The sequence below is a fragment of the Candidatus Pseudothioglobus sp. uisw_142 genome (genome assembly GCF_059512465.1).
The window spans coordinates 1,441,790-1,671,981 of the sequence record NZ_CM183452.1 but is presented as its reverse complement, the minus strand read 5'-3'; the positions used below and the strand labels follow the sequence as shown (position 1 = coordinate 1,671,981).

Below are 230,192 nucleotides of genomic sequence, written 5' to 3'. Positions count from 1 at the left end.
TTATTGCAAATGTGTCTGATAGAGATATGAAAGATATCAAGTTTGCACAGGAACAGGTCAGGAATTTTGCCCAGGCCCAAAGAGACTCAATGCAAGATATCGAAGTTGAAACAATGCCAGGTGTTATTCTTGGACACAAAAATATTCCTGTACAGTCAGTAGGTTGCTACGTACCAGCAGGAAAGTTTCCTATGGTCGCTTCAGCGCATATGTCAGTTGTGACTGCTAGTGTTGCAAAAGTTCCTAGAATTGTAGCCTGCACTCCGCCATATCAAGGTGCGCCAAACGCAGCCGTAATTGCTGCAATGCATCTTGGCGGTGCTCATGAAATTTATGTGATTGGAGGTATTCAAGCTGTTGGAGCTATGGCTCTTGGAACTGAGTCGATTAATCCAGTAGATATGCTCGTTGGCCCTGGTAATGCATTTGTGGCTGAGGCTAAAAGACAACTCTTTGGTAGAGTTGGTATTGACTTATTCGCCGGACCTACAGAAACGATGGTTATTGCTGATGAGACAGTTGATGCTGAACTATGTGCAACTGACCTTTTAGGTCAAGCCGAACACGGCTATAACTCACCAGCGGTTTTGGTTACGAACAGTCAAAAACTTGCCGAAGAAACACAAGTAGAGATTGATAGAATACTAACGATTCTTCCGACAGCAGATACGGCGGGTGTCAGCTGGGCAGAGTATGGCGAGGTTGTTGTCTGTGATACTTATGATGAAATGCTAGAAGTTGCCAATGATATTGCCTCAGAACATGTTCAGGTTATGACTGACCGTGATGACTGGTTTTTAGATCATATGCATTCTTATGGAGCACTATTCTTGGGTCCAAGAACAAACGTATCGAATGGTGATAAAGTGATTGGAACTAACCATACTTTGCCGACTAAAAAAGCGGGGCGTTATACAGGCGGTCTCTGGGTAGGAAAGTATCTCAAAACGCATAGTTATCAAAAAATAACAACGGATGAGGCAGCCGTAAAGATTGGAAGATACTGCTCTCGACTTTGCATGCTAGAGTCTTTTGTTGGTCATGCAGAGCAAGCCAATATAAGGGTTAGGCGCTATGGCGGTGAAGACGTACCATATGGGAAGGCGGCCCAGTAGTGCATAGAGCCAACCATCTTAAAGAGCTAATAAAGCCTCTAAGATTGAGTATGTATAGTTTTACGGAGGATGGAGTTCGAAGTAGCCTCGAGTCTCTATTTGATGAGGAGGCAATTATTCATCTATCCCACCCTTTTGGAGATATTCTAGGTCCAACTAGTTTTTATAATCAAGCACTTAAACCACTGTTTGAATCAATGCCTGATCTTGAAAGACGAGACTATATCGTTATCGCGGGGAAAACTGAAAAGGATTTGCATTGGGTTGGATGTGCTGGCTTTTACAATGGTACTTTTTTAAAGTCATTTTTAGATATCCCTCCAACTGGCCATATTGCACATATGCGATTCCATGAATTTTATTGCTTTCAGGAGGACAAAATAATTGAAGTTCAGGCGTTGTGGGACATACCTGAACTTATGATGCAGTCTGACTCTTGGCCAATGGCCCCAACTCTTGGAAGAGAATGGTGCGTCCCAGGCCCAGCAACAATGGATGGGATTTCAGATAGTCCATATGACCCTGAAAAAAGTGATGCCTCAATGGAGCATATTCTAGGAATGGCTAATGCTATGAAAAAGCATCCCTCTGAGGGCGGTCCTGAGGTCATGAAAATGGATTACTATTGGCATTCCAAAATGAATTGGTATGGTCCCTCTGGAATAGGAAGTGGAAGAGGCATTGAAGGTTTTAGAAACTGGCATCAAATACCATTTTTGAATGCTATGCCAGACAGAGGAAAAGATACAATTTATAGTAAGAGAGATGGTTGGGGTGATCAAATTGGATATCACTTTTTTGGAGATGGAGAATATGCAGCTGTAACTGGCTGGCCAAATATGAAACAAACACTCACTCATGATGGCTGGATGGGTATCGCCCCAAGTAATAAAGAGGTTTTTCTTCGGTCACTTGATTTTTGGAGGTTGGAAGAAGGAAAAATAAGGGAAAACTGGGTCATGATAGATATTCTGGATATCTATAATCAAATTGGTGTTGATGTTCTCGGTAGATTAAGAGAATTTAACAAAGCTAAAAACATAAACGGTAATTGATTTTGAAACTTCCGACTACACCATCATTTAGATTAGATAATAAAACTGCCCTTATTGCGGGAGCTTCATCTGGCATTGGTCTGGCTTGTGCTGTAGCACTTGCGGATGCAGGCGCTGAGGTCGTCTTGGCATCAAGAAATATTGAAGCTCTTCAAAAAGCTTCTGATGCAATAAAATTAAAGGGCAATAGTGTTGAGGCTGTTCAGCTGGATATTGCTGATACAGACGCAATCGAGCTTTTTTTTAAAAATCAAAAGCCCTTTGATATCCTTGTAAATAGTGCTGGCATGGGTCGTCATTCACCTTCATTAGAAACCTCTACTGAGGATTTTGATGAGGTCATGGATGTCAATCTTAGGGGCGCTTACTTTTTGACACAAGCAGTAGCAAGAGGACTGATAAAGGCAAAAAAACCAGGCTCACTAATTAATATTTCTTCTCAAATGGGACATGTTGGCGGAGTAGACCGAGCGGTATATTCTGCTTCAAAGCATGCTGTAGAGGGCTTTACAAAGGCCATGGCAATTGAATGGGGAGGTCATCAAATTAGGGTCAACACAATTTGCCCAACATTTATCCGAACGGCGTTAACACAGTCTACATTTGATAATCCTGAACGCAAAAAGTGGATTGAAGAAAAAATAAAACTTGGACGTGCAGGTGAAGTTGAAGATATTATGGGGGCAGTGGTATTTCTAGCCTCAGAGGCATCTGGCATGATTACAGGTTCAGCATTGATGATTGATGGAGGCTGGACAGCGGACTAATGAGCACTCAAAAAATTACATCAATGGAGGTAGCAAAATTAGCTGGTGTAAGCCAGTCTGCTGTTTCAAGGGTCTTCACACCTGGCGCTTCATCCTCTAAGAAAACAAACGAGCTAGTTCGTAAAGCAGCAGCAGAATTAGGATATAGGCCCAATGTGTTAGCGCGTTCATTAATCACAGGAAAGTCTCGAATGATTGGGCTCGTAGTGGCATATTTGGATAACTACTTTTATCCAGAGGCTTTGGAGTTACTCTCAAGTGCTCTTCAAAAGAAAGGTTATCACGTTTTAATTTTTATGTCTGGAAACAAAGAGGGTGACATTGCTGATGCGGTAGATGAAATTTTAGATTATCAAGTTGATGGCATTATAGCTGCTTCGGTTTCTATGTCCTCAGACCTTGCTAAGAGATGCACCTCTGCAGGTGTTCCAGTTGTTTTATTTAATCGAACTCAAGATGATGATAGGCTATCGGCGGTAACCTCTGATAATTTTCAAGGTGGTCAGAAAGTTGCTAGATTTCTTTTGGCAGGTGGGCATAAGCGTATTGGATATATTGCTGGTTGGGAGGGGGCATCGACTCAACGAGACCGAGAAAAAGGCTTCACTGAAGAACTAGTTAGAAATGGACAGGAATTATATGCAAGAGAAGTAGGTAACTTTAATTCTGATGAAGCCAGACAAGCGGCGCGAACAATGTTTTCTAAACAAAATTTTCCAGATGCAGTATTCGTTGCTAATGATGCTATGGCAATTGCAGTAATCGATGTTATTAGGTTTGAGCTAGGATTACAAGTCCCTGAACAAGTTTCTGTCGTTGGTTATGATGATGTGCCTATTTCCTCATGGCCTGCTTATGATTTAACAACAGTTCGACAGCCAGCCAATCGAATGGTAGCTGAAACGGTTTCAATTCTAATTGAGAGCATTGAAAATAAAACAACAACTGCTAGAAGAGTTGAAATTGATGGACCACTAATGGTTAGGGGTTCTGCAAAAATTTCTGATAAATAGGAGAGAATAGAATGAAAGGGTTTGATTCACAATATGCTAATTTTCCTGACTGGATTAATGGCATTACTCATGAAATTTGGGAAGAAAGGGGTATTGATAAGCTCCTTTACTTGTACTCAGATGATATTATTTTAAGGGCCCCACCCTCCCTTGTGATTGGAAATAAGACGGTTATTGATGCAACAAAAGCAACATTATCAGAATTTCCTGATCGTAAGTTATTAGGAGAAGATGTAATTTGGTCAGGGACACCGGAGACCGGTATGTTGTCCTCACATAGAATTATTTCTACAGCTTCTCATCTGGGAGATGGCTCATTTGGGAAGGCAACAGGTAAGAAGGTTGTTTTTAGAACAATCGCAGACTGTCATGCTATTAACAATCAAGTAAATGATGAATGGTTAATTCGAGATCAGGGCGCTATTGTTCGCCAGCTTGGAATGATGCCAAAGGATTTTGCAAGAGATCAAATAAATCTCGAAGGCGGCATAGAAAAATGCAACCATCCATTTAATGATTCTAAGGACAAGAAAGGCCCCTACATCGGCAATGGAAATACGAATGCGTGGGGTGAAAAGTATGTCGATATACTTAATCGTATTATGAACGATGACGCTTCGGTTTATAGATCTGAATATGATCGTGGATGTCATCTAGAATACCCAGGAGGGGTATGTGGTCATTCGTATGTGGATGCTGAAGAGTTTTGGAGAGGGATACGCTCTTCTATGCCAAGCGCAGTTTTTAGAGTCGAACATCAAATTGGACGTGAAGATAGTCACCTCTCTCCCAGAGTTGCAGTGAGATGGAACCTTAAAGGCAAGCATGATGGTTGGGGTATTTTTGGTGAACCTACTGGTGCTGACTTATATGTAATGGGCGTTTCACATGCAGAATTTGGACCTTGGGGGCTTAGGAGAGAATATACACTCTTCGATGAAACAGCAATCTGGAAACAAATCATCATTAAGACAGGTTAAAAAATGACCCCAGAAGAAATGGAAAAATTTATCGTTCGGTATTCAGACTTGAAGCCTTGCAAGACCGCTTTCATTGATGCCCATACACCAGGATCTGATCAAAAAGAAAACTTTACTATTATAGGTGGTGGCGTTTCAGAAAGTCGAGACCAGCATGTACATATTAATGAAACTCCAGGTTTTAATATAGGTGCGGCTGGACAACCACCTGGTTGCAAGAACTCTTTGCATACTCACACAACTGCTGAAGTCTTTTATGTGCTCAAGGGAAGCTGGCGTTTTTTCTGGGGACGCTATGGCGAAGATGGAGAATTGTTTGCAAATGAAGGCGACTTGGTGAATATACCAACAGGGATATTTAGAGCTTTTGAAAATGTTGGAGATGGCTATGGAATGTTAATGGCCATTCTTGGTGGCGATGATGCAGGGGGCGGTGTGACATGGGCCCCTGAGGTGATTAATGACGCTAAGGATTTTGGACTTCTGCTTGGAGATAACGGGGTCTTATATGATACAAAAAAAGGAGAGTTGCTTCCAGAGCATATTGCGCCCATGCAATTATTAACTGATGAAGAGCTTAAAAACTTCCCAAAGGTTACGACAGAAGTTTTTATGAGTAATTTTTTTGTCAGTGCATCAGACTTATCTCACCACTCTAAAGACACACCACTTAAGGTGATAGGAGCTAATGGTCTTTTGAAAGATAAGCCAGGGTTTGAGGTGGATTTCATTTCGAATGAGACCTTTGTTGACGAAATGCACTCACCCAGCCAATACGAAGTCAACATGGTTATGAGAGGCGAATGGACTCTCGAGTGGGATGGAAATTCAACTCGCATTTCTGCTGGAGATACTTGCTTAATTCGCCCCGATTTATCCTACAAGATGACCCCTATTGGTTTAGATGAAGCGAGCTTATTTAAAGTTACAAAAACAAACGACCCAGCAGGGTCAACTTGGAGAGAATAGTTTAATTTATAAAGGAGAATTAATTGAGTAGAATTTTAACGAGCCATGTAGGTTCATTGCCAAGAGGTCAAGAGGTTGTAGATTATATTTTTGCAAGAGAAAATAATCAAGAATATGATGAAAAAAGTTTTGATGCATGCATGCAAAACAACGTTTTGACTACAGTTGAAAAGCAAAAAAAAGCGGGCATTGATATTGTGAGTGATGGAGAAACCTCAAAAATATCATACGCAACTTATGTTAAAGACAGATATACGGGATTTTCTGGAGATAGCCCTAGAAATGCTCCAGAAGATCTGAAGCTCTTCCCAGGATTTTTAAAAAGACTTTCTGATGATGGTGGAACGCCTCAATATGCTAGGCCGATGTGCACAGGTGAAGTTAAATCAAAAGGACAGGGGGAACTTCAAAAAGATATTTTAAACTTAAAAAAAGCAATGTCTGTAAATGACGTTCAAAGAGGCTTTATGAATGCGGCGTCACCTGGCGTCATTTCTTTATTTTTGCAGAATGATTACTATCCAACTCGAGATGCATATTTAGCAGCACTGGCTGATGCAATGAAAGATGAGTATGAAACAATTGTCGGATCGGGCTTAGACTTGCAGCTTGATTGCCCTGATCTTGCTTTATCTCGGCATATGCTTTTCAGTGATCTATCTGACTCTGAATTCATAAAGATTGCAGAATCACATATGGAGGCACTGAATCATGCCTTGTCGAATGTTCCAGAAGAAAAAGTAAGAATTCATATTTGTTGGGGTAATTATGAGGGACCTCATTGCTGTGATATTGATATGAATAAAGTTTTTGGAACATTGATGAAAGCAAAGGCTCGATATACTTTATTTGAGACATCAAACCCCAGACACGCTCATGAATGGACAGTTTTTCGTGATCGTAAGAGTGAAATACCTGATACTAAAATACTTGTTCCAGGTGTTGTAGACACAACAACTAACTTTATTGAGCATCCTGAGTTGGTGGCTGAACGAATCAATAAATTTGTCAATATAGTCGGAAAAGAGAGAGTCATTGCGGGTTCAGACTGCGGTTTTGGTACTTTTGCAGGTTTTGGTGCAGTGGATCCAGACATTGCATTTGCTAAGCTAGAGTCACTATCCGAGGGTGCTAAGATTGCGAGCAATCAATAGTGAAGACTCTTGTTATGATTCCTGGAATGATGTGTGATGAACGTATTTTTGCACCACAAATTGAAGGACTTAGCGATTCAATAAGGATTATTGTCGCAGATATTTCTGGACATTCAACTGTTCAGGACTTAGCAGCTGAAGTACTGAAAAAATCACCACCCAAGTTTCATCTCTTAGGTCATTCTATGGGAGGTATTGTCGCTATGGAGATGTACGCCCAGGAGCCCAGTCGAATTGAAAAGTTGGTGCTTATGGATACCAATCATAAAGCGGAGCTTGAAGAGGTTAAAGCGATGAGAGACCCTCAAATGAAGGCTGCAAAGGAAGGCAAGCTTGTTGATGTCATGCGTGATGAGATGAAGCCTAACTATTTAGATGCTAGTGATAATCGAGAGAGTATCCTCCATACCTGTATGGAGATGGCTAAATCGATGGGCCCAGAAGTATTTATAAATCAATCAAAGGCCTTGAAAACAAGAGTAGACCAACAAAGTACATTGCGCTTAATTGCGGTTCCAGTATTGGTGATATGTGGCTCCAACGATATATTATGTCCAGTAGAAAGGCATGAGTTGATGCATAGTATAATCAATGATTCAAAGTTAAAAATTATTAACAATGCTGGTCATATTCCTACATTAGAGCAACCAAAAGAAACAACAGAGGTATTAAAAAAATGGCTAAATTAGATCCAGAATTACTCACACTCCTTCGCTCAGTTGATACGCCAACGGTCTGTAACGCTATCGAAGTGGCTCAAGGCAAAAGGGGTTTTTCAAAGTTTACACGAGGCACAATGATTTGCTCAGATCCTGAAGGTGGGTCTATGGTTGGTTTTGCCAAGACTGCAAAAATTGCTGCACTTGATCCACCGACCGAAAATCAAGATATTATTAAAGAGCGCAGAATGAATTACTACCGATATATGTCCGAGGTTGATGGGCCAATGGTCACTGTAATTGAGGATGTTGACTATCCTGATTGTATTGGTGCTTATTGGGGTGAGATTAATACAAAAGTTCACAAAGGGTTTGGACTATCAGGAACTCTAACAAATGGAGTAATGAGAGACTTAGGGGATCTTGCTGAAGACTTTCCGGTTGTTGCAGGATCGGTTGGTCCTAGTCATGGTTTTGTCCATGTGCGTGAGATAGATACCCCTGTAAATATTTTTGGAATGACGGTGACACCAGGCGAGTTAATTCATGCTGATCGTCATGGAGCTGTTGTAATTCCAAATGAAGTTATACCTATTTTGAAAGATTCAATTCACAAGTTGTTTGCATCTGAGAGGCTCATATTAGATCCTGCAGAAAAAACAGAATTTAGTTTTGATGATTTTCAAAAAGCATGGGAGGATTTTGAAAAATCCCGCACCTAGTTTTAAATCATTTATGCACCAAGTTGATCTAAAGATTATCTAATTTAAAAGAAAAAATTATGTCAAAACATGATTGTAAATTTTATTTAACATATGCAAAGGCTTTGAGCCATCCGGGAGACTTCTCTTCGAACATTGCGAGTTTTTACAGTGAGGATGCTGACATTAATGTTGTCCACCCTTTTAATCAGCTGGCTGGTGCAGATGCCTACCTCAATGAATTTTTATTGCCACTTCAACACTCATTTAAAGGCCTTTATCGGCGAGATGACATCTTCATGGCTGGAGAATTTGAGGGACAAAATTGGATCAGTTCAACTGGTTATTATGTAGGGCAATTTGTAAGAGATTGGATTGGCCTTAAAGCGACGAAAACACTGAGTTATTTGCGCTATGGTGAATTCCACCGCATTGAGAAAGGCCAAGCTGTTGAAAGCTATATCTATCTTGACATTCCAGAACTGATGATTGCCTGTAATCAATGGCCTTTGGATATGGGGCCAGGGGATTCGCGAGGATACACCGGGCTGATACAGGGCCCTGCATCAAGGGATGGCGTCCTTATAAATTCTTTAGACCCTGCTGAAGGTCAGCAAAGCTATCAAATTGTGACTGATATGCTAGACAAATTAGCAACAAAGGATGAGGCTTGGCGTCCCTATTGGCATAAGAATATGATGTGGTATGGGCCGGGTGCGTTTGGCTCTTTTATTGGTATTGAGGAGTTCGCTTCATTTCAGGTTCCATTTGAATCTCAGTTTGAAGGATGGTCAGGCGGAACAAAAAATAATGGCCTTACAGAACACTTCACAAGATTTGGCGAGGGTAATTACACCTGTTCAGGAGGCTGGCCATCCTTGACCGGTATCAACGTTAAACCCTTCTTAGGACAAGGACCAACAAATAAACGCGTTTTAATGCGTGTTTGTGATTGGTGGCGCCGTGAAAATGAGCTTTTAGTAGAAAATTGGGTGTTTGTCGATGTACCGCATCTTTTATTGCAGTTGGGATATGACCCACTCCCGAATTGGCAGAAGTAGAGTGGCTTTAAAAAATAATTTTTAGGCACTTAGGCATAACTATTTATTGTTAGGATTTAAGTTATTAAGATATACTATTTACTGAATACGAATGCAAAATGATAGCTCAAAGATATTTTACTGTGTTATAATAATTTGCAATCGTATGCAAAAAAAGTTTTATGGTTTCATATGATGTATTATTAATGAGTATTTAATTGAAAAAAAGGAGTGATATTATGTTTTTAAAAAAGGTAGCTACAGTTGTAGCTCTTACTACTCTAGCTTCAAGTGCCTGGGCGGGTTGCGGCATTTCTGAAGGAAGAGTAAGTATTGTTGGTAATGAGTTCCCAGCGATCCAAACTATTGGAGCGGGAGCAATGGAATGTGCTGGTGATGGTGTTACAGTTGAAACAAACTTAACAGCTGATCATCAAAAAATTAATCTTCCAGGTATGACTGGTAATCCAGCTGAATTTACATCAGCGATTGTTGCAAACTCGTCTATTGTTGCACTAATGAACAATGATGTGATTAGACCTTTGAATGATCTTGTTGAAAAACATGGACAAGGTCTTCAGAAAAGCCAGTTAGTTACAATTGATGGAAATATTATGGGTATTGCTTTTATGGCGAATGCTCAACATCTTACTTACAGATCTGATTTACTCAAAGAGTTAAGAATTGCGGTACCGACTACTTATGAAGAAATGTTAGCGGCTGGTAAAAAAATTGCAGGATATGAGGGTTTAGGTATGCCGTACCCTCTTGGCGGTGCTTACGCAGCGGGTTGGAATCTAGCAGAAGAATTTGTCAATATGTACATTGGCCAAGGCGGTGAGTTCTTTAAGCCTGGTACAGCTGAGATTGCTGTGAACAATCAGCATGGTATTGATGCACTTAATATGATGAAAGCATTATCTGAGTATATGAATCCAGATTTCTTGACTCATGACTCAAACGCAACAAGTGCTGAATGGAAAGCTGGTAATGTTGCACTTATGAATATGTGGGGATCACGTATCGGTGCTCTTAGAGGTGACGAGGTTGATGCAACTGTTGTAGCTGCTACAGCTACTGCTGGCCCAATGACAGTTGGCGGCGGGTCAACTGCAGCTTCAACACTATGGTGGGATGGATTTACTGTAGCCAAGAACATTTCAGATGCAGATGCAGAGGCTACTTTTATGGCTTTGATGCATGCAATTCGTCCAGAAATGTTGAACGAAACGACTTCACCACAAGCGGTTTGGCTAATTGATGGTTATGAGCCTACTCCAGCTGCTGCAGGCGTATTTGCTGCTGCTGCAATGGGAACTAAGCCGTATCCAATGTTGCCATATGCAGGTCTAATGCATTCAGCTGCAGGAGTTGAAATAGTAGACTTCATGCAAGGTAAAGAAACTGCTGAGCAAGCTTTAGCTGGCTTAGAAGCGGCATACACAACAGCTGCGAAAGAAAAAGGTTATTTATAAGCTTTTATAAGTTGTTTATCTCCTAAGATTAGGGCGTGTGTTATACATGCCCTTTTCTTTTTTTGTATAATTGAGTTGATCTAATCTTATTATTTCCATATGAAGCATAAGACTTTTTTCTGGTTCTTTTTACCTACAGCCTTAGCAATGTTTTTGTTCATTGCCCTGCCCTTAACTTCGATTGTAAGTCAGTCACTTCATACACCTCATGATGCGGTTCTGGTTGTTGTTGAATCGTGTGATCCATTTGGTTGTAAATCTGAAACCACTATTGATCATGAGGCGAGTAAACAAATCAAAGAAGAGCAGCCAAAAGGCAAGTGGGTTGGATTTCAAATCTATACTGATAGAAACCATCTAGCCTTTAAAGAGGTCGGTGAGCTTTGGGAGAATAAGACAAACTTAATTGATTTTGTGTCAGGTCTTAATAATCTTCCATTCTATAGAGCAATGGGATTCACGATAACTTTTGTCCTAGTGGTAACACCATTAGTTATATTATTTGGATTGATAATTGCACTGGCAGTCAACTCGCTTCATCGACATCTTAAAGGGCTTATGGTTTTCTTTTCATTGCTACCAATGATTGTAACTCCTCTAGTTGGTTCGTTGATTCTGTTTTGGATGATTGATTCACGAGGTATTATTGGTTCAGGACTCCAAGAATTATTTGCAGATCCTAATCTGTCATTAAAGGCATCAACTGGTCTAACTTGGATAACACTCATTGTATATGGTGTTTGGCATTCTGCCCCCTTTGCCTTCATTGTTTTTTATGCTGGACTCCAGACTGTTCCGCAAGAAACTATAGAAGCAGCAATGATTGATGGAGCCTCTCGTTTACAGCAAACTTATCATGTCGTTGTGCCCCATTTATCTCCATTAGTAGCTTTTGTTGCTTTAATTCAACTGATGGATAATTTCCGAGTATTTGAGCCAATAGTTGGTTTTAGTGCCTCGGCACATGCGACCTCTCTTTCATGGATTATATGGAATGATATTGGTCAAGAAATCAGGCTTATGTCATCCGCTGCCACAACATCTGTGTTGACAATAATTGGTGTCATCATACTTCTAATGCCAGTTTTGATTAGAACATGGCGTGAATTCAATCCTCAGAAATAATATGACTTCAAATCAAATAAAAAGACCACTAGCACTCCAGATATTAATATATGGCTTTGTATTGTTCTGGTTTATTCTGGCAGCTTTTCCATTTATGTGGACTATGTGGGGCTCATTCAAAGTAGAGCTGGATTTTTTCTCTAAGTTAGACTGGACTAATGTTTTTTCTGGGGTAAGAACGCAAGTAGTATATGGAAAGTCTTTTACGGGTGCAGGTTATGATGGGGCGTGGATCCAAGAAGAGTTTTGGCGCGCTTTTCTTAATACAGCGATAGTTTGTTTTTGTACGGTACTCACATCATTAACTCTTGCAACTTTAGGTGGTTATGCACTTTCAAGGTCTGGTTTTCGTTATTCATTTTGGCTATTAATAATTGCACTTGTTTTTCGTGCGTTGCCCCCAATCACTCTTGTTTCAGGGTATCTACAACCCTTCTATGACTGGAATGTTTGGGGAACACTTCCGACCACTATTATTGTTTTAGTGGCTATAAACCAGCCATTTACATTGTGGATGCTGCACTCATTTTTTCAAACAATTCCGAAAGAGCTTGATGAGAGTGCAAAGGTAGATGGCTGTAGTCAGTTCCAAGCATTTCGACATGTCATTATTCCAGTGATGTGGCCAGGAGTTATTACTGCTGGACTCTTCTCATTTCTTTTGGCATATAATGATTTTGCTGTTACAGGGATACTGCTATCTCAAGAAAACCAAACCATGGTCCCTAAAATTGCCAGCTTTATGGGCACTACTCAAACAGAAGGTAATATTATGTTTGCGGTTGCAGCAGTTGTATCCTCCATAATTCCATTGTTTATTCTGGTTATGTTTTTCCAAAGACAGCTTGTTAGTGGATTAACAGCTGGTGCAGTCAAGGGCTAGTCATTGTCCACGTTTGATTATATTATCATTGGTGCAGGTTCTGCTGGATGCGTATTAGCCAATCGTCTGAGTGAAAATCCTGATAATACTGTTTGCCTTGTTGAGGGCGGTGGTAGCGATAAGAGTCCATGGGTCAAAATCCCAGCCGGTCTTTCTATGGCCATTGACCATAAAAAACTTGATTATAACTATAAGACCGCTCCCCAAAAACATTTGAATGACCGATTAATAAAGGTCAATCGAGGCAGGTGTCTTGGAGGATCGAGCTCCATTAATGGCATGATCTATATCCGTGGTAATAAGAATGATTATGATCATTGGGAAAGACTAGGATGCAAGGGCTGGTCTTATAATGATGTTTTGCCAATCTTTAAAAAACTTGAGAACGATCAAACAGGGGGAGACCCTACTTACCATTCGATGGATGGAGAGTGGCCAGTCGTTATTCAACAAGAGATCAATAAAACGGCCCAACGCTTTATCAGTGCGGGAAATCATATAGGACTTGCATATAACACAGACTTTAATGGCGCCTCCCAGTTAGGTCTGGGTGATTACAAGGTTACTCAGGATAAAGGCACTCGAGTGAACTCGTATAGAGCCTTTATTAAGCCTATTGTTTCGAGGACCAATCTAACCATAATGACTCATGCCAGAGTCCAATCAATTGAGATTGAAGGTGATACTGCTAAATGTTTGAAGATTCAAGTGAATGGTGTTGATAAAGAATTACATTGCAATAAAGAGATTGTGCTATCTGCTGGTGCCATTGAGTCACCAAGGATACTTTTATCCTCAGGGATAGGGAATAAGGAAGAGCTTGAAGCCGAAGGGATTAGATGTCAACACAATGTTCCAGGAGTTGGTGAGAATCTTCAAGATCACCTCGACACTATGGTCACAGTTCGATCAAACAAAGCAGAGTCAATTGGTATTTCTTGGAGGTCTCTGTTGCCAAAAGTCATTACCTCTCCATTCAATTTTCTTCTGAGGAGGATGGGTTGGTGGACGAGTAATTATGTTGAAGTTGGAGGTTTTGCAAATACAAAACTTGGCCAACCTGATTATCCCGACGTTCAGTTTCACTTCACGCCTATATACCGGAGTCATCGAGGCAGAAAGTTTGAGTTTGGGCATGGATACTCACTCTTTACATGTTTATTAAGACCCCATAGTAGAGGATCAGTAAAAATTAAGAAGGATGGAGACATACACAAGGCGCTGATTGACCACAATTTTTTATCTGATACCAGGGATGAGGCAACCATTGTTGAGGCAATTAAAAAAGCAAGAGAAGTTTTATCATCTGAAGAGTTTGACGAAGTTCGAGGAGAGGAGATGGCCCCAGGAAAATCTATCCAATCTGATGAGGATCTATTGGCATATATTCGTAAGACTGCAGTTACCGTCTATCATCCTGTAGGGACCTGCAAAATGGGTACTGACAATCTATCAGTCGTTTCATCAGGTGATTTAAAAGTAAAAGGTATGAGCAACCTTAGAGTGATTGACGCCTCAGTCATGCCAAGCATTGTTAGTGGTAATACCTCTGCCCCAACGATGATGATTGCTGAGCGAGGAGCTAGAATGATATTAGAAAAGGAATAAATATGACTACAAATTTTCAAAACGAAAAAAACTTAATTCGTGATTATTACAAAGCACTAGATTCTGCGAATGGTAATGATATTACAAAAGTTTTACAAAACTATATTAGTGAGGATTATATTTGGAGAGGTTTCCATCCTTTTAATGAGATTTCGGATGCTAAGGAGGTTTCTGAAATTTTCTGGCAGCCATTTCGTCATGCATTTAAAAATATTCAAAGACGTATGGATATTTTCATTGCAGGAAAAAATCAAATTGACGGATTTGAATCTGTCTGGGTAATTTCTATGGGAAATCTTATGGGTCTATTTGATAATGAATGGCTTGGAATTCAGCCCTCGAGAAAAATGGCCTTCCTTCGTTACTGTGAGTTTAATAAAGTTGAAAATGGAAAAATTACTGAAACAGCCATGTTTTTTGATATTCCACATGTCATGCTGCAGGTTGGATTAAACCCCTTTCCACCTCAAACAGGTGCCCATCTTGTTCAGCCAGGACCGATGACTCATGAGGGTTTGTTGTTCGAAGAGCAAAATATGGAAGAAGGTGAAAAGACACTAGCTTCAATAAACTTTATGATTGAAGATATTAAAGGTTGGAAGCACACAGGAAAAATATCATTAGTTGATGAGCTCAGAGCTAGCTGGAACGAAGACATGATTTGGTGGGGTCCTGCTGGTATTGGCTCAAGTTATACAATTGAAAGGTATGCTGAGCAGCACTCTGGTCCATTTAGGGCTGGTTTTAAGGATCGTATCTCTAATGGCCATCTTTGTAAACTTGCGGAAGGTCATTTTGGAGGTTTTTTTGGATGGCCTAACCTTACTCTAACTCCTACAGGTGGTTTTATGGGAATGCCTGCTTCGGAAAAACCTGGAGATATGAGGGTTATAGATATGTATCGTCGTGAAGGAGATAAACTCTCTGAAAATTGGATTTTTATTGATCTCTTGCATTTTTGGAATCAACAGGGTGTTGATATTTTAGATCGAATCAAAAAGACTCCAAGAACTTAAAAACTTATCAGTGAGCAGAACACAGCTCACTATTTTTACTTAATTTTTTTAACTTGAGTTTGATACTTTTTTAAATTAACATCAGTTATATTGAAGCAAATTTAAATCTCAAAATATGAGAAGAGGTCGAAGTAAAAGCGTTAGAGAGGTTACTAACTTTCAGCAGGCTCCCTATGGCCAAAAAAAGAACCCCTTTCAGCCGATGTCTATTTTTTCTGAGGATGAGATAGAAGCAATCCATCAGGCATCATTAAAGGTATTGTGTGATACTGGAATGGATATCCAGTCACCGCGCGCTGTCGAAATTCTCAAGAGAGAAGGCGCAATGATTGGTAGTGATGGGCGCCGGGTTAGGTTTGATCCTGACTTTGTGATGGAAAAAATTTCTACAACCCCTAGCGAATTTACTCTTCATGGAAGACACAAGGGCAGACACGTTCATGTTGGTGGCCAATCAGTCATCAATACTCTAGTATCGAGTGCTCCCAATGTCTCCGATCTGGATAGAGGCCGGATCTTAGGTAACTTTGAAGATTATTCAAACTTAATTAAGCTCGGAGAGATATTGAATACGGTTCATGCATTAGGAGGATACCCCGTTGAGCCTTGTGATTTAGATGTTAGTGAGCGACATTTGCATGCAGTATCGGCAGCAGCTCGTTTATCTACAAAGCCATTATTTGGATACGCTATCGGCAGCGAGAGAATGTTAGATGCCATCGAAATTGTTAGAATTGGAAGAGGTATTGACAGAGAAACTCTTTTAAAAGAGCCATCAATTACGACGGTCGTCAATGCGAACTCTCCATTAGTCTACGACAAGGCACTCTTGGAGGGAGCCATTGAAATGGCTGAACATAATCAGCCTGTCATCTATACGCCCTTCACTTTAGCAGGAGCTATGGCCCCAATTACAGTGGCAGGAGCACTCGTTCAGCAAAATGCAGAGTCACTTGCTGGCCTTGCTTTTCATCAATGTGTCAACCCAGGAGCTCCAGCGATCTATGGCAGCTTCACATCAAACGTGGATATGAAGTCCGGCTCCCCGGCATTTGGCACACCTGAATATACTCAGGCGACCATAGCAAGTGGCCAACTCGCCAGAAAATATAAAATCCCTCTTCGCGCCTCAAATGCAAACGCCTCCAATGCGCCCGATGAGCAATCCGTTTATGAATCTCAGATGTCTTTGTGGGCATGCCTACTTGGACAAGTGAATTTTATTTTGCATGGGCACGGCTGGATAGAGGGTGGGCTCTGTGCGTCATATGAGAAGGTCATCTTAGATGCAGAGATGAATCAAATGATGGAGGCATTTCTTATGCCATCGCCGGTTAATAATGACACTCTGGGGGTTGAGGCTATTGCAGAAGTTGGCCCTGCATCTCATTTTTTTGCAGCCCAGCAAACCCTAGATCGTTATGAAACTGAGCACTATAATCCAATGCTATCAGACTGGCGTAACTTTGAATCATGGAGAGATGCAGGATCCGAAACGGCTTCCCAAAGGGCTAATAAAATATGGAAGCAGCTTCTAGATGATTATAAAGAGCCTAAGCTTGCTCCTGAGGTCGAGGAGGAGCTTTCAGGATTTGTAGATAGAAGAGTTTCTGAAGGAGGGGCAGCGCCACTGTAAGTGCTAAATTTTTTCAATATTTTTTAACTTGAGTTTCATTCTTTTTTGAATTAACATTTAAAGTTTATTAATGGATTTATTATGAAAGATCAGGCAAGAGTGGTTGTAATTGGAGGCGGCGTTGTTGGTTGCTCAATCCTTTTTCACCTTGCAAAAATGGGATGGAAGGATGTTATCTTACTTGAAAGAAATGAGTTAACTTCTGGCTCTAGTTGGCATGCAGCAGGACAAATTCATACGATTAGTTCTGATCCAAATATTTCCAGACTTCAAGATTACACAATTAACCTTTATAAAGAGATTGAGGAGACCTCAGGGCACTCTGTAGGAATGCATAGCACTGGAGGATATTATTTGGCCTCTAACCAGAGCTGGCATGACTATCTTAAAAGGGAAAGATCCAAGGCAAGGTCAATGGGTCTTGAGCAAGAGTTTGTTTCTTTAGATGAGGTTGTTGAAAAGCATCCTCTTATTAATCCTGAAAATTATGTTGCAGCCTTATGGGACCCACTTGATGGTGATATAGATCCGTCAGGTGTGACTTATGCTTATGCAAAATCAGCACGAGTTCATGGAGCTGAGTTTTATACGTATACACCTGTTATTGAAACGAATCAAAGACCCGATGGCTCTTGGGATGTGGTGACTGAGAAAGGAAATATTCATGCTGAACATATTGTCAATGCTGGAGGGCTATGGGCTCGAGAATTGGGACGCATGTCTGGTATCCATTTGCCAGTTGTGCCCATGGAGCACCATTACTTAATTACCGAAGAGATAGATAAGATTACTGCACTTCCAGAGGGGCAGAGATTGCCTGCATGTATTGATTATGAAGCTAATATCTATTTCAGACAAGAGCGCTCAGGCCTTCTACTAGGAACCTATGAGCCTCAGTCAACACCCTGGTCTTTAGATGGTACTCCGCAAACGTTTGGACATGATTTACTGGAGCCAGATTTAGACCGAATCGCCGATCGATTGGCTTTAGCTTTTGAGCGTATCCCATCACTTCAGAATGCTGGCATCAAGGACACAATAAATGGACCATTCGTTTTTTCTCCAGATGGCAATCCTATGATTGGTCCAGTCCCTGGAATGAAGAATTACTGGACAGCAGTTGGCGTCATGGCTGGATTTTGTCAGGCTGGTGGAGTAGGAAAGACGCTAGCAGAATGGATGATTGAAGGAGAGCCATCGATTGATGTCTGGGCTATGGATATTGCACGCTTTGGAGATTTTGCGACTCCTGAATGGGGGGTTATTAAGTCATCAGAAAATTATGAACGACGTTTTGTGATGACCTTCCCTAACGAAACGCTTCCTAAAGGAAGGCGTCAGAAAACAACATCAATCTATGACCGTCTAACCCAGAAAGGTGCGGTATGGCAAGATTCTTTTGGCCTTGAAAATGCTCTTTGGTTTGCCAGCTCCCCGGAGGATGCTTACGAAGAGCCAACATTTCACAGGTCAAGATCTCATGAGTACGTAGCTAAGGAAGTCGAAGCTGTGAGGGCGTCTGTTGGTGCAAGTGAAGTCGCTAATTTTGCTAACCACAAGTTCACTGGCAAGGGCGCTAAAGCATTTTTAAATAAGGTGCTTGCAGGCCGGATTCCAAGCCCTGGAAGAGTGAATCTGACACCCATGCTTTTGGAGAGCGGTAAGCTCAATGGAGACCTGACTGTGGCCTGCATTGACGATGAAACTTACTACTTGTTTGGCTCCAGTGTTGCACAAAATATGCACCTTCGCTGGTTTGAGATGCATCTTGAGGGCATTCAAGACGTTGTCTATCAGAACATGACAGATGACTTTCATGGTATTGCAATATCAGGGCCCAATTCTCGAGAACTATTATCAAGGCTTACCAGAGAAGATGTTAGTTCAGATGGGTTTAAATTTAGAGATATCAGGGATACATTTGTTGGGGGCGTGCCAGCGCTCTGCGTAAGGATTTCATTTACTGGAGAGCTTGGCTATGAGATTTATGTGGCCCCTCAGTATCAACTGAAACTCTTTGAGGCTATAGAAGAGGTTGGAGAAGATTTAGATCTTAAGTGGTTTGGAGGCAGAGCTTTGATGTCTATGAGGCTTGAGAAGAGTTGGGGTGCGTGGACCATGGACTTCAGGCCAGACTTTACAATAATGGAGTCGGGTCTTGATTTTTTTGTGGACTGGGATAAAGACTTTATCGGGAAAAAAGCAGCCCTCATTGAGAAAATGAAGGGCCCAACCAAGAAGCTTTCAGTGATTCAAATTGAAACTAAAACGGATGTTAGTGGTGATGAGGCGGTGATGCATAACGGAGAATGTGTATCCTATATTACTTCAGGTGGTTATGGACACTCTGTTCAAAGATCACTTGCGATGACTTACTTACCTGTGGAGTTGATTGATTCCAAAACAACACTTGAAGTAGAAATACTCGGTGAGTTTCATAAGGCATCTATTGTAATGGAGCCACTTTATGATCCATCTGGATCAAAAATGCGTTAATTGAAGGAAGAAAGATATGAGTTTTACTGCAACTAAAAGACACCATGCAAAAATAGGTTCGCACCTAAAAGGTGAAGAGGATATCTATAGTCTAAATAAACATGCATTAGGCCCCGGAGAGCTTGCTGAGTCTGAATGGCTAGAGGCTGGTTTGGCAAACCCAGATATGACAAAAATTAGGGAATATCGACTCAAAAGAGTTCGAGAAAAACTTGTTGAATTTGACTGTGCAGGTATTCTTCTCTATGATCCGTTGAATATTCGTTACGCAACAGACAGTACAAATATGTCTTTGTGGACCTCCCATAATGCTGCTCGTTACGCGCTAGTAATGACGGATGGTCCTGTTATTATTTTTGAGTTTGATGCCCATGATTTTCTCTCAAATCACAATCCTTTAATTACTGAAGTCAGACATGCAGTCACCTATTTATACTTCACAGCTGGAGACAAGAGTAAAGAGAGAGCCAAGATATGGGCGTCAGAAATTGTTGATATAGTTAGTGAATACGGTAAAGGAAACAAAAAACTAGCGCTTGATCATTGTGCGCCAGAGGGAATTCATGAACTTCAGTCAAATGGACTTGAACTTGCTAATGGTGAAGAGGTTATGGAGCTCGCAAGGCTTATTAAGTCTGATGATGAGATGAAGGCGATGAGGCGATCTATCTTTTCATGTGAAAAATCAATGGAGCTGATGCGCAATCACTTTAAGCCTGGGATCTCGGAGCAAGAGCTCTGGAGTCGTTTCCAAATGGAGGCCGTTTCCAGGGGAGCAGAGTGGATTGAAACGAGACTACTTGCCTCAGGTCCCAGAGCAAATCCATGGTATCAGGAGTGCTCATCACGACCCATACTAAGCGGTGAGTTAATGGGTTTTGATACGGACCTGGTTGGCTCTTATGGATACTGTACTGATATGTCTAGGACATGGTTGTGCGGCGATGAGAAGCCGACTGATGAACAAAAAGAAATCTACACCATGGGCTATGAACAAATTCAAAATAATATGAAGTTGTTAAAACCAGGCGTAACCTTTAAAGAGTTAACACTTAATGCTAAGGAGTACTCGAAGCAGGAGTTTCGACATTACTCGGTCCTTTTCCACGGCGTAGGTTTGTGTGATGAGTTCCCTGCTATACCTTTTAGCTGGGAGCTAAATGAGAATAGTTTTGATGGCGTCCTAAAGCCTGGAATGGTTCTGTGCGTAGAAACCTATGTTGGTAGATTTAGTCGAGGGCCAGGCGTTAAACTTGAAGAACAAGTATTAGTGACTGAAAGTGGCCATGAATTGTTAACAAGTTATCCGTTTGAAAAGGATTTATTAATCTAAACTATAATTAAACTTTCAAATAATTATCAGTAACATGAGCATAATTCCAAAAAAAATGAGCGCAGTTTTGACAACTGGCCATGGTGGGTATGAGATGCTGGAGTTTCGAAAAGATATTAAAGTCCCGAGTCCTGATTCAGATCAAGTTCTGATTAAAGTTTTAGGGGCAGGCATTAACAATACCGATATAAATACTCGAACAGCTTGGTATTCAAAGTCAGTCAAAGGTGAAACCAATGCTAATCATTCTCAAGGAGATGATGATGGAAGCTGGTCAGGTGAGCCTTTAGAATTTCCAATCATTCAGGGTGCGGATTGTTATGGTGAAATTGTCTCTGTTGGAGGCGATGTCGATGCTGGGCGAATTGGTGAGCGAGTATTAGTTAGAACAATGCAGCAGTATGCAGTAGATTACAGGCCCTATGAGTGCTGGACAATGGGCTCAGAGTGCGATGGGGCTTTTGCTCAGTATATGCTCGCTTTTAGTGATGAAAGTTTCAAGATTGAAAGTAATTGGTCGAATGCGGAACTGGCATCCATTCCCTGTGCATACTCGACAGCAGAAAACCTACTGGAACGTTCAGGTGTTAAACAGGGTGAAATTGTTCTTATAACTGGAGCTTCTGGAGGTGTTGGATCAGCTGCTATTCAGCTAGCTAAGAGACGAGGTGCTAGCGTTGTTGCAATTTCTAGTAAATCAAAGTCAGATTTAGTTAAAGAGATTGGTGCAAATACAGTTGTTAATAGAGAGGATAAATTAACAGACTCTATAGAAAATGAGAGTATTGATGTGGTTATTGATCTGGTTGCTGGGGAGCGCTGGGGAGACTTGCTGGATGTATTAAAAAAAGGTGGGAGGTATGCAGCAGCTGGAGCTATCGCAGGACCACTTGTTGAACTTGATGTTAGAACACTTTACCTAAAAGACTTGGTTTTAATAGGATGTACTTTTCAAGATCGAAAAGTTTTTGAAAATTTAATTGGATATATTGAAAGAAACGAAATAACTCCTCTCGTTTCGAAGACCTATCCTTTAAAAGATATTATTACTGCTCAAAAAGACTTTGTATCAAAGAAGTATGTGGGTAAGTTGGTTCTTTTGCCCAAATAAAGTTTAACCAAATTTATTTTTTCTAATTCCTTGAATAGTTAGGAATTCTTAGTATGCAGATATATTGTATTTCTTGACAGGCCAAGTTGACGAGCCGTTAAAGCAACATTGTAATTACAGTTTTGAAATGTTGTTCAGATAGGCACTCCAAAAGAGCTCTTTGAGAAACCTAAAACAACTTTTGTCGGCTACTTTATTGGCTCTCCAGCAATGAACATTTATCCTTGCGATGCTGTTTCAGATGATGAGGTGTCTATTGGAGGTTTAAAGCTAAAAGTAAATACAAAGTTACCAGGCTCTCAAAAAAGTAATTTAAAGCTTGGCATACGCTCTGAGTATATCAATGTAGTGAATAAGAAATCAGAAAATACAGTTGAAGCTAATATAAATTTAGTTGAAGATTTTGGTAACTATAAGCTCATTTCTGCAACTAATGATAATATTCAAATTAAAGTAAAAGTAAAGAGAGAAAGCATCATTCCTGAAGATAAAATTTTGCTAGAAATTCCATCAAAGCACTGCTGTATTTATAATAATGAAGAGCTAGTAGAATAAGTTATTTTTCTTTCCCTGCCATTAGTTCTTTCCAGCGCATATAGCTATTAACACCAAACCACATGAATGGTTTCGGCATCAGTTTTTTAGGTACTTCCTCGTCAACAAAGTCTGGCACTAGGCTATTGATAGTTCCAGTAATTTTTTCAGCCGTAATGATACCAATCGCAGTTCCTTTGGCAGTTCCAAGGCCATTTTGACAGCACGCAGAGTAGACACCTTCATCAACCTCTCCCTGAGCAAAGACGTTGTTAAGGCTCAGACAAAGACGACCTCCCCATGAGTAATCCATAGATACTTTATCAAGCATTGGAAAGCGAGCTTTAAATGATTCATTATGACTATTTGCAGCAGAATTCATAAATGAATCTGAGGCTTCCATGCTTGGATTATAAGACCATCTGTTTCGAACCAGAATCCTATTGCCACCCATTCCAGAAATGCGCCTTACTGAAGAGCCCATAGCGTCAGCTGAAGTTAATCCCCAATCTTGAGTGCCGCCCAGCATATTAGACTCTTCAGAAGTTAACTCTCTTGATAGGGATGAGTAGGTAAAAATAGTCATTAGCCTATTCTGAAAGTATCCAAATTTTTCAACTAAGCCGTTGACTGCTAATATAACTTTTGGGCTTGATATTGATCCAAGATTAGTTTTAGCCTTCCATACTTTTTGTCCATCATGCATTCCTTCCTCTTCAAGAGAACTGACTGGAGAGTTTTCATAGATGGTTGTATTGGGGTTATTAGAGACGCCATCTGCTAGTGACTGGATATAAAGGGCAGGTTGTAGCATTGCAGTTCCCGGTGTCCATAGACCATTTAGGTAATAATCTATTCCGGTCAGTTCTTTCATTTCTTGAGAGTCGAGCATCTTATAGCTTTCACTCGTTTTGTCTAGATGCTTTGCATATTCAGTATTGAATTTCATTCCTTTTGGAGTTGCTGCTGCATTCGTTTTGCCAACAAGTTGTATCGCTTCAGCTGGCATTTCATATTCTTTTGAAGCGCTCTTGGCAAATTCAATAGCGGAGCGATTAATCAGGGTTTGTTCACGATCTTTATCGAGGCTTCCTACGTAATCATCTGAAGCTAAGTTGTGAGGAAGATCAATCATAAAGCCTGAGTTTCTTCCTGCGGGGCCTTCACCAATTTCACAGGCTTCAAGTAAGACAATTGTTGCCTCTTTGTTGATTTGATTTAAACGCCGTGCGGCAGATAACCCAGCAAAGCCGCCTCCAATAATCAGATAGTCTGCATTAATATGATCTGAAAGCTTTGGATTGACCTTTCTTTTAGGAAGGATTTCTTTCCAGCCTGTATCACCAGGATTTTTAGGTAGCTTGATCTGACCCATTTCTTATCTAATCTACCGACTCTTCTGGTGCACGATCAGAGAGATCAATCCATATTGTCTTGAGCTCTGTATATTGGTCATGGGCATGAATGGAGTTATCCCTTCCGCCAAAACCTGAATGCTTGTAACCACCAAATGGCGTACTCATATCTCCTTCACCATAACAATTAACAGTCACTGTGCCCGCCTTAATGGCTCGTGCAGCTCGGATTGCTTTCTTTCCATTTGAGGTAAAGACGCTGGCAGCTAATCCATATTCTGTGTTGTTTGCAACAGCAATCGCCTCATCAAATGACTTCACGGTAATTACAGAGAGGATTGGACCAAAAATTTCCTCTTGTGCTATTTTGGAGTCAGGATCAACCTGGTCAACAATAGTAGGAAGAACATAGTTTGGTTTTTCAGTTGTTCCGCCAACTAAAATGTTGTCTTGCTTGAGGTAGCTACAAACCTTTTTAAAGTGTTCATCATCCACTAAAGAGCCAAGATAATTTGATGGATCAAGGGGATCACCCGTCTTCCAATCTCTGAGGTGCGCAAGAATCTTTTCAAGTAAAGCCTCTTTAATGTTTTCTTGAACAATGAGCCTTGAGTTTGCTGAACAGTTCTCTCCCATGTTCCAAAAAGAGGCGTTCACAATATGCTCTGCAACTAGGTCTAAATCTTCAGCATCATCCAAAACAATTGCTGGATTTTTACCGCCACACTCAAGCACAATCTTTTTAAGATTTGAGTCTGCTGAATAGCGCAGAAAACGTCTACCAGTCTCTGTTGATCCAGTAAATGAAACCATATCGATATCAGCATGAAGGCCAATCGGCTCACCAACATCTGGCCCCATCCCTGGTATGACATTGAGGACGCCCCTTGGGAGTCCTGCATCGATGGCCAATTCGGCCAGTCTAAGCGCGGTTAAGCTAGTTTGTTCTGCGGGTTTAACAATCACAGAGTTCCCTGTAGCAAGTGCGGGCGCTATTTTCCAGGCCATCATGAGAAGCGGAAAGTTCCATGGCAGAACGCAGCCAACAACGCCAACCGGTTCACGAACGATAACGGATAAGGCATCTTCTCCTGCTGGAGCAGTTTGATCATAAACCTTGTCAATGGCTTCTGCATGCCAAAGTAAACATTCAATCGTTTCTGGAAGGTCAATCGTTGCACAATCACGAACTGGTTTACCTGAGTCAACACTCTCCATAACGGCCAGCTCATTAAGATTTCTTTGTATCAGTTTAGAGAATTTAATGAGCACCTTTTTTCTCTCACTTGGATGAAGTTTTGACCAGTGACCTTGATCAAATACCTCCCTTGCTTTTATAACAGCGTGGTCTACATCATCTGCATTACATGCAGCAACTTTGGCAATAACATTTCCAGTTGCAGGGTTTATAGTTTCAAATGTTTTTCCTGATTTTGAAGATTGGAATTGTCCATTAATGAACGCATTGGTTGGAAAGCTAAGTGAATTTGCAATTGCACTATATTCCTCATGGGTTAGAAGATTTGACATTTAACTCCCCTCCTGTTTGATTTGATTGACAGTTTGATTCATGACTCGAATGACTTGCTCTAATTGGCGCTTATCGTCTTTATTCAACTTTTGAAGTGGTTTTCTTGGAGGCCCTACTGGAAGTCCTCTCATAATTGATCCGTGCTTGATACATTGGATAAATTTTCCACCTTGTTCAAGAACTCTCATCAACGGCATCATTGCTGACATGATTCGCCTCCCTTTATCGAAGTTTCCCTCAACTCTACAAGCCTCGTATAGAGCAACATGAGCTTCAGGAGCAAAATTAGATCCAGCACAGACCCAACCACTGGCTCCCCAAGCAAAGAACTCTAAGGCCTGATCATCCATTCCACAGCAAAGCTGGATATGAGGATAATCTCTTGCTAATAGGTGAAGTCTATTTATATCTCCACTGCTTTCTTTGATGGCAGAGAAGTTTGATGACCTACCCACCCTGTCAAGATATTCCTCACCCATCATAGAGCCCATCCTTCCAGGATAGTTGTAGAGCATTATTGGAAGATCAGCTGCTCGGTCAATTGCTAGTGCATGAAGCGCATTTTCTCTCTCTGTAGGGAGTGCATAGGGAGGTGTTGCTATTAATATTCCGTCCGCTCCAATTTTGGCTGCCTCCTCTGCAAAGAAAACTGACTCTTCAGTTCGAATGGCACCAGTACCAACAATGCAGGGAACTCTATTATTAATGATATCCTTACTTATCTTCATTACCTGAAGGCGCTCTTTAGTATCCTGAGTATAGTACTCGCCAGTTGTTCCAGCAACGACAATCCCATGAACACCACTGTTAATGAGATCCTCAATCATAGGCTCGATGGCGTCAAAGTTTATTGCATGATTGTCATCATACGGTGTAAGTAATGGCGTATAAATTCCTTCAAACTTCATATGATCTCCTACGGGTTTGGTAAGCTAATTTTTGCCATCCTTCCCCCATCAATAGTATATACCTGTCCAGTTAAAAAACTTGATTCTGAAGATGCAAGCCACGAAACTAATGAGGCAACTTCTTCTGTTTTACCTGTTCTATTAAGTGGGTGGATACTACCAATATTTTTTCTAAAATGGTCTGAATCAGGCATTGAGTTTATAAAGTCCTCATTTAGCTCTGTATCTATCCATCCTGGAGCGACAGTATTACACCTTACCCCATCCTTTCCATGATCGACTGCGATGGCTCGCGTTAGCCCATGAAGCCCAGCCTTGCTAGAACAATATGCCGCATGATTTGGATTAGCTCCTATCCCCTCAATTGAACCGATATTAACAATACAGCCTTCAGATTCAATCAGAAAAGGCATAGCAAATTTACTCAATAAGAAGGGGGCTGTGAGATTAACCGATATTGTTTGATTCCAATCCTCAAGTGAAGTGTCCATCAACGAAGATTCTTTCATGATGCCAGCATTATTAACTAATACGTCAATGCGACCATACTTTTTGACAATGATATCAATACTTTTAGAGCAGTCTTGTTCTTTACTTAGATCAAACTTAAAAGAGTCAAATAACTTTGATTGTCCTCTTTGAATGGCGCAAACGGTTGCTCCCTCTTCATGAAGACGCTCAGCGCAAGCAAGTCCAATGCCTTGAGTGGCTCCAGTAACAACAACAATTTTATTAGTAAACCGCTTTTCCACCATTAATCTCCACTAGTGAACCACAAATATAACGCGCCTCATCTGAACTTAAAAAAGACACCACATTAGCAATCTCCTCTGGCTCAGCTATATGACCTATCGGGACAGATTGATTCAACTCTTCAATAGCATCATCTGGATTTAAACCTCTTATTTCAAAACCTGTTCTGAGCATTGGTGTATTAACTTCGTTAGGACATACTGCATTGATTCGGATATTTTGATGAGCATGATCTCTGCCTAGGCACTTCGTCATTGCTGCTAATGCTGCCTTGGTAGTGCAGTAGATTAGATGATTTGGGCCTGGATTAATGCCCCAACAGGATGACACGTTGACAATGGATCCACCTCCAGCTGCTGCCATCAAGGGAATCGCAGCTCTAATGAGTTTAAACGGCGCTTCAACATTTATCTTCATTGATAGATCATAATCCTCATCAGAAGTCTGTGTGATGTCACCACGACGCATAAGACCAGCATTGTTGATGAGAATATCAATGCTTCCAAGTTTTTTTTGAACCTCATTTGCAAGACGATCACAATAATTTTGATCCAACAGGTCTCCAGGAAATGCCATTGCCTTTCCATTACCGCGGTTGATTTCATGAACAAGTTTGTTAGCCTGTTCTTCGTCCTTATCAGCAATGGCTAGAGTGAAACCTTGCTGTGAATATTTATTTACTATGGACTTTCCAATACCACCAGTGGCACCAGTCACAAGCACAACATTTGATTTATCTTTGACCATAGTTTAATGCTCCTGATTAAGTGCTTCCATTTTGGGAATTGTAGTTTCCCTTTTAGCGATGTAATCCAAGAGCTCTTCATCTTTAGCTTGATCCAGCTTAGGCTCTTGATAATCGTCAAGTAGTTTTTTTGCCCCTTCAAGTCCTCTTTGAATTGTATCTTTACTTCCATCAGCCTGCCATTGCTCAACAGAATTATTGTCAAATAGTTTAGGCATAAAAAAAGCCCTCTGAAAATTTTCCATGGTGTGTTGATGGCCAAGGTAATGACCACCAGGACCCACATCTCTAATGGCAGCCAGCCCCTCTTCAAAATCATCCCATCTCACTCCTTCAGCCATTCTATAGCCCATTTCGCATTGCTCAGCATCAACCACAAATTTTGCCATTGAGCAATGCATTCCAGCCTCATTCCATCCCGCAGAATGCCATATATAGTTTGTGCCAGATAACAGGACAGCCATCATTGTTGATGCACTTTCATAGCCTGATTGTGCATCAAAAACTTTTGATCCACCAAGCGTATTAGAGCTTCTCCAAGGGACTTTATAGTGTCTTGCCATTTGTCCAATCATAAAATTCATGAGAGAGATTTCAGGCGTTCCAGCCATAGGCGCCCCAGATTGCATTGATACTGTTGCTAAGTAATGGCCATAAATTGCTGGCGCTCCTTTGCGTATGACTTGAGTATAGGCGAGAGCAGATAGAGCTTCTGCATTGACCTGAGCTACCGTTGGTGCAACACTTGCGGGAGTGTTGGCGCCACCAAGAACGAAAGGAGAGCAGAGAACAGGTTGATTGTGTGCTGAAAAAACCCTTAAAGCTGAGAGCATGGTTTGATCCCAAACTAGTGGGGAGTTTCCATTAATGTTGCCGGTGACTACTGGGTGCGTATCAATAAATTTTTCACCAAAGAGAATCTTACACATCTCAATTACATCCTCAGCATTCTTACCACTACTGGTCATACCCATAAAGGTCTTATCGGAGTGCTTCATTGATGAATAAGTTATCCTCAAATGTCTATGAGAAATTGCATGATCCATGGGTTCTACGATGTGATGGGCACTCGAATGAATAGCAGGGAGCATATGAGAAAGCTTATGAAAGTTAGCAAGATCATCCAGGGTAGGCATACGCCTTTTATTTTCAAGATCAGTCAGAAACGGAGCACCTGTCATTGGAACAAAAATAGAGTTATTTCCACCAATTTCAAGTGACTTCTCTGGATCTCGGGCATGCATTGTGATGCTCTCTGGAATTGATTTGATGAGTTCTCGAATTAGACCTCTATCAAAGCGCACCCTCTCCCCCTCTACACTGGCTCCAGCTTCCTTCCAGTGTTCTAGTGCAATAGGATCATGAAATTCTACGCCAACTTCCTCCAGAATAGACAGTGAAGCGTCATCCATTTTCTCAATCTGCTCTTCATTCATTGGCTCTGTAAGAGGGATATTTCGACGTAAAGTCGGCAGCATTTCAATTTTGACTTTTAGGCGGTCACTTCTTCGAGCCGCTCTTCCAAGTCTTTCAGCAGAATTAGGCATATTAATTTCTTTCTATTTAATGAAAGTATCCTAGATTAATTAATCACTTAATGCAACATTTTTTTTCATGGAAACTTGAAAAATACTATATTTAGATATGTGCTTATATTCTTGATAAATCAATAATAAAGAGTAAAATTTAAATTTTTGGAAAATGAAATAAAATCATGTCTAATCATTCTAACAACTACATTGCGGGCGACTGGGTAAAAGGCGCAAGTTCAATTTCTAATATCAATCCATCGAATACAAACGATGTCATTGGAGAATTTGCTCAAGCCAGTAACTCACAATTAGAGGATGCTCTCAATTCGGCTCAGGTTGCCCAAAGACAATGGGCTGCAATAGGCCTTGAGCAGCGCCAAGCTGTATTGATGAAGATTGGTGAAGAGATGATGGCGCGAAGTGCTGAACTTGGGGAGCTACTATCCAGAGAGGAAGGTAAGCCAGTTGCTGAAGGCAAAGGAGAAGTATATAGAGCAGGTCAATTTTTTACTTACTATGCTGCAGAGGTCCTAAGGCAGGGTGGTGATACTGCAGATTCAGTCAGACCTAATATTGAAATTGACGTTCGCAGAGAGCCAATGGGAACAGTCGCAATCATCTCGCCATGGAACTTTCCAACAGCAACGGCGAGCTGGAAAATTGCTCCAGCACTAGCATTTGGTAATGCTGTTATTTGGAAGCCTGCGAACTTAACGCCAGCAAGTGCAGTCGCATTAACTGAAATCATTTCCAAGCAAGATATTCCAAAGGGTTTGTTTAATTTAGTAATGGGCTCAGGTTCATCAATTGGACAGTCGTTGGCTGAAAGTCCAAAAGTGCATGCAATCAGTTTTACTGGATCTTATGATGTGGGTCGTCAGATTGCAGGCGCAGCCGCTAAAAATTTAACAAAGTTTCAGTTAGAGTTAGGCTCTAAAAACCCACTTGTGGTAATGGATGATGCTGATATGGATGTCGCTGTTGCGGCTGCTACTGGAGGTGCTTTTGGTAGTACTGGTCAAAAATGTACCGCGTCTTCTAGACTAGTTGTTCATGCCTCCATTCATGATGAGTTTGTAGAACGCATGAGCCAATCCACTTCAGCTCTCAAGGTCGGTGACGCGCTTCAAGAAGGCACTCAAATTGGTCCAGCCGCAAGTCAACAGCAACTTGATTCCAACCTCAAATATATGGCTTTAGCAAAAGAAGAGGGCTGTGAAGTGGTCTGCGGAGGTAACAAGCTTGAGCTTGATAATCCTGGTTTTTATATGCAACCGGCATTATTAATTGGGGGAAACAACTCTATGAGAGTTAATCGTGAGGAGCTTTTTGCACCGATGGCTTGCGTCATCAAAGTTGCAGATTATGAAGAGGCATTATCGGTTGCAAATGACACAGAATTTGGACTTGTTTCAGGAATTATTACTCAGTCTCTCTCAAGGGCAAGTCACTTTAGAAGGAATGCAGAAAGTGGCTGCGTTATGGTGAACTTACCGACAGCAGGTACGGACTACCATGTCCCATTTGGAGGTAGAAAAAATTCAAGCTTTGGCCCTAGAGAGCAAGGAACTTATGCCAAAGAGCTTTATACTCAAGTTAAGACTTCTTATATTTCTAGCGGAAATCCATAATGGCGCACCCTTCACTATTTATTGATGCACTTCAATACAATAATTGGAGTGAGGAGATATTTAAGCAAATTAACCAAGGCGGTCTGAGTGCTGTTCACGTTACAATTTGTTATCACGAAGACTTTCAGGAGATGGTCCAAAATGTTATTGACTGGAACCGTCGTTTTGAGGACTACTCAAATTTAATTTTTCTTGGCCGAACTGCAGCTGATGTCAGAAAGGCTCAAAAAGAAGGAAGAACAGCAATCTTTTTTGGCTATCAAAACTGCTCCCCTATCGAAGATAATATTGGCCTCGTTGAAGTATGTCATCAACTAGGTGCAAGGTTTATGCAGTTAACCTATAACAATCAAAGTCTTTTAGGAACTGGCTGTTATGAAGAAAACGACCCAGGAATTACGAGAATGGGTAAACAGGTTATTAAAGAAATGAATAGGGTTGGACTAGTGGTCGATATGAGTCATTCTTCAGAGAGATCTACCCTAGAGGCTATAGAAATATCAGAGCGTCCTATTGCAATCACGCATGCAAATCCAACGTTCTGGCATCCTGCGCTGAGAAATAAGTCAAACGAAGTTCTAAAGGCGCTTGGAGAAAGTAATAGTATGCTTGGTTTTTCTGTCTACCCACACCACCTTAAGGATGGTTCAGACTGCACATTAGAAAGTTTTTGTAATATGATTGCCGATACTGCAGAAATTACGGGGATGAATAATATCGGTATTGGAACTGACCTATGTCAAAATCAACCTGATAGCGTTGTAGAGTGGATGCGAAATGGCACATGGACTAATGATCGTGACTTCGGTGAAGGTTCGGCCAGTTTTGCAGGATTTCCAGATCAGCCCGAGTGGTTTCGAGATAATCGTGATTTTGTAAACATTTCAAATGGTTTAAAGTCCATAGGTTTTTCTGAAAATGACGTTGAATTGGTCATGGGTAAAAACTGGTTAAATTTTTTCGACGCATCTTTTGAATCTTTATAATATTTATTATGTCTAGCGAAACTGTATTAATAGAGAATGAATCTGATTTTATGAGATCACCTGAAACGGTTATGCGTCTCGATAGAATGGGCTCATCTTTTCCTACCCGGTTGAGCTTTATGCGAACTTTGATTAGGCGAATGTCACGGGAGAATTGGAAATTTGAGAGAACGCGCCGTGAAGTTGATAAGGATGGTTACGGCTTAAGCGTTTATTCGGTTACTACTCCAAATAGAACCTACTCATTGGTTGGTTTTACACAAGAAATACCAGCTGACATGAGAACGGATAGAGTTATCGCAGAAGTTTGGGATGCAACCTTTAATCTTTTTGATGGTGTGCCAACACAAGAGGATATAGATTATTTGGCACAAAATACACCTAAGCAAGAAGGCGGTCGTTACAGACCAAGCGAACTTGCTTTGGCAAGGGCCAATAAAAGCTTAAGAGTATTTAAAAATGCTGTTGATTCATTATCAAAAGGTCAACAACCAGATCTAGATTTATTAACTTCTGTAGGTTATTTAATGAGAACTTCAGCAGTTTATGGAAGCGGTAAGTTTGGGTGTGCAGATAGAGCTAAAATTGCTGATCGAGAAGAATGCAAAGCACCATTTCAAATAGAGTTACTCACTGTTTACTTAATACGTTGGTTTACGATTGACTCAGTTGAAGAGCTTGCAAAAGAAAAAGGTGGAAAAAAAGCTGTTAAATTTGATCAGACTACTCGTCAATTCATTGGAGTTGGAAATGCAACGGGTTTGGGTATGGCGCCATTTTTACTTAAGCACCCAGCATTAATCCATAACTGGGTTGTCGCAAAAGAAACAGCATTGGCAAGAGTCAGGTCCATTGAAACTCCAATTGTGGGAACTCTTGAGGTTTTCTTAAAGTCACTTCTTCAGGTTAGCCAGCATGTCGATGAATGGAATGTTGCAGATGAAGTTCAGTCTGCAAGAATTTCTCGTTTAACAGATGAAATTCAAGCTTTGAGAATGTGGTGTGAAAATGAATCAAATATATATAGACCATATCCATGGAATGGAATCTATCAGTATGTTGAGGATAACTTTTCTTTGGAATGCCAAGAAATGATTGTCTCCTTAATAATTGAGCCACATGGCACACTTGTTGATGACCTTGCAGATACAATGTCTTCAACTGTGATCCCTAAATTTCAGGCTGATATGACTTTATCTCATTTGAAACAAGTTGTTGCTGATGCATATAATTGGGCGACAACTATTGACTTCTCATTAGAAGAGTCCCAACACCATTTTTGGTACTATTCTGAAGATAAATTAGAGCCCAGATTCGGTTCTAAAGGAGTCGATGATGGGGTTGATCAAGAGATGCCACTAGCTATTGGGCGCGATGTTCATGATTTGAATGAGGTATTGCAAGGCATTGACGATGATATGTCTATTGGAGAATTTGCAATGATGCACCCTCAGTTTAGGCATATTATTCGAAGGGTTCAAAATACTTTTGAAAGGCCTTACTCAGAAGTTCAAGATAATTTACTAAGTGAATCTATGAGGCCTCTCGATTTATTACGATTCAAATTAGCATTCTTTGGAGCGTCAAAGTTTGATCCAAAGTCAGATTTATGGACTCGAATTTCAATGTACCAAGGAGCACCAATGCCCGACCAGTTGTCGGAGCCAAACCACGATTGTTGGTCATTTCCTATAGCTGGAAAACCACAGTCTTATCCGTGTATAAATTGCACATGTCGAAAAACGGTTTAACGATTTCCTTAAACGAAGTTCTTTTTTATTTTACTCGTGCTGGGTTTGGTGTTAATGCATCCATCGGAGTTTCAGAAGACTTTGCCAGAAGCAATATCTGGATTGCACAAAATGGTTTTGATCCCTCAGAGTGCAGCCTTCTGGCACTTGATAATTTAGATAGCCAAACCAGTAGCCTCTCTATTCAGTTCGAAAAGACCGGTGATGGAAGCCACCTTTTTTGCCCTGAAGACAAAGTTTTGTCAGCAATTGAGGCTTCAGTAAGCTGCGTAGATTGGCTCGAGTTTAATGGCCTTGATGGAGACTTAAAATTAACTAATGTAGACTCCCCATTACTGGTTGTTTCTGCCCTTGGTGCAAACCAATGCACTGGCATTCAAGTGTCATGGACAGACAAAAGCAATAATCATTATGAGGTTAATCTAAAAGATGATATTGAGTGGGAAATTATAAGCTCATCAGAGGCTCCCATTGAGCTTAGCAATTGTGCTGATATTTACATTTCGACTTTTGATGTTAATAATAAAACTTCAATAAGTAATGGCAAAATAAAGACACTTAATATTGCTGAAGAAAGGCTGAAAACTCTTAATAATGGTGTTAATGTGGGTGATAAGTGGCCTGAAATCTATGAATATTTCTCTCGTTGCTTAGTGAAATCTAGCGCAGAATCGAGAGCTTCAGGTGCGGGTGCTGGTTTAGTAGATACAGATTAATTTAGCACTCAATAAAACTGACCGCTAAGCCACCAAGTGAGGTCTCTTTATACTTAGTCGACATATCGAGTCCAGTTCTCTTCATAGCGGCGATGCATTGATCTAGAGATATTAAGTGTTCTCCACTCTCTCTAAGTGAGAGTGAACTTGCAGTATATGCTTTAACGGCTCCGAAGCCGTTTCTCTCAATACATGGAACTTGAACTAGGCCTTTAACCGGGTCACAAGTCATTCCAATGTGATGCTCAAGAGCCATCTCTGCTGCATTTTCGATTTGTTCACTTGTTCCACCCCTTGCTGCACAAAGCCCTGCAGCTGCCATTGACGATGCAGAACCAACCTCTCCTTGACATCCAACTTCCGCTCCAGAGATTGAGCTGTTATGTTTAATTAAGCCACCAATTGCAGCAGCTGACAAAAGAAATTGTCGAATTTGTTCTTGTGAAGCAGCCTTATGTTTATAGTAGTAGTAGAGTGTTGCTGGCACAACACCTGCTGCACCATTGGTAGGCGCCGTAACGACCATATGTCCAGCAGCATTTTCTTCATTAACAGCCATAGCGTATGCGCATAGCCAATCACTAGAGCCTGCATTTTCCTTATCATTTTCGAGACTTTCGTTCAATTGTTTTGCTCGTCTTTTAGTGTTCAAGCCACCTGGTAAAATACCTTCAGTAGATAGGCCTTTTTCAACACAAGTTTTCATTGCATTCCAAATTTTGTCTAGCTCTAAATTGAGTATTTCCTCAGGAAGATTTTCTAATTCGTTTGCTAGCTTCATCTCCCAGATCGTCTTTTTATTCTTCTTTGACATGTCCAGCATTTGGTCTGAGTTGTCAAATGGATATGGGTAGGCTGAACTTGGTTCAGCGGCTATTGGGGCCTCGACGCTATCGATTTCTGCTAAGGTAGATATAAAGCCACCACCAATCGAAAAGAAGGTGCTAGATAATAATAATCCACCAGAGTCATCTAATAGTTCAAAAACAAGACCATTTGGATGCTGTTTGAGCGAGTTTCGAGTATCGAAAATAATATCTTCTTCCGAAAAGAAAGATGCTGAAATATCATCACTTATATTGATAGTTTTTGAGTTCCAGGTTCTATCATGAACCTCATCCATATTTTCATTAATTATTGTGTTAGGTAAATACCCATGAAGACCTAAAGTTACAGCTTTATCCGTGGCATGACCAACTCCAGTGTAGGCCAGGGAGTCTTTTAAAGTGCACCTGACATGATAGTTTTTTGTATCTGAATTTGAATCAATATAATGACGTATATCTTGCAGAAAAGCGCTAGCCGCAACCATAGGTCCCATCGTATGAGAACTGGACGGCCCAATACCAACTTTAAATAAGTCTAAAACACTGATAAACATGGTAATTTTGAAGATTATAAAACTGACATTCTACATTATGAAAGTAATTCTAGCTATTAAAAAATTCACTAAAAGTTGAATTGACTAATTAATTATAATATCCCTACCAATCCATAATTTTATTCACAAATAAGCTATGCCAAAGAACGAGCACTTTGATCGACTCTACGAACTCCTTGAAAAGGTTCTTGACGGTCATGAGAGCCCCAGTAAGACTGAAGATATACCAAAAGTATCAGATCAACTAGCTGCTTATATTTTATGGCTTGATGTCGATCCATTAATCCCAGAGCGAACTTACAGTATTCTTCTTGATACTCAAAGCACAACTGTTCAGGTAACTGACCTTAGCTTCAAAATCGATGCTAAGACACATAGTCAACTTGCAGCCAAAAAGCTCTTTCAAAATGAGTATGGTTACTGTAAATTGTCCTTAGGTCAGAAAGTATCTTTTGATGCCTACAGTGAAAGTCAAATAAAAGGCTCTTTTGAAATTTTTGATTCATTAAATAATTCTATAGTCGGGATCGGTTTAATTGATTTTGCACTCAGGCGTGCTCAAAATATTAGCTGGCATGAAACAAATATTAACCAAGAAGTTCGCTCCATTAATAAAAAACAAAAGCCATGTGTGCTTTGGTTTACTGGGCTTTCTGGCTCTGGAAAATCAACCATAGCCGATGATCTTGAGAAAAAACTATATGAGCTTGGAAAGCATACTATGCTGCTTGATGGTGACAATGTTCGTCATGGGCTTAATAGAGATTTAGGATTTACAGATCAAGACAGGGTTGAAAATATAAGGAGAATTGCTGAGGTTTCAAAGCTGATGGTTTCTTCAGGATTGATTACCATAGTTTCTTTTATCTCCCCTTTCCGAGCTGAACGTTTAATGGCTCGGAATTTATTTAATGATGGAGAGTTCATTGAGGTTTATATAGATACCCCTATTAAGGTTTGTGAAGCCAGGGACTCTAAAGGGCTTTATAAGAAAGCAAGGGCTGGAAAATTAAAAAACTTCACCGGAATTGACTCTGATTATGAGGAGCCTGAGATGTCAGAAATTGTCCTTCAGAACAGTGATGCAAAGATAGATGATCTTGTGAATCAAATTTTAGATTATTTAAGCGCACACTCAAAGATATAATGACCAAAATTTACTTCATCTTCATTACAAATTTTCATTTATAACAATGTCAATATTATTAGCTTCTACTGATTTCTGGGAGGACATGGAGGTTTGGCGTAGTGGCCTTGAAGAGTCGATGCCAGAGATGGATATTAACGTATACCCTGATGAGGGAGATGTTAATGATGTAGAGTATGCAGTAGTCTGGAAGCATCCTAGGGGTATTCTTAAAAAATATCCAAATTTAAAAGCAATTCTATCTTTAGGTGCTGGAGTAGACCACGTGATTAGCGATCCTGATTTGCCTTTAGGTCTCCCCATAGTCCGTTTAGTTGATAAAAAGTTAACGCATGAAATGATCCTTCACTCGCTGCACTGGGTATTACATTTTCATAGTGATCAGTACCTCTATAGAATTCAGCAACAAAGCAGCGAATGGATTCAGCAAAGCTCAATTCAATCTGAAGATCGTACAATTGGAATCATGGGGTTAGGAAACATTGGGAAGGCTATTGGTGATTCACTTGTTAACTTAGATTTTAAAGTTATTGGTTGGGGTGCTCGCCCTAAGGAGTCACTTGGGAGCATAAAATATTATTGTGGCCATGAACAGCTTGAAGATTTTCTGAGTCAAATTCATATCTTGATAAATGTCTTACCACTAACTGACAATACTAAAAATATACTAACAAAAAATGAACTTACTTTTTTGCCTCAGGGTACCTTTATTATAAATATTGGTAGAGGCGGCATAATTAATGAGAATGATCTCATAAATTTTCTGGATTGTGGCCATATTAAAGCAGCAGCTTTAGATGTTTTTGCACAGGAGCCTCTTCCAGAAAATAATTCACTTTGGATGCACCCTTCAGTTTATGTAACCCCTCACATTGCGGGTCAAAGCAATCCTCGCTCAGCAGCTAAAACTATTGCAGAAAATATCCATCTAATTCAAAATGGTGAAGCTCCATATCCCATATATAGCCATGATAGTGGGTATTAATTAATTTTTATTTTTCTTAATCGAGATATAAAGAATTGTTTAGAAATCAACAGAAATCATGCACCAAGTGATGTACGAGTGCTATTTATGTGAATTCATGACCAATTGAATTCAACTAAAAAGACTAATCTTATATAATAACCTTTTTTTGGACAAAATATAATGTCTGCAGGAAGCGAAATTAGAACTACCCCTTTGCATCAAATGCATATTAATGCAGGTGCAAAAATGGTTCCATTTGCTGGATATGCAATGCCAGTTAGTTACCCTCTTGGCATCAAAAAAGAACACACACAAACTCGAGAAAAGGCAGGCCTATTTGATGTTTCACATATGGGCCAAATTAAAATAACAGGTGCAGAAGCAATGAGTGCTCTTGAGTCATTGGTACCTGTAGATATTATAGATTTACCCTTAATGAAGTCGCGCTATGCCCTTTTTACTAATAGCAATGGCGGCGTATCAGACGATTTAATGGTTACCAATCTTGGTGATAATTGTTTGTTTCTGGTAGTGAATGCAGCTTGTAAAGATTCTGATTTGGAGCATTTAAACCAGTCAATAGGTCTTAGTTGTAAAGTTGAACTATGTCAAAATTTAGCTTTGTTGGCATTACAGGGGCCCAAGGCTGTAGAAGTGTTGGGAGAAATTGCTCCCTCTGTCACTAACATGACCTTTATGACTGCTAAGCATTTAACAATAAAAGATATTGATTGCTTTGTGACTCGTTCTGGATACACTGGCGAGGATGGATTTGAAATATCAATGCCATCAAGTGATGCTGAAAAATTTGCTGCACTTATTCTTTCTAGTGATGAGGTTGAGTGGGTAGGTTTAGGCGCAAGAGACTCACTTCGATTAGAGGCTGGCTTATCGCTCTATGGACATGAGCTTGATGATAATCATAGTCCGGTTGAGTCATCTTTAAATTGGGCACTCTCTAAAGTCAGAAGGACAGGAGGCCAGCGTGAGGGCGGCTATTTGGGGGACAATATAGTTTTAAGCCACCTAAGTGATGGCCCTAAAGCAAGGATTGTTGGAATACTTCCTGAGGGCAAAATGCCTGTGAGAGATGGCGCCCTGATTGAAAATGAAGAGGGAGTTCAGGTTGGTGAGGTGACCAGTGGAGGTTTTGGCCCAACTTTGAATAAACCGATAGCGATTGCGAGACTAAAAACAAAATTTACTATGAACCAGTCAAAACTTTTTGCACTGGTAAGGGGAAAAAGAATAGCAGTTGAGGTTGTCAATCTGCCGTTTGTTAAACACAATTATTACAGAGGTTGAAAATTAATAAGGAGAAGAAATGAGTATTAAGTATTCTGAAGATCATGAGTGGGTTGATGAGAAGGAAGATGATTTAGTGGTTATTGGGATAACTGATTTTGCCCAGGAGCAGCTTGGGGATTTAGTTTATGTTGAGTTGCCAGAGGTTGGTGATGAGTGTTCTCGCGGCGAAAACATTTCAGTTATAGAGTCTGTCAAAGCTGCTTCTGACCTAGTTGCGCCAGTCTCAGGTTCAATTATAGAGGTAAACTCTCGACTAGAAGATGAGCCAGAGATTGTCACTGAGGACTCGATGGGTGAGGGTTGGTTCATCAAGGTGAAACTATCAAATCCTGAAGAGTTAAATGACCTTATGGATGAGGACGCATACAACACCTTTATTGAGGAATAACAAGAGAGACTTTAATGGCAAATAAGATTGAAGATTTATTGAATAATGACGCTTTTACCAATAGACATATTGGCTCTTCAAGCGAACAAAAGAATCAAATGCTTAACTATCTTGGTTTTGATAACCTTGATAAATTAATTGATGAAATAGTTCCAGATGTTATTCGTCGAAAAGAACCGATGAATATTGCAGATGGTATGTCAGAACTTGCAGCACTTAAACAGCTAAGAAATCTTGCAAGGATGAATATTCGTTACAAATCTTTCATTGGCCAAGGCTACTATAATTCCATCACGCCTCCAGTTATTCAGAGAAATGTCGAGGAAAACCCAGCATGGTACACAGCTTATACTCCTTATCAACCCGAGATATCCCAAGGCCGACTAGAGGCTTTGATGAATTTTCAGACCATGGTCTCAGATTTGACAGGTATGGATTTAGCGAATGCATCGATGCTTGATGAGGCAACTGCGTGTGCAGAAGCCATGACTCTGTGTCATCGCGTTAGTAAATCAAAGAGTAATACTTTTTTTGTGGCAAATGATTGTTATGCTCAAAATCTTGAAGTTATTAAAACTAGAGCTGAGCCTCTAAATATTGAGGTTGTTGTTGGTGATCCTCTGATTGACTTAAAAGACCTCGATTGTTTTGGTGTTCTTCTGCAGTATCCAAATACTTATGGTGCTTTTAGCGACTATTCAAAATTAATCGAATCTATTCACGAAAAGAAAGCACTTGTTAGTGTTAGTGCCGATCTACTAGCTTTGACGCTCTTAAAACCACCTGGTGAAATGGGAGCAGATATAGTAGTAGGAAATACCCAAAGATTTGGTGTTCCAATAGGATATGGTGGTCCTCATGCTGCTTACATGTCAATTAGTGATAAGTACAAACGATCAATGCCAGGGCGAATTATTGGTGCATCTGTTGATACAAAGGGAAGGCTAGCATATCGTTTAGCACTCCAGACTCGAGAGCAACATATTCGCCGTGAGAAAGCAACTAGTAACATTTGTACTGCACAGGCTCTCTTGGCAATCATGGCCAGCATGTATGCGGTATATCATGGTCCAGAGGGTTTAAAAAACATTGCTGGTCGTATTTTTCAATATGCCAGTGTCTTTGCAGATGGCATGAAGCAAATGGGATTTAAAGTACTTAATGATTCATATTTTGATACGTTAACGATTGAGGTTAAAAACTCAGATGCTATTGTTATGCAAGCTGAAAAAAATGGATACAACGTTAATGTGTTTAGTAAAACACTTGTTTCAGTATCTTTTGATGAACTTAGCACACCCGAAGATATTGAGTATTTATGGAGGATCTTCAATACTGAGTCAGATCTTAGTGCACAGTCGTTGTTTGAAAAAAATAAATCAAAAATTCAAAAGAGCTTACAAAGAAATTCTAAATTTCTAACGCATAAAGTCTTTAATACTTATCGTTCTGAAACAAATATGATGAGATATATCCGTTATTTAGGGGATAAAGATATTGCTCTAGATCGTTCAATGATTCCCTTAGGGTCATGCACTATGAAACTTAACGCTGCAGCTGAGTTGATACCAGTGAGTTGGCCAGAATTTTCACAAATTCATCCAGCAGTTCCAATGAACCAGGTAATTGGCTATCAGCAAATGATAAGTGAGCTTGAGGAAATGCTTTGTGAAGCCACAGGTTACTCAGCCATTTCACTGCAACCTAATTCTGGAGCTCAGGGCGAGTATGCTGGTTTAATTGCCATAAGGGGATATCACCGAAGTAGAGGCGATGAAAATCGAAATATATGTCTCATTCCATCATCGGCTCATGGAACTAACCCTGCTTCTGCCCAAATGGCGGGAATGAAGGTTATCGTGATTGAAAGTGCCTCTGATGGCAATATAGATCTTGAGGATTTAAGAGCAAAAACTAAAGAGCACGAAGAAAATTTAGCAGCAATAATGATTACATACCCTTCGACGCATGGTGTTTTTGAAAAAGATGTTAGAGAAGTGTGTGACATTGTTCATAACGCAGGTGGTCAGGTCTATATTGATGGTGCAAATATGAATGCGATGGTTGGAGTTTCTGCTCCAGGAGAGTTTGGAGGTGATGTATCACATCTGAACCTTCACAAGACATTTGCGATACCCCATGGTGGAGGCGGTCCAGGTGTTGGTCCCATAGGTGTAAAAGAACACCTCATCGACTTTTTACCAAGAACACCTTTAAATAATACCGATGTTGGAAGTATTTCTGGTGCACCATGGGGATCTGGCAGTATTTTGCCAATTAGTTGGATGTATATTGCAATGCTTGGAAAAGATGGACTCTATGAGGCAACATGTAATGCCATACTCAATGCAAACTACATAGCTAAAAAGCTTGAGGAGCACTATCCAATACTTTACAGTGATGAAAATGGAAGAATCGCTCATGAGTGTATTATTGATATAAGACCTATTAAAGATTCAGTAGGTATTAGTGTTGATGATGTTGCTAAGCGCCTTATTGATTTTGGATTTCATGCTCCAACAATGTCTTTCCCAGTTGCTGGAACGTTAATGATTGAGCCAACTGAGTCAGAATCATTAGATGAACTTGATCGATTCTGTGATGCAATGATTCAAATCAGAAAAGAGATTAAAAAGGTTGAGTCAGGTGAATATTCTACTGAAGATAATCCGTTAATTAATTCGCCCCACACTTTAGAAATGGTAACATCGTCTCAATGGGATTTTTCATATTCCAGAGAAGAGGCGGCTTATCCCGTCGAAAGTCTGAGGCGAGTTAAGTATTGGCCGCCAGTTTCGAGAGTGGATAATGTCTATGGAGATAAGAATTTGGTTTGTTCTTGTCCAAGTGTAGAAGATTATAAGTAGATTTATATGAAATCATTTTTGATTAGTGTTTTAGGAGACGATAAGTCTGGGCTTGTTGACGGCCTTTCCAAAATCATTGTTGCAAATAATGGTGATTGGATTGAAAGTAATATGTCGAGTTTTGAAGGAAAGTTTGCAGGCATTCTTAAAGTTAATGTGCCCTCAAGTAATGCTGTAAAACTAAAAAAAGAACTGACCTCTTCCACTTTAGGTCTTCAAATTGCATGTGAGGAAACTAAACCAGTTGATGAACTTAACAACGTTATGAGTTATAACATTGAACTGATTGGCCAAAACCATGTAGGAATTATAAATAAGCTTTCTCATGTTTTAGCTGATGAGTTGAAAGCTAATGTTGAAGAGCTAAAGACTGAGATAATTGATGCTTCAATGTCTGGAGAGCAGCTCTTTAAAGCCCAAATTAATCTTCACCTGCCCAACTCGCTTGATGAAAATCTAATCAGAGATAAGCTAGAGCAAATTGCTGATGAGATGATGGTCGAAATATACTCTTATGAAAGTTAGAATTAATCAGAAACTACCATGGGCAATGAAAGCGCTGTTTCTGTAGTTTGACTTTCCGTAGCTAAAGAACTCTCCACTTGGTAGTAAGACTTTCCCACCTGCTGACCTTAATACTGCATCTCCAGCAGCTGTATCCCACTCCATAGTTGGTCCAAATCGAGGATAAACATCAGCCTCACCGCAGGCAATTAAACAAAATTTTAATGAAGATCCAATAGAAATTGTATCTTTAATATGATTGCTATTAAGCCAATTATTCGTCGATTCATCTCGATGAGAGACACTTGCAACAGCTATAGGGCCAGAATTTGGGACAGGTCTTATTGTAATTTTCTGAATACCTTTTTTTGATTCTTCAAAAGCTCCTGTAGCGCTTGAAGCAAAAAACATCCGATCCAGAGCTGGTGCATAGACAACTCCTAAAGTAGGAATTCTATTTTCTATTAGACCAATGTTGACTGTAAATGATCCAAGCCCATCCTTTTTAAGGAATTCTTTGGTTCCATCCAGCGGGTCAATTAGGAAAAATTGTTCTGTAACCTCTGCTTGATGGCTACTTGAGTTTTCCTCTGAAATGATTGGGATATCAGGAATAATTTCTTTCAACTTCCCTAGAATGACATTCTCTGAAGCCTCATCAGCAAGAGTAACTGGAGATCCATCATCTTTGAAGTTGACCTCGATTGAGCTTTCATAGATTCTCATGATCTCACGACCAGCGTCTCGAGCAACTTCTCGCAACTCTTCAAGTAATTGCGAATAATCTATCTGCATCATTTGATTAGGCACTTAGCTTAAGTGATAATGTTGTGCTCTGGGCCAAATGGGAATTTTGTAATGTCATAAGCACTATCTTCAGTAAGAACCATTACGTCATGCTCCCTATAACCTCCTGCTCCTGGCTTACCCTCTGGAATCATAATCATTGGCTCCATAGAAACTACCATATTTTTTTGTAAAACAGTATCAATGTCCTCTCTTAATTCAACGCCAGCCTCACGGCCATAGTAATGAGACAGGACTCCGAACGAGTGCCCATAGCCAAAAGTTCTACTTTCGAGTAAACCGTATTCCTCAAAAATTTTATTCAGTTCAAGCGCAATATCCTTGCATGCTACTCCAGGCTTAATTAGTTTCATACCTTCTTCATGAACTTTGACATTTATTTCCCATAGCTTTAAAGATGCATCATCAACATGATCATAAAACAAGGTTCTTTCTAGCGCAACATAATAGCCAGCAATCATTGAAAAACAGTTAAGACTTAAGATATCTCCTTTCTGAACTTGTCTTGTGGTGACTGGATTATGTGCACCATCAGTATTGATTCCAGATTGAAACCACGTCCAAGTATCCATTAGCTCTGAATGCGGATAGCGCTTTGCAATTTCTCTAACCATGGCTTGTGTGGAGTGAAGTGCAACTTCATGCTCAGGAGCTCCTTCTTTAATTGCTTCAACTAATGCAGCACCACCAATATCACAAACATTTGCTCCCTGGATGATGTGTGCGATTTCCTCATCTGATTTAATTGAACGCATCTTCATACAGTCAACGGAAATATCAACAAAGTCTGCTTGGTCGAATGCTGCGCCAAGTTTATCTAAACGTTCTTTGGTTATGTGGTCATATTCAATACCAATTTTTCCAGTATTTTTGACAAGCTTCTGTAGGGCATGAAAGAAGCTGTCTTTTTGCCAATCGGTGTAGACCAGATTTTCACCAAAGGTACGTCTAAAAGGTTGACCGCCATCAATATTAGCAGTAACAGATGTCACTTTGTCTTGAGTTACTACAAGTGCATAAGGCCTACCAAACGAACAGTAAAGAAAATCACTATAGTAATTAATGCCATGGATAGAGGTAAAAATAATAGTCTCAATATTGCATTGAGCCATATGATCTTTTAGTTTTTTTTGCCTATCTAAGTATTCTTGATCACTAAATGTATGGGTGATATTATCACCATTTGGAATAAGAATCGTTCTGGGCATGTTCATAGCAAATCCTGGATATATTTAATTTGAGCGGATGTTAGACAATATTGACAAGTATAGCAAGCTTTTTTCAAACAAAATATTTTAAGTTTTTAAAAATGAAGATATGCCTTATATTTTTAAAACATTCTAATTTATTGTGATTTTTTTAAAACAGTTTCACGGACGAATGTATAAAGTCCTGAGACTACTACAATTGAAGCTCCAATTATGGTTAAGCTATCTGGATTCTCCTCAAGAATGATAATTGCAAGCAACATAGCAAAAACTATTCTTGAATATCTAAACGGAGATATAACTGACATTTCACCAATTCTTGAAGAGATAACAAGTGAGTAATAAGCAATTACACCAAAGGCAGATGCGCCAATAAAATATAGAATTTGATTAGATGTAGGAATTACCATTGGTGAGTTAAATGGAATAATTAGAATACCTGAGATTCCAAAAGCTATGAAGGCATACAATGCAATTGTTACCGAAGGAAGTTTAACTTGCATAGCGCGAGTTGCTAGATCGCGAGCTGCTAAAAATACGGATCCAAGTAATGCAAATATTGATGCTGGCATAAACCCTTCAAAGCCAGGACGGACAATCAATAATACACCTATAAAGCCAATAAATACTGCCGTCCAGCGTCTCCAACCTACTTTTTCTTTAAAAAATATTACAGCACCAATTGTTACTAATAATGGCGCTATTTGTAGAATTGCTGTGGCAGATGAAAGAGGCGTTAAAGCAATTGCTGTAACAAAAAAAACTGCTCCTAAAAGCTCACAAATTGTTCGAATTATTACATGTTTGTTTAATAGATCTTTATGAATAATTGGCGCACGCTGCAGAAGTGCAATAATTAGGAATACAACTGTCCCAGTAAACCCAAGGATTATTATTACTTCTGATATTGGAAAATAAGTTGAGAGCATTTTAATAAAAAGATCCTCAAATGCAAAACCTGCCATCGCGAGAATCATAAATAGGATGCCCTTTAAGTTATCCATTTTTGTTGACCCAGATATTAAAGTTGAATTTTAACTGTAGCCATGCCCTCTTGAGTAATTATTTATTTTGGGAGGAGTCCATTGTTTCAAGGAGTCAGCTGATGGTTTGAAAATCTCCACCTTTAGAGGATAGCAATTCGCCTCATCGCTTGAATGGCTGGAACTACAATCGCCACCAGGACAAGATGACAATCCTCCCAAAAGATCAATTTCAGCAAAGAATTCTATGAAATCATCTGGCCTTACAGGGCTTGCTTTCATGAAGTACTGGTGAGTATTTTTTGTAAATCCGGTGCACATAAAAACATTTAGTACGTCATGAACGTTATCCTCTATTTGAGAAATTGGCTTTTGTTGCTGATTTGAGAGTGCTCTGCATAGATTTGAGTGACAACAGTAGTGATACTCTTTGTTATTTAAAGCGACGTGTGTATAGGGGTCACACCTTGTTCCAATTACATCATGAACGCTTCCACCATCCTCATCATAGCCATACCAGTCTAGAGTGTCATGGGTAATGGTAGCCATCGGCCTTAAAAAAGGAAGATTCGAATAAAGTCTATCCCCAGTACTCAAATGCGTCCCATAAAGTGCACGCGTTTTGCCACTAAAAAAACGTTCACTAATATTATGTTTGTTCCATAAATTTAAATCTCCAACTTGTGGCCCTTCAACACTGATAATTCTGAAAAAACAACCCGCAGGAACTTCAAAAGTTTTAGCATCTCTTGGAGGAATTATGATTGACTCTATTAGATGCATATTTTCTCTGGCAGATTGATAAATATTTGCGTCATAAGCTGGTAGATTGTCAATGGGATAAGATATGACTGGTTTAATGCCACGACGACTTTTTGCATCATCTGGCTCTGGACTTTGATTAATTATTTTCATAGTTGTCTCCTATTGATAAAACCATAACCATTATGTTGATTTTAGAGTGCTTTTCCAAATCCACCACCACCTGGTGTTTTTAGAACAAAAAGATCATTTTTCCCGACCTCTACCTGACCTTTAGTGCCTAATTTTGTGATACTTTCATCTGAGTGAATAACGTAATTTTCTCCAACGGCACCTGACTCACCTCCAGACACTCCGTAGGGCGGAATTTTCCTATGGCCCGCAATAATATTCACTGTCATTGGCTCCAGGAACCGCATCCTTCTATCCACTCCATCTCCCCCTCTATTAAGACCTTTTCCACCAGAATTTTTTCTGATGCTAAATGACTCAAGTTTGACTGGGAAGCGCCACTCTAAAACCTCTGGATCAGTCAGCCTTGAATTTGTCATGTGGGTATGAACCGCACTGCAACCAGGTTGGTTTGAACTGGCTCCAGAACCACCACAAATGGTTTCATAGTTTTGGACTTTATCGTTGCCCCAAATATAATTATTCATCGTCCCTTGTGATGCTGCAAATTCTCCTAGAGCTCCGAGCAAAGCATCAACAATGTATTGCGAAGTTTCAACATTCCCAGAAAATACAGCTGCTGGGTATTGGGGGTTGATCATTGAATGTTTGGGTATGATTAAATTTAAAGGTTTTAGGCATCCAGCATTAAGAGGGATATCGTCATCAACTAGGCAACGGAAAACATATAAGACTGCAGCGTAACAAATTGAACTTGGAGCGTTATAATTTCCTGGGTGTTGACCACTTGTGCCAGTGAAGTCAATGGTTGCAGAACGATTTAGTTTGTTGACGCTTATTGAGACTGTGACTTGATGACCATCATCCATCTTATATGTAAAGCTTGAATCACTTAATACATCTAAAACTCTTCGAACAGATTCCTCAGCGTTATCTTGAACATGGCTCATGTATGCGTGAACAACTTCCAGGCCATAGTGCTTGATTATTTTCATTAGTTCTTGAGACCCTTTTTCTGCAGCTGCAACTTGAGCTTTTAAATCAGCAATATTTTGTTTAATATTTCTAGCAGGGTGTTCACCTGAGCTTAATAATTTGTATATTTCCTTTTCAAGAAATACACCCTGAGCGACTATGGTGAAGTTGTCAATTAGTACCCCCTCCTCTTTAACATGAGTCGAGTTTGCTGGAGCAGAGCCAGGAACTGTTCCTCCAATATCTGCATGGTGACCTCTTGTAGCAACATAGAAAATTACGTCCTCATTATTGTCATCAAATACTGGCTTTATAAGTGTAATATCTGGCAAATGTGTGCCCCCATTATATGGGGCGTTAATAAGAAAGGCATCTCCTGGATTCATCGTGGCAGAATTTTCTCTAATGATCGTCTTAATGGATTCACTCATTGAACCTAAATGAACTGGAACATGGGGTGCATTTGCTACAAGATCTCCGGTTGGGGAGAATAATGCACATGAAAAATCTAGACGCTCCTTTATATTAACAGAAGAGGCTGTATTCTCAAGAACCATACCCATTTGTTCTGCAACACTCATAAATAAATTGTTAAATATTTCTAACATGATGGGGTCTACACTTGTTCCAATAGCACTTGACCTTATGATTTTTTGAGTTCGAGTTAAAAGTAAATCATTACTATCTCTAAGAGTTGCATCCCATCCTGGCTCAACTACGATAGTTGAGGTTGGTTCGATGATTACAGCTGGACCAGAAAGTTTTTCATTGGGTTTAATATTGTCCCGATGATAAAAAATAGTCTTTTCAAGTTTTCCATTGATAAATACATCTTGGGTTTTAAGAGGTTTAGTTTTTAGCTTATCAGAGATAATTTTAGTTGACTCAAATTGCTCACTTTGACACGAAACCTCTGACTGGATTGATTCAATGATGACAATCTTTTCGGGTGAAATAAAGCCAAACCTTGTTCTATGTGTTCTCTCGAAACAATGTTTCATTCCCTCAACATCTTCAAATGGAACAGCTAATGACGTGTCAGAATCCTTATAGCGGAGATAGACTCGATCAGTATAAAGAAATAAGCTTTTATTGAGGTTTTGTGAGATTAAATCTTTCTTACCCTTGACATGAAGCCTTTTGAAATTCTTTGAAAGGTCATCAATTGCACTATTTCCAAGAGGCAATTCAACAGTTAAATCATAGATAGTTCGACTATCGGCAAGTCCAATACCGTAAGCAGACAAAACGCCTGCATAAGGATGAAGATGGATTTTTTTTATACCTAATCTATCTGCAACTAAGCATGCGTGTTGTCCGCCAGCACCACCAAAACAAGATAGGGCATAGTCGCTGACATCATACCCGCGTTGTACTGATATTTTTTTTATAGCGTTGGACATGCTCTCAACAGCGATTGATAAAAATCCTTCTGCAACAGCAGACGGATGGACTGTTTTTTTAGTTTTTAAGGAGATTTCTTTAGCAAGGTCTGTAAATTTTTTATCAACAATACTGAAGTCAAGTTTTTGATTGGCTTTGGGTCCAAAGACTTTAGGAAAAAATTCTGGATTTAATTTACCTAGCATCACATTGCAATCTGTAACAGTAAGAGGACCCCCATTGCGATAACAAGCTGGGCCGGGAAATGCTCCTGCAGAATCAGGTCCTACTCGATATCTTGAGCCATCAAAATGAAGAATTGATCCCCCACCTGCAGCTACTGTATTTATTAACATCATTGGTGAGCGAAGCCTTACGCCAGCTACTTCAGTCTCAAGAGTTCTTTCATATTCTCCATTAAAGTGGCAAACATCAGTGGATGTTCCACCCATATCAAAACCGATGAGCTTATTGAGACCAATCTTTTCCCCAGTTTTGACCATGCCAACGACTCCACCAGCTGGTCCTGAGAGTATGGCATCCTTGCCTTGAAAATAGTTTGCATCCGTCAAACCTCCATTGGACTGCATAAACATTAATTTTCCATAGTCGCTTTGAGTTGGGCCAAGTGCATCTTTGACCTGATTGACATAGCGACGCAAAATTGGTGATAAGTATGCATCAACGACTGTCGTGTCTCCTCTTGGAATCATTTTCATGAGTGGGCTGACTTTGTGGCTAACTGAGATCTGTACAAACCCAATTTTTTTAGCAATTGCAGCAACTTGTTGTTCATGGCCTTGGTGTCTATAACCATGCATCAAAACAATTGCTATCGAATTAAATCCTTGATCAAAAGCAATTTTTAGTAATTTTTTTGTATTAATTAGATCAAGTTTTTTAATTATTTTTCCGTTGATATCGACTCTTTCTTCAATCTCAACAATCTCCGAATAGAGCATGTCAGGAAGCTGGATATCCAGTGAAAATAATTGGGGTCTTTGTTGATAGCCAATCCTTAAGATATCTGAAAAGCCTGAAGTGATCGCTAATAAAGTTTTCTCACCTTCTCTCTCTAACAGAGCATTAGTTGCAACTGTTGTCCCCATTTTTATTGAGTCAATCTGATCAATCGGAACGCTATCTGCATCTTTTAAGTTTAATAGGTTTCTTATGCCTTGTATCGCTGCATCCTTGTATTGAGCTGAATTTTCAGAAAGTAGTTTGCGCGTTGAAATTTGCCCCTCTGGACTTCTACCAATAATGTCTGTAAAGGTTCCCCCTCTATCAATCCAGAACTGCCACTTAGGTCTTTCATTAGTTACCATCAAAATTTATTTACTTATAAGTCTGAACTAAATTATATATGCAAATAAATAGATATAAGTTAGCATGACTAGAGCGCTTAAAAAAATGATTGACATGAGGTAGTTTTAGGAACAAAATGCAAAAAAGTTCTATCCAGATATTTCAAGGGGGCAATAGGATGAACAACAATTATTTACTTGGCTTTAGCTTGGTCGTTATTAGCGGCATAATTTGGAGCTTTGGTGCACCACTAGTAAGATTACTTGAAGATGCTGAGAGCTTTAGGCTTCAGTATTTGCTTTACAGGGGTCTGGCCATTACCTCAGTCATACTCATATTCGTTTTGCTCAGAGAGGGTCGACACTTTTTTCAAACATTTAAACGGATTGATTCATGGAGCTTAGTGGGTAGTCTCGTCATGTCGGTCACTTTCTTTGGTTGGATTTATGCACTAACTACTACTACAGTTGCAATCACTTTATTAATGCTTGCATTGTCACCCGTTTTGTCAGCATTTTTGGGGTTTGTTATTCTAGGAGAGAGACTAAGTCGTATCACCTTTTTAAATATGTTAATAGTGGCTGCTGGAATCACAATTATGGTTTGGGATTCTGATAAATCAACTACTATCATTGGAGCTATTTATGGATTCTTTGTAGCTTTAGGTTTTGCTATATACACAATAACACTAAGAAAAAATCCCGAAGTACCGAAGTTATTGACACCCGCTCTTGCTGGCTTTTGGTGCATGCTATGGGCAACTATCCTAATTCTCATTAATGGTAGTGGTTTTGAGATGCCAACTATCAATATTGGAATCAGCATGTCCCATGGATTAGTAGTTGGCTGTGGATTAATACTCTATGGACTTGGTGCAAAATACCTACCTAGTGGTGAATTAGTAATGCTTTCACTCCTTGAAGTCGTGCTAGGTATTTTTTGGGCTTGGCTTCCAGTTATAGGCATTAATGAAGTTCCAACTAGAAATACCTTAATAGGTGGAATGGCAATTATCTTGGCCATTATTCTTCAAGGGATATATGCCAGAAAAAAGCACGTTATTCCAATGCCATAAGCTCTTGTAATATATTTATTTTTTTGTTTTATTTGAAAGATTGCTTTAGCCAATCTTTATTGCTAAAATTCCTCCTTTTTAGCAAATCAGCACTGACACGTTAGATTGGATATAGTTTCATTTTTTGTAATAAATAATTACCTATCATTGTCTTTGTTAATTTATTTATTTATCAACTCTAATGCTACAATTGACTTCTTACAATTAAATTAAATTAAATGAAAGAGCTAGTTTTTCCTGATATTAATTTTGATAACCTTGAGCGTTGGACTGGTGACGTTTCACCACTCGAGTGTATTCATATTAAAGATGAGACTCATAATGTAAAAAGCTTTACTTTCAAATCAAAGAAAGACGCTTGGTTTCAGTTTTTTCCTGGACAACATACAACTCTTTTTTTGAATATTGATGGTAAGGATGTCATGCGCACTTATACGATTGCATCAAGCCCTACAAAGCCAAATACAATTACTATCACCAATAAAAGAATGCAAGATGGCGTGGTGACAAACTGGATGCATGACAGCCTTAAAGTAGGTGATTGCGTTGAGGCACTTGATATTGGCGGGTCATTTAGTGTAGCCCTTGATCAACCAAAGCCAAAAATTTTACTTTTATCAGGTGGAAGTGGAATTACGCCGATGCTTTCTATGTCGAGATACTTTTTTGACCTTTCAATGGATCTTGATTTGGTTTTTATTCATAACGCTCAATCTGAAAACGATTTGATTGCAAAAGCAGAGCTCGATTATTACGAGTCAACTCAGGATAATTTTAAGAGGCACTATGTATGCGATGTCGCTAGTGAAACTTGGGATGGTGCGAGTGGCTATCTTAGTGAAGAGATGATGGTTGATCTGGTGCCTGATTTCACAGAACGAGAAATCTATTGTTGTGGACCAGAACCTTATATGCAAAACGTTAAGAAAATTCTTAACTCTTGTGATTATGATATGAGTCTATACCATCAAGAAAGTTTTGATATTGAGAGTTCAACTGCTCAAAATAACATGGCTATTGATGCAGATTTGCCCGAGCATAAAGTTTCAGAAAGTGAAATAAATGAATATAATGTCACCCTGTCAAAGAGTGGTGAAGTTTTGCAATGTGGAAGTAATACAAGTATTTTGGTTTCAATCCAAAAACAGGGAATTACAGTCCCATTTGCATGCTCTCAGGGTTTGTGCGGAACATGCAGAACTAAAATGCTTGATGGGACAGTTGAGATGGATGCTCAAGGTGGGCTTTTAAAGTCACATGAAAAAGAAGGATACATACTGACTTGTTGCTCTTACCCAACCAGTGATATTGTTCTGGATTTATAGATTTATTAGTTGAGTTAAAGTTATGCAAAAAAAATATTCGTGGTATTCCTTGTTGAAAGCAGGCTTGTCCAACCAAGAGTGGGATAAAGCAATTCCACTATGTAAGCCAAAGTCGAAGTATGACGTCATTATTATTGGTGGAGGAGGTCATGGTCTTGCTACAGCTTACTATTTAGCGAAGGAATGCGGGATTACTAATGTTGCAGTTGTTGAAAAGGGATATATTGGCGGTGGAAATACCGGTAGAAATACTACAATTATTAGGTCAAACTATCTCAGAGATGAAGCGTCTAGTCTGTATGAGCACTCAATGAGGCTATGGGAAGGGCTAAGTGAAGATTTAAATTTTAATGTCATGTTCAGTCAAAGAGGAGTCTACAATCTTGGACACACCCTTCAGGACATGAGGGATATTGAACGAAGAGTAAATGCCAATGTACTTAATGGCGTTGATGCTGTCGTTGTTGACCATAAAGAGATTAAAGAACAAATTCCGATTATCAATACCTCCAAAAATGTCAGGTATCCAATTATGGGTGCTTCATTCCAGGCGCGTGCTGGTGTGGCTCGACATGATGGCGTAGCATGGGGTTTTGCTCGAGCAGCCTCAAACTTAGGTGTCGATATTATTCAAAATTGTGAAGTCATTGATATTGAAGTTGAAGAGGGTAGAGTGAAAGGTGTAAAAACCACGCGAGGAGATATTTTTGCAGATCAAATTGGATGCGTCAGCGCAGGACACTCTTCAGTGATAGCAAAAATGGCCGGATTAAGACTGCCAGTTGAGAGTCATCCTTTGCAAGCGTTTGTATCTGAGGCAATGAAGCCTATTCTCCATACGGTTGTAATGTCCAACGCTGTTCATGGATATGTCAGTCAGAGTGATAAGGGGGATTTAGTAATTGGTGCTGGAATAGATGGCTATAACTCTTATGCTCAAAGAGGTAGCGCCAAAATAGTAGAGCACTGTGCAGCGGCAATACTGGAGTTGTTTCCAATTTTTTCTCGCGTTCGCATGAATCGACAATGGGGCGGTATTGTTGATGTCTGTCCTGATGCCTGTCCAGTGATTAGCCCAACTAAAGTTCAAGGTCTCTACTTTAATTGCGGCTGGGGAACGGGCGGCTTTAAGGCGACACCTGGTTCAGGTAATGTTTTTGCGCATACTATTGCACAAGACAAGCAACATGAATTGGCAGTTCCATTTCACATTGATCGCTTCACAACTGGCGCTCTTATAGATGAGCATGGCGCCGCAGGCGTAGCCCACTAGTTTAGTAAAAGGTAATATTATGTTTTCGATAGATTGTCCATACTGTAAAGAATCAAGAGATCAGAATGAATTTGCGCCTGCAGGGGAAGCTTTCATTGCAAGACCTCAAAACCCTGAGGCATTGACTGATGAACAGTGGGCTGATTATGTATTTTATCGAACAAATCATAAGGGTGACCACTGGGAGCAATGGGTTCATACGGCTGGTTGTCGAAAATACTTATTAGTCAAAAGATCAACCATTAGTCATGAAGTCATCCAGGTGTCGACTTTTGGAGAGATTAACAGTGAGAACATATCATGAGACTAGATAATCACAAAAGCAGTCTCATAGATTATTCAAAGCCACTGAGTTTTATATTTAATAATAAATCCTACAAGGGTTTTCATGGGGATACGCTAGCTTCAGCGCTTATTGCAAACAACGTCCTCTTCTATGCAAGAAGCTTTAAGTATGGCCGAAAACGTGGATTGATGGGGGCAGGAGTTGAAGAGCCAAATGCCTTAGTTTCTCTCGAGATAGGGGGAAGATATACTCCCAATATGAAGGCTACTGAGGTGATGCTTTATAATGGTTTGAGTGCTGTTAGTTCCAGCAATCCAAATTCATTTGATTTTCGCGCTATGATTAAGCCACTGCATCGTTTTATGCCAGCGGGCTTTTACTACAAGACATTTATTAAACAAAGAGTTTGGTCTTTGGTAGAAGATAGCTTGAGATCCTTATCTGGGTTTTCTAAAGCTCCTACTGAAGTAGATGAGGATGTGTATGATCATGTATTTCAGCATACTGAGGTTCTTATCGTTGGCGGCGGAGTATCTGGCATAACAGCAGCATTAGAGATCCTAAACCACTCAAAAAATGCTAGGGTGATTTTGGTTGACGAAAGAGAGAGTTTGGGCGGAGAATTGCTGAGTGAGTTTTCAACTGATGAATCATCATACGACTGGCATGAAGAAAGCATTAATAGTCTATTGAAGTTTAAGAATGAAGATAATAGTCGTCTTAAAATCCTCACATCAGCGACTGCTTATGCTTGGTATGATCATAACTATATTGAAATTTTACAAACCAATGCTACGGGTCAATCTACTTTAAAAGATGGTGTTCGATCAGCAAGAAAAGTTCTACATAAGATTAGAGCAAAAGAGGTTATTTTAGCTACCGGAGCCCATGAGCGACCAATGCTTTTTGAAACCAACGACTTGGCCAATATTATGCTAAGTCAGTCTGTTAGACGTTACATTGAAGAGTTTAGTGTGGTCTCAGGTAGAAAGGTTATTTTGTATGGAAACAATGACAGTATTTATAGCACTGCAATCAGTCTAAATAATAACAATATTGATTGTAAAGTGATTGATGTAAGAGCTCCTGGTGGTGAAAGTGAAATTGTTCTCAACGCTAAGAATTCAAGTATCGACATTCTTCAAGGCTTTGCAATTAGAAAGGCGAATGGAGCAAGCAGCATTAAAGGTGTTGAAATTTCAAAAGTTGAATTACAATCTAAGCCGCCTCATTGGCAATCCCAATGGAGGCTTACCAAAGATACACAAACACTAGAATGTGACTTATTAGCTACGTCAGGCGGGTTTAATCCTGTTGTGCACTTGGACTGTCATTGTGGTGGTAAGACTTATTTTGATGAGTATTCCCAATCATTCTTGCCTCAAAAAGAGAGAAAGAGTAGAAAAGTTTGCGGTGCTGTAAATTCTGTTGGGTATTGGAAGGATGCCATTTTAGATGCTAAAAATAAAGCGCAACAGTCCCTGGAGTCTATGGGTGAAGTTAAAAAGGCCATTATTCAACCACTTACTAAGGAGTGCTCAAACTATTACAAGGTTGATCGATTCTTTACTCCAAGTGAAATCCTTAATAAGCCTAAAGTGTTTATTGATATGCAAAATGACGTCACTACTTTGGATGTTGCGCTTGCAATTAGAGAGGGCTATCAGTCTATCGAGCATATTAAGCGTTATACAGCAATGGGTTTTGGTACTGACCAAGGTAAAACTGGAAATATTAATGGAATCGCTGTAGCAGCTGAATTCTTAGATGTTCCAATGTCAGATGTTGGAACTACGACATTTAGACCAGCATACACTGGAGTTGATTTTGGTGCGATGGCAGGCCGAGAAGTAGGTGATTTTTTTGACCCACAAAGATATACAACGATTCACAACTCCCACGTGGAGAGTGGCGCTGAGTTTGAGTTAGTTGGTCAATGGTTCCGACCTTGGTTTTATCCAATGGAAGGGGAAGATATGCATCAAGCTGTCAACCGAGAGTGTAGATCTGTTCGAAACTCTCTAGGCATGATGGACGCATCAACGCTTGGAAAAATTGATGTCCAAGGAAAAGATGCAAGAGAATTTTTATCGAGAGTGTATACCAATGCCTGGATGAAACTTGCTCCTGGAAGTTGTCGTTACGGCTTAATGTGTAATGAAAAAGGAATGATTATTGATGATGGTGTATCAGCCTGTATTAATGATAATCATTTTATTATGACCACGACAACAGGCGGTGCAGCGAGTGTTTACTCCACTCTAGAAATGTGGCTTCAAACTGAATGGAGTGACTTGGATGTTCATCTCAATAGTGTCACAGATCAATTTTCAACGGTCGCAGTAGTGGGGCCAAATGCCCGCAAATTAATGGAAGTATTGTGTGAAGATGTTGACTTTAATAAAGAAAGTTTTAAGTTCATGCAGTGGCGTCCTGGAACTGTATGCGGAGTCAACGCAAGAATTATGAGAATTAGTTTTTCAGGGGAACTGGCTTATGAAATCAATATTGAAGCCAACTATGGTCGCTTCATTTGGGATCAAGTTGCACTAGCAGGGAAGTCTTGGAATATAACGCCTTATGGTACTGAATCAATGCATGTGCTTCGTGCAGAAAAAGGCTATATTATTGTTGGTCAAGATACAGATGGTTCAATGACACCTATGGATGTGAATATGAGCTGGATTCTTGCAAAAGATAAGTCATTTTCATATATTGGTCAACGCTCTTTTAGTATTGCTGCATTGAATTCAAATGATAGGCTTCAATTAGTAGGGCTATTAACAAAAGATGCCCAGGTCGTGTTACCTGAAGGGTCTCATATTATTAGTAATAAAGGGGTCTCTATCGGTTATGTAACCTCAAGCTATTACAGTTCATCTTTAGGAAGGTCTATTGCGCTTGCTCAACTGAAGGGCGGGCTTTCTAAGATAACTGAAACAGTTTTGGTGAAAATTGTTCAAGAGAAACAAGGATTGAAAGAGATACCTTGTGAAGTTTCTAGCAGCGTCTTTTATGATGCTAAAGGTGAAAAGGTGGATGGAAATGAGTGATTCTAAAAATAAAATTGAACCCATATTTAGATCCACTTTTGATCCTGTTACAGATGCTGATGGTTTTCTAATCAATCAGAAAAATCTTATCTCTCAGGAAGTAACTGGACACTCTTTGATTGTTCTAAGAACATCTGCAAGTTCAAAAAATAATACTAAGGTGGCAAAAGATATCTTTAATCTTAAGCTTCCTGGAGCGCTTGAGATAACTTCTGGCGATAATGATTCGAAATGTTTTTGGGTTAGCCCCGATGAATTTTGGGTTTTGTTATCGCGAAACCATAAGATAGAAATAGAAGAAAAGTTATCATCACTTCCTAAGGGTATTTCAATAAGTGATAATTCTGGAGCTTATGGAATACTTGAGTTTATTGGAGATCAAACTCACAATCTATTAGCTAGATGGATGAGCTATGATATTGAAGGCTCTCTTAAGGATGGAAAGGCTGTTTCAACTACTTTTGGCCAGGCCCCTGTGTTTGTTTATCGTTATAAAAAAAGTTTATTTATGATGGTGAGACACTCCTTTTCACATTATGTTGCGGGGCTACTAAAGGATAGTGCAAAAAGGTTATAAGCAGTTATATTGCTGTAAGATGTGAGCTATGAATAAGGTTGATTTTATAAGCATGGAAAATGGTACTGCTGAAGAGTATGCCTTTCTAGATAAGCTCGAAAATCAATATTTAGAAGATCTCCCCTCTCGACTCATTGAGGCTTTAAAAGCATTAGATTTTAGTCTATCAGGTTATCAAGTTAGTCGACTCGAACACTCTTTGCAAGGAGCAACAAGAGCTTTTGTAGCTGAGGAAGATTTAGAACTGGTTATGGCTGTTTTGTTTCATGATATTGGTGACTCTCTTGCACCCCACTCTCACTCTGAAATGGCTGCTGCGATTCTTCGACCATTTGTCTCAGAGAAAATCTATTGGATTGTTAAGCATCATGGTGTTTTTCAAATGTATTATTATGCGCACCACTCTGGCGGCGATAGAAATGCCAGGGAGGCTTTTATTGATAGTCCTTGGTATGACGATACCGTAAGATTTTGTCATCATTATGACCAAAACTGTTTTGATCCTGACTATAAATCAAAGCCGTTAGAATTTTTTATACCTATGATCAATGGGTTTTTTTCTAGTCCAAGATTAGATGACTCCGAGCAACTTGCAAGACATGGAAATAGATAATATAAGGAAACTGTAATGAGTTATTTTTTTAATAATTTTTCACCACGTCAGATTTACTTAATCATTTTTTTGATTGTTGGTTCACTGCTTGGTTATGCTGCGTACAGTATGAAAATTCTAGGCCTGGAGCCTTGCACACTATGTCTTACCCAGCAGTTCTTTTATTGCTTAATAGGCATTAGCTCATTCGTAGCCTTCCTTCATAACCCAAAAATTAATTTTAGTAAATTATATTCAATCTTATTATCACTTTTTGCTTTGGCTGGGTTGTGGATTTCTGGTCGCCAGATATGGCTTCAAGGGCTTCCTGAAGATGAGGTTCCTTTATGCGGTCCACCACTCGAATATATTATTGATGTGTTCCCTTTTGCTGACGTAATTAACGCACTATTTATGGGTGATGGGAATTGTGCTGAGATACCTTGGCAATTCTTGGGTTTGAGCATGGCTGGCTGGTCTTTTGTTTGGTTCCTTGTTATTTTGATTTTAAGTTTAACCGCGATTTTTAATTCTAAGTCTGCTTCATAGTAAAAATCTGCAAATTTCCATATTAAATCGTAATATGGTAAGATTTATAGGAAACGGGGTAACTTATTTTTAAGATTTGGCTGATTTTAAAGAAACAGTAACTAAGCTATTTGAATCAGTTGATATTCAAATCAATGGCTCTCGTCTGTGTGACCCTCAAATTCATAATGAACTTTTCTATTCACGCGTTTTAAGTGGTGGTTCACTCGCGCTAGGTGAAAGTTATATGGATGGGTGGTGGGATTGTGAAGCATTAGATGAGTTTAGTTGTCGATTACTTCGCGGCAGAATTGATAAACAAGTCAAGGTTACAAATCCTTCTTTCCTAATACATGTTTTAAAAGCCTATCTATTCAATGCTCAAAACATAAATCGCGCCTATATTGTTGGTGAGGAGCACTATGACACTGGCAATGATTTATTTAAATTGATGCTTGATCAAAGAATGAATTATTCATGTGGCTATTGGAGAAATGCCTTTAACTTAGAACAGTCTCAAGTCAATAAATTAGATTTAGCTTGCAGAAAACTTCATCTGAAGCCTGGTATGCGCGTGCTCGAAATTGGCTGTGGTTGGGGCGCTTTTGCAAAATATGCGACAGAAAATTACGGTGTTAGTGTGCATGGAATCACTGTATCAAAAGAGCAAATGATTTATGCTAAAAAATCTTGTGAAGGGTTAGATACAACCTTTGAATTAAAAGATTATAGGGCGTTAAATACAAAATATGATGCAATCGTTTCAATAGGAATGTTTGAGCATGTGGGGTATAAAAATTATCGAGATTATATGGAAGTTGCTCATAGATGCCTCAGTGACAAAGGGTTATTTTTGCTACATACAATTGGACGAAATACACCATCACGATCAACTGACCCTTGGACAAATAAATATATTTTCCCTAATGGAATGGTTCCCTCTCCGGCTCAGATTAGTGGCGCTGCGCAGGGCATTTTTGTTATTGAGGACTGGCATAACTTTGGGCAGGATTATGATAAAACCTTAACGGCATGGAATGAAAATTTTCAAGATAACTATGATCATTTAAAAGAAAAATATGATGAGAGATTTAAGCGAATGTGGGAGTATTACTTGTTAATGTGTGCTGGAACCTTTCGATCTCGGAGAAATCAATTATGGCAACTAGTGATGTCTAAAAACGGCATAAAAGGCGGCTACAATTATAAGAATCATGCCAGATTTAATGTCCAAAAAGACCATCAATCATAGCCACTGCATTACAACCAGCATCATAAGCCAAACCTTGATTTTCAAAGTTAATGCCACCAATACCAACAATAGGGATATTGATATCTTTTCTAATATTTTTGATTATAGAAAGAGGGCAATGAATCGCTTTTGGCTTATTGATTGATTTAAATATTGCTCCTAGAGCGACATAGTCAGCACTATTATTTTCAGCATCGATCGCAAGTTCAATACTATTATGACAGGTAACACCAATGATGCAATTCTCACCTAGAGCCTTTCTTGCTAGTCTAGCATTAATATCACCTTGACCAATATGAATGCCATCTGCATCTAATTTCTCATAAAGGTTGATATCATCATTGACAATAAATAAAGTATTATGTTGCTTACATAGTTCAATCAATTTATTAGCTTCATAGAGCTTATTTTTTATGTCTAGAGTTTTACGGCGATACTGGAGAATATTAACTTTATGTTTTTTAATTGCATTCTCCATAAGGGCCATATCAAAACCTTTGTCTGGAGTAATTGCGTACAATCCTTGTATTCTCTGATTTAGCATAGTATGGCAATTTTACAAACTAATAAAATTCGAACAATTGTTACCTTTATTATAGTCTTAGTAGGTATTATTTGGATATTCCAGAAAAATATTTTATCTTTATCGTTTATAAATAAAACAAATAAAGAGTTAGTAACAAATAAAGAGAAAGTTGAAAATACTACTTACTCTTGAGAAAATAGACAACTTTGTTATAAAGGAATATTCTAAAAACCATGTTCTCTTGCATACCATAAAGGCCGATGTTTATAAAAGCTTTAAGAACTCTCCGATCCAATTAGAAACTGTAAAGTTAGTAACTTTTGATGAATTTCAAAAAGAAACCCTAATTCTAAAGTCCAATAAGGCAGAAATTTTTAAATCTGGCTCAATTCATTTTATTGGAGAAGTTGAAATTAAAACTATGAGCGGTATTTCTCATCAAATTGATACCGAGCTTTTAGTTTTTAAAGATGATGAAATTAATAGCAATAGAGATGTCTTTTATATCGGGGAGAGTGCAAAAATCAAAGCCCAGGGTATGAATATGAATACTAATAATGACATAGTAAATCTAATTGGTGATGTTGAAATTGTTCAGGATGATGGCGGAATCTTAGTTACAAAAAATTTATTCATTACCCATAATGTGGATGATAAAAGTTATATTAGTAAAGATAGAACAGTATATAAATCTAATCAAAATAAAGTAACCTCAGACAAAGGAGTTGATATTAATATGAATTCAGAAAAAACCAAACTTTTTGGTGATGTTAGAGTTCTTAATAGTTTTGGGAGCTCACTTACTAGTTATGATCTACTAATTGACAAGTCAAATGGCGGTGAGATTTTTAAGTCTGATTCACCATCACATTTTCAATCAGATACAGTTGACATAAAGGCAAAAAAAATGCATTATGATATTATTGCAAAAAAACTTAAATTAACGGATGGGGTTATTGCAAATTATGAATAAATTAATTTTGTTGGCCGCTTTATTTTTCCCGATACATGCATTCGCTTTGCCTGGCGATGCAAAGCAACCTATAGAGATTGAGGCTGAATCTGTAATGGTAAATGAGACATCTGGTTTTAATGAGTTTATTGGTGATGCAAAAGTAAGGCAAGGTTCATTACTTATGGCAGCTCAACTTATTCAAGTTCAAAGTAACAACGATGGAGTCCAAACAATGAAAGCACAAGGAACTCTTGACCAGCCTGCTAAGTATATTCAAAGTCAAGAAAGTCAGGCTCGCTATATTGAGGCTACTGCAATCTTAATTACTTATGATGTGAACGAAGGGATGATTTTTCTAGTTGGTAATGCCTCCTTAGTTCAAGGATTTGACTCATTTAGTGGCGAGTCACTGACTTATGACATCGACAATGATAAGGTCCTAGTAAAGGGTTCAGAAGACGGAACCAAAAGGGTGAAGTTTAAAATTGAACTATAGAAAGATTTAGCTCACTAGTGCAGTTGAAATTCTTTCTTTAACTTCTTCAAGTGTGCCAACGCCATTTATAGCTATGAACTTTGTACCTATTTCAGGTTTTTCTGAATCATTTTGATAATATTTAACTAAGGGCTCAGTTTGCTTATGGTAAATCTTTAGCCGGCCTCTTACAATATCCTCTTTGTCATCGACCCTTTGAATGAGTTCTCCTCCGGTAATGTCATCTTTACCAGACTCTTGAGGGGGATTAAATTTAACATGGTATGTTCTGCCAGAGGAAAGGTGAACACGACGTCCCGACATTCTGACAACAATATCATCATCTGGGACTTTGACCTCAACGCAGTAATCAATCCTGATTCCTTCCAATTTGAGTGCATTTGCCTGATTTATAGTTCTAGGAAACCCGTCTAATAAATAACCATTATGACAGTCAGGCAACTGTATTCTGTCTTTAACAAGTGCTATGATTAGATCATCAGGAACAAGATTTCCTGCGTCTATAGTTTTTTTGGCCTCTACCCCAACAGGTGATCCAGAATTTACAGCAGCGCGCAGCATATCTCCAGTTGAAATCTGAGGAATATTAAATTTTTCACAAATATGTGCCGCTTGAGTGCCTTTTCCTGCACCTGGCGGACCTAATAAAATAACATTCATTTGAGCACCTTTTATTTAAACTTCAAAGGGTGGTAACTTTTTCCCAACCTTAATTTTTTTCATTACAACGTAGTCTGGCAATCCGTTATTATACGGTGGATAATTCTCGCCTTCAATAAGCGGAAATAAATATTCACGACATGCATTTGTTATAGAAAATCCATCTTCGGAGATATAGCTTTCTGGCATCATTTTCTCTACATTTGCAATATCTTTTAATTCCCCATATCCAATTTCCCACTGATAAGGGTTGTTTGATTTTCTAACTATTGAGGGCATGATTGAATTTTTGCCATCAAGAGCCATTTCAACTGCCGCCTTTCCAAGAGCATACGCTTGCTCAACATCAGAGTTTGAAGCTAGATGCCTAGCTGCACGCTGAAGGTAATCTGCTACAGCCCAATGAAATTTATAGCCTAAAGCTTTTTTGATTATGTTAGCAACAACTGGAGCTGCACCACCCAGTTGCGCATGACCAAAATCATCTCTAGTGCCCTGTTCAGCGAGGAATGTGCCATCAGGCCACTTAGTTCCCTCTGAAACAACAATGGTGCAATACCCATACTCTTTAACATTTTGATCAACTTTAGCCAGAAACTTTTCTTCATTGAAGTCAACTTCAGGGAACAGAATAACTACAGGTATCGAAGAGTCAACTAGCCCTCCCGCTGCTGCTATCCATCCAGCATGCCGACCCATCACTTCAAGGACAAAGATTTTAGTAGAAGTGGCAGCCATTGAAGCAACGTCAAAGCTTGCCTCCATGGTAGAGACCGCAATATACTTCGCAACCGACCCAAAACCTGGGCAATTGTCGGTCACCGGTAGGTCATTATCAACAGTTTTAGGAATGTGAATTGCTTGAATTGGAAAGCCCATACTTTCTGATAGTTGAGAAACTTTCAGGCAGGTATCAGCTGAATCACCACCACCGTTATAGAAAAAATAACCAATATTATGTGCCTTAAAAACTTCAATTAAACGCTCATATTCAGCCCTATTTGCTTCCAGTGATTTCATCTTGTAGCGACAAGACCCAAAGCCACCTGAGGGTGTATGATTTAGAGCAGCGATATCTGCATCCGATTCAGCAGATGTATCAATGAGATTTTCTGTTAGTGCCCCTATGATGCCATTCTCTCCGGCATAGACAGTACCAATTTTGTCTGAGTGTTTTCGAGCTGTTTCAATTACACCACTTGCCGAAGCATTAATTACAGCTGTTACTCCGCCAGATTGTGCATAAAAGGCATTTTTCATAATATTCTGATATTGTTAATAGTTAAAAAAAGATTTAGAATTGGATTTAGTATAGAAGTCTTATTCAAAACTTATAGATTTTTATCTTTAACATGTGAGTATATCATTTGATATAAATGTGGCTCTGAAAAATTCTAAACTAGGGTTTAATTTTATTAATTAGAGATTTTAAAGTGCATAAACAATATGAATGTGTCAATTTGTTTCACCGCCAATAGCAAGTAAATATATTAAAGAGTCTTGTGATAAAAGTCTTGCATTTTAAAAGCCCAAACTCCTGAAGCTCTATATCAGTTATATTTCTTAGAGAACTTCAATTCTTGTTTGAAAACACCTTTACCATAGCAGATAAATCATGCCCCCCTATGTTTTGATCAATTGTTTCTTTAAACATCAAACTTAATCCTTGATGAAATCTTGTATCCACTCCAAGTTTATCTGAGATTTTCAATAACTTTAAATGTGCGTCATACCAAGTTGAAACAGATGCTTGTGTATTTTCAGTATCCTTGTTAGCTATAGCATCCAAAATACGCAGCGGCTCTGTTTGCATGCGTGCAAAATTATGAACAGTTTGTTCTCTAAACGATTTTAAAGGGACATCACCCTTTAAACATAAGGCAGCACCATTTATTAGGCCAGCTGAAAAACCCAATACACTAGACATAATTGCATTACCTAAGACTACAGGAGCGGAAAGACTTTCACCAAGGTAACTAATCTTTGGAGACATTAGTCTTAAAATTGAGTCACATGACTCAATCACATCTGATTTGCCAGCAAGAATAATTGACGCAAGCTCTGTGCCAATTTGTTCTGGAAAACATAAAATAGAACCCTCTATTAGCTCCACATCAAGATCTTTCATAATTAAAGAGTTTGCTTCAACTTCAGCCATACTTCCAGTTGACAATTGGACTAGAATGGAGCTTTTTAAGCTGGAGCGTACATTTTCATAGTCAATAATCTCTTTCCATGCGTCATAATCTGACAAGCAAACAATGACTATATCGCATGATTCAATTGCCTTGTGCGGTTGAGTATAAGTTATAGCCCCTTTTTGAGCTAATGCTTCAATCTTTTCTGGGGTTCTATTCCAAACATGAATCTCTATTTCATTTTCAAGAAGGGTTTGAGCTAATGCAGTTCCCATAGCGCCTATACCAACTAATGCAACTCGATTGTTTTTTTTGATCATAAATTACCTATTTAATGAAGTACTTAAGTTAAGTGCTATATTTTAATTACTAAAATTACAGTTCAAATAGAAGTTCAAATTTTATTTGGTATGTGAGGGGTATATAAATATTTATGCTATTGAGTTAGGCTGCCTCTCAATGCTTAAGAGTATGTATAAGGTCTTATTTTGGAGTGACCTCCATGAAATTTACTATATTGATAAATCCAGGAACATGCTTTTTAGGAATTTTAGTGCTGGGCCTACTGATTGCAATTACATTTTTAATATTATATTTTGAAGCAGATTCAAGGACATCTAAAGAGTCGTCAAAAAATACTGACCTCTCTTTGTTAAAGTTAATTTGATTACTTAATTCTTCCCAAAATTTTTGCTCTTGTTTTGGAACTCCATAGTCATGCGAAGAGATGATTTCATCAAAATAATCATGAAGTCCAGATTTTTGCATCTTAAGCTTTATTCCTTTTCTATGAGCATTGGTAACAAGGTATATGCGCTTATTATGCTTTTTTACAATTTGAAGGAAATTCAAAGCGTGATCATGAACTTGAATTAAATGAGAAATATCACCCTTTAGTTTCATAATATCTAAGTCAAGTGTCTCTTCCCAGTAATCGAGACAATACCAAGTCAGCTTTCCTTCTTGTGAATTAATCATAGATATAATTACTTCTTTAGCTTCATCTATTTTGATGTTATGTTTTTTTGAGTAAATTTCTGGAATATATTCAAGCCAAAATTCAAGATCAAAATTTAAGTCTAAAAGCGTTCCATCAAGATCAAGCAAGACAGTATCAATCAGATTCCAGTCTATGTTTAGATTACTTTCTGCGCCATGTTGTTCCATTTACACTATCCTCAAGAATAATCCCAAGTTCTAGAAGCTCATCACGAATTTGATCTGACAACGCAAAGTCTTTTGATGCTCTTGCGGATTCTCTTTGTAAAATTTTGTTTGAAATTTCATCTTCTGATAATTCAGAGCCCTGTTTTAAGTAATCTTCAGCATTGTATTCAAGAATACCTAGAGAGTTACCAAGCTTAATTAGTTGTTTGGCTAAACCACATGCTTTTTCATTGTTTATGGCTTTCTCAATATTGATTTGTTTTGCAATTTCGAAAAGTATACTCAGTGCAATAGGGGTATTGAAATCATCATTTAGTGCAGCGTTGAAGCGTGCTTCATAATCTGCTTCAGGGCCAATGTTATCTGCAGTTGTAGATAGACCTTTTGTAGCGTTGTATAGTCTTTTTAGTCCAGACTTGGCGCTTTCAATATTGGTGTCACTAAAATTTAAAGGCGAGCGATAATGACTACTTATAAGAAAATACCGGAGCGTTTCACCATCATACTTTTCTAAAACATCACGAATAGTAAAAAAATTATTTAGAGATTTGCTCATCTTTTCGTCGTCAATATTGACAAATCCAACGTGCATCCAGTTATTAACAAATTTACAGTTATTTGAGCCCTCAGATTGAGCAATTTCATTTTCATGATGAGGGAACGTTAAGTCCATTCCACCGCCATGAATATCAAAATGGTTTGAAATAAAGTGATTTGACATTGCTGAGCATTCAATATGCCACCCAGGTCTTCCATCTCCCCAAGGTGAAGGCCAACTGGGCTCATCAGACTTTGCTTTTTTCCAGAGAACAAAGTCAAGTGGGTCATCTTTATCACTCTCAACGTCTACCCTTGCACCCGCTACAAGATCATCTAAATTTTTACCAGAGAGCTTGCCATAATCCTTAAATTTTCTGACCGAATAAAATACGTCACCATTTTTACCTTGATAAGCTAATCCCTGTTTTGAAAGAGATTCAATCATTTCTATCATCTTATCGATAGATTCAGTAGCACGTGGTTCTATGTCCGGACTCAAAACACCAAGTGCCCTTTCATCCTCATGCATTGCATCAATGAATCGATTTGTTAGTGAGTAGATATCTTCATTATTTTCGGCAGCCCTCGCAATAATTTTGTCGTCAATATCTGTAATATTTCTTACATACTTAACGCTTAAAAAATTCCGCCTTAGGTGCCGAGTAATCACGTCAAACATAACTAATACTCTGGCATGACCCATATGACAAAAGTCATAAACTGTCATTCCACAAACATAAATCCCAATATTATTTGTGTCAATAGGCTGGAACTCTTCTTTTTGGTTGGTGAGTGTGTTATAAATTTTGAGCATTGCGATATTTTATACTGGATTTCCTGGGTTAATATTAATACCCTTTATTTTAGTTCTCATATGGCCAACAGTTTTAATTTTGATTATCAATTAATCACTTACAAAATGTATAATTATTTTCTCAATAGTAATTTAATGAAAGTATGCAAAATACTTCGTACGAGGTCAGCCTATGATGAAGAAACTTCAATGCAAAATGTGTGGATGGGTTTATGATGAAGCGAAAGGAATTCCAGATGAAGGGATCATTCCTGGCACAGCTTGGGCTGATATACCTGAAGACTGGACTTGTCCAGTTTGTGGTTCTGGAAAGGAAGATTTTGAAATGGTAGAAATTTAGGTATTAAGGGTTCGAAACCTAAGATGAGGTTTCTGTTTACACAAATGAAATAAGGAATAAATAATGTCAAAAGTACTAATTTTGCCTGGTGACGGCATTGGAACTGAAATTGTTGCTCAAGCTGTCAAGGTCATAGATTCATTAAACTCGAATCATTCAATGGGAATGAGTCTTGTGGATGGACTCCTAGGAGGCGTTGCTTATGATGAGACTGGCACACCTCTTCCTGATGAGACTATAAAAGTTGCAAAAGAGTGTGACTCCATACTTTTAGGTGCTGTTGGAGGACCAAAGTGGGAGCCTTTAGAGAGGGCTTTGAGGCCAGAGCGAGGGTTGTTAGGCATACGTTCAGAGCTCGAATTGTTTTCAAATTTAAGACCTGCTATTTTATATCCTCAGTTAGCAAATGCTTCAAGCCTTAAGGCTGAAATTGTATCTGGCTTAGACTTAATGATTGTCCGTGAACTTGTAGGAGGGATTTATTTTGGTGAGCCAAGGGGTGTAAAAATAAAAAATGGCGAACGTTTTGGAATAAATTCTGCTACATATTATGAATCTGAAATTGCACGAATTGGACATTCTGCTTTTCAAATTGCTCAAAAAAGAGGAAAGCGTGTATGTTCAGTTGATAAGGCGAATGTTTTGGAAGTGAGCGAACTATGGAGAGAGGTAATGGAGGAAGTGTCTAAGGAATATCCTGATGTTTCGCTTTCTCATATGTATGTTGATAATGCTGCTATGCAACTCGTTAGAGATCCAAAACAATTTGATGTAATGGTAACGAGTAATCTTTTTGGTGATGTATTGTCGGATTGTGCAGCAATGCTAACAGGTTCAATTGGAATGCTTCCATCCGCTTCATTGGATCAAAATAATTTTGGAATGTATGAGCCTATCCATGGCTCAGCACCTGATATTTCTGGGAAGGATATAGCAAACCCTCTTGCCACGATATTGTCTGTTTCGATGATGCTTAGGTATTCACTTAATCAAGGAGAATTAGCTGACAAAATTAACTCAGCTGTAAGCAAGGTTTTAGATAAAGGCTATAGAACAGAGGATATTGCTTCTGATGGGGACAAAGTGGTTGGGACAGAGCAGATGGGTGATCTGGTCATTGAAGAGCTTGAGACTTAGTAAAGAACTTCCTCACTGTCAATAGAGCGCCATAAAAACCAGCAGGCTACGCTTCTATATGGCCTCCATGTTTCTGAAATTGCAATTATTTTTTCTAAGTCTAGGGGTTTTCCTTCGCCATATATCTGATTCATTGCTCTTATTATTCCAATATCCTTAATTGGAAATATGTCTTTTTCCAGCAAGTAAAACATTCCAAACATTTCTGCAGTCCAAGGGCCAACTCCCTTAATAGTAATTAATTCATCATAAATACTTTTGAATGAGCGCTTTTCCCAATACAAGTGGTCTTTAATTGAGAAGTTTATAAAATGATTGCAAATATTGATTATGTATTGAACTTTTTGTTTTGATAGTCCGCAAGACTTAAGTTCTTCGAAGCTCATCAAAAGTACGTTTTCTGGTTTTATTTTGCCAATTTTTTTTTCTAACTTTCCCCATACACTCGCAGCAGCTTGAACTGAAATTTGTTGCCCAACTATTGATCGAAGAAGTGTTTCTAAAGCCTCACCACGAGAAGAAATACTGTATTGCTGGTGTTCGAGAATTAACTTTGCTAGCTTGGGGTCAGCGTGCGTTAAGAATTCTTTAGATTGCTGCCAATAAGCTGGAAGAGACATTTATAAATATAAAAAGTGTTTTGATAAGAGGATAAAGTTAGTTGTTTATCTTAACTGAGAATCTAGTATAGATGACATTGTCGTATAATTTATACTAATTTTTAACAACATAAAAAACAGGGAATAGTATGAGTAAAAAAAGAAATGTGACTTTTGTTGGTCTGGGAACGATGGGCTATCCTATGGCTGGACATTTATCAGGGTCAGAGTTATTTAATGTAAGTGTTTTTAATCGAACCTCAGAAAAATCTTCCCAATGGGGAGAAGAATATGAAGGCAGGGTTGCATTAACTATTGAAGACGCCGTAAAAGATGCTGATGTAGTTATTACATGCACTGGAAGAGATGAAGATATGATGGAAATTGTTTTTTCAGATGTTGGAATGATGCCATACCTTAAAAAGGGCTCCATTTTTATTGATCATACTACAACTTCCTTTAAGCTAGCAAAGCACCTCAATGAAGCATTGAAATCAAAGAATATAGCATTCATTGACGCCCCAGTAAGTGGAGGAGAAGCTGGTGCTATTAATGGAGTTCTAAGCGTTATGGCGGGCGGTGACCCTGACATATTGGATTCATGCGACTCAATCATTAAAACATATTCTAAAAGTATTACTCTGATGGGAGAATCTGGGTCTGGGCAATTGGCAAAAATGGTTAATCAGATTTGTATAGCAGGCTTGTTACAAGGTTTATCTGAGGGGTTGCTTTTTGCTGAATCTGAGAATTTGAATATGGATAAGTTGTTGTCTGCTATTTCAGGAGGCGCTGCACAATCATGGCAAATGGTAAATAGAGGAAAAACAATGCATCAAAGGGAGTTTGATTTTGGTTTTGCTATAAAGTGGATGGTAAAGGATTTAGGCTACTGCTTAGATCAAGCAGAGGGAAACAATACAAAACTTGCTTTTACTCAAGAGATCTATGACCGTTATACTAATTTAATGGATAAAGGTCATACTTATAGTGATACCTCTGCTTTAATGATGTTTGACGAGTTAAATAAATAAGTAGATTGTGATTCCGGTTGTCGCGGGTTCGAGCCCCGTTTCTCGCCTCAATTCTTATCTAGTAGCTAACTTATTTCAAGAGTGTGCTTTGTGATAACCCACATACACTATTAAATGGCATAATATTGGATATGAGAAAAAAGCCAAAATTAACAAATATTCATACCGTTGCTCAGAGTCGAATCTTTAATCTTGAGTCACTTGATGTCGAATTTTCTAATGGCGCAACTCGTGTCTATGAGAGGCTTATGTCTCGAGGAAATGGAGCAGTTCTAGTTGTACCAATGCTCGATGATGATACTGTCCTCATGATTTATGAGTTTTCTGGAGGTACTGAGCGCTATGAATTAGGACTTACCAAAGGGAAAATAGATAAGGGTGAAACTCCAATTGAGGCTGCGGGTAGAGAGCTAAAAGAAGAAATCGGGTTTGGCGCAAATAAGTTAACCTTTCTCAAAACAATCACACTTGCGCCTGGGTATCAGTCAAGTGAGACGCACATCGTGCTTGCTGAAGATCTGTTTGAGGAAACTGCAGAGGGGGATGAGCCTGAACCTCTAGAAATCGTCCCTAAAAAACTCTCAGAGTTAGAGGAACTAACCTATAACGAAGACTTAACTGAAGCAAGAAGCATTCTAGCTCTTTATATGGCAAGAGATATCATTAATAATCGATCAGGGTGATAGATATACCGCAGTCATTTTGGCTGGATGAAGATCAATTAAAATTCCCTGAAATAGAGTCAGCGCTCAAAGAGCCAAATGGACTAATCGCTATAGGTGGTGATTTATCATTAAATAGGCTCTTGGAGGCATACTCTAGAGGTATATTCCCTTGGTATGGTAAAGATGAACCTATACTCTGGTATTCTCCTGATCCCAGAATGATTATTACGCCGAGCTCATTTCACCTATCAAAAAGTTTAAAAAAAACAATTAACTCATCAAGATTTGATGTTTTAGTGGATACATCATTCAATAATATAATTAGACAATGTCAAGAGGCTCCTAGGTTTGGTCAGTCAGGAACATGGATCGATGATGAGATGGTCAAAGCATATACAAATTTGCATAAGGAAGGTTATGCGCACTCATACGAAGTGTTTGAGAATGGAGAGCTTGTGGGTGGATTATATGGGGTTGCATTAGGAGGAGTGTTTTTTGGTGAGTCCATGTTTTCATTGGTAAGCAATGCTTCAAAAGTAGCATTCGCATTTTTATTGCAAAATAGTCATTATCAATTAATAGATTGTCAAGTGGAGAATCGACATTTAGAAAGTTTGGGTGCCTACAATATCCCAAGAGATTTGTTTATGCAACAGCTTAAGGCCTTTGTGTAAAATATACCCCATTAAATTAGGGATTATTACGCAATGTCAAACCATATTAAATTCGTTTTACTGGCCTCACTTGTTATTACGTTAGCAGCATGTGGCAGAATGGGTGATCTAGTGCCGATAAAAGATACAGTTCAATCAACTACTAGTACTTACTAGCGAAAAATCCATTGAACGCATTCAATTTCCAAAATAAAAATCTTTATGCTGAGTCTGTGCCAGTTTCAGACTTAATGAATTTGTACGGCTCGCCACTTTATATTTATTCAAAAAGTCAAATAGAATTCAATTGGAAGGTTTTTGAAAATTCATTTGGAACCCATCCTCACCTTATTTGTTATGCTGTAAAGGCTAATTCTAATCTTGCAGTATTAAATATTCTTGCTAATTTAGGATCTGGTTTCGATATTGTGTCACTTGGAGAGCTAGAGAGAGTTATTGCTTCAGGCGGAGATCCAGCTAAATGCGTTTTTTCAGGTGTTGCAAAAAATGAAAACTCAATACGAAAAGCACTTGAGTATGGAATTTACTGTTTCAATGTAGAGTCTGAGGAAGAACTAGAACGGATTGAATCAGTGGCATCCTCTTTGAATGTTCGTGCACCAATTTCAATACGAATCAATCCAGATGTAGATGCAAAGACTCATCCATATATTTCAACAGGCCTGACTGAAAATAAGTTTGGTGTGAGTGCTGAAGTGGCTTTGTCTATGTATAAAAAAGCAAGCCTTTCTGATTATCTTGATGTCTGTGGACTTGATTACCATATTGGCTCTCAAATTACAGATCAATCTCCATTTATAGAGGCTCTTGAAAAAGCATTAGATCTGATTGAAGAGCTCAAATCAGAAAACATAGATTTAGACCACATTGATATTGGAGGTGGAGTAGGTATAACTTATGATCAAGAAAAAATAATCAGTATTGAGGATTACATCAATAGGGTAATCAGCAAAGTTGGAAGTATGAAAATTTTGGCTGAACCTGGGCGATCAATTGTTGGAAATGCAGGTATTTTTGTAACAAAAGTTGAATACTTGAAGCAAAATGATATTAAGTCATTTGCAATTGTAGATGGTGCAATGAATGATCTGATTAGGCCTGCTCTTTATAGTTCATATCATGAGGCGGTTTCAATACAAGAAAAATCAAAGGGCGTTACTGACTTATGGGATATCGTCGGACCAGTTTGTGAAACTTCAGATTTCTTGGCTAAGGATAGAGAACTAACTTTAGAAAAAGGAGACTATATTGCAATTTTAACTGCAGGTGCGTATGGTTTTGTTTTGAGTTCAAATTATAACTCGAGACCCAGAGTGCCTGAAGTTATGGTGAGTGAAAAGAGCCATAGTTTGGTGCGAAAAAGAGAAACTATCGAATCACTATTTGAGAATGAAACTATATTTAAAGATGAAGTTAACTAATAATCAAAAAAAGTACTTAAGATCTTTGGCGCATGATTTAAATCCATTTGTAATGATTGGTCAGCATGGATTAAGTGAGTCAGTTATTGCTGAGATTGAGTCAACAATGCTTAAACATGAACTCATTAAAATCAAACTAAGGGTAAGCGATCGTGATGAAAAGCAAGGGATAATCAACAAGATTATTAAGTTTTCTGAAGCTGAATTAGTTCAAGTTATTGGGGGCGTAATAGTTATTTATAGGCCTTTTGAAGACAACCCTGATATTATCTTACCTAGATCATAATAAATTTAACATAGCTTATTGTATTCTTATAATACTTAATTGAAATGAAAATTGCCCTCAGTGCTGCAGAAACTTCAGGCGATCTGATAGCTTCATCTTTGGTCGTTGCTTTAAAAAACAATGATCACCATTGTGAAATAGATGGACTGGCCGGCGACAAGATGATTGAAGCAGGTTGTAATAGTTTGTGGCATACTGATGAAGTAAATGTGATGGGTCTCAGTGAGGTATTGAAGAAGCTGCCATCCGTCTTAAAGTTAAGAACTAAAGTCACTAATCACTACATTTCAAATAAGCCTGATGTATTTATTGGTGTTGATTCACCAGACTTCAACTTTAGGATTGAACATTCATTAAAGAAAGAAGGTGTCAAAACAATTCATTTTATTAGCCCCTCAGTTTGGGCTTGGCGCTCTAAACGTATTAAAAAAATTAAAGCTTCAACTGACCTAATATTATGTCTTTTCCCTTTTGAAGTGGATTTCTTCGCACAGCATAATCAAAAAGCTATTTTTGTTGGCCATCCACTTGCTGAAACCTTAAAACCAAGGCAGAAATATAAACCAAACAAAAGCGTTTTATTAATGCCAGGCTCAAGAGAGTCAGAAATTAAAACGCTTTTGCCAGAATTGATTGAGGCTGTAAAGGTAATGCAGTCTAGAGACTCCGAACTAACTTTTAATTTATCTCTTGCCAATCATAATCATAGAGATTGGGTTGAGAAAAGTATAGAGGGTTTATCTATAAAAATCAGCATTGGTGATGCACACAAAAGAATTATTGATTCTGATCTAGTTCTAGTTGCATCTGGCACTGCAGCACTTGAAGTGGCCTTACTAGCAGTTCCAATGGTTGTTGTTTATAAGCTCTCCTATTTAAGTTATCAAATAGTAAAGCGTCTACTCAATACCAAAGAAGTTTCACTTCCCAATAAGATTTTAGGAAAAAGAGTTGTACCTGAATTAATTCAAAATGATGCTAACGGCCAAAATATTTCTGATCATGCTATGACATTACTAGGTTCTGATAATAGCGAACTTGTTAGTGAATTAGAAAAGATTCATGTTCTATTAAATCATGATTCTAGCTCCAAATCTGCTGAGGCAATAATTGAGTTTATTAATGAAAAATGATATTGAAAAAATCGTTGAACTAGCATTATCTGAAGATATTGGTCAAGGAGATGTCTCATCAGCTTTAATTGATAATAAGATTATCGAGGCTGAAATAATTTGTAGAGATGATGCAATAATTTGCGGAGTTGAATTCTTTAATTTATGCTTTTTATCAATTGATCCAAAAATTCAAATACATTGGAAGGTTGAAGATGGCTCAAGGGCCAAGTCAGGTGACAAAATATGTGGCCTTAAAGGCAATACAAAAACGATAGTAACTGCTGAAAGAGCCGCACTTAACTTTTTGCAAATATTAAGTGCTACTGCAACACAAACTAGTTACCTTGTCAGTTTGATTAACAGTACGAATGCAAAATTGCTTGATACAAGAAAAACAATACCTGGGCTTAGAAAGGCGCAAAAATATGCGGTTAAGTGTGGTGGTGGGGTGAATCATAGGATGGGTTTGTATGACTGTATCATGCTAAAAGAGAATCATATATTATCAATTAGCTCTTTAGAGCAATTGATTAAAAATGCAATCAATCAATTTCCAAAAACACCCATTATTGTTGAAGTCGAGTCTCTTGAAGAGCTTCAATCAGCGCTCCTAATTAAAGGTATAAAGCGAATTCTGTGCGATAATTTTAGTCTTCAAGATCTTCGAGAGGCTGTAAAAATTTCAGAAGGAATTTGCCCTTTAGAGGCATCGGGGGGCATTACTGAGATTAATATATTGGAGTATGCAAATACAGGTGTGGACTATATTTCAATTGGCTCAATTACAAAAGATATAAAGTCAATTGATTTGTCTTTAAGGTTTAGTTCCTAGGCTATTGCTCTAAATGCTGGGCTAATAATGTCTTTTGTAGAATTGTATTGTAAGGCGTTATCACTGAGGTCAGTTACTTTGCCTCCTGCCCCTTCAAGTATCCAAACTCCTGCAGCAGTATCCCATTCAGAGCACCGACCAAATTTTGGATAGTAGTGATAAATTCCCTCTGCAATAAGACAAAACTTGAGCGCACTACCCAGCTTGAAAGTTTCAAAATTTGTTTTATATTTGAGATGCTCTTTTAGCCCTTTATTATTATTTGAGTATCTACCAACAACAATTTTTTCCCACCTTTTTGGCTTTGATGTAAGTATTGTAGAAGTTGTTTTATTGACTAGCTTAACAGAAGCATTATTTTCAAATCGATAGTAGTGCACTTTATTGAAGGGTGAATAAATTAGTCCAAAAACAGGATAATTATCTCGAATAAGGGCAATACTAATGCAAAAATCAGGAGAGCCATCAATAAAATCTCTAGTTCCATCTAGAGGATCAATCAACCAATATTCATCCCATGATTTTCTAGTTGAAAAGGGAATGTGAGATGATTCTTCTGAGAGGATTGGAGTGTTAGGTGTTAATTTTTGTAATGTGTTAACTATCAGTTCATGGGAAGCTTTGTCTGCTAGGGTCACAGGCGTGTTATCAGCTTTGATAGAGTAATCACTGGAATTAGCTCTAAGGTCCATAATAATTTCACCGGCTTGAGTCGTTAAATTGATGAGCTGTGAAAGAATTTTAGAGTTCATTGTTTTCATTATATCATCGAGAGTCGTAATTATTTATTCTCAGCTTCGATCTTAAGTAAAATTTATTTCACTAAAATTATTTATCAAATTTGAATATGAAAAAGCATGTACTAGCAATGGGAGGGGGTGGATTTACCTCGAAACCTGAAAATCTAAAGTTAGATGAATATCTCCTATCTTTATCCAATAAAAAAAATCCAAAAGTGTGTTTTATTCCTACTGCAAGTGGAGATGATGAGAGCTATAGAAGAAGATTTTATTCTTCATATAAAAAACTAAACTGTGAGACAAGCCATTTGTCACTCTATTGGCCTCCTGAGGGAGATTTAAGAGAATTTGTTTTAGATAAAGATATCTTTTATGTTGGTGGAGGAAATACTCGCAATCTGATGGTTCTATGGAAAGAGTGGGGTCTTGATAAATATTTATATGAGGCTTGGGACAATGGAGCGATTATGGCAGGTCTCAGTGCAGGCTCAATTTGCTGGTTTGAAAAAGGATTGACTGACTCAGTGACGGGAAAGCTCTTACCATTAGATTGTTTAGGTTTTTTACCGAACAGCAACTGCCCGCATTTTGATAGTGAGTCACAAAGGAGGCCTGAATACCACAAAGCCATTTTAAATGGATCAATGATGGAAGGTATTGCGTGTGATGATGGAGTGGCTGCACATTTTGTTGATGGAAAACTTAAGTGTTGCGTTTCATCGCTGTCCAATGCAAAAGCTTACAATGTTAGTGCAGAGAATGGAAAAATTAATGAATCCATTATTGAGCCAAAATACTTGTAGGAATTTAAATTATTTTTGGCATTAAAAAACCTAGTTAAAACTAGGTTTTTTTTATTTTGGTGGGCCTACTTGGACTTGAACCAAGGACCAATCGATTATGAGTCGACTGCTCTAACCAACTGAGCTATAGGCCCGGGTAAAGAGCTACTCTAAAAAGCTTTGAAGCTTGTGAGCACGAGAAGGATGGCGCAATTTTCTGAGTGCTTTTGCTTCAATTTGACGGATTCTTTCACGTGTCACATCAAACTGTCTTCCAACTTCCTCTAGCGTATGATCAGTACTCATATCGATTCCAAATCGCATTTTAAGTACTTTTGCTTCACGAGGTGATAAGTTCGCTAATAGATCACCAGTAGTTTCTTTCAAACTTTCACGAGTAGTTACTTCAACAGGTGAAGAAAGTTTTTCGTCCTCAATAAAATCACCAATTGTAGAGTCTTCGTCATCACCTACCGGGTTTTCCATAGATAAAGGCTCTTTAGCAATTTTAAGAATTTTATTAATTTTATATTCAGGAAGTTCCATTTCTACTGAAAGCTCTTCAGGTGTAGCCTCTCTTCCAAATCTTTGAAGAAGTTGGCGTCTTACACGGTTGAGCTTATTAATTGTCTCAATCATATGGACCGGTATCCTAATCGTGCGAGCTTGATCAGCAATTGACCTTGTAATAGCTTGGCGAATCCACCAAGTTGCATACGTTGAAAATTTGTAACCTCTGCGATATTCAAATTTATCAACAGCCTTCATGAGGCCAACATTACCTTCCTGGATGAGATCTAAAAACTGTAAGCCACGGTTAGCATATTTTTTTGCAATCGAGATTACTAACCTTAGATTAGCTTCAATCATCTGACTCTTAGCATTTTTAGCTTTTCTATCGCCCTGGCGAAGCTTTTTATTTATTTCCTTAAGCTCAGCAATAGTTAGTTCCATTGCTTCTTCGTTTTCTAAGAGACTTTTTTGAGAATAGTAAATCTCATTCTTATTTTTTTCTAGTGACTTTAACGTTGCTTTATCAATTCCAGCAGTTTTGAGCCAGTCGAAGTTAGTTTCATTGCCAGGAAATGACTTATAAAAAACTTCGGAGGTCATTCCAGCATCAAGGCAAGCATTGCGAATTAAATTCTCTTCTTTTTTAACTTTTGCGACTCTTGTTGAAACGAGTTCCATCATCGTGCTTACAAGTTTTGGTGCAAGTCTTAATTCAGAAATACAGCTTGAAAATTTGTGCCTAGCTTTAACAGTCTTTGCATCAAGGTAGCCATTTTTTTCACATGACTTAACGTAACTGTTGTGTGATTTTTGAATTTTATCGAAGCGCTCATAGACTTCTCCTTCGTCTGGTCCAGTGTACTCTAGCTCGTCAAACTCATCTTCCTCATCCTCTAGCTCTTCAGGATCTTCATCAAGGTCCATTGCATCTAATTTCGCTTGTTTTTCATCAAGAAGGGCTTGCTTTTCAACAATGAGAGCTTGCTTTTCTTCGAATTCTTCGGCATCACCTTGATACCCTATAACCACATCAGTCATCTTACATTTACCTTCTTCAAGTCTTGTGTATGCCTTGAAGAAATAATCAGATATTTCAGGGTAAAGAGAAATCGCTTGCATAATTTGATAGACACCCGCCTCAATTTCCTTGGCGATTCTTACTTCATCACTTTGCTCTAAAAGCTCAACAACGCCCATCTCTCTCATATACATTCTGACAGGATCTGTGGTTCTACCAAACTCAGAGTCTAAAGCTGCAAGAGCCGCAACAGCAACTTCTGCTGAATTTGCTTCTGCCTTTCCACCTTCTTGCATCACGAGGGTATCTGCATCTGGCGCTTCATCAGCGACTACAATATCAAGCTCCTCCAGAATAGTTACAATTGGTTCAACTTGTTCAGGGGTTAATAAGTCTTCTGGAAGGAGGTCGTTTATTTCAGAATAAGTCAGATATCCTTGTTCTTTTCCTATCGTTATGAGACTATTAAGTGCAATTTTATGAGCTTCGGTAGTTGTTTTCATAGCATTGTTTTTTAAAAAACAGAGGGGGAATTATACCTAAATCGTATAAGGTTTTTTAACCATTAATTTATTGATATAACAGCGTTTAGTTAGTTTGATTCAGCAAAAATTGTACTGATTGACTGCTCATCACTGATTCTACGAATGACATCAGCAAGTGTTGTTGCAATGGATAGTTGTCTTACCTTGCTGCATTTGTTAGCGTTACCATTTAATGGGATCGTATTTGTAATAACTAATTCATCCAACTTTGAGTTAGAGATATTATCTATTGCACCGCCAGAAAGGACTGCGTGTGTTGCATACGCAACAACTTTTTTGGCGCCCTTTTCTTTTAGTATTTCAGCAGCTTGGCAGAGTGTACCTGCAGTATCAACCATATCATCGATCATGATGCAGGTTCTTCCAGAGACATCACCAATAACGTTCATTACTTTGACCAAGTTTGGCTCTGGACGTCTTTTATCAATAATGGCAAGATCAGCATCATTAATTCTCTTGGCTGCAGCTCTTGCTCTTGCCACTCCGCCTACATCAGGCGACACCACGACCACATCTTCATAGTTTTGATCTAATATATCCTGGACAAGGACGGGCTGCGCATAAATATTGTCTATGGGTATGTTAAAAAAGCCCTGGATCTGATCTGCATGAAGGTCCATTGTTAATATGCGATCAACACCCGATGTTTCTATCATCTGTGCTACAAGTTTTGCGGTAATTGGGACTCTGGTTAGGCGCGAACGTCTGTCTTGTCTAGAATATCCAAGGTAGGGAACAACAGCTGTAATTCTGCCTGCTGAAGAGCGTTTTAAGGCATCAACCATTATCAATAGTTCCATTAAAGTTTCTGCCGATGAAGGTCCACAAGTAGGCTGAATCACAAAAACGTCACAGCCGCGGACATTGTCAAGAATTTCTACCTGAGACTCACCATCACTAAATTGACCTACAAAAGCCTTGCTTTGATTTATATTTAGATTTGCAATAATTTCGGACGAAAGATCAGGGTTTGCATTACCACTGAAGATTTTAATTCTTTCTAAAGACATCTAATAGATTCTTATTGTTTAAGATGGTAATTATACAAAGAAATCATATGACTAAAGATAATAGTTTTTCTAGAAAACAAAAGATTTATAGGAGTTCACTAATATAGGGCTTGATATCTTCAGGTTCCACTGTTGCGCTGAAGCGCTTATAAGGCGTACCATCACGATCAATGAGAAATTTAGTGAAATTCCACTTAATGCTGTCATTAAGTTTGCCTTTTAGTTCAGATTTTAAATACTTATATATTGGGTGAGCATTGGAGCCATTTACCTCGATTTTTTCGGATAAGGGGAAAGTAACTCCATAATTAAGGTCACAAAAACTTTGTATTTCTTCAGAAGTCCCTGGTTCTTGTTTTCCAAATTGATTACAAGGGAACCCAATAATTTCAAGACCGGTATCCTTATATTCTTGATATAGGTCTTCTAAGCCCTTGTAATGATAAGTTAAACCACAATTACTTGCAGTGTTTACAATTAAAACAACTTTTCCCTCAAAGCTTTTAAATGAAACCTCTTCTCCAACGATATTCTTAAAATCAAATTGATATATGTTCATCTATAGCTATCCTTTTTTAGTTAAAAAATTAAATTGTACTCACTTCAAATGAATCTGAAGTGTTGAGTTGATGAAGATGAACTATTGATGGGTAACAAAAAATTTGGCTGGGATGGCAGGATTCGAACCTGCGAATGACGGGATCAAAACCCGTTGCCTTACCGCTTGGCGACATCCCAATTGTATAGCGGTGATTTATCAATCGCTTTCGCGACAAAACCAACCCACTTTGATGGCAATTCTTCCTTTGCTATCAATGCATCACTTTCATTTTCAAATGCAACAAATACACATGAACCGCTTCCTGTCATCCTAGCAATATCAATATGATTTTGAGTGGAATCTAGATGCCTTAGAGCATCTTTAATGCCATCTTCCAAGTCAATTGCAGCATCCAGACAGTCATTATGTGGATTTGAGACTAATGAAAAATCAGACATTTTCCTTTGTACTGGTGTCATTGTCAATGCTTTATGGCTGAATATTTCTTGAGTGGAGACGTGTTTATTGATTGAAACAACTAAATAGAAGTATTTTGGTAAATTCAAGGGGTAGAGAATTTCACCAATTCCCTCTGCCCAAGAGCTTTGACCTTCTATAAAAACTGGAACATCTGCTCCAATACCCTTGCCTATAGCTATAAGCTGTTGTTTTGATAACTCAAGGCCCCAAAGCTGATTCAATGCCATGAGTGCGGTTGCTGCATTTGAACTCCCCCCTCCAAGCCCTCCGCCGGAAGGAATCTTCTTTATTATTCGAATATCAACACCCAAATTGACTCCACTCAATTTTTGTAACTTTTTAGCACTCTTAATCATTAAGTCATTGGCCAGAGGAATATCTTCGTTACCAAGGATGCGGTTTATTTTTCCATCCTCTCTTACACTAAAATTTATCTCATCATAAAAATCCAAGAGTTGAAAAATGGTCTGTAGATTGTGATAACCATCATCTCTTTTTGAGTTGATGTGTAAGAACAAATTGATTTTTGCGGGTGATAGGTAAGTCAATTTAAGGTTTGATAAAGTGCTCTCTGTAGTATTTCAATTCATCGATGGAGTCATAGATATCTGACAAAGCTAAGTGCCTAGATTTTTTGAACGAGCTAGAAATGATGTCTGGTTTCCAGCGAACAGCTAGTTCTTTTAGTGTTGAGACATCAATATGCCGATAATGAAAAAACTTTTCAAGGTCGGGCATATAGTTATACAAAAATCTTCTGTCTTGACAAATTGAATTACCACACATTGGAGATGCACCCGAATCAACATATTGAGAGAGAAAATCAAGGGTTTGAGATTCCGCTTCGGCGACTGAAATTGAACTTTCCTTAACCCTTTGAACTAATCCAGAGCGGTTGTGTTGATTGGTGTTCCATTCATCCATGCCATCTAATAATTCAGTCTTTTGATTGATAGCTAAAGATGGGCCTTCATCAATAACATTAAGATTAGCATCCGTTACAACTGTTGCAATTTCAATGATCACATCACTTTCAGGAATTAACCCTGTCATTTCAAGATCTATCCAGATTAGATTTGTTTTTTTATTCATTATTAACTATTACTTGCAAGAGTGTAAGCATCAAGCTTATCTTGCGCAGATCCATCTGACAAAATTTGGTTAGCTTTTGTGACGCCTTCATCGAATGAATTCACAAGGCCACTCACATAAATCGCAGCGCCTGCATTTAATGAAATGATATCTCTAGCGACACCCTTCTTCCCAGAAAACGCTTCATTGATTAAAGCGAGAGATTGCTCAGCATTTTCAGCTTTAATTGAATTTAGGTTTCCTTCCTCAAGCCCAAAATCACAAGGGTGAACAGTATAAGTCGAAATATTATTATCTTTTAATTCTGCAACATAAGTCGTGTTAGCAATGGAGAACTCATCAAGACCATCTTCGGAATGCACGACCATTACGTGTCGTGAATTGAGACCTTTTAAAACATTGGCAATTGGCTCAACCAAGCTTTTATTATAAACTCCCATAATTTGATTTGGCGCTTTGGCTGGATTAGTCAAAGGGCCCAACACATTAAATATCGTTCTGACTGCCAGCTCTTTGCGAGGACCAATTGCATGTTTCATAGCACTATGATGAGCCGGTGCAAACATAAACCCTAAACCAATTTCCTCGATACACTGACTGATTAATTCTGGACTTATATTGAGGTTAATACCAGCCGCTTCCAATACATCTGCACTTCCAGATTTTGAAGATATCGAGCGATTACCATGTTTTGCAACTTTTCCACCGGCCGCTGCGACTACAAAGGCTGAAGCTGTTGAGATGTTGAATAGACCAAGGCCATCTCCTCCAGTTCCACAGGTATCAACTAGGTAATCATTGCTACTTAATTCTACTGATGTAGCAAGAGCACGCATTACTTTAGCACTGGCAGTAATTTCCTCAATTGTCTCACCCTTCATTGACAGCCCAACTAGAAACGCACCAATCTGTGCATCGGTCGTTTGGCCAGTCATGATGCTATTCATGACATCATGCATTTCACCTTCATTTAAATTTTGTTTAGAAATAACTGCCTTGATAGCTTCGCTAATATTCATAATTATCGCTGGCTCATTAAATATTCAATTTCATCAATATCTTTAACTGCTTTTTTGGAGAGGACATGATTTCCTGCTTCAGTCACTAGGACATCATCTTCTATTCTGACTCCAATGCCCCAGTACTTAGATTCAATTTTATCATCCCTGCGAATATAAATTCCAGGCTCAACAGTTGTTACCATACCACTTTTAAACTCACGGAACTCATCATTGATTAGTTTAACACCCACATCATGGACATCGAGCCCAAGCCAATGCCCCGTTCCATGCATATAAAACTTGGTCAAATCTTCAGGAGATTTCATAATGCCTAGCTTGATAAGGCCATCTGTTATGATTTGACAAGCAGTCTCATGCGGCTTGTTGCAGCTTACTCCAGGTTTAATAGAATCAATAGCAGATTTTTGTGCACTTAAAACAATGCCATATATCTCTTTTTGGGCCTCACTAAACTTTCCATTAATTGGAAAAGTCCTTGTAATATCTGAAGCATAACCATTGATTTCACAACCTGCATCAATAAGCAGTAGATCCCCATCTTGAAGTTCTTGGTTGTTCTCATTGTAATGCAAAATGCATGCATTCTCTCCACTTGCAACGATTGGAGGATAGGAGTGCTCAGAGTTGCCGTTTGTAAATTGTGAATCAAACACAGAAGCAACATTATGTTCATATAGTCCAGGTGAGGCCACTCTCATGGCACTCATATGAGCTTCAGATGCTAAATCAGCAGCATCCTGCATATTTTTTACTTCTTCCTTATCTTTTATTAATCGCATTTCTGAAATACAAGGATTTAAGGGCTTTAAACTGCTTTCAAAAAGAGAATGAATGCGTTGATTATGAATATTTGTGCTTGAATTGTCTTTCCAACCACCACTTCCTGGGGCATCAAAATATATGACAGATCTTTTCTGAGTAAAAGAGTCAATATTATCAAAGAAAGTATCAATATCATAAGCTTGATCCACTAATAAAGTTTCAGGAGCAAGTGCAACACCAAGTCTGATTCCATTCCAGATCTCTTTAGTCTCATCCTTCGGTCTCAAAAACATCACATAGCTTTCTTTACTAAATACCGCTATTGCATCGGGCTCTGTAAAACCAGTAAGATACCAAAAATTACTATCGGGGCGAAATGGATAAGTCACATCACTGTTTCTTTTTTGTTCACTATTGGTCGACACAATGACTACTGCGTCTCGACCCAGCATGCTTAACAACTCCTCTCTTCTTTTTTGATGTATCATTTTGTTTGGTGTATTAATTCTTAGATATATAACGCAAGAAAGATACCATGAAAACGATACGACTTTATCAAAATACACCTTTTACTGAAGGTAAAACTGCTGAATTAGATAGTGACAATAGTCACCATTTAAATAAGGTTTTACGTTTTCCAGTTGGCAAAAATATTACCGTGTTTAATGGTGATGGTTTTGATTACACAGCGTTAGTTCAAGACGCGAAAAAAACAACCAGTCTTAAAGTCATTTCTAAGGCACGAAATAATACAGAATCAAAATTAGATTTAACACTCGCCCAAGGAATTGCAAAGGGCGAAAAAATGGATTTTTTGATTCAAAAAGCGGTTGAGTTGGGAGTGACTAGAATAATCCCAATGAAATTAGAGCGGTGTGTTGTCAGGCTGAGCGATGAAAAAGTTCAAAAAAAAATTGATCACTGGCAAAAAATTGCTAACCATGCCTGTGAACAATCAGGCCGTTCAGTCATTGTCAGTCTGTCTGACCCACTCTCACTCGAAGAGTTATTAGAGGAGACGAATCATAATGGCTTTGTTTTGCATCATCGTGCAAAAATTAGCCTGAGTCAGCTTAAGGAAACGTCAAAAGCAACAATACTTATTGGTCCTGAAGGGGGCCTGACTGAAAAAGAAGTTAGTGATTCTGAGGTCGCTGGATATCAGTCAATCCTTATTGGAAAGAGGGTTTTAAGAACAGAAACTGCTTCTCTAGCAGCAATTGCTAATATGCAATTGCTATGGGGAAGTTAATAGGTAATAAAGGAAACCCTAGTCAATGTTGCCTAATTCTTGACTCAGCTCTCTAGCCCGATCATAGGCAGCTCTGGTTGCAGCTGCAACGATTCCCTCAAAGTTCTGATCTTGAAAGGTTTCAATCGCTGACTGCGTGGTTCCATTTGGCGATGTGACTTCTGCACGAAGCGTGCGAGAGTCTTTGCCAGAGTTCGTGGCCATTATGCTTGCACCAAGACTGGTCTTGATACTCAAAGCGTCAGCTGTTTCTTCATCCAGCCCCAAGGCCATAGCAGCCTGTTTCATGGACTGCATCATTAAGAAAAAATAAGCGGGCCCACTACCTGATATCGCTGTAATTGCATCCAAAAGGTTTTCCTCATTGACCCAAAAACACTCACCTACAGCCGATAGCAACAAGTTTACTGACTCTTTTTGAGTGTCATTAACGAGTTCATTTGCAAAAAGACCTGTTACTCCAGATTGAAAAAGAGCGGGCGTATTGGGCATTGTCCTTACGAGTGCAAAGTCACCGCCAAGCCAACGATTAATATCTTTACTTTTAATGCCAGCTACAATGGAGACAAAGAGCTGATCTGATGAAGCCTTATTTTTGAGCTCATGACAAACAACTGAGAGTACTTGAGGCTTAACAGCAAAAACGACAATATCACTATTGGTGAGAAGTGAGACATTATCAGAGTAAGTAGTCACACCCAGTTCAGAGCTACGTTTTTCAAGAAGCTCAAGGTTTGCATCACTAACATTAATATTTTTGGCTTCAAATCCATCACTCAAAAGCCCTTTAATAAGAGCATATGCCATATTGCCAGCGCCAATAAATCCAATGACTGTTTTGTTTTCCATATAAAATATCTTTGTATTGAATGCTTAATTCAATTCTACCAAACTTGCAATAAATAAAGAACATTAATGACAATATTTCAGCCAAAACTAGTAATGATCGATGTTGATGGAACTTTGGTCGATAGTGTTCCTGATTTAGCGTATTGCGTTGATCAAATGATGCTCAGTCTGGATATGCCAGTCAGAGGAGAAGAGACAGTAAGGCATTGGGTTGGAAACGGAATCCCTAGGCTAGTTGAAAGGGCTTTGACTGGTGAATTGGATGGCTCTCCAAGTAAAGAGGCTTTTGACAAAGCGTATCCCATTTTTTTAGATTTGTATGCCCAAAATTCATCGGTCAGGTCTACTCTCTACGAGGGCGTAATGGAGGGCTTAGATTATTTAAAATCTAAAGATTACCTTTTAGGCTGCGTTACAAATAAAGCGGAGCAGTTTACGCTTCCATTACTTCAATCTTTAGGAATTATTGATTATTTTGGGACCGTTATTTCTGGCGATACTTTAGAAAAGAAAAAGCCAGACCCACTCCCTCTGATTCATGGCGCTAACTTTTTTAATATTAAGCCCAATGAGTGCCTTATGCTTGGGGATTCGGTGAGTGACGTCAAGGCGGCTAGGGCAGCAAGTTTTCAGATCATTTGTATGTCTTACGGCTATAACCATGGAAATAATATTGCTGATGAAAACCCTGATCTCGTGATTGATTCTATGGCGCAATTGCGAGACTACCTATAGTGAATATTGACGAAAATCATATCTGGCATCCTTATGCCAATATCCCAAACAAGGTGCCAACATACCACGTAGAAAGCGCCGAAGGAGTGTACCTTAACTTCAAAAATGGAGCACGCATCATTGACGGTATGAGTTCTTGGTGGTGCATGATACATGGCTACAATAATTCCTATATTAATGATGCTGTCAAGTCTCAGATTGATAAAGTGTCGCACCTAATGTTTGGGGGTCTGACTCATCAACCAGCCATTGATTTATGTGAAAAACTCATCAATTTGACGCCCAAAGGCTTAGATAAGGTGTTTTTTGCTGATTCGGGCTCTGTTTCAGTTGAGGTGTCTTTAAAAATGGCCATCCAGTACTGGCAAAATAAGGGGCAAAAAGAAAAGTCATATTTTGTAACGCCAAGGGGTGGTTACCATGGTGATACTTTCGGTGCTATGAGTGTTTGTGATCCAAATAAGGGAATGCATCATCTTTTTAGTGAGGTTTTGCCAAAGCATTACTTCGTTAATCAACCTAAACATGATAACACTGATGAAGCACTTTCTGATTTGGAGTCGAGGCTAAGTAAGAGCCATAAAAAAATCGCAGCCATGATTCTTGAGCCAATTGTTCAGGGCGCTGGAGGAATGAACATCTATGAGATGGATTATCTAAAAGGCGCTAGAGCGTTATGTGACAAGTACAACGTTCTTATGATTGTGGATGAGATAGCCACTGGTTTTGGGCGAACGGGTGAACTATTTGGCTGCAATCATGCCAATATTGAGCCTGACATTATGTGTATTGGAAAAGCTTTGACTGGTGGATATATGACAATGGCCGCCGCCATCACCAATCAAAAGGTTTCTGAAACAGTGGGTGTACTGATGCATGGACCAACCTTTATGGCTAACCCTCTGGCCTGTTCTGCAGCGATTGCTAGTATTGATCTTCTTTTAGAAAGTAACTGGAAAAAAAGAGTAAGTGAAATTGAAACTATTTTGAGAGATCAATTGATGCCTCTTCAGAGTCATCAATCTATATTTGATGTCAGGGTTCTTGGTGCAATTGGGGTGATAGAGTTCAATGAAGCATTGGACATGAAAAAAACTCAGGAAAAGTTGATTGAGTCTGGTGTGTGGCTGAGGCCTTATGGCAGGTTACTATACACCATGCCACCCTTTGTAATATCCGATAACGAGTTGTTAGTCATTACTCAGGCTATGGCCGAGATTGTTGACGACTCAATCAAATAAATTTTCTATTCGATAGGGTCAATATCAACAAACCATCGAACTGATGAGCTCACCTTAATGGTTTCAACATGCTGGTAAAAGGTTTGAATTAGTCTTCTAAGTTGTCCCCTGTCTTCTGATTGCAAGTAAAGATTAAAGTAGTAGTAGTCTGATTTACGCTCAATTACTCCAGGAACTGGACCCCAAATTTCGACTGAATCAATCTCAATGCTATTCGTTAATTGGGCGACTTGGGTCAAAAAATTCTCAGCTAAATTTTTATTTTTAGCATTTGCACAAATCAACGCTTGATGGGCAAAAGGAGGCAGTTTCGTATCTTTGCGTTCTGATAAGAGGGTTTTAGCATACTCAATGTAACGCGAATCTTTCACATAGTTGAATATAGGATGGTTCGGATAACGCGTCTGGATATTGACCTCTCCCTTATATTTTCCTCTGCCACATCTTCCTGAGACTTGAACAAGCAGTTGAGCTAAATGTTCTGTTGCCCGAAAGTCAGTTGACATCAGCCCAACATCGACATCTAAAATACCAACAAATGCTAGATTAGAAAAGTCATGACCCTTGGCGAGCATTTGAGTTCCTACAATGATGCAGGGCTCTCCTGAGTTGATTTTTTTTAAGTGAGTTGCAAAAGCTTTTTTCTTTCGCGTGGTGTCTCTGTCAATTCTAATGACCTCTGCATTTGGAAAGAATGATTCTAGATTTTCTTCTAGCCTCTCTGTTCCATAACCAAGAATTTTGAGCTCATGGCTACTGCAAGAGGGACAAGAGGATTCGGGTGGTTTTTCTAGTCCACAGTGATGGCACTTAAGTCGATTAATGCTTCGGTGGTATACCAGCTTAGAATCACAACTGCTGCATTCTGACTGCCAATCGCACTCTGTGCAGTAATATATAGGCGCATAACCTCTTCGGTTGATAAAGAGCATGACCTGTTTGCCTTCTGAAAGGTGATGCTTGATTCTTGCGATGAGCGGCTTTGATAATGGCTCTGAGGGCTGACTTCTCATATCAATCAGATCAACACTTGGCATGATTGCCTCGCCGGGGCGAGAGGTCAGAGTCAGTCGAGTAAGTTTTTTTTCGATAACATTTTTCAAGGTTTCTAAAGAGGGTGTTGCAGTTCCGAGTATAAGTGGAACATTGGCAAATTTAGCTCTCATAAAACTTAGATCTCTTGCGGAGTAGCGAAAGTTAGATTGCTGCTTAAAGGAGTTGTCGTGTTCCTCGTCCACAATCACGAGTCCAAGATTAGGGATGGGTGTAAAAATAGCAGATCGAGTTCCAAGAATCACTTTTGCATCGCCATCCTTTGCCATCAGATAGGCGTCTTGTTTTTGAGTGTCATTGAGCTGAGAATGAACTGCAACAACTCGGCCTTCTATTCTCTGTTCAAAACGGGAAATCATTTGAGGGGTTAATCCTATCTCTGGAACTAAAACGAGAACTTGTTTTCCTTTTTTTAAAAGCTGCTCAGTGATACTGAGGTAGACCTCTGTCTTGCCACTGCCAGTGACGCCGTGAAGCAAAAAGCCATTAAACTCTGAGGAATTCTTGATCACCTCAGAGATAGCAAAGTTCTGCTCATTAGTCAGTTCAAAGCCGCTTGATAAGACTTTGTCATGCGCTTCACCCGGCTTTTTAATGACAGCTGGCTTACCATTTCTTAGATTTTTTGGAATCGCATTGGAAAGCACTTCTCCAATTGGATGGTGGTAATAGTTAGCAGACCAAGATAAAAATGTAAGAATCTCTTTCGATAAGAGTACTTCGTGATCTATCACTTCTTCAACTTCTCTAAGCTTTGTAAAGCTGCTCTTGTCTTTGTGAGAGAGGACAATGCCTGTAACTTTTTTATTTCCAAAGGGAACTTTTACTCTTGAGCCAATGCCGACTTTATCTTTACACAGGTAATCAAACGTATTGTGTAATGGGACCGGAATTGCAACTTCTGTGATTTGCATCAATTAAAAAAGTTTTAGGGATAAAATAAGTATTTTAGCAATATTAACTTGCCATGGTAGTTATTCAAAATATCATTAACGATTCAAATGTTGACGAAGACAACCTTAGTCAGGTTTGTCAGGATTTTTTAAATGAAAATGCTTTAGAGGAATCTGAGTTATTAATTCGTCTTGTTTCTCCTGTTGAGATTCAAGTCCTTAATAAAGAGTATAGAGATAAAAATCAGGTCACCAATGTGCTCTCTTTCCAGAGCGACATTCCAGAGGAAGTCGAAGAGTCAATCCTTGGTGATGTTGTTATTTGTGTTGATGTTGTTAGAGAAGAGGCGCTAATCGGCGACAAAAAATTTACAGACCACTTAACTCATATGGCGATTCATGGCATCCTTCACTTGATTGGACATGATCATGAAGATGTCTCTTCAGCTAATAAGATGGAATCAATAGAGATTAATTTTTTAGGTAATCTTGGTATTAGCAACCCATACAACTAGTGCCAAATTAGTCTGTGTTCAAGAGCGCAGCCAGTTTTTTGATGTTTTCTTCTTGTGGATTGTTTTTTCTATAAATAACGCCAATATCTCTTTTTGCTTTCGTTGATTCTAGATCTATATTGATATTTGGATAGTGACTCAGTATTCCAAAGTCAATTGCCATCCTTGGCAGGAAGCTCACCCCAATATTAGTATCTACCATAGCAACAAGTGTAGAAATGCTGGTACACGAGAAGTTTGATATGTGTTTAGTTGAAATCTCGTTATTTTGTAAAATGTGTGAACGAAGGCAATGGCCTTGTTCCAGCATCAATAAGGAGCCGTTATCGATTACTTTCGACTTTCGATTTTTGTGTTGAATAAAATAAATAGGATCAGCAAAAACTTGAAAACTTTCAATAAAATCAGGCAGCTCATAGGGAAAAGCAAAGATTGCAAAATCGATTTTAGCTTGATCGAGATGTTTTACTAAGTTCTCACTTGTGTCTTCCTTAAATGAAACTTTAAGTTTTGGGTGAGAATGGGTTAAATTGGATAGAAAATTTGGAAGAATATAAGTCGATATTGTTGGAATAACTCCGATCGTGATTTCAGATTCAAAAAAATCTAAATTTGAAGTGCTTACCAAAACGTTCATTTCTGCTAAAACTGACATTGCTTGTTTAGTGATACGATTTCCGGCCGATGTAAAGCGAACATTCTTGTTGTCTCGCTCAACTAACTTGACCTGAAGGTCATTTTCAAGTTTTGAAATCCCAGCGCTAAAGGTTGAGGCACTGACAAAACATTCCTTGGCAGCATTTGAAAAGTGATTCGTTTTTTTCAATGCAACTAGATACTGTAAATTTTTAATTGAGGGTGTCATTTTTATATTCGTTTTTACCGAATATTATATACAGTATTATTCAATTTAACTTTATATAAATGAATGGTATGATTGTGGCTCATTTAAACTATCGGAGCTAAAAATGAATTTAAGTGGAAGTAAAACAGAACAATCTTTAAAGGATGCATTTGCTGGAGAATCTCAAGCAAATAGACGCTATTTATATTTTGCAAATCAATGTGACGTTTTAGGAGAGCCAGATATGGCTGCTCTTTTCAGATCAACTGCTGAAGGTGAAACCGGTCATGCGCACGGACACATGGAGCACTTAATTGAGGGTGGAGTTGGTGATCCAGGAACTGATATGCCAGCTAAGGAAGTCAAAGATATGCTTGCTAGTGCAGTTCATGGAGAAACTCATGAGTACACTGACATGTATCCAGGAATGGCTAAAACAGCCAGAGAAGAGGGATTTGATGAAATTGCTGATTGGTTTGAAACCTTAGCGAAAGCTGAGCGTTCTCATGCTAACCGTTATCAAAAAGCTTTAGATAGTATCTAAAGTCACTACTACCACAGATTTAGTCTGTGGTAGTAATAACCCTTAAAACCTAATAAATATGTCTAAATTCAAAGAAGGCAATTTAGAGGCCCCAACACGTCACCCTCTAAATTGGAAAGATAAAGATTTTTATGATGAAGATTCTCTCAACAATGAGCTTGAGAGGGTATTTGATATCTGTCATGGCTGCAGACGATGTGTAAGTTTATGTAAGTCTTTTCCAACACTATTTGACTTGATCGATGAGTCTGAAACTTTTGAGGTAGATGGTGTCGATAAGGCTGATTACAAAAAAGTTGTGGATCAATGTTATTTGTGCGATTTGTGCTATATAGCTAAATGTCCATATGTGCCGCCACACGACTTTAATGTTGATTTTCCGCATCTTATGCTTAGAGCGAAAGCCATTCAATTTAAAAAGGGCGAAACTAAGTTATCACATAAAATCTTAACATCGCCTCAAAAGGTTGGTGCTATTGCATCGAAGCCAGTTATATCGCCTGTGGTTAACTGGTCAAATAAAAACAAAACTCTCAGAAAGGTTACTCAAAAGGTACTCGGCGTTCATGAGAATGCTGTTGTGCCAACTTACCACTCTAAGAGGTTATCTAAGGTCTTTGTTGAAGAGAGCTCTGATAGTCAATTCAAGGTAGCAATTTTTGGAACCTGTTATGGAGAATACAATGATCCAAAAACAGTCATTGACCTAGTAGATGTATTAAGACATAACAATGTTGAGGTGAAGCTAATCAAAAAGACTCAGTGTTGCGGAATGCCCAAAATGGAGCTTGGAGATCTTGACTCAGTCGAGAAGTATGCCAATGAAAATATTGAGCCATTAATGGAGCTAGTCAAAGATGGCTACAAGCTTATTGCGCCTATACCCTCTTGCGTCTTAATGTTTAAGAATGAACTACCAATGATATTGAATGAAGATGAAGATATAAAAGCTATTTCTGATGCATTCTATGACCCCTTTGAGTACCTTTCATTGCTGATAGAAAACAATCATTTTGATGACAAATTTAAGGCCATTGATAAAGAGATTCTTTATCAAGTGGCATGCCATCAAAGAGTTCAAAATATTGGAGCGCACACAAAAAAAATCCTAGGTCTAATTCCTGATTTAGACGTCAATATTGCAGAAAGATGCTCAGGACATGATGGTACCTATGGTGTGAGAAAAGAGACACATACTTACTCAGTCAAAATTGGAATGCCAGTTGCCAAAAAAATTACCGACACTACCGACCTTGTTGTTAGTGATTGCGTTATGGCAGGTAACCATGTTGCACATATTGCTACACAAGATATAGAATCTATTCATCCGATTAGCCTAGTGAAGTTGGCTTATGATTTATAAACACAATTTGAGGAAATAATTATGTTAGAAAGACAAGACCTATTAACTCTTGAAGAGTATGCAGAAAAGCGTTCATCGATTCGCCAGGAAACAATCCAGGTTAAAAAGCTTAGAGAAGTTCATTTGGGTGAGCATATTAGGATGATATTTGAAAATAAGCAAACTGTTCAATACCAAGTTCAAGAAATGCTTCGAATCGAGAAAATTTTTGAATCAAGTGAGATTCAAGATGAGCTGGATGTATACAATGCACTTGTACCCAATGGCGCCAATCTAAAAGCAACAATGATGATTGAGTATTCAGATGTTGCAGAGCGCATAGTTGCTCTCACAGAGCTCATTGGCGTTGAAAAAAGTATTTATTTCCAAGTAGGCAACCATGAAAAAGCCTTCCCGATTTGTAATGAAGATTTGGAGAGAGAGACCGATGTTAAAACTTCAGCGGTTCACTTTATGAGATTCGAGTTTACCCAGGAGATGATTGATGATTTCATTGCAGGGTCAACTATAAAGGTAGGGTCTACGCATCCAAACTATGATTATGAAATGACTCTAGACACAGAATCACAGAAAGTTTTAAGTGGTGATTTTACTAGCTAGAAATTATAATTTAAGCCTCAGACATTTCGCCTATTGACTCCATTCCAACAAGAGTGTCATTGATGTAATACATCCTCAATTTGTCTCTTTCCCAAGGCGGAATGTTTGCACTCTGAAGTATTTTTTTTAGAGAGCTTGAGTGCTTTTTACCCTTGAGTCTGACTCTTTGGCCGTCCTGACGAAATCGAATTGTAAAATTAGTTTGATCCTTTAGTTTATTAAAGAGAGGGCAATCTTCATTGGATCTATCAGGCTCGCCATCAAAAAAATATAACTCATTGTCATATCTTCTGACTTCATAAAGATGCCATTTTAAAATCACTTTGGCATCATCCTTCGCCCTTAAAACAGAAATTAATTCAGTTAGCACTTTATTGGATGGCATCAAGAAGCCCCTTTGTGCTATGTAATAACGCAGTACATTAGCAACTCTTCTTTCTGGGAGCTCAGTTAAAGGCAGCACTTGAATTTTATGATTAATGACAAGATTAAACTTTTCGATATCAATTTTAGCGAGATCGTTTATTAGTTTTAATGCCTCAGACTGGTGAAAAGCGCTTCTAGAAATATTTTTTATTACTCCTTCAAAGCCAGATTCAAGTTTTGGAATAAACTCTAACCTTAGGAGATTTCTTTTGAAATTTAAATTAATATTGCTATCATCTTCTACCCAGTTGAGATTATATTTTGTTGCATAGTCAACAATCAATTGCTTAGAAATGTTTAAGAAGGGACGGTATAAGAATGTGTCAGCAAAGCTCTTCATTTTTGGCATGGATGCCAAGCCCGCTACCCCACTTCCTCTAAATAGTTGAAGTAAAAAGGTCTCAGATTGATCCTCCTGATGATGTGCAGTACACAGAACTTCATTTTTAGATAATTCTGATTTTAGTGAATTATAGCGTTTTTTACGTGCATTTTCTTCAACGTTAGACGAAGTTTTAATATTAATATCTATGCTTTTAAACCCAACCCCTTGTTTGTGACATTGTTCTTTACAGAATAGAGACCAGTCTTTGCTGTGCTTCGAAAGGTTATGATTGATATGGACTGCTCTAATATTGCCAGGGTAATGAGAGTTTAAGAAATGGAGCAGGACCACTGAGTCAATCCCTCCACTTAAGGCAATGACAATATTTTTGTCTATAAGGAAAGGATCTTTATTCGCTAAATCTTCCAAAGCTAAGTAATTTTTCGTGCCTATCTTCTAAAAGTTTTTCAATAGGTAAATCAGTTAGATTTTTAAGCTCTTTGATGAGTGCTTTTTTTAGAAATTTAGAGGCTTTTTCAGGGTCTCTATGAATTCCGCCCAATGGCTCAGGGATCACCTTTTCAATTAGCTTATTTTTTTTCAAATGCTTACTAGTTAGCTTAAGAGACTCTGCAGCAATGGGAGCTTTAGATGCATCTTTATAGAGTATAGATGCACAGCCTTCAGGAGATATGACCGAGTAAATGCTGTACTCAAACATCATCATCGTATCACAAAGTCCAATAGCAAGGGCCCCGCCCGAGCCGCCTTCTCCAATAACAACGGATAGAATTGGCGTTTTTAAAGTTGACATTTCGAATAAGTTTTTTGCAATTGCTTCACTCTGTCCACGCTCCTCTGCGCCAATACCAGGATAAGCACCCGGGGTATCTATAAAAGTAATGACAGGCAAGCCAAATTTCTCAGCCATCTTCATAAGTCTAAGTGCCTTTCGGTAGCCCTCAGGCCTAGTCATTCCAAAATTATGATAAATTTTTTCTTTTGTAGATCGACCTTTTTGTTGACCTAGAAACATAAATGTTAGGTCATCTATTTTTGCAATACCGCCTATCAAAGAATGGTCATTTGCATAGGCTCGGTCTCCACATAGCTCGGTAAACTCATCAAAAATATTATCAATATAGTCTAAGGTATAAAGTCTTTGAGGGTGCCTAGCTAATTGAGAGATTTGCCAATCAGTAAGTGACGAAAAAATTTTCTTTGTTAATAGCTCACTTTTAGATTTCAGAGATTCCATCTCTTTAGCAATATCTGCGTCATCCTTAATGCTTTCAAGGGCATCAATTTTTTCTTCAAGTTCTGCGATTGGTTGCTCGAAGTCTAAGTAGTTTAGGTTCATTTAATGCACTTATTGTGAAAGGAAATTTAATGATAATTATAGCAGATGCAATGTTTATAATCTTGCAATGGATTTGCTTACCCTACTTTCTCTGATGATTGCTACTTTTGTTTATGCAATTTCACCCGGCCCTGGTTTATTTGCAGTGTTGGCGATTTCTACTCGATTTGGACCAATACCTGCAATTTGGGTTTCCATAGGTCACACAGTTGGTGATATTATTTATGTAGCTCTTGTAATGCTAGCTCTCAATGCCTTAGCAGAGGTGATTAATGAGAGTATGCTCTATGTGAAGATTCTTGGAGCATCATATTTAATCTTTATTGGCTATCAACAATTCCGTTCAAAAGGGATTAGTTTTGAGCCATCAAGTCAAAAGAGCTCAGTCATAAAGCTGTTAATAGCTGGTTTTGTTGTTGGAGTGACCAACCCAAAAACAATTATCTTCTACCTGTCCTTCCTTCCAATTTTTATAGACTTAAATAATCTGACTTTAAATACAGAAGTTCAGGTGATAGTAGCAATTGGCTTGACTGTTTTTTTTGTTTTGAGTTTGGCAAATATTTTAGGTGTTAGACTTAGAAGTTATATTGAAAATCCCGATAGCATCAGGAGGATCAATCAAGTGACTGGCGTGACTATGATTCTTGTTGGTGTTTTTGTCGCACTTTATTAAATATAAAAGGATGTAGATGTTCCAATCTGAAAAAACAATGACACTAGTGATGCTTCTTGTTCCATTGGTATGGGCCTTGTCAGGCGTCTCTGCAAAATACTTATCTTTTTATATCAGCGAAGATGAAGTTGTTGTATATCGTTTTTTTCTTTCAGCCTTATCAACCTTTCCTCTGCTTGTATGGATGAAAATTCCTATAAAAATTAGTTTAAAAAACTTTGTGATTTGTATTTTTCTAGCTTTTTTCCTAATCGGGAACTATAGAACCTACTTCATGGGAATGCAGAGGGGCGCGGTTGGTTTAGGCGCGGCTCTAGTAACCGTTTTGATTCCAATTTTTGTTTATGTCATGATGATTTTTTCAAAAAAATCAAAACCTGTTTTGAAGGATTGGCTCGCACTGACAATTGGAGCAATAGGGGTCGCTTTAATGCTTAATCTGGAACAAATGAATCTTGATACACTTGTAAGTGGGGGTAATATTTATTTTGTATTGGCTGCTCTTACTTATGCAATGTTCACAGTAGCTGCCTCTTACATGAGAAATATCCATGTCTTGACTATTAACTTTTATGTTTGTCTTATAGGCTTCTTAATCGATTGGAACTTATCTTATGATAGCAATCATCTTTTCACTTTAGGAGCCATGGATTATATATTTTGGGTTAATATTTTTTTCGTGTCATTTATTGCTGGAACTGCAATAACAGCACTCTACTATATGGGCATTAGAATTATTGGCTCTAAAAAGAGTTCTGCTTTTAGTATATTAACTCCATTCTTTGCAATCGCATTTGGTGCAATTTTCTTTGAAGAAATGATTACTATAAAAAATGCTATTGGAATTCTAATGGCCGTTTCGGCTCTCGCTGTTCTTAACGACTTGAAGATTAAAAATCTAATTCCTTTTCGATAATTATGGGTAGCAATAAATTATGGAAATAAATATTTTTTTAGTCCTTGGCTTTACTCTTTTCATTTTTGCAGTGACCCCTGGCCCTGGGACTTTAGCACTTCTCTCTATTTCTACTTCGAGAGGTCTAGCCTCAGCAATATTCTTTTCAATTGGAATGACGCTGGGTGATTTGTCTTATTTAACCATTGTTATTTTTTCTTTAAATGCTCTTGCTGATTTGATTACTCCTGTTACAAATGCGGTTCAATATTTTGGTGCCTGCTATTTATTTTATTTGGGTTACTCTCAGTGGAGGGCTGGAAAATTCAGTATGGACAATGACATTTCAGCTCAATCTCATTTGAAAGAACTTCTGATGGGCTTCCTTTTAGCTGGAACAAATCCAAAGGTGATGATTTTTTATTTATCTGTCCTTCCATCTTTGATTGATCTCAATCAGGTGAGTTTATCTTATGGACTCAAAATCGTAGCCACTGTTGCTATTTCACTATTGTTTGGCTTACTATTTATTGGTATTCTAGGAAAAAAATTAAGGCAATTAATAAGTAGTGACAAAATGGCCTTGAGAGTAAACAGGATTTTTGGAGTAATAATGATTGGTGTTGGGTTTAGCCTTTTTTATTTCTAAAGCCTGGGCCCTTCATTTCTCATACATATAGCTAAAAGCTCTCGCTCACAGATATTAAACTAATACACCTTAAACTAATTGGGTATCAGCATCTATATCACGAGACAATAAATCTGTCATGATTGCTGTTCTCATTTCATCAGTATAATCAAACCAATCAAAAATTTCATTCATGTGACGTTTGCAACCAACGCAGAAGTTGTTTTTATTGTATTTACAAATACTAACACAAGGGCTTTTGATTTGCTTTAGTCTAGCTTGTTCACTCATAGCTTATATTTTTTGAAATGCATTTTAGTTGAGTTTTTATTTACGAGCGAAGTTTTTCATTGTCGTTGTCGTATGCAGCATTCATAGAGACATGGCAATTTCGACTTCCCAGAGAGGTTTCCACTCTGAGAGTCTTTCCTTCAGAGCAGTGACTCGGATTGAGGTAGGCAAATGCGACACTATGGCCAACTCTATAGCCATAAGCTCCACTCGTAATGATTCCAGATAGTTCATCACCATCAAACACAGCCTCATTTCCAAAACACTCGGCTGGAATCTCATCATCAAAGATCAAATAGGCTAGCTGAGTTTCCACCCCTTTTGATTGGCGTTCTTTAATATTATCAGAGCCAATAAAATTACGACTCAGGTCTAAGAACCTGTCCATTCCTGCTTCTAGCGCAGATATCTCTTCGGTAAACTCAGCGCCATATGCTCTATACATTTTCTCAAGTCTCATGCTGTTAAAAGCTTGACTACCAAAATCTCTTATCCCAAAAGGGGAGCCCATTTCAAATAAAGATTCATAGATGGAGATTAACTGCCAGCTTGGCATATGGAGCTCCCACCCAAGCTCTCCAGCATAAGAAACGCGCATTGCAAAAACGTCTGCTGAGTCGATTCTAATGGTTTTACAGCTTAGCCAAGAAAACCCAGTATTGCTTAGATCTTCTTGGGTGCATTGGCTTAAAACATTTCTGGCTTCAGGGCCAGTCAATAAAAGCCCGCCCCATTCCTCAGTTAAGTTTTCAATCGTTACATCGAGTTCACCGACGTGCCATTCAAGCCACTGATAATCTTTGACTTCAGATCCAATAGCTCCCATTAATAGAAATTCTTCTTGACTAATACGACTAATCGTTTGCTCCGCCCTTATGCCTCCTTTCGGAGCATGAAAAAGTGTCAAACCAATTCTTCCATCTTTCGCGGGAAGCTTGTTGCAAGATAATTTGTCAAGAAAATCAAAGGCATCTTTACCAGTGATTCTAAATTTTGCCGTACCACTGATGTCGGTAACGCCGCAAGAGTTTTGAACTGCCTTGCATTCCTCTTTGATGGCTTCATGCGCTTCTGTGTGAGTCCAGGATAAGGTTTCACCCCTGATCTCATCTGTTGCAAACCAAGATGGCTTTTCAAAGCCTGTATTGACTGTATGAATTGCACCTTTTTGAGCTAATACTGTGTGCAGAGGGCTCACCCTTATAGGCCTTCCATGTGGGCGATTATCATTGGGCGCCGCGTAGGCATACATGCGTTCGTAGGACTCAATGGCTCTTGTTGTGCAGTAATTTTTATCTGCCCATGTGTCAAAGCGACGACTATCAAGAGAGGACATATTGAGCTCTGTTTGACCATGAACCATCCACTGCGCTAAATACTTTCCTATTCCGCCTTGAGCAATACCAATACTTGCACCACAAAGATTCCAAAAGTTTTTGAGTCCTTTCGCGGGTCCAACAAGTAAATTATCATCTGGTGTGTGAGTAATGAGGCCATTGATCACTGTGCTAATTCCTACCTCCTTGAAGAGAGGAAAAATATCCATGCATCTTTCCAGCCAAGGCATCAGTCTTTCTAAGTCTCCTTCAAAGAGCTCCCTGTCAAATGACCAGTCGACGCCTTCCAGAGCCCATGGTTTAGAGCCTCTGGTTTCGTAAGGACCAATTAAGAAGCCACTTCCTTCTTGCCTAATATAGGAGGCTGCAATTGAATCTCGAGTCACTGGAAGTTCTTTAGTGAGTGCGGCAATTTCTGGATGGCTATCAGTTATTAAGTACTGATGCTGAAGATTGACTAAAGGCACATATGATCCAACCATCGCTCCAACTTGAGGTGAAAAACAACCACCAGCATTGACGACGTGCTGGGCAATAATATTTCCTTGCTCTGTTATGACTTCGTATTCTCCAGAAGGAAGAATATTGATGTCTGTAACCCTGTTAAAGTTGCTCACTTCTGCGCCAGCTTTCTTAGCCAGTTGAGCTAGTTGAGTGACAACTGTTGTGGGATCTACATGACCATCATTTGGGGTGTATAAGATGTTTCTCGCACTGCTAAAATCCATCATTGGATTGATGATTGATGCCTCTTCTTTTGAAACAAAATGCATTTCACAGCCAATATGGTTTGCGCGACTGATTATATTATTAAACCACTGCTCCTCGACCTCAGTATGACCCACTCGTAGGGATCCTGTTTTATGAAATGATGAAGGGAGCCCTGTTTTTTCAGGCAGAATTTCATCATACAACTTGATGGTGTACTCATGAATATTAGAGAGCGTATGGTTTCCGTTAAAGTTTGGACATAAACCGGCAGCGTGCCAGGTAGAGCCACTGGTGAGTTCACCTTTTTCAATTAAAACAACATCTGTCCATCCCTCTAGACCTAGGTGATACATTAGGTTAACTCCTAATGACCCTCCACCAATGATTACAACTTGTGCATGTGACTTCATATTAATGACCTTTTCTATAGAGGCTTGCGACCAATCTCTTTTCTAGTTAATTTAATATTGAAATTGTCGCGTATTTTTTTATCCACAGCATCACTGACATGACCTGGAAAATATTCGGACAATATTTCTTTTTTTTGCTGAATTGCTTTTTCTAAAATAATGGGTTTTCCCATATCTGCCCAATCATTAGGGCTGTCTCTATCGCTGAGCTCGGGGTAGATGTATTCACTTTGCATAACATCAATAGTTTGATCTGAGCCAAGATAGTGAGCCTTGTCATTCAAACAAACATCTTTAATAGTTTCAAAGCAAAGCGATTCTTCACTGTCATCACTAAATCCTTTGGTCATCCTCATAGAGGCGCCCAGTAAATCATTGTCCAAAAGCAAACTTTCTGGACATGTTCCAAGGAGGCTTGCATACATACCTGCAGATTCATAAACAATATTCGCACCAGCGATTGCAGTCACTGCATGCGTTGAAGCTCTCTCAGACCCGGCCTGAAAGTCAGGAAATTTTGAGTCTGTCATTCCTGCTGGTGTTCCCGTTGGTAGATTAAAGTGATTGCCCATTTGGGCGCATGCAGCAGAAATTAATCCTTGCTCTGGAGAGCCGCCACACATTGAGCCAGTTCTCAGATCAGAGACAAATGGCCAAGTACCTAAAATAGCTGGAGCGCCCGGCTTGATTGCATTCACATAAACGAGTCCTCCGAGGCATTCAGCCCAGGCTTGAGAGACGACTCCTGGAAGTAATGGCGGCGCTGTAGCCCCTGCCTGGCCAGCAGACAGAAGTAATATTGGCATACCGCCTTCAACTCCGACGCGGACACACTCTAATGACTCTTCTGCAAATTTCATTGGCGGTACTACGTGACAGTTGCTCATGCTTACAAAGGGTCTCTCCCGCCATTTCTCTTCACTTCCAGCAATAATATGAAGCATTTCGAGGGCATCAGTCACATGCTTAGATTCAGTAAAACTAACGCCAGCGTGTTTTTCAGTTCCCATTGCTACGCAGTAGACTGAGTTTTGATCCATCTCACGAGGGCTGGCAATATCCCTAAGAACGCAGGTACGCTGAAACATATGAATATGCTCACATTGGTCAGCTATCCTTGCCATATCGTACAAGTCTTGACTTTCAGATTCTCTGTATTCGTTATTTTCAGGGTCTGCAATGAGAACAGCTGCGCCAGCAGTTGAAAAATGAACTCTTGAGCCGCTCAGATCAAGGTCATGTTTTGGTGATTGGCCAAAAAGAGTTAGGTTTCTTTGTGATAGATTGATCGCCTTATCAACAATCTCTCTTGACATTCTCAATCTGCCATCATCACCTAAAGTGGCGCCAAACTCGACACACTTTTCTATGCAGTGGGGAGTTGCATCTCCAAACCCAATCTCCTCAAGAATGCGATAAATGTTGGCTTCGATTGCTGTAACTTGCTTTTCACTAAGTGGCTTGTATCTGCCACCTATTTCTCCAGCTTTGACCGGTTTTTCTTCTTCTGTTAGAGGCGCATTTCTTAATGCGATCCTGGCTTCTCTTCCGCCCGATTTTCTTCTAGACATAACTGAAACATGAGTTTGTAATATGACATCATTTTGATACGAAATTTAACTACTGTCAATTGTTTTTTTAACAGTTATTTTCTAGAGAAAAACTTTAGCAAAATTTAGAGAGATATGGATTAAAAATTATTAGTGTTCGACCTGATGATCCTGAAACTTTTTCTCCATTAATGTAATGTTTTAAAAGATGAGTAGACATAATATTAATTATTTGAGCACACTATACCAAGAACTTGATTTATTTTGATATTAATTCACTTACCGGAAGTCTTTTTTGAAGGCTTAGTATAAACCTAGCAAAACAAACAATATTATAACATACGTTCTATTTTTTAAATATTAGAAAACATATATATCTCTTCATGTATACTAAATTTATTGAAGTTTTTAAAACCCTTCAATATTGAGATCAATTTTGATCTCAAAAAAACTTATAGAAAGGAGATACAAAATTATGTTGAAAATTAATAAATATGTCTCAAGTCTATTTCTTTCAGTTTTTGTTCTTTTTGGAACAACTGTGGGAAGTACGGCTGCGATGGCAGATGGAGAAAAGTTTGTACTAATTAGCCATGCACCAGATTCTGATTCATGGTGGAATACAATTAAAAATGCAATCGGAATTGCTGGTGAGCAAATGGGAGTCGATGTTGATTATCGTAACCCAACTACAGGAGATCTTGCTGATATGGCTCGTATCGTTGAGCAGGCTGCTGCAAGTAACCCTGACGGTATTATTGTTACGATTGCTGATTATGACGTCCTAAAAGGACCAATTACTTCAGCTATAGCAAAAGGAATCCCAGTTGTGACAATTAACTCTGGTACTCGTGAGCAATCTGAAATGCTAGGTGCTTTAGCACACATTGGTCAGCCTGAGTATGATGCTGGTTTTGGTGCTGGTAAGAGAGCAAAAGCTGCTGGAGTAACTAAGTTTTTATGTGTTAATCACTTCTTCACAAACCCGGTATCAGTTGATCGTTGCCAGGGATATGCAGATGCACTTGGTGTAGATCTAGGCGATCAAATGATCGATTCAGGTCAAGATCCAACTGAAATTAAAAACAAGGTCATGGCTCATCTTAGATCACACCCTGATACAGATGCAATTCTTACTTTAGGTCCAACTTCTGCTCATCCAACGCTTTCAGCTCTTGATGATATGGGGCGTTCGGGAGATATGTACTTTGGAACTTTTGATCTGTCAGGTGAAATTGCCGCTGCTGTTAAATCAGGCGTTATTTCTTTCGCGATTGATCAACAGCCTTACCTCCAAGGTTACCTTCCAGTTGTTTTCTTGACTAACATGTCAAGATATGGAGTATGGCCTTCTGGTGCAATTAACTCTGGTCCTGGATTTATCACTAAGAGTAACATTAGCTTAGTTGAAAAATATGCAGGCGTTTACCGTTAATAGTTAATTTAGTTTATTAACGTGCTACCCATCATAATTTCAAAATGGTGGGTAGCATTTTTTTTATCTTCATCAGATTTAAAATTCAATTTAATTCTTTTAGATTAATCAATAGGATCTAATCATGTCTACAACTGAAAAAAAATTTTCATCATTGCGTTCCAAATTTAGTGTCGCATTACTTCGTCCTGACTTAGGAGCCATTGTTGGCGTTGTATTAGTTTTTCTATTCTTCTTTTTAGTAGCACGAGATACTGGCATGTTCTCATTAGAAGGTTCTATGAATTGGGGAATCGTGTCTTCACAGTTTATTATTATTGCTGTTGGCGCCTGCCTTCTCATGATCGCTGGAGAATTTGATCTATCAGTTGGATCAATGATCGGTTTTGCCGGAATTGTTATAGCAGTGACCTCAGTAGTTTGGGGTTGGCCAGTATGGCTCAGTATCATTACAGCGTTCGTTGTTTCGATGGCTATAGGCGCATTAATTGGCTACATTACAGTCACAACAAATTTACCTTCTTTTATTGTGAGTCTTGCATTTTTATATATCCTGCGAGGCATGACAATCTTTATTGCAATCATAAGTACGAAAAAAACCATTATTGGTGGGGTTACAGAGGTAGCTGAAAATGACTGGTTAGCGCCAATTTTTGGTGGCGAGATATTTACAGGCGTATTTGACTGGCTTGCTGAGCAAGGCATCATTCAAACCTTTGTCGCTGGCACAAAGGCTGGTCAGCCAGTTGTATCAGGCATCCCAATGATGATGGTTTGGGCTATAGGACTCGTTATTTTTGCACATTTTTTATTAACAAAGACGCGTTTTGGTAACTGGATCTATGCCTCAGGCGGTGATGCGCAAGCTGCTCGTCACATCGGAGTTCCAGTTAATAGAGTTAAAATATTGATGTTTGTTTTTACTGCCTTTTGTGCAACAGTTTTTGCGACCACTCAGGTAATTGAGTTTGGTTCAGCTTCAGCGGATAGAGGAATTCTTAAAGAGTTTGAGGCGATCATTTCAGTTGTGATAGGCGGCGCTTTATTAACGGGTGGTTACGGCTCAGTTATTGGAGCTGCACTCGGAGCAGTCATATTTGGAGTAGTTCAACAAGGCTTATTCTTTATTGGAGTAGAGAGTTCTTTGTTTAGAGTGTTCTTAGGCGTTCTTCTATTGTTAGCAGTGATCCTTAATACACATGTTCGTAAATTAATTACAGGGGCAAAATGATGAGTGAATTACCGTTAATGGAACTTAAAGATATCCATAAGAGCTTCGGAAATGTAGATGCTCTTAAAGGTGTTTCAATCTCTATAAAAGCTGGAGAATGTCATTGTTTACTGGGTGATAACGGAGCAGGTAAATCGACATTTATTAAAATCATGTCTGGTGTTCATCAGCCAACAAGTGGACAGATAAGTATTAATGGACAAGATACTGAAATAAATAACCCTCGCGAAGCAATTGATGTTGGAATTGCTACAGTCTATCAAGACTTAGCCTTAATTCCTTTGATGTCAGTGTCTCGTAATTTTTGGCTCGGAAGAGAATTGACAAAAAAAGTGGGCCCAATCACTGTCATGGATTTTGAGAAATGCAACTCAATTTTGATGACTGAAATGGACAAAATGGGAATTCAATTGCGTGATCCCACTCAATCAATTGGGACTCTGTCTGGTGGTGAAAGGCAAACAGTTGCTATCGCCCGTGCTGTATTTTTTGGCGCCAAAATACTGATACTTGATGAGCCAACTTCAGCACTGGGGGTTTATCAAACCTCAAATGTGCTAAAAACTATTGAAAGGGTTCGAGAAAAAGGTGTTGCAGTAATTTTTATTTCTCATAATGTTTCCCATGCTTTAGCAGTGGGGGATAAGTTTACGGTTTTATCTCGAGGTGAGACTCTAGGTACTGCTAAGGCAGGTGAAATTGATTTCCAAGAATTACAAGCCATGATGTCTGGTAATAAAGAATTATCAGTATTAAAAAAATAGAGGTTAATTATGAAAATATGTCTAATCGGCGCAGGTCGCATAGGAGCAGTTCATGCTATCGCGATAGCCAGTGATGAAAATGCTAATCTCCACTCTGTTGTCGATTTTCATCAAGAGTCCGCTGAGAAGCTTGCAAATAAATACAATGCCATCACTCTTTCAATGGATGAGGCATTTGAAAACAATGAAATAGACGCCTTTATTATTGCTAGTAGTACCTCTACTCATGCCGATCTTATTGAAAAATGTGCGAAGGTAGGTAAGCCAGTTTTTTGTGAAAAGCCTATAGATTTGAGCCTTGATAGGGCACTATCATGCGCTAAGGCAGTTGAAGAGAGTGGCATCGTATGTATGCTAGGTTTTAATAGACGTTTTGATCCTCATATGGCAAGTTTGAAAAGCCAAGTCGATGCAAATGCAATTGGTTCAGTTCAGTCTTTAGTGATAACCTCTCATGACCCTGAGCCACCTTCGATGGAGTATATAGCAGGTTCTGGCGGTTTATTTCTCGACATGATGATTCATGATTTTGACATGGCTTGCTGGATTTTAGATGATACTCCGAGCAGTATTTATGTTGCAGCAAATGCTGTAAATGATGATATTGCAGGCCAGGGTGATGTCGATACAGCAAGTGTAATCATGAATATGAAAAAGGGTGCAATTGTTACGATTATGAATGGTAGACAGGCTTCCTTTGGATATGATCAAAGAATTGAAGCTTTTGGTGAGACAGGCATGTTACAAGTAAAAAATGCCCTTGAGGATAACGTTGTTTTAAGTAATTCATCTGGAATTAAGCAGGCTAAAAACCAACACTTTTTTTTAGAAAGGTATGGAAAAGCGTTCCACAACGAACTTGTGCATTTTATGGATTCTTTTCAGTCAGGCGTTCAACCAAGTGTGAATATTTCAGATGGAGTTCTTGCTCTAAAAATTGCAGAAGCCGCCAAAGAATCACTGTTAAGTGGAAATTCAATTAACTTATAAACTTAAATAAATGCCACCAGAAAATATTAATGATTTGAATAGCTTGCTTCAAGAAAGTTATCCAGAATTAAGCAAAAAAATGAAGTTAATTGCTTTTTATATTATTGATCAGCCTCAAAACCTTGCCATAAATACGTTAGCAGTTATTGCATCAGAGATTGGCGTTTATCCTTCAACTTTAGTTCGTTTTGCTAAGCATTTTGGTTTTAGCGGTTTTGCTGAATTACAGGATCTATTTAAAGTCAAAATCTCACAATCTGCCATCAATTATCGCCAACGTATTACCGATGTTAAGAAAGTCACTGAGACCAATGTTGTGCCTGACAGCTCAAATATATTTAGTGAAATCACTAGGCGAAATATTGCTGCGACTGAGCTGCTTTCTGAAAATATTGATAGAGAAGTAATTGAGGAATCGGTTCAAGCTTTATGTAATGCTAATGAAGTGATTCTTTGTGGAACAAACAGAGCTCAACCTGTAGCCAATTATTTTTATTACATGTTAAATAATCTTGGAATTAGGTGCCGTATTGCAAATAATACCAATGAAGTTGAGAACTTATCAAGCTGGCTTGATGATAAAACAGTATTTATTGCTATTACCTATAATCCCTACAATAATCTCACAACTGAAGCTGTTAAGGAAGCAAAGCAAGCTAATGCAAAGGTAATTTTGCTTACAGATACAGAACTCAATCCAATAGCTCATTTGGCAGATTTTTTATTTAGTATTCATGAGGCTGAAATCCATACTTTCAGGTCACTAGGCGCAACGATGTGTCTCGTTCAGGCTATATGTATTTCTATTGGATACCATCAACAAGGAAATTAAATGTCATTATTAAGTCGACCAAAACATACTAAAGGTAGTTGTTATCAAAAAATTACACCAAAATCAGCAAATTGGGATTATGTTGGTTTTGAGGCTCATGACCTAAACGAGTTGGAGATTCTTGATTGGAAGGATCAGGAAAATGAATCATGCTTGGTCATCCTGTCTGGACTGGCAAACATCATTGTTGATGATGAAGAGTTCTTGAATATTGGCGAGAGAATGAGCGTTTTTGATGACTTAAACCCTCATGCTATATATGTTCCTAACAAAAAACAAATTAAAGTCACCGCTTTAACTAAATTGGAATTAGCAATAGCAGTTGCACCTGGATTTGGTAATTTTCCAGCTCGACATATTAAGCCTGATGAAATGGATAGTGAGGTTCGTGGTGAGGGAAGTAACACTAGGTTTATATGTAACATACTTCCTGAGAAGGAAAAGGCTGACAGTCTTCTTGTAGTTGAAGTCAAAACCCCTTCAGGAAATTGGTCAAGCTATCCTCCTCACAAACATGATTCAGATAACATTCCAGTCGAAACATATCTAGAAGAAACATATTATCATCGAATTAACCCACCCCAAGGGTTTGCTTTCCAGAGGGTTTACACAGACGACCTTTCAATTGATGAAACGATGGCAGTTGAAGATAGGTGTGTTGTTCTTGTTCCAAAAGGCTACCATCCAGTTGGGGTTCCTCATGGATATGATTCATATTATTTGAATGTCATGGCAGGCCCTAAAAGACAATGGATTTTTAAAAACCATCCTGATCATGAATGGATGCTAAATAAATAATGAAAACAATTGACATTATTTGTTTAGGGAGAGCTGCTGTTGATTTTTACGGTCAACAGATTGGATCCTCATTAGAAAATATGGGGAGTTTTGCTAAATATCTGGGAGGCTCTTCTGCAAACATTGCTTATGGCTGCTCTAAACTAGGTTTAAGCTCAGCAATGCTTACTCGAGTGGGTAACGAGCATATGGGTCGTTTTGTCCGCAATGAACTTGCAAGTGTTGGCGTAGATACGTCCCATGTAATTACAGATAAAGAGCGATTAACTGGATTAGTTGTCCTAGGCATTCAAGACAAAGAAACTTTCCCACTAATTTTCTATCGTAAAGACTGTGCTGATATGGCTATCAGTGAAGAAGACTTTACAAAAGAGTTTATTGCGAGCAGTAGAGCATTACTCATTACAGGCACTCACTTTTCATCTGATAAAACTTATCAAACAAGCATGAAAGCAATCGAGTATGCAAAAGAATCTGATACCCAGGTCATTGTTGATATTGATTATCGCCCTGTGCTTTGGGGATTAACAGAGTTGGGTGATGGAGAGTCTCGATTTGTTGCGAGTAATGATGTCAGTCTTCATTTGCAAACGATTCTTCCCTATTGTGATGTGATTGTTGGAACTGAAGAAGAGATTCACATTGCGGGAGGTAGTGAAGATACTATTACCGCATTGAGCAAGATACGTGAGCTTGGTAATTCAATTATTGTTCTAAAGCTTGGCCCATTGGGATGTACTGTTATAACTAGTGACATTCCAAATAGCATCGATGATTTCAATGTTGTCAAAGGGAACCCTGTAGATATTCTTAATGTTTTGGGTGCTGGCGATGCATTCATGTCAGGCTTTTTAAGAGGATATCTTCGAGGTGAGAGTCTCGAAAAAAGTGCTAATTATGCTAACGCGTCTGGCGCATTGGTTGTGTCACGTCACGGCTGCGCTCCAGCAATTCCTGGAGAAAATGAGTTACTTTACTACATTGAAAATGCAGCCAATATTCCAGATCCAACTTCAGATATAACCTTAAATCATCTCCACAGAGTGAGCTTTAGAAGCAAAGAAGAGCAAGAAATTTTTGGATTTGCTTTTGATCATCGAAAACAACTTGCTGACCTTGCAGAAATGTATGGAGAGGGTTTAAGCAAAATTATAGAACTTAAAAAACTATTTATTAGATCAGTTGAAAACACTATAGAAAAATTAAATATTCCAGAAAAAAATATTGGTGTATTAATTGACGATACTTATGGTGAAGATGCCCTGAATTCAATTGCTGAAAAAGCATGGTGGATTGGAAGACCTGTAGAGCTGCCAGGATCACGACCTTTAAAGTTTGAAGGTCAGCAGTCTATTGGCTCAAAGTTGCAGTCATGGCCTCTATCACACGTTGTTAAGTGCTTATTTTATTACCACCCAGATGACTCAGATGAGCTCAAAACTAAGCAAGAACAAAAAGTTAAAGAGCTCTATTTTGCTTGTATTCAAAGTGGACATCAATTGTTACTTGAGGTTATTCCTCCTTCAGAATACGAAATGGATGAAGAAATAATTCCAACCATTTTAAAGCGATTTTATGACCTAGAAATTAAGCCTGACTGGTGGAAATTGCCAGCTCTTAAGGATAAATCTTGGGTTCAGGTCAGTGATGTTATAAATTCATATGATCCTCATTGCCAAGGTGTATTATTATTAGGTCTCTCTGCGCCAATCGATACTGTTAGAGAATCATTTAGTGTGGCGGCAAAATATAATATTTGTAAGGGCTTTACAGTGGGCCGAACTATTTTTTATGAGCCAGCTAAACTTTGGATGCAACATAAAATAAGCGATCAAGAGTTAGTTGATTCTGTATCAACTAATTACAATGAATTGATTCAATCTTGGAAAAAATATAAAGAGGAAATATAAAAATGAAAACTATTAGACTAACAATGACTCAGGCTATAGTTAAATACTTATCGTCCCAATTTATTGAAACAGAGGAAGGTATTCAGCCAATATTTACCGGTGTGTTTGCTATTTTTGGGCATGGAAATGTAGCAGGAATTGGGCAAGCCCTTAATGAATGTCAAGACAAGCTGCCAACATATCGAGGACATAGTGAGCAAGGTATGGTCCATTCTGCAATTGCCTATGCTAAGGCTAATAACCGTCAAAGAATGATGGCGTGTACAAGCTCAATCGGCCCTGGGGCAACCAATATGGTTACAGCAGCTGCACTCGCTCACGTTAATCGATTGCCCGTTTTACTTTTGCCAGGAGATTACTTTGCAAGTAGAACGCCAGACCCTGTCCTTCAGCAGTTAGAAGATTTTTCTGACCCCACAGTAAGCGTGAATGATTGTTTTAGGCCAGTCAGCAGATACTTTGACCGAATCATGAGGCCTGAGCAAATAATTAACAGCCTGCCTGTAGCAATTCAAACATTACTAGATCCTGAAAATTGTGGCCCAGTTACTCTCTCATTGCCTCAAGATGTTCAGGCAGAAGCGTTTAACTATCCTGAAGCTTTTTTCAAAAAGCGAATACATAAAATTCGCAAGATAAAAGTTGATGATGATGAGTTAAATCGTGCAGTTGACATTTTAAAAAACTCAAAAAAGCCTCTAATCATTGCTGGTGGTGGAGTTCATTATGCTAAAGCTTGTGATGTGCTCAAAGCATTTTCTAAAAAATATCAAATTCCAGTTGCAGAGACATCTGCCGGGAAAGGCGCAGTGACATGGGACCACCCAGGTTATGTTGGTGCAATTGGTGTGACTGGATCAAGTGCAGCTAATAATTTAGCAAGAGAAGCCGATACAGTCTTAGCTATAGGCACAAGACTCAATGATTTTATATCGGGATCAAGGGCGTTATTTTCTGACAAAACACTTATACAACTTAATGTTGCTAGATTTGATACGATCAAGCACAATGCTTTTTCTTTGTGGGGGGATGCAAAGTTAGGAATCAGTAATTTAGATGAATGTCTTAATGAATGGAAGGTATCTGAAAACTGGTTTAAAGAAGCAGAAGCAGAAGCCTCAAATTGGAATAACTATTATGATGACATTACATCAATTAATAGCTCTTCCGCTGCCGAGGGCAGTTTGCCAACAGATGCACAAGTACTTGGCGAAGTTAAGCGAAATGGTGAAGCAAGTGACATTGTGGTTTGTGCGGCTGGGAGTTTGCCTGGAGAGCTTCACAAGCTTTGGAGAACTGAACAAACTGGAGGGTACCACTCTGAATACGGATTTTCCTGTATGGGCTATGAGATAGCTGGAGGACTGGGTGTAAAAATGGCAGAGCCAGATCGTGAAGTCATTGTACTTGTGGGTGATGGATCATATTTAATGCTTAATTCAGAGCTAGCAACCAGCATCATGTTGGGCCACAAAATTATTGCTGTCATTCTTGATAATAGAGGTTTTTCATGTATCAATCGACTGCAAAATGCAACTGGAAATACCTCATTTAATAATTTATTGAAGGATTGTAAGAGTATCGATGATGGGCATCCAGAAATTAATTTTGCAATGCATGCACAGTCTCTCGGAGCAAACTCAGAGCATGTTGAAAATATTGATGATTTAGCTGCTGCACTAAATCGCGCTAGATCATCAACTAAATCTTATGTTATTAGTCTGGTTACTGACTCTCATAAAATTAGTCCTGAGGGCGGTTGTTGGTGGGAGGTAGCTGTGCCTGAGGTATCTTCAAATGAAAAAAGTGAACAAATTCTTAGTTCATATAAGGAATCTAAAACAAAACAGCCATACTAGAAATGAAAGAAGAAGCAGTTAAAATAAATCAACAAGTTTACTTTAGTCAATCTGATATTGATTATGATGATTTAGCTAAAATCTGCTCTCAAAAAACTCTTCAAGAGGATTATCCCTTTGCTGACTCAGTTTCAAATAATGTTGTTATTTACGATGCGAATTACCTTGAGTCATTTATTGGCGATCCAGAAAATGAATTAAGATTAAAAACAGAGCTGCATCAGGTTTTGGAAGGAGGTCCTGGTGTTTTTGTTATTCGAAATCTTTATAGGCATGATGCAATTGACCAGAGTAATAATATCTTTGAAAAAATCGTTGAAAGTGAAGGTAATACTGGTAATGATCATTTTGCCTTTGGAACAAATACAAGAATCTGGAATGCCTTTCAAAAAGTTGCTTTAGAGGATCCTAACGCATTTATTAGTTACTATTCAAACAACCTCTTAAAGTTAGTTGCAGAATCCTGGTGTGGGCCAAATTCTCAAATGACTGCTCAAGTTAACATTGTAAGGCCTGGTGGTGAAATGCAAAAACCACATCGTGATTATCATTTAGGCTTTCAAGAAAACCAAGTTGTTGAACTCTTTCCTATTTCAGCTCACCGTCTTTCAAACTACTTAACTCTTCAAGGTGGGGTTGCTCATACTGATATGCCATTAGCATCTGGACCCACCATGGTTTTGCCATATTCACAGCAATATGAACTGGGCTACCTTGCCTGGAGAGATAATGCATGTACTGACTTTTTTAATGACAATGCAGTTCAAAATCAAATGAATAAAGGCGACGGCATTTTTTTTAATCCTGCTTTATTACATGGAGCAGGGTCCAACACTACAAAAGACTTTCATAGAATTGGTAATCTTTTGCAAATTTCATCGCCTTTTGGAAAGACTATGGAGAGAATAGATTATTTAAAAATCATTAACCGAATTTATCCTTTATTGCTGGAGCATTCAATTAATAAAACTCTTTCAGAAAAACTAATTGAGAATGTCCTTGTGTGTGCAACAGACGGTTATGCGTTCCCTACAAATCTTGATAATGATAAAAATTCAAATTCTAAGTTGCAGGGAATGACTATGTTTGAACTAACTAAGCAATCACTTCTAGATTTGGTTAATTTAGAAAACTTTAGCTTAAAGCTTTTGGAGCATCAGAAAATTAGATTTACTAATTAAACAATATTAACAATAATTTGGAGAATTAAGATGAGTGTAAAACTTGGTGTTAGTCCGATTTCATGGACTAACGATGATATGCCTGAACTGGGTAAAGATACTACTGTAGAGCATTGCCTTAAAGAAGGAAAGCAAGCTGGTTTTAGTGGATTTGAATTAGGAGGAAAATGGCCTAAGGATTCAGCAATATTAACACCGTTATTTGATAAATATGACATGGACGTAGTTTCTAGTTGGTTTTGTGGAGGCTTATTAGCGGATTCTTTAGAGGGTGAAATAGAGCGAATAACCCCACATATGAATCTTCTTAAAGATATGGGGACCGAGGTAATTGTTTATTGTGAAATGGACTCTTGTGTTCATGGAGATATTAGTTCGCCGCTTTCAAAACGCCCTGTCCTTGATAATGAACAATGGGAGGAGTGGACTGATAAGTTGAGTCAGTTGGCCAAATATACGTTGTCACATGGAATGAAGCTTGCTTATCATCATCATATGGGAACAGTAGTTCAAGTCGAGGAAGAAGTAGACAAGTTAATGGCTATGACGACCCATGATCTTGGATTGGTATTTGATACTGGTCATTTAATTTATGCAGGTGCTGATCCTTTAGAGGTTTATAAAAAACATAGTGGAAGGGTTATGCATATTCACTGCAAAGATGTTCGAGGTGAGATATTAAATCGGTCACTAGAAACTGACTCAAGTTTTTTAAATTCAGTTTTGAATGGGGTATATACAGTCCCTGGCGATGGTGATTTTAATTTTCCTGAGCTATTTAAAATGGTGAGTGATAACAATTTTAATGGATGGGTGGTTGTAGAGGCTGAACAAGACCCAGCAAAAGCACATCCACTAACCTATGTCACAATGGGCTATGAAAATATTAAAAGTTATTGTGAAAAATTTGGAATTCAAATAGAGGAAAAAGAATGAAAACTATTGGTGTAGGAGTTATTGGTACCGCTTTTATGGGCAAAGCCCATTCTATTGCTTATGCAGCTGCAGGAAGTGTTTTTGGAGATGCCTTAAGACCTAGATTAGAGATTATTTGTGATTACAATCCTGAAAGAGCTGAAGTAATGAGAACTGAAATGGGTTTCTCTCGGTGCACTAGTAATTGGATGGATGTTGTGAATGACCCTGAGGTACAGTTGATTTCAGTCTGTGTTCCCAATTCGCTTCATAAAGAAATTTCTGTGGCTGCCCTCAAGCTTGGTAAGCATGTTTGGTGTGAAAAACCAATGTCTACTAATTTAGCTGATTCTGAAGCTATGTTGGCTGCTGCTCAAGCCAGTAAGGCTCAAACTATTCTAGGCTACAACTATACTCAAAACCCTGCAGTTCAAAGTGCTAGAGAGCTTATTGAAGAAGGGGCTATAGGCCGAGTAATTGGATTTCATGGGATATATGATGTTGATAATGAGGCTGATCCAGATCGCCCTCATTCTTGGCGCATGAATAGAGAAGCCTCTGGTTCTGGTGCAAATGCTGACGTTATGTGTCATTTGGTTAGTATGGCTCATTATATGACTGGTAGCTCAATAACTAGGCTAGTGGGAGATTACGATACTGTTCACAAAGAGCGAACTGATCCTCAAAATCCAAGCCAAACATTACCTGTTGATAATGATGATGTTTGTACTGCATTGGCTCACTTTGAGAGTGGCATTAAAGGAACTTTGAGAGTAAGCAGAGTGGCCTGGGGAAGAAAGTGCGGATTAAGTTGGGAAATACATGGGTCACAGGGGATGATCTGTCATGATCAAGAGCGTTTGAATGAAATTAAGCTTTACACTAGAAGCGATGATCCGAGGCAAGAAGGCTTCAAAACGATTTTGAGTGGCCCTGCTCAGCCACCTTATGATGCTTTTTTACCGAATGCAGGACATAGTCTAGGCTTTATCGATGTCAAGGTATGTGAACTTAAACATTTACTAGATTCAATTGAAACTGGCAAGCCAGTATGGCCAAACTTTGAAGATGGTTTAAAAATTGAAAGAGTGATGGATGCAATAGACCGCTCCGCAATGACTGGACAGTGGCTTGATGTCTAAATCCAAACTGCTCAATATGCACTTCTCAGAAAAACGACACTATGATGCGCTAGTGGTTGGGCGAGCTGGGCTTGATCTTTATCCTCAGCCTGTAGGGAGCAAGACTCGAGATGCAGAATACTTTGCAAGTGATGTAGGTGGGTCTGGAGCAAATATAGCTATTGCTATGAGGCGTGTAGGTGGGAAAGTGGGGCTTATTTCAGCGATATCTGATGATCCTGTTGGAGAGTTTGTTAGAAAGAGGCTTGATTTTGAAGGTGTCGAACTTCAGTTTATGCAAACTACCTTCGGGGATGAGCGAACTAGTTTGGCAATTGCTGAAGTGCGTCAAGAGGACTGCGAAGTAGTAATATATCGTAATAACCCTGCAGACCTCAGAGTCGTCTTTGATGACAATATATCAGTTGCCATTGAACATAGCAGTAATCTAGTTGTAACTGGTACCAGCTTGATTGAGGCTGATTCACGAAAACAAACTTTAAAAATGATGGCGCATGCGTATAAAAATAAATGCAAAGTTTGGTTAGATTTAGATTATCGAAAATGGAATTGGCCAGATCAAGAAACGACGCGTTTGGTTTATCAAGAGGCTGCACTGCTTGCAAATGTATTGGTTGGCAATGAAGAAGAATTTCAAATTCTTCAAGAAGATATTAATTTACAAATCAGCCAGAGTGGCTCAAAAAATCAACTCATGATTCTTAAACGAGGTAAGGATGGCTGCAGTCTTTTTTTTGGTGAAGATCGACTTGATACAGGAATTTATAGCTTACCAGCTCTTAAACCCTATGGTTCAGGTGATGCCTTTCTGGGCAATGTCATAATGAATTATATGTCTTCTGAGGACTGGCAATTGGCAATAGAAGCTGGAAGTGCTGCTGCAGCTTTAGTAGTTTCAAAACAAGGATGCTCAAGTGCAATGCCAAAAATGGAAGAAATTGAACTATTACAAAAAAACACAACCATTAAACCAAAAACAATTTGGAGTTAAATATGCATATCCCCCATCATAACAACAACAACAAGGCAATCGTAGACTGCAATAATGAAATAGTGCCTCTATGCTATTTCAATATTGTAAAGCTGAGTGTTGGAGAATCTTTCACTTATCAACTCTCTGATTATGAGACGTGTATTGTTCCTGCAACAGGAAGTGTTGATGTACAAGTTCAAGGTCAAACTTTTAAAGCAGTTGGAAAACGAAACCATATTTGGGAAGCTGACCCTGAAGGTGTCTATGTTCCAGTCGGTTGTGAAGCTAAATTAGTCTGCATCAGTGATGAGGTTGAAGTTTTTATTTCAGGCGCTAAGCATGATCAAACTCATGATGCTTTTGTCATTCGGCAAAAAGATATTGACAAAGTTCAGTATGGATCTGATGACACTAAAACCCATCGTAAAATCAAACATATATTAGGAAAAGATCCAGCCGGAAAGGTTGGAAAGTTATTAGTAAGTGAATTATTCACTGTTGGAGAAGGGGGCTGGTCTGGCTTTCCACCTCATAAACATGAGACAGATATGCTGCCAGATGAGAGTCGGCATAATGAAGTTTATAACTTTAGATTTAATCCTTCAAATGGTTTTGGTGCTCAATTTTTAACGCCTGATGGAGAGGATTTTGGGCCTATCTATCACGTACGAGACGGGTCTACATTTTTCTTTGACAAGGGTTATCATCCCTGCGTTGCGGCACCTGGCTTTGAAATGTATTACTTTACTATTCTAGCTGGTGAGACTCAAAGGCCGTTACATATGAACTATCAAAAAGAATATGCTTATCAGCTTGAAACCATTCCTGGCATGCAAGACATGCTTAATAAATTTAAATAATGATTTCAAATCTTAAAGATATTCTTTTACCAGCCAGTAACCAAGGTTACGCAGTCGCATGCTTTAATGTTTTTGGCTTTGAGGACTCAAAGGCAGTTGTAGATGCTGCTGAAGCTAGAAATGCATCTGTCATTCTTTCAATCAATTTGGATATGCGTCAGTTTATGTCTATGGAGCAAATTATTGGAATGCTAAGACCTATGGCTGAGAGCTCAAAAGCGCCCGTTTGTATTCACCTTGATCATACGTATGAAGTTGAGGTGGTGAAGCAAGCAATAGATACTGGGTTTACCTCAGTAATGTTTGATGGCTCTCAATTACCAATTGCTGAAAATATCGCTCATATACGTGATGTGGTTTCTTATGCCCATCCAAAAGGTGTATCGGTTGAGGCTGAGGTAGGTTCTGTTCCATATGCGTCAGGAAGAGATCATATCAAGTCAGCATTAACTGAGGTTTCAGATGCTTTAGCTATGGAGCAACAGGGCAGTCCTGATGCACTGGCAATTTCAATTGGCAATGTCCATCGCCTAGAGAACGGATCTGTAGAAATTGATATGAAGCGTTTTAATGAACTTGAAAAGGCACTAAGCATTCCCTTAGTTATTCATGGAACAAGTGGCTTAGATGATAAAGATATTAAAATATTATCAAAGCGTCACGTCACTAAATTTAATGTTGGAACAGTTTTGAGAAAAAGTTTTGGAAGTTCATTAAGAGCTACACTGAACTCTAATCCGGAGCTATTTGATAGAATCACAATCATGCAACAAGTGATTCCCGATTTAAAAGATACAGCAACAAAGGTTATTGATCTGCTTGGCCAATAAAACCAGGATTAATCATCTCCTACTTAGATATTGCTTTTGAAAGACTTCTAATGACTTCTTCTGTCTCTTGCCAATCAATGCATCCATCAGTGACTGATACGCCATATTGCATGTCATCTTTATTATCTAATATTTTTTGTTTACCCGAGAATAAGTTGCTTTCAAGCATTACACCAAAAATTGATTTATTACCTAAAAGTATTTGACTTTTAATGTCTTCAATAACTTTACCTTGATTTCTATAGTCTTGATTAGAGTTATCATGAGAGCAGTCAATCATGATTCTTTCAGCCAAACCGTTTTCTTTGAGAAGTTTTTCGCAATGATTTATAGCATCTTTATCATAATTAGGCTTGACTCCCCCTCTAAGGATTATGTGAGAAGATTTATTACCTTTTGCCTTGAATGTAGAAATCTGTCCTTTGTCATTAATCCCTAGAAAGCTTTGTTTTGAAGAGCAGGCTTTAATGGCATTAATAGCCATAGTTAAATTTCCATCGGTACCATTTTTAAAACCAACTGGCATCGAGAGTCCACTTGACATTTCTCGATGTGTTTGTGATTCAGTTGTTCTTGCCCCAATCGCACACCATGAAATCAAGTCAGCTAAGTACTGAGGTGTGATCGGGTTAAGTGCCTCAGTTCCAGTGGGAATATTTTTTTCTGCAAGCCATGCTAAAAGCTCACGCCCCTGGCGAAGACCTTTTTCTACATCTAGCGAGTTGTCCATATCTGGGTCACTAATTAAGCCCTTCCAGCCAACAGTCGTTCTTGGCTTTTCAAAATAAACTCTCATAACAATGAAAATTGATTTTTCAACCTCTTTTTGAAGGGCTAGTAATTTTAGAGCATACTCTTTGGCAGCATTAATATCATGAATTGAACATGGCCCAACAATTACAATTAATCTGTCATCATTTCCTAAAAAAATGTCTTCAACAGTATTTCGACTCGATAAAATGTTCTCTTTGCCTTGCTCGCTGACAGAGATTTGTTGTCTCAACTCAATCGGTGAGGTAATAACCGTTTCGGTTTCAATATTTTTATTGTGAATTTGATTAGTCATGTAAGTTTATTTTATTACTGTGACCGAAGATTTAAACATAAATCTAAAGTTTGTTTTATAAAGTTTGTGCTACCTATGAAATTATTAATTAAAAAATTGCTGTTATTTTCACTTATTTTCCTTGTTGGTTGTAGTTCAACGACTTTTGTGTATAACCGGATTGATTTTTTATTACCTTGGTATCTTGAAAGTTATGTGGACCTTAACCGAGGGCAAAAACAGGATTTAAAGGAGTTATTAATTCCATTTTTTAAATGGCATAGGGAGGAAGAATTACCTAGTTATGTAGCTATTATTGAGGACTTAGAGTTGACTCTTGATTCTTCAGTTGAGTTTGAGAGTATCGCTGAAATAACTAATGATGTTGAAGAATCTTGGTTCAGACTGGAAGATAGAATGCTTTTGTGGGCTATACCCATGACCAGGGATCTGTCTGAAAAACAAATAGATGGGTTTATTCAAACTATGGAAACTAAAACAGAGCAGCGTGAAAATGAATACTTAAGTCGTAATTTGCTAACCTATCAGAATGATAACTATAAGCGTTTAAGAAAAAACTTAAGGCGCTTTATGGGGGGTCTCAATAAAGATCAGCTTGACCTGATTACGACCGCAAGTAAAAAAATGATTAGAGTAGATGGTCAATGGATTGATAACCGAAAGGCTCTCATTGAAAAACTTAAGGTCATTCTTGAGAGAGGTGATGGCTGGGAACTGGCTCTTGAAAATATAACTCACAGGGACGATTTAGTAGCTCAGAATTATCGTAAAACTTATGCGCACAACATTTCAGTAAACCAAAACCTTCTTATTGAAGTATTAAATTCACGCACTGATAAACAAGATTTGAAACTACGCACGCAACTTTCAAGATATAAAACTGATATTAATAATTTGATTAAGCAATAATAGATTACCAGCGTCTTTTCATTCTCCCTCTAAAGATATCTGATCCCCAGTTAAGAATAAGCCCAAGGAGGGCTGCGCCTGCAAGCCATAGATAAGGAAGGCCGCCATTAGATTTGAATATTATTGCTCTATAAGCGCTTCCAATTGAATCAAAAGGAATCCAGGTCCCAATGAGCTCTAACCACTCTGGCGCTGCGCTCAAAGGAATCATAGTTCCACTCAACACTGATTGATAAAAGACAATTGGAAGAATTAAAACCATCGCGGAAAGTCCGATAATAGTAAAAATTCCAAGGAAAAGCCAACTCAAACAGACACTAATCAGCCAAGGCGCTAGCCAAAGCATGATGAATGACCCCCATTGCAGAGTAGAAGTTGTCACAACGATTGCTAAAACCAAGCTGGAAGCTCCCATTGTCATTATTGGAATAACAGTTCTTACATAGGCTCTATTCAGAAGAGTCATTTGATTAGTTGCAAGAAAAAGCAGAACGGATCCAACCATCGCAGTCAGCCAGGTCACAAAATTCATGACAAAGGGCGACGGCATAGAGGCAAGGCTTTGGGCTTTATACAAAGTTTCATTTTCAATCATGATCGGAATCTCAAGGCTGGACTGCTCATTTTTAATTTTTGATAAACGAAGGTTTGAAACAAAAGTAGAGAGTCCCATCTGGAACATTGATGGGAGCTGCTTCGCAATCTGAGTTTCAGAGACAGTTAAGTGTTCTGTACTGATAACTTTGACAGCTATGCTGCGATCACTTAATGCTAGTTCTGAAAAATTTTCTGGAAAAATAATGACTGAAGAAATACTACCTTTAGACAGTGCTTCTTTCGCCTCATCCGCAGTCTTAAATAAACCCACTCTGAAGGGTAATGATCTAGACAATGATTTTATTGCCTGAGTTGAAATTCGAGGAATCGTTATACTTGTATCTAGGTTTACTATCCCGAGTTTAAAGTTCGATGCAATTTTTTCGGGATCGTTCGGAGCTGTCAGATTGAATAAAGAAAAGATTAATGAGATAAGGATTGGGACAATAACCGCTGCCCTAAATAATTTGCTACGACGAAAATCATTAAGTGAGGAGGGCATTAAACTGAACCAAAATAAATTAAACAATACATAAACTCGCCTATTTAGTCAAACTGGAATGGTTGTCTTCAAGAATCATTTCAGCTGCTTTCTCTGCAATCATCATGGTTGGTGCATTCGTATTGCCAGATACAAGTTCAGGCATGATTGAGGCATCAACAACTCTTAATCCAGAGACTCCATGAACCCTGAGACGATCATCAACTACACTTTCTTCATCATGTCCCATCTTACAGGTGCCGACAGGATGATAAATACTTTGACTATGATTTTTAGCCACTTCTAATAACTCCTCATCCGATTCAAAGGAATAGCCGGGAACATATTCATCAAGAATATTATTTTTAATCGAATTAGCCTTCGCAATTTTTCTTGCAACTTTAATAGAGTCAATTGCAATTTGTCTATCAGATTCTGTCGATAGATAGTTTGGAATGATTATTGGGAGATCGTTTGGATTTGAAGATTTAATTGAAACTTCTCCTCTACTTTCCGGCCTTAAGTTACAAATAGACATTGTAAATGCAGAAAATGGATGAACACCATCTCCAGGTTTATCAGCACTTAATGGCTGCATATGAAATTGTATATTAGGCCTTGAGCCGTCCAGGGAGGTATTGGTAAAGGCAAAGACTTGACTTGCGCTCAGTGTTAATGGACCCGTTCTAAAAAGCATATACTGAAGACCAATCAGCCCTTTCTTCCACCATGTGTTGAGCTCATCATTCAAGGTTCTTGTGTTAGTTTTATAAACCATCCTAACCTGGAGATGGTCCTGCAAGTTTTTTCCAACTGAAGGATTGTTATGAATTGTTTTGATACCCAGTTCACTTAAGTGTTTATCATCCCCGATCCCAGAAAGTTGTAATATTTGTGGTGAACTGATTGCTCCTGCAGACAGAATAACTTCTTTATTTGCATGAATTATCTGATTAGATTGTCCTTTATTTTGAGAACATTCAACACCAATCGCCTTTGACCCTTCAAAAATTACTTTTCCCAGTTGTGTATTGGTAACAATGGTCAAATTTTTTCTAGATCTAATTTTTCTGTTTAAAAATGAACGGTATGAGCTTCTTCTGAAGCCTTTATGTGTTGTTTGTTGAAAATAGCCAACCCCTTCTTGCTTCTCTCCATTGCAATCTGAGTTGAAAGGAATCCCTACTTCTTCAGAGGCTTGGATAAAAAGGTCAGCTATTTCTCTTCGAAGTCGGAGATTCGAAACTTTAAGTTCTCCATCAATACCATGAAATTCATTTGCACCATTTTCTTGACACTCAAACTTTTTAAAATAAGGAAGAACATCTTTATATGACCAGCCTTTATTTCCCAGCTTCTCCCAGTTATCATAGTCATGTCTATCGCCTCGGATATAGAGAAGTCCGTTAAGGGCACTGGAGCCTCCAAGTACTTTTCCTCTTGGCCAATCAATCCTTCTGTTATTTAAACCTTTGTCCTTTTCAAGTTTATACATCCAATCAAATTTGGGATTATTCATGGTTTTGAAATATCCAACTGGGACATGAAGCCAGATGTTATTGTCTCTTCGACCAGCCTCAATCAATAGAACCTTGTTTTCTGGGTCCAGAGAGAGTCGGTTGGCGAGCAAGCACCCTGCTGAGCCTGCACCAATAACAATGTAATCGTATTCCTTAAGCATTTTTATTTGTGTAATTTATTATCACTACCTATTCAATGTAGTTTTATTTTTTTAATAAAGATTAGACTAACTGGACTTCAATTATAGGTAAAACTTTAAAGCATCTAGTTATGAATAAAAAAATAGATTGACTTACGTTTTTTTTATAAATAGATTGAAACATATATATCAATTGATGTATACTGGTTGTTAGCTAAATGCATATTATATTGTGTGTTTAACTACTTATATATAAATTATTAGGAGATTTTATGTTTAAAAGTAAAGTTGGTTTATTGGCCGCTGCTGTCGTTGCGTTTAGTTCAAGCGCTATGGCTGATGGTCATATCCATTTAAAAATACAATCTGTATTAAACTCTACTGGTAGTGAAGTTGGCTATGTTAGAGATTTTGCAGAAGATGTTGCTGCATTGACTGATGGCAGAGTAACGATGGAAGTCCTCCCTGGAGGTTCTGTTGTACCTAACTCTGACCTTATTGATGCTGTAGACGCTGGTCTAATTGATGGCGGATTTGCATGGACTCACTACTGGTCTGGTAAGCACCCAGCAGCAATGCTGTTTGGCTCACCAATCGCTGGAGCTGGCCTTGGTATTGATAATATCGCATGGCTTTCTTGGTTCCACAGTGCGGGTGGTAAAGAGTTATATGATCAATTATGGGACGAGATGGACCTAAACGTTGTTGGCTTGATGCTTCAACCAGTTGGTCCTGAAGCGCTAGGTTGGTTTAAAGAGCCAATCAATAGTATGGATGACTTCCGTAAGCTAAGATTCCGTGCACCTCCAGGAATCCCAGGTCAAACATATAAAGATATTGGTGTTGCAGCTGTAGCTATGGGTGGTGGTGATATTCTTCCAGCACTTGAGAAAGGCGTAATTGACGCAGCAGAATGGTGCTGCCCAGAGCCGGACAGAGACTTTGGTTTCCAGAAAGTTCTTAAGTACTATTACCTACAAGGACTTCACCAGAACGTTGTGAATGCTGATATGTATATCAACGGTGACAGATGGAATGAAATATCTCCACGTGACCAAAGAGCGATCCATGTTGCTGCAAGAGCAGCAAGACTTGACTCTATGTCAAATCGTATCTATGCAAACGGTATTGCAATGGCAGACTTGCTAGAGCAAGGCGTTCAGCTAATGGATACGCCTGATGACTACTTCGTAGAGTTTATGGCTGCTGCGAATGCAACACTTCAAAAGAATGCTGATGAAAATGCATTCTTTGCTGAAGTATGGGCATCACAGAGAGATTTCGCTGAAAAAGCGGTACCTTTCTGGTCAGGAGCTCAGTCTTCTAACGCTAAGTTAGGTTTAGCTTTTGCGAAAACTTTACAGTAAAGATTTTTCGTAAAACTTAAAAACTAAGTTGCCAATAGTGAAAACTGTTGGCAACTTTTTTTTATCTAAATATGTTTTTTCTAACTTCAGGTTCTCCTTTATCCTGAAGTTAGAAAAGCCATATTAATAGAAGGGTTTTATTTAATGAATCCTAAAATTTGTTACAATAGCTGTAGTGTTTTTTTAGTTTTATAATTAGGTGCATTTATGTCAGAAAAAGAAGATATTGGTGAATTAGACATTACAGATGAAATGATCGCTGAGGGCAGATCATACACCGGGGTCATGCCGGATGATATGCCTAAGTTAATGGCAAAAACGATTCTCAGTATTGACCTCTTTAGTCTCAGGGTTGGTCAGATCGCATGCTGGTTGACCGTTCCAGTATTCACTGCCATGTTTATTGAGGTTGTGGGAAGACACTTCTTTGGCTCTCCAACAATGTGGGCATATGATATTAGCAGAATGGGTGCGGGGGCAATGTTTATGCTCGGTGCTGGTTATGCTTTATCCAAAGGTGTTCATATACGAGCAGACTTTATGTATCGAGATTGGTCGGTCAAGACTCAAGCAATCATTGATTTAACGCTCTACATATTATTTTATTTTCCTGGGATTATAGGCGCATCATGGGCGTGCTACAAGTATGCCTATAAATCTTGGTCAATCATGGAAAGAGGAATGGATACTGCCTGGATGCCTTTAATGTATCCAATAAAGTTTGCCCTATTTATTGGATTTATTTTCCTCTTAATTCAAGGTGTTTCAGAGGTACTTAAGTGTGTGTATGCAGTTAAAAATAGGAGATGGCCATGAGTCCAGAAGTTCTAGGCATTGTCCTAATATTAACCATGTTGTTTGCCATATTTATTGGCTTTCCAATTTCATTTACTTTAATTTTCTTAGGGGTCTTCTTTGGCTACATAGGTTTTGGAGATCTTGTTTTTTATTTAATGACCTTCCAGTTTTCTGGGAGTATGCTTGAGCAAACCCTCGCAGCAATTCCATTGTTCACCTTTATGGGTATTCTCATGGAGAAGGCCAACCTCATGGAGAGGTTGTTCACATCCGTTCAAATGGCTCTTGCCAGAACCAAAGGTTCATTATTTGTCGCAGTTCTTTTTGTTGCAACAATCTTTGGAGCGGCAACAGGAATTGTAGGTGCTTCGGTTACTATTCTTGGAATTATGTCTGCGAAGACCATGAATAGATCGGGTTATGACGTGCGTTTAGCAGCAGGAACGATTACGGCTGGCGGTACGCTGGGTATATTAATTCCGCCGAGTATTATGCTTGTTGTTATGGGCCCAATACTCAACGTTCCAGTAACAGATTTGTTTGCAGCAGCAATTATGCCTGGCCTTATGTTGGCTGTCCTTTATACAGGTTACACGCTGATTAGATGTCACCTAAACCCTAATTTAGGCCCAGTCGTTCCAGAGGACTTGATTCCAGATTCTATGAAAGAGGTTTGGGTGGAGTTCTTTAAAGGCTTGGTGCCACCCGTTCTTTTAGTCGGGTCATCTCTAGGAAGTATATTGGCTGGTTGGGCAACACCAACTGAAGGTGCTGCGATGGGAGCCGTTGGTTCAATATTACTAACTCTAGCCTACCGTAAGCTTACTTTTGAGTCTTTTAAAAGCTCTCTTCTAAAAACTTTAGAGATCACTACTTTAATTATGGTTTTGGTGTGTGCGTCTAACTTCTTTGGATCAGTATTTTCAAGACTGGGTACGCCAACAATGATCACAGAATATTTGATGCTGCTTGATCTTCCACCAACTGCGATTCTGTTAATCATTATGGCCTTTATTTTCTTGTTAGCCTGGCCATTAGAATGGGTTCCAATTGTGCTCATCATTATTCCAATTGTCTTGCCTCTTATTGAGCAACTAGGATTTAACCTAACTTGGTTTGGAATACTGGTTGCTGTTAATCTCCAGACGGCATGGCTGTCACCTCCTGTTGCCTTATCCGCCTACTTCCTCAAGGGAGTGGTCCCAGAGTGGGATTTGGCAGATATCTATAAAGGGATGATGCAGTTTATGGCGATTCAGGTTGTTGGACTTGCATTGATCATTATCTTCCCGCAAATTGTACTTTGGTTACCAACTTACCTCTATGGATAAAAAGAGAGCGGTTCAAAAAGGTTTGGTTGAAAAGTAATTAAGAATTAATTACTGAAAAATCGAATTACAGTGATTCACCGAATGTACTGTTTTGAGAGTGAATGTACTCGATGTCACTCGTATGAACGTATGATGTTCGAATCTCAATAGTTTCATTGTGATAGGTTTGACCAATCCGATCTATCTTAAGAATAGGTGAGCCTAACTCAATATTCAGTAGCTTAGAGATTTTTTCATTAGAAGTGATCGCTTTTAGTTTTTCTGAACAGTTAGTGATAAAGATATTAAATTTATTCTGATATAGATTGTAAATTGTGTTTGCTCTATTTTTAAAAATCTCTTCATTAAGTCCAGGAAATTTATCCTGAGAGATAATAATTTTATCAACGATATAGAATTTCTTATTCAGGCCTAGCTTGTTATAAATTTTATAAATAGCACTTCCAGTAGGAATATTTAAAGATTCAGCTTCAGCTTTAGATGCCTTCTTAGTTTCAAAAGAGATAAATTCGACAGTTGGACTTTCTTGTTTTTCAGTTCCATTTAAAGCAAAGTGAAAATACTCAAAAAGGAAACTGCTATTATCGTGCTGAAAGACAAAGGTCCCGAGACCTTGCTTGCGAATAAGAAAGCCTTCCTTTTCTAGAACGCCTACCGCTTTCCTGATTGTGCCAATAGATACCTGAAAAAGTTCAACGAGTGTCTTTTCATTTGGAATGAGTTGCCCAGGTCTGAGTTCATCTCTGTAAAGGCAATTGAATAGTTCATTGCGAATTTGTAGCCAAAGAGGCGTTTTACTGTCTCTATCGATATCAAATTTGAGATCAGTAATGCTCATAGATTAATTAATAAAAATCATTTAAAAAGAAGGCTTTAAGATCACCTTGGCTGACGCCATTGTACCATTGTGTAAACTTTGAAAAGCTAAATTCGTTTCTGATAATGGCATCTCTTCAATCCAGGATAAATCTCCAAAATCTCCATTTTCAATTGACTTTAATGCAGATCTAAAGTCCTCCATGTTGTAGGTATAACATCCCACAAGCTTTATTTCTTGGAGGGTTATTTTTCGAATATCAATGTTGCTACTCCAGCTAAGGAGTCCAACATTAACCACTACGCCTCCAGCTCTGACAGAGGAAACGGATAGTGCATTTGTTTTCTCACTTCCCACGCAATCAATCACGACATCATATGTGTCTTCCTTGACTGAGTCAGTAATTGGGTTAACTGGGTTAACACCAACATGATCTTTAACACAAGAATGACGAGCCTCATTCGTTTCAAGGACAGTCATTGTGACGCCATGAGACTTCAGTAAAAGTGCAGCTAGAAGACCAATAGCACCCGCACCGATAACAAGCACATTACACTCGCTGATTGGTTTGAAGGAGCTCTCTATGGCAAGATTGACAGCGTGGACTACTGTGGCTGCAGGCTCAGTCAGCGCTACATGGTTTGAGTTCATGGCATTGGGTGCATGAACAAGGCATTGATTGGGTATGGTCATGTATTGAGCAAAAGCACCTTGTCTGCTCATTCCTATCATATCTCTATCGCTACATAAGTTATCTCTACCCTGGAGGCAGTATTCACATTTTCCACACGTAATAAGTGGATTGCCTGTTACCTTTTGTCCTTTATGGGCACCCTCAACAATCTCACCACAGAACTCATGTCCCAAAATTAATCCAGGATTTCTTCTTGGATCCTTTCCATGGAATGCGTGCATATCAGAGCCACAAATACCAACCGACTCAATGCGCAGAAGAACATCATCATCGCGGTCAATTTGGGTAGAGTGATAATCATTTATAAAGGTCATTTCGTTAGGTGCGGTATATACCACTGCTTCCATTTTATCTATCATGCTGCTGAAAATCCTCCATCAAGAAATATAGTTTGACCCGTGACATATGAGTTAGCATCACTACATAAAAAGACGCTTATTCCAAATATATCCTTTTCTTCGCCGTTACGACCCATCATCGTTTTGTCAGCTAAAGTTTGTAATTTACCCGGGTCTTGGAATAATGATTCCGTTAAGTTGGTTCTAAAAAACCCTGGAGCTATGGCATTCACTAGGACGCCATCTTTAGAGTAAGCTTGCGCTAAAGCGCGTGTTAGTTGCATAATTCCACCTTTACTTGCGCCATATGGAATGCTATTATCAAAAGCCCTAAGAGATTGAAGTGAGGCGATATTTATAATTCTACCCCAATTATTTTCTCTCATTGAGTCTGCAACAAGTTGACTTAAATGGAAGGGTGCTGTTAAGTTAATATCGATTGTTTTTTGCCATTCATCAAGCGTAAGGTCCTCAGCTGAAGTTCGCAGATTAATTCCTGCTGCATTCACTAAAATGTCTATTCGGTTGGACTCTTGATGGATCAGGGAGACAACATTTTCAAGGGCTTCACTGGAAGTGACATCCAGTTGAATGAATCGCCCCTCAGTGCCCTGATCTTTTAATTCTTTGAGCGTTTCATCTGCATTATCTCGACTACTCGCAATCCAGACAAATGCGCCTGCTTTTGCAAGCGCAAGTGCCATCATTTTTCCTAATCCGCTAGTACCACCAGTTATCAGAGCAACTTTATTCTCAAGAGAAAAGTCTGACAAGCTCATGGTTTACTCTAATACTGGAGCGCCAAGATCAAAAGTCTCTTCAGGGAAGTATTTACTGAGTCTGACATCAGAGGCTCTTGCATGACCCTCCATCCCTTCCAGTCTGGAAATTCTCGAAGATGCCTGTGCAACCTGACGGGTTGATTCACGATCCATACGCTGCCATGTTAATACCTTCAAGAATTTGTGTGCTGAGAGCCCACCTGAGTATCGACCTGCTGCCTTCGTTGGAAGAATGTGGTTTGGACCTGAAGCTTTATCACCAAATGTAACTGTAGTCTCTTCTCCAAGGAATAATGAGCCGTAGCAAGTCAAGTTTTCAAGCCACCAGTCAAGGTCCTTGCATTGAACTTCAAGATGTTCTGCAGCATACTCATCAGAAATTTTAACTACTTCTTCATCAGAGTCACAAACAATCACTTCTCCATAATCTCTCCAAGCACAGAACGCTGCATCTTGAGCTGTTGGAGGTAGTTTTTCAATATACTCTGGTATCAGATCCATTACTTTTTCAGCAAGAGCCTCTGAGGTAGTGAATAGCCAACCAGGAGACTCATGACCATGCTCCATCTGACCAACTAGATCAATAGCAACAACATCTGCATCAGCATCTTCATCTGCAATGACTGCGACTTCTGATGGTCCTGCAAAAACATCGATTCCAACTTCACCAAATAAAGTTCTCTTCGCTTCTGCTACAAACTTGTTTCCAGGCCCAACAATAATATCTGCTTTCTTCCCAGTAAATAGACCATAAGCCATACTTGCAATCGCCTGAACACCGCCAAGCGTCATCACATGATCTGCTCCAGCAGTTTTCATTGCATAGAGGACATATGGATGAATACTCTTGCCTTTGTATGGCGTAGAGCAAGCAATAATGCAAGGAACTCCGGCAGCCTTTGCAGTGGCAATACTCATATACGCAGATGCAATATGGGCATACCTTCCAGTTGGAACATAGCAGCCCGCTACGTTAACTGGAAGTAATCTTTGGCCAGCTTCAACGCCGTTATTTTTAGTATGGAACTCTTCTATTGAGTCACGCTGAGCTTTTGCAAACGTGTAAACCTGCTGACAAGCAAAATCAATATCATCCTTGACGTCTTGTGGAACGTCAGCTGTAATTTCGTCAATTTCAGCAGCAGATAGTAAAATATCACCTGTCCAGGAATCTAATTTTTCAGCATAATCTCTGACAGCTTGCTCACCATTTTTATCAATGTTAGCGAGCATATCATGGACAACCTTTTGTGCTTCGAGTACATTTGATTCTGCAGACTTATCAGCTTTCTTTAAGTATTTCATATAATTTTTTAATCCAATTAAATTTAATTTATGCGCTTTCGTACAGGCGCGTTAATACAAACTCTTGATGACCCAGGATTTCTGCTGCAGTCATTCTTCCATTTGAAGTATGGATAAGAGATTCAAGCAGCATATCACCAGCTTGATCCATATTAATATCTCGCTTTAACAAAGCAGTTACATCAACATCCACATGCTCTGACATTGTTCTTACTGTCCTTGGATTTGCACAAACCTTAATAACAGGCAAGATTGGGTTACCAATAATGTTTCCTTGACCAGTAGGGAATAAATGAGCGACATAGCCAGAGGCTGCACATAGGGTGACCATCTCTGCAGCCGCAGAAGAAGAATCCATAAACCACAAGCCTTTACTGGTAGGCATTTCAGCTTTATCTAAAACACCATCAACGATACATTTTTTACCAATTTTTTGAATATTTCCAAGTGCCTTTTCTTCAATTGTTGTTAGGCCCCCTTCAATATTACCTTTAGTAGGCTGTGAGTCTGACAAGTCATCTGTTTTAAAACGCTCAATCATGTCTTGATAGCGATTAAACATAAACATAAATTGATCGGCAACAGCATCATTTGCACATCTTGCTTTAACTAAATGTTCACCACCTGTAATCTCTGATGTTTCACCAAAAAGCAGGGTGCTTTGTTTTTCATAAAGCTTGTCAAATGCATTTCCAACTGTTGGGTTTGCTCCAAAGCCTGAGGTTGTATCAGATTCGCCACATTTCGTTGAGACCCAGATTTCACTGATATCACACGGCTCTCTTTGAAGTCCTGAAGCGTAATGAACCATGTCATACGCAGCTTTAGAAGCATCAGCAATTGTTTGGATATCACCTTTCTTTTCAATAGAGAAGCCTTGAACTGGCTTACCAGTGGCAGCAATACCATCAACAATTTTTTGAGTCCAACCTGGCTCAATTCCTATGACAACAACTGCAGCAACATTTGGGTTAGCACCTGTTCCAATCATGGTTCTGAAATGGAGGTCTAAATCCTCACCAAATTGCAGCCTACCATATGGATGAGGCAGTGCAATCGTCCCTTTAATATTATTACTAACAGCTTCACAAGCAGCATTTGAAATATCGTCAACAGGGAGGATTACTACATAGTTGCGTATTCCAACTCTATTATTGTCGCGTCTATAGCCGTAGATTTTTTGATCTAAATTTATCATTACCACCTCTTTGTTTTAACGTTATGAACATGTAGATGGTCACCAACTGCAATTTTTGCAATTGTTCTGCCAATATCTACACCATATTTGATGACTGTATCATCTTCATTAAGGTCTTTAATCGCAAGTTTATGACCAATAGGAATATCTTGATTGATCTTAATGTCTATTAAGACATCCTGATCCATTATCCATCCCGTTATAGTGTCATTTGCTTTTAGACCTTCAACTGTAACAACGCCGACGGAATCGTCTTCGTCATGAACTATAAATTGAATCATGCCTACTCCTTTCTAAATAATTAAAAAAATCTGTGATTAAATTTTGCAATAAAATTTAATGAGAAGTATATTATATCATATATATGAATTTTTTTTTACTGAGATATTGAAAAAAATTGTAAATTATCGATATAAAATTTAGTTTTATTCTGAAATATCTCGGCATAAAATTCAAGGCAATAGAATTAGATTTTTAAAATAATAATTTAATCAATAGAGGTTAAAAATGAAAAAATTTTTCTTAATTATTTTATTGAGCTGGGCTCCTTTATCAGTTTTATCTGAAGTGGGAGATCTCTATTACTGTGAGATGACTCAGGCAGTTGAAATAAAAGAGGGTAAGCTGATTAATTATATTCCCCAAAAATTTAAATTTAGAATTATCAAAAGTGATTTAATAGAGTTTGGACAAGAGGCAAATTACTTTAGTGGTCTTGAGCTCAAGGTGCTCGAATTTGCATCTAATGGAGAAGAGTTTTATGGAGAAAATTTTGAATATTCGTATGGCAGTTTTTATTTTGCCGATGTTTTTAGGCGGCCATCAGGGGGTATAAACAAACTTACAGCAACAATGCTAAGTGCAGAATGCGCTGTTGTAGATGATTATTCTGTATAGTCAACAAGTATTAACCCTTTTATATTTGAAATTATGATTTCAAGAGCAGTAAAAACAAATCGACTTGTTAGGTTATTTGGTTTGACTAAGGTCCCCATGATTTGGTATTGTCGCCCAAGGGTCATTGAGCATAATGACGAAAAGATTGAAATTAGAATACCTCTTAAAAGAAGAACAAAAAATCATTTAGGAAGCATGTACTTTGGCGTCCTGGCAGTTGGTGCAGACATTACTGGCGGGTTTCTTGCTATGGATCCAATCCAAGAGAGTGGGCGTAATATTACTTTAATCTTTAAAGACTTTAAGGCCGACTTTCTTAAAAGGCCTGAGGGTGATGTTCATTTCATATGTAAAGATGGACTGGCAATAAAAGAGTTGGTTAATCAAGTTGCGCATTCCACTGAAAGGCATAACTATACATTGAGTATTGAAGCTATAGTGCCATCTATCTCCTCTGATGTAGTTGCAAGGTTTGAGCTTACACTTTCCTTGAAAGACAAAACTTAAAGTATGCATCAAAATCCTATCAATAATGACTCTCAAAATGCTAATATCAAGCCAGCGATGCTTGAGTTATCTCAATTTAAACTTGGGCTCATAATCACCATTCTTTGTGTATTATTTTTTCTAATTATTCAGCCAAATCTAATGAAATTTTTGTTATTTTCATCGCCCATGTTGTGGGAGTGCATGTAGTCTAGATTCACAATATAAAAAATTTATAAAATCCTTATTTTTGATAGGGTTTATCTGTGATAATTCACTTTTGAAACTTTAGGGTAAAGTTAATGGTTTATATTGATTTAGCTCCCACGGAGCTTATTAGTGAGTCATTGAATCGAAGTGAGGGTTCCCTCACAAATACGGGCGCTTTATTAGTTGAGACTGGAAGCCGATCTGGCAGAAGCCCAAACGATCGTTTCATTGTTGATGAGCCTTCGACATCAGAATTTATTGAATGGGGTGAGGTCAATAGACCTTTTTCTGAAGAAAATTTCAACGCCTTGTGGACTAAAGTTGAGAATTATTTGTCCAAAAATGACTCCTTCAGATCACACCTCCATGTAGGCGCCCACTCTGAACATTACCTTCCAGTTGAGGTCAATACGGAGACTGCTTGGCAGGGCTTGTTTGGACGAAATATGTTTATAAAGCCTGATACCTTTAACCCAAAGGGTAAAGAGCTATGGACTATTCTGAATGTTGCATCCTATGCCTGTGATCCTCAATCAGACGGCACAAATTCTGATGGCGTTGTTATTATTAATTTTGCTCAAAAGAAGGTCTTACTTGCTGGAATGAGATACGCAGGTGAGATGAAAAAAGCAATGTTTTCAGTACAAAACTTTTTACTTCCTGAAAAAGACGTTTTACCTATGCATTGCTCTGCAAACGTTGGGGAAAATGGAGATACAGCTTTATTTTTTGGTCTATCAGGAACTGGAAAGACGACCCTATCAGCTGACCCTGAGCGTTATTTGATTGGAGACGATGAGCATGGCTGGTCCAAAGGTTCAGTGTTTAACATCGAGGGAGGTTGTTATGCAAAAACCATTAACCTTTCCCAAAAAAATGAACCTATTATTTGGGATGCTATCCATCATGGCGCCATTGTTGAAAATGTAAAAGTTGATCACAATGGTCTAACTGATTATGACGATACGACTATTTCTGAGAATGGTCGGTGTTCGTATCCATTAGAGCATGTTAAAAAACGTGTTAAAGAAAACTCAGCAGGCGAACCAAGGGTTGTTATTTTCTTAACCTGTGATGTATCTGGAGTACTTCCACCTGTCTCAATTCTGAGTAAAGAGGCGGCAGCTTATCATTTTCTTTCAGGGTACACTGCGCGAGTAGGCTCAACAGAGCTAGGCGCTGAAGCTGGCATAAACCCAGCCTTCTCGTCATGCTTTGGAGCGCCGTTTATGCCAAGATCGCCAGGAAGCTATGCCAATCTGCTTATTAAACGACTTGCAGAGTTTGATACCCAGGTTTACCTGGTGAATACTGGTTGGACTGGGGGCTCTGGTGCTCCTGGAGGATCTGGATCGAGATTCCCAATCCCGGTCACTCGGGCAATAGTCTCAGCATGTCAGAGCGGTGATTTACTAAATTCAAAGGTCAGGCATCTTGATGATTTAAATCTGGATATTCCGTTGTCAATACCAGGAGTAGACGATACTTATCTCAACCCGCGTGATACCTGGGAGAATAAGTTGGACTATGATAATGAGTCATCAAAACTTGCAAAATTGTTTTCTGAAAACTTTAAACAGTTTAATGTCGATGAGTCAATTATTGCTGCAGGACCTATAGTAGTTAGTAAATAAAATTCTGTATAAGTAAAACTAAAACTGCGATGATAATGGCAGCAATGACGACTGGCGGGATGTTTTTCATAAAACGAATTATAAAGATTCTTTCTTTACTTTTTCATGTAAATAATACCTTTGAGCCAAAGATTTTCTATATTATTTCATGACTTAAATCATTTAATATTCGAAGTCATAATGGCAATCAAAGCGTTTTCACGTCCTTTCACACAGCAAGAGTCAATTAGCCAAGAGGCCATTGATGCTGCAGTTGAGGTCCTTAAGTCTGGCAGACTTCATCGATATAATACCGTTGAAGATGAGCTTTCAGAGGTTTCCCTTTTGGAGCAAGAATATGCTAATTATCAGGGATCAAAATACTGTTTAGCGTGTGCGTCAGGTGGTTATGCTATGAGTGTTGCCCTTAGAGCTGCGGGCCTTCAGCCTGGGGAGAGTGTTCTCACAAATACCTTTACTCTTGCGCCTGTTCCTGGCTCAATTTCTAATGCGGGCGGAAAATCAATTTTCATAGAGATTACAAAAGACCTTGTCTTAGATCTAGATGATTTATCTAAGAAAGCCAATTCAAGTGGTGCACGTTTTTTACTGATTTCTCATATGCGTGGTCACCTCGTTGATATGGATCAGTTAATGAAAATTGTCAATGAAAATAATTTAATACTTATTGAGGATTGTGCTCATACTATGGGTGCCCAATGGGGTAAACAAAAGAGCGGTAATTTTGGGCTTGCTGGTTGCTTTAGTACTCAAACCTATAAGCATTTGAATTCTGGTGAGGGCGGACTCTTGACATCAAATGATGAGGAGTTTATGGCCCGTGCAATAATATATTCTGGGTCCTATATGCTTTATGAAAGGCATGGGGCCTCTCCAAAGGCAGAGGTATTTGAAAATATTAGGCTTGAAACCCCAAACTATTCAGGGCGAATGGACAATCTCAGGGCCTCCATTCTTAGGCCGCAACTGGGTAATCTAGATAATAATGTTGAGCGTTGGAATGAGCGCTACCAGTTAGTTGAGAGTAAGTTAAGACAAGTCAGAGGAATTGAGGTTCCAGTTCGCTTTAAAGAAGAGAGATACGTTGGAAGCTCAATCCAGTTTAGAATTCCAGGAATTTCAAACTCTGAAGCCAAAACGTTTATTGAGAGTAATAAGAGACTAGGTGTTGAGCTTAAATGGTTTGGAAATGATGACCCAAATGGGTTTACAAGTAATCATAAGAGCTGGAAATATGTGAGCTCCCAAGAGCTCAAAAAATCAGATGAAATCTTGTCTTGTTTATTTGACTTAAGGTTGCCGTTAACGTTTACTCTTGGTGACTGTTCTCATTTGTCAGAGGTTATTATTGAATGCGCGGGTCAGCTTCTTGATCAGTAGTTACCGCTTTCTTGAAGAGCCATATTGCCTCCAGCAATCCATCCAGAGGTCCATGCGCTTTGAAAGTTGAATCCTCCAGTGATACCATCAATATCCATAACTTCACCAGAAAAAAATAATCCCGAGCAAATTTTGCTTTCCATCGTTTTTAGATTAATTTCTTTGAGGTCGACTCCGCCGCATTCGACAAACTCTTCTTTGAATCGACTTTTTCCAAGAATACTGAGTTCACAGTGAATCAAATTTTCTATAATTTGTTTTAATTCATTTTTGCTAATTTCAGACCAATTTTTTTCTTTTGAAATTGAGCATTTAACAAGAAGCTGCAGCCAAAATCTTTTGGTCAGGGCTTTTGGATAGGCATTACCAATTGAGGTTTTAGTGTTGCTATTTTTAATATCTTTTAGAAGGTTTTCAGCATCACTCAAATTTTCAATGCTTAGCCAATTCACAATAATTTTAGCTTTGTAGTCAGCATGCATCATTTCACGTGCAGCCCAGGCTGATAGCTTTAAGAGGGCAGGACCACTCAAGCCCCAGTGGGTGATTAGCAGAGCGCCAGTTTCAGCAAAGGGCTTTGCGTTTTCAATGTTAAGGGTTAGTGTTGCATTAGTAAAAGAGGTGCCGGATAAGTTTTCTAAGACGGGATCGGCAATTTTGAATGTGAAAAGAGATGGAGCAATTTCTGTTATTGAGTGGCCAAGAGATTTTGCAAGATCGTATCCTAATGGCTTGCTACCAGTAGCAATTAAAACTGAATCAGCTATGAATGACTCATCCTTATTGATAGATAAAGCTATTTTTCCATTCTGAAGTTTATTTATAGAAGTAACATTCGTTTTATTTTTTAATTTAACTTTGTGTTTATGAGTTTCTTTGAGAAAGCAGTTAATAATGGTTTCTGAGTTATTTGTTATTGGAAACATGCGGCCATCACTTTCATGTTTAAGGGCAACTCCACGATTTTCAAACCACTCGATGGTATTGGATGCATGAAATTTTTGTAAGGGAGAGAGGAGTTCTTTCTGTCCACGCGGGTATTTTAGGCTGAAATCATTAATATCAAAAAGATGATGAGTCACATTGCAGCGACCACCGCCAGAAATTCTAACCTTTCTTAAAAAACTTGTTGTTGCTTCAAAGACGCAAATATTTACATCAATATTTTTTTCTTTGGCAACTTCAGCGCAGCGAATCGAGGCAAAAATACCACTTGCGCCGCCTCCAATGATTGCGATGGTTTTCTTTTTTGTTGGGCTCATTGTAATTGAATATTAATTTGATGATCCCGGATGTGATTAATTCAGTACCACCTTACCATACCTATAATTCCTGCTGTCGCATAAAAGAATTGAAGAAAGAGAATTCCTTTATGTTGACCTAGATATGCCCAATAGCCTATGGAGATGGCTGATATAAGAAGTAGAAGAAAGCCAGCAAATTCAACACCAACATTCAACGCCACCATCATCGAATACAAGATTGCTGTAATCACTCCGAACCATTCAAAAACTTTACTTTTCATAATAACGCCTTCTAGATTAATTCAGTTGAGACAGCCAGAACTGCAATAGCCAAAAGAGCAAGTGTTTGCAGAACTAGCAGTGCGATTGATTTACCACCCAATTCCATCATTGATTTTAGGGAAGTTGTTACCCCGAGACCTGCAATCGCGAATACTAAGGACCACTGTGAAACACCAGCAAGGAATTCAGAGAGAATTGAGGGTATAAAGCCACTGCTATTGATTACTAAGCACATAGCAAATGCAAGTGCAAACCAAGGGAAGGCTTTAGGGCTGATATTGCTGGTTGCATCGCCTCTTTTCAATAAAATAGCTATCACAATCACAATGATAGGTAGCATTGAGATCCGAAGTAGTTTAATAAATGTGGCTATATCCCCTGTCTCATTGGAAACTGCATAACCAGCGCCAACAACTTGAGCAACGTCATGAATCGTTGAGCCGATTAGAATTCCAATTTCAACCTCACTAAACTCAGCCATTGAAAAAAGGATGGGATAGACAATCATTGCGATTGTTGATAAAGAGGTCACACAGACAACAACAAACAATGTATCACGATGCCTGTCTTTCCAGTTTGGAAAGACTGAGGCGACAGCGAGTGCAGCAGCAGCACCACAAATTGCAACAGCGCAGGCAGTTAAAAGTGCAAACAGATGTCGTCTCCCCATTAATCTTGCAATAAGCCAGCTGACGCCAATTGATGAGAGAACTAGAATAGGAACAAACAAAAGAGCGTTTGTTCCAAGCCCTAAAATTTGATCAAGTGTAACTCTAAAGCCTAATAATGCAACACCAAAACGCAAAATCTTTTTACTTGAAAATTCAATACCTGGTGCACAACGTTCATCACTTGAGAGAAAGTTAAACGCTATTCCAATGAGAAGAGCAAACAACATCACTGGTGCTTTGTAATGAAGACTCAAAAAGCCAGCTGCGGCCGCAATGGTTCCAACAACAATTAGCCCCGGCGAAAGAATATTAAGTCGGTTCTGCATGTTGAGTAATGGTGATTTCATATTATCAGACGCTATGTCAGATCATTAAAAATTAGTTTATCTGTCACAAGTATAGCACTGCTGAAATCATTATCCTTCGCAAACGCTCCCGGAAAGCCAATACACTTAATTGAGGCTGCTAATGCTGAGTGCATACTAACTTCAGTGTCCTCAATAGCAACACAATTCTCTGCTTCTAAATTAAGCTCTGAAAGTGCTTTTAGATAGATATCAGGCTTTGGTTTTGTATTTGAAACCATTCTGTCATTGCCTATGAAGCTGAAAACACTTCTATTTAATTGATTCTTAAGTGCTTGAAAGACGGCATCTACATTGTCTTTGGAGGTACTAGTCACAAATGCTAGCTTTATCCCATTATCAAGCGCTTGGTCTATAAGGCTGGCTACGCCAGGTCGAAGCAAGACATCTCCACTAACCATAAGGTCATCAAAGATTTTTGTTTTTTCATCATGAAGTTTTTTTGCATCCACTTCAATGCCTTGATGAGCCGCAAAGTCTTCAATTCTCTGACGACCTCCAGATTTTTTTAGTAAATCTTGATATTGTGCTGGACTCCAATTCCAATCAAGTCCATTTTCAGAAAACGCTTGATTGAATGCACTTCGTTGAAGCTCTGAAGTTTCAATAAGTGTTCCAATTGATCCAAATAGGATTGCTTTGTAATTCATTGTTTTGCCCTTAAAGAGTTGTAATAGTTCTATACTGAAGTATTCACGTATCTACTTTTTAGATACACAAAAGTGCAGCATTTTAATTAAAAATGCTTATTATCGCAAGACATAAATGGTGGAGATGGGGGGAATTGAACCCCCGTCCGAAAACCTTCAGTCAAGAAGTCTACATGCTTAGTAAAGGTCTATTGAGTTAACTTTTTACCACCCGACCAACAGGGATGTAGAAAGCGATTTTAGTTTAGGTTTTAACCCTATTATCCTAAAATAATAATAGTGGCGAGTCTGTTAGCGACCGTTATCCTAAAAGTACAGACAACTCCTAAGTAACGGTTAGCATTATGCTGCTAAAGCGTAGTTGTCTTCGTTTGCAACTATTATTTAAAGAACGTTTTTACGAGCAATCTTTGTCCTCGACATGCATCCTTGAAATCCAACTCCTCGTCGAAGCCATGTCATCCCCAGATGCATTCATTATACGCTTGATTAATTGAATTTAGCTAATTGTCACTCTAGCAAATTTTCTTTTGCCTACTTGAAATACGAGCGTTCCTTCGTCAGGCGCTAAGTCTTTATCAGTAAGCTTTTCACCATCAATTTTTACGGCGCCCTGCTTAATCATTCGAAATGCCTCTGAGGTTGAACTAACAAGATTAGAGTCTTTGAGAAGGTTTGCCACCTTAATTCCCTTAGAAAAAGAGAATTCATCCATTTCATCTGGAATTTGATTTTTTGCGAACCTATCTATAAAGTTTTGCTGCGCTTTGAGTGCTTGATCTTTGTCATGGAATCGCGTAACTATCTCTTCCGCTAATCGAAACTTAATGTTTCTTGGGTTCTCACCACCTGCAACTTCTTTTTTCCAGGATTCAATGGTTTCAAGTGATTCAAAGCTTAACAGTTCAAGATAGCGCCACATAAGGTCATCTGAAATCGACATGATTTTGCCAAACATACTATCAGGATCTTCATCAATACCAATATAGTTGCCGAGTGACTTGCTCATTTTCTGAACGCCATCAAGGCCTTCTAAAATTGGCATTGTCAGGATGACTTGAGGCTCCATATCGGCCTGCTTTTGAAGCTCCCTGCCAACCAAAAGATTAAATTTTTGATCAGACCCACCTAGCTCGATATCGGCTCTCAGTGCAACAGAGTCATAACCCTGCACGAGAGGATATAAAAATTCATGAATCGATATTGCTTGGCCACCTTTGTAGCGTTTGGAAAAGTCATCGCGCTCAAGCATTCTTGCAACGGTTTGTTTTGATGCCAGTGAGATCATTTCAGAAGAGCTCATTTTGCCCATCCACTCAGAGTTAAAGGCAATCCTAGTTTTATCCTTATCCAAGATCTTAAAGACTTGATCTTCATAGCTTTTGGCATTTTCAAGGACGTCTGCTTTTGTGAGCGGTTTTCGGGTTACATTTTTTCCAGTAGGATCTCCTATCATGCCTGTAAAGTCACCAATCAAGAAAATAATTTCGTGACCCAGATCTTGAAGCTGCTTCATTTTATTGATGACGACAGTATGCCCAAGATGTAAGTCTGGTGCAGTTGGATCCATTCCCAGCTTGACTCTTAAGGGTTTGTTTTTTTCAAGTTTCTTCTTGAGCTCTTCAAGAGGTAGTATTTCATCTGCTCCTCTTTGAATAATTGCTAGTGTTTCGTCTATTGTCATTTTAAATGCTCTCTATGGTCTTATTTGTCCGTCACCCATGACGATGTATTTTTGTGATGTAAGTCCCTCTAGTCCTACTGGACCTCTGACATGGAATTTACCTGTACTGATTCCAATTTCAGCGCCAAAACCATACTCAAATCCATCTGCAAAACCTGTAGAAGCGTTAACCATAACAGAGGATGAGTCAACTTCGGATAGGAATTTTTTTGAATTGACATTATTCTCAGTCACAATTGCATCGGTATGGGCAGATCCATATGTATTAATGTGAGATATGGCCTCATCGACTGAATCAACAATCTTCATCGAAAGAATTGGCGCTAAGTACTCTTCACTCCAGTCATCCTGAGTTGCTTTTTTAATAACCTTTGATAGCATCTGAGATTTTTCACAACCCCTAATTTCAACTTCTTTTTTAATGAAAAGCTCGATTAATTTTGATAGGGCTTTGGAGTCAAAATCTTTATGAACGAGAAGGGTTTCAGTTGCGTTACAAACTCCGTATCTTCTAGTCTTGCCATTGAAGGCAATATTAACCCCTTTTTGAGGGTCTGCATCTTTGTCTAAATAGGTATGACAGACTCCATCCAGATGTTTGATAACTGGCACTCTGGCATTCATACTAATATTTTTGATGAGACCTTTGCCGCCTCTTGGAATAATTGCATCGACATAATCACTTGCACTAACGAGTTCAATGACTGCTTCGCGATCAGTAACCTTAATCAGTTGCACTGAGTTTGGATCAAGTCCTGCCTCTTCGAGGCCTCTCTCGATGCAAGAATAAAAGGCTATGTTTGAGTTGATAGCCTCAGAGCCACCTCTGAGTATGATGGCATTGCCAGATTTAATGCACAGTCCTGCAGCGTCTACTGTAACGTTTGGACGAGACTCATAAATCATCCCTATGACGCCCAAAGGAACCATCATTTTTCCAATTTTGATGCCACTTGGTCTTTCCTTAAAGTCAGAGATTTGTCCTATCGGATCAACCAAGGTTGAGATTTGATGAAGTCCTTCAACGACGCTATCTAGTCTCTCATCATTAAGCATTAGTCGATCTAAAAGCGCATCATCAATACTATTTTCTCTAGCAGCTTTTAAGTCTAAGTCATTGGCATCTAAGATAAATTGTTTGTTCTGTTGAATTTGACTAGCAATACTGATTAATGCATTATTCTTTTGATCAGTGCTGGCAATTCTTAAAGTTTCAGAGGCTAACCTAGCCTTCTGGCCAATTATTTTAATTAATTCAGCTATTGAGCCCATTGCTTTTTCCTGATAAAGAAGTAACTACGCCTTGTAGTTCGTCATAAACGTTTAGATTATCCATACCTTTGAGAGAGCGGTCAATACGACCCAGGGTTAGGAGGAGTTTTTGAAGCGACTGGTAGCTATGCTTTTTGAGCGCATTCGATATTAAAGGCTTTCTTTTTTGCCAGACCCTGTGATTACTAAGAACACTTTCAATGGTCTGGTTGGTTTTGAGTTCAATAGCCATCGTCACTAGGTTTTTAATTTCTCGGTAGAGCGATGAGATCAGAATGACGGGTGGGGTCGCATCTTCGACAAGTGATTTAAAAATTTTGTTTACTTTTTCGCTGTCACCTTGAAGGGCTGAGTCGATCATTCCAAAAACTGAATACTGAGATTGCTGATCAATCTGATTCAAGTATTCCTGAAGTTTGATATTGCCATCAGGGTAGGCAATTTTAAGTTTTTGGATCTCCTGCATAGTGGCCAAAAGATTTCCTTCAGTGCAGTAAGCTATAGCGTTGGCAACATCATGATTGGAATTTAAACCGAGTTGCGACATGTTAGTTGAAATCCAGCCCACAAGTTGATTGCTTTGAACTTCCCAATGCTGTATGACAATTCCATTCCTATCAAGTGACTTAAACCATTTACTTTTTTGCTGAGCCATATCTAATTTTCCAGAGGAAATTAATATCAAAATATCATCTGGCAAACTTTCAGCAAGCTCTGTGAGTGCTTTAGACCCTTTCACTCCAATTTTTCCAGTTGTTAGGCGGCACTCAATAATCCTTTTTTCAGCAAACAAAGATGGACTTGAAATTAGACTAAATATTGAATCCCAAGAAAAGTTGCCATCAATGTCAAACCTAAATTGCTCACTGTATCCATTTGTCTTTGCTGAATCCTTGATTAAAGATAAAGACTGCTCAACGAGGAGTATTTCTGCTCCAAATACGAAATAAATTGAAGCGAGTTGATTTGAAAGATTATTTTGAAGCTGTTCAGGTTTAATATTCATTTAGTATCTATAGTTACTCTGGCTTCTTATACAGAAGTAAATTAAGTATGCCCTCATTCATTATGTCATAGTTATAAAAAATATTGATTAAACCTTGAAAAATGCCATCAAACACTATATATAAAAAACAATAGGGTATATTTACCTTTCTAATTTAGGATAAATTTAAGTTTATGTATAAGAATATTTTACTATGGTTGGTCCTTGGAAGTGTGCTTGCATCGCTTTTTGGGCAATTTAATGTAGCTGATGAAAAGAATGAGATTAGTTACTCTCAATTCATTCAAAGTGTTAAGCAAGGAAGCGTCTCAAGCGTTAAGATTGCAGGTAGTAATATTAGCGGAGTAACCGCTCTTGGTGAAAGGTTTGAAACCTATAGCCCTGGCGATCTTGGGCTGATGGGTGACTTATTAAATAACGGCGTTTCAGTTGAGGCGACGCCTCCTGCCAAAGAAAGCTTTGTAAAACAGCTAATTATTTCCTTGGCACCTATACTGCTTCTTATTGGAGTCATCATGTATACGATGAGAGGTGCTGGAGGATCAATGGGCGGTAAAAACCCAATGTCATTTGGTAAATCAAAAGCGCGTTTAATCACAAAGGATGAGTCTCATGTCACTTTTGATGATGTTGCTGGTGTAGATGAAGCTAAAGAAGAGGTTGGAGAGCTCGTCGACTTTCTATCGGACCCTAGTAAGTTCACTAAAGTGGGTGGTAAGATTCCTAAGGGCGTTCTTATGGTCGGTCCTCCAGGTACAGGTAAAACACTTTTGGCAAAAGCAGTTGCCGGTGAGGCAGATGTCCCATTCTTTTTCATTTCTGGATCAGATTTTGTAGAAATGTTTGTAGGTGTTGGTGCTTCTCGAGTAAGAGATATGTTTGATCAAGCTAAGAAAAATGCTCCTTGCATTATATTTATTGATGAGATTGATGCTGTAGGTCGTCAGCGCGGCGCTGGAATGGGCGGTGGTCATGATGAACGTGAGCAGACACTTAATCAAATGCTAGTTGAAATGGATGGATTTGAGGGTTCAGAAGGCATCATTGTGGTTGCTGCAACTAACCGACCTGACGTTCTTGATCCTGCACTTTTAAGACCTGGTAGATTTGATAGAACGGTGACTGTTGGGCTTCCTGACATTAATGGACGCGATGCCATCTTGAAAGTACACATGAGAAAACTGCCTATTGCAAAAAATGTCAAGTCGATGGATATTGCTAGAGGAACACCTGGTTTTTCTGGTGCAGACCTTGCTAATCTAGCGAATGAAGCAGCACTTATTGCTGCTCGATTCAGTAAAAAGCTTGTTGGTATGAGAGAATTTGAAAAGGCTAAAGATAAAATTATGATGGGCGCTGAGCGAAAAGGCATGGTAATGGATGCCTCTGAAAAAGAAATGACAGCATACCATGAGGCTGGCCACGCTATTGTGGGTCGTTTAATGCCAGAGCATGACCCTGTTTACAAGGTCAGTATTATTCCGAGAGGAAGGGCACTTGGTGTTACGATGTTTCTTCCTGAAAAAGATAGCTATAGTATCTCAAAACGCAAACTTAATTCGCAGGTGGCCTCTTTGTTTGGTGGGCGAATTGCTGAAGAGGTTGTGTATGGTGAGGATGCTGTCACTACAGGCGCAAGTAATGATATTGAACGTGCTACTGAAATAGCTCACAAGATGGTTAAGCTTTGGGGTATGTCGAGTGTAATGGGACCAATGGCTTACGGTGAAGATGAGGGAGAAGTCTTTCTGGGACGCCAGGTTACAAAGCATAAGCACATCTCAGATGAAACATTTACAAAGGTAGATAGTGAAATACGTAAGATTATCGATACGAACTATTCAACAGCGTATAAGATTATTAAGGACAACAGAGACATTTTGGACGCAATGGCTGCAGCCCTTGTTGAATTTGAAACGATTGATACGAGTCAAATAGATGATTTAATGGCAAGAGTTCCTATGAGGGAGCCAGCAGATGTTGTTGATTCTGAAGAGGTTTCTTCGGAACTTGGGACTGGAGGTAAAGATTCAAAAAGCTCTAAATCTTCATCAGACACTAAAACTGATGCAGATGGTGGTACTGAGCAGTTTGCATAATTTATCCTCGCTATGATTGTCTCTCAGCCAATCATTATGGGTGTTCTCAATGTAACACCCGACTCCTTTTCTGATGGCGGAAAATTTTTCGATGCTAATTCCGCTATTGATCAGGCTTCATCAATGGTCCAGGAAGGTGCTGGCATTATTGATATTGGTGGTGAATCGACAAGACCTGGTGCAAAAGCTGTCAGTGTCCAAGATGAGCTTAACCGTGTCATTCCGGTTATCGAAGCTCTACAAGGAAAAATTAATGTCCCAATCTCGATTGATACCTCTAAGCCTGAGGTAATGGAGAGAGCTGTTGGAGCAGGTGCAAGTATTATCAATGATGTCAATGCACTTCGCGCTGACGGTGCCTTGAATATGGCTGCAAAACTTAAAACTGATATATGCCTCATGCATATGCAGGGAAGTCCAAGAACGATGCAGAATAATCCTACTTATGAAGATGTAGTCAAGGATATAAAAGTATTCTTTAAGGAAAGAATTGATGCCTGTAAGCTAGCAGGTATAGAGCTCAGATCAATCTCATTAGATCCTGGATTTGGCTTTGGAAAGAACTTAGGTCATAATATAGCATTGTTAAAGAATCTCTCAGAGTTTCATGAATTTGGCGTATCCATTCTTGCGGGACTCTCTAGAAAATCAATGATTGGAACCCTTTTGGGTGACAAAGACGTTGACTCAAGAATGATTGGGAGCGTGACAGCAGCATTAATTGCTGTCGAAAATGGGGCTGATATTATAAGAGTCCACGATGTTGCAGAGACAAGTGATGCACTCAGAGTCTGGCAACAAATTAAGAATTTTAGGGGGTAGTTTTGAGTAATTTTTTTGGGACTGATGGGATTCGTGGTGAAGTTGGTAAAGCGCCAATCACAGCCGATTTTTTACTAAAAGTGGGTTGGGCCGTAGGCTCTGTTTTAAGAGAAAGTGGAAGTGCTAGCGTCATTATTGGAAAGGATACCCGAGTTTCAGGCTATCTATTTGAGTCAGCGCTCGAAGCTGGATTCCTATCTGCTGGCGTCAACGTCGGCATGCTTGGACCGATGCCCTCTCCTGCTATTGCTTACTTGACGCAAGCATTCGGAGCAACAGCGGGCGTCGTTATCAGCGCATCTCACAACCCATACCACGATAATGGAGTAAAGTTCTTTTCATCTAAAGGCGTCAAGCTGAGTGATGATATTCAAAAAGCAATCGAAAAGAAGCTCTCAATGCCAATGGTCAGCGTTAATTCAGCCGCCATTGGAAAAGCAAAGCGCTATGGGCAAGCAGTCGGTAGATACATCGAGTTTTGTAAGTCAACATTTGATAAATCATGCGACTTATCCAACTTAAAGATTGTAATTGATTGTGCCAATGGCGCAACTTACCATATTGCTGAAGACGTTTTTACTGAGCTTGGCGCCTCAGTCACAATGATAAATAATACGCCAGATGGTTACAACATAAACCGCGAGTGCGGTGCAACTGATACGGTTCATCTCCAGCACGAGGTGATAGAAAACAGTGCTGATCTAGGAATCGCTTTCGATGGTGATGGTGATAGGCTCATTATGGTTGATCATAAAGGTGAAAAAGTAGATGGTGATGAGTTAGTCTTTATTATTGCGAATGCCTGGCAAAAAAGAGGTGAATTAAAATCCAACACCGTTGTCGGCACTAAGATGACAAATTTAGGAATTCGCAACGCATTAACAGACAATGGAATGAAGTTTATTGAGGCTGATGTCGGAGATAGGCACGTCATGGATCACTTAATTAAAAACAAAGCTATTTTGGGCGGTGAAGGCTCTGGACATATTATATGCTTAAATAAGTCTACCTCTGGAGACGCTATCATAGCAGCCCTTCAGGTTTTGGAGATTGTTGCAAAATCTGGGCAATCTCTTTTCGATCTCAAAAGCGAAATGACTAAATACCCTCAAGTTCTAATTAATATTAAAACTGAGAGTAAGGTCAACCTAAATGACTCAAAACTATTAGAGTTAATTGGTGCTGTTGAGTCAAAGCTCTCTGATAAAGGTCGTCTTTTAGTTAGAGAATCTGGAACTGAGCCTCTGGTTCGCGTTATGGTTGAATGTGCGGATAATGCCCTGGCTAATGAATCTGCAAAACAAATATCAGAAGCAATTCAATCAATGTAATTACAAAGTAATTACTATATTATCTTTAGCATAATTTAAGATTATGGTTTTCACTCCAGTTGACATAGTCATCATTTCACTCATCTTTATCTGGATTGGTTTTGTAAGAACAGGCCTTGGTTTTGGTGGCGCAGTCTTAGGTCTTCCACTATTAATGTTGGTTGGAGGGTCTCCAATCGATTGGCTCCCCATTATTGGGATACATTTACTATTTTTTTCAGGAATTGCGCTCGCAAGATCACTAAAAATAGTCGATTGGAGTTATTTAAAGCAGTCATTGCCATGGATTCTGCCTGCAAAAATTATTGGTGTTATAGGTCTAATCAGTCTTCCACCAACCGTAATGACAGTCATTGTTTATTCGATAACATCTTTTTATGCATTGACATGGATTATGAACTTTCAAATTGCTTCTCGTAGTGGCTGGGGAAGTCGATTACTGCTTATACTCGGTGGTTACATTTCTGGAACATCACTCAATGGTGCGCCATTATTAGTCGCTGTCTATATGCAAAATGTTGATGTTAAAAGGCTTAGAAATACTTTGTTTGTTCTATGGTTTTTATTAGTTACAATAAAGATGGGGGCTTTTTTGATGGTTGATGTATACATTAACTGGCAGTTTTCTTTGATGTTAATTCCAGTAGCAGGACTTGGACACTTTGTTGGACTTAAAGTACATGATCGAATCATTGATAACGATATCCAATTCAAAAGATGGATGGGTAGTGCGCTAATTGTTATATGTATAGTAGGTCTATCAAAAGTAATCTTTTAATAGCATTACTTATAATGAGTTAATCCATTGTGTTGATAGGTATTTCGGTTGTGCTTTTAATTTCTTCAATTGCAAAATTAGAAGTAACCTTTAGAAATTTAACTTTTTCAATTAAGTTTTTATAAAAATTGTCATAGCTCTCTATGTCGCTCACAACCACTTTAAGAAGGTAGTCTGTTTCACCGCTCATACGATAACATTCAATGACTTCAGGGATCTCTTTAACGGTATCAGCAAAAACACTAATTCTCTCTTGGTTATGGTTAGTTACAGTGACAGCAACCATCGCAGTGACATTAGAGCCAACTCTCTTTCGATTAACCAGAGCGACTGTTTTATTTATATAGCCATTATTTTTAAGCTGGTTGATTCTCTTCCAGCAGGGCGTTGTTGATAAATGCACCTCAGAAGAGAGCTCTTGAATTGTGAGTTCAGCGTTATGCTGAAGCAGTTTTAATAGTTTAATATCGATTGCATCCATAATGTTATCTAAAAAAGGCATAAAATAAAATATTTTTCTTTTTAAGATATTTTATAAAGAAAAAATTCCTTTTTTGTTTCTTTTTGTAATTGAAAATAGAATATTTTACTATAATTCTGCATATTATATATATTAATCAAAAAGATGTATCAATACAGCGCACAAGACAAGCAGTTTTTAGTTGAGCGAGTCGATCAATTTGAAAAGCAATTAAAGCGGCATTTGTCTGGTGAACTAGATGAAGCTAAATTCAGAAGCTTAAGGCTTAGGAATGGTCTTTACATGGAGCTTCACGCGCACATGCTCAGAATTGCAATACCTTATGGTATTTTGAGTTCGGATCAGCTCAGAGCACTTGCTGACGTTGCTGATAAGTATGACCGTGGTTTTGGTCACTTTACAACGCGTCAAAATATCCAGTTTAATTGGATACAGCTCCCTGAGATTGCCAATTTGCTTCGTGATTTAACAGATGCCGGACTTCATGCAATCCAAACCAGCGGTAAAGCGACAAGAAATATCACTGCTGATCCTTTATCAGGTTTAACTGAAGGTGAGATTGAAGATGCGAGGCCATATTGTGAGCTGATTAGGCGATGGTTTAACCTGCATCCAGAATTCTCATGGCTGCCTGGTAAATTTAAAATTGCTATTAATGGCGCAAAGCTTGATGAAACTGCATTAAAAATACATGACCTAGGATTAAGACTAGGTCGAAATGAAAAGGGAGAGCTTGGCTTTAGCGTTTTTGTTGGAGGTGGTTTAGGGGCAGCAGCAATGATTGCTGCTGAAACAGCATCTTTTGTTCCAGTAGTTGACATATTAAGTTACTTAGAATCATCACTAAGAATATACAATCTAAAGGGCCGCAGAGACCATCAAAAGAAACTTCGTATTAAGTTTCTTGTTCGAGAATTAGGCGCAACTGAGTTTTCAAGATTGGTTGATGAAGACTGGCAACAAACTAAAGATGATCCTGATTTGAAATTAAATCTAAACGAATTAGAAAGCTTAAAGAAAGATTTCGCTTTACCAATTAAGCCTATTGATCTTGATGGCTTTAAGGACAAAGTCGACTTCAATTACGGTATTTGGAAGAAAAACAATGTCCGAAGCCACAAAGTTTCTGGCCATAGCATCGTCAATATCTCTCTTACCAAGCTGGGAACTGCCCCGGGAGATGCAACATCAGAGCAGATGAGAATTCTTGCAAAACTCGCTGATGAGTTCAGCTCGGGAGAGATTAGAACAACCAAAAGGCAAACCATTGTGTTTCCTTTTGTTCGAAAAGATCAAGTATTCGACCTATGGAAATCATTAGAGCAGTATGATCTCTCAAGTCCTCACCAAGGGACACTGGCTCAGATTGTTGCCTGCCCTGGAAGGGATTACTGTGATTTAGCAAAGGCGGTCTCTATCCCAATAGCTACAAGGGTTCAAGAGCGATTCAATGATATGAATAGGTTACTTGATATTGGAGATTTAAAGATCAATATTTCTGGCTGTGAGAATTCATGTGCGCATCACCATATCGCTGATATTGGACTTTTAGGTATGCAAAAAAATGGTGAAGAGTACTATCAAATTACTTTGGCAGGAGAAACACTTCATCAAACTAACATTGGTAAAAAGTTAGGGCCATCTGTAAGCGGAGAAACAATTGTTGATGCCGTTGAAGACATCGTCAATGTATACATAGACAACCGTCAGCAGGAAGAAAAATTTACTGATGTTTTTAAGCGCATCGGTATAACACCCTTTAAGGAGAAGGTCTATGGATGAAATAAAAAATCCTATCAGTCTCATTAGTAAAGATTATGAAACGATAAACCTTGTTACATTTGAAGAGTGGCTCGAAGATAGTGACAAATTATCCAGGCTTGGTGTTGGCCTAATATTAGATCCTTCGAATGATGTTGGATTTATAAAAGAAAGCCTTGACTCTATTGAATTAATTGCTTTAGATTTTAGAAACTTTGATGATGGAAGAGGCTACTCTCAAGCTTACTTTTTGAGCAAAAGGTGGAAGTTTAAAGGTGAGATTGTTGGCATCAATGCCCACCTTGATCAACTTCAGTTTATGATCAGGTCAGGCATTACAAGTTACCAGCTTCTCGAGTCCTATAAAGGTTTTAATGAGGAAGATTACTCTAGTGGATTCAGTATTTGCTACCAGGCTGCAGCAAACAACAATGGCCTCAATTTAAAGTATTAACTATGAAGGATAAGAAATCAAGATCTATAGGGAAATCAATCTCTTGGAGGATTCTGGCATCATGTGATACAGTTTTAATCTCATATCTAATTACAGGAAGCTTTGCTATTGCTGCATCAATAGGATCTATAGAGGTTTTGACTAAAATGATCCTGTATTACTTTCATGAAAGAGCTTGGAATGGATTAGCATTTGGTAGAAATTAATGTATCAATGCAGACTAATTTAAGATAACAATTTAAGAGTATAATAATAGCGTTTTTTTAACATAAAATGTTGACAAATTAAGGAAAGAGTTTATGTCAGTAATGACCGAAAAAGTAACACATGTACACCACTGGAATGATAACTTATTTAGTTTTCGAACTACAAGAGATCCAGGCTATAGATTTAAAAACGGTCATTTCACAATGATTGGTCTTCCATCAGATGATCGCCCTTTAATGAGAGCTTATAGCATTACAAGCTCTAATCATGAGGAAGAACTGGAATTCTTCAGCATTAAAGTTCAGGATGGAGCACTCACCTCAAAGCTACAAAATCTTCAGGTAGGTGATGAGGTTCTAGTTGGAAAACGCTCAACAGGAACATTGGTTCCCGATAATATGCTGCCTGGGCGCTACCTATATTTGTTAGCTACTGGCACTGGACTGGCTCCCTTTATGAGCATCATAAAGGACCCAGAAATTTATGATCAATTTGAACGAATTATTTTGGCTCATGGTGTTCGTGAGGTTTCAGAGCTAGCTTATTCTGACTATATTGAAAATGTTCTTCCCAATGATGAATACTTGGGAGAAATGGTGCGTGAAAAACTCGTTTATTATCCAACTGTAACGCGTGAGCCATACAAGAATAATGGACGTCTGACAACGCTTATGGAGTGTGGCAAGTTATTTTTAGATTTGGATCAGCCCCATCCTACATTGGAAGATGATCGCTTTATGATGTGTGGTAGTCCAAGTATGCTTAAAGATTTAGTTGCCATTTTAGAGTCCAAGGGTTTTATTGAGGCGCGCAATATCAACCCAGGACACTTTGTTATTGAGCGTGCTTTTGTAGAATCCTAGATTTTAATTAGTCTTTCAGTCTTTTTCACTCGCAATTACTAAATGTCTCTTATGGCAAAGCCAGTTGTGGCTTTTCATTCATAGTGAAAGAAAAAAGTTAACTATATTTAGTTTAAAATTACTAAGTATATGAATGAGAATTTTTTAGTTCTTTTAGGCTTAGGAAATACCGCAAAAGCTGAAGGAAAATCCTTAGTAGGGCAAATAGATGCAGTCTTACCTCAGACGCAATGTACCCAGTGCGACTTTGATGGATGTAAACCCTATGCTGAAGCAATTGCAGCGGGAGAAGCTGAAATAAATCAGTGCCCACCTGGGGGTCAGGATGGAATTAACGCTCTTGCAGAACTTCTAGGACGCGAAACGCTGCCATTAAATAAAGCTCATGGAGAAACAAAACCGAGGCGAATAGCTGTGGTTGATGAAAAAGTCTGTATAGGATGTACTCTCTGTATACAAGCTTGTCCAGTAGATGCTTTTGTAGGCTCTTCAAAGGTTATGACGCAGGTGATTGCAGAAGAATGTACTGGCTGCGATTTATGCTTGCCCGTTTGCCCAGTTGACTGTATAGATATGATTGAGTCTAACCCAATTGAACGTGGAAATAATATCCTGCAGAATGAAACTTTAAATATTAGGCAAGATCAAGAGAGGGCAATCCGAGACAATTGGAGAAACAGATTTGAGTTTCATCAATCTCGTATAGAGAGAAACAAGCGCGAAAGAGATGAGCTATTAAAATCAAAAATGATTGCCTTAAAAGAAAAAATGGCAAAGGATAAGGCTCAAAAAGAAAAAATTAATGCAGCAATGCTGCGAATCAAAAATGCAAAGGAAAAAAATGAAACTAAGTGACTTTGATTTCGAGTTGCCTGAATCATTAATTGCCCAACACCCAAGCCACAAAAGAACTGACTCACGCCTTCTGGTGAGGGGTCATGATTTAGTTGACAGTCATTTTGCTGACTTAGGCCTATTTCTTAAGCCAAAAGATTTACTTATTCTTAATGATACAAGAGTTATTCCAGCAAGATTATTTGGTCACAAAGAGTCAGGTGGAAAAGTTGAGGTGTTAATAGAAAGATTAATTAATGAAAGGGAAGCCAGGGCGATGATTAAATCAAGCAGGTCTCCTAAGTTGGGAAGTTACATCATTCTAGAAAATGACTGCCAGTTTCAGGTGACCTCAAAGAATGATGGAATATATAACATCTACTTTGATAAAGGCTCTATCCTTGAAACGCTCAATGAAATTGGACATATGCCATTGCCACCTTATATTGTGAGAGATGACTCAAATGAGGATGCCAAAAGGTATCAGACAGTCTATGCAAAAAATGATGGCGCCGTTGCAGCTCCTACAGCAGGACTTCACTTTGATGATGAACTATTAGCTAATCTGAAGAAGCAAGGCATTGATCATGCTTTCGTAACCCTTCATGTTGGAGCTGGAACTTTTCAGCCTGTCAAAGTTGAAAATATTAAAGCCCATAAAATGCATAGTGAGCAGTACGAAATTAATCAGGACACCGTAGACAAGATAGAGAGAGCCAAGGCAGAGGGGGGACGTGTAATAGCAGTTGGTACAACTGCTGTAAGAACGTTAGAGTCTGCATCTTTGGGCGGCGACCTTAGAAGCCAAAAAAGTGATACCGAGATATTTATTTATCCAGGCTTTAAGTTTCAAGTGGTTGACGCAATGATCACAAACTTCCACTTACCAAAATCATCATTACTGATGCTGGTTAGCGCCTTTATAGGTTTTGAAGAAATGCATCAAACGTATCAGCACGCTATCAGTAAAGAGTACCGTTTCTTTAGTTATGGCGATGCTATGCTTTTAGAAAAAAGCTAGACTCTTGGGCTTGTTGAAAGGTGCTTTGAAAGCAGAAAAATTAGGAAGGCTAATATTGGTAAAAGCAAAAAGCTCGTTTTAATTGAAGTGAATTCAGCAATAAGGCCTATAAATAGGGGGCCAAGCAACATGCCGCCATATCCAAGGGTTGCAATGCTTGCAATAGCCGACCCCTGGGAAATTTCTTTGTCTTTACCTGCACGCGAAAAGGCTAGCGGAATTATGACAGCAATGCCAATGCCTATAAAGCCAAAGCCGATAACCAATGGCACAAGAGAATTAAATGTTAATACGATGATGGAGCCCAGCAAGGCAATTAATCCAGAGTAACGCGCCGTCATGTGAGCGCCAAAATTGAGTGCTATCTTGTCACCCATGAGCCTCATGGTAAACATACAAACAGAAAAAACGGTGAATCCAAGTGCTGCACTGCTATTATTGAGTTCTGCAACACTTCTCAGAAAAATGGCACTCCAATCTGCAACGATACCCTCTCCGAGTGAGGCAAAAAATGTGATTAAAGCAACGGGAAGCAATGCTCCTTTTGGGAGCGAAATAAATGGCTCTTTATTGCTGTTTTGTTTCTTCTCTGATTTGAAAGGGATAGTAATAATGGGAAGCATGGCCAAAAAAATGACAATTGAGGTAATGGTAAAGTGCATTGGCATAGCAACTTTATAGAAAGATGTGATGACACCGGTCCCAGCACCAATCCCTGCTCCAAGGCTCCACATTGCATGAAAAGAGGACATGAGAGGACGCTCATCCTTTCGCTCAACTTCTGCAGCCCAAGCATTCATCGCGACGTCATCACCGCCATGAATGACACCAAAGAAAATGATAGCAGCAACTAGCGCCCATATTGAATTAGCAAGAGCTATAAATACCAGAGTTAGAGGAATAAAGATGCAGGTGGTCCTCTTGGTAACTGTTGAGGCTCCATAACGATCTGCAGCCCTTCCAAAAACCGAAAACGCTATAACAGCTGAAAAGCCAAGAAGAAAGATTAATAAACCCAGTGCGCCTGGTGATAAGTTATGGAGATCTGAAATTTCAGGGATGCGAGATGCCCATGTACCAAAGACAACTCCATTGATCGCAAAAATTACTGAAACTGCAAATCTACTATTTCTAACGAATTTCATGCAACTTTATTAAAAAAATTGAATCACTATTATAAAGCTTCAAGTAATGTTTGACCCATTAAAGCTGGGGTTGGTGAAACGCTTACACCCGCATTATTGAGCGCTTGAATTTTACTTTTTGCATCTCCCGAGCCACCACTGATGACCGCACCTGCATGCCCCATTCTTTTTCCTTTTGGCGCTGTGAGTCCAGCAATGTAAGAAATTACAGGCTTTGTAATATTGGATTTAATGTATTCAGCTGCCTCTTCTTCAGCGCTCCCACCAATCTCTCCAACCATTACAATTGAATGGGTGTCTTCATCCGTTTCAAATAATTTGAGGCAATCAATAAAGTTCATTCCTTGAACTGGATCGCCACCAATGCCGATGCATGTACTTTGACCGAGTCCGGCGAGTGTTGTTTGGTGAACCGCTTCATAGGTTAAGGTTCCAGATCGAGAAACAATACCTACAGTACCACTCTTATGAATGTTGCCAGGCATAATCCCAAGTTTGCATTCATCTGGAGTTATAACGCCAGGGCAGTTGGGACCAATGAGTCTTGATTTACTATCAGCAATAATCGCTTTAACCTTAATCATATCCTGAACAGGTATGCCTTCGGTAATACAGGCAATTACAGGCATTTCAGCCTCAATTGCCTCAACTATGGAGGCATATGCAAATCGAGGTGGAACATAAATCATAGTGGCGCTAGCGCCGGTCTCACTCATTGCATCTTTGACAGAGTTAAATACCGGTTTCTCTAGGTGAGTTTGGCCTCCTTTTCCTGGAGTAACCCCACCTACAAAGTCAGTTCCATAGGCAATAGACTGTCCAGAGTGAAAAGTACCCTGCTTTCCAGTAAAGCCCTGACAAATTACTTTTGTTTGTTTATTAATTAATACGCTCATTTGGCCATCTCCACAACTTGTTTAGCGGCTTGAGTTAAGTCAGCCTCAGTAATAATGTTAAAGTTACTAGCATTTAAAATATTTAATCCCTCTTTAGCATTTGTTCCCTCAAGTCGAACCACAATTGGAAGTGTTAGACCTACTTTTTCTATTGCTTGAAGTATGCCGTTAGCAATGAGGTCACATCGAACAATACCTCCAAAAATATTGACTAAAATTGCCTTAACGTTTTCCCCACTTTGGATAATTTCAAAAGCCTTTGCAACTCTTTCAGATGTAGTGCCGCCGCCAACATCTAAGAAATTAGCAGGAGAGCCACCATGGTATTCAATTAAATCCATGGTCGCCATTGCCAGTCCAGCACCATTGACCATACATCCTACTGTACCATCCAGTGAAATATAATTTAACTCATATTCACTCGCACTTCTCTCTTTCTCATCCTCTTGAGCAACATCTCTTAGAGCCAAAATTGATTCATTTCTATAGAGAGCATTATCATCAAAGTCAATTTTGCCATCGAGTGCCATAATTTGATTATCACCGGTAATAATGAGTGGGTTAATTTCAATTAGATTGGCATCATGCGTTGTAAAAATTTCATACAGCCCCATAAGAGTTTGAGAGAACTCTTCATGAAGTGATTCGTCCAATCCCAGCTTTACTGAAACTTCGCTGCACTCATCTAAAGATAGTTTGCTGAGCGGATTGGTTTTCATCTTGATAATCTTATCAGGAGTATCAGAGGCAACCTTTTCAATGTCCATTCCTCCTTCTGTAGAGGCTAAAACAGTAATTCTTTCTGAGGCCCGATCAACTAGTAGACCTAAATATAATTCTTTAGCAATATCTTGGCCTGCTTCAATGATGACTTCATTAACAGGTTGTCCATTTGCATCAGTCTGTGGAGTTATCAGATTAGTTCCCAGAAGACTCTCACTCGCTTCAATCGCATCTTTGATATTTTTGCACACAATGACGCCACCACCCTTGCCTCTACCACCAGCATGAACTTGGGCTTTTACAACCCATATGGAGCCACCTAGTTTTATACAAGCAGATTCAGTATCTGTCGCATTTGAAACGACGATAAAGTTTGGCACTTTAATACCATTTTTCTTAAATAAGTCTTTAGCCTGGTGTTCATGTATATGCATATAATTAAAAGAATTAGGGTTAAAATATCAGGGAGAGTATTTTATCATTCTTCGATTGCCGACTATATTTTATTAGGCTATTTATTCGAATTATGAAAACCTCTCTAATCTATCTTATTAAAATATCAATTTAAATTACACCACATACTATTTCAAAAAATTTTAGGATTTATAAATTATGAACTACAACACCAGCCAGTTTAAAAATGGTATGAAATTAATGCTTGAAGGCAACCCATGTTCAATTGTTAATAACGAAATTGTAAAGCCTGGAAAGGGACAAGCTTTTAATCGAGTTAAATTTAAAGACTTAATTACTGGAAAAACCTTAGAGAAAACTTTTAAATCAGGTGAGTCACTTGAGGCCGCAGATGTCATGGAATTGGAAATGCAGTATTTGTATAGTGATGGAGAAAAGTGGCATTTTATGGATCCTGCATCATTTGAACAATTTGATTTAGGTCAGGAATCAATGGGTAGCGCCTTAAACTATCTCGTAGAGCAAGACACTTGTATTGTAACGCTTTGGAATAATAATCCAATATCAGTCAACCCACCTAATCATGTTATTTTGGAAGTTACTGATACAGATCCTGGACTCAAGGGTGATACAGCAGGTACTGGTGGAAAGCCAGCCACATTAAATACAGGTGTTGTTGTTCAAGTTCCTTTATTTGTAAGTATAGGCGATAAAGTTAAAGTTGATACAAGAACGAATGAATACTCAGGGCGTGCTTAATTGACGTCTTCATGTCTAAAGTTAAAAAAAATCTCAGGGAGTATCAAGACTTTACTCGAACAATTCGAGATTTCTTTTATTCACGTCAAGTCATTGAGGTAGTAACCCCTTCTCTATTGGAAGCGCCATCAACCGACGTTTACATTGATAGCATTGAAGTCTTGGTTAATCAGGCCCTCGCAAAATCATCCAAGCTTTACCTGCACACTTCACCAGAACTTGAAATGAAGCGACTGTTATCTAAAGGGAGTGGTGATATTTTTCAAATTTGTCAGGTTTTTAGAGACAACGAGCATGGACGAATTAACTCTAATGAGTTCACAATGCTTGAGTTTTACCGTATTAAATTTAACATACATCAACTGATGGATGAAATCATAGAGCTATTGGCTGCTCTAGGTTCAAGTGCACCCACAAAGAAGCTGTCATATGCCCAAGTATTTTTTGAGTATTCAGAAATTGATATACTCAATAGTGACATTCATGATCTCAAAGAGATAACGAATTCATTGGGTCTAAATTCTGATTACGAGTGGATTGAAGATATCCAAATGCTGCTTTTTGTTCATTTAATTGAACCAAAGCTCAAAGAGATCCCCATATGCTTAATCTATGATTTTCCGAAACAGCAGGCTGCCCTTGCCGAAATTCATGGCCCTATAGCACATCGATTTGAAATGTACATGAATGGCACTGAGATTGCCAATGGCTACCAAGAAATACAGTCTGCGAATGATTACCGAGACCGCTTTAATACTGAACTCAATAAAAGGAAGGCCTTATCTAAGCCTTTTGAGTTCCTTGATCATGGCTTCCTGGAGGACCTTGAAGAAGGCATCCCTAAATGCTCTGGAGTAGCCATTGGGATTGAGAGACTATATTCATTATTGAGTCTATAATTGAAAGTGAACTAAACATTAAAGAGGGCCTCTAAATAACTTTGGAAAATTCAAACGCACCTTTTTGGCAGACTAAGTCGCTTCAAGAAATGAGCGCTGAGGAGTGGGAGTCACTCTGCGATGGATGTGGGCGATGCTGTCTACATAAGCTAGAAGATGATAGTTCGGGGAAGGTTTACTTTACAGATGTTGCATGCCATTATCTTGATGAAGAGAGCTGCTCTTGTCCACATTATTTAGATCGTCAAAAGTATGTCCCAGATTGCTTAACTATTAATCCTGGTTGGGGTGAAAAGTTCAATTGGCTGCCAACTACCTGCGCATATCGGTTACTATATGAAGGAAAAGCCCTTCATGAGTGGCACCCACTTATCAGTGGAGACAAAAATAGCGTTCATTTAGCGGGAATTTCAGTCAGAGGCAGAACTTATAGGGATAACGAAATTAACGAAGATCAATTATTCGAACATGTTATTAAATGGGTGGAATAGATGAAAAAATTAATCACATTAATATTCAGCTTGCTCATCACTTTCAATGTTTTGGCTAACGATTGGCCACATCAAAACATTTCAAAAGCAGTCTTTGCTCTAGACATTAAAGATAGGGCACCTATCAATATTATTGAAGAGCTTGACAATTCTTTGGGTAAAATCTATTTTTTTACAAATATCCGCAACCTTCAAGGTCAGCGAGTTACGCATCGCTGGATATACAATAACAAAGTAATGGCAGATGTTGTGTTTGATGTTGGCGGACCAAGATGGAGAGTCTGGTCTTCTAAAAATTTGTGGCCAACTTGGATTGGGCTATGGAGGGTTGAAGTACTCAGCGCGGATGGTGAAGTACTTTATCAAAAAGAATTTAACTACATAAATAAATAATGAAAAAAGTTGTATTGGCATATTCAGGTGGTTTAGACACTAGCATCATTGCTAAGTGGCTCCAAGATACATATAGTTGTGAGGTCGTTACCTTCACGGCTGATATCGGTCAAGGCGAAGAAGTTGAACCAGCCCGATTGAAGGCCGAGGCAATGGGAATCAAAGAAATTTATATTGAAGACTTGAAAGAAGAGTTTGCACGTGATTTTGTTTTTCCAATGTTTAGAGCAAATGCAATCTATGAGGGCGAGTATCTTTTAGGCACCTCTATCGCTCGACCTTTAATTTCTAAAAGACTTGTGGAGATTGCTAAGGAGGTTGGCGCTGATGCGATTTCTCATGGAGCAACTGGAAAAGGAAATGATCAGGTAAGGTTTGAATTAAATGCTTATGCTATTAACTCTGAAATTCAGATTATAGCTCCATGGCGTGAGTGGGATTTATCATCTCGTGAAAGCTTAATGGACTATGCAGAAAAGCATAATATTGAGGTTGATTATAAGAAACAATCAAAAAAATCTCCATACTCTATGGATGCAAATCTGCTCCATATATCTTATGAGGGCGATCTTTTAGAAGACCCATGGCAAGAAGCTGAAGATGAAATGTGGCGCTGGACAGTATCTCCTGAGAACGCTCCTGATAAGCCTGAATATATTGAGCTAACTTATGAAAAAGGTGACATTACAGCAATTAATGGCTCGCCTATGTCACCAGCAAAAGTAATGGAGACATTGAATCAGCTTGCTGGAGCGCATGGCATAGGGCGTCTTGATATTGTTGAAAATCGTTTTGTTGGAATGAAGTCACGAGGCTGTTACGAAACTCCAGCTGGCACTATTATGCTTAAAGCGCATCGTGCGATAGAGTCATTAACCTTGGATCGTGAAGCGGCTCATCTAAAAGATGAGCTAATGCCCAAATATGCCAAACTTATTTACAATGGTTTTTGGTTTGCACCAGAGCGTGAAATGATGCAGGCAGCTATTGATGCTTCTCAGGAAAATGTGAGTGGTGTTGTCAGAGTTAAGCTATACAAGGGCAATACTTCAGTTGTTGGAAGAAAATCTGACAACAGTTTGTTTAGCGAGAAAATTGCAACATTTGAGGATGACGGAGGCGCATACAACCAAAAAGATGCGGAGGGCTTTATCAAGCTTAATGCACTAAGACTTAGATTGAAATCCCTCCAATAGTGATAAAAGTCGGCATCCTTTCTGATACTCATGGAGTAATTCATCCTGAAATTATTAAGCTCATGAACGACTGTGATTTTGTGATTCATGCAGGCGATATAGTCGATGAAGATTCTCTAAGAGTGTTAAGGCCAAAACAAAAAATGATTGCTGTTAAGGGCAATAATGATTTGCATATCAGTTCCCTTGGAGAGGTAGAGATGCTTGACCTTCCTGGCGGCAATATAGCGGTAGAGCATGGCCATATGCATGGTCATATTCAGCCAAGTCATGATTCTTTAAGGGATACTTACCCCAACGCCAAAATAGTTGTATATGGGCACACACATAAACAGGTCATTGACAAAGAAGGGTCTACTTGGGTGGTCAATCCAGGTTCAGCTGGAAAGACTCGGAACTATGGCGCAGCAAAATGCCTACAGCTCACTATTAAAAATAATAATGAATGGGATATTGAGCCACAAATTTTTGATGATGTTTTCTAATTAATCAATTAGCCTTAATCGATTGATCCACCTTCAATGATTTCATCAGCAGTTGCATCTCGAACTGACAATACTTCAACATAAAAAATAATATCTTTTCCTGCAAGAGGGTGATTTCCATCAATGGTCAATTTGCCATCTTCAATGCTTGAAACAATAAAATCTTTAGTGCCACCTTTATCATTTTGCATGGTTACAGCTGCACCAATAAATCGGTACTCTACAGGTACATTATTAATTTCATCAGTAAAAATCAACTCTTCTAATTTTGGGCCAAAGGCATCTTCAGCCTTAAGAAGAATTTCTACCTCATCCCCAACTGATTTACCTTCTAACTCTTTGGTAACTTGATTGAATAAAAGCGTATTGTCACCTTGAACGTAACCCAAAGGCTCTTCAACTTGCTCTATAACTTCACCATTAGTTTGGTCGATGATTCTATAGGTTAGTTCAACAAATTTATTCGTTGTAATTGTATTACTCATGCCTTCAACTAAAAAATTTAGAAAATTGTTGCACCAAATATTTTAACTTCACCCTCTTCAATACCCAAAACAAGTCGACCTAAGAATTCTCCAGGAACCTCATCACTTGTCTGCTTGTATAGGACTGTTATGTATTCACCTCGCCTAAGACAACCTAAAAATTCTCTCTCAACGGAAAGACTAGATAGCATTTTATTTTTTGTCCATTGTTTGCCAATCTCAATTTCATTGGCACCCATTAGCATTTCTTTTGAAAAATGCTTAATAAAGCCGAGGTAGTCTCTTTTATTTGATGATACAACTAAATCATCCCATAGTGGTTCTGCTATTTCTAGAATTTCATCATTAGTTTTTTCAAGAAGGTTCATTTATTCATCCGGTAGTTAAAATTATTGAGGCCTCAAGTAAGAGGCCTCAATTCACTATTTATCTTTTATTGACTAATCAACTATATGATAAAGAGGTGCTTTTTCCATTGCCCATTCACCAGTCTTTGGATCACGTCTAGAGACAGTAAGACAGTGCCAATTATCATCATCAAGTTTCATATGATCGCCTCGATAATAATATCCTGGCCAGCGTGTTTCTTCACGAAACAGAGTATGCTGAGCAACACACTCAGAAGTTATTGTTCTGTGTTTTAATTCCCATCCACGCATCAGTTGGTGTAAGTCCTCTGCACCAATATGTTCAAGATCTTCTTGAAGGATACCAAGCAACTCTATACCACGAGTAAGAAGATTACCATTGGTCATATAATTCACACTAATACCCCCAACATATTCATCCATAATTTTTTCAAGTCTTTGAAGGCCTTGAATTGGCAATAAATAGCTAGGAGAAACTGTACCAGCAGTAATTTCGTTACGACCAACAGTATAGTTTTCAAGAGGTTTAAAAATTATTTCTTTAAGTTCATCACACTGCTTGTTGCTAACTTGGATCTTATCATCACCCATATCTTGGATGTACTTTACAGCAGCTTTAGCTGCTATCCTTCCTTCCGTAAATGAGCCTGATGAGAATTTATGAGCAGTTCCACCAACCGTATCACCCGCTCCAAAAAGTCCATCTACAGTAAGCATTCTATTGTATCCCCAGAAATATTCAGGAGGAGAAATATCTTCAGGACCACTCACCCATGCACCTGAACAGGTCGCATGAGAGCCCATAACGTAAGGCTCAGAGGTGGTAAGCTCAGGATTTGTATACTTAGGATCAATATTCTGTGACGCCCAAACTACAGCTTGACCAACAGTCATACCTAGAAAGTTCTCCCAGCCAATAACCTCAAGGTGAGGGTCTTGGAAGGCTTCCATTGTAACCATATGAATTGGTCCTCTTCCAGCCTTAACCTCTTCAATAAATGCATGATTTCTTAAGCAAGTTGGTGTTGGTGTATGGTCAATGTACTCACCCACCATAGCTTTGGTATGCTCATACCACTTTGACTCATATTCCTCACCATAAGTATTTTGAGTATAAGTCTTAAGATGAAGGAAATAAGCACCAACCGGTCCATATCCATCTTTAAATCGAGTTAATACTATACGGTTTTCCATTTGCGTCATCTTAGCACCAACTTGAATAGGAAGTGCATATGCAGAACCACTACTCCATGGAGCGTACCAAGTTCTACCCATACCTTCACCAACTGAGCGAGGCTTGAAAATATGAGAAGCACCACCAGCACCAACAATAACTGCTTTAGCTTTAAACACATGGTAATCACCGGTTCTACAATTAAATCCAACTGCACCACCTACGCGGTTTTCTTTTGCTTCATCCATCAATAGATGGGTAATCATTATTCGGTTATAAATTTTATCCACTGACTTACGTGCAGCTTCTGCAACGATTGGCTTATAGCTCTCTCCATGGATCATAATCTGCCATTTTCCTTCACGCTGATAGCGACCAGTCTCTTCATTTCTCATAATGGGCAGGCCCCATTCTTCAAATTTATGAACAGCTGAGTCAACATGTCGAGCCATATCAAAAGCAAGATCTTCACGAACAAGTCCCATTAAGTCATTTCTTGCATACCTCACATGGTCCTCAGGTTGGTTCTCATCCCATTGCATTCCCATGTAGCAGTTGATAGCATATAAGCCTTGAGCAACCGCACCACTTCGATCAATGTTTGCTTTTTCTGCACAAATAATTCTCATATCACGGCCCCAGTATCTCGCCTCATAGGCGGCACCAGTTCCAGCCATTCCACCACCAACAACTAGAATGTCACAGTCTTCCCAAACAGTTTTTCTTTTTGCCATTAGTAATATACTCCCTCTTTAAGCTTGTCCTTACTGATGACAGGTAAACCTTTTTCAACATTAAGTGCATCAGGCTCAAAACACAATAGTTGTGAGTCAAGGGCTGCTTGATCAGGAACTTCTAGATCACCAAGCTTAGGGATTTTCTCTCCCCAGGGTTGAGTAGTGATAGGTGAGACAAAATTTTTCTCACGGCCATCTCTAAACTTAATTTTCCATGAGATAGTTCCTTTCTCTTCCTCACGAAGAACTCTCACGCTATGACCAAGAGGAGCAAAGTCGGCATAACCCCTTACGTCAATTGCATTTTGAGGGCATGCTTTCACACAAGAGTAGCACTCCCAACACATATTTGGTTCAATGTTAACTGCGCGACGAATAGTTTTGTCGATGTGCATGATATCTGATGGACAGATATCAACACAGTGTCCACATCCATCGCATCTTGTCATGTATACAAAAGTTGGCATAATATTTTCTCCGAAAAATTAATTATTAATAGTGACGTGGTGCTTCACGCTTGATTCCAAGGCCAAATTTCTCTGGCAAGTCTGCAGGCTCTGGAAGATTTTCTCTTGATCCATCTGCCTTGGTAACTCTTTTTTGAAAAGCTGCAGCCGGCTTATAAAACATGTGTGCAAATTTTGACCACAAAACGCCACCAAAAAGAACTGTGCTAGCAACTATAAAAAGACCAAAGAATAGAGTCTGCCAAATAGCTACACTGTTAGCTTGAAAATAGGACCAGATTAGCGCAAAAGTTGCCATCGCAATAAGTGATAGAACAAATAGATCTGCTCTCATTACTCTGTACCACTTATTTCCCTCTGCGGCGACATCAACTCTAATGAAGAACCAAAACCAGTAGCCACCAACACATAACATTGCAGCACCTAAATGCCATAATAACGGCCATAGTGATGGAGTTATAGAGCTTGGAGTGGAGTATGAGAATATCATGACTGCAGTCGCTATGACAAACAGCACAAATCCATACATTGTAAGAAGATGAGCGAGTCTTCTTCTAGTGCTGCAAAACTCTGAAGAGGTTAAGACTTCGTTAGTAGCAGTTTTGAAAGCAATTGAAACTTTCTCTCCTGAGCTAACTTCTCTTGTAGCAGATTTTTTTGCCTTCACTGAATTATTAAAAAAGTATTTAGCACTTTTCTTATGTACAACGTCAAAAAGAGTTGCACCAATCACAAGAAGAAACATCACAACAACATAGGTTTGCATCACAAGTGATGGTATGAAGGCTGATATTTCAGAAAATGGGTTTATAGAGATCATGTTATATTTTTCCTTTAATTAATTGCATTACGAACTACGTTTTTCAAACTAAATGCACTATATTTCCGAGCGTGCAATTGTAGGTGAAATAGGCTCTAGAAGTGTGAATTTTATAGAACCAGAAAACTCATAACTAATGGACCAGTCGATATTATGTATTGTTATCATTGCCTACTTCGCAGAGTGTCCCTTAAGTTCCACTTTAACTTTGTCACTATCCTTAATTTCAGAGTAATATTTTTGGAGAATTTTAAGAACCTCTGGCCTTGAAAAGTTTTCCGGGACATCTTCTTTTTCGCTAAGGAGATGTCTTAATTTTGATCCTGAGAGAAGGAGTCTGTCTTCGTGACTGTGAGGGCAAGTTTTCATGCTGGACATTCCAGCACATTTGTTGCACCAGAAGGTCCAATCAATTTTTAATGGTTTAGTCACTAAATCAACACCAATATCATCAAATATATTGTGAGCATCAAACGGACCATAATAATCACCAACACCAGCATGATCTCTGCCAACAATTAAGTGAGAGCAGCCATAATTTTGTCTAAATAAGGCGTGTAATAGTGCCTCCCTAGGTCCAGCATACCTCATATCTAATGGGTAGCCTGACTGAAGAACGGTATTTTTGACAAAGTAGTTTTCAATCAATGTTGATATAGCCTCTGATCGAACATCAGCAGGAATATCTCCAGGCTTAAGTTCTCCCAATGTAGAATGAATCATGACACCATCACATATTTCTATTGCAATCTTTGCCAAGTATTCATGAGAGCGATGCATAGGATTTCGAGTTTGGAATGCAGCAATGCTTGACCAACCTTTTTCATCAAAATAAGAGCGGGTTTCTGAAGGGGTCATGTAAAGTTCACCGTATTGCTCAGGAAAACCGCCATCAGACAAGACCTTTACTGAGCCAGCTAGATTGTATTTACCCTGAGCCATGACAATTGCCACACCAGGATGGTCGGTATCATTTGTTTTGAATACTTTCTTGCATTCGAGTTCTTTATCGATTGTATATTTTTCTGAGATGAGCATGGTCGCAATAATCTCATTAGTTTTTTCATATACGATCGCAACTTCTTGTCCTACTTTAATATCCTCATCATCTGAAGACAGGGTTATAGGGATCGGCCAAAAAGTACCATTTTCTAGTGTCATGTTGTGGCAAACACTTAACCAATCCGCCTTATTCATAAAGCCTTCAAGGGGAGTAAATCCTCCTATACCAAACATGATGACATCACCAAATTCTCTAGACGAGCAAATAACCTGAGTTAATGAACTTGATTTCTTTTGTTCGATTTCTAAGTCATCACCCTCTAAGGCAAGGATTTTGAGTTCATTACTTCCATGAGGCGGAACAAGTTTGGACATATAATTTTTTAAAAGTTTTAATAAATTTTTTAGATTTTTTTATACTCATATACATGAGTTAACGATATGTTATCATAGGTTTAATTGATAGTATAAGTCAATTAAATCTTGATCTAAAAAGTACTAATTTTCTACCTAAAAAAGTATACATGAATTAATATATATGTTTTAATCTTTTTTCTTTTGATTGCAACACTCATTTTGACTTATATATTAAAAAATAAAGGTTTATAAGAAATCTAAGAATGATAAAAACTGCCCTAAAAACATCTCTACCAATCCTGTTTGGCTTTATCCCTCTGGGAATTGCGTTTGGGCTTTTATTTCAAGAATTAAACTACCCTTGGTATTTTGCATCCCTCATGGGAATTATTGTTTATGCAGGTGCTGCACAGTTCATGGCTATCGGGCTTTTAGCTGCCGGTGTTGGGCTGGTTGAAATTGCAATGTCAACTTTCTTACTTAACTCTAGACATATGTTTTATGGGATCGCTTTTCTTGAAAGCTTTGGCAATTGGAACTTAAGAAAGTTATATATGATTTTTGGACTTACAGATGAAACATATGCACTCATGACTTCTATCAATATTCCTAAAGGTTTTGATAAAAAAAAGTATTTCTTTTTCATTACTTTATTTGCCCAAATCTACTGGGTTTTAGGCTGCACTATTGGCGCATTATCTTCAGAGATTTTATCTTTCAATACTGAAGGTATGGAGTTTGCAGCTACGGCCTTATTTGTAGTTTTGCTTATCGAGCAATGGATCATGGTTAAAAGATTATTGCCTTTTATGATTGGCTTTATTGCCTCTTTTATCGCACTAGTGTTTTTTATAGATCACATGCTTATTGTGGCGATTATTATCTCAATTGGATCAATCCTTATATTTCGACTAATAAACAAATCTCATGATGAATGAAATAGAATATCTTTTGGCTGCGATATTGGTGATGGCAATCTCAACCTATCTCACAAGGCTTACTCCCTTCTTGATGTTTACTCCTGGAAAAGAGAATGCTAAGCTCAATTTTGTAGCAAAAAATACTCCACCGATGGTCATGATGATTCTTGTCATTTATATGTTGAAAGAGGTTGATTACCTATCGACTGAAATTTTTTATACTTTATTTGCCTTAGCTGTTACTGTAGGTCTTCAAATTTTAAAGAGAAACGCATTATTAAGTATTGTTTCTGGGACTATTGTTTATATGTTTTTTGTTCAAATGTAATATGGACCATAATGAATTAATATATCTTCAGAACTATAAGCACATAGGAATTACTATATAATCTACCACCCACCGAATATCAACACTTTTTAAGCCGTAACATTTATGATTCAATTAGCAAAAATTTTTCCATTTATAGTTTGGTTTAGGCTGACCACTTTGGAGACAATTAAGGCTGATTTTTTCGCAGGTTTGACTGGTGCAATTATTGTTCTTCCCCAAAGTGTTGCGTTTGCAACAATTGCTGGAATGCCCCCAGAATATGGTCTATATACTGCAATGGTGGTCCCCATTATTGCTGCACTTTTTGGGTCGTCTTTTCATCTTGTCTCTGGACCAACTACAGCAATCTCAATCGTTGTTTTTGCAGCAGTTAGTAAGTATGCTGAGCCAGGTACTCAAGAGTTTGTTTCATTGGCTTTGACGCTTACTTTTTTAGCAGGTGTCTATCAACTTGTATTCGGTTTGGCTAAATTTGGTCTTTTGATAAACTTTGTTTCGCATAACGTAGTAATTGGTTTTACAGCAGGAGCTGCATTACTAATTGCTAGTAGTCAAATTCCATATATTGTCGGAATTGACATAGCGAGAGGGGAAGATTTTATCCACACTTGGTTTGATATCTATTGGGGCGTTGGTGAGTTCAATATATATTTATTAATTGTTGGGCTAGGAACATTAATGAGTGCAATTTTGGTTAAAATTTTAAGGCCAAAGTATCCCAATCTGTTAATCGGTATGCTTGTTGGTGGCGTTCTTGCATTTTATTTAAGTGGACTGACCGACACGATAAAAACTGTTGGAGCGATGCCTGCTTATTTTCCACCATTATCAACACCAGACTTTTCATTAAATTCATTAAAGGAGCTTGCTCCTGAAGCATTTGCTATAGCACTATTGGGCCTTATAGAGGCATCATCTATTGGAAGGTCAATAGCAACAAAATCAAACCAAAGAATTGATGCTAATCAGGAGTTTGTTGGTCAAGGCGCTTCTAATATTGTTGGAAGTTTTCTTTCCAGCTATGCATCCTCTGGCTCCTTTACCAGGTCAGGTGTAAACTTTGAAGCCGGGGCAAGAACGCCACTATCAGCTATCCTGGCAGCGCTTTTTTTGATGGTAATTGTTCTTCTGGTTGCTCCACTAATTGCCTATTTGCCACTTGCAGCAATGGCAGGAATTATTTTGCTAGTTGCCTACAATCTTGTTGACTTTAAAAATATTAGAAAAACCTTTAAGTATAGTAAGTCGGAAAGTGTGATCTTTACAGCTACATTTCTTGCTACCTTGTTGTTTGAGTTAGAGTTTGCAATCTATTTAGGAGTTCTATTATCTTTAATGCTCTTTATTGCAAAAACTTCAACCCCAGATGTTCACACACTTGCATTTGCTACGCCGCCTGGTGAGGGTGATAGGAGACTGCAAAGCATTCGAAAAGCGCCTTTAGTGCAGTGTCCACAACTCAAAATTATTCGCATTGATATGTCAATCTATTTTGGATCCATAAATCATATTCAAAAACAGCTCAGCAGAATTGTTGACAACCAAAGAATCTATCATATTTTAATTGTCGCTAGTGGGGTTAACTTTATTGACCTTGCTGGAATTGAGGCACTTTTAAATGAAAACAAGCGCCTTAAAGCTCAAAATGGAAGTCTATATTTTGTTGCCGTTAAGTCGACTGCCTTTGAGTTTATGGAGAAGGTTAACTTTGTCAATGAGATAGGACGAGATAACTTCTTTGACACTAAGTCGGAAGCAATTAAGGTTCTTTATGAAAGGCTTGATAAGAGCAAGTGCGAAAAATGTCAAGCGCTTGTTTTTAATGAATGTCACTAAGATACAAATATAATTGGAGGCTGGGACCGGAGTCGAACCGGTCTAAAAGGCTTTGCAGGCCCCTGCATAACCGCTTTGCTACCCAGCCATTTTAGCTTTAACTAAAAAAAGCCTGTTTTCTACAGGCCAAAAAACGCAGTTAGAATTTGGAGCGGGAAACGAGATTCGAACTCGCGACATTCACGTTGGCAACGTGATGCTCTACCAGCTGAGCTATTCCCGCACAAGGTGTGAAATTATAGTGTTTTTTTTCTAACTGTCAAATGTTTTTAAGCCGGCAACAAGATATTTTATACCAGACCACAAAGTGAGAAATGTAGCAAAAAACAACAGTGCAAAACCCATTATATTTATCTCTTCTTCTGAAAAAGTGAAGAGTGGCTGATGAATCAGCAGAAAAATTATCGCCACCATTTGAACAAGGGTTTTAGATTTACCAATCCAAGATACTGCAACATTGGCCCTTTGGCCAATCTCGCTCATCCATTCTCTTAAGGCAGAAACAAGAATTTCTCGAGAGATAATAATGATTGAAGGTATTGTTACAAACCACGTGTGATAATAGTCGACTAAAAGAATAAGCGCTGTACAAACTAATAATTTGTCTGCAACCGGATCAAGAAATGCCCCAAGTTTAGAGACCTGATTAAGCCTTCTTGCTAAAAAACCATCTATAAAATCGGTTGCACTTATAAGCACGAATATTGAAACAATTGAGTAATGAACCCAGCTAAGACTATTTTCGGATAGCGACTCTAGAATTTCACCCGGCCTACCTTCTACATAGTCCGGTTGTAAGTAAAATAAACCAATGAAAACTGGAATTAAGCAGATTCTTGATAGGGTGATTAGGTTTGGGAGAGTCATCATAATGTTAATTCTATCAAAGACTCATTGCGTTTAGAATAAACTTTATAAGGTTGGCGCGCTCGGCAGGAGTCGAACCTGCAACCGCTCGGTTCGTAGCCGAGTACTCTATCCAGTTGAGCTACGAGCGCAGCTGCGTAATTATCGCCATGTTTCATCTAAAGGTCAAGAAGAGTTTTCGCTATTTACTAAATTATCAACTAATTCATTTAGCCGCATCATCCTTGATCCTTTAATTAGTATTGTGGAGCCTTGATGATTAGTTTGAATTGACTTAAAAATAGAGTTTATATCTTCAAACTGTTGGCCCTGATATTCCTTAGCGTCTTCTCCAATTGTTAAAAGATGATCAATCTTGGATTGACGAACATAGTCACCGATTTCTTGATGCAATTTTTTTGAATCTATACCGAGTTCACCCATAGATCCAAGCACCAAAACTTTCTCCCCAGAAAAATTACCAATACAATCTATTGCAGCCTTCATTGACTCTGGGTTTGCGTTATAGCTATCGTCAAGTATCTTAAAATTCTCAAGTTCAATCAACTCTAGTCGGCCTTTTTCTGGCAGGGTATTTTCAAGGCCTTTTTTAATAACATCTGACTCAATTCCAAGTGCAATGGCACAAGCAGCAGCAGCCAATGCATTGTCAACCTGATGCAGTCCAATCATAGAAAGATTTATATTCAAAGAATCATTACTATAGTTAAGATTGAAGTTGATGTGAGATTTGGATTCAGTGATTTCACTTGCATATATTCCGCTACCCTTACCAAAAAAGGTGAGACTCTGGGTGCCAGACATTTCGTGCCAGGTTTCTTTATGCGGAGAGGCAATATTTATTAGGGCTACACCATCTTTAGTTAATGATTCTAATATTTCTCCTTTAGCTATTACTAGGTTTTCTTCGCTTCCAAATTCACCTAAATGAGCGTTATTCGCATTGGTAATGATTGAAATATCTGGACACGCAATGGAGCATAATAGCGAGATTTCATGTTGATGATTTGCACCCATCTCAATAATGCAGTACTTGTGCCTCTCTTCCAGCTCAAGGAGTGTTTTTGGAACACCAAGATGATTGTTAAGATTACCTTTTGTTGATAGGGTGGGCGCAGCAATCGACAAAATAGAGTTGAGCATATTTTTAGTCGAAGTTTTGCCATTACTTCCTGTGATTGCAATGACAACGGGGGAGTGAAATTGGCGATGCCAGGCCGCAATATCTTGGTAAGCCTTCTCAGTATTGTTGACTTGAATCACAGGTAAGTTTGAATGAATTTTCTTATGAGCAATGATTGCAATTGCGCCTAACTCTTCTGCGTTTTGTGCAAAGCTATGGGCATCAAAATTTGGACCCTCGAGTGCGATGAAAAGTTTCCCATTGATATCTGCCCTGGTATCAGTACAGACCCCATTAAACTCTCTAGCTTCGTTACTATTTAACTTGCCATTGACAACCTTAGCAATTTTTTGGATATTAGTTGAGAGCATTCAATGCTACCTCAATGTCACTAAACTGAAGAGTTTTGGATCCTATAATTTGAGTCGTTTCATGACCTTTGCCGGCTATCAGCAGTGCCTCTTCTTCACCAAGTGTCTGGACGGCTGATTTGATTGCATCACCCCGATCTAAAATGACCTGAACATCATTTTCAACTTTTGTTCCTGCCAGAATATCATTCACGATTGACTGAGGGTCCTCACTCCTAGGATTGTCATTAGTTAAGATAATGCTGTCAGCAGTCTCACTCGCTATCTTGCCCATAATCTGTCTTTTGCCTTTATCTCTATCACCACCGCAGCCAAATAGGACCCTAATTTTGAATTCTGGGTAGTGTGTCTTAAGTGTAGAAAGGGCATTATCGAGCGCATCTGGCGTATGGGCATAGTCTACCCAAATGTGAGAGTTTTCTAGCTGCTGCATTCTTCCGGGCGGCGGTGAAAGCTTTGCGAGAAAAGGAATAATTTGATCGTCACTGTATCCCAAGCATTTGACACTTTGATATGCAGCCATCGCATTCGAAAGATTAAACTCTCCCACTAAGGGCAATTCAAAGACGTAATTATTGAGCTGACAAATAAAACCATTCTCACTATTTTTAAAGAATTCTAAATCATCAAGCCCAAATGTTATTGGATTTTTGTCTGAGGCATTATCTAAAAAGTATTGATGGCTTTCATCATCCCGATTAATAATAGCTTTTTTTGAGAAGTCATTCTTAAATAGTTTGACTTTGGCCTCTCGATAATTGTCCATTGTCTCATGGTAATCAAGATGATCTTGAGTCAAGTTAGTAAAAATGCCATGAATAAATGAAAGCCCCTCAAGTCGATCTTGTATGAGCGCATGAGAAGAGGCCTCAATGATGGCTAGCTTAATTCCCTGATTCCAGTATTCTTCGAGTGAACTGTATATTGAGAAGATGTCTGGCGTTGTATTAACACTCTTCTTATCCACCTTGCTGATTCCCAGAGTTCCAATGACGCCATTATCAACCTCTAAGAAATCTAGTAACTGCGAAATGTAATGACTGACAGAGGTCTTACCATTTGTTCCAGTAACCGCAATGAGATCAACATTCTTTGCTTTGGTGTAAAAATTTTGAGCAAGTTTAGATAGGTGCGTCTTGAGGTTGTCAATTCGAATAGTGGGAACATCACATTCAAAGTCTTTACCCTCTATTAAAACTGCTACGCAGCCATTCTCAATAGCACTGTCGATATACTCTACACCATGACTATTCTCACCTTGAAGTGCAATAAATAAATCACCTTTTGAAAGTGTATTCGAATTAAGCGAAATCCCAGAAACGTCGAATGTTTCAGTTGTTTGATGAATGCTAGATAAAAGGGTTTTAATGTCCATTATTATTAAAACCTATTAAGGTAATTTATACTTATTAAAATAATTTTGCTTGAATCAAAGTATGCATGTTGATTGCGCCAACTATATTGTTACTTGAGTCAACAACTGGCAATGAGTTTAAGCTGTATTTCTCCATCAATTTCATAGCGATTAATGCAGGTTCATGTGGCTCAATGGACTTGCAATTTATGGTCATGACATCTCCAATGGCTAGCTTCTGAAAATCGACATTGGACTCCAACGCCCTTCTTAAGTCACCATCTGTAAAGATCCCTGTAAGCTTTTCATTTTCAGCAATGAGAACCATTCCAAGCGCCTTTTCACTCATCACTAAAAGGCTATCAATAAGGAGGGTCTCTCTAGAGACCATTGGAATATCTTTCCCTGATTTCATAATGCTGGAAACAAGGGTAAGTAGTCTTCTGCCTAGAGATCCTGAAGGATGAGACATCGCAAAATCTTCTGATGTGAAATTGTTTGAAGAGATAAGTGAGACAGCAATGGCATCTCCCATCACCAAAGCCACAGTGGTACTTGAGGTTGGTGCTAAATTGTGAGGGCACGCTTCCTTATCGACACTGACATCCATATGAAAATCACTAGATGAGGCGATTGAAGATTTAGCATTACCTGTCATACTGATAATAGGTACATTCATTCTTTTGATGCCTGGGAGCAGTGCAATAATCTCATCTGACTCCCCAGAATAAGAAATCATAATAACAACATCATCATGACTTACCATTCCTAGGTCGCCATGACCCGCCTCTCCGGGATGCAAGTAGAAAGCAGGAGTCCCTGTAGATGCTAGGGTTGAAGAGATTTTTTTAGCAATATGGCCAGACTTACCCATTCCAATCAGAACAACTTTCCCCATACAGCTTTTGAGAGTATGGCAAACGTCAATAAAATTTTGATCGATTCTATCCTTAAGTAATAAAACAGAGTCAGATTCAGTTTGAATGACTTCTTTAGCGATATCGATTAATGATTTACCCACAGGTTCAGTAGAATTGGTCTTTGTTATGTATACAGAGATTATAAATATTATTTACAAGAATAGGTTATATAATCATTTGTTACTTATAAAAATAGACATGACAATTTTTTTACTGCAGCTTTAGTTTGAGTTTTTCTACTTGAATTGAAAATTATATTTTTTAAAGATAAATAATAGTTCAGAATGAAATATAATTATTGAATGAAAAAAATCTTCCTAGTTTTAATCCTAACCCTTTCTTCAATCCAGGCATATGCCGGGCCATGCCCAGATGGTAGTGAGCCAGTCAAAAGTATTTCAGAGGATGGTACCTACTTTGTATTCAACTGTGGTGGTGGAAATGATAATATTAATAATGCAGCATCCGAACAAATTAATGAAAATATAATTTCACCAATATCGCAAGGTACTTATACCCACAACAACAAGTATCACTCAGAACCCCCATTTTATTTTGCTTATGCTAAATTACTTGATACAAGAATGCGAATAGCAAAAATTCAAGGAAAAGGAGAAGCTTTTCAAATAAGTAAACTTGATGGGATACCTGAGTTAAATAAATTGTTCAAAAAGAAAAGGGTTTCAGAGTTTCCAGACAAAGAAAAGTGGGGTGCTAAACTATACTTTGATACAGTTGAAATTAGTGAAAAAGTTGGATGGATCGGACAAAACAATCCATCAGCTTTAGTTGAAGACTTTATCAGTATTGACTTAGACCATGATGGCGATAAAGATTGGCTTGTTTTCTTGTATGGCTTTACTCAGGTGAAAAAGGACAATTCAAGCGAAATATATAAGAACTGCAGCAGAGAGGGTTGTGTAAGTGGAGACATTGTATTTCAAGTTGTAGCTTTTTTGACTGATGAAAATGGAAAGGCCCAAGGGCCAAAAGATGCTGGTCAATTTTTTGTAAGTGGAAATGCTCCTTATGTAAAAAATGCTCGCATGATTCGTATTGCAGATTTTAATGGTGATGGCATTGATGATTATATTATTGCTGAAGCTGGTTGGGACAATCCACCTTATAGCTACAAACCGTCTTATCAAAGTCATCTTTTTATGAGCACAGGCGATAAATTTAAACATGTTGAATTTGGCATATTAGATAAAGCACATGGAATAACTGCTGGTGATATAGAGAATGATGGCGACCAGGACTTTATCATTTCCTATGTAGATAGGTCAGTCATTTATATTAATGATGGAAAGGGAAATTTTAAAAATCAAGGCATTATTCAAATCGAACATCACACAAATTATCTTGAGCTTGCAGACTTGGACTCCGATGGTTATCTTGATTTACTTATTGGCACAAATGGTTGTAGCCATGCTCCTAGCATTCTTAGAAATAATGGAAGCGGTTCTTTCTCAACATTTGACCTAATTCAAATGCCTATTAAAAAAGCCAATCAATGCGGAGGTGATCCATGGAGTAATGACTTTTCCATGATTCATCATCTCATGGAGTTTGATGATAAATTTCTACTACTTACAAGTAATAACCACCAAGGCTGGGGTTTTTCAACACTTATAAAAGATGGTAAAAATTTAAGAATTATGAACTCAGGTAAGTTTAAAAAAGAAAATGTTTCAGAAAACCATTTTCCTTATAAAGTGATGCTTGATAAAGATAAGATTGTTATTTTTGATTTTAATTTTGAGCCTTATTACTTCGAATTCAATCATGATACTGGTGAGCTTATTCAGCAGTTAGATAATAACAGCATAGTAATAAATAAAATAGCTTTAAATTCGGAAGAGAAAGTGGTGTTGGAAGAACATGGTGAACTAGAGGTAGTACTTACCGAAGAAAACAAAAGTAGCCCACTATTTGATGGACGATATAGTTTTGATGTATTTAGATATTCTGATAATGAAGATAATCAGAGAGTTGGGAGTGGTTTTGTTAATATTAGTAATGGTAAAGTAATGATAGAAAAAGACAATCGTGAACTCAAAACAGGTTCAACAGATTTCTATGACACTTTTAGTGGCCAAATTAATGAGAAAGGAAAAGTTTCTGCATCTATGACGCTCGATGTTTTAAATGGAAAAAATGCACCAGAACCTTATGAATTTAATGGATCGATAAAAGATAAGAAGATATGGGGTGAGACTGCTTTTAAAAATTCCTTTAAGGCTTTCATGCTCCTAGAAGAAGCTACAACTATTAATCTTGCCAAGCCTCTTGAGTCAGTCAAAGAAGTCAGCGAGGTATCTAATGCATTTGATGGATCTTATTCATTCACGTTGGACCGCTTTAATTCTTCTGAAGGGTCTATAGATTTAGGTAGAGGTATATTAGAAATAAAAGATGGAAAGATAAGTGTTGCGAAGAAATCTCGACAACTTAAAACAAGTTCAACTTCGTATTACGATACTTTTGAAGGCCAAATAGACAAACAAGGTAATATAACTGCCTCATTTACTGTGAATGCACTGAAGGGTAAAGGTAGCCCCCAGCCAGTGATTTTTTCGGGAAGGATGAATGAGCTCCAAATAAAAGGAAAGTTTGATGATTATTTTGAAATGATTATCCAAATTAAGCCAATCAAGTCTATTGAGCCTGCCAAGAAAGTTAGCGAGGCAGCTAATTCATTTGATGGATCTTATGCTTTCTTGCTTACCACCGAATCAGATAATGGCATTCAAAATATCGGCAGCGCACAATTCATAATCAAAGATGGGAAGATTAGTGTTGCAAGAAAATATCGATACCTCGATACCAGTGCAATCAGCACTTATGATACTTTTGAAGGTGTAATTGATAAAGAAGGAAACATAAATGTCTCATTTGAGTTCAACCCAATTAGGTATATGGTTGAATCTAAGAATATTAAATTTTCTGGAAGTATGGACTCTCTTCAGTTGAGAGGAAGATTTGATGAAATAAAGTCATGGGATAACAATACAAAAAAGTATGTCCTTGATAAAATTTTTTATCCATCCTTTTATGATGTGATTATCGACTTCAAAAAAGAAAATTATTAGACTTTTATTAGTATTAATAGAGAATTTTAACTAGCCCATGCGAAAGCATCTAATACTTTTTATTCTATCCATCTTATCAGCACAAATTGAAATATAATTCCATGATGGAAAACTTTTGCCATTCATATTTATTTGAACTAAATCAGTGGAATTAAAAAATAAAGTTTTGTTTGTTTGTATGGGTAATATTTGTCGCTCACCAACTGCAGAGGGCGCATTTCGATCAATTGTTGAAAAAAAGACTAAGTCTCAATATTTTGAAATAGACTCAGCTGGAACGCATGCATATCATATAGGTAATTCACCTGATCAAAGATCTCAACAAGCTGCGATCAATCATTGCGTTGACTTGTCAAGCCAGAGAGCACGTCAAGTTCATGAGAGTGACTTTTATTATTATGACTTCATTATTGCTATGGATTTTGACAACCTTGAGAGATTGAAATCAATGTGCCCTAAGGATAGTCATTCAAAGATTGAATTAATGTTAGATTATTCTAATGAGCATCCTGGTGCTAGTGTTCCTGACCCCTATTATGAAGGGAAATTTGATGAAGTCTTCAAAATGGTCCACTCAGCCTGTTTGTCTTTTTATGAAAGTATCGAAAAAAAGACCAATATTCATTGACATCGTAGATACCACCAAAGTATAATTGCCGGCTTTATTCACCCCAAAGTGGGCGAAAAACTAAATATACATTGGAGTATAAACCTTTATGTCAACGATTAACCAATTGGTACGAAAGCCGAGAAGTAAGAAGATAGTTAAAACTGGTGTTCCTGCATTAGACAGCTGCCCGCAAAAGCGTGGGGTATGCACTCGAGTCTATACTACAACTCCAAAAAAACCAAACTCTGCTCTTAGAAAGGTTGCTCGTGTCAGACTGACTAACTCTGCTGAAGTTACTACTTACATTGGTGGTGAAGGTCACAATCTTCAAGAGCACTCTGTGATTCTTATCCGTGGTGGCCGTGTAAAGGATTTACCTGGTGTTCGTTACCACACTGTTCGTGGAGCACTAGATACAACAGGTGTTGATGGAAGAATGCAAGGCCGTTCAAAATACGGTACCAAGAGACCTAAAAAATAATTTTTAAGAGAATACTAATATGAGAAGAAGAGCCGCACCAAAAAGACAAATATTACCAGATCCTAAGTACGGCGATCTCGTACTAGCTAAATTTGTAAACATTCTGATGCTTGATGGTAAGAAATCAGTTGCAGAAAAGATTGTTTATGATGCATTGGATACAATCGAATCTAAAGGTAATGCTGAGCCAATCGAAACATTCAAAAAGGCTTTAGACAATATTGGTCCTCAAGTCGAAATCAAGTCTCGCCGTGTTGGTGGTTCAACTTATCAAGTTCCAGTCGAAGTCAGATCAGATCGAAAGGTCGCTTTGGCAATGCGCTGGATTATAGAAGCCTCAAGAAAACGTGGTGAAAAGGGTATGAAGCTTAGATTAGCTGGAGAGGTTCTTGATGCGGTTCAGAATCGTGGTACTGCATTCAAGAAGAAAGAAGACACTCACAGAATGGCAGAAGCAAACAAAGCTTTTGCTCATTTCCGCTGGTAATTTAAGGACTCAATCATGGCAAGAACCACACCTATTAATCGTTATCGTAATGTCGGAATCATGGCACATATTGATGCCGGAAAGACAACTACAACTGAACGTATTCTTTTATATACAGGCCGTACTCACAAAATTGGTGAAGTTCACGACGGAAGTGCAACAATGGACTGGATGGAGCAGGAGCAAGAAAGAGGTATTACAATTACTTCAGCTGCAACAACATGTTTCTGGAATGGTATGGATGGTCAATTCGATGATCACCGTGTCAATATTATTGATACCCCAGGTCACGTGGACTTTACGATTGAGGTCGAGAGGTCACTAAAAGTATTAGACGGCGCTTGCGCCGTTTTTTGTGCGGTTGGCGGTGTAGAGCCTCAATCCGAAACAGTTTGGAGACAAGCTAACAAATATAACGTTCCAAGAATCGGCTTTGTTAATAAGATGGACCGAGCAGGCGCAGATTTCTTGAGAGTTGTTGAACAAGTTAAAACTAGATTAGGTGCTAACCCTGTTCCAATGCAAATTGCTATTGGTGCAGAGGATGCTTTCGAGGGTGTTGTTGACCTTATTAGAATGAAAGCAATTTATTGGAATGAAGCAGACCAAGGTGCTACCTATGAAGTCAAGGATGTTCCTGCTGAGCTTCAGGACCTAGCCGATGAGAAGCGTGAATTCATGATTGAATCTGCAGCCGAGGCAACAGAAGAATTAATGGAAAGCTATCTGGAAGAAGGTACTCTGACTGATGACGAAATTAAAGAAGGTATCCGTTTACAAACAATTGCGAATGAAATCATTCCTATGTTTTGTGGTACTGCATTTAAAAACAAAGGCGTTCAGGCTGTTCTAGACGCAATGATTATGTATATGCCTTCACCTTTAGATGTTGAGCCAATTAGTGGAATCTTAGATGATGCAGCTGAAACTGTTGCGCCAAGAATTCCAACAGATACTGAGCCATTTGCTGCATTAGCTTTCAAAATTGCGACTGACCCGTTCGTGGGCAACTTAACTTTCTTCAGAGTTTACTCAGGTGTCTTGAAGTCAGGTGATTTTGTATACAATTCATCGAAAGACAAGAAAGAGCGCATCGGTCGTATTGTACAAATGCACTCTAATGACCGTGAAGAGATTAAGGAAGTAAGAGCCGGAGACATCGCAGCTGCGATTGGTCTTAAAGATGTGACTACTGGTGATACATTGTGTGACATGAAGGACAAAATTGTTCTTGAAAGAATGGAATTTCCTGAGCCGGTTATTGCTGTTGCTGTTGAACCTAAAACTAAGGTTGACCAAGAGAAGATGGGTATTGCTCTAGGTAAGCTCGCTAACGAAGATCCATCGTTTAGAGTTTCATCAGATGAAGAGTCTGGCCAAACTATTATTGCTGGTATGGGCGAACTTCACTTAGATATCATCGTTGACCGTATGATGCGTGAGTTTGATGTTGAGTGTAATGTTGGTGCGCCTCAAGTGGCATACCGTGAAACAATTACGACTCTAGTCGAGCACGAACATAAGTTTGCTAAACAGTCTGGTGGTCGTGGTCAGTACGGACATGTCTATCTGCGAATAGAGCCTCAAGAACCAGGAACTGGCTATGAGTTTGTTGATGAAATTAAAGGTGGTGTTATTCCTAAGGAATACGTTCCAGCGGTTAACAAAGGTGTTCAGGAGCAGATGCAGAATGGTGTTATTGCTGGCTTCCCATTAGTTGACGTTAAGGTAACAGTCTATGACGGTTCATACCATGATGTCGACTCTAATGAAATGGCATTTAAAATTGCGGCTTCAATGTGCATCAGAGAGGGTGTGAAACTTGCTAATCCTCAATTGCTTGAGCCCATGATGAAAGTTGAAGTTTCAACACCGGAAGATTACATGGGTGATGTGATGGGTGATCTTAACCGTCGCAGAGGAATTGTAAGTGCGATGGATGATACGCCTGCTGGAAAGCAAATTAGAGCTGAAGTACCTTTAGCTGAAATGTTTGGCTATGCGACAGACCTTCGTTCTATGTCACAAGGACGTGCAAACTATTCAATGGAGTTTGCCAAATATACTGCTGCTCCAAGAAATGTTGCAGAAGATGTTATTGAAAAATTAAATTCTTAATAGGGGATTAAAAATGGCAAAAGAAAAATTTGAAAGAACCAAACCACACGTAAATGTGGGAACAATTGGTCACGTTGACCATGGTAAAACGACTTTAACTGCAGCCCTTACTAAGGTGATGGCTGAAGCCCGTGGTGGTGAGTTCAAGGATTACGCAGATATTGATAATGCTCCTGAAGAAAGAGAGCGTGGTATCACTATCTCAACAGCACACGTAGAGTATGAGTCAGAAGCTCGTCACTACGCACACGTTGACTGTCCAGGACACGCTGACTATGTGAAGAACATGATTACAGGTGCTGCTCAGATGGACGGCGCTATTATTGTAATCGCTGCAACTGATGGACCAATGGCTCAAACACGTGAGCACATTCTATTGTCTCGTCAGGTCGGTGTTCCATACATTGTGGTTTACATGAATAAAGCTGACATGGTTGACGATGAAGAACTCGTTGAACTTGTTGAAATGGAAATCCGTGAGCTTCTAACAGAATATGAATTCCCAGGTGATGACACGCCAGTTGTTTTTGGTTCAGCACTAAAAGCACTCGAGGGTGACACATCAGATATCGGTGTTCCTTCAATCCTGAAGTTAGTTGAAGCGTTAGACACTTATATCCCAACACCAGAGCGTGATACAGATAAGACATTCCTTATGCCTATTGAGGACGTGTTCTCAATCTCAGGTCGTGGAACGGTTGTTACTGGTCGTATCGAGCGCGGCGTTGTAAACGTGGGTGATGAAATCGAAATCGTAGGTATTAAAGACACTCAGTTGACTACATGTACGGGTGTTGAAATGTTTAGAAAGTTGCTTGACTCAGGTGAAGCAGGTGATAACGTTGGTGTTCTTCTTCGTGGTACCAAGCGTGAAGAAGTTGAGCGTGGTCAGGTCTTAGCTAAGAAAGGGACGATCAACCCGCACACTAAGTTTGAAGCTGAAGTCTATATCTTAAGCAAAGAAGAAGGTGGCCGTCATACGCCATTCTTCAACAACTATCGTCCACAGTTCTACTTCAGAACAACAGACGTGACTGGCGCATGTGAATTACCATCAGGTACTGAAATGGTTATGCCAGGCGACAATGTGAAGATGACAGTTGAGTTACTTGCTCCAATTGCAATGGAAGAGGGTTTAAGATTTGCAATTAGAGAAGGCGGACGCACGGTAGGTGCTGGAGTCGTCTCGAAGATAACAAGTTAGTTAAATTAAGGCCGTCGAATTATTGTATAATCGACGGTTTTTTCGTTTCGGAAGTTAGAAAAGGCAAATAGGCAAATGAGCAATCAAAATATTAGAATTAAATTAAAGGCATTTGATCATCGTTTAATCGATAAATCAGCCGTAGAGATTGTCGAGACAGCTAAGCGCACAGGTGCTAGTGTAAGGGGCCCAATCCCTTTGCCTACAAAGAAAGAACGCTTTACTGTATTGACTTCTCCGCACGTAAATAAAGATGCTAGAGATCAGTACGAGTTAAAAACATATGTTAGGTTGATGGACGTTATAAGTCCAACTGATAAAACCGTAGACGCTTTGATGAAATTAGATCTGGCTGCGGGAGTTGACGTAAAAATTCAACTTAACTAATCGATAAAGATAGGATTAAGAAAATGGCAATTGCATTAGTAGGACAAAAAGTAGGAATGACGCGACTTATGGCTGATGATGGTTCAGCAGCATCTGTAAGCGTTATAAAAATAGAACCTAATCGCATAGTGCAGACTAAGTCAGTTGATTCTGATGGTTACAATGCAGTGCAAGTGACTACTGGTAGAAAGATGAACAAGAAAGGCGAAGCCAAAATTGGACGCGTTAGTAGTTCTCTTAAGGGTCACTACGCTAAGGCATCTCAAGAAATAGGCGATGGCCTATGGGAGATGAGAGTAAGCGATGCTGAAATCTCAGCAATGCCTAATCTTGATATTTCATTTTTTGGTGCAGGACACTTCGTTAATGTCACTGGACAATCAAAAGGTAAAGGTTTTCAAGGTGGTGTAAAGCGCCATAACTTTAGTATGCAGGATGCAACACACGGTAACTCTATATCTCACCGTGCTATTGGATCTACTGGTCAGTGCCAAGAGCCTGGCCGTGTATTTAAAGGTAAAAAAATGGCGGGTCAAATGGGTAATGCTCAGGTGACTGAAGAGTGCCTTGAGATTTTAAGAGTTGATAGTGATCGTAACTTGTTATTAGTTAAGGGCGCGATTCCAGGGTCAAAAAATGGCTTTGTGAGAGTGTTTTTGTCAGACAAGAAAAATAATGCTAATTCTAAAGTAACCAAAGAGCTTTCAGATAAGTTAGCTAATGAAGCTGCAGAAGCTGAAGTTGCAAAAGCAGAGGCTGAGGCAGCAAAAGCTGCAGCAGAAGCTCCAGCAGAAGAAGCGGCTCCAGTAGAGTCGCCAAAAGCAGAGTCAGCTGACGAAGCTGACGAAGGCAAAGATAAAGAAGCTGAAGCTTAAAAAAATAGAATATATATAGGTCTAGTGATGAAAGTAAAAGTATTGAATTTAAAAACAAACAAATCTACTTCACAAGAAGTTTCTGAAGACATTTTTGGCCGTGACTACAATGAGTCACTAGTGCATCAAATTACGACTGCTTATATGGCAGGTGGAAGAAGTGGAACGAAGGCGCAAAAAAATCGCTCAGCAGTGAGTGGCGGTGGTAAAAAACCTTGGAAACAAAAAGGTACTGGCCGTGCAAGAGCGGGAACTTCAAGAGGACCGATTTGGAGAAGTGGTGGTGTAACTTTTGCAGCACAGCCTCGCAACTACTCTCAAAAAGTAAATAAAAAAATGTACAAGGGTGCAATCAGCGTTATTTTTTCTGAGCTCCTTCGCAATGACCGTTTGAAAGTTGTTTCAGATCTTGAAATTAAAGAGCCTAAAACAAAAAACATTACATCACTTATGAAGTCCTTAGATTTAAAGGATGCTCTTTTGATGACAGACGAGTTAGATGAGAACTTGTACTTGTCTTCACGAAATTTGTACCATGTCGGCGTTTGTGATACGCAAAGCATCGATCCAGTCAGTTTAATTGGTTATGAGAATGTAGTTTTAACTAAAGCTGCGTTAAAGAAAGTTGAGGCAATGTTATGAATCAAGAAAAAGTATTGAGCGTCCTCCTTGGGCCAATTGTTTCTGAAAAAACTACTCTAGCTACGGCTAATAATCAGTATGTTTTTAAAGTTAGAACTGATAGCAATAAAAGAGAAATAAGTGCGGCAGTCGAGGAATTGTTTGGTGTTACTGTTGAAGGCGTTACGACTTCAAATGTAAAAGGAAAAAAGAAAATTTACAGAGGTAAAACTGGACAGCGCGTTAATTGGAAAAAAGCAGTCGTTAGGGTATCTGAAGGTCAGATGATCGACGCTACTGCATCATAGAGAATTTATTATGGCAACAGTTATTAAAAGAAAACCAACTTCACCAGGCAGACGATTTGTTGTAAGTGTTGTTGATAATGACTTGCATAAAGGTAAGCCTTTTGCTGCATTAACAGAAAGTAAAAATAGAATTAATGGCCGTAATAACCGCGGAAAGATTACTGTAAGGCATAGAGGCGGAGGCCATAAGCAAAGATATCGTATTATTGACTTTAAGCGCAATAAGGATGATATTGAAGCAACAGTTGAAAGAATTGAGTACGACCCAAATCGAAGTGCAAACATTGCTTTAGTCTTATACGCAGATGGTGAGAGACGTTATATTATTGCTCCGAAAGGCGTCAAGTCAGGAGATAAGATCGTCTCTGGAAATTCAGTTGCAATCCAAAAGGGTAACAGTCTTCCTTTGAGCAACATACCTCTCGGTAGTGTTATTCATTGCGTTGAGTTAAAGCCTAAGAAAGGTGCACAGATTGCTAGAAGTGCTGGCACTTCAGTTCAATTGGTTGCGAAGGAAGGTAACTACGTAACAATCAGATTGCGTTCTGGTGAGGTTAGAAAAGTTTTGGCTGAGTGTCGTGCGACTCTTGGTGAAGTATCTAAATCAGAGCATAGCTTAAGAAAACTTGGAAAAGCTGGTGCCACTCGTTGGAGAGGTGTTAGGCCTACAGTTCGTGGTGTTGTTATGAATCCTGTCGATCACCCACATGGTGGTGGTGAAGGTAAGACAAGTGGTGGAAGACACCCTGTTTCTCCATGGGGTACACCAACGAAAGGTTACAAAACAAGAACTAATAAACGTACTGACAAGCTTATTGTCCGTAGAAGAAAATAAAGGGTAATTATGGCAAGATCACTTAGAAAAGGTCCATTTGTAGATGAGCATTTAATTCAAAAAGTTTTAAAGGCTCAAGATAGTAATGATAGAAAACCAATTAAAACATGGTCACGCCGTTCAGTAATCGTGCCTGAGATGATTGGTCTTACAATAGCTATTCATAATGGCCGAGTTCATGTTCCTGTTTCGATTAACGAGAATATGATTGGACATAAGTTAGGCGAATTTGCCACAACAAGAACATTTAAAAGTCACTCAGGTGATAGAAAGTAGTTTTAGCAAAGGGTTATAAAAATGAAAGAAGTTAAAGCAATTCATAAGTATGCAAAAATCTCTGCCTTCAAGGTGAGATTAATTGCTGACCAGATCAGAAACAAGCCTGTTGAAGAGGCTTTGAATATTTTGACATTTAGCAATAAAAAAGCAGCAGTCTTAGTCAAGAAGGTTTTAAGTTCTGCAATTTCTAACGCTGAGCATAATGACGGTCTAGATATTGATGAGTTAAAAGTGAGTAGTGTTTTCGTAAACGAGGGCTCTACAATGAAGCGAATTCGTCCAAGAGCAAAAGGAAGAGCGAATCGAATTCTTAAACGAACAAGCCACATTAGTGTTGGCGTAAGCGAGTAAATAATTATGGGTCAAAAAGTAAATCCAATAGGTATTAGATTAGGAATTGTTAAGGATTGGGATTCTAAGTGGTATGCCAGCAGTAAAAACTATTCTGAGTATTTGTTATCTGATATCGCAGTAAGAGACTTTTTATTTAAGGAGTTGACTTCAGCTTCTGTAAGTCGAATCTCAATCGAAAGATTGTCTAATACTGCTAAGGTCATAATTCATACAGCTAGACCTGGAATCGTTATTGGAAAGAAAGGCGCTGACATTGAAAGACTTAAAAATATAGTCTCTGAAAAAATGGGCGTACCAGTCCATATCAGTATTGAAGAAGTAAAGCAGCCTGAGCTTGATGCTCGATTAGTTGCTGAAAATATTGCTCAGCAGCTTGAAAAGCGAGTCATGTATAGACGTGCTGTCAAAAGAGTACTTGGTAACGCTACTAGACTTGGAGCGCTTGGAATTAAGGTGATGGTTAGTGGACGATTAAATGGTGCAGAAATTGCTCGTTCAGAGTGGTACCGTGAAGGACGCGTCCCTCTTCATACATTTAGAGCAGACGTTGACTACAGTAGCTTCAGAGCGAACACGCAATATGGAGTCATTGGTATTAAGGTTTGGATTTTCAAGGGCGAAATTCTTGATCATAACAAAGGCACTATTGAAGAAGTTTCAAAACGTGGTGCTACAAAACAAATTGGAAAGAAGTAAAGGAATATAGCAATGTTGCAACCTAAACGTACAAAATATAGAAAGACCATGAAAAGCCGCAATCGCGGTTTGGCAGCTGGTCACAATGTCAGCTTTGGTGAAATTGGCCTTCAGGCTACTGGAAGATGCCGAATGACTGCGAGACAAATTGAAGCTGCGCGTCGTGCAATGACGAGACATGTGAAGCGTCAAGGAAAGATCTGGATTCGTGTTTTCCCTGATAAGCCTATCACTAAAAAGCCATTGGAAGTTCGAATGGGTAAAGGCAAGGGTAGTGTTGAGTATTGGGTCGCACAGGTTAAGCCTGGCCAAATGTTATTTGAAATGCAGGGTGTGGATGAGGTTGTTGCTAGGGAAGCTTTTGAGCTTGCTGCAGCGAAACTACCCGTCAAAACAACAGTAATTAAACGGACAATAATGTAATGGATGTTAAAGAATTAAGAGATCAAGATGTCACTCAGTTAAATGAGCAGCTTATCACTTTGTTGAAGGAGCACTTCGAACTTCGTATGCAAAAAAGCACTTCTCAGTTAACTGATTTATCAAAGCTTAGTAAAACAAAAAAAGCGATTGCCCAAATTAAAACAATTATTAACGAGAAAAGCTCATGAGTGAAACTAATGCAGTAGAAAGAATTCTTACAGGAAAAGTTGTAAGTAATAGTCGCGACAAAACAATCGCTGTTTTAGTTGAGCGTAAGGTGCGTCATCCAATTTACAAAAAGTATATTAAACGCAGCACTAAAGTACATGCACATGATGAAAAGAATGAGTGTGGTCTTGGTGATGTTGTTAGAGTTTCTGAATCAAAGCCGTTCTCAAAAACAAAGAACTGGGCCTTGGTAGAAGTTGTTGAAAAATCAGTGAGTATTGATTAAATAGTCGCGCTAAAGAGAGAAAGAATATGATTCAAATGCAAACAAGATTAAATATAGCTGATAACAGTGGTGGTGTTAAAGCTATGTGTATTAAAGTATTAGGTGGTTCAAAGCGCCGCTATGCAAATATTGGTGACGTCATTAAGGTCAGCATCAAAGAAGCTTCGCCTCGCGGCAAAGTGAAGAAGGGTGATGTCTATGATGCAGTAGTCGTTAGAACTGCTCAAGGTGTTCGCCGTAAAGATGGATCGCGTATTCGTTTTGATAGCAACGCAGTTGTTCTTCTTAATCCCAAATTAGAGCCAATCGGTACTCGTATATTTGGCCCTGTAACTCGCGAATTAAGAGGCGCTCAGTTTATGAAAATTGTTTCACTTGCACCTGAGGTTTTGTGATGATGAAAATTAAACAAAATGATGAAGTTATAGTTATTGCTGGAAAAGATAAAGGATCTATTGGAACAGTGACAAAAGTCCTAGGACCAAAAGTTATTGTTGAAGGTTTCAATTTAGCAAAAAAACATGTTCGTGCTAACCCTCAAGAAGGTATCCAGGGTGGGATCGAAGAGAAAGAAATGCCATTGAGTGTTTCAAACGTTGCAATCTACAACCCGACAACCAAAAAAGCAGATCGCATTGGTGTTAGGGTTAATGATAAAGGCGTTAAAGAGAGATTTTTTAAATCAAGCGGCGAAGCCGTAATTTGATATAACAAATAAATAGGTGACAAGTGTCTAGATTACAAGAACAATATAAAAAAGAAATTCTTCCTAAACTTAAGGAAGAGTTGGGTGTCTCTAACTCAATGTCAGTTCCTAAGATTGAAAAAATTACAATCAATATGGGACTAGGAAGTGCATTAGGAGATAAGAAAGTATTAGAGAGTGCACTGGAAGAGTTGGGTTTGATTTCTTCACAAAAGCCTGTCACTTGCCTTGCTAGAAAATCAGTAGCAAGCTTCAAGTTAAGAGAGGGCAACGCAATTGGATGTAAAGTGACATTAAGAAAAGAGAGAATGTATGAATTTCTAGATCGCTTAGTTAATGTTGCTATACCTCGTATTAGAGATTTCCGTGGTCTAAATGACAAGTCGTTTGATGGTCGCGGTAACTACAACATGGGAATTACAGAGCAGATCGTATTTCCTGAAATTGAGTTTGAAAAAGTAACAAAAGTGCGCGGAATGGATATAGCTATTACTACGAATGCGCAAAATGATGAAGATGCTAAGAAACTATTGGCGATGTTTAATTTCCCATTCAAAGGAGGAAATAATGGCTAAAAAGTCTATGATACATAGAGATGTAAAGCGAGCTAAGTTGGTCGAAAAATATAAGGAAAAACGTCTTGAATTGAAAAAGATAATCAAGAGTATTCATACTTCTGATGAAGATCGTTTTCAGGCAGTGATTAAATTACAATCCTTACCTAGAGATGCCTCTCCAGTTCGTCAACGCAATCGTTGCGGTCTTTCTGGGCGTCCACATGGTTTTTATAGAAAGTTTGGTTTAGCCAAATCACAACTCAGAGAGCGCACCATGAACGGTGAAGTTCCTGGTTTATCTAAAGCTAGCTGGTAGGAGGTTAATATGAGTATGTCTGATCCAATAGCTGATATGTTGACTAGAATTAGAAACGCACAATCAGTAAATAAAGAGCAAGTAAGCATCCCGGCTTCAAATTTAAAGTCTGCCATTGCGAGTGTTATGCAGGACGAAGGTTACATTACTTCTTTTGCAATTGAGGGTGATAAGGCGGCTAACAAAACTTTAGTCATCAAGTTGAAGTACTTTGATAACCAGCCGGTGATCGAGACGCTTGATAGAATTTCAAAGCCAAGCTTAAGACACTATGCGAGTAAAGATGATATGCCAAGCATAATGAATGGACTTGGTATTGTCATTGTTTCTACCCCTAAAGGTGTTATGACAGGCCAAGCTGCCAAAGCTCAAAATATTGGTGGTGAAGTCTTGTGTAGCGTTTCATAATATTGGAGATTAATAATGTCTAGAATTGCAAAAGCACCAATTACAATCCCAGAAGGCGTGAATATTACTCATGCTGATGGTCTAATGTCCGTTAAAGGGAAGCTTGGTGAAATGACAATGCATGTCAATTCTCTCGTTCAAGTATCTAATAATGATAATGTGCTAACTTTTGAGCCAAACCAGGTCAGTAAAAAATTAGAAAAAAGTGCATGGGCTCAAGCGGGAACAGTGAGAGCAAATACAGCTAACTTGATCAAAGGTGTTACAGATGGTTGGGAGAAAAAACTCACTTTAATTGGAGTTGGTTATCGTGCCAAAGCGCAAGGTAAAGTTTTGAACTTGACTCTTGGTTTTTCGCATCCCGTTAATTATCAGTTACCAGAAGGAATCTCTGTTGAGACGCCTTCGCAAACTGAAGTTGTTGTAAAAGGAATTGACAAGCAGAAAGTGGGTCAAGCTGCTGCAGAAATAAGAGCGTTTCGTCCACCAGAGCCATACAAAGGTAAGGGTGTTCGTTATTCAGATGAGCAGGTTGTTCGCAAAGCTGCTAAGAAAAAATAATTGATAGAAGGTAGTTAAATGAAATTATCAAAAAAAGATGCTCGCATAAGAAGAGCAACAAAATTTAGAGCTAAACATGCTGAAAGAGATCTAGAGCGTTTGTGCGTTTATAAATCTTCGCAGCATATTTATGCGCAAATTATCAGTAGTTGCGGAACGAAGACATTAGCTTCTGCATCAAGCGTTTCTTCCAAGATGAAAAATGGTGGTAATGTGGATGCTGCATCTAAGGTCGGAGATTTAATAGCAAAAGCTGCTAAAAAAGCTAAAGTTTCTAAGGTCGCATTTGATCGTTCAGGTTTCAAATACCACGGTCGCGTGAAAGCACTTGCTGATGCAGCAAGGGAAGGCGGATTAGATTTTTAATTAAGAGAACTTAAGGTTTAGAGAATGGCTGAAAATAAAAGAAATAATTATAAAGAAGAAAGTGAATTTATCGAAAAGCTGGTAAACATTCGACGCGTTGTTAAAGTTGTTAAGGGCGGTAGAATTTTTGGCTTTTCAGCTTTAGTTGTTGTCGGTGACGGTAACGGTAAGGTTGGTTATGGTACCGGTAAAGCGCGAGAGGTTCCTTTAGCTATTCAAAAAGCAATGGACAAGGCAAAAAGAGCAATGAAGCCAGTCCCACTAGTTAATGGTACTCTTCACTACCCTATTACTTCATCGGTTGGCGCTGCTAAGGTCTATTTACAGCCTGCATCTGAAGGTACTGGCGTAATTGCTGGTGGTCCAATGAGAAGTGTTTTAGAGGCAGTCGGTGTTCACAATATATTAGCAAAATGTAACGGAACTCGAAATCCTATTAGTGTTGTCAGAGCTACAGTTGAAGGTCTTACTAAAATGTCATCACCACAGATCGTTGCTGCAAAGCGCGGCAAAACTGTTGAACAAATTACTGGAGAAGTCTGATGGCTGAGGAAAAGGTAGAAAAGAAAGCAGCAGCTCCTAAGAAAGTAGCATCTCCTAAGAAAGCAGCAGCTCCTAAGAAAGCAGCAGCTCCTAAGAAAGCAGCAGCTCCTAAGAAAGCAGCAGCTCCTAAGGCTGAGGCTACTAAGCCAGCTGAGACAAAGAAAGCACCTGAAAAAAAGGCTGTATCTAAAAAGCCAACAGTTAGTGTTACTTTGGTTAAAAGTTTCTATGGTCGATTACCAAAGCATCGTGCAACGGTTACTGGCCTGGGTTTAAAAAGAATTAACCATACGGTGGTTCTTGAAGATACGCCAGAAGTAAGAGGCATGATTAATAAGGTTTCTTACCTACTAAAAGTTGAGGGTTAAAGAATGAATTTAAATACATTAAAGCCTGCATTGGGTGAAAAAACTAACAGAAAGCGTGTCGGTAGAGGCATGGGTTCTGGCATGGGTAAAACCTCTGGTAGAGGTCACAAAGGACAAAAATCTCGTTCAGGTGGATTTACTAAGATTGGTTTTGAGGGTGGTCAAATGCCCCTTCAAAGAAGATTACCTAAGGTTGGTTTTAGTTCAAGAGTATCTATCATTACTTCTCAGGTTACCTTGTCACAACTCGATAAGCTAACGGAAACTGATATTAATATTGACGTCCTTAAAAAACATAACCTTGTTACTAAAAATATTTTAAGAGTCAAGGTCATGCTTTCAGGCGAAATTAACAGAGCAATCAACTTGGTTGGAATTAAGCCAACGAAGGGTGCTAGAGCAGCAATTGAAGCTGCGAAAGGAACGATAAGCGAGTAATTGATGAGCGAAGATCTACTAAAACGCATCCTCTATCTAGTTGGTGCTCTAATAGTTTTCAGATTAGGAACACATATTGTGATTCCTTTTATCTCACAGACAGCGCTTGCGTCTTTGGTTGAAGATAATAGGACGGGTATTCTAGGAATGATGAATATGTTTTCCGGTGGTGCATTAGAGAGGCTCTCTATATTCACCTTAGGAATCATGCCTTACATCTCCTCTTCGATTATTATGAACCTAATGACTTCAGTTGTTCCAAGATTCGAACAGCTTAAGAAAGAGGGAGAACGTGGTAGAAGAGTAATCACTCAGTACACTCGTATGGGAACTGTATTTTTGGCTGTTTTCCAGTCTTATGGTGTCTCGATTGCACTGCAGTCTCAGTCAGGTGGTGGTGTTGCATTGGTTACAAATCCTGGACTAACGTTTAGTTTTGTAACAGTAGTGACGCTCACAACTGGAACCTTGTTCTTGATGTGGCTTGGTGAGCAAATCAGTGAAAAAGGTATTGGTAATGGAATTTCAATGATCATCTTTGCAGGTATTGTGGCTGGTTTGCCAGCTTCATTCGGTAACACGCTGAGCATGGTTGGTACTGGAGAGTTGAGCGTATTTACAGTTGTTCTGATGCTTGCGATGGTTGTTCTTGTCATGGCTTTTGTAGTCTTTATGGAGCGTGGTCAAAGACGAATTGCCGTCAACTATGCTAAAAGACAACAAGGCAGAAAGATGGTTGGTGGTCAAACTTCATACTTACCTCTCAAAATTAACATGGCAGGCGTTATTCCACCAATCTTTGCATCAAGCATCATTCTTTTTCCGGCAACTCTTGGTGGTTGGTTTTCTCAGTCAGAGGGAATGGGATGGTTAGCAGATATTACATCGAGCATTTCACCAGGACAGCCTTTGTATATTCTGTTTTATGGTGCTGCTATTGTCTTCTTTACGTTCTTCTATACTGCGCTTACATTTAACGCAAAAGATACGGCAGATAATTTACGTAAATCGGGTGGATTTATACCAGGTATTAGACCAGGACAGCATTCGGCTGATTACATCGATGCTGTTACTTCAAGATTGACAGCGGTCGGTGCCATCTATATTACGGCGGTGTGTTTACTGCCTGAGTTTTTAATTTTATATTGGAATGTACCTTTCTACTTTGGCGGTACGAGTCTTCTGATTATTGTTGTTGTTGTAATGGATTTTATAGCTCAAGCGCAATCTCATATGATGTCGAATCAATATGATGGCTTAATGCGTAAAGCTAATTTAAAGTAAGGGTAAGTTATGAAAGTAAGAGCATCAGTTAAAAAAATTTGTAAAGATTGCAAAATTATTAAGAGGCACGGAGTCATTCGTGTTATCTGTAAAGAGCCACGTCATAAGCAAAGACAGGGCTGATTACATTGACAGAGCTGAATTTACAAAGTAAAATTGCACGATTTTTCAACTTTAAAATTTTGAGTGGAATGACCATTCAAAAATATTATTTATTTGAGGTATAGGTAAAGTATATGGCACGTATTGCAGGAATAAACATTCCAACAAATAAGCATATTGTGATTGGCTTACAATCCATTTTTGGTATTGGTGAAACGAGATCAAAGCAAATATGTGAAGCATTAAAGTTAGACCCAAGTACGAAGGTATCAGCTTTGACTGAAGATCAGTTAGAGTCGATTCGTACAGCAGTCGCTCAGTATGAAGTTGAAGGAGACTTGAGACGTGAAGTTGCCATGAGCATCAAGCGCCTTAGAGATTTAGGTTGTTATCGCGGAATTCGTCACAGAAAGGGATTACCGCTACGTGGACAAAGAACTAAAACAAACGCAAGAACTCGAAAGGGTCCGCGTCGTTTAATTAAATAATATAGGCACAAGATACTATGGCAAAAGAGCAAGCATCTAAGAAGAAATCAAAGAAGATCGTCTCAGACGGTATTGCGCATATTCATGCGACTTTTAATAATACCATTGTGATGATTACTGACCGTCACGGAAATACCCTTTGTTGGGCAACTTCTGGTGGAGCTGGCTTTAGAGGTTCAAGAAAGTCAACACCTTTTGCAGCTCAAGTAGCAGCAGGTAATTGTGGTGAAAAAGCACAAGCATTCGGCATGAAGAATCTTGAAGTTAGAGTCAAGGGTCCAGGTCCAGGTCGTGATTCTGCGATTCGTGGACTTAATGCACAGGGCTTAAAAATTCAATCAATAACAGATGTGACGCCAATACCTCATAACGGTTGCCGTCCTTCAAAGAAACGTAGAGTATAAGGATAAATTATGGCAAGATATACAGGTCCTACATGTAAATTAGCACGCCGTGAGGGTGTTGACTTAGAACTTAAGAGTGGTATTAGATCGATTGACTCTAAATGTAAACTCACACAGCTCCCTGGAGTCCATGGTGCGAATGCACGTCGCCAAAAGGGAAGTGAATACGGTCTCCAGCTCAGAGAAAAGCAGAAAGTTAGACGTATCTATGGGGTTCTTGAGAAGCAATTTAGTCTCTACTATAAAAAAGCAAGCTCAAAGAAAGGGCCAACCGGTGAAAACCTTTTGTCACTTCTAGAGTGTCGTCTTGATAACGTTGTCTACAGAATGGGTTTCGCTTCAACACGTGCCGAAGCTAGGCAGTTGGTTTCTCATAAGTCTATTGTAGTGAATGGAAAAGTTGTAAATATCCCCTCTTTCCAGGTCAGCGCAAATGATGAAATCGCTATAAGAGAAAAAGCAAAAAAACAAAGCCGTATCCAACTCGCTGTTGAGATTTCTGGCCAAAGTGGATTAGCTGAATGGGTAGATGTTGATAACAAAGCACTAAAGGGTGTCTTCAAGAGCGTGCCAGCACGTGATGAATTATCTTCTGATATTTCAGAGCAATTAATCGTTGAACTATATTCTAAATAGGAATTAAATATGCAAGGAAGTGCAAGAGATTTTTTAAAACCAAAACTAGTCGATTCTGTTGAATTATCTAAGAATGAATATCGTGTTGTTCTAGAACCTTTTGAGCGTGGATTCGGCCATACATTAGGAAACTCAATAAGAAGAACTTTATTGTCCTCAATGGTTGGCTCTGCTATTACAGAAGTTGCTATTGATGGTGTTATGCATGAGTTTTCAACAATTGAAGGCGTGCAGGAAGATGTTCTAGATATCCTTCTTAACTTAAAAGAAGCATCAATCGGTCTTAATGCAAGTGAGAGCGCTACAGTAATCATTGAGAAAGAAGGTCCATGCGAGCTAACTGTTGCTGACATTGAGGCAAATGGAACTGACGTTTCAGTATTTAACCCTGAAAAAGTGATTGCAACGGTTAATGAAGGTGGAAAAATCAGAATGACTCTTGGAGTCGGTACTGGTGTTGGCTATGACGTCGCAGTTGCAAGGAATGTTGACTCTGAAACGATCGGCAGTATTCAGTTGGATGCTAGTTTTTCTCCAATCAAAAGAGTTAGTTTTACTGTTGAGGCTGCAAGGGTTGAACAAAAAGTTAACCTTGACAGGCTTAACATTGTTATCGAGACTAATGGTTCTGTTGATGCAGAAGAAGCAGTTAAAAGAGCTGCTACTATTTTGCAAGATCAATTGTCATCATTTGTTGAGCTTGAGCCAGTTATTGAAGAAGAGCCTCAACCAACATCAGATGATTTCCCACCGATGTATTTGTCTGCAGTTGATGAGTTAGAGTTGACAGTTCGTTCTGCAAACTGCTTAAAGGCAGAGCAAATCTATTACATTGGTGATTTAATTCAAAAATCAGAGCAAGACTTATTGAGAACACCTAACTTAGGACGTAAGTCGCTTAATGAAATTAAAGAAGTTTTAACTGAAAAGAACTTAGAGCTAGGTACTGAAATTGAAAACTGGCCACCAGTTGACTTAATGAGTGAATAAGGACAAACAATGAGACACAGAAAGTCAGGAAGACAACTAAATAGAAATTCATCGCACAGGAAAGCTATGTTTAAAAATATGGCTAATTCTTTGATATTGCATGAAACAATCAAAACAACATTGCCAAAAGCTAAAGAGCTTAGAAGAGTAATTGAGCCTTTAATTACAAGAGCAAAGGCAGACAGTGTTGCAAACCGCCGTCACATTTTCTCAAAACTAAGAGATGATGCAATGGTTGCTAAGTTATTTACGCAATTGGGGCCTTTTTATAAGGACCGTCCCGGTGGTTATGTCCGCATTTTGAAGGCAGGCTTTCGTACCGGTGATAAAGCACCAATGGCTTTAGTTCAGCTAGTTGACTTTGAAGGTGAAGAAGAAGTTGTAGTAGAAGCGCCAAAGAAAGAAGCTAAGGCAGCAGCGCCAAAGAAAGAAGCTAAGGCAGCAGCGCCAAAGAAAGAAGCTAAAGCAGCAGCGCCAAAGAAAGAAGCTAAGGCAGCAGCACCAAAGAAAGAAGCTAAGGCAGCAGCACCAAAGAAAGAAGCTAAAGCAGCAGCGCCAAAGAAAGAAGCTAAAGCAGCAGCGCCAAAGAAAGAAGCTAAAGCAGCAAAAAAAGAATCTTAAAGGAATTATTATATGCCAGCAATTAAAGTAAGAGAGAACGAACCATTTGATATTGCACTTCGTCGTTTTAGACGTCTATGTGACAGAGCGGGCGTTATAACAGATGTAAGAAAGAAAGAGTTTTTCGAAAAGCCTACGTGGGTTAACAAGCGCAAAAAAGCCGCTGCAGTTAAAAGAACTCACAAGGAAATGTCAAAGAATAGAATTCATCGTAAACGCATGTACTAAAACTTGTTTTTACGACTAAAGCAAGCAAAATAATATGTCTAAGCTCAAACAACTCATTACTGATGACATGAAGTTGGCTATGAAGGCCCAAGACAAACCTGCTCTCAAAGCGATTCGAATGATCCTAGGGGCAATCAAACAAAAAGAGATAGACGAACGTATTGAATTGGATGACAATCAAGTCATGGTAGTAATTCAGAAAATGGTTAAGCAGCGCAAAGATTCAATCTCTCAATTCTCAGATGCAGGCAGAACTGACTTAGTAGAAGTTGAAGAAGCAGAGTTATTAATCATTAATAAATATATGCCTAAGCAGCTAAGCCAAGATGAAATTGAGGCAGCAGTGGTCAAGGCAATTTCTGACACAGGAGCTGACTCTATGAAAGATATGGGAAAACTCATGGGCATTCTAAAAGGTCAGTTAGATGGAAAGGCTGATATGGGTCAAGTCTCTCAATTCATTAAGTCAAAACTCTCTTAATTAAGCGTATCGACTGGTAACGACCTCCTCCATCACAACAAAAGTAGAACTGTTTTGAACGTGGGGGAGTGCTGAAATTTTCTCACCAAGCACTTGTCTATAGCTCTCCATATTTTCAGTTCGCACCTTTAATAAATAATCAAAATTTGAGGCAATCATATGACATTGCTCAACTTCAGGAACTTCTTTAATGGCTTTATTGAAAGCATTAAGTGCCATTGTCTTCGTATCATTAAGTTTAATTTGAACAAAAGCAATATGATTATTGTCGATCAAGTCATGGTTAATGATTGCTTGATATCCCTTAATATATCCAGCAGTCTCTAACTTTTGAACACGTTTCAAGCAGGGCGTTTTGGATAGTCCAATTTGATCAGATAGATCAGTAATAGTCATTCGTCCATCGCTCTGTAAAAGCTCAAGTATTCTATGATCAAAATTATCTAAAGTAGTCATAAGTCCTATTATTTATAATATATTAGTTAATATATAAATTATATTACATAAATTATATAATAAATAACTTTAAATAATTTATTTTATAGTCATTATAACTATTACTTATAAATTAAAATTCCAAAATACTAAGAAGTTTTTTGGGCAATGAAATCTCTAGCAGACTTCAAATTTGAAGTAGACAGCTCTAATATAAGGAGCAAACTCCGCGAAGCAAGAGTTATGAGTGAAGAGGATTCATTAGATCATCTCCATTTGTTTGATTACACCAATACAGATCAACGGATCGAATTCCAAAAAAATACATCCCACTTAATTCAGCAACTGCGCTCCTCAAGCCAGCCTGACCTCTTGTCATTATTTGTATCTGAGTATAACTTGACAAGTGACGAAGGCCTCTCTTTAATGACTCTTGTTGAAGCTTTTTTAAGAGTTCCCGATAATAAGACAAGAGATAAATTATTTATTGATAAAGTTGCAATGAAGGGCTGGTCTCAGCATATTGGAACTAGTAAATCTTCTATGGTTAATATTGCAACCCTGGCATTAAATATTGCTGACAAAATGATTGCACATGGAAGCAATAAAGAAATAAAAAACAGAATCAGAAAAGCTTTGGAGATTCTCTCAAGGCCTGGTATTAGATTCAGTGCAAATAATGTCATGCAGTTTTTTGCTAAGCAATTTGTATTTGCAGAGTCTATTCATAGTGCTGTTAAAAGTCGTAATGTAAAAAATACTTTGTATTCATTTGATATGCTTGGTGAAGCTGCTTGGACAATGAAGGATGCTGATAAGTACTTCCAAGCCTACAGAAATGCATTGATTGAAATTGGTAAGCGCAACACATCAAAAACAGTGACTGATGCAAATGGTATTTCAGTCAAACTCTCTGCACTCCACCCAAAGTATGACTTTATGCACCAACAGCGAGTCATATCAGAATTACTACCCAAGGTCCTTGAGTTGGTTGAAATTGCTAAACATTACAATATAGGAATCAATATTGATGCAGAAGAGGCTGATCGTCTAGATATTTCATTAGATGTGATTGAGAGCATCATGAAAATAATTGCAAATTCCTCTTGGGAAGGGTTTGGAGTTGTTGTTCAGTCATACCAAAAAAGGGCTTCATTCGTAATTGATTGGCTTAATGACAATTGTGATAAGCATAACTTAAAAATAATGGTAAGGCTGGTGAAAGGGGCATACTGGGATAGTGAAATTAAGAAGTCTCAAATTCTGGGCGAGGTTGACTTTCCTGTATTCACTAAAAAAACAAATACTGATTATTCTTTCTTGGTCTGCTCTCAAAAACTACTAGCAATGAGAGCGAATATTTTCCCTCAATTTGCCAGTCATAATGCACACTCACTGGTCAGTGTATGCGAAATGGCAGGTAATAATGAAGGCTTTGAGGTTCAGAGGCTTCATGGAATGGGTGAGTCTTTGCATCATTCCATTTCAAATAAATATGGAGTTCCTTCAAGAGTATATGCTCCTATAGGGAGTCATAAAGAGTTGCTGGCTTATTTAATGAGACGCTTGCTGGAAAATGGAGCTAATAGTTCGTTCATTAATCACTTGTTTGATGAGAGTATTAGTCCTGAGACTTTAGCCAGTGATGTCTTTACAATTGTAGAAGAGGATTCCGAGAAATCTCATTCCAAGATTCAACTCCCAAAGGACATCTTTAAAAATAATCGTCAAAATTCACGTAGCGTTATTCTAACTGAACAGGATGAAGTTAATCAGCTCTACCAAAATCAAAGCCCTTGGCTTAGAAAACAATGGCAAGCCAAATCAATCATTGCTGGAATGAAGATTAATGATGGTTTGAATCAAGAGGTAACTAATCCAGCTGATAAGGACGACGTTGTTGGACATGTTCTTTTTGCGAATGAGGGCCAACTAACTCAATCACTCGAATCTGCAAGAAATGCATTCGAGTCAAATATGATCGAGCATGAAATGATCCTTCAGGGCTTAGAGAGAGCAGCTAACCTCTATGAGGAAAATCAATACGAATTAATGACCCTTGCAATGCGAGAAGCTGGAAAAACTTATCAAGATGCAACAGATGAAGTGAGAGAAGCAGTTGATTTTTTACGTTACTATGCAAATTTATCAAGAATAGTGATGCCTAGCCAAAGACAAGCCAGAGGAGTTTTTGTTTGCATTAGCCCATGGAATTTTCCATTAGCAATTTTTACTGGACAAATAGCTGCAGCACTCTCTGCAGGAAACTCTGTCATTGCTAAGCCAGCAGAGAGTACTTCCCTTATTGCCTATAGGGCAAGTGAGTTATTGATTGAGGCTGGCATTCCGATTGGACGATTTCAGCTATGTTTAGGTAAAGGTTCTCAGACTGGCGCTTATCTATCAAGCAGCAATTTAATTGATGGAGTTGCTTTCACAGGCTCAACCGAAGTAGCGAAAGAAATCAAAATTAGCTTAATTGATAATGGAAACTCAGAGGCAAGAGTCATTGCTGAAACGGGAGGTTTAAATGCCATGGTCGTTGACTCTACTGCATTATGTGAACAGGTCACAAGAGATGTTATTGATGGCGCATTCAAGAGCGCTGGTCAGCGCTGCTCAGCGCTGAGAATTCTACTGCTTCAAGATGACTGCTATGAAAATACTATCAATATGATCGTAGGAGCGATGAAGGAGCTTAGTATTGGAAACCCTAAAAACCTTGATGTAGACTGCGGACCAATCATCAATTCAGCTGCTCAAATTAAACTCAAAAAATACATCACAAAAGCAAGACAAAACAATCAGGTTATTGAAGAGCTTGTTTTTGAACCTCAAAACGGCCATTTTGTTGCACCTACCTTGATTCACCTTAATTCAATTGAGGATATTCATGAAGAGCTCTTTGGTCCAATTCTGCACGTGATTTCTTATAAGAATGATGACTTAGAAACAATCATTGACCAACTCAATGCTAAAGGATATGGGCTAACTTTTGGCATTCACTCAAGAATAGATAAGAAGGTCAAAGAGATTTCATCCAGAGTAAATGTAGGTAATGTCTACATCAATCGAAATCAAATTGGAGCTGTAGTTGGCTCACAACCATTTGGAGGCGAAGGTTTATCTGGGACCGGTCCAAAAGCAGGAGGGCCAAACTCTCTGCATGGTTATAGCAGCAACATGTTGCGTAGTGAACAATCTAAACATAAAATAACTTTTACTCGAGAACACTTTGAGATTCAGAATCTTATCAATCCGACTCTTCAGTTAAGTAAATATATTCTTTCACTGTTAAGAGCTAAGTTCCCAAGTCTAACAGCTGAATTCCTTGAATTTTTAGATCAAGAGGTTTCTAGATATAGCCATGACATTAAACTACCAGGACCTACAGGAGAATCAAACCAACTCATCTATAAACCAAAAGGAACCGTTTTATGTATAGGCCCTAAACACAAGGACACATTAATGCAGACAATTTTATCACTTTTCCTAGGCAACTGTGTCATAAGCCAAATTAGTAAGCAGGAATATGAGTCCCTAGTCGAAATAGGCTTCAAAACAGAAAATATATCCCAACTGAATGATTCTCCCAGCTTAAGTCTAATAGAAAGTAATGCTTATAACGCGGTGCTTTACTTTGGTGATGACAATTCAGTTAATAAGCTGATTGTTACTTCTCGAAATGAACTCATTCCAGTGGTAAGTTCGATCTATGAGGCATGGGAGTTAATCAAGGAGAAGGTTATTACAATAGACACTACTGCTTCTGGCGGTAATGCAAATCTGCTAGCACTTTAACTTTAAATAACAACTTATAAGCAGATGGAGTTAAATCCGTTTGACCGATAAACCATCTGACAAACGATGAAGGATCAGCATATCCTAGCTGATATGAAATCACTTTTACAGAGAGCCCTCCATTTAATAGATTTTTTGATTTACTAAGCTTAAAGTTATTAAGCACCTTACGAAAAGTTGTCTTTTCCTTTAGTAATTGATTGCGAAGAGAATTTGTACTTAATCCAAGATGGATTGATACATCCTGAATATTGATTAAGTTGAAATGATTTTCATAATTATTCATGAGCCTCTCAACCTTCTCAGTTAGACTAATCTTTGAAGTCATGTTATTTGTTTTTGCCTCCAGAATAGTACTCAGATAATTAACCAGATTAGGATTAGAGAGGCTATTTTTTTTAAGATAATTTTTTTTACTAATTAAAAGTGATGTTTCTTCACAGGATGTAAAAACCGGACAGTTAAATACAGATTTTTCTTTAATATCGTCAATCTGAGTGACTGTTTTAGTATTAATTTGTTTGATCTGAAATCGTTTTGACCTTATAAATGATGCAAGAATAGATAGTCCAAGATTTTCATAAATTGACGGATTTTTTATTTTTGGGTCAACAACAGATTGAATTTTAATGTGGTTTTTCTCTTCAATGATTAGAAAGTTTAGACCCTCTAATTCTGTATTAATGAAGGATTGCAAAAGCTTTAAACCTTGTTGGAGATTTTTTGAGTACACAAATACTAACCCAAATGCTTCTCCATAGTTAGGCCTTACTTGCGCCATCCGTCCAAAATTAATTGACACTAGCTCATCTTTAAAAACGGTCTGGGCATCAATGACAAAGTTTAGGAGTATTTCGACAGGTATTGAGACATTTTGATTGGTTAATAAACTCTTTGCTATTCCAACCCTTTGGAATATTGTCTCCACCTCATAAGGGTGAATTTGATGAAGTCTTTGGATACACCTCCAGACTCCGCTGAAAGTATTCATTATTGTAGATAATACATAAAGTTACAGTAATACGCATCAATTATAATAAAGTGATAATATTATATAATAATATGATAACTATAATTTGATATTTATATCTATACTAATAAACTCACTAAATGCTTAGTAGCGTTGTTAGTTAATCCATGCTGACCAGGAATTTTTATGCTTGAAACAATATTTGAATACTCACTACTCTCTTTTCTTTTATCCATAGTCTTAATGCTGTTGGTTCTTGTTAAGACAAATATAAAGATGTGGCAGCTATGGCTTCTGGCCTTAGGATTGACCTACCCAGGCGCTGTCATTGCAAATCATTTTGGAGCACAATTCCTCCTCCTTATTCTTTTTGTCATTGGTCTACTTATCGTACCAAACATTAGGATGATATTATTTACCAAGCCCCTCTTCAAAGTAATGCGTAAATCTTTACCGTCAATCGGTGTCACAGAAAGTATTGCCCTCGAGGCTGGCAGTGTTTGGTGGGATGCAGAACTCTTTCAAGGTGATCCAAATTGGAAAGAATTAACTGATCTAGAGGCTACGCAGTTGACAGATGAGGAGCAAAGCTTTATTGATAATGAGGTTGAGACATTGTGCGCGATGGTCGACTCTCATGAAATTCAATCAACACACGATCTCCCTAAGGAAGTCTGGAAGTTCATTTTTGACAAAGGATTTTTAGGTTTAATTATTCCTCAAGAGTTCAATGGAAAAGGCTTCTCTCACTTTGCCCATGCTATTATTGTTGGTAAGCTCTCTTCGGCCTCACAATTTTTAGGAATTGCAGCCATGGTTCCAAATTCTCTTGGACCGGGTGAACTGCTTTTAAAATATGGTACTGAGGAGCAAAAACAACACTACTTGCCCCGCCTTGCAAAAGGCAAAGAGATCCCATGCTTTGGATTAACATCAACAGTGGCAGGTTCTGATGCTGGATCTTTAGTTGATAATGGAATCGTTTGCTATGGCCAGTTTGATGGAAAAAAAGTACTAGGATTAAGGCTGAATTGGGAAAAACGCTACATCACTCTTGCCCCAATTGCTACTGTCATTGGTTTGGCCTTTAAGGCCTATGACCCTGATAACTTGCTTGCAGAGGACCACCCTCTTTACAAAAAAAATGACTTAGGGATTACTTGCGCATTGATCCCACGAAATACGGACGGTCTAAGTATAGGAACCCGACATAAACCAATAGGAGAGCCATTTCAAAATGGCCCCATCTTCGGTAAGGATGTCTTTATTCCAATGGACTGGGTCATTGGTGGTGACATGATGATTGGCCATGGTTGGAGAATGCTCATGGAGTGTCTCAGCGTTGGCAGAGGAATTTCTCTTCCAGTAACAGGTGCATCTGCTACGCAAGCAATGCTTTTGACAACAAGCACATATTCACAAACGCGCGAGCAATTTGGAATACCGATTGCAAAAATGGAGGGAATCCAGGAGAAGCTTTCAAATCTTGCAACAAATGCATTTAGGGCAACTGCAAATATAAACCTCTCTACTTGGGCTCTTGATGCAGGCCACAGACCTTCCATTATTTCTGCGATTGTTAAATATAGAAATACACAGCTACTTCAAAGCTCTTCAATCGATGCAATGGATGTCCATGGCGGAAGAGCGGTCATGGAGGGCAAGAGAAATTATGTATCGAATGTTTATTCAGGTGCACCCGTTGCCATTACAGTTGAGGGGGCAAACATTCTAACAAGAAGCTTGATGATTTTTGGCCAAGGCCTAATTAGATGTCATAAAACAATGCTTGATGAGTTGAGAGCACTTCATGATGAAAGCAAAGACTCTATCAAAAGGTTTGACAATGCACTAGTCATTCATGTCGGCAGTTTTATTAATAATATTGCCAGAGCAATTTTGTTTTCATGGTCTCGTGGACGACTAGCTAAACCATATGGGGACCACACTACCAAAGTCTATTATCGTAATCTTTCTGTATTGTCAGCCAAGTTTGCCTGTTTAACTGATATTGCCTCTCTGCTCTTAGGTGGCTCACTTAAAAGAAAAGAAATGATATCGGGAAGGTTTGCAGATTCGATTTCAGCAATGTACGAAATTAGTTCTTGCTTAAAACTTTATGAAGAGAAGTTTCTGAATGATGATTACGCAAAGACCATACTTAAGCTTTCAATTCTTAGACTCATTCAAGAGGCAGACACTTCAATGCTTCTAAATATTGAAAGCATGCCAATCAACAGAGTGGCTAAATGGTTGTTAAGGCTTTTGTTTTTTCCATTTTCAGTTACCGCTTCTAAAATCGACGACAAGCTGATTATTAATACTTCAAGAGCTGTTCTTGATACTGAGTGGATAGAAAAAAACCTATCAACATGCATTTGCGCTAACCTTAAAGACAAGCCTGATCACCCTTTTAACATTCTTTTCAAAGGCTTTGAGGCTGGAAAAGAATTAAAAGTTTTAAGAGATAAGGCAAAAAAAGCAGGGTACAAATACCAGCCCAGCATTACATTGGAGTTTTGGCTTCAAGGACTTGTTGATAATAAAACCCTAACCATAGAAGATCGAGAGAATTGGTTAAGGTTAAATGATTTAGTTCTCGAAGCATTAAAAGTTGATGACTATGAGAGTTTGGATAAATAAAGATTTGGGGTAACTATGAAAGAATTTTTTGATAAAGCCTTTACTAAGATTGCTGTATTAGGCTCTGGAACAATGGGTGGACAAATTGCTGCCCACTTTGCCAATTTAGGTTTTGAAACTCTGATGTTTGATACCAGTGAGGAAGCTCTATCAAAATCTATAGCAATGATGAAGAAATTAAAGCCTACGCCATTTGCAAGTCCCTCAGTTCCAGGCTTACTTAAGACATCAACCTATGAAAATTTAGATGCATTATCAAGTTGTGACTTCATCATAGAGTCTATTGTAGAAAATCTAGATATCAAAAAAAAGCTTTTTAAACAAATTTCACCTCATGTTAATGAGAATGCCATTCTAGTAACGAATACATCTGGTTTATCAATTCAAAAAATAGCTGAGTCAGCACCCGATAGTTTAAGGAGTCGAATTTTTGGCGTGCATTTCTTTAATCCTCCTAGATATTTGCCGCTGGTTGAACTCATTAGAACCTCATATAGCGACGAGAGTCTTTTAATAAAGGCTGAGGGTTTTATTACTTCAGCACTTGGTAAGGAGGTTGTTTATGCAAAAGATAGTCCTGCGTTTGTTGCCAATAGGATCGGTGTTTTCTCATTTATGGCAGTTCTGAGGCACGCAGAAAACTTTAACCTTTCTGCTGACACAGTAGATGCGTTGACTGGAAAGAGAATTGGAAGGCCTGCTAGTGCTACCTTTAGGACCCTGGATGTTGTTGGCCTTGATGTCATGGCTAACGTAGTTAAAAATATATATGAAAATGCGAAAGATGATCCCTGGATTGAGTTATTTCAACTTCCAGATTGGATCGAGGCTTTAATTGAGAAGGGCTCACTAGGAAGTAAAACCCGAAAGGGAATCTATGAAAAAGTTGGTAAAGATATATTTGTCTTTGACCCTAAAGACGGAGAATATAGGCTCTCTGACAAAACGATTAGTCCCAAAGTTAAGAAAATAATAAAAGATAGTAGAACCATAGAAAATGCTCTTCTGGAGCTCTCTAAATGTGATGATCCACAAGCTCAATTCTTGTGGTCAGTTCATCGAGATGTATTTCATTACACTGCCTATCATCTTGAGCATGTTGCTGAAACTGCAAGATGTGTTGATTTAGCATTGAAGTCAGGATTTGCCTGGCAAAAAGGAATCTTTGAGCAAGTTCAGGTGACTGGTTGGTCTGAGGTAAGAGAGTTACTGAATCAAGACATTCAGGATGGAAAAACGCTTTCAAATCAAACCTTGCCAGCATGGGTCATGGATCAAGCTTTTGTCTATTCTGACGAGGGTGCATTTAATCCAAATAAGAATAAGTTTATTCCGAGGTCTTCTCATCCGGTCTATGAAAGGCAATTAAATAAGGCACTCCTTAATGGAGAAAAGAAAGGCCATCTAGATATCTTGATAGATGGTGAATCGACTAAATTAATTGACATAGGAGTCGGTGTTGCTAGCGTTTCTTTTAAGACAAAAATGAATGTTTTAAGTTCCAGTGTATTAACTGAATTACCTGAATGCCTTGATTATCTGGAAAACAATGGCTTTCACGCCCTTATTTTTAAACAGGAACAAGAACATTTTTGTGCTGGCGCTAACCTCTATGAGGTTATTTCGGCAATTAAGCTTGGTCTGCTTGAAAAGGACCCTGGACTGTCATCTAAGGCAAAAAAGAAGGCTTTTGAGGTCATGCATCCTGAGCTCCCAAAACTTGGAAAACTATACTCAATTAAAAAAACGGTCCGCATGTTGCAAGATTTGTTGATGCGTCTTAAACATGGCAAAATATTAACCATAGCTGCGGTAGATGGGTTAGCTCTTGGAGGGGGCTGTGAGCTTTTACTTCACTGCAATAGAGTAGTTGCCTCAATGAACTCTTATATCGGTCTAGTGGAAGTTGGTATTGGAGGAATTCCTGCTGGTTGTGGTAGCAAGGAGATGGCGCTAAGGGCATATTTAAATAAAGAGTCTGATGATATATTTCCTCTGTTATCTAAACATTTTGAGCAGATTGCAATGGCAAAAGTCTCTGCTAGTGCTCTGGAAGCAAAGGAAATGGGATACCTGAAGACTGAAGATGTCATTATTGCTAATCCAAATGAATTACTTTACGTTGCAAAAAATCAAGCTTTAGCAATGCTAGAGTCAGGCTTCAGATCTCCATTGGATGACACATTCAAAGTAGTTGGTAAGGCTGGTTACGCAAACATCATGGCTCAAGTTGCCAACCTCTTTGAGGGAAACTTTATGTCCGAACATGATAAATATTGCATTTCTTCATTAGCCAAAGTGATGACAGGCTCGCTAGTTGAGGAGAACACTGTAGTGAATTCAAAAATGCTATTAGATCTTGAAAGAAAATACTTTGTTGAGCTTTTGGGCACGCAGAAAACTCAAGACAGAATTGAGTTTATGCTTCGAAATAGTAAACCCCTTCGCAATTAACTGGAGAATATGATGAGAAAAGCTTATATTATTGATGCAAAAAGAACTCCAGTAGGAAAAGCCAGAGGATTACTATCCAAAACTAGAGCAGATGACTTATTGGTTCATGCCATACAAAGTGTGCTTAAAGCATCAGATTCAAGTGAAGAAGTCAACAAAAGTATTGACGATATTATTGTTGGCTGTGCCATGCCAGAGGGACCCCAAGGATTAAATATTGCTCGAATTGCTACACTACTTGCTGGTCTGCCAGATTCGACTCCTGCTTATACATTAAATAGATTTTGCTCGTCCGGGCTTCAATCCGTATCTAATGCTGCTGACCTAGTAAAATCTGGATCATCTGATCTGGTCATTGCTGCTGGCGTCGAAAGCATGAGTAGTGTTCCGATGACAGGCTTTAAGCCTTCAATGAACCCTAAAATTTTGTCTGATGAGAATATTTCTATTGCTTATGGTATGGGGCTGACAGCTGAGAAGGTAGTTCAGAAATATGGTATCACTAGAGAAGCCCAAGACCAATTCGCTTATGAGAGTCACCAAAAAGCTATTCATGCAAATAATAACGGCTTATTTGAGAATGAAATTGCTCCAATATCAACTGTCGAGGATAGCTATTCAGTTAAATCTAATGAGTATATAAAAAATACCAATCTTGTTTCTAAAGATGAAGGGCCCAGAAAAGATACAAGTCTAGAAGTTCTAGCAAAACTTAGAACCGTATTTGCACAAGATGGTTCAGTTACGGCAGGAAACAGTTCGCAAATGTCAGATGCAGCCGCAGCTGTTCTTGTTGCCAGTGAAGAAGCTGTTGAAAAGTATAATCTAACGCCTAAGGCTGAATTTATGGGCTTTTCTGTAGCAGGCGTTCCGGCAGAAATTATGGGTATTGGTCCAGTCAAGGCAGTTCCAAAGGTTCTTAATTCTTTGAATCTTAGTCTTGATGACATTGGTTGGATAGAGCTTAATGAGGCTTTTGCTGCCCAATCCTTGGCTGTCATTAAGGAATTGAACCTTGACCCTGAAAAAGTGAATCCGCTTGGTGGAGCAATAGCACTTGGGCACCCTCTTGGAGCAACGGGCGCAATCAGAGTTGCGACGCTGATCTCAGCTATGCAAAGAGAAAAGATTGATTATGGTATGGTGACCATGTGTATTGGAACCGGAATGGGTGCAGCAGGGATTATTAAAAGATGCTAAATAGTTTATGACAAATCAAAACTACATTGACCGACTTAGACTGCCAATTATTCAGTCACCCATGTTTATTGTTTCAAACGCAAGGCTTGTAATCGCCTCATCAAAGGCAGGCATTGTTGGCTCTTTTCCGACCGCAAATTGCCGAACTTTAGAAGCTTTAGATCAAGAATTTACTAATATAAATCAAGCTCTAGGCTCCGGCAAGGATGCACTTCCATGGGCAGTAAATATCATTGTCAGTAAAATGTATGCCAGGAGTAATGATGACATTGACTTAATTCTTAAGCATAAGCCGCCTATCGTCATTACCTCACTTGGAAACCCTAAAGATGTTGTCCAAAAAGTTCATGAATATGGCGGCCTAGTATATTCAGATGTTATTAATTTGTACCACTCAAAAAAGGCAATTAGCGCAGGAGTAGACGGCCTTATTCTGGTTTGCAACGGTGCAGGCGGTCATACTGGAGACTTGTCTCCATTTGCTTTTGTATCCGAGGTAAGAAATATATTTGATGGAACCATTATAGTTGGTGGAAGTATAAGCTCTGGCGAATCAATTCTAGCGATTCAGGCATTAGGTGCAGATTTAGCTTACATGGGAACGCGCTTTATTGCTACCGAAGAGAGTGATGCGACAGAAGACTACAAGCAAATGATTTTAAATGCCTCAGCGAGTGATATTATCAAATCTAACAAAATTACAGGCGTTAACGGAAACTGGCTTGAGGAATCCCTTCAAAATGCTGGAATCTCTCCAAATGCTGGTGGAATTAAATCAACCATTGCCGATTTTAAGAAAATGCTTATGCCTCTTATAAAGCAGAAACTAAAGGTGGACTTTGATGTCAGCAAAGCTACTGCCAAGAGATGGAAGGACATTTTTTCTGCTGGCCAAGGCGTTGGATCTATTTCCAATGTACCAAGTGTTGAGGATTTAGTGATAGAATTAGAGCAGCAGTATACTAAATCAAAAAGTCGAATCATATAGGGATAAATAGATGCTATCTAAGCCAGCCAAGAGAGATCTAAAACATAATAGAACAATTAAAGGCAAAGGCTATAAAAGAGAGGATGGGTTGTGGGATATAGAGGTCTTTCTGATTGACAGTAAAACCTACTCTTTTGAAAATATGCATCGAGGCTATATCAGTTCAGGAGAGCCTCTTCATGATATGGCGGTTAGATTGACTCTCAATGATGAAAGAAAAATTATTGATATTGAGGCAGTAATTAATGCCTCTCCTTATAATATTTGTCCACAAGCGGTTGAAAACTGTCAAAAATTGAAAGGGGAGTACTTAATTGCTGGATTCAATCGAAAAGTTATAAAAACGATGGGTGGAGAGAAGGGCTGTAGGCACATTACCGATCTTTTAGCTTATGCAGGAACAATTGCCTACCAAACGCTTTGGAAAGAAAAAACTGGCGGTGAAGTAAAGACTATTACTGAAGAAGAAGCTAAATCAATTGAAAAGAAGTTTGCAAACTCATGTTTTGCATTCAAAAAGGATGGAGAGGTTTATAATCAATACAAGGAAATATTAATAGGCAAAATTGAAAACAGTTAATACTGATTAAGGAGAAAAAATGGAGACAAAGATACCAAATAAACTTGAAGAAACTGAGTTTTTTAAAGAGCATGGAAATTTAGTAGAGTTCTTTGATAACTGTTGTAGAGAGCACAAAGGTAAAACAGCTTTTGAGAGTTTCGGTGTTGAATTGACCTATGAAGACCTATCAGAAAAGGTTGACGCTTTTGCCTCATGGCTTAGCGGTAACTTTCAAGTGGGTGATAGAGTTGCAGTCATGATGCCTAATATGCTGGTTTATCCTCTTATAGTTTATGGTGCCTTAAAGGCAGGTATTGTTGTTGTCAATATTAATCCTCTTTATACCCAAAGGGAACTTGAACACGTACTAAGGGATAGTGAGGCTAAATTATTATTGATATGGGAGGGCGTTGCCAACGTAGCAGCAAAATCAGATCTCGCTAATGTAGAAAAAGTATTGGTAACAACTGTTGGAGATCTGCTTGGTTTCAAGGGCAAGATTATTAATTTAGTCACTAGAAAAGTAAAAAAGTTAGTCCCCAAATATCACATTGATGGAGCAACAATGTTTCTTGATGTTTTGAATAGTAATGAAGGCTCTAGTCCTGGATCATTAGATATTTCAATTGAAAGTACAGCTTTTCTTCAATATACTGGAGGAACAACAGGTGTTTCGAAAGGCGCTGTTCTGACGCACAGAAATATTCTTGCAAATATTATCCAAGCCTTTTTTACAATTGATCCTAAAATGTATGATGATTCAAGAAACGAGCAAAGAATCGCTATTTGCCCACTACCTTTGTATCATATTTTTGCATTAACTGTGCATAACTTCATGTTGTTCCATATTGGTGGAAGAAGTGTCCTAATTACTAATCCTAGGGATCTAAAAACTTTCGTCTCAATAATGAAAAAACATAAATTTCACATGATTTCAGGTGTGAACACGCTTTATGAGGCGCTATTAAATTACGATGCCTTTAAGGAGCTAGATTTTAGTAATTTGCTCATGTCTTTGAGTGGCGGTATGGCTGCATTAGACACAACCGCAAAGAGATGGGCTGAGGTCACAAAATCTGTAATCTGGCAGGCGTATGGTTTAACTGAAACCTCTCCTTTAGTAAGTGTTAATGACTACAAGCAGACTGAATTTACAGGCTCTGTGGGTTTGCCTGCTGCCTATACTGAAATTGAGATTAGGGATGAGAGTGGTAATGCTCTTTCAGAAACGAATGCTGTTGGAGAGCTCTGCGTCAGAGGCCCACAGGTTATGAGCGGATATTGGAAGTCCGAAGTCTCAGGTCTTGACGAGAATAACTGGTTTATGACCGGTGATATTGCTCGAATTGATGAAACTGGCAATATTTTTATTGTCGATAGAAAGAAAGACATGATTATTGTCTCAGGCTTTAATGTCTTTCCAAATGAAGTTGAGGCAGTGGTTAATGAACACCCTGCTGTTCTTGAATGCGGCTGTGTTGGAGTAGAAGGCGAGAATTCTCAAGAACTTGTGAAAGTTTTTATTGTTCTTCATGATGAACAAACTGCAACTGAGGATGAAATTATCAGTTTTTGTAGGGAAAAGTTAACCGCTTATAAGGTTCCAAAGCATATTGAATTCATTAAAGAGATCCCAAAAACAAATGTTGGTAAAGTTCTAAGAAGAGAGCTGAAAGAAAATTAATAGACCCAGCTATTGATTTGGCCTTATATATGCACCCATTTCAGAAAGCTCGTCTTCAAATTTTTTGATTCGAGCCAGCATGTTTTTACCACCTTTGGTCACTATTTGGGATACGAGGATCTCTGAAAATGCAGCATAAGGCAAAATACTTGGAAGGAAATTAAGCGTTTCATTACCAAGAGCAACAATGATATCTGCATTTGATGCTGCTTGAGAGGTATACATATCGGTTGCCACAATGATGAAAGCCTCTCTTTTCTTGATTTTGTCTAGTGCTTTAGTTGTTTCAAGTGATAAAGGTGATGCTCCAAATACAATCACAACATCATTTGCATTTATTTGAGAAATTTCACTAAGCAGCATTCCTTCTTGGCCGCGAATCAATTTTGTTTTTGGGAGAATAAAATGCAAAAGATAATGCAAATAAAATGCCATTGAGAAGCTGCTTCTCATTCCTAGAATATATACAGTTTCTGCTTTCATTAACTTTTCAACAGATGAATCAATAGCTTTGTAAGTTTTCTCATTGAAGGCCCCAGAAAGAGACTTATATACATTTGCTTCTGCGTCAGTAAATGGATTATTATGATTTTCATTCAGTAGATCTTTGGCGTGAGAAGTAAAGTTGGAGACTGGCATTTGGGATGCGGCTTTTTTGTATATCGTCTTGAATTCATCATAACGTTTGAACCCTAGTATGTTAATAAGACGTACCATTGTCGAGGGGTTTACTCCTGCATTTGATGCAACAGTTCGTATTGAATGCAAAGGAATCTCTGCGGGATTGTCCATTACATATTTAGCTGCTTTTTTTACCTCTTTTGAAAAACCAACGTATCCATTAGACAGTTTTTGATTGATTTCAGTGGTCGAAAAGTTATTTGAATTCATACAAGAATATTCTACTATAAATATGACTATGTAAACTTGAACAAGATAAAAACACTTGTATCTTATTAAAATTAATATTAAAACAATTGTACTAAATATGGTATAACTATTTTGGACTTAAATTTTTGTCTAATAAAACAAAGGAGATAAAATGAAAAAAATTAATTTTTTGAGTGGCGCACTTGCAGCTGCTGTTTTAGGTAGTGTGACGGTTACAACGCCGGTAATAGCTGGTGACGTTGTTAAACCTGCGGAGACATTTGTCACAATCGGTACTGGAGGCGTAACAGGAGTCTACTACCCGACGGGTGGATCAATTTGTAGGCTAGTCAATAAGGACAAGGCGAAACACCTTGTTCGCTGTACAGTTGAATCTACAGGCGGCTCAGTCTATAACATCAACACTATTCGTGCTGGCGAGTTAGATTTAGGTGTTGCACAGTCAGACTGGCAGTACCATGCATATAACGGAACCAGTAAGTTTGCTGATGCTGGAGCATTTACAGACTTAAGAGCTGTATTTTCTGTTCACCCTGAACCTTTTACTGTTGTAGCTAGGGCTGATTCAGGAATCCGTGACCTTATGGATTTAAAAGGTAAGCGAGTAAACATTGGTAATCCAGGATCTGGACAAAGAGGAACTATGGAAGTACTTATGGAGGCGCTTGGTTGGGATAAATCAACATTTGCTCTTGCTTCTGAACTGAAGTCTTCAGAGCAATCAAAAGCACTTTGCGATAATAAAATTGATGCAATGGTCTTTACTGTTGGCCACCCTTCAGGCTCAATTAAAGAGGCCACAACATCATGTGACAGTGTCTTAGTAAATGTCACTGGATCTGCAGTAGATGGGCTAGTTGCTAATAATGACTTCTATCGAACTGCTACAATCCCAGGTGGCATGTACAATGGAAACCCAGATGACACCGTAACATTTGGTGTGGGTGCAACAGTTGTATCTTCAACCGCAACATCCGAGCATGTAATCCATAGCATTGTGAAAGGTGTATTTGAAAACTTTGATAGTTTCAAAAAGCTTCACCCTGCATTTGCTAATTTAAAGAAAGCAGAAATGATTTCTGATGGCTTGTCTGCCCCACTCCATGATGGAGCAGCTAAGTACTATAAGGAAGTTGGATTGATGAAATATTAAGATATAAGTAATAAAAAAAGGATGGCTTTGCCATCCTTTTTTTTTCTAAAATATTCTTATGGAATCAGATATAGAAACTGGAATTAGAAGTCCAGAAAATAAATTAATTAGAGACTTATTAATCTACGTTGCAATGGCATGGTCAGTATTCCAGCTATACGTCTCTTCGCCTCTAGTTTTGGAATTTACCCCTTGGATGAATGCCGATGTTGTTAAAAGGGTCCATGTATCATTTGCAGGCTTTTTGGCATTTGTAAGTTATCCTGCATTCAAAGGATCGTCAAGAGTAAGAATTCCATGGTTTGATTGGTTAATGGGACTTCTCATAGCGTTGTCTTGTTTTTATTTGATTTATAATCAGGTATGGGATTCCAGGGCTTTTGAGATGCGTCTAGGGGTTCCAAACTCATCTGACTTATTTTTGAGTATTATTGGGCTTCTGCTTCTGTTAGAGGCTACAAGAAGATCCCTAGGGCCGCCACTAATGATTGTAGCAATAATCGCATTGACTTATGCGTTTATTGGAGCAGGTGGTTATGGAGGAGCTTCTCTAAATAAAATTGTTTCCCATATGTGGATTACGACAGAAGGAGCATTTGGCATAGCTGTTGGAGTCTCAGCAAGTATGGTTTTCTTGTTTGTTCTTTTTGGTGCATTATTGGAAAGGGCAGGAGCTGGTAATTACTTCATAAGGGTGGCATATGCCCTAACTGGACATTATCGAGGAGGTCCTGCAAAGGCTGCAGTAGTCTCGTCAGCAATGACGGGCATGATTTCTGGATCCTCTATTGCTAATGTTGTAACCACTGGAACCTTTACAATCCCATTAATGAAAAGGGTTGGTTTTTCCTCTGAAAAAGCTGGGGCAATTGAAGTTGCATCTTCAACGAATGGTCAACTCACTCCTCCAATTATGGGAACTGCCGCATTTCTAATGGTTGAGTATGTGGGAGTTTCTTACATTGAGGTCATTAAGCATGCTTTCTTGCCAGCAGTCATTTCATATATTGCACTTATATATATAGTTCATCTGGAAGCGCTAAAGTCTGGAATGGAGGGCCTTACTAGAACGAATAAACTCAATAAAGTTGATAGATTAATTGGTATATGCAGTGTTCTAATTGTTTTAGGTGTGCTTGTATGGGTGCTTCCTCCCTTCTTTGAATTCATCAAAGTAATAGGTGGAGAAGCAAGCACATTGATTATTGCATTAATTATGATAACTAGTTATCTTGCACTCTTATATTCAGTTTCAAAAATGCCAAATTTACCCTCTGGAGATATTATTGAAATTCCTGAAGTTGGTAAGACGGTCAAAGCAGGTTTGCATTTTTTGTTGCCAGTTATTTTATTAATCTGGTTATTAACTGTTGAGCGATTTTCGCCTGAAACTTCAGTCTACTGGGCGACCATGTTTATGATGTTTATAGTACTTACTCAAAAGTTTTTTTTAGGAGTATTTAGAGGCGAATCTAATATTACTCAACACTTATTTTCTAGTTTAACTGATCTAAAATTAGGTTTTGTGAATGGCGCAAGAAACATGATTGGTGTTGGTGTTGCGACTACTGCTGCAGGCATTATTGTTGGTACAGTAACATTGACTGGCGTTGGTCAGTTGATTATAGGCTGGGTTGAATTCATTGCTGCAGGCAACCTATTTTTAATACTTCTTTTTACAGCTATGATAAGCCTTATTTTAGGAATGGGTTTGCCGACAACGGCTAATTACATAGTAGTCTCAAGTTTAATGGCTCCCGTTATTATGAGCTTAGGAGCTGCTAATAATGTTGCTATTCCTCTTATAGCAGCTCATATGTTTGTATTTTATTTTGGTATCTTGGCTGATGATACCCCACCAGTAGGACTAGCCGCCTATGCAGCAGCAGCAATTTCTAAAGGGGATCCAATAAGAACTGGTATTCAGGGCTTTATTTATGATATGAGAACAGCTGTCCTTCCTTTCATTTTTATATTTAATACTCAGCTACTTATGATTGGAATAGACAGCGCAATTAGCTTTATATCAGTTGTTGTCTCATCTGTTATTGCAATCTTGCTTTTTGCTGCAGCAACCCAGGGTTACTGGATTGTTAAAAATCGATTATGGGAAACCGTTTTAATGCTAATTGTGGCATTTATGTTCTTTAGGCCAGGTTATTTTTGGGATAAGGTAGATCCTCCTTTTGAGAATATGCCAGGCAAGGACTTATTTACAGTGGCTGATAATATGACGGAGGGGGAGCCTATACGTTTTGTAGTTGAGGGTGAGACACTTGAAGGGGTTGAGAGAAGTTATACATTTTTATTGCCTTTAGCTGAAGGTGAATCAGGCAGAGAAAGAATAAATAATACAGGGGTGCAAATAGATGATTTGTTTGGAGACATGGAGGTTGCAATGGTTCTTCCAGGAATTTCAGGAAATCGAGCAATTAATAAACAGGTTGAGTCAATAAAAGTTGCTGGTGTTGATAGTGGATGGGTCATCACATCTGTTCTTCAAGAGAGGGAGACTATGCCAAAACAGATTGTATATATTCCAGCAGTATTATTGATAGGATTTGTCGGAATTGTGCAATTAAGAAGAAGGCGAAAAATTGTTAACTAACGTGTGATAGATTAATATGAAAATACATAATAATATTGAAAGTTTAAAAACTTCAGCCACTTTGGCTATCAATGAGTTATCTAAAGAGCTTATTGAAGAGGGCAAAGAGGTTTTTAAGTTTGGGCTTGGTCAATCACCATTCCCTGTACCCAAAGTAATTGTTGATGAGTTAAAAAAAAATTCTCACCAAAAAGATTATCTTAACGTGTCTGGCTTATTAGGCCTTAGAGAAGAAGTTGCTAGATATCATTCAAACAAAAATCAATACAATTATGATTCTGAAAATGTCATTATTGGGCCTGGATCAAAAGAATTAATTTTTCAAATTCAAATGGCTTTAGATTGTGATTTGTTACTTCCAAGTCCAAGTTGGGTTTCGTATGAGCCTCAAGCACAAATAATCAACAAAAAAATTCATTGGATTAATGCAACAGCAGAGAGCAATTGGCATCTTAACCCTGAGGATCTTGACAAGGTATGCGAGAATCTCAAGTCAGTTAATAAACTTTTAATTTTAAATTCTCCAAATAACCCTTCTGGGACAATACATGGAAATCTTGAAGATTTTGCAAGGATTGCAAGGAAACATAATATCATCATTATTGCGGATGAAATATATGCCGAACTAGATTTTACTGGGGAGTATAAATCACTCACTCATTTCTATCCTGAGAATACAATTATTAGTAGTGGGCTAAGCAAGTGGTGCGGTGCAGGAGGCTGGAGACTAGGAACGCTAACTTTTCCAAAAGAGTTAAGCTATATCAAAGACAGCATAAGAACTATTGCGAGTGAAACTTTTACCTCAGTTAGTGCGCCTATTCAGTATGCCGCAATTAAAGCCTACTCAGAGGATCATTCAGAGTTTCTAGAGCACTCTAGATTAATCCTAAAAACGATTGCAGAATATATTCATAAAGAGTTATCTTCTGTTGGAATAAAATGTCAAAAACCTCAAGGTGGTTTTTACATGATCTGCGATTTTTCGAATATTTCAAATATTGCTTCTAAAATTAATGATGACAAAATTTTGTGTCAAAAAATACTCAATGAGGTTGGCTTTGCAATGCTACCTGGTTCAGATTTTGGCTTGAAAGCTGACAAATTTTTAACACGCATCGCCTTTGTTGATTTTGATGGCTTAGCAGCACTCAAAATTATTAAAGACGATGATTTTTCTTCGAATAATTTATTAGATATAATTTGTCCACAAATTGTTAAAGGCGTTTCGGTTCTTAAAGAGTGGGTTCAAAATCAATAAAAATTATCAATATTTAATTAATAGTTATTTCAATCTATGAAATACAGAATTGAATCAGATTTCTTGGGTGAAATGAAAATATCTAGTGATGCTTATTACGGTATTCATACCCTACGCGCAGTAGATAATTTTCCAATAGCTGACGTTGCAATTTCAGTTTACCCAAATATTGTAATAGCTTATGCCATGGTTAAACTGGCTTGTGCTCGCGCCAATAACCAGCTAGGATTATTAGATAACGATATTTACCATCCAATAGTCGCTGCTTGTGAGAGGATTATCAATGGTGAGTTCCATGATCAGTTTATTGTTGAAATAATCCAGGGTGGTGCTGGAACCTCAACCAATATGAATGCTAATGAAGTTATTGCTAATGTTGCACTCGAATTAATTGGTAAAGAAAAGGGTGACTATGAAACAATATCACCGCTTAATCATGTCAATATGTCACAGTCAACGAATGACACCTATCCGACAGCTTTATTGGTTGGATTTTTGAAAGAGTATGACCCTCTATTGGAGGCAATCAAATCTCTCTCTGAGTCTTTTCATGCCAAAGGCGTCGAATTTGCCGACGTCATTAAAATGGGACGAACACAACTCCAAGATGCTGTTCCAATGAGTCTTGGACAGGAATTTACTGCTTTCGGTAATACATTGCTAGATGATATTAAAAGGCTTAATGAGATGTCTCAACTATTTTTGGAGGTCAATTTAGGTGCCACAGCTATTGGAACAGGTATTAATAGTCATCTAGATTATCCAAAAATAGCGGTAGAAGCCTTGGCAGATTTATCTGGACTCCCTTTGGTTCTTGCGCCAAATCCAATTGCTGCAACATCTGATACCAGTGCTTTTGTGTCATTCTCTTCTGTTCTTAAGCGAGTGGCCATAAAGCTTTCAAAAATCTCTAATGATTTAAGATTACTCTCTTCCGGCCCAATTGCTGGTTTTAATGAGATCAATCTTCCAGCAGTACAAGCAGGATCTTCAATTATGCCTGGAAAAGTTAATCCGGTAATTCCAGAGGCAGTCAATCAAACCGCTTTTCAGGTTATTGGAAATGATTTGGTCATTACATTGGCAGCAGAAGCTGGCCAAATGCAGCTCAATGCATTTGAACCTGTCTTAGCTGTTAATATTCTTCGTTCATTGCGCTACATGACTAATGCAATGGTCATGCTAAGAACAAAATGTGTCGATGGAATTACTGCGAATGTTGAAGTCTGCGCAAAATATGTTGAACAGAGTCCAGGTATAGCGACTTTCTTTACACCGCATTTAGGTTACAAAGAGTCAGCACGTATCGCTAAGAAATCACTTGCAGATGGAGTTACTGTGAGAGAAATCATCATTAAAGAAGGCTTGATGACTGAAGAACAGGTGAATGAAGTTTTGCATGTTGACAACCTCACAAAACCCAATATTCAATAATTTCGCTATCGTATAACGAGTATTATAATTTCAAATGTATTTATTCTTAGTTTGGAATAAGTACAGTAAGAGTTATTTTCAATAATTAGAGGCAATATTTTGGCTAAGCTATACTTTTATTATTCTGCAATGAATGCTGGTAAATCAACTTCCCTTCTTCAGTCAGCATACAACTATAAAGAGAGGGGCATGACTCCTCTTATTCTTTCTGCAGCAATTGACAATCGTTATAGTGTAGGAAAAGTTACTTCAAGAATTGGTCTTGAAGCAGAGGCGCATCTCTTTCATAAAGATGATGACTTGTTCAAAATTCTTTCTGAACAAAATCTTAAAGAGCCTATTGATTGTGTTTTGATTGATGAGAGTCAATTCCTTAGTAGAGAGCAAGTCATGCAATTGGCAAAAGCTGTTGATAGCTTTGATGTTCCAGTTTTGTGTTATGGAATTCGCACAGACTTTCGTGGAGAGCTTTTTCCTGGCAGTCAACATCTCCTTGCATGGGCCGATAATCTCATTGAATTGAAGACCATTTGTCACTGCGGAAGTAAAGCAACGATGGTGGTTCGTATTGATGAAAATGGAAACGTTATTGAGGATGGAGATCAGGTGGTTATTGGTGGTAATGATCGATACCAGTCGATGTGCAGAAAGCACTTTGCCGAACATATTTGGAAAAGCTGATCGCTAGTAAACAGACTATATGCTATGAGTGAGCTAACTATCCTCTTTTTATTGCTAGGCTCTTTTTCAGGTTTTGTAGCAGGTCTGCTTGGTATTGGTGGTGGTCTAATAATTGTGCCAATACTCCTTTATTTATTAGCACCATCAATTGATCAATCAATCTTAATGCATACTTCAATTGGTACTGCACTAGCGGTCATTGTCTTTACATCTATCTCAAGTCTTTATGCGCACCATCATCATGGGGCTATTCTTTGGAGAAACTTTGTTAAGCTTACTCCAACAATTTTAGTGGGCTCTTATAGTGGTGCTATTTTGGCTAAATATTTAAGCTTTGATTTTCTAAGGGTGTTCTTTGCCTTATTTGAAATTTGTGTTGCTTTAATTATGTGGTTCGGCATTAGCGCATCCGGCCATGCCGATAAGTTGTCAAGGTGGGTTTGGTCATTCGCGGGGTACGTTATAGGTTTGATTTCAGCCATGGTTGGGATTGGTGGAGGAACAATGACTACCCCATTCTTGGTGTATAACAATATTCAAATAAAAAATGCAATTGCTACTTCTGCAGCGGTAGGAATGCCTATTGCTATTGCTGGAAGCATTGGCTTTATGGTAGCTGGTTCATCTCAAGTTCTTCAAACTGGCGGCATTGGTTTTGTAAACTTTGAAGCGTTAATTACAATCGCTGCTTCAAGTGTTTTTTTTGCTCCATTAGGAGCAAAAGTGACGCACCTTATAGATAGCAATAAACTCAAAAAAGGGTTCTCAATTTTCTTGGCCTTTCTTGCATCAATGGTTATTTTATTTTAAATAAAGATTTTCTTTTGAAATGAGTTATGACTCATCACCAGCAAAATTTAAAGCAACTGAGTTTATACAGTAACGCTTTCCAGTGGGCTGAGGTCCATCGGGAAAAACATGGCCTAAATGAGCATCACATGAGGAGCATCTTACTTCAATTCTCATATGACCTAGTGAATCATCTTCTAGCTGCTTTACACATTCACTATTGGCGAGTTCATAAAAGCTTGGCCAGCCACTTCCTGAGTCAAATTTAGTGCTAGATTCGAATAAAAGTGCGTCGCAACAGATGCAGTGATAGTGACCAGTTTCACTATGGTTATAGTACTCACCAGAGAACGGTGGCTCTGTTCCACATTCTTGAGTGATATGATAGGCTTCGGGTGATAAATTATTCTTTTTGTCCATTCGTGTATTATAAGAGAAATTTAAGATCAACATCAATATCTAAAGTTAATATTTATGAAAGAATTTTTAGTCGGTGGTGCAATACGGGATAGAATTCTTGGTATCGCTAACGAGTCAACAGAAAAAGACTTTGTTGTAGTTGGGTCGTCTCCAGAAGAGATGGGTTCATTAGGATTTCGTCAGGTTGGGAAAGAGTTTCCAGTATTCCTTCATCCTGAAACGAAGGATGAGTATGCTCTGGCTCGTATAGAACGAAAGATTGGTAGGGGTTATAAGGGTTTTGCTTTTGATACAGCAAACTCTGTGACTTTGGAGCAGGATCTCTCTAGAAGAGATCTTACCATTAACGCCATAGCTCAAAATAAGGATGGAACTGGAGAATATATCGATCCCTTTGATGGAATCGAGGATTTAAAGCAGAAGAAACTTCGCCATGTATCTGATGCATTTACTGAGGATCCAGTGAGGGTTCTTAGGACGGCAAGATTTGCATCACGATTTGATTATCTTGGTTTTACAGTAGACCCTAAAACTCTTGACTTAATGAGAAAGATGGTCACTTCAGGTGAGGTAGATGCGCTTACTCCAGAGCGGGTTTTTAAGGAGATATCTCTTTCGATGGAGTCAAAGTCACCTTCAGTTTTCTTTGAACTTTTAATGGAGTCAGGCGCCTACCAAAGATTGTTTCCAATGCTGGAGGTTGTTCAAAATCAAAATTTTCAGATGCTAGATGTGCCAGATTTGGACCCTGAAGTAAAGTTCGCTCTCTGGCTATCTAATCAAAGCAGTACTAATATTGATTTGCTCTGCGAGCACCTTAAGTGCCCAAAAGATTTTCAGCAAATTGCTGAGCTTGTATCTACATGGCATCAATTTGCATCTGAATTCCTAAAGCATAGTCCTCAAGACGTATTAAATTTCTTTCTTAAAAGTGATGGGTTAAGGCGAAAAAAGAGGTTTGAAATTATTCTTACCGTTTTTGATAATCTTGGGTTAAATACAGCCCAAATTGTTCAATTACAAGTTCTACTTAACTCAATAAAGATTTCAGATTTAAAAAATTTGAATATTGCTCAAGAGCTATTAGAAGAAAGGTTGTCAGTTATTACTAGATTTCTCAAATCTGCAAAGTAGATCATAATCACAGTAATCACAGGCATGGGTTGTGGGTAAAACTTCTGCGACTCCTTCCTGAAATTTTTGACTTGCTGAATTGAGTTCTAGCTCCCACTCAGAAACCTGTTCATTCCATACCGGCATTCTTTTAATCGCTTGTTGACTTAATGGCAAATCAAATTTATTTTTTGTTATTGCCTTAAATTGACAATCTTTGGAGTTAACAGTTGCAAAGGCGATCCCAGCTATTGGATTAGTAATGGCGTAGATTGGAAGTTGAGCCTGATCTAAAGGATCGCCAGTTAGCTGACTTAAACTGACGTTCTGACCTGTTTTATAATCAATGATGAGATTTGTACCATCTTTCATTTGATCCATTCGATCTATTCGAGTAGAAAATTGAAGACCATTAACATCAACTTTGGACTCTGACTCTGTCTTGATGACTTGAAAGTATTCTCGATTTTTCTCAAGCTTAATATATTCATTGATAATTTTTATAAGCCTTTCCTTTTCAATTGATTTAAAGTTTGATTGAGAAATTAATTGAATGGCTGAATTAATATGTTTGTTGATTTCTTCCTGAAGTTTATCTTCAGGTAATTTTTTTAAATCTGAACTTGATGGTATTGCATTGAAAAAATTTTCTAATATTTTATGAACAAGGCTGCCCTGCTCAAGTCGACTGAGACCAATCTGAGGTTCATTAAATTCTTGAATATTTAGTCTACTAACAAACCCTTTGAAGCTACAACTTATTTGATCTTGGAGGGTTGCTACACCTCTCTTAATTTCAAAATTATCTAGCTCTGGAGCAATAAAATCATCCAATAATTCCATTTCTTTTGGAAGTGTTTCATGTCCAATGAAATTAGGATAATCCTCAAAATCTAAATAGGGTGAAGGGAGCTCATCGCGACTATTAGAGGTTTTGGAATAGCTAATTATTAGACTGCTACTAAGGTTTAATAGGTTATTAAGACTTACCTCGCTTTCTTTACTGATGAGTGTGAAACTTGTCTTTGGCAAACAATATTCAATAGAAGTTTTAGGAGGAATAAATAGGGGCATTTGTATTTTTCCTGGAAGGAAGTCGCTAGTCATACTGGAGACCCAGGCATAATCAAAGAATAATCCTTCAGCTTCCAATGAACCTAATATGTAAATATTAGCGGAGCCACTTTGAGGCTGGAATATAACTGCATTCATATGGGCAGTTAAAATTTCTATCACATCTTTAAGAGAGGATTTTTTGTAAAATGTTGACATCTTATTAAGGATCAAGCTTTCCACTTGATACTTTTCAAAAATTTGATACTCACTACTTGAAAGAGTTCGATCTGAAGTAAAGCCCCAGATAAGTAGCATTGAGTTGATTGCCTCTAATGAATCCTCTAAAGCTAATTTATTCGCAAATTCAAGAGTACTGATTGAAATCAAAATCTCTTTGAGCAATGAAGAGTCACTACACAATTCAATAACTTTTTTTGATTTACTCTTTTTAGAGTTAATTTTTAGAATTTTATTCACAAGCAGTGCGCGATTATTTTGCTCACTTCTAGCGCCTTTGATATATGGTGATGTAATTACCTGTATTAACAATTCATGTTCGACAAGACCATTAATAAGTTGAGAAGATAACTTCGTCATGGAAAAAAGATTTTTAATTAGAGGGTAATTGCTAAGCGGAACTCCCAAAGATATGTTGTAGGGCTTTTGATGAGTTTCAATGAGGTGGGACGAGAACTCAAGATCAAAGGATGATCTCACTATGTGTTGCAAGTCATTTAAATTTGGGATGACAATACCAATTTTTTTTTCTGGATTATTGAGATTGATTTGTTTGGCCCATTTTGCTATTGTGTTTAATTCAGATTCTTGGTCAGTGAATGAATAATTCTTTGAATGATTCATTATTTTACGACTTGAGAGTGGTAGGCATTTAAGGGTTTTGAAGAGCATTCTTTGCTCGGGTGTTGGTTCATTGAAACCATATTGGTAATATTGTTCTTCACTGTCTAGTACGTTCTTAAAATTGTCCAAAGACAAGCTAAAAATATCAGTTTGATCTATGCAAAGATTGTTATCTTTAAATTTTTCATATCTATCGATTAATTCAACGTAAAGCCTAGATGTAATGGATGGAAAAGTTTTTATTTCAGCAACTGAAATGCCATAGCTCTTAGAGAGTCTGTAGCATTTAATTAGCTCATCAATAAAAGTGTCAGGATTTTTAACAGAACTATCTTTACAAAACTTTTTTAACATGAACCTTAACTCAAGTTGGCTTAGTAGGCGATATTCTTTTGTTGGATGATTAGATCTCCAGAACTTTTCAATCCAAGATTGATAAGAGAATATTTTTGGCATTTTGGAAGTGCCACTTTTAAGCCGCATTGATTGCTTAATAGCAAGAGCTTGACGATTATTCGCAGCAATAATCGTATCTTTTGACTGAATATCTGAGAGATCTATATTAACTCTCATTATTCATTTCAAATACCTCGTCTAAATACATACAGAGTTCAGGAACACCTTCCTTTTTTAAAGATGAGAAGAGCTGGACATTGACTGAAGGAAAATCTTTGACCGCTTTCATAACTGAGAGTCTAGCGGAACTTGCAGCACCCTTTTTTAATTTATCAGATTTAGTTAATAAGATGTTTACTGAGACTTTACTGTTGACACACCACTCCAACATCATTTGGTCGAAAGGTTTAAGAGGATGGCGGCAATCCATTACCAGTATAGCGGCCTTGATACATTTACGATTATCAAAGTATTGACTCATATTCTGATGCCAATCCCGCTTAACTGAATCCGGAACTTTGGCGTAGCCATAACCTGGCAGGTCAACAAGTCTTCGTTCATTATCAAGCTCAAAGAAAACAAGGTGCTGAGTTCTGCCCGGTGTCCTGCTGACTTTAGCCAATTTCTTTTGTTCAGTGAGTGTGTTGATTGCACTGGATTTTCCTGCATTAGAGCGGCCTGCAAAAATCACCTCATAGCCACTATCATTAGGACAGCCTTTAAGAGAAGGACACGATAAGAGAAATTTAGCTTGACGGTAGGAATTATGCATAATTCAAGTATTGCGAGGCTTTTAATCCATTATATAATCTTTATTTATTGAGTTCTCATTACATTCTAATCTTATAGGTAATTTTGACGACATATGGATAACGAAATATATCTAAAAAGAAAATATAAGCATTTTTCTGAAGACGATAATTTAAATGAACCTTTAGCTATATACAATGCTAAAGTGCATCGAGACTGGATTGATTACAATGGTCATATGAGTGAATCCTTTTACCTCTATGCATTTGGTGATGCGTCTGATGCTTTATTTCAATATATAGGGATTGATAATAACTATAGGCTGGCTGGACAATCCTTCTATACAGTTGAAACTCACATTAATTACTATTTGGAGGCTTCTGAGGAAGAACCCTTAGCCTTTGCAACACAAATATTAGGACTAGATTCGAAAAGGCTTCACATTTTTCATCAGATGTTCCATGAAGTCACTGGAAGCCTATTAGCTACCACAGAACAAATGTTAATCCATGTAGATATGAAGAAAGCAAAAGCAAGCGAGATTAGCCCTTCTGTGTTTGCAATTCTTGAAAAAATATGGGAATCTCACCAAAAATTAACGTTACCCAAGCAAAAGGGGCGTGTAATGAGCGTTAATAAATAAATTAATTTAATCTAAGGATAAAAAATGGATTTTGGACTGTCAAATGAGCAACAAATGATTATTGATTCTGTCAAAAGTTTTGTTGAAAAGGAGCTCTATCCCCATGAAGATGAAGTTGAAAAGAGCAATAAGATCGAAGATTCAGTTGTAGAGAAAATAAAGCAAAAAGCTATTGAAAGTGGTATTTATGCATGCAATATGCCTGAAATTCATGGTGGAGGTGGACTTGATACATTAACATTATGTCTTTTAGAGAAAGAATTGGGAAAAGCTAATTTTGGACTTCAGTACATTGTCGCAAGGCCAAGTAATATTTTATTGGCTTGTAAAGGGTCTCAAGTAGATAATTACCTTCTACCCACTATTCGAGGAGAAAAGGTTGACTGTCTTGCAATGACAGAGCCTAATGCTGGTTCAGATGTCCGTTCTATGAAGTGTAAAGCTGAGCGAGATGGTGAGGATTTTGTAATTAATGGGTCTAAGCATTTTATAAGTCATGCTGATATGGCTGACTTCGTAATTTTATTTGCAGCTTCAGGGGTTGAACAAACTTCTAGGGGTGAGAAAAAAAAGATTACTAGTTTTTTAGTTGATATGGGTACTCCTGGTTTTTCTGTTGAGCCTGGATATAACAGTGTCTCTCATAGAGGCTATCATAATTTTATATTGAATTTTGATAACTGCCGCGTCCACGAATCTCAAGTCCTGGGAGATGTTGATCATGGTTTTGATGTAGCTAATGAGTGGTTAGGTGCTACTCGGTTATCTGTTGCTGCTATGTGTCTTGGTAGAGCTGAAAGAGCTTTACAGATTGCCACAGAGTGGGCTGCGACACGAGAACAATTTGGTCAACGTATTGGGAAATTTCAAGGTGTCTCTTTTAAGCTTGCCGATATGTCAATGGAACTTCAGGCTGCTGAACTCTTAACGCTTAAGGCTGCTTGGAAAGATACTCAAGGAGAAATGACTAATAGTGATGCTGCTATGGCAAAACTGAAGGCTACTGAAACACTCGCAATGATTTCAGATGAGGCCATTCAAATATTAGGTGGGATGGGCTTGATGGATGAACTACCTTTAGAGAGGATATGGCGCGATCATCGAGTTGAAAGAATCTGGGATGGTACTAGCGAAATTCAAAGACACATTATTTCTAGATCACTTCTAAGGCCATTTGAGTAGTTTGTTATGAGCAGAAGTGACTTGCATCGATTAATATCTCCAAAATCAATTGCTGTAGTTGGAAATCGAGGTGCTGATTTTGCTATTAAAGAGTCTAAGAAGTTAGGTTTTAATCATCAAATATGGTCTGTACATCCAACATTGGATAGTCTTGAAGGTATTCAATGTTATCGTGACATTAAAGATTTGCCAGAGGCTCCTGATGCAACGTTTATCGCTGTTAATGCAGAGTCAGCTATCGAAATCGTTTCTGATCTCAAGTCAATGGGCGGCGGCGGAGCGGTTTTATATGCCTCCGGATTTGCAGAGGTTGGTGATGAGGGCGTTAAACGAAATCAGAGATTAGTCGAGGCGGCAGATGGAATGCCGCTCATTGGCCCAAACTGTTACGGATTCATTAATAGCTTGGATAGATTTGCACTTTGGCCTGATGTTCATGGATGTGAACCTGTCAAAGAGGGTGTTGCAATTATTACTCAAAGCGGCAATATTGGCCTAAATATGACTATGCAGTCTTCTGGACTTCCAATCGCCTACATGTTTACGCTAGGTAATCAATCAAACACAAATATTGCAGATATTATTCATGCAATGTTAGATGACTCAAGAGTTAATGCCATTGGGCTTCATATTGAGGGCATTAATGATATAGCATCATTTGATAATGCTGCCAGAAGAGCAATTAAAATGAAGGTGCCAATCATTGCAATTAAATCAGGAAAAACTTTAGCTTCTGCAAAGATTGCGCTCAGTCATACAAGCTCATTGACAGGGTCAGATGAATTGTTTAGTTTCTTTTTTGAAAGACTCGGTATCGCCCGAGTCAATTCAGTTCCTGAGTTTCTTGAAACTCTGAAGCTGCTCAGTGTTTTAGGAGTGATTGACCATCATGGAGTTGCCTCTATGAGCTGCTCAGGGGGTGAGGCGGGGATGATGGCCGATCTAATTGATGGCATGGAGATTACATTTCCAAGCCTCACTGATTCTCACAAAAATAAAGTCAAACAAACACTGAATGAATATGTTGAGGTAGATAATCCACTGGATTATCATACATTTGTTTGGGGTGATCGAAAAAAAACATCAGAGTGTTTTAAACAAATGATTAATGGAAGTTTTGCTGCCACTATGTTGCTTTTAGATTGGCCAAAAACGCCAGAATCTGAACAGAAAGATTGGGACACAACGCTTTTGGCCCTTTCTGATGCAATCACTGGAACAAGTGAAAAAGCAATCGTGCTTGCATCGATGGCAGACTGCATGCCGAAACGAATTATAGATGAATGCCTAAACTTTGGAATTACACCAATGGTTGGCCTAGATACTTGCCTTAAGGCGCTCAATCATTCTTACAAAATTGGCTGCGCTTTTAAGAAAAATGAAGTCCCAGAAATAAACATACTTCAAACTCAAATAGACAATAAAAACACTAAGCAACTAACTGAATATGAGGGTAAGCAACTGATTCAGGATTATGGCGTTTCAATTCCTAAGGGAGGGATCATAACTAATGTATCTGAGGCTTTAAGGGCTGCTGAAGAAATCACTTATCCAGTTACACTTAAAATTTCTGATACTGACTTGTCCCATAAGACTGAGCTTGGAGCTGTCAGGCTAAATATTCAAGACTCTGGAATGCTGGAGAAAGCTTGCCATGATTTGTTCAAAATGGGCCCTTCTTTATTAATTGAAAGAATGATTAATGATTCTGTGTGCGAACTAATCATTGGAGTTGATTATGACCCTTCATTTGGAAAGTACGTCATTATTGGTGGTGGCGGTATTTTTGTTGAAATACTAAAAGATAGCTCAGTATTGCTATTACCTGCATCAAGGAGTGATGTTCTATTGGCACTCTCAAAACTCAAAGTGTATGCCTTGCTTGAGGGTTACAGAGGGAGTCCAAAGGGGGATATAGAATCGGTTGTCGATGCGGTTATCTCAATCATTGCGTTAATTCAAAAAAATGATGTTTTAGAGTTGGACATCAATCCACTGATTGTTTTGGAAGAAAAAAAAGGTGCTGTTGCAGCTGACGTACTTATCAGGTTAAATTCAGACTAGGAACTTTATATTGAGAGAATTATGAATAATGCTGTAAATTTTGAATTGTATGATGAAGTGATGCTCATCACTTTGGACCGTCCAAAAGCGAATGCGATTGACGCCAAAACGAGCCATATGCTTGGGGAGGTTTTCATTCGTTTTAGGGATGATGACAGCCTACGAGTTGCTATCATTACTGGCGCTGGAGATCGTTTTTTTTGTGGAGGTTGGGACTTAAAAGCGGCATCAGAGGGAGAGGCTGTTGATGCAGATTTTGGGCCTGGAGGCTTTGCAGGACTTACTGAACTATGGGATTTAGATAAGCCAGTCATTGCCGCTGTCAATGGACTAGCAGTTGGTG

227 protein-coding genes, 5 tRNA genes, 1 other RNA gene and 2 pseudogenes (2 of these 235 running past the window's edge) are annotated in these 230,192 nt (G+C 38.6%); 157 read left to right on the top strand and 78 right to left on the bottom strand.

Annotation, left to right across the window (positions count from 1 at the left end; all coding sequences use genetic code 11):
• The 19 genes from hisD (AC5YGB_RS08550) to AC5YGB_RS08460 all read left to right on the top strand — a co-directional run.
• On the top strand, positions 1-1,115 hold the 3' portion of the coding sequence (hisD, locus tag AC5YGB_RS08550; RefSeq protein WP_020026423.1) for a histidinol dehydrogenase. Its footprint begins 196 nt before the window's first position; the window shows 1,115 of its 1,311 coding nt (coding positions 197-1,311); its start codon lies off the left edge, out of view; its stop codon occupies positions 1,113-1,115.
• A 50-nt stretch (positions 1,116-1,165) separates the two neighbouring features.
• Positions 1,166-2,170, top strand: coding sequence for an ester cyclase (locus AC5YGB_RS08545; protein ID WP_496137263.1), 1,005 nt, complete (start codon positions 1,166-1,168; stop codon positions 2,168-2,170).
• Positions 2,167-2,937 carry an SDR family NAD(P)-dependent oxidoreductase gene (locus AC5YGB_RS08540; RefSeq protein ID WP_496137262.1) on the top strand — a complete coding sequence of 257 codons (771 nt, stop codon included), beginning with the start codon at positions 2,167-2,169 and terminating at the stop codon, positions 2,935-2,937. Before AC5YGB_RS08545 ends, AC5YGB_RS08540 begins: the two co-directional genes overlap by 4 nt.
• A complete protein-coding gene (locus AC5YGB_RS08535) occupies positions 2,937-3,950 on the top strand; it encodes a LacI family DNA-binding transcriptional regulator (RefSeq protein WP_065353116.1) in 1,014 nt (337 codons plus the stop codon). The genes AC5YGB_RS08540 and AC5YGB_RS08535 overlap by 1 nt, the downstream gene beginning before the upstream one ends.
• A gap of 11 nt (positions 3,951-3,961) precedes the next feature.
• Entirely contained in the window at positions 3,962-4,930 is a 969-nt protein-coding gene (locus AC5YGB_RS08530; protein WP_496137261.1) for an ester cyclase, read from the top strand.
• Positions 4,931-4,933: 3 nt separating this feature from the next.
• Complete coding sequence (locus tag AC5YGB_RS08525; RefSeq protein WP_496137260.1) at positions 4,934-5,899, top strand: cupin domain-containing protein; 966 nt, start codon at positions 4,934-4,936, stop codon at positions 5,897-5,899.
• A gap of 23 nt (positions 5,900-5,922) precedes the next feature.
• On the top strand, positions 5,923-7,053 hold the full coding sequence (locus tag AC5YGB_RS08520; protein ID WP_496137259.1) for a cobalamin-independent methionine synthase II family protein: 1,131 nt from the start codon (positions 5,923-5,925) through the stop codon (positions 7,051-7,053).
• Positions 7,053-7,742 carry an alpha/beta fold hydrolase gene (locus AC5YGB_RS08515; RefSeq protein WP_496137258.1) on the top strand — a complete coding sequence of 230 codons (690 nt, stop codon included), beginning with the start codon at positions 7,053-7,055 and terminating at the stop codon, positions 7,740-7,742. Before AC5YGB_RS08520 ends, AC5YGB_RS08515 begins: the two co-directional genes overlap by 1 nt.
• The gene (locus AC5YGB_RS08510; protein WP_496137257.1) at positions 7,730-8,434 is read left to right on the top strand and encodes an RraA family protein; all 705 of its coding nucleotides are present in this window, start codon (positions 7,730-7,732) and stop codon (positions 8,432-8,434) included. Before AC5YGB_RS08515 ends, AC5YGB_RS08510 begins: the two co-directional genes overlap by 13 nt.
• A gap of 59 nt (positions 8,435-8,493) precedes the next feature.
• Complete coding sequence (locus AC5YGB_RS08505; RefSeq protein WP_496137256.1) at positions 8,494-9,474, top strand: hypothetical protein; 981 nt, start codon at positions 8,494-8,496, stop codon at positions 9,472-9,474.
• A gap of 218 nt (positions 9,475-9,692) precedes the next feature.
• Entirely contained in the window at positions 9,693-10,928 is a 1,236-nt protein-coding gene (locus AC5YGB_RS08500) for an extracellular solute-binding protein (protein WP_496137255.1), read from the top strand.
• A 99-nt stretch (positions 10,929-11,027) separates the two neighbouring features.
• Positions 11,028-12,053, top strand: coding sequence for a carbohydrate ABC transporter permease (locus AC5YGB_RS08495; RefSeq protein ID WP_020028696.1), 1,026 nt, complete (start codon positions 11,028-11,030; stop codon positions 12,051-12,053).
• A gap of 1 nt (position 12,054) precedes the next feature.
• Positions 12,055-12,936, top strand: coding sequence for a carbohydrate ABC transporter permease (locus AC5YGB_RS08490; RefSeq protein WP_020026434.1), 882 nt, complete (start codon positions 12,055-12,057; stop codon positions 12,934-12,936).
• Positions 12,937-12,939: 3 nt separating this feature from the next.
• On the top strand, positions 12,940-14,544 hold the full coding sequence (locus tag AC5YGB_RS08485) for a GMC family oxidoreductase N-terminal domain-containing protein (protein ID WP_496137254.1): 1,605 nt from the start codon (positions 12,940-12,942) through the stop codon (positions 14,542-14,544).
• Between the two features lie 2 nt (positions 14,545-14,546).
• Positions 14,547-15,560, top strand: a complete 1,014-nt coding sequence (locus AC5YGB_RS08480) for an ester cyclase (protein ID WP_496137253.1) — start codon at positions 14,547-14,549, stop codon at positions 15,558-15,560.
• A gap of 115 nt (positions 15,561-15,675) precedes the next feature.
• Entirely contained in the window at positions 15,676-17,196 is a 1,521-nt protein-coding gene (locus AC5YGB_RS08475; protein ID WP_496137252.1) for a trimethylamine methyltransferase family protein, read from the top strand.
• Positions 17,197-17,277: 81 nt separating this feature from the next.
• Entirely contained in the window at positions 17,278-19,692 is a 2,415-nt protein-coding gene (locus AC5YGB_RS08470) for an FAD-dependent oxidoreductase (RefSeq protein ID WP_496137251.1), read from the top strand.
• A gap of 16 nt (positions 19,693-19,708) precedes the next feature.
• Positions 19,709-21,025, top strand: coding sequence for a M24 family metallopeptidase (locus tag AC5YGB_RS08465; protein ID WP_496137250.1), 1,317 nt, complete (start codon positions 19,709-19,711; stop codon positions 21,023-21,025).
• Positions 21,026-21,080: 55 nt separating this feature from the next.
• Positions 21,081-22,136: a zinc-binding dehydrogenase gene (locus tag AC5YGB_RS08460; RefSeq protein WP_496138027.1), complete on the top strand. Its 1,056-nt coding sequence runs from the start codon at positions 21,081-21,083 to the stop codon at positions 22,134-22,136.
• Between the two features lie 38 nt (positions 22,137-22,174).
• Here AC5YGB_RS08460 and AC5YGB_RS08455 read toward each other — a convergent pair.
• A pseudogene (locus AC5YGB_RS08455) lies at positions 22,175-22,255 on the bottom strand (helix-turn-helix domain-containing protein); the annotation flags it as partial.
• Positions 22,256-22,346: 91 nt separating this feature from the next.
• On the opposite strand from AC5YGB_RS08455, the gene AC5YGB_RS08450 reads away from it, so the two are divergent.
• Positions 22,347-22,691 (top strand): hypothetical protein, encoded by a 345-nt coding sequence (locus tag AC5YGB_RS08450; RefSeq protein WP_496137249.1) that lies wholly within the window; start codon positions 22,347-22,349, stop codon positions 22,689-22,691.
• 1 nt (position 22,692) lies between these two features.
• Here AC5YGB_RS08450 and AC5YGB_RS08445 read toward each other — a convergent pair whose 3' ends face one another.
• The 6 genes from AC5YGB_RS08445 to AC5YGB_RS08420 are packed head-to-tail and all read right to left on the bottom strand — an operon-like array spanning position 22,693 to position 29,509.
• Complete coding sequence (locus AC5YGB_RS08445) at positions 22,693-24,045, bottom strand: FAD-dependent oxidoreductase (RefSeq protein ID WP_496137248.1); 1,353 nt, start codon at positions 24,043-24,045, stop codon at positions 22,693-22,695.
• 7 nt (positions 24,046-24,052) lie between these two features.
• On the bottom strand, positions 24,053-25,555 hold the full coding sequence (locus AC5YGB_RS08440) for an aldehyde dehydrogenase (RefSeq protein WP_020028688.1): 1,503 nt from the start codon (positions 25,553-25,555) through the stop codon (positions 24,053-24,055).
• A complete protein-coding gene (locus AC5YGB_RS08435; protein WP_496137247.1) occupies positions 25,556-26,464 on the bottom strand; it encodes a dihydrodipicolinate synthase family protein in 909 nt (302 codons plus the stop codon).
• Positions 26,465-26,472: 8 nt separating this feature from the next.
• Positions 26,473-27,219 carry an SDR family oxidoreductase gene (locus AC5YGB_RS08430; RefSeq protein ID WP_496137246.1) on the bottom strand — a complete coding sequence of 249 codons (747 nt, stop codon included), beginning with the start codon at positions 27,217-27,219 and terminating at the stop codon, positions 26,473-26,475.
• Positions 27,197-27,964, bottom strand: coding sequence for an SDR family oxidoreductase (locus tag AC5YGB_RS08425; RefSeq protein WP_496137245.1), 768 nt, complete (start codon positions 27,962-27,964; stop codon positions 27,197-27,199). Before AC5YGB_RS08425 ends, AC5YGB_RS08430 begins: the two co-directional genes overlap by 23 nt.
• Before the next feature lie 3 nt (positions 27,965-27,967).
• Positions 27,968-29,509, bottom strand: a complete 1,542-nt coding sequence (locus AC5YGB_RS08420) for a trimethylamine methyltransferase family protein (RefSeq protein WP_496137244.1) — start codon at positions 29,507-29,509, stop codon at positions 27,968-27,970.
• Positions 29,510-29,676: 167 nt separating this feature from the next.
• Between AC5YGB_RS08420 and AC5YGB_RS08415 the strand changes: the two genes are divergently transcribed.
• From AC5YGB_RS08415 to AC5YGB_RS08400, 4 genes are read left to right on the top strand one after another with little or no spacing between them, the layout of a single operon-like run.
• Positions 29,677-31,125 (top strand): aldehyde dehydrogenase family protein, encoded by a 1,449-nt coding sequence (locus tag AC5YGB_RS08415; RefSeq protein WP_496137243.1) that lies wholly within the window; start codon positions 29,677-29,679, stop codon positions 31,123-31,125.
• The gene (locus AC5YGB_RS08410; protein WP_496137242.1) at positions 31,125-32,111 is read left to right on the top strand and encodes a membrane dipeptidase; all 987 of its coding nucleotides are present in this window, start codon (positions 31,125-31,127) and stop codon (positions 32,109-32,111) included. The genes AC5YGB_RS08415 and AC5YGB_RS08410 overlap by 1 nt, the downstream gene beginning before the upstream one ends.
• Before the next feature lie 8 nt (positions 32,112-32,119).
• A complete protein-coding gene (locus AC5YGB_RS08405; protein WP_020026449.1) occupies positions 32,120-33,862 on the top strand; it encodes a hypothetical protein in 1,743 nt (580 codons plus the stop codon).
• A complete protein-coding gene (locus AC5YGB_RS08400) occupies positions 33,844-34,578 on the top strand; it encodes a hypothetical protein (RefSeq protein WP_496137241.1) in 735 nt (244 codons plus the stop codon). The genes AC5YGB_RS08405 and AC5YGB_RS08400 overlap by 19 nt, the downstream gene beginning before the upstream one ends.
• Before the next feature lies 1 nt (position 34,579).
• Here AC5YGB_RS08400 and AC5YGB_RS08395 read toward each other — a convergent pair whose 3' ends face one another.
• Entirely contained in the window at positions 34,580-35,959 is a 1,380-nt protein-coding gene (locus AC5YGB_RS08395; protein ID WP_496137240.1) for an L-serine ammonia-lyase, read from the bottom strand.
• Positions 35,960-36,095: 136 nt separating this feature from the next.
• Here AC5YGB_RS08395 and cysC point away from each other — a divergent pair, with 136 nt between their 5' ends.
• The 6 genes from cysC (at position 36,096) to AC5YGB_RS08365 (ending at position 43,161) form a co-directional block, all read left to right on the top strand.
• Complete coding sequence (gene cysC / locus AC5YGB_RS08390) at positions 36,096-37,106, top strand: adenylyl-sulfate kinase (RefSeq protein ID WP_496137239.1); 1,011 nt, start codon at positions 36,096-36,098, stop codon at positions 37,104-37,106.
• A gap of 46 nt (positions 37,107-37,152) precedes the next feature.
• On the top strand, positions 37,153-38,091 hold the full coding sequence (locus AC5YGB_RS08385; RefSeq protein ID WP_496137238.1) for an NAD(P)-dependent oxidoreductase: 939 nt from the start codon (positions 37,153-37,155) through the stop codon (positions 38,089-38,091).
• A gap of 162 nt (positions 38,092-38,253) precedes the next feature.
• Entirely contained in the window at positions 38,254-39,378 is a 1,125-nt protein-coding gene (gene gcvT, locus AC5YGB_RS08380; RefSeq protein ID WP_496137237.1) for a glycine cleavage system aminomethyltransferase GcvT, read from the top strand.
• Between the two features lie 19 nt (positions 39,379-39,397).
• Positions 39,398-39,769 (top strand): glycine cleavage system protein GcvH, encoded by a 372-nt coding sequence (gene gcvH, locus AC5YGB_RS08375; protein ID WP_020023625.1) that lies wholly within the window; start codon positions 39,398-39,400, stop codon positions 39,767-39,769.
• A gap of 14 nt (positions 39,770-39,783) precedes the next feature.
• Positions 39,784-42,636, top strand: coding sequence for an aminomethyl-transferring glycine dehydrogenase (gene gcvP / locus AC5YGB_RS08370; RefSeq protein WP_020023624.1), 2,853 nt, complete (start codon positions 39,784-39,786; stop codon positions 42,634-42,636).
• 6 nt (positions 42,637-42,642) lie between these two features.
• Positions 42,643-43,161 carry an ACT domain-containing protein gene (locus AC5YGB_RS08365; RefSeq protein WP_496137236.1) on the top strand — a complete coding sequence of 173 codons (519 nt, stop codon included), beginning with the start codon at positions 42,643-42,645 and terminating at the stop codon, positions 43,159-43,161.
• Between the two features lie 6 nt (positions 43,162-43,167).
• Here the strand turns inward: AC5YGB_RS08365 and cysQ (AC5YGB_RS08360) are convergent, their stop codons facing one another.
• The 5 genes from cysQ (AC5YGB_RS08360) to AC5YGB_RS08340 form a co-directional block, all read right to left on the bottom strand.
• Positions 43,168-43,938 (bottom strand): 3'(2'),5'-bisphosphate nucleotidase CysQ, encoded by a 771-nt coding sequence (cysQ, locus tag AC5YGB_RS08360; RefSeq protein ID WP_496137235.1) that lies wholly within the window; start codon positions 43,936-43,938, stop codon positions 43,168-43,170.
• 17 nt (positions 43,939-43,955) lie between these two features.
• Positions 43,956-45,161, bottom strand: coding sequence for a M24 family metallopeptidase (locus AC5YGB_RS08355; RefSeq protein WP_496137234.1), 1,206 nt, complete (start codon positions 45,159-45,161; stop codon positions 43,956-43,958).
• 131 nt (positions 45,162-45,292) lie between these two features.
• Positions 45,293-46,159 (bottom strand): DMT family transporter, encoded by an 867-nt coding sequence (locus AC5YGB_RS08350; protein WP_020028683.1) that lies wholly within the window; start codon positions 46,157-46,159, stop codon positions 45,293-45,295.
• Positions 46,160-46,189: 30 nt separating this feature from the next.
• The gene (locus tag AC5YGB_RS08345) at positions 46,190-47,053 is read right to left on the bottom strand and encodes a DUF1989 domain-containing protein (protein ID WP_496137233.1); all 864 of its coding nucleotides are present in this window, start codon (positions 47,051-47,053) and stop codon (positions 46,190-46,192) included.
• 41 nt (positions 47,054-47,094) lie between these two features.
• Positions 47,095-50,718 carry a hydantoinase B/oxoprolinase family protein gene (locus tag AC5YGB_RS08340; protein ID WP_496137232.1) on the bottom strand — a complete coding sequence of 1,208 codons (3,624 nt, stop codon included), beginning with the start codon at positions 50,716-50,718 and terminating at the stop codon, positions 47,095-47,097.
• A 158-nt stretch (positions 50,719-50,876) separates the two neighbouring features.
• Here AC5YGB_RS08340 and AC5YGB_RS08335 point away from each other — a divergent pair, with 158 nt between their 5' ends.
• The 9 genes from AC5YGB_RS08335 to cfa all read left to right on the top strand — a co-directional run bounded on the left by AC5YGB_RS08335 (position 50,877) and on the right by cfa (position 60,659).
• Positions 50,877-51,773 (top strand): EamA family transporter, encoded by an 897-nt coding sequence (locus AC5YGB_RS08335; RefSeq protein WP_496137231.1) that lies wholly within the window; start codon positions 50,877-50,879, stop codon positions 51,771-51,773.
• Between the two features lie 218 nt (positions 51,774-51,991).
• Positions 51,992-53,098 (top strand): 2Fe-2S iron-sulfur cluster-binding protein, encoded by a 1,107-nt coding sequence (locus AC5YGB_RS08330; RefSeq protein ID WP_496137230.1) that lies wholly within the window; start codon positions 51,992-51,994, stop codon positions 53,096-53,098.
• Between the two features lie 22 nt (positions 53,099-53,120).
• Positions 53,121-54,371, top strand: a complete 1,251-nt coding sequence (locus tag AC5YGB_RS08325; RefSeq protein ID WP_496137229.1) for a sarcosine oxidase subunit beta family protein — start codon at positions 53,121-53,123, stop codon at positions 54,369-54,371.
• A 19-nt stretch (positions 54,372-54,390) separates the two neighbouring features.
• Positions 54,391-54,675: a sarcosine oxidase subunit delta gene (locus AC5YGB_RS08320; RefSeq protein ID WP_496137228.1), complete on the top strand. Its 285-nt coding sequence runs from the start codon at positions 54,391-54,393 to the stop codon at positions 54,673-54,675.
• On the top strand, positions 54,672-57,710 hold the full coding sequence (locus AC5YGB_RS08315) for a glycine cleavage T C-terminal barrel domain-containing protein (RefSeq protein ID WP_496137227.1): 3,039 nt from the start codon (positions 54,672-54,674) through the stop codon (positions 57,708-57,710). The genes AC5YGB_RS08320 and AC5YGB_RS08315 overlap by 4 nt, the downstream gene beginning before the upstream one ends.
• The gene (locus AC5YGB_RS08310) at positions 57,703-58,287 is read left to right on the top strand and encodes a sarcosine oxidase subunit gamma family protein (protein ID WP_496137226.1); all 585 of its coding nucleotides are present in this window, start codon (positions 57,703-57,705) and stop codon (positions 58,285-58,287) included. The genes AC5YGB_RS08315 and AC5YGB_RS08310 overlap by 8 nt, the downstream gene beginning before the upstream one ends.
• Positions 58,288-58,315: 28 nt before the next feature.
• Positions 58,316-58,900, top strand: coding sequence for an HD domain-containing protein (locus AC5YGB_RS08305; protein WP_496137225.1), 585 nt, complete (start codon positions 58,316-58,318; stop codon positions 58,898-58,900).
• 15 nt (positions 58,901-58,915) lie between these two features.
• Positions 58,916-59,428 (top strand): disulfide bond formation protein B, encoded by a 513-nt coding sequence (locus tag AC5YGB_RS08300; protein WP_496137224.1) that lies wholly within the window; start codon positions 58,916-58,918, stop codon positions 59,426-59,428.
• 76 nt (positions 59,429-59,504) lie between these two features.
• Positions 59,505-60,659, top strand: a complete 1,155-nt coding sequence (gene cfa, locus AC5YGB_RS08295; protein WP_496137223.1) for a cyclopropane fatty acyl phospholipid synthase — start codon at positions 59,505-59,507, stop codon at positions 60,657-60,659.
• On the opposite strand, the gene thiE is transcribed toward cfa, so the two are convergent.
• Positions 60,631-61,203, bottom strand: coding sequence for a thiamine phosphate synthase (thiE, locus tag AC5YGB_RS08290; protein WP_496137222.1), 573 nt, complete (start codon positions 61,201-61,203; stop codon positions 60,631-60,633). The genes cfa and thiE overlap by 29 nt on opposite strands.
• A 151-nt stretch (positions 61,204-61,354) precedes the next feature.
• Here thiE and lptC point away from each other — a divergent pair, with 151 nt between their 5' ends.
• Both lptC and lptA read left to right on the top strand, forming a co-directional pair.
• Positions 61,355-62,158: an LPS export ABC transporter periplasmic protein LptC gene (gene lptC, locus AC5YGB_RS08285; protein ID WP_496137221.1), complete on the top strand. Its 804-nt coding sequence runs from the start codon at positions 61,355-61,357 to the stop codon at positions 62,156-62,158.
• The gene (lptA, locus tag AC5YGB_RS08280; protein WP_496137220.1) at positions 62,151-62,636 is read left to right on the top strand and encodes a lipopolysaccharide transport periplasmic protein LptA; all 486 of its coding nucleotides are present in this window, start codon (positions 62,151-62,153) and stop codon (positions 62,634-62,636) included. Before lptC ends, lptA begins: the two co-directional genes overlap by 8 nt.
• 6 nt (positions 62,637-62,642) lie before the next feature.
• On the opposite strand, the gene adk is transcribed toward lptA, so the two are convergent.
• From adk to cysS, 5 genes are all read right to left on the bottom strand, one after another.
• A complete protein-coding gene (gene adk / locus AC5YGB_RS08275) occupies positions 62,643-63,296 on the bottom strand; it encodes an adenylate kinase (protein WP_496137219.1) in 654 nt (217 codons plus the stop codon).
• A gap of 15 nt (positions 63,297-63,311) precedes the next feature.
• On the bottom strand, positions 63,312-64,556 hold the full coding sequence (locus AC5YGB_RS08270) for a diphosphate--fructose-6-phosphate 1-phosphotransferase (RefSeq protein ID WP_496137218.1): 1,245 nt from the start codon (positions 64,554-64,556) through the stop codon (positions 63,312-63,314).
• A 313-nt stretch (positions 64,557-64,869) separates the two neighbouring features.
• Positions 64,870-65,754, bottom strand: a complete 885-nt coding sequence (locus tag AC5YGB_RS08265) for an NAD(P)-binding domain-containing protein (RefSeq protein WP_496137217.1) — start codon at positions 65,752-65,754, stop codon at positions 64,870-64,872.
• 163 nt (positions 65,755-65,917) lie between these two features.
• The gene (gene yrfG, locus AC5YGB_RS08260; RefSeq protein ID WP_496137216.1) at positions 65,918-66,601 is read right to left on the bottom strand and encodes a GMP/IMP nucleotidase; all 684 of its coding nucleotides are present in this window, start codon (positions 66,599-66,601) and stop codon (positions 65,918-65,920) included.
• Positions 66,576-67,955 carry a cysteine--tRNA ligase gene (cysS, locus tag AC5YGB_RS08255; RefSeq protein ID WP_496137215.1) on the bottom strand — a complete coding sequence of 460 codons (1,380 nt, stop codon included), beginning with the start codon at positions 67,953-67,955 and terminating at the stop codon, positions 66,576-66,578. Before cysS ends, yrfG begins: the two co-directional genes overlap by 26 nt.
• Before the next feature lie 175 nt (positions 67,956-68,130).
• On the opposite strand from cysS, the gene AC5YGB_RS08250 reads away from it, so the two are divergent.
• Both AC5YGB_RS08250 and leuB read left to right on the top strand, forming a co-directional pair.
• Positions 68,131-68,295: a rubredoxin gene (locus AC5YGB_RS08250; protein ID WP_020023601.1), complete on the top strand. Its 165-nt coding sequence runs from the start codon at positions 68,131-68,133 to the stop codon at positions 68,293-68,295.
• A gap of 63 nt (positions 68,296-68,358) precedes the next feature.
• Positions 68,359-69,432, top strand: coding sequence for a 3-isopropylmalate dehydrogenase (gene leuB, locus AC5YGB_RS08245; protein ID WP_496137214.1), 1,074 nt, complete (start codon positions 68,359-68,361; stop codon positions 69,430-69,432).
• Here leuB and AC5YGB_RS08240 read toward each other — a convergent pair.
• Complete coding sequence (locus tag AC5YGB_RS08240) at positions 69,429-70,052, bottom strand: hypothetical protein (protein WP_020023599.1); 624 nt, start codon at positions 70,050-70,052, stop codon at positions 69,429-69,431. The two genes, leuB and AC5YGB_RS08240, sit on opposite strands and share 4 nt — an antisense overlap.
• 128 nt (positions 70,053-70,180) lie before the next feature.
• Between AC5YGB_RS08240 and AC5YGB_RS08235 the strand changes: the two genes are divergently transcribed.
• From AC5YGB_RS08235 to nadC, 8 genes are all read left to right on the top strand, one after another.
• On the top strand, positions 70,181-71,065 hold the full coding sequence (locus AC5YGB_RS08235; RefSeq protein WP_496137213.1) for an NAD(P)-binding domain-containing protein: 885 nt from the start codon (positions 70,181-70,183) through the stop codon (positions 71,063-71,065).
• A 131-nt stretch (positions 71,066-71,196) separates the two neighbouring features.
• Entirely contained in the window at positions 71,197-71,748 is a 552-nt protein-coding gene (gene nudE / locus AC5YGB_RS08230; RefSeq protein WP_496137212.1) for an ADP compounds hydrolase NudE, read from the top strand.
• Positions 71,745-72,404 (top strand): leucyl/phenylalanyl-tRNA--protein transferase, encoded by a 660-nt coding sequence (gene aat, locus AC5YGB_RS08225; protein ID WP_496137211.1) that lies wholly within the window; start codon positions 71,745-71,747, stop codon positions 72,402-72,404. Before nudE ends, aat begins: the two co-directional genes overlap by 4 nt.
• A 33-nt stretch (positions 72,405-72,437) precedes the next feature.
• Positions 72,438-72,560, top strand: coding sequence for an LPS translocon maturation chaperone LptM (gene lptM / locus AC5YGB_RS08220; protein ID WP_496137210.1), 123 nt, complete (start codon positions 72,438-72,440; stop codon positions 72,558-72,560).
• An 11-nt stretch (positions 72,561-72,571) separates the two neighbouring features.
• Positions 72,572-73,825 (top strand): diaminopimelate decarboxylase, encoded by a 1,254-nt coding sequence (gene lysA / locus AC5YGB_RS08215; RefSeq protein WP_496137209.1) that lies wholly within the window; start codon positions 72,572-72,574, stop codon positions 73,823-73,825.
• Positions 73,812-74,111, top strand: coding sequence for a ribosome assembly RNA-binding protein YhbY (gene yhbY, locus AC5YGB_RS08210; RefSeq protein WP_496137208.1), 300 nt, complete (start codon positions 73,812-73,814; stop codon positions 74,109-74,111). Before lysA ends, yhbY begins: the two co-directional genes overlap by 14 nt.
• Positions 74,112-74,155: 44 nt before the next feature.
• Entirely contained in the window at positions 74,156-75,244 is a 1,089-nt protein-coding gene (lpxB, locus tag AC5YGB_RS08205; protein ID WP_496137207.1) for a lipid-A-disaccharide synthase, read from the top strand.
• Positions 75,234-76,058: a carboxylating nicotinate-nucleotide diphosphorylase gene (nadC, locus tag AC5YGB_RS08200; protein WP_496137206.1), complete on the top strand. Its 825-nt coding sequence runs from the start codon at positions 75,234-75,236 to the stop codon at positions 76,056-76,058. The genes lpxB and nadC overlap by 11 nt, the downstream gene beginning before the upstream one ends.
• Here nadC and cysQ (AC5YGB_RS08195) read toward each other — a convergent pair.
• The gene (cysQ, locus tag AC5YGB_RS08195) at positions 76,055-76,810 is read right to left on the bottom strand and encodes a 3'(2'),5'-bisphosphate nucleotidase CysQ (protein ID WP_496137205.1); all 756 of its coding nucleotides are present in this window, start codon (positions 76,808-76,810) and stop codon (positions 76,055-76,057) included. The genes nadC and cysQ (AC5YGB_RS08195) overlap by 4 nt on opposite strands.
• Positions 76,811-76,905: 95 nt before the next feature.
• Here cysQ (AC5YGB_RS08195) and AC5YGB_RS08190 point away from each other — a divergent pair, with 95 nt between their 5' ends.
• Positions 76,906-77,601 (top strand): peptidase E, encoded by a 696-nt coding sequence (locus AC5YGB_RS08190; protein ID WP_020023589.1) that lies wholly within the window; start codon positions 76,906-76,908, stop codon positions 77,599-77,601.
• A 57-nt stretch (positions 77,602-77,658) separates the two neighbouring features.
• Here the strand turns inward: AC5YGB_RS08190 and AC5YGB_RS08185 are convergent.
• From AC5YGB_RS08185 to AC5YGB_RS08145, 9 genes are all read right to left on the bottom strand, one after another.
• Positions 77,659-77,735 (bottom strand) — tRNA-Ile (locus tag AC5YGB_RS08185).
• Positions 77,736-77,745: 10 nt separating this feature from the next.
• Complete coding sequence (gene rpoD / locus AC5YGB_RS08180) at positions 77,746-79,614, bottom strand: RNA polymerase sigma factor RpoD (protein WP_496137204.1); 1,869 nt, start codon at positions 79,612-79,614, stop codon at positions 77,746-77,748.
• 89 nt (positions 79,615-79,703) lie between these two features.
• On the bottom strand, positions 79,704-80,666 hold the full coding sequence (locus AC5YGB_RS08175; protein ID WP_020023587.1) for a ribose-phosphate pyrophosphokinase: 963 nt from the start codon (positions 80,664-80,666) through the stop codon (positions 79,704-79,706).
• 85 nt (positions 80,667-80,751) lie between these two features.
• Positions 80,752-81,225 carry a glutathione peroxidase gene (locus AC5YGB_RS08170; RefSeq protein WP_271558044.1) on the bottom strand — a complete coding sequence of 158 codons (474 nt, stop codon included), beginning with the start codon at positions 81,223-81,225 and terminating at the stop codon, positions 80,752-80,754.
• 104 nt (positions 81,226-81,329) lie between these two features.
• Positions 81,330-81,404, bottom strand: a tRNA-Gln gene (locus tag AC5YGB_RS08165).
• Positions 81,384-82,235, bottom strand: coding sequence for a 4-(cytidine 5'-diphospho)-2-C-methyl-D-erythritol kinase (gene ispE / locus AC5YGB_RS08160; RefSeq protein ID WP_496137203.1), 852 nt, complete (start codon positions 82,233-82,235; stop codon positions 81,384-81,386). The genes AC5YGB_RS08165 and ispE overlap by 21 nt, the downstream gene beginning before the upstream one ends.
• Before the next feature lies 1 nt (position 82,236).
• Positions 82,237-82,779 carry an oligoribonuclease gene (orn, locus tag AC5YGB_RS08155; RefSeq protein WP_271558042.1) on the bottom strand — a complete coding sequence of 181 codons (543 nt, stop codon included), beginning with the start codon at positions 82,777-82,779 and terminating at the stop codon, positions 82,237-82,239.
• A 2-nt stretch (positions 82,780-82,781) separates the two neighbouring features.
• Positions 82,782-83,798, bottom strand: a complete 1,017-nt coding sequence (gene trpD, locus AC5YGB_RS08150) for an anthranilate phosphoribosyltransferase (protein ID WP_496137202.1) — start codon at positions 83,796-83,798, stop codon at positions 82,782-82,784.
• A gap of 2 nt (positions 83,799-83,800) precedes the next feature.
• Entirely contained in the window at positions 83,801-85,051 is a 1,251-nt protein-coding gene (locus AC5YGB_RS08145; RefSeq protein WP_053819556.1) for an aminopeptidase P N-terminal domain-containing protein, read from the bottom strand.
• 47 nt (positions 85,052-85,098) lie between these two features.
• On the opposite strand from AC5YGB_RS08145, the gene AC5YGB_RS08140 reads away from it, so the two are divergent.
• Positions 85,099-85,815 (top strand): 16S rRNA (uracil(1498)-N(3))-methyltransferase, encoded by a 717-nt coding sequence (locus AC5YGB_RS08140; RefSeq protein ID WP_053819557.1) that lies wholly within the window; start codon positions 85,099-85,101, stop codon positions 85,813-85,815.
• Positions 85,816-85,833: 18 nt separating this feature from the next.
• On the opposite strand, the gene proC is transcribed toward AC5YGB_RS08140, so the two are convergent.
• Entirely contained in the window at positions 85,834-86,664 is an 831-nt protein-coding gene (proC, locus tag AC5YGB_RS08135) for a pyrroline-5-carboxylate reductase (RefSeq protein ID WP_020023581.1), read from the bottom strand.
• A gap of 66 nt (positions 86,665-86,730) precedes the next feature.
• Here proC and AC5YGB_RS08130 point away from each other — a divergent pair, with 66 nt between their 5' ends.
• The gene (locus AC5YGB_RS08130) at positions 86,731-87,399 is read left to right on the top strand and encodes a phosphoglycolate phosphatase (protein ID WP_496137201.1); all 669 of its coding nucleotides are present in this window, start codon (positions 86,731-86,733) and stop codon (positions 87,397-87,399) included.
• Complete coding sequence (gene bioA, locus AC5YGB_RS08125; protein WP_496137200.1) at positions 87,399-88,640, top strand: adenosylmethionine--8-amino-7-oxononanoate transaminase; 1,242 nt, start codon at positions 87,399-87,401, stop codon at positions 88,638-88,640. Before AC5YGB_RS08130 ends, bioA begins: the two co-directional genes overlap by 1 nt.
• 5 nt (positions 88,641-88,645) lie before the next feature.
• On the opposite strand, the gene priA is transcribed toward bioA, so the two are convergent.
• A complete protein-coding gene (gene priA / locus AC5YGB_RS08120; protein WP_496137199.1) occupies positions 88,646-90,607 on the bottom strand; it encodes a replication restart helicase PriA in 1,962 nt (653 codons plus the stop codon).
• A 53-nt stretch (positions 90,608-90,660) separates the two neighbouring features.
• On the opposite strand from priA, the gene ybeY reads away from it, so the two are divergent.
• The gene (gene ybeY / locus AC5YGB_RS08115) at positions 90,661-91,101 is read left to right on the top strand and encodes an rRNA maturation RNase YbeY (protein WP_496137198.1); all 441 of its coding nucleotides are present in this window, start codon (positions 90,661-90,663) and stop codon (positions 91,099-91,101) included.
• Positions 91,102-91,108: 7 nt separating this feature from the next.
• On the opposite strand, the gene AC5YGB_RS08110 is transcribed toward ybeY, so the two are convergent.
• Positions 91,109-91,966, bottom strand: coding sequence for a LysR substrate-binding domain-containing protein (locus AC5YGB_RS08110; RefSeq protein WP_053819562.1), 858 nt, complete (start codon positions 91,964-91,966; stop codon positions 91,109-91,111).
• A gap of 103 nt (positions 91,967-92,069) precedes the next feature.
• Between AC5YGB_RS08110 and AC5YGB_RS08105 the strand changes: the two genes are divergently transcribed.
• Genes AC5YGB_RS08105 through AC5YGB_RS08095 form a run of 3 tightly spaced genes read left to right on the top strand, consistent with a single transcriptional unit; the run spans position 92,070 to position 94,452 of the window.
• Positions 92,070-92,489 (top strand): rubrerythrin family protein, encoded by a 420-nt coding sequence (locus AC5YGB_RS08105; protein WP_020023575.1) that lies wholly within the window; start codon positions 92,070-92,072, stop codon positions 92,487-92,489.
• A gap of 58 nt (positions 92,490-92,547) precedes the next feature.
• Complete coding sequence (locus AC5YGB_RS08100; protein WP_496137197.1) at positions 92,548-93,852, top strand: heterodisulfide reductase-related iron-sulfur binding cluster; 1,305 nt, start codon at positions 92,548-92,550, stop codon at positions 93,850-93,852.
• A 21-nt stretch (positions 93,853-93,873) separates the two neighbouring features.
• Positions 93,874-94,452 carry a DUF3501 family protein gene (locus tag AC5YGB_RS08095; RefSeq protein WP_020023573.1) on the top strand — a complete coding sequence of 193 codons (579 nt, stop codon included), beginning with the start codon at positions 93,874-93,876 and terminating at the stop codon, positions 94,450-94,452.
• Positions 94,453-94,462: 10 nt separating this feature from the next.
• Here the strand turns inward: AC5YGB_RS08095 and tilS are convergent, their stop codons facing one another.
• Both tilS and AC5YGB_RS08085 read right to left on the bottom strand, forming a co-directional pair.
• The gene (gene tilS, locus AC5YGB_RS08090) at positions 94,463-95,632 is read right to left on the bottom strand and encodes a tRNA lysidine(34) synthetase TilS (RefSeq protein WP_496137196.1); all 1,170 of its coding nucleotides are present in this window, start codon (positions 95,630-95,632) and stop codon (positions 94,463-94,465) included.
• Complete coding sequence (locus AC5YGB_RS08085) at positions 95,613-96,563, bottom strand: acetyl-CoA carboxylase carboxyltransferase subunit alpha (RefSeq protein WP_496137195.1); 951 nt, start codon at positions 96,561-96,563, stop codon at positions 95,613-95,615. Before AC5YGB_RS08085 ends, tilS begins: the two co-directional genes overlap by 20 nt.
• Before the next feature lie 67 nt (positions 96,564-96,630).
• Between AC5YGB_RS08085 and AC5YGB_RS08080 the strand changes: the two genes are divergently transcribed.
• From AC5YGB_RS08080 to AC5YGB_RS08070, 3 genes are read left to right on the top strand one after another with little or no spacing between them, the layout of a single operon-like run.
• Complete coding sequence (locus tag AC5YGB_RS08080) at positions 96,631-97,239, top strand: LysE family transporter (protein WP_496137194.1); 609 nt, start codon at positions 96,631-96,633, stop codon at positions 97,237-97,239.
• A 16-nt stretch (positions 97,240-97,255) separates the two neighbouring features.
• Positions 97,256-98,155, top strand: a complete 900-nt coding sequence (locus AC5YGB_RS08075) for an EamA family transporter (protein ID WP_496137193.1) — start codon at positions 97,256-97,258, stop codon at positions 98,153-98,155.
• A gap of 19 nt (positions 98,156-98,174) precedes the next feature.
• Positions 98,175-98,783, top strand: a complete 609-nt coding sequence (locus AC5YGB_RS08070; RefSeq protein WP_053819568.1) for a LysE family translocator — start codon at positions 98,175-98,177, stop codon at positions 98,781-98,783.
• A 69-nt stretch (positions 98,784-98,852) separates the two neighbouring features.
• Here AC5YGB_RS08070 and AC5YGB_RS08065 read toward each other — a convergent pair whose 3' ends face one another.
• Genes AC5YGB_RS08065 through AC5YGB_RS08055 form a run of 3 tightly spaced genes read right to left on the bottom strand, consistent with a single transcriptional unit; the run spans position 98,853 to position 103,082 of the window.
• A complete protein-coding gene (locus tag AC5YGB_RS08065; RefSeq protein WP_053819583.1) occupies positions 98,853-99,053 on the bottom strand; it encodes a DUF1289 domain-containing protein in 201 nt (66 codons plus the stop codon).
• Between the two features lie 40 nt (positions 99,054-99,093).
• Positions 99,094-101,511, bottom strand: a complete 2,418-nt coding sequence (locus AC5YGB_RS08060; protein ID WP_496137192.1) for an FAD-dependent oxidoreductase — start codon at positions 101,509-101,511, stop codon at positions 99,094-99,096.
• 14 nt (positions 101,512-101,525) lie between these two features.
• Positions 101,526-103,082 (bottom strand): trimethylamine methyltransferase family protein, encoded by a 1,557-nt coding sequence (locus AC5YGB_RS08055; protein WP_496137191.1) that lies wholly within the window; start codon positions 103,080-103,082, stop codon positions 101,526-101,528.
• A gap of 454 nt (positions 103,083-103,536) precedes the next feature.
• Between AC5YGB_RS08055 and AC5YGB_RS08050 the strand changes: the two genes are divergently transcribed.
• From AC5YGB_RS08050 to AC5YGB_RS07985, 14 genes are all read left to right on the top strand, one after another.
• On the top strand, positions 103,537-104,496 hold the full coding sequence (locus AC5YGB_RS08050) for a sugar ABC transporter substrate-binding protein (RefSeq protein WP_197503580.1): 960 nt from the start codon (positions 103,537-103,539) through the stop codon (positions 104,494-104,496).
• A 124-nt stretch (positions 104,497-104,620) separates the two neighbouring features.
• The gene (locus AC5YGB_RS08045) at positions 104,621-105,727 is read left to right on the top strand and encodes an ABC transporter permease subunit (protein WP_496137190.1); all 1,107 of its coding nucleotides are present in this window, start codon (positions 104,621-104,623) and stop codon (positions 105,725-105,727) included.
• Positions 105,727-106,491: an ATP-binding cassette domain-containing protein gene (locus tag AC5YGB_RS08040; protein WP_271772419.1), complete on the top strand. Its 765-nt coding sequence runs from the start codon at positions 105,727-105,729 to the stop codon at positions 106,489-106,491. The genes AC5YGB_RS08045 and AC5YGB_RS08040 overlap by 1 nt, the downstream gene beginning before the upstream one ends.
• Positions 106,492-106,500: 9 nt before the next feature.
• Complete coding sequence (gene iolG / locus AC5YGB_RS08035) at positions 106,501-107,481, top strand: inositol 2-dehydrogenase (protein ID WP_271772421.1); 981 nt, start codon at positions 106,501-106,503, stop codon at positions 107,479-107,481.
• A gap of 10 nt (positions 107,482-107,491) precedes the next feature.
• The gene (locus tag AC5YGB_RS08030) at positions 107,492-108,313 is read left to right on the top strand and encodes a MurR/RpiR family transcriptional regulator (RefSeq protein ID WP_065353187.1); all 822 of its coding nucleotides are present in this window, start codon (positions 107,492-107,494) and stop codon (positions 108,311-108,313) included.
• Positions 108,314-109,111 (top strand): 5-deoxy-glucuronate isomerase, encoded by a 798-nt coding sequence (gene iolB, locus AC5YGB_RS08025; protein ID WP_496137189.1) that lies wholly within the window; start codon positions 108,314-108,316, stop codon positions 109,109-109,111.
• Entirely contained in the window at positions 109,111-111,021 is a 1,911-nt protein-coding gene (locus tag AC5YGB_RS08020) for a bifunctional 5-dehydro-2-deoxygluconokinase/5-dehydro-2-deoxyphosphogluconate aldolase (RefSeq protein WP_496137188.1), read from the top strand. Before iolB ends, AC5YGB_RS08020 begins: the two co-directional genes overlap by 1 nt.
• A 2-nt stretch (positions 111,022-111,023) precedes the next feature.
• Entirely contained in the window at positions 111,024-112,880 is a 1,857-nt protein-coding gene (iolD, locus tag AC5YGB_RS08015; RefSeq protein WP_496137187.1) for a 3D-(3,5/4)-trihydroxycyclohexane-1,2-dione acylhydrolase (decyclizing), read from the top strand.
• Between the two features lie 2 nt (positions 112,881-112,882).
• Positions 112,883-114,061, top strand: a complete 1,179-nt coding sequence (locus AC5YGB_RS08010; protein ID WP_496137186.1) for a phytanoyl-CoA dioxygenase family protein — start codon at positions 112,883-112,885, stop codon at positions 114,059-114,061.
• A 30-nt stretch (positions 114,062-114,091) separates the two neighbouring features.
• Positions 114,092-114,997, top strand: coding sequence for a myo-inosose-2 dehydratase (iolE, locus tag AC5YGB_RS08005; RefSeq protein WP_496137185.1), 906 nt, complete (start codon positions 114,092-114,094; stop codon positions 114,995-114,997).
• Positions 114,994-116,118 carry a Gfo/Idh/MocA family protein gene (locus AC5YGB_RS08000; protein WP_053819595.1) on the top strand — a complete coding sequence of 375 codons (1,125 nt, stop codon included), beginning with the start codon at positions 114,994-114,996 and terminating at the stop codon, positions 116,116-116,118. Before iolE ends, AC5YGB_RS08000 begins: the two co-directional genes overlap by 4 nt.
• Positions 116,111-117,109: a PfkB family carbohydrate kinase gene (locus AC5YGB_RS07995; RefSeq protein ID WP_496137184.1), complete on the top strand. Its 999-nt coding sequence runs from the start codon at positions 116,111-116,113 to the stop codon at positions 117,107-117,109. The genes AC5YGB_RS08000 and AC5YGB_RS07995 overlap by 8 nt, the downstream gene beginning before the upstream one ends.
• 2 nt (positions 117,110-117,111) lie before the next feature.
• Positions 117,112-117,951, top strand: a complete 840-nt coding sequence (locus tag AC5YGB_RS07990; RefSeq protein ID WP_053819597.1) for a 5-deoxy-glucuronate isomerase — start codon at positions 117,112-117,114, stop codon at positions 117,949-117,951.
• A complete protein-coding gene (locus tag AC5YGB_RS07985) occupies positions 117,951-118,781 on the top strand; it encodes a class II fructose-bisphosphate aldolase (RefSeq protein WP_496137183.1) in 831 nt (276 codons plus the stop codon). Before AC5YGB_RS07990 ends, AC5YGB_RS07985 begins: the two co-directional genes overlap by 1 nt.
• A 19-nt stretch (positions 118,782-118,800) precedes the next feature.
• Here AC5YGB_RS07985 and AC5YGB_RS07980 read toward each other — a convergent pair whose 3' ends face one another.
• Positions 118,801-119,847 (bottom strand): 3-deoxy-7-phosphoheptulonate synthase, encoded by a 1,047-nt coding sequence (locus tag AC5YGB_RS07980; RefSeq protein ID WP_496137182.1) that lies wholly within the window; start codon positions 119,845-119,847, stop codon positions 118,801-118,803.
• Between the two features lie 75 nt (positions 119,848-119,922).
• Here AC5YGB_RS07980 and AC5YGB_RS07975 point away from each other — a divergent pair, with 75 nt between their 5' ends.
• Entirely contained in the window at positions 119,923-120,756 is an 834-nt protein-coding gene (locus tag AC5YGB_RS07975) for a DUF6279 family lipoprotein (protein WP_496137181.1), read from the top strand.
• A gap of 4 nt (positions 120,757-120,760) precedes the next feature.
• On the opposite strand, the gene AC5YGB_RS07970 is transcribed toward AC5YGB_RS07975, so the two are convergent.
• Both AC5YGB_RS07970 and AC5YGB_RS07965 read right to left on the bottom strand, forming a co-directional pair.
• Positions 120,761-121,855, bottom strand: a complete 1,095-nt coding sequence (locus AC5YGB_RS07970) for an ABC transporter permease (protein WP_496137180.1) — start codon at positions 121,853-121,855, stop codon at positions 120,761-120,763.
• Between the two features lie 40 nt (positions 121,856-121,895).
• On the bottom strand, positions 121,896-123,515 hold the full coding sequence (locus AC5YGB_RS07965) for a GMC family oxidoreductase N-terminal domain-containing protein (protein ID WP_496137179.1): 1,620 nt from the start codon (positions 123,513-123,515) through the stop codon (positions 121,896-121,898).
• A 251-nt stretch (positions 123,516-123,766) separates the two neighbouring features.
• Between AC5YGB_RS07965 and AC5YGB_RS07960 the strand changes: the two genes are divergently transcribed.
• The 3 genes from AC5YGB_RS07960 to AC5YGB_RS07950 all read left to right on the top strand — a co-directional run bounded on the left by AC5YGB_RS07960 (position 123,767) and on the right by AC5YGB_RS07950 (position 126,990).
• Positions 123,767-124,861 carry a TRAP transporter substrate-binding protein gene (locus AC5YGB_RS07960; RefSeq protein WP_020023561.1) on the top strand — a complete coding sequence of 365 codons (1,095 nt, stop codon included), beginning with the start codon at positions 123,767-123,769 and terminating at the stop codon, positions 124,859-124,861.
• Positions 124,862-125,068: 207 nt separating this feature from the next.
• The gene (locus tag AC5YGB_RS07955) at positions 125,069-125,677 is read left to right on the top strand and encodes a TRAP transporter small permease subunit (protein WP_496137178.1); all 609 of its coding nucleotides are present in this window, start codon (positions 125,069-125,071) and stop codon (positions 125,675-125,677) included.
• The gene (locus AC5YGB_RS07950; RefSeq protein ID WP_053819602.1) at positions 125,674-126,990 is read left to right on the top strand and encodes a TRAP transporter large permease; all 1,317 of its coding nucleotides are present in this window, start codon (positions 125,674-125,676) and stop codon (positions 126,988-126,990) included. Before AC5YGB_RS07955 ends, AC5YGB_RS07950 begins: the two co-directional genes overlap by 4 nt.
• A gap of 64 nt (positions 126,991-127,054) precedes the next feature.
• Here AC5YGB_RS07950 and AC5YGB_RS07945 read toward each other — a convergent pair whose 3' ends face one another.
• From AC5YGB_RS07945 to AC5YGB_RS07920, 6 genes are read right to left on the bottom strand one after another with little or no spacing between them, the layout of a single operon-like run.
• Positions 127,055-127,828, bottom strand: a complete 774-nt coding sequence (locus tag AC5YGB_RS07945) for a GntR family transcriptional regulator (RefSeq protein WP_020023558.1) — start codon at positions 127,826-127,828, stop codon at positions 127,055-127,057.
• 21 nt (positions 127,829-127,849) lie between these two features.
• Entirely contained in the window at positions 127,850-128,860 is a 1,011-nt protein-coding gene (locus AC5YGB_RS07940; protein WP_496137177.1) for an alcohol dehydrogenase catalytic domain-containing protein, read from the bottom strand.
• The gene (locus tag AC5YGB_RS07935) at positions 128,857-129,618 is read right to left on the bottom strand and encodes an SDR family NAD(P)-dependent oxidoreductase (protein ID WP_020026571.1); all 762 of its coding nucleotides are present in this window, start codon (positions 129,616-129,618) and stop codon (positions 128,857-128,859) included. Before AC5YGB_RS07935 ends, AC5YGB_RS07940 begins: the two co-directional genes overlap by 4 nt.
• A gap of 3 nt (positions 129,619-129,621) precedes the next feature.
• Complete coding sequence (gene hisD / locus AC5YGB_RS07930) at positions 129,622-130,926, bottom strand: histidinol dehydrogenase (RefSeq protein WP_020028602.1); 1,305 nt, start codon at positions 130,924-130,926, stop codon at positions 129,622-129,624.
• A 28-nt stretch (positions 130,927-130,954) separates the two neighbouring features.
• The gene (locus tag AC5YGB_RS07925; RefSeq protein WP_496137176.1) at positions 130,955-132,124 is read right to left on the bottom strand and encodes a UxaA family hydrolase; all 1,170 of its coding nucleotides are present in this window, start codon (positions 132,122-132,124) and stop codon (positions 130,955-130,957) included.
• The gene (locus tag AC5YGB_RS07920; RefSeq protein ID WP_020023553.1) at positions 132,124-132,405 is read right to left on the bottom strand and encodes a UxaA family hydrolase; all 282 of its coding nucleotides are present in this window, start codon (positions 132,403-132,405) and stop codon (positions 132,124-132,126) included. The genes AC5YGB_RS07925 and AC5YGB_RS07920 overlap by 1 nt, the downstream gene beginning before the upstream one ends.
• Before the next feature lie 226 nt (positions 132,406-132,631).
• Here AC5YGB_RS07920 and AC5YGB_RS07915 point away from each other — a divergent pair, with 226 nt between their 5' ends.
• The 4 genes from AC5YGB_RS07915 to AC5YGB_RS07900 all read left to right on the top strand — a co-directional run bounded on the left by AC5YGB_RS07915 (position 132,632) and on the right by AC5YGB_RS07900 (position 136,731).
• Entirely contained in the window at positions 132,632-133,021 is a 390-nt protein-coding gene (locus AC5YGB_RS07915) for a hypothetical protein (protein ID WP_065353198.1), read from the top strand.
• 33 nt (positions 133,022-133,054) lie between these two features.
• Complete coding sequence (locus AC5YGB_RS07910; RefSeq protein WP_496137175.1) at positions 133,055-133,528, top strand: DUF4442 domain-containing protein; 474 nt, start codon at positions 133,055-133,057, stop codon at positions 133,526-133,528.
• A gap of 281 nt (positions 133,529-133,809) precedes the next feature.
• Positions 133,810-135,351 carry a phosphoenolpyruvate carboxykinase gene (locus tag AC5YGB_RS07905; RefSeq protein ID WP_496137174.1) on the top strand — a complete coding sequence of 514 codons (1,542 nt, stop codon included), beginning with the start codon at positions 133,810-133,812 and terminating at the stop codon, positions 135,349-135,351.
• 180 nt (positions 135,352-135,531) lie between these two features.
• The gene (locus AC5YGB_RS07900; RefSeq protein ID WP_496137173.1) at positions 135,532-136,731 is read left to right on the top strand and encodes an aminotransferase class I/II-fold pyridoxal phosphate-dependent enzyme; all 1,200 of its coding nucleotides are present in this window, start codon (positions 135,532-135,534) and stop codon (positions 136,729-136,731) included.
• Here AC5YGB_RS07900 and AC5YGB_RS07895 read toward each other — a convergent pair.
• The 8 genes from AC5YGB_RS07895 to holA form a co-directional block, all read right to left on the bottom strand.
• The gene (locus AC5YGB_RS07895; RefSeq protein ID WP_496137172.1) at positions 136,725-137,993 is read right to left on the bottom strand and encodes an aminoacetone oxidase family FAD-binding enzyme; all 1,269 of its coding nucleotides are present in this window, start codon (positions 137,991-137,993) and stop codon (positions 136,725-136,727) included. The two genes, AC5YGB_RS07900 and AC5YGB_RS07895, sit on opposite strands and share 7 nt — an antisense overlap.
• Before the next feature lie 41 nt (positions 137,994-138,034).
• On the bottom strand, positions 138,035-138,256 hold the full coding sequence (locus AC5YGB_RS07890) for a hypothetical protein (RefSeq protein WP_020023546.1): 222 nt from the start codon (positions 138,254-138,256) through the stop codon (positions 138,035-138,037).
• Between the two features lie 11 nt (positions 138,257-138,267).
• Positions 138,268-139,275 carry a YeiH family protein gene (locus AC5YGB_RS07885; RefSeq protein WP_271772466.1) on the bottom strand — a complete coding sequence of 336 codons (1,008 nt, stop codon included), beginning with the start codon at positions 139,273-139,275 and terminating at the stop codon, positions 138,268-138,270.
• An 11-nt stretch (positions 139,276-139,286) separates the two neighbouring features.
• Positions 139,287-139,943: an HAD-IA family hydrolase gene (locus AC5YGB_RS07880; protein ID WP_496137171.1), complete on the bottom strand. Its 657-nt coding sequence runs from the start codon at positions 139,941-139,943 to the stop codon at positions 139,287-139,289.
• A gap of 116 nt (positions 139,944-140,059) precedes the next feature.
• Positions 140,060-140,409: a transfer-messenger RNA gene (ssrA, locus tag AC5YGB_RS07875) on the bottom strand.
• A 33-nt stretch (positions 140,410-140,442) separates the two neighbouring features.
• Positions 140,443-141,627 (bottom strand): tyrosine--tRNA ligase, encoded by a 1,185-nt coding sequence (tyrS, locus tag AC5YGB_RS07870; RefSeq protein WP_496137170.1) that lies wholly within the window; start codon positions 141,625-141,627, stop codon positions 140,443-140,445.
• Positions 141,628-141,639: 12 nt separating this feature from the next.
• Positions 141,640-142,899: a glutamate-5-semialdehyde dehydrogenase gene (locus AC5YGB_RS07865; protein WP_496137169.1), complete on the bottom strand. Its 1,260-nt coding sequence runs from the start codon at positions 142,897-142,899 to the stop codon at positions 141,640-141,642.
• Entirely contained in the window at positions 142,883-143,905 is a 1,023-nt protein-coding gene (holA, locus tag AC5YGB_RS07860) for a DNA polymerase III subunit delta (protein ID WP_496137168.1), read from the bottom strand. Before holA ends, AC5YGB_RS07865 begins: the two co-directional genes overlap by 17 nt.
• A 173-nt stretch (positions 143,906-144,078) precedes the next feature.
• Between holA and ftsH the strand changes: the two genes are divergently transcribed.
• The 4 genes from ftsH to AC5YGB_RS07840 are packed head-to-tail and all read left to right on the top strand — an operon-like array spanning position 144,079 to position 148,935.
• Positions 144,079-146,004 (top strand): ATP-dependent zinc metalloprotease FtsH, encoded by a 1,926-nt coding sequence (gene ftsH, locus AC5YGB_RS07855; protein WP_496137167.1) that lies wholly within the window; start codon positions 144,079-144,081, stop codon positions 146,002-146,004.
• A gap of 12 nt (positions 146,005-146,016) precedes the next feature.
• The gene (gene folP / locus AC5YGB_RS07850) at positions 146,017-146,826 is read left to right on the top strand and encodes a dihydropteroate synthase (RefSeq protein ID WP_496137166.1); all 810 of its coding nucleotides are present in this window, start codon (positions 146,017-146,019) and stop codon (positions 146,824-146,826) included.
• A gap of 2 nt (positions 146,827-146,828) precedes the next feature.
• A complete protein-coding gene (glmM, locus tag AC5YGB_RS07845) occupies positions 146,829-148,157 on the top strand; it encodes a phosphoglucosamine mutase (protein ID WP_496137165.1) in 1,329 nt (442 codons plus the stop codon).
• A gap of 43 nt (positions 148,158-148,200) precedes the next feature.
• Positions 148,201-148,935, top strand: a complete 735-nt coding sequence (locus tag AC5YGB_RS07840; protein WP_496137164.1) for a TSUP family transporter — start codon at positions 148,201-148,203, stop codon at positions 148,933-148,935.
• Between the two features lie 19 nt (positions 148,936-148,954).
• Here the strand turns inward: AC5YGB_RS07840 and AC5YGB_RS07835 are convergent, their stop codons facing one another.
• Entirely contained in the window at positions 148,955-149,416 is a 462-nt protein-coding gene (locus AC5YGB_RS07835; RefSeq protein WP_020028587.1) for an Lrp/AsnC ligand binding domain-containing protein, read from the bottom strand.
• A gap of 144 nt (positions 149,417-149,560) precedes the next feature.
• Between AC5YGB_RS07835 and AC5YGB_RS07830 the strand changes: the two genes are divergently transcribed.
• From AC5YGB_RS07830 to queA, 6 genes are all read left to right on the top strand, one after another.
• Positions 149,561-151,198: a ferredoxin-like domain-containing protein gene (locus tag AC5YGB_RS07830; RefSeq protein WP_496137163.1), complete on the top strand. Its 1,638-nt coding sequence runs from the start codon at positions 149,561-149,563 to the stop codon at positions 151,196-151,198.
• Positions 151,191-151,631, top strand: a complete 441-nt coding sequence (locus tag AC5YGB_RS07825; RefSeq protein ID WP_496137162.1) for a DUF934 domain-containing protein — start codon at positions 151,191-151,193, stop codon at positions 151,629-151,631. The genes AC5YGB_RS07830 and AC5YGB_RS07825 overlap by 8 nt, the downstream gene beginning before the upstream one ends.
• 2 nt (positions 151,632-151,633) lie before the next feature.
• Positions 151,634-151,837: a DUF2061 domain-containing protein gene (locus AC5YGB_RS07820; protein ID WP_271549577.1), complete on the top strand. Its 204-nt coding sequence runs from the start codon at positions 151,634-151,636 to the stop codon at positions 151,835-151,837.
• Between the two features lie 93 nt (positions 151,838-151,930).
• Entirely contained in the window at positions 151,931-152,701 is a 771-nt protein-coding gene (locus AC5YGB_RS07815; RefSeq protein ID WP_496137161.1) for an FAD-binding oxidoreductase, read from the top strand.
• Between the two features lie 129 nt (positions 152,702-152,830).
• Positions 152,831-153,556, top strand: coding sequence for an RnfABCDGE type electron transport complex subunit B (locus AC5YGB_RS07810; RefSeq protein WP_053819624.1), 726 nt, complete (start codon positions 152,831-152,833; stop codon positions 153,554-153,556).
• A complete protein-coding gene (gene queA, locus AC5YGB_RS07805) occupies positions 153,543-154,556 on the top strand; it encodes a tRNA preQ1(34) S-adenosylmethionine ribosyltransferase-isomerase QueA (RefSeq protein ID WP_496137160.1) in 1,014 nt (337 codons plus the stop codon). Before AC5YGB_RS07810 ends, queA begins: the two co-directional genes overlap by 14 nt.
• Here the strand turns inward: queA and AC5YGB_RS07800 are convergent.
• The 3 genes from AC5YGB_RS07800 to sucC are packed head-to-tail and all read right to left on the bottom strand — an operon-like array spanning position 154,553 to position 157,754.
• Entirely contained in the window at positions 154,553-155,701 is a 1,149-nt protein-coding gene (locus tag AC5YGB_RS07800; RefSeq protein WP_496137159.1) for an MFS transporter, read from the bottom strand. The genes queA and AC5YGB_RS07800 overlap by 4 nt on opposite strands.
• Before the next feature lie 29 nt (positions 155,702-155,730).
• Positions 155,731-156,597 carry a succinate--CoA ligase subunit alpha gene (sucD, locus tag AC5YGB_RS07795; protein WP_496137158.1) on the bottom strand — a complete coding sequence of 289 codons (867 nt, stop codon included), beginning with the start codon at positions 156,595-156,597 and terminating at the stop codon, positions 155,731-155,733.
• The gene (gene sucC / locus AC5YGB_RS07790) at positions 156,594-157,754 is read right to left on the bottom strand and encodes an ADP-forming succinate--CoA ligase subunit beta (RefSeq protein WP_496137157.1); all 1,161 of its coding nucleotides are present in this window, start codon (positions 157,752-157,754) and stop codon (positions 156,594-156,596) included. Before sucC ends, sucD begins: the two co-directional genes overlap by 4 nt.
• 178 nt (positions 157,755-157,932) lie before the next feature.
• Between sucC and efp the strand changes: the two genes are divergently transcribed.
• Genes efp through AC5YGB_RS07760 form a run of 6 tightly spaced genes read left to right on the top strand, consistent with a single transcriptional unit; the run spans position 157,933 to position 161,957 of the window.
• The gene (efp, locus tag AC5YGB_RS07785; RefSeq protein WP_020023513.1) at positions 157,933-158,493 is read left to right on the top strand and encodes an elongation factor P; all 561 of its coding nucleotides are present in this window, start codon (positions 157,933-157,935) and stop codon (positions 158,491-158,493) included.
• Between the two features lie 11 nt (positions 158,494-158,504).
• Positions 158,505-159,392, top strand: coding sequence for an EF-P lysine aminoacylase EpmA (gene epmA, locus AC5YGB_RS07780; RefSeq protein WP_271557868.1), 888 nt, complete (start codon positions 158,505-158,507; stop codon positions 159,390-159,392).
• Positions 159,393-159,433: 41 nt separating this feature from the next.
• Positions 159,434-159,883: a YcgN family cysteine cluster protein gene (locus AC5YGB_RS07775; protein ID WP_020028577.1), complete on the top strand. Its 450-nt coding sequence runs from the start codon at positions 159,434-159,436 to the stop codon at positions 159,881-159,883.
• Entirely contained in the window at positions 159,884-160,276 is a 393-nt protein-coding gene (locus AC5YGB_RS07770; protein ID WP_496137156.1) for a DUF2914 domain-containing protein, read from the top strand. It begins immediately after the preceding gene.
• Positions 160,276-161,472, top strand: a complete 1,197-nt coding sequence (locus AC5YGB_RS07765; RefSeq protein WP_020026539.1) for an argininosuccinate synthase — start codon at positions 160,276-160,278, stop codon at positions 161,470-161,472. Before AC5YGB_RS07770 ends, AC5YGB_RS07765 begins: the two co-directional genes overlap by 1 nt.
• Positions 161,472-161,957: a metallophosphoesterase family protein gene (locus AC5YGB_RS07760; RefSeq protein ID WP_020023508.1), complete on the top strand. Its 486-nt coding sequence runs from the start codon at positions 161,472-161,474 to the stop codon at positions 161,955-161,957. Before AC5YGB_RS07765 ends, AC5YGB_RS07760 begins: the two co-directional genes overlap by 1 nt.
• A gap of 14 nt (positions 161,958-161,971) precedes the next feature.
• On the opposite strand, the gene AC5YGB_RS07755 is transcribed toward AC5YGB_RS07760, so the two are convergent.
• The 6 genes from AC5YGB_RS07755 to sat all read right to left on the bottom strand — a co-directional run bounded on the left by AC5YGB_RS07755 (position 161,972) and on the right by sat (position 167,385).
• Positions 161,972-162,442, bottom strand: a complete 471-nt coding sequence (locus tag AC5YGB_RS07755; RefSeq protein WP_020026541.1) for an FKBP-type peptidyl-prolyl cis-trans isomerase — start codon at positions 162,440-162,442, stop codon at positions 161,972-161,974.
• A 17-nt stretch (positions 162,443-162,459) separates the two neighbouring features.
• Positions 162,460-162,810, bottom strand: a complete 351-nt coding sequence (locus AC5YGB_RS07750) for a hypothetical protein (RefSeq protein ID WP_020026542.1) — start codon at positions 162,808-162,810, stop codon at positions 162,460-162,462.
• A 72-nt stretch (positions 162,811-162,882) separates the two neighbouring features.
• The gene (gene aprA, locus AC5YGB_RS07745) at positions 162,883-164,718 is read right to left on the bottom strand and encodes an adenylyl-sulfate reductase subunit alpha (protein WP_020023505.1); all 1,836 of its coding nucleotides are present in this window, start codon (positions 164,716-164,718) and stop codon (positions 162,883-162,885) included.
• Positions 164,718-165,188: an adenylyl-sulfate reductase subunit beta gene (gene aprB / locus AC5YGB_RS07740; protein WP_020023504.1), complete on the bottom strand. Its 471-nt coding sequence runs from the start codon at positions 165,186-165,188 to the stop codon at positions 164,718-164,720. The genes aprA and aprB overlap by 1 nt, the downstream gene beginning before the upstream one ends.
• Before the next feature lie 25 nt (positions 165,189-165,213).
• Complete coding sequence (locus tag AC5YGB_RS07735; protein ID WP_271558278.1) at positions 165,214-166,008, bottom strand: adenylyl-sulfate reductase; 795 nt, start codon at positions 166,006-166,008, stop codon at positions 165,214-165,216.
• Between the two features lie 171 nt (positions 166,009-166,179).
• On the bottom strand, positions 166,180-167,385 hold the full coding sequence (gene sat / locus AC5YGB_RS07730; RefSeq protein WP_271558277.1) for a sulfate adenylyltransferase: 1,206 nt from the start codon (positions 167,383-167,385) through the stop codon (positions 166,180-166,182).
• 245 nt (positions 167,386-167,630) lie between these two features.
• Between sat and AC5YGB_RS07725 the strand changes: the two genes are divergently transcribed.
• The 3 genes from AC5YGB_RS07725 (at position 167,631) to AC5YGB_RS07715 (ending at position 170,454) form a co-directional block, all read left to right on the top strand.
• Positions 167,631-168,305, top strand: a complete 675-nt coding sequence (locus AC5YGB_RS07725) for an AzlC family ABC transporter permease (protein WP_271558275.1) — start codon at positions 167,631-167,633, stop codon at positions 168,303-168,305.
• Positions 168,295-168,615 carry an AzlD domain-containing protein gene (locus AC5YGB_RS07720; RefSeq protein WP_020029032.1) on the top strand — a complete coding sequence of 107 codons (321 nt, stop codon included), beginning with the start codon at positions 168,295-168,297 and terminating at the stop codon, positions 168,613-168,615. The genes AC5YGB_RS07725 and AC5YGB_RS07720 overlap by 11 nt, the downstream gene beginning before the upstream one ends.
• Positions 168,616-168,720: 105 nt before the next feature.
• Positions 168,721-170,454, top strand: coding sequence for a SulP family inorganic anion transporter (locus tag AC5YGB_RS07715; RefSeq protein WP_020026547.1), 1,734 nt, complete (start codon positions 168,721-168,723; stop codon positions 170,452-170,454).
• A gap of 14 nt (positions 170,455-170,468) precedes the next feature.
• Here the strand turns inward: AC5YGB_RS07715 and AC5YGB_RS07710 are convergent.
• The 7 genes from AC5YGB_RS07710 to AC5YGB_RS07680 all read right to left on the bottom strand — a co-directional run bounded on the left by AC5YGB_RS07710 (position 170,469) and on the right by AC5YGB_RS07680 (position 175,190).
• Positions 170,469-170,542 (bottom strand) — tRNA-Cys (locus tag AC5YGB_RS07710).
• A gap of 59 nt (positions 170,543-170,601) precedes the next feature.
• Positions 170,602-170,677: transfer RNA gene (locus AC5YGB_RS07705), tRNA-Gly, on the bottom strand.
• 29 nt (positions 170,678-170,706) lie between these two features.
• Positions 170,707-171,321: a CDP-diacylglycerol--glycerol-3-phosphate 3-phosphatidyltransferase gene (gene pgsA / locus AC5YGB_RS07700; RefSeq protein WP_496138026.1), complete on the bottom strand. Its 615-nt coding sequence runs from the start codon at positions 171,319-171,321 to the stop codon at positions 170,707-170,709.
• A 54-nt stretch (positions 171,322-171,375) separates the two neighbouring features.
• Positions 171,376-171,452 (bottom strand) — tRNA-Arg (locus AC5YGB_RS07695).
• Between the two features lie 34 nt (positions 171,453-171,486).
• The gene (locus tag AC5YGB_RS07690) at positions 171,487-172,815 is read right to left on the bottom strand and encodes a UDP-N-acetylmuramoyl-tripeptide--D-alanyl-D-alanine ligase (RefSeq protein ID WP_496137155.1); all 1,329 of its coding nucleotides are present in this window, start codon (positions 172,813-172,815) and stop codon (positions 171,487-171,489) included.
• Positions 172,802-174,190 (bottom strand): UDP-N-acetylmuramoyl-L-alanyl-D-glutamate--2,6-diaminopimelate ligase, encoded by a 1,389-nt coding sequence (locus tag AC5YGB_RS07685; protein WP_496137154.1) that lies wholly within the window; start codon positions 174,188-174,190, stop codon positions 172,802-172,804. The genes AC5YGB_RS07690 and AC5YGB_RS07685 overlap by 14 nt, the downstream gene beginning before the upstream one ends.
• 34 nt (positions 174,191-174,224) lie before the next feature.
• Positions 174,225-175,190: a KpsF/GutQ family sugar-phosphate isomerase gene (locus AC5YGB_RS07680; RefSeq protein WP_496137153.1), complete on the bottom strand. Its 966-nt coding sequence runs from the start codon at positions 175,188-175,190 to the stop codon at positions 174,225-174,227.
• Positions 175,191-175,391: 201 nt separating this feature from the next.
• On the opposite strand from AC5YGB_RS07680, the gene AC5YGB_RS07675 reads away from it, so the two are divergent.
• The 36 genes and pseudogenes from AC5YGB_RS07675 (at position 175,392) to AC5YGB_RS07500 (ending at position 197,810) form a co-directional block, all read left to right on the top strand.
• Positions 175,392-178,181, top strand: coding sequence for an FG-GAP-like repeat-containing protein (locus tag AC5YGB_RS07675; protein ID WP_496137152.1), 2,790 nt, complete (start codon positions 175,392-175,394; stop codon positions 178,179-178,181).
• Between the two features lie 145 nt (positions 178,182-178,326).
• Positions 178,327-178,809, top strand: coding sequence for an arsenate reductase/protein-tyrosine-phosphatase family protein (locus AC5YGB_RS07670; RefSeq protein ID WP_496137151.1), 483 nt, complete (start codon positions 178,327-178,329; stop codon positions 178,807-178,809).
• A gap of 88 nt (positions 178,810-178,897) precedes the next feature.
• Positions 178,898-179,272 carry a 30S ribosomal protein S12 gene (gene rpsL, locus AC5YGB_RS07665; RefSeq protein WP_020025197.1) on the top strand — a complete coding sequence of 125 codons (375 nt, stop codon included), beginning with the start codon at positions 178,898-178,900 and terminating at the stop codon, positions 179,270-179,272.
• A 19-nt stretch (positions 179,273-179,291) separates the two neighbouring features.
• Entirely contained in the window at positions 179,292-179,759 is a 468-nt protein-coding gene (rpsG, locus tag AC5YGB_RS07660) for a 30S ribosomal protein S7 (protein ID WP_020025196.1), read from the top strand.
• A gap of 15 nt (positions 179,760-179,774) precedes the next feature.
• Positions 179,775-181,877, top strand: coding sequence for an elongation factor G (gene fusA / locus AC5YGB_RS07655; RefSeq protein ID WP_020025195.1), 2,103 nt, complete (start codon positions 179,775-179,777; stop codon positions 181,875-181,877).
• A gap of 13 nt (positions 181,878-181,890) precedes the next feature.
• Positions 181,891-183,081, top strand: a complete 1,191-nt coding sequence (gene tuf / locus AC5YGB_RS07650) for an elongation factor Tu (RefSeq protein WP_020026356.1) — start codon at positions 181,891-181,893, stop codon at positions 183,079-183,081.
• A gap of 75 nt (positions 183,082-183,156) precedes the next feature.
• On the top strand, positions 183,157-183,468 hold the full coding sequence (rpsJ, locus tag AC5YGB_RS07645; protein ID WP_020026353.1) for a 30S ribosomal protein S10: 312 nt from the start codon (positions 183,157-183,159) through the stop codon (positions 183,466-183,468).
• A 23-nt stretch (positions 183,469-183,491) separates the two neighbouring features.
• Positions 183,492-184,343: a 50S ribosomal protein L3 gene (gene rplC, locus AC5YGB_RS07640; protein WP_496137150.1), complete on the top strand. Its 852-nt coding sequence runs from the start codon at positions 183,492-183,494 to the stop codon at positions 184,341-184,343.
• A 27-nt stretch (positions 184,344-184,370) separates the two neighbouring features.
• Positions 184,371-184,985 carry a 50S ribosomal protein L4 gene (gene rplD / locus AC5YGB_RS07635; RefSeq protein WP_020025140.1) on the top strand — a complete coding sequence of 205 codons (615 nt, stop codon included), beginning with the start codon at positions 184,371-184,373 and terminating at the stop codon, positions 184,983-184,985.
• Entirely contained in the window at positions 184,982-185,272 is a 291-nt protein-coding gene (gene rplW, locus AC5YGB_RS07630; protein ID WP_020025141.1) for a 50S ribosomal protein L23, read from the top strand. The genes rplD and rplW overlap by 4 nt, the downstream gene beginning before the upstream one ends.
• Positions 185,273-185,282: 10 nt before the next feature.
• Positions 185,283-186,107: a 50S ribosomal protein L2 gene (gene rplB, locus AC5YGB_RS07625; RefSeq protein WP_020025142.1), complete on the top strand. Its 825-nt coding sequence runs from the start codon at positions 185,283-185,285 to the stop codon at positions 186,105-186,107.
• Between the two features lie 9 nt (positions 186,108-186,116).
• Positions 186,117-186,383, top strand: a complete 267-nt coding sequence (gene rpsS, locus AC5YGB_RS07620; protein WP_020025143.1) for a 30S ribosomal protein S19 — start codon at positions 186,117-186,119, stop codon at positions 186,381-186,383.
• Between the two features lie 21 nt (positions 186,384-186,404).
• On the top strand, positions 186,405-186,737 hold the full coding sequence (rplV, locus tag AC5YGB_RS07615; RefSeq protein WP_020025144.1) for a 50S ribosomal protein L22: 333 nt from the start codon (positions 186,405-186,407) through the stop codon (positions 186,735-186,737).
• Positions 186,738-186,743: 6 nt separating this feature from the next.
• Positions 186,744-187,436 carry a 30S ribosomal protein S3 gene (gene rpsC, locus AC5YGB_RS07610; protein WP_020025145.1) on the top strand — a complete coding sequence of 231 codons (693 nt, stop codon included), beginning with the start codon at positions 186,744-186,746 and terminating at the stop codon, positions 187,434-187,436.
• A 12-nt stretch (positions 187,437-187,448) separates the two neighbouring features.
• On the top strand, positions 187,449-187,859 hold the full coding sequence (rplP, locus tag AC5YGB_RS07605) for a 50S ribosomal protein L16 (protein ID WP_020025146.1): 411 nt from the start codon (positions 187,449-187,451) through the stop codon (positions 187,857-187,859).
• Entirely contained in the window at positions 187,859-188,047 is a 189-nt protein-coding gene (rpmC, locus tag AC5YGB_RS07600; RefSeq protein ID WP_020026349.1) for a 50S ribosomal protein L29, read from the top strand. Before rplP ends, rpmC begins: the two co-directional genes overlap by 1 nt.
• On the top strand, positions 188,044-188,313 hold the full coding sequence (rpsQ, locus tag AC5YGB_RS07595; protein ID WP_020025148.1) for a 30S ribosomal protein S17: 270 nt from the start codon (positions 188,044-188,046) through the stop codon (positions 188,311-188,313). The genes rpmC and rpsQ overlap by 4 nt, the downstream gene beginning before the upstream one ends.
• Positions 188,314-188,339: 26 nt before the next feature.
• Positions 188,340-188,708: a 50S ribosomal protein L14 gene (gene rplN / locus AC5YGB_RS07590; RefSeq protein WP_020025149.1), complete on the top strand. Its 369-nt coding sequence runs from the start codon at positions 188,340-188,342 to the stop codon at positions 188,706-188,708.
• Positions 188,708-189,019 carry a 50S ribosomal protein L24 gene (gene rplX, locus AC5YGB_RS07585; protein WP_020025150.1) on the top strand — a complete coding sequence of 104 codons (312 nt, stop codon included), beginning with the start codon at positions 188,708-188,710 and terminating at the stop codon, positions 189,017-189,019. The genes rplN and rplX overlap by 1 nt, the downstream gene beginning before the upstream one ends.
• 23 nt (positions 189,020-189,042) lie before the next feature.
• Complete coding sequence (gene rplE / locus AC5YGB_RS07580) at positions 189,043-189,594, top strand: 50S ribosomal protein L5 (protein ID WP_496137149.1); 552 nt, start codon at positions 189,043-189,045, stop codon at positions 189,592-189,594.
• Positions 189,587-189,892 carry a 30S ribosomal protein S14 gene (gene rpsN, locus AC5YGB_RS07575; protein WP_020025152.1) on the top strand — a complete coding sequence of 102 codons (306 nt, stop codon included), beginning with the start codon at positions 189,587-189,589 and terminating at the stop codon, positions 189,890-189,892. The genes rplE and rpsN overlap by 8 nt, the downstream gene beginning before the upstream one ends.
• A 9-nt stretch (positions 189,893-189,901) precedes the next feature.
• The gene (gene rpsH / locus AC5YGB_RS07570; RefSeq protein ID WP_020025153.1) at positions 189,902-190,300 is read left to right on the top strand and encodes a 30S ribosomal protein S8; all 399 of its coding nucleotides are present in this window, start codon (positions 189,902-189,904) and stop codon (positions 190,298-190,300) included.
• A 15-nt stretch (positions 190,301-190,315) separates the two neighbouring features.
• Positions 190,316-190,861, top strand: a complete 546-nt coding sequence (gene rplF, locus AC5YGB_RS07565) for a 50S ribosomal protein L6 (RefSeq protein ID WP_496137148.1) — start codon at positions 190,316-190,318, stop codon at positions 190,859-190,861.
• 18 nt (positions 190,862-190,879) lie between these two features.
• Positions 190,880-191,227 (top strand): 50S ribosomal protein L18, encoded by a 348-nt coding sequence (gene rplR / locus AC5YGB_RS07560; RefSeq protein ID WP_020025155.1) that lies wholly within the window; start codon positions 190,880-190,882, stop codon positions 191,225-191,227.
• A 24-nt stretch (positions 191,228-191,251) separates the two neighbouring features.
• Positions 191,252-191,770, top strand: coding sequence for a 30S ribosomal protein S5 (gene rpsE / locus AC5YGB_RS07555; protein WP_020025156.1), 519 nt, complete (start codon positions 191,252-191,254; stop codon positions 191,768-191,770).
• Complete coding sequence (gene rpmD / locus AC5YGB_RS07550) at positions 191,770-192,138, top strand: 50S ribosomal protein L30 (RefSeq protein ID WP_496137147.1); 369 nt, start codon at positions 191,770-191,772, stop codon at positions 192,136-192,138. Before rpsE ends, rpmD begins: the two co-directional genes overlap by 1 nt.
• Positions 192,139-192,141: 3 nt before the next feature.
• A complete protein-coding gene (gene rplO, locus AC5YGB_RS07545) occupies positions 192,142-192,576 on the top strand; it encodes a 50S ribosomal protein L15 (protein ID WP_020025158.1) in 435 nt (144 codons plus the stop codon).
• Between the two features lie 3 nt (positions 192,577-192,579).
• Positions 192,580-193,860 (top strand): preprotein translocase subunit SecY, encoded by a 1,281-nt coding sequence (gene secY / locus AC5YGB_RS07540; RefSeq protein ID WP_020025159.1) that lies wholly within the window; start codon positions 192,580-192,582, stop codon positions 193,858-193,860.
• 9 nt (positions 193,861-193,869) lie between these two features.
• Positions 193,870-193,983 carry a 50S ribosomal protein L36 gene (gene rpmJ, locus AC5YGB_RS07535; protein WP_020026342.1) on the top strand — a complete coding sequence of 38 codons (114 nt, stop codon included), beginning with the start codon at positions 193,870-193,872 and terminating at the stop codon, positions 193,981-193,983.
• 113 nt (positions 193,984-194,096) lie between these two features.
• Positions 194,097-194,450 carry a 30S ribosomal protein S13 gene (gene rpsM / locus AC5YGB_RS07530; protein ID WP_020025160.1) on the top strand — a complete coding sequence of 118 codons (354 nt, stop codon included), beginning with the start codon at positions 194,097-194,099 and terminating at the stop codon, positions 194,448-194,450.
• Positions 194,451-194,467: 17 nt separating this feature from the next.
• Positions 194,468-194,854 carry a 30S ribosomal protein S11 gene (rpsK, locus tag AC5YGB_RS07525; RefSeq protein ID WP_020025161.1) on the top strand — a complete coding sequence of 129 codons (387 nt, stop codon included), beginning with the start codon at positions 194,468-194,470 and terminating at the stop codon, positions 194,852-194,854.
• Positions 194,855-194,863: 9 nt separating this feature from the next.
• Positions 194,864-195,490 (top strand): 30S ribosomal protein S4, encoded by a 627-nt coding sequence (gene rpsD, locus AC5YGB_RS07520; RefSeq protein ID WP_496137146.1) that lies wholly within the window; start codon positions 194,864-194,866, stop codon positions 195,488-195,490.
• A 9-nt stretch (positions 195,491-195,499) separates the two neighbouring features.
• Positions 195,500-196,480 carry a DNA-directed RNA polymerase subunit alpha gene (locus tag AC5YGB_RS07515; RefSeq protein WP_020025163.1) on the top strand — a complete coding sequence of 327 codons (981 nt, stop codon included), beginning with the start codon at positions 195,500-195,502 and terminating at the stop codon, positions 196,478-196,480.
• Between the two features lie 9 nt (positions 196,481-196,489).
• A pseudogene (gene rplQ, locus AC5YGB_RS07510) lies at positions 196,490-196,870 on the top strand (50S ribosomal protein L17); the annotation flags it as partial.
• Positions 196,871-197,113: 243 nt separating this feature from the next.
• Positions 197,114-197,329 carry a 30S ribosomal protein S21 gene (rpsU, locus tag AC5YGB_RS07505; protein ID WP_020025165.1) on the top strand — a complete coding sequence of 72 codons (216 nt, stop codon included), beginning with the start codon at positions 197,114-197,116 and terminating at the stop codon, positions 197,327-197,329.
• A gap of 34 nt (positions 197,330-197,363) precedes the next feature.
• A complete protein-coding gene (locus AC5YGB_RS07500) occupies positions 197,364-197,810 on the top strand; it encodes a GatB/YqeY domain-containing protein (protein ID WP_496137145.1) in 447 nt (148 codons plus the stop codon).
• On the opposite strand, the gene AC5YGB_RS07495 is transcribed toward AC5YGB_RS07500, so the two are convergent.
• Positions 197,811-198,266 (bottom strand): Lrp/AsnC family transcriptional regulator, encoded by a 456-nt coding sequence (locus AC5YGB_RS07495; protein WP_020026338.1) that lies wholly within the window; start codon positions 198,264-198,266, stop codon positions 197,811-197,813.
• Positions 198,267-198,413: 147 nt separating this feature from the next.
• Between AC5YGB_RS07495 and putA the strand changes: the two genes are divergently transcribed.
• Complete coding sequence (putA, locus tag AC5YGB_RS07490; RefSeq protein ID WP_496137144.1) at positions 198,414-202,046, top strand: bifunctional proline dehydrogenase/L-glutamate gamma-semialdehyde dehydrogenase PutA; 3,633 nt, start codon at positions 198,414-198,416, stop codon at positions 202,044-202,046.
• Here putA and AC5YGB_RS07485 read toward each other — a convergent pair.
• Positions 202,006-203,037 carry a helix-turn-helix domain-containing protein gene (locus tag AC5YGB_RS07485; RefSeq protein ID WP_496137143.1) on the bottom strand — a complete coding sequence of 344 codons (1,032 nt, stop codon included), beginning with the start codon at positions 203,035-203,037 and terminating at the stop codon, positions 202,006-202,008. The two genes, putA and AC5YGB_RS07485, sit on opposite strands and share 41 nt — an antisense overlap.
• Before the next feature lie 165 nt (positions 203,038-203,202).
• Here AC5YGB_RS07485 and AC5YGB_RS07480 point away from each other — a divergent pair, with 165 nt between their 5' ends.
• The 6 genes from AC5YGB_RS07480 to AC5YGB_RS07455 are packed head-to-tail and all read left to right on the top strand — an operon-like array spanning position 203,203 to position 212,547.
• Entirely contained in the window at positions 203,203-205,659 is a 2,457-nt protein-coding gene (locus tag AC5YGB_RS07480; RefSeq protein WP_496137142.1) for an acyl-CoA dehydrogenase, read from the top strand.
• Positions 205,660-205,674: 15 nt separating this feature from the next.
• The gene (locus tag AC5YGB_RS07475; protein ID WP_496137141.1) at positions 205,675-208,113 is read left to right on the top strand and encodes a 3-hydroxyacyl-CoA dehydrogenase NAD-binding domain-containing protein; all 2,439 of its coding nucleotides are present in this window, start codon (positions 205,675-205,677) and stop codon (positions 208,111-208,113) included.
• A gap of 12 nt (positions 208,114-208,125) precedes the next feature.
• Entirely contained in the window at positions 208,126-209,313 is a 1,188-nt protein-coding gene (locus AC5YGB_RS07470) for an acetyl-CoA C-acyltransferase (protein WP_496138025.1), read from the top strand.
• 7 nt (positions 209,314-209,320) lie between these two features.
• The gene (locus tag AC5YGB_RS07465; protein WP_053819658.1) at positions 209,321-210,301 is read left to right on the top strand and encodes an NAD(P)H-dependent flavin oxidoreductase; all 981 of its coding nucleotides are present in this window, start codon (positions 209,321-209,323) and stop codon (positions 210,299-210,301) included.
• A gap of 10 nt (positions 210,302-210,311) precedes the next feature.
• The gene (locus AC5YGB_RS07460; RefSeq protein WP_496137140.1) at positions 210,312-210,881 is read left to right on the top strand and encodes a DUF2889 domain-containing protein; all 570 of its coding nucleotides are present in this window, start codon (positions 210,312-210,314) and stop codon (positions 210,879-210,881) included.
• 19 nt (positions 210,882-210,900) lie between these two features.
• Positions 210,901-212,547: an AMP-binding protein gene (locus AC5YGB_RS07455; RefSeq protein WP_496137139.1), complete on the top strand. Its 1,647-nt coding sequence runs from the start codon at positions 210,901-210,903 to the stop codon at positions 212,545-212,547.
• A 9-nt stretch (positions 212,548-212,556) separates the two neighbouring features.
• On the opposite strand, the gene AC5YGB_RS07450 is transcribed toward AC5YGB_RS07455, so the two are convergent.
• Positions 212,557-213,438: a MurR/RpiR family transcriptional regulator gene (locus tag AC5YGB_RS07450; protein WP_020026329.1), complete on the bottom strand. Its 882-nt coding sequence runs from the start codon at positions 213,436-213,438 to the stop codon at positions 212,557-212,559.
• Between the two features lie 151 nt (positions 213,439-213,589).
• On the opposite strand from AC5YGB_RS07450, the gene AC5YGB_RS07445 reads away from it, so the two are divergent.
• The 6 genes from AC5YGB_RS07445 to AC5YGB_RS07420 all read left to right on the top strand — a co-directional run bounded on the left by AC5YGB_RS07445 (position 213,590) and on the right by AC5YGB_RS07420 (position 221,385).
• Positions 213,590-214,591, top strand: a complete 1,002-nt coding sequence (locus AC5YGB_RS07445) for a TAXI family TRAP transporter solute-binding subunit (protein ID WP_496137138.1) — start codon at positions 213,590-213,592, stop codon at positions 214,589-214,591.
• A gap of 58 nt (positions 214,592-214,649) precedes the next feature.
• On the top strand, positions 214,650-217,199 hold the full coding sequence (locus AC5YGB_RS07440) for a TRAP transporter fused permease subunit (protein WP_496137137.1): 2,550 nt from the start codon (positions 214,650-214,652) through the stop codon (positions 217,197-217,199).
• A gap of 16 nt (positions 217,200-217,215) precedes the next feature.
• A complete protein-coding gene (locus AC5YGB_RS07435) occupies positions 217,216-218,460 on the top strand; it encodes an aminotransferase class I/II-fold pyridoxal phosphate-dependent enzyme (RefSeq protein WP_496137136.1) in 1,245 nt (414 codons plus the stop codon).
• A gap of 36 nt (positions 218,461-218,496) precedes the next feature.
• Positions 218,497-219,894 carry an aspartate ammonia-lyase gene (locus AC5YGB_RS07430; RefSeq protein WP_496137135.1) on the top strand — a complete coding sequence of 466 codons (1,398 nt, stop codon included), beginning with the start codon at positions 218,497-218,499 and terminating at the stop codon, positions 219,892-219,894.
• Between the two features lie 99 nt (positions 219,895-219,993).
• Positions 219,994-220,575, top strand: coding sequence for a thymidine kinase (locus tag AC5YGB_RS07425; RefSeq protein ID WP_020028419.1), 582 nt, complete (start codon positions 219,994-219,996; stop codon positions 220,573-220,575).
• 24 nt (positions 220,576-220,599) lie between these two features.
• Positions 220,600-221,385 (top strand): TSUP family transporter, encoded by a 786-nt coding sequence (locus tag AC5YGB_RS07420; RefSeq protein WP_496137134.1) that lies wholly within the window; start codon positions 220,600-220,602, stop codon positions 221,383-221,385.
• A 24-nt stretch (positions 221,386-221,409) separates the two neighbouring features.
• Here the strand turns inward: AC5YGB_RS07420 and msrB are convergent, their stop codons facing one another.
• Entirely contained in the window at positions 221,410-221,784 is a 375-nt protein-coding gene (gene msrB / locus AC5YGB_RS07415) for a peptide-methionine (R)-S-oxide reductase MsrB (RefSeq protein ID WP_020023900.1), read from the bottom strand.
• A 54-nt stretch (positions 221,785-221,838) separates the two neighbouring features.
• Here msrB and AC5YGB_RS07410 point away from each other — a divergent pair, with 54 nt between their 5' ends.
• Entirely contained in the window at positions 221,839-222,918 is a 1,080-nt protein-coding gene (locus AC5YGB_RS07410) for a tRNA nucleotidyltransferase/poly(A) polymerase-related protein (RefSeq protein WP_496137133.1), read from the top strand.
• On the opposite strand, the gene AC5YGB_RS07405 is transcribed toward AC5YGB_RS07410, so the two are convergent.
• Positions 222,883-225,387 (bottom strand): PD-(D/E)XK nuclease family protein, encoded by a 2,505-nt coding sequence (locus tag AC5YGB_RS07405; RefSeq protein ID WP_496137132.1) that lies wholly within the window; start codon positions 225,385-225,387, stop codon positions 222,883-222,885. The two genes, AC5YGB_RS07410 and AC5YGB_RS07405, sit on opposite strands and share 36 nt — an antisense overlap.
• Positions 225,377-225,982: a ribosome biogenesis GTP-binding protein YihA/YsxC gene (yihA, locus tag AC5YGB_RS07400; protein WP_020023903.1), complete on the bottom strand. Its 606-nt coding sequence runs from the start codon at positions 225,980-225,982 to the stop codon at positions 225,377-225,379. The genes AC5YGB_RS07405 and yihA overlap by 11 nt, the downstream gene beginning before the upstream one ends.
• A 93-nt stretch (positions 225,983-226,075) precedes the next feature.
• Here yihA and AC5YGB_RS07395 point away from each other — a divergent pair, with 93 nt between their 5' ends.
• The 4 genes in view from AC5YGB_RS07395 to AC5YGB_RS07380 are tightly spaced (at most 24 nt apart) and all read left to right on the top strand, a layout consistent with a single transcriptional unit that may run on beyond the window.
• Positions 226,076-226,603 (top strand): thioesterase family protein, encoded by a 528-nt coding sequence (locus AC5YGB_RS07395; protein WP_496137131.1) that lies wholly within the window; start codon positions 226,076-226,078, stop codon positions 226,601-226,603.
• 24 nt (positions 226,604-226,627) lie between these two features.
• On the top strand, positions 226,628-227,785 hold the full coding sequence (locus AC5YGB_RS07390) for an acyl-CoA dehydrogenase family protein (protein WP_020026313.1): 1,158 nt from the start codon (positions 226,628-226,630) through the stop codon (positions 227,783-227,785).
• 6 nt (positions 227,786-227,791) lie between these two features.
• Complete coding sequence (locus AC5YGB_RS07385; protein ID WP_496137130.1) at positions 227,792-229,849, top strand: acetate--CoA ligase family protein; 2,058 nt, start codon at positions 227,792-227,794, stop codon at positions 229,847-229,849.
• Positions 229,850-229,870: 21 nt separating this feature from the next.
• On the top strand, positions 229,871-230,192 hold the start of the coding sequence (locus AC5YGB_RS07380; protein ID WP_496137129.1) for an enoyl-CoA hydratase-related protein. Its footprint extends 464 nt past the window's final position; the window shows 322 of its 786 coding nt (coding positions 1-322); the start codon lies at positions 229,871-229,873; the stop codon falls past the right edge of the window.

What these genes read in the sequence shown, in the direction of transcription:
- AC5YGB_RS08545 (WP_496137263.1), top strand. Translation starts at nt 1,166, where the DNA reads ATGTATAGTTTTACGGAGGATGGAGTTCGAAGTAGCCTCGAGTCTCTA.
- AC5YGB_RS08535 (WP_065353116.1), top strand. Translation starts at nt 2,937, where the DNA reads ATGAGCACTCAAAAAATTACATCAATGGAGGTAGCAAAATTAGCTGGT.
- AC5YGB_RS08530 (WP_496137261.1), top strand. Translation starts at nt 3,962, where the DNA reads ATGAAAGGGTTTGATTCACAATATGCTAATTTTCCTGACTGGATTAAT.
- AC5YGB_RS08525 (WP_496137260.1), top strand. Translation starts at nt 4,934, where the DNA reads ATGACCCCAGAAGAAATGGAAAAATTTATCGTTCGGTATTCAGACTTG.
- AC5YGB_RS08510 (WP_496137257.1), top strand. Translation starts at nt 7,730, where the DNA reads ATGGCTAAATTAGATCCAGAATTACTCACACTCCTTCGCTCAGTTGAT.
- AC5YGB_RS08505 (WP_496137256.1), top strand. Translation starts at nt 8,494, where the DNA reads ATGTCAAAACATGATTGTAAATTTTATTTAACATATGCAAAGGCTTTG.
- AC5YGB_RS08500 (WP_496137255.1), top strand. Translation starts at nt 9,693, where the DNA reads ATGTTTTTAAAAAAGGTAGCTACAGTTGTAGCTCTTACTACTCTAGCT.
- AC5YGB_RS08495 (WP_020028696.1), top strand. Translation starts at nt 11,028, where the DNA reads ATGAAGCATAAGACTTTTTTCTGGTTCTTTTTACCTACAGCCTTAGCA.
- AC5YGB_RS08490 (WP_020026434.1), top strand. Translation starts at nt 12,055, where the DNA reads ATGACTTCAAATCAAATAAAAAGACCACTAGCACTCCAGATATTAATA.
- AC5YGB_RS08480 (WP_496137253.1), top strand. Translation starts at nt 14,547, where the DNA reads ATGACTACAAATTTTCAAAACGAAAAAAACTTAATTCGTGATTATTAC.
- AC5YGB_RS08475 (WP_496137252.1), top strand. Translation starts at nt 15,676, where the DNA reads ATGAGAAGAGGTCGAAGTAAAAGCGTTAGAGAGGTTACTAACTTTCAG.
- AC5YGB_RS08470 (WP_496137251.1), top strand. Translation starts at nt 17,278, where the DNA reads ATGAAAGATCAGGCAAGAGTGGTTGTAATTGGAGGCGGCGTTGTTGGT.
- AC5YGB_RS08465 (WP_496137250.1), top strand. Translation starts at nt 19,709, where the DNA reads ATGAGTTTTACTGCAACTAAAAGACACCATGCAAAAATAGGTTCGCAC.
- AC5YGB_RS08460 (WP_496138027.1), top strand. Translation starts at nt 21,081, where the DNA reads ATGAGCGCAGTTTTGACAACTGGCCATGGTGGGTATGAGATGCTGGAG.
- AC5YGB_RS08450 (WP_496137249.1), top strand. Translation starts at nt 22,347, where the DNA reads ATGAACATTTATCCTTGCGATGCTGTTTCAGATGATGAGGTGTCTATT.
- AC5YGB_RS08445 (WP_496137248.1), bottom strand. Translation starts at nt 24,045, where the DNA reads ATGGGTCAGATCAAGCTACCTAAAAATCCTGGTGATACAGGCTGGAAA.
- AC5YGB_RS08440 (WP_020028688.1), bottom strand. Translation starts at nt 25,555, where the DNA reads ATGTCAAATCTTCTAACCCATGAGGAATATAGTGCAATTGCAAATTCA.
- AC5YGB_RS08435 (WP_496137247.1), bottom strand. Translation starts at nt 26,464, where the DNA reads ATGAAGTTTGAAGGAATTTATACGCCATTACTTACACCGTATGATGAC.
- AC5YGB_RS08430 (WP_496137246.1), bottom strand. Translation starts at nt 27,219, where the DNA reads ATGGTGGAAAAGCGGTTTACTAATAAAATTGTTGTTGTTACTGGAGCC.
- AC5YGB_RS08425 (WP_496137245.1), bottom strand. Translation starts at nt 27,964, where the DNA reads ATGGTCAAAGATAAATCAAATGTTGTGCTTGTGACTGGTGCCACTGGT.
- AC5YGB_RS08420 (WP_496137244.1), bottom strand. Translation starts at nt 29,509, where the DNA reads ATGCCTAATTCTGCTGAAAGACTTGGAAGAGCGGCTCGAAGAAGTGAC.
- AC5YGB_RS08415 (WP_496137243.1), top strand. Translation starts at nt 29,677, where the DNA reads ATGTCTAATCATTCTAACAACTACATTGCGGGCGACTGGGTAAAAGGC.
- AC5YGB_RS08410 (WP_496137242.1), top strand. Translation starts at nt 31,125, where the DNA reads ATGGCGCACCCTTCACTATTTATTGATGCACTTCAATACAATAATTGG.
- AC5YGB_RS08405 (WP_020026449.1), top strand. Translation starts at nt 32,120, where the DNA reads ATGTCTAGCGAAACTGTATTAATAGAGAATGAATCTGATTTTATGAGA.
- AC5YGB_RS08400 (WP_496137241.1), top strand. Translation starts at nt 33,844, where the DNA reads ATGTCGAAAAACGGTTTAACGATTTCCTTAAACGAAGTTCTTTTTTAT.
- AC5YGB_RS08395 (WP_496137240.1), bottom strand. Translation starts at nt 35,959, where the DNA reads ATGTTTATCAGTGTTTTAGACTTATTTAAAGTTGGTATTGGGCCGTCC.
- cysC (WP_496137239.1), top strand. Translation starts at nt 36,096, where the DNA reads ATGCCAAAGAACGAGCACTTTGATCGACTCTACGAACTCCTTGAAAAG.
- AC5YGB_RS08385 (WP_496137238.1), top strand. Translation starts at nt 37,153, where the DNA reads ATGTCAATATTATTAGCTTCTACTGATTTCTGGGAGGACATGGAGGTT.
- gcvT (WP_496137237.1), top strand. Translation starts at nt 38,254, where the DNA reads ATGTCTGCAGGAAGCGAAATTAGAACTACCCCTTTGCATCAAATGCAT.
- gcvH (WP_020023625.1), top strand. Translation starts at nt 39,398, where the DNA reads ATGAGTATTAAGTATTCTGAAGATCATGAGTGGGTTGATGAGAAGGAA.
- gcvP (WP_020023624.1), top strand. Translation starts at nt 39,784, where the DNA reads ATGGCAAATAAGATTGAAGATTTATTGAATAATGACGCTTTTACCAAT.
- AC5YGB_RS08365 (WP_496137236.1), top strand. Translation starts at nt 42,643, where the DNA reads ATGAAATCATTTTTGATTAGTGTTTTAGGAGACGATAAGTCTGGGCTT.
- cysQ (WP_496137235.1), bottom strand. Translation starts at nt 43,938, where the DNA reads ATGATGCAGATAGATTATTCGCAATTACTTGAAGAGTTGCGAGAAGTT.
- AC5YGB_RS08355 (WP_496137234.1), bottom strand. Translation starts at nt 45,161, where the DNA reads ATGAACATGCCCAGAACGATTCTTATTCCAAATGGTGATAATATCACC.
- AC5YGB_RS08350 (WP_020028683.1), bottom strand. Translation starts at nt 46,159, where the DNA reads ATGGATAACTTAAAGGGCATCCTATTTATGATTCTCGCGATGGCAGGT.
- AC5YGB_RS08345 (WP_496137233.1), bottom strand. Translation starts at nt 47,053, where the DNA reads ATGAAAATAATTAATCAAAGTCCAGAGCCAGATGATGCAAAAAGTCGT.
- AC5YGB_RS08340 (WP_496137232.1), bottom strand. Translation starts at nt 50,718, where the DNA reads ATGGTAACTAATGAAAGACCTAAGTGGCAGTTCTGGATTGATAGAGGG.
- AC5YGB_RS08335 (WP_496137231.1), top strand. Translation starts at nt 50,877, where the DNA reads ATGAACAACAATTATTTACTTGGCTTTAGCTTGGTCGTTATTAGCGGC.
- AC5YGB_RS08330 (WP_496137230.1), top strand. Translation starts at nt 51,992, where the DNA reads ATGAAAGAGCTAGTTTTTCCTGATATTAATTTTGATAACCTTGAGCGT.
- AC5YGB_RS08325 (WP_496137229.1), top strand. Translation starts at nt 53,121, where the DNA reads ATGCAAAAAAAATATTCGTGGTATTCCTTGTTGAAAGCAGGCTTGTCC.
- AC5YGB_RS08320 (WP_496137228.1), top strand. Translation starts at nt 54,391, where the DNA reads ATGTTTTCGATAGATTGTCCATACTGTAAAGAATCAAGAGATCAGAAT.
- AC5YGB_RS08315 (WP_496137227.1), top strand. Translation starts at nt 54,672, where the DNA reads ATGAGACTAGATAATCACAAAAGCAGTCTCATAGATTATTCAAAGCCA.
- AC5YGB_RS08310 (WP_496137226.1), top strand. Translation starts at nt 57,703, where the DNA reads ATGAGTGATTCTAAAAATAAAATTGAACCCATATTTAGATCCACTTTT.
- AC5YGB_RS08305 (WP_496137225.1), top strand. Translation starts at nt 58,316, where the DNA reads ATGAATAAGGTTGATTTTATAAGCATGGAAAATGGTACTGCTGAAGAG.
- AC5YGB_RS08300 (WP_496137224.1), top strand. Translation starts at nt 58,916, where the DNA reads ATGAGTTATTTTTTTAATAATTTTTCACCACGTCAGATTTACTTAATC.
- thiE (WP_496137222.1), bottom strand. Translation starts at nt 61,203, where the DNA reads ATGCTAAATCAGAGAATACAAGGATTGTACGCAATTACTCCAGACAAA.
- lptA (WP_496137220.1), top strand. Translation starts at nt 62,151, where the DNA reads ATGAATAAATTAATTTTGTTGGCCGCTTTATTTTTCCCGATACATGCA.
- adk (WP_496137219.1), bottom strand. Translation starts at nt 63,296, where the DNA reads ATGAATGTTATTTTATTAGGTCCGCCAGGTGCAGGAAAAGGCACTCAA.
- AC5YGB_RS08270 (WP_496137218.1), bottom strand. Translation starts at nt 64,556, where the DNA reads ATGAAAAATGCCTTTTATGCACAATCTGGCGGAGTAACAGCTGTAATT.
- AC5YGB_RS08265 (WP_496137217.1), bottom strand. Translation starts at nt 65,754, where the DNA reads ATGATCAAAAAAAACAATCGAGTTGCATTAGTTGGTATAGGCGCTATG.
- yrfG (WP_496137216.1), bottom strand. Translation starts at nt 66,601, where the DNA reads ATGGAACAACATGGCGCAGAAAGTAATCTAAACATAGACTGGAATCTG.
- cysS (WP_496137215.1), bottom strand. Translation starts at nt 67,955, where the DNA reads ATGCTCAAAATTTATAACACACTCACCAACCAAAAAGAAGAGTTCCAG.
- AC5YGB_RS08250 (WP_020023601.1), top strand. Translation starts at nt 68,131, where the DNA reads ATGAAGAAACTTCAATGCAAAATGTGTGGATGGGTTTATGATGAAGCG.
- leuB (WP_496137214.1), top strand. Translation starts at nt 68,359, where the DNA reads ATGTCAAAAGTACTAATTTTGCCTGGTGACGGCATTGGAACTGAAATT.
- AC5YGB_RS08240 (WP_020023599.1), bottom strand. Translation starts at nt 70,052, where the DNA reads ATGTCTCTTCCAGCTTATTGGCAGCAATCTAAAGAATTCTTAACGCAC.
- AC5YGB_RS08235 (WP_496137213.1), top strand. Translation starts at nt 70,181, where the DNA reads ATGAGTAAAAAAAGAAATGTGACTTTTGTTGGTCTGGGAACGATGGGC.
- nudE (WP_496137212.1), top strand. Translation starts at nt 71,197, where the DNA reads ATGAGAAAAAAGCCAAAATTAACAAATATTCATACCGTTGCTCAGAGT.
- lptM (WP_496137210.1), top strand. Translation starts at nt 72,438, where the DNA reads ATGTCAAACCATATTAAATTCGTTTTACTGGCCTCACTTGTTATTACG.
- yhbY (WP_496137208.1), top strand. Translation starts at nt 73,812, where the DNA reads ATGAAGTTAACTAATAATCAAAAAAAGTACTTAAGATCTTTGGCGCAT.
- lpxB (WP_496137207.1), top strand. Translation starts at nt 74,156, where the DNA reads ATGAAAATTGCCCTCAGTGCTGCAGAAACTTCAGGCGATCTGATAGCT.
- nadC (WP_496137206.1), top strand. Translation starts at nt 75,234, where the DNA reads ATGAAAAATGATATTGAAAAAATCGTTGAACTAGCATTATCTGAAGAT.
- cysQ (WP_496137205.1), bottom strand. Translation starts at nt 76,810, where the DNA reads ATGAACTCTAAAATTCTTTCACAGCTCATCAATTTAACGACTCAAGCC.
- AC5YGB_RS08190 (WP_020023589.1), top strand. Translation starts at nt 76,906, where the DNA reads ATGAAAAAGCATGTACTAGCAATGGGAGGGGGTGGATTTACCTCGAAA.
- rpoD (WP_496137204.1), bottom strand. Translation starts at nt 79,614, where the DNA reads ATGAAAACAACTACCGAAGCTCATAAAATTGCACTTAATAGTCTCATA.
- AC5YGB_RS08175 (WP_020023587.1), bottom strand. Translation starts at nt 80,666, where the DNA reads ATGTCTTTAGAAAGAATTAAAATCTTCAGTGGTAATGCAAACCCTGAT.
- AC5YGB_RS08170 (WP_271558044.1), bottom strand. Translation starts at nt 81,225, where the DNA reads ATGAACATATATCAATTTGATTTTAAGAATATCGTTGGAGAAGAGGTT.
- orn (WP_271558042.1), bottom strand. Translation starts at nt 82,779, where the DNA reads ATGAATAAAAAAACAAATCTAATCTGGATAGATCTTGAAATGACAGGG.
- trpD (WP_496137202.1), bottom strand. Translation starts at nt 83,798, where the DNA reads ATGAATATTAGCGAAGCTATCAAGGCAGTTATTTCTAAACAAAATTTA.
- AC5YGB_RS08145 (WP_053819556.1), bottom strand. Translation starts at nt 85,051, where the DNA reads ATGATACATCAAAAAAGAAGAGAGGAGTTGTTAAGCATGCTGGGTCGA.
- AC5YGB_RS08140 (WP_053819557.1), top strand. Translation starts at nt 85,099, where the DNA reads ATGAAAACGATACGACTTTATCAAAATACACCTTTTACTGAAGGTAAA.
- proC (WP_020023581.1), bottom strand. Translation starts at nt 86,664, where the DNA reads ATGGAAAACAAAACAGTCATTGGATTTATTGGCGCTGGCAATATGGCA.
- AC5YGB_RS08130 (WP_496137201.1), top strand. Translation starts at nt 86,731, where the DNA reads ATGACAATATTTCAGCCAAAACTAGTAATGATCGATGTTGATGGAACT.
- priA (WP_496137199.1), bottom strand. Translation starts at nt 90,607, where the DNA reads ATGCAAATCACAGAAGTTGCAATTCCGGTCCCATTACACAATACGTTT.
- ybeY (WP_496137198.1), top strand. Translation starts at nt 90,661, where the DNA reads ATGGTAGTTATTCAAAATATCATTAACGATTCAAATGTTGACGAAGAC.
- AC5YGB_RS08110 (WP_053819562.1), bottom strand. Translation starts at nt 91,966, where the DNA reads ATGACACCCTCAATTAAAAATTTACAGTATCTAGTTGCATTGAAAAAA.
- AC5YGB_RS08105 (WP_020023575.1), top strand. Translation starts at nt 92,070, where the DNA reads ATGAATTTAAGTGGAAGTAAAACAGAACAATCTTTAAAGGATGCATTT.
- AC5YGB_RS08100 (WP_496137197.1), top strand. Translation starts at nt 92,548, where the DNA reads ATGTCTAAATTCAAAGAAGGCAATTTAGAGGCCCCAACACGTCACCCT.
- AC5YGB_RS08095 (WP_020023573.1), top strand. Translation starts at nt 93,874, where the DNA reads ATGTTAGAAAGACAAGACCTATTAACTCTTGAAGAGTATGCAGAAAAG.
- AC5YGB_RS08085 (WP_496137195.1), bottom strand. Translation starts at nt 96,563, where the DNA reads ATGAACCTAAACTACTTAGACTTCGAGCAACCAATCGCAGAACTTGAA.
- AC5YGB_RS08080 (WP_496137194.1), top strand. Translation starts at nt 96,631, where the DNA reads ATGGATTTGCTTACCCTACTTTCTCTGATGATTGCTACTTTTGTTTAT.
- AC5YGB_RS08075 (WP_496137193.1), top strand. Translation starts at nt 97,256, where the DNA reads ATGTTCCAATCTGAAAAAACAATGACACTAGTGATGCTTCTTGTTCCA.
- AC5YGB_RS08070 (WP_053819568.1), top strand. Translation starts at nt 98,175, where the DNA reads ATGGAAATAAATATTTTTTTAGTCCTTGGCTTTACTCTTTTCATTTTT.
- AC5YGB_RS08065 (WP_053819583.1), bottom strand. Translation starts at nt 99,053, where the DNA reads ATGAGTGAACAAGCTAGACTAAAGCAAATCAAAAGCCCTTGTGTTAGT.
- AC5YGB_RS08060 (WP_496137192.1), bottom strand. Translation starts at nt 101,511, where the DNA reads ATGAAGTCACATGCACAAGTTGTAATCATTGGTGGAGGGTCATTAGGA.
- AC5YGB_RS08055 (WP_496137191.1), bottom strand. Translation starts at nt 103,082, where the DNA reads ATGTCTAGAAGAAAATCGGGCGGAAGAGAAGCCAGGATCGCATTAAGA.
- AC5YGB_RS08050 (WP_197503580.1), top strand. Translation starts at nt 103,537, where the DNA reads ATGTTGAAAATTAATAAATATGTCTCAAGTCTATTTCTTTCAGTTTTT.
- AC5YGB_RS08045 (WP_496137190.1), top strand. Translation starts at nt 104,621, where the DNA reads ATGTCTACAACTGAAAAAAAATTTTCATCATTGCGTTCCAAATTTAGT.
- AC5YGB_RS08040 (WP_271772419.1), top strand. Translation starts at nt 105,727, where the DNA reads ATGAGTGAATTACCGTTAATGGAACTTAAAGATATCCATAAGAGCTTC.
- iolG (WP_271772421.1), top strand. Translation starts at nt 106,501, where the DNA reads ATGAAAATATGTCTAATCGGCGCAGGTCGCATAGGAGCAGTTCATGCT.
- AC5YGB_RS08030 (WP_065353187.1), top strand. Translation starts at nt 107,492, where the DNA reads ATGCCACCAGAAAATATTAATGATTTGAATAGCTTGCTTCAAGAAAGT.
- iolB (WP_496137189.1), top strand. Translation starts at nt 108,314, where the DNA reads ATGTCATTATTAAGTCGACCAAAACATACTAAAGGTAGTTGTTATCAA.
- AC5YGB_RS08020 (WP_496137188.1), top strand. Translation starts at nt 109,111, where the DNA reads ATGAAAACAATTGACATTATTTGTTTAGGGAGAGCTGCTGTTGATTTT.
- iolD (WP_496137187.1), top strand. Translation starts at nt 111,024, where the DNA reads ATGAAAACTATTAGACTAACAATGACTCAGGCTATAGTTAAATACTTA.
- AC5YGB_RS08010 (WP_496137186.1), top strand. Translation starts at nt 112,883, where the DNA reads ATGAAAGAAGAAGCAGTTAAAATAAATCAACAAGTTTACTTTAGTCAA.
- iolE (WP_496137185.1), top strand. Translation starts at nt 114,092, where the DNA reads ATGAGTGTAAAACTTGGTGTTAGTCCGATTTCATGGACTAACGATGAT.
- AC5YGB_RS08000 (WP_053819595.1), top strand. Translation starts at nt 114,994, where the DNA reads ATGAAAACTATTGGTGTAGGAGTTATTGGTACCGCTTTTATGGGCAAA.
- AC5YGB_RS07995 (WP_496137184.1), top strand. Translation starts at nt 116,111, where the DNA reads ATGTCTAAATCCAAACTGCTCAATATGCACTTCTCAGAAAAACGACAC.
- AC5YGB_RS07990 (WP_053819597.1), top strand. Translation starts at nt 117,112, where the DNA reads ATGCATATCCCCCATCATAACAACAACAACAAGGCAATCGTAGACTGC.
- AC5YGB_RS07985 (WP_496137183.1), top strand. Translation starts at nt 117,951, where the DNA reads ATGATTTCAAATCTTAAAGATATTCTTTTACCAGCCAGTAACCAAGGT.
- AC5YGB_RS07980 (WP_496137182.1), bottom strand. Translation starts at nt 119,847, where the DNA reads ATGACTAATCAAATTCACAATAAAAATATTGAAACCGAAACGGTTATT.
- AC5YGB_RS07975 (WP_496137181.1), top strand. Translation starts at nt 119,923, where the DNA reads ATGAAATTATTAATTAAAAAATTGCTGTTATTTTCACTTATTTTCCTT.
- AC5YGB_RS07970 (WP_496137180.1), bottom strand. Translation starts at nt 121,855, where the DNA reads ATGCCCTCCTCACTTAATGATTTTCGTCGTAGCAAATTATTTAGGGCA.
- AC5YGB_RS07965 (WP_496137179.1), bottom strand. Translation starts at nt 123,515, where the DNA reads ATGCTTAAGGAATACGATTACATTGTTATTGGTGCAGGCTCAGCAGGG.
- AC5YGB_RS07960 (WP_020023561.1), top strand. Translation starts at nt 123,767, where the DNA reads ATGTTTAAAAGTAAAGTTGGTTTATTGGCCGCTGCTGTCGTTGCGTTT.
- AC5YGB_RS07955 (WP_496137178.1), top strand. Translation starts at nt 125,069, where the DNA reads ATGTCAGAAAAAGAAGATATTGGTGAATTAGACATTACAGATGAAATG.
- AC5YGB_RS07950 (WP_053819602.1), top strand. Translation starts at nt 125,674, where the DNA reads ATGAGTCCAGAAGTTCTAGGCATTGTCCTAATATTAACCATGTTGTTT.
- AC5YGB_RS07945 (WP_020023558.1), bottom strand. Translation starts at nt 127,828, where the DNA reads ATGAGCATTACTGATCTCAAATTTGATATCGATAGAGACAGTAAAACG.
- AC5YGB_RS07940 (WP_496137177.1), bottom strand. Translation starts at nt 128,860, where the DNA reads ATGATAGATAAAATGGAAGCAGTGGTATATACCGCACCTAACGAAATG.
- AC5YGB_RS07935 (WP_020026571.1), bottom strand. Translation starts at nt 129,618, where the DNA reads ATGAGCTTGTCAGACTTTTCTCTTGAGAATAAAGTTGCTCTGATAACT.
- hisD (WP_020028602.1), bottom strand. Translation starts at nt 130,926, where the DNA reads ATGAAATACTTAAAGAAAGCTGATAAGTCTGCAGAATCAAATGTACTC.
- AC5YGB_RS07925 (WP_496137176.1), bottom strand. Translation starts at nt 132,124, where the DNA reads ATGATAAATTTAGATCAAAAAATCTACGGCTATAGACGCGACAATAAT.
- AC5YGB_RS07920 (WP_020023553.1), bottom strand. Translation starts at nt 132,405, where the DNA reads ATGATTCAATTTATAGTTCATGACGAAGACGATTCCGTCGGCGTTGTT.
- AC5YGB_RS07915 (WP_065353198.1), top strand. Translation starts at nt 132,632, where the DNA reads ATGAAAAAATTTTTCTTAATTATTTTATTGAGCTGGGCTCCTTTATCA.
- AC5YGB_RS07910 (WP_496137175.1), top strand. Translation starts at nt 133,055, where the DNA reads ATGATTTCAAGAGCAGTAAAAACAAATCGACTTGTTAGGTTATTTGGT.
- AC5YGB_RS07905 (WP_496137174.1), top strand. Translation starts at nt 133,810, where the DNA reads ATGGTTTATATTGATTTAGCTCCCACGGAGCTTATTAGTGAGTCATTG.
- AC5YGB_RS07900 (WP_496137173.1), top strand. Translation starts at nt 135,532, where the DNA reads ATGGCAATCAAAGCGTTTTCACGTCCTTTCACACAGCAAGAGTCAATT.
- AC5YGB_RS07895 (WP_496137172.1), bottom strand. Translation starts at nt 137,993, where the DNA reads ATGAGCCCAACAAAAAAGAAAACCATCGCAATCATTGGAGGCGGCGCA.
- AC5YGB_RS07890 (WP_020023546.1), bottom strand. Translation starts at nt 138,256, where the DNA reads ATGAAAAGTAAAGTTTTTGAATGGTTCGGAGTGATTACAGCAATCTTG.
- AC5YGB_RS07885 (WP_271772466.1), bottom strand. Translation starts at nt 139,275, where the DNA reads ATGAAATCACCATTACTCAACATGCAGAACCGACTTAATATTCTTTCG.
- AC5YGB_RS07880 (WP_496137171.1), bottom strand. Translation starts at nt 139,943, where the DNA reads ATGAATTACAAAGCAATCCTATTTGGATCAATTGGAACACTTATTGAA.
- tyrS (WP_496137170.1), bottom strand. Translation starts at nt 141,627, where the DNA reads ATGACAATAGACGAAACACTAGCAATTATTCAAAGAGGAGCAGATGAA.
- AC5YGB_RS07865 (WP_496137169.1), bottom strand. Translation starts at nt 142,899, where the DNA reads ATGGGCTCAATAGCTGAATTAATTAAAATAATTGGCCAGAAGGCTAGG.
- holA (WP_496137168.1), bottom strand. Translation starts at nt 143,905, where the DNA reads ATGAATATTAAACCTGAACAGCTTCAAAATAATCTTTCAAATCAACTC.
- ftsH (WP_496137167.1), top strand. Translation starts at nt 144,079, where the DNA reads ATGTATAAGAATATTTTACTATGGTTGGTCCTTGGAAGTGTGCTTGCA.
- folP (WP_496137166.1), top strand. Translation starts at nt 146,017, where the DNA reads ATGATTGTCTCTCAGCCAATCATTATGGGTGTTCTCAATGTAACACCC.
- AC5YGB_RS07840 (WP_496137164.1), top strand. Translation starts at nt 148,201, where the DNA reads ATGGTTTTCACTCCAGTTGACATAGTCATCATTTCACTCATCTTTATC.
- AC5YGB_RS07835 (WP_020028587.1), bottom strand. Translation starts at nt 149,416, where the DNA reads ATGGATGCAATCGATATTAAACTATTAAAACTGCTTCAGCATAACGCT.
- AC5YGB_RS07830 (WP_496137163.1), top strand. Translation starts at nt 149,561, where the DNA reads ATGTATCAATACAGCGCACAAGACAAGCAGTTTTTAGTTGAGCGAGTC.
- AC5YGB_RS07825 (WP_496137162.1), top strand. Translation starts at nt 151,191, where the DNA reads ATGGATGAAATAAAAAATCCTATCAGTCTCATTAGTAAAGATTATGAA.
- AC5YGB_RS07820 (WP_271549577.1), top strand. Translation starts at nt 151,634, where the DNA reads ATGAAGGATAAGAAATCAAGATCTATAGGGAAATCAATCTCTTGGAGG.
- AC5YGB_RS07815 (WP_496137161.1), top strand. Translation starts at nt 151,931, where the DNA reads ATGTCAGTAATGACCGAAAAAGTAACACATGTACACCACTGGAATGAT.
- AC5YGB_RS07810 (WP_053819624.1), top strand. Translation starts at nt 152,831, where the DNA reads ATGAATGAGAATTTTTTAGTTCTTTTAGGCTTAGGAAATACCGCAAAA.
- queA (WP_496137160.1), top strand. Translation starts at nt 153,543, where the DNA reads ATGAAACTAAGTGACTTTGATTTCGAGTTGCCTGAATCATTAATTGCC.
- AC5YGB_RS07800 (WP_496137159.1), bottom strand. Translation starts at nt 155,701, where the DNA reads ATGAAATTCGTTAGAAATAGTAGATTTGCAGTTTCAGTAATTTTTGCG.
- sucD (WP_496137158.1), bottom strand. Translation starts at nt 156,597, where the DNA reads ATGAGCGTATTAATTAATAAACAAACAAAAGTAATTTGTCAGGGCTTT.
- sucC (WP_496137157.1), bottom strand. Translation starts at nt 157,754, where the DNA reads ATGCATATACATGAACACCAGGCTAAAGACTTATTTAAGAAAAATGGT.
- efp (WP_020023513.1), top strand. Translation starts at nt 157,933, where the DNA reads ATGAACTACAACACCAGCCAGTTTAAAAATGGTATGAAATTAATGCTT.
- epmA (WP_271557868.1), top strand. Translation starts at nt 158,505, where the DNA reads ATGTCTAAAGTTAAAAAAAATCTCAGGGAGTATCAAGACTTTACTCGA.
- AC5YGB_RS07770 (WP_496137156.1), top strand. Translation starts at nt 159,884, where the DNA reads ATGAAAAAATTAATCACATTAATATTCAGCTTGCTCATCACTTTCAAT.
- AC5YGB_RS07765 (WP_020026539.1), top strand. Translation starts at nt 160,276, where the DNA reads ATGAAAAAAGTTGTATTGGCATATTCAGGTGGTTTAGACACTAGCATC.
- AC5YGB_RS07755 (WP_020026541.1), bottom strand. Translation starts at nt 162,442, where the DNA reads ATGAGTAATACAATTACAACGAATAAATTTGTTGAACTAACCTATAGA.
- AC5YGB_RS07750 (WP_020026542.1), bottom strand. Translation starts at nt 162,810, where the DNA reads ATGAACCTTCTTGAAAAAACTAATGATGAAATTCTAGAAATAGCAGAA.
- aprA (WP_020023505.1), bottom strand. Translation starts at nt 164,718, where the DNA reads ATGGCAAAAAGAAAAACTGTTTGGGAAGACTGTGACATTCTAGTTGTT.
- aprB (WP_020023504.1), bottom strand. Translation starts at nt 165,188, where the DNA reads ATGCCAACTTTTGTATACATGACAAGATGCGATGGATGTGGACACTGT.
- AC5YGB_RS07735 (WP_271558278.1), bottom strand. Translation starts at nt 166,008, where the DNA reads ATGATCTCTATAAACCCATTTTCTGAAATATCAGCCTTCATACCATCA.
- sat (WP_271558277.1), bottom strand. Translation starts at nt 167,385, where the DNA reads ATGTCCAAACTTGTTCCGCCTCATGGAAGTAATGAACTCAAAATCCTT.
- AC5YGB_RS07725 (WP_271558275.1), top strand. Translation starts at nt 167,631, where the DNA reads ATGATAAAAACTGCCCTAAAAACATCTCTACCAATCCTGTTTGGCTTT.
- AC5YGB_RS07720 (WP_020029032.1), top strand. Translation starts at nt 168,295, where the DNA reads ATGATGAATGAAATAGAATATCTTTTGGCTGCGATATTGGTGATGGCA.
- AC5YGB_RS07715 (WP_020026547.1), top strand. Translation starts at nt 168,721, where the DNA reads ATGATTCAATTAGCAAAAATTTTTCCATTTATAGTTTGGTTTAGGCTG.
- pgsA (WP_496138026.1), bottom strand. Translation starts at nt 171,321, where the DNA reads ATGACTCTCCCAAACCTAATCACCCTATCAAGAATCTGCTTAATTCCA.
- AC5YGB_RS07690 (WP_496137155.1), bottom strand. Translation starts at nt 172,815, where the DNA reads ATGCTCTCAACTAATATCCAAAAAATTGCTAAGGTTGTCAATGGCAAG.
- AC5YGB_RS07685 (WP_496137154.1), bottom strand. Translation starts at nt 174,190, where the DNA reads ATGGACATTAAAACCCTTTTATCTAGCATTCATCAAACAACTGAAACA.
- AC5YGB_RS07675 (WP_496137152.1), top strand. Translation starts at nt 175,392, where the DNA reads ATGAAAAAAATCTTCCTAGTTTTAATCCTAACCCTTTCTTCAATCCAG.
- rpsL (WP_020025197.1), top strand. Translation starts at nt 178,898, where the DNA reads ATGTCAACGATTAACCAATTGGTACGAAAGCCGAGAAGTAAGAAGATA.
- rpsG (WP_020025196.1), top strand. Translation starts at nt 179,292, where the DNA reads ATGAGAAGAAGAGCCGCACCAAAAAGACAAATATTACCAGATCCTAAG.
- fusA (WP_020025195.1), top strand. Translation starts at nt 179,775, where the DNA reads ATGGCAAGAACCACACCTATTAATCGTTATCGTAATGTCGGAATCATG.
- tuf (WP_020026356.1), top strand. Translation starts at nt 181,891, where the DNA reads ATGGCAAAAGAAAAATTTGAAAGAACCAAACCACACGTAAATGTGGGA.
- rpsJ (WP_020026353.1), top strand. Translation starts at nt 183,157, where the DNA reads ATGAGCAATCAAAATATTAGAATTAAATTAAAGGCATTTGATCATCGT.
- rplC (WP_496137150.1), top strand. Translation starts at nt 183,492, where the DNA reads ATGGCAATTGCATTAGTAGGACAAAAAGTAGGAATGACGCGACTTATG.
- rplD (WP_020025140.1), top strand. Translation starts at nt 184,371, where the DNA reads ATGAAAGTAAAAGTATTGAATTTAAAAACAAACAAATCTACTTCACAA.
- rplW (WP_020025141.1), top strand. Translation starts at nt 184,982, where the DNA reads ATGAATCAAGAAAAAGTATTGAGCGTCCTCCTTGGGCCAATTGTTTCT.
- rplB (WP_020025142.1), top strand. Translation starts at nt 185,283, where the DNA reads ATGGCAACAGTTATTAAAAGAAAACCAACTTCACCAGGCAGACGATTT.
- rpsS (WP_020025143.1), top strand. Translation starts at nt 186,117, where the DNA reads ATGGCAAGATCACTTAGAAAAGGTCCATTTGTAGATGAGCATTTAATT.
- rplV (WP_020025144.1), top strand. Translation starts at nt 186,405, where the DNA reads ATGAAAGAAGTTAAAGCAATTCATAAGTATGCAAAAATCTCTGCCTTC.
- rpsC (WP_020025145.1), top strand. Translation starts at nt 186,744, where the DNA reads ATGGGTCAAAAAGTAAATCCAATAGGTATTAGATTAGGAATTGTTAAG.
- rplP (WP_020025146.1), top strand. Translation starts at nt 187,449, where the DNA reads ATGTTGCAACCTAAACGTACAAAATATAGAAAGACCATGAAAAGCCGC.
- rpmC (WP_020026349.1), top strand. Translation starts at nt 187,859, where the DNA reads ATGGATGTTAAAGAATTAAGAGATCAAGATGTCACTCAGTTAAATGAG.
- rpsQ (WP_020025148.1), top strand. Translation starts at nt 188,044, where the DNA reads ATGAGTGAAACTAATGCAGTAGAAAGAATTCTTACAGGAAAAGTTGTA.
- rplN (WP_020025149.1), top strand. Translation starts at nt 188,340, where the DNA reads ATGATTCAAATGCAAACAAGATTAAATATAGCTGATAACAGTGGTGGT.
- rplX (WP_020025150.1), top strand. Translation starts at nt 188,708, where the DNA reads ATGATGAAAATTAAACAAAATGATGAAGTTATAGTTATTGCTGGAAAA.
- rpsN (WP_020025152.1), top strand. Translation starts at nt 189,587, where the DNA reads ATGGCTAAAAAGTCTATGATACATAGAGATGTAAAGCGAGCTAAGTTG.
- rpsH (WP_020025153.1), top strand. Translation starts at nt 189,902, where the DNA reads ATGAGTATGTCTGATCCAATAGCTGATATGTTGACTAGAATTAGAAAC.
- rplF (WP_496137148.1), top strand. Translation starts at nt 190,316, where the DNA reads ATGTCTAGAATTGCAAAAGCACCAATTACAATCCCAGAAGGCGTGAAT.
- rplR (WP_020025155.1), top strand. Translation starts at nt 190,880, where the DNA reads ATGAAATTATCAAAAAAAGATGCTCGCATAAGAAGAGCAACAAAATTT.
- rpsE (WP_020025156.1), top strand. Translation starts at nt 191,252, where the DNA reads ATGGCTGAAAATAAAAGAAATAATTATAAAGAAGAAAGTGAATTTATC.
- rpmD (WP_496137147.1), top strand. Translation starts at nt 191,770, where the DNA reads ATGGCTGAGGAAAAGGTAGAAAAGAAAGCAGCAGCTCCTAAGAAAGTA.
- rplO (WP_020025158.1), top strand. Translation starts at nt 192,142, where the DNA reads ATGAATTTAAATACATTAAAGCCTGCATTGGGTGAAAAAACTAACAGA.
- secY (WP_020025159.1), top strand. Translation starts at nt 192,580, where the DNA reads ATGAGCGAAGATCTACTAAAACGCATCCTCTATCTAGTTGGTGCTCTA.
- rpmJ (WP_020026342.1), top strand. Translation starts at nt 193,870, where the DNA reads ATGAAAGTAAGAGCATCAGTTAAAAAAATTTGTAAAGATTGCAAAATT.
- rpsM (WP_020025160.1), top strand. Translation starts at nt 194,097, where the DNA reads ATGGCACGTATTGCAGGAATAAACATTCCAACAAATAAGCATATTGTG.
- rpsK (WP_020025161.1), top strand. Translation starts at nt 194,468, where the DNA reads ATGGCAAAAGAGCAAGCATCTAAGAAGAAATCAAAGAAGATCGTCTCA.
- rpsD (WP_496137146.1), top strand. Translation starts at nt 194,864, where the DNA reads ATGGCAAGATATACAGGTCCTACATGTAAATTAGCACGCCGTGAGGGT.
- AC5YGB_RS07515 (WP_020025163.1), top strand. Translation starts at nt 195,500, where the DNA reads ATGCAAGGAAGTGCAAGAGATTTTTTAAAACCAAAACTAGTCGATTCT.
- rpsU (WP_020025165.1), top strand. Translation starts at nt 197,114, where the DNA reads ATGCCAGCAATTAAAGTAAGAGAGAACGAACCATTTGATATTGCACTT.
- AC5YGB_RS07500 (WP_496137145.1), top strand. Translation starts at nt 197,364, where the DNA reads ATGTCTAAGCTCAAACAACTCATTACTGATGACATGAAGTTGGCTATG.
- AC5YGB_RS07495 (WP_020026338.1), bottom strand. Translation starts at nt 198,266, where the DNA reads ATGACTACTTTAGATAATTTTGATCATAGAATACTTGAGCTTTTACAG.
- putA (WP_496137144.1), top strand. Translation starts at nt 198,414, where the DNA reads ATGAAATCTCTAGCAGACTTCAAATTTGAAGTAGACAGCTCTAATATA.
- AC5YGB_RS07485 (WP_496137143.1), bottom strand. Translation starts at nt 203,037, where the DNA reads ATGAATACTTTCAGCGGAGTCTGGAGGTGTATCCAAAGACTTCATCAA.
- AC5YGB_RS07480 (WP_496137142.1), top strand. Translation starts at nt 203,203, where the DNA reads ATGCTTGAAACAATATTTGAATACTCACTACTCTCTTTTCTTTTATCC.
- AC5YGB_RS07475 (WP_496137141.1), top strand. Translation starts at nt 205,675, where the DNA reads ATGAAAGAATTTTTTGATAAAGCCTTTACTAAGATTGCTGTATTAGGC.
- AC5YGB_RS07470 (WP_496138025.1), top strand. Translation starts at nt 208,126, where the DNA reads ATGAGAAAAGCTTATATTATTGATGCAAAAAGAACTCCAGTAGGAAAA.
- AC5YGB_RS07465 (WP_053819658.1), top strand. Translation starts at nt 209,321, where the DNA reads ATGACAAATCAAAACTACATTGACCGACTTAGACTGCCAATTATTCAG.
- AC5YGB_RS07460 (WP_496137140.1), top strand. Translation starts at nt 210,312, where the DNA reads ATGCTATCTAAGCCAGCCAAGAGAGATCTAAAACATAATAGAACAATT.
- AC5YGB_RS07455 (WP_496137139.1), top strand. Translation starts at nt 210,901, where the DNA reads ATGGAGACAAAGATACCAAATAAACTTGAAGAAACTGAGTTTTTTAAA.
- AC5YGB_RS07450 (WP_020026329.1), bottom strand. Translation starts at nt 213,438, where the DNA reads ATGAATTCAAATAACTTTTCGACCACTGAAATCAATCAAAAACTGTCT.
- AC5YGB_RS07445 (WP_496137138.1), top strand. Translation starts at nt 213,590, where the DNA reads ATGAAAAAAATTAATTTTTTGAGTGGCGCACTTGCAGCTGCTGTTTTA.
- AC5YGB_RS07440 (WP_496137137.1), top strand. Translation starts at nt 214,650, where the DNA reads ATGGAATCAGATATAGAAACTGGAATTAGAAGTCCAGAAAATAAATTA.
- AC5YGB_RS07435 (WP_496137136.1), top strand. Translation starts at nt 217,216, where the DNA reads ATGAAAATACATAATAATATTGAAAGTTTAAAAACTTCAGCCACTTTG.
- AC5YGB_RS07430 (WP_496137135.1), top strand. Translation starts at nt 218,497, where the DNA reads ATGAAATACAGAATTGAATCAGATTTCTTGGGTGAAATGAAAATATCT.
- AC5YGB_RS07420 (WP_496137134.1), top strand. Translation starts at nt 220,600, where the DNA reads ATGAGTGAGCTAACTATCCTCTTTTTATTGCTAGGCTCTTTTTCAGGT.
- msrB (WP_020023900.1), bottom strand. Translation starts at nt 221,784, where the DNA reads ATGGACAAAAAGAATAATTTATCACCCGAAGCCTATCATATCACTCAA.
- AC5YGB_RS07410 (WP_496137133.1), top strand. Translation starts at nt 221,839, where the DNA reads ATGAAAGAATTTTTAGTCGGTGGTGCAATACGGGATAGAATTCTTGGT.
- AC5YGB_RS07405 (WP_496137132.1), bottom strand. Translation starts at nt 225,387, where the DNA reads ATGAGAGTTAATATAGATCTCTCAGATATTCAGTCAAAAGATACGATT.
- yihA (WP_020023903.1), bottom strand. Translation starts at nt 225,982, where the DNA reads ATGCATAATTCCTACCGTCAAGCTAAATTTCTCTTATCGTGTCCTTCT.
- AC5YGB_RS07395 (WP_496137131.1), top strand. Translation starts at nt 226,076, where the DNA reads ATGGATAACGAAATATATCTAAAAAGAAAATATAAGCATTTTTCTGAA.
- AC5YGB_RS07390 (WP_020026313.1), top strand. Translation starts at nt 226,628, where the DNA reads ATGGATTTTGGACTGTCAAATGAGCAACAAATGATTATTGATTCTGTC.
- AC5YGB_RS07385 (WP_496137130.1), top strand. Translation starts at nt 227,792, where the DNA reads ATGAGCAGAAGTGACTTGCATCGATTAATATCTCCAAAATCAATTGCT.